The sequence below is a fragment of the Pseudomonas sp. DD1 genome, assembly GCF_044510355.1.
In the GTDB taxonomy this organism is placed as follows: domain Bacteria; phylum Pseudomonadota; class Gammaproteobacteria; order Pseudomonadales; family Pseudomonadaceae; genus Aquipseudomonas; species Aquipseudomonas shahriarae.
Genome location: NZ_MSAJ01000022.1, coordinates 167,828 through 395,038, shown reverse-complemented (window position 1 = coordinate 395,038; position 227,211 = coordinate 167,828). Strand labels below are relative to the sequence as shown.

The 227,211-nt window shown below is 61.5% G+C and carries 212 protein-coding genes, 1 other RNA gene and 2 pseudogenes (2 of these 215 only partly in view); 116 read left to right on the top strand and 99 right to left on the bottom strand.

All coding sequences use genetic code 11. From position 1 onward, the window contains the following. The 7 genes from PSFL_RS15125 to PSFL_RS15095 all read left to right on the top strand — a co-directional run. Positions 1-653, top strand: the 3' portion of a protein-coding gene (locus PSFL_RS15125; RefSeq protein WP_057440542.1) for a phosphate ABC transporter substrate-binding protein PstS. Its footprint begins 331 nt before the window's first position; only the last 653 of its 984 coding nucleotides appear in the window; its start codon lies off the left edge, out of view; it ends in the stop codon at positions 651-653. A 428-nt stretch (positions 654-1,081) separates the two neighbouring features. Further along, positions 1,082-3,115, top strand: a complete 2,034-nt coding sequence (locus PSFL_RS15120; RefSeq protein WP_169960158.1) for an ABC transporter permease subunit — start codon at positions 1,082-1,084, stop codon at positions 3,113-3,115. A 15-nt stretch (positions 3,116-3,130) separates the two neighbouring features. After that, positions 3,131-4,801 carry a phosphate ABC transporter permease PstA gene (gene pstA, locus PSFL_RS15115; protein WP_057440540.1) on the top strand — a complete coding sequence of 557 codons (1,671 nt, stop codon included), beginning with the start codon at positions 3,131-3,133 and terminating at the stop codon, positions 4,799-4,801. 204 nt (positions 4,802-5,005) lie between these two features. Continuing rightward, on the top strand, positions 5,006-5,839 hold the full coding sequence (gene pstB / locus PSFL_RS15110) for a phosphate ABC transporter ATP-binding protein PstB (protein WP_029289934.1): 834 nt from the start codon (positions 5,006-5,008) through the stop codon (positions 5,837-5,839). 70 nt (positions 5,840-5,909) lie between these two features. Then, complete coding sequence (gene phoU / locus PSFL_RS15105) at positions 5,910-6,671, top strand: phosphate signaling complex protein PhoU (RefSeq protein ID WP_057440539.1); 762 nt, start codon at positions 5,910-5,912, stop codon at positions 6,669-6,671. 168 nt (positions 6,672-6,839) lie between these two features. Continuing rightward, positions 6,840-7,739, top strand: coding sequence for a response regulator (locus tag PSFL_RS15100; protein WP_273872455.1), 900 nt, complete (start codon positions 6,840-6,842; stop codon positions 7,737-7,739). A gap of 166 nt (positions 7,740-7,905) precedes the next feature. After that, positions 7,906-8,583, top strand: coding sequence for a M23 family metallopeptidase (locus PSFL_RS15095; protein WP_057440538.1), 678 nt, complete (start codon positions 7,906-7,908; stop codon positions 8,581-8,583). 28 nt (positions 8,584-8,611) lie between these two features. On the opposite strand, the gene PSFL_RS15090 is transcribed toward PSFL_RS15095, so the two are convergent. The 3 genes from PSFL_RS15090 to phoB all read right to left on the bottom strand — a co-directional run bounded on the left by PSFL_RS15090 (position 8,612) and on the right by phoB (position 12,268). Next, complete coding sequence (locus tag PSFL_RS15090; protein WP_057440537.1) at positions 8,612-9,952, bottom strand: hemolysin family protein; 1,341 nt, start codon at positions 9,950-9,952, stop codon at positions 8,612-8,614. 258 nt (positions 9,953-10,210) lie between these two features. Further along, entirely contained in the window at positions 10,211-11,497 is a 1,287-nt protein-coding gene (phoR, locus tag PSFL_RS15085) for a phosphate regulon sensor histidine kinase PhoR (RefSeq protein WP_178112044.1), read from the bottom strand. Positions 11,498-11,578: 81 nt separating this feature from the next. Next, positions 11,579-12,268: a phosphate regulon transcriptional regulator PhoB gene (gene phoB / locus PSFL_RS15080; protein WP_003176964.1), complete on the bottom strand. Its 690-nt coding sequence runs from the start codon at positions 12,266-12,268 to the stop codon at positions 11,579-11,581. 152 nt (positions 12,269-12,420) lie between these two features. On the opposite strand from phoB, the gene PSFL_RS15075 reads away from it, so the two are divergent. Beyond that, positions 12,421-12,801 (top strand): hypothetical protein, encoded by a 381-nt coding sequence (locus PSFL_RS15075; protein ID WP_057444223.1) that lies wholly within the window; start codon positions 12,421-12,423, stop codon positions 12,799-12,801. Between the two features lie 56 nt (positions 12,802-12,857). Here PSFL_RS15075 and ubiA read toward each other — a convergent pair whose 3' ends face one another. Continuing rightward, positions 12,858-13,748, bottom strand: a complete 891-nt coding sequence (gene ubiA / locus PSFL_RS15070; protein ID WP_057440536.1) for a 4-hydroxybenzoate octaprenyltransferase — start codon at positions 13,746-13,748, stop codon at positions 12,858-12,860. Then, entirely contained in the window at positions 13,748-14,311 is a 564-nt protein-coding gene (locus PSFL_RS15065; RefSeq protein ID WP_115129297.1) for a chorismate lyase, read from the bottom strand. The genes ubiA and PSFL_RS15065 overlap by 1 nt, the downstream gene beginning before the upstream one ends. Before the next feature lie 196 nt (positions 14,312-14,507). Between PSFL_RS15065 and PSFL_RS15060 the strand changes: the two genes are divergently transcribed. The 3 genes from PSFL_RS15060 (at position 14,508) to PSFL_RS15050 (ending at position 16,328) form a co-directional block, all read left to right on the top strand. Further along, entirely contained in the window at positions 14,508-14,675 is a 168-nt protein-coding gene (locus PSFL_RS15060) for a rubredoxin (RefSeq protein ID WP_032856748.1), read from the top strand. Between the two features lie 38 nt (positions 14,676-14,713). After that, positions 14,714-15,862 carry an NAD(P)/FAD-dependent oxidoreductase gene (locus PSFL_RS15055; protein WP_057961176.1) on the top strand — a complete coding sequence of 383 codons (1,149 nt, stop codon included), beginning with the start codon at positions 14,714-14,716 and terminating at the stop codon, positions 15,860-15,862. Positions 15,863-16,052: 190 nt separating this feature from the next. Beyond that, a complete protein-coding gene (locus tag PSFL_RS15050; RefSeq protein ID WP_003213368.1) occupies positions 16,053-16,328 on the top strand; it encodes an HU family DNA-binding protein in 276 nt (91 codons plus the stop codon). A 381-nt stretch (positions 16,329-16,709) separates the two neighbouring features. Here PSFL_RS15050 and PSFL_RS15045 read toward each other — a convergent pair whose 3' ends face one another. The 14 genes from PSFL_RS15045 to tssA form a co-directional block, all read right to left on the bottom strand. Further along, the gene (locus PSFL_RS15045; RefSeq protein WP_147283363.1) at positions 16,710-17,333 is read right to left on the bottom strand and encodes a hypothetical protein; all 624 of its coding nucleotides are present in this window, start codon (positions 17,331-17,333) and stop codon (positions 16,710-16,712) included. A 9-nt stretch (positions 17,334-17,342) separates the two neighbouring features. Continuing rightward, positions 17,343-21,737, bottom strand: coding sequence for an RHS repeat-associated core domain-containing protein (locus PSFL_RS15040; RefSeq protein WP_115129296.1), 4,395 nt, complete (start codon positions 21,735-21,737; stop codon positions 17,343-17,345). Between the two features lie 12 nt (positions 21,738-21,749). Then, complete coding sequence (locus PSFL_RS15035) at positions 21,750-22,184, bottom strand: DcrB-related protein (RefSeq protein ID WP_083356086.1); 435 nt, start codon at positions 22,182-22,184, stop codon at positions 21,750-21,752. Between the two features lie 15 nt (positions 22,185-22,199). Next, positions 22,200-24,140 (bottom strand): type VI secretion system Vgr family protein, encoded by a 1,941-nt coding sequence (locus PSFL_RS15030; protein ID WP_115129295.1) that lies wholly within the window; start codon positions 24,138-24,140, stop codon positions 22,200-22,202. Positions 24,141-24,296: 156 nt separating this feature from the next. Next, positions 24,297-26,960: a type VI secretion system ATPase TssH gene (tssH, locus tag PSFL_RS15025; RefSeq protein WP_170059922.1), complete on the bottom strand. Its 2,664-nt coding sequence runs from the start codon at positions 26,958-26,960 to the stop codon at positions 24,297-24,299. Continuing rightward, positions 26,953-27,996 carry a type VI secretion system baseplate subunit TssG gene (gene tssG, locus PSFL_RS15020; RefSeq protein ID WP_057961026.1) on the bottom strand — a complete coding sequence of 348 codons (1,044 nt, stop codon included), beginning with the start codon at positions 27,994-27,996 and terminating at the stop codon, positions 26,953-26,955. The genes tssH and tssG overlap by 8 nt, the downstream gene beginning before the upstream one ends. After that, positions 27,960-29,816, bottom strand: coding sequence for a type VI secretion system baseplate subunit TssF (tssF, locus tag PSFL_RS15015; protein ID WP_057961025.1), 1,857 nt, complete (start codon positions 29,814-29,816; stop codon positions 27,960-27,962). Before tssF ends, tssG begins: the two co-directional genes overlap by 37 nt. Continuing rightward, positions 29,813-30,328, bottom strand: a complete 516-nt coding sequence (gene tssE, locus PSFL_RS15010; protein ID WP_057440531.1) for a type VI secretion system baseplate subunit TssE — start codon at positions 30,326-30,328, stop codon at positions 29,813-29,815. Before tssE ends, tssF begins: the two co-directional genes overlap by 4 nt. Then, a complete protein-coding gene (locus PSFL_RS15005; protein ID WP_057440530.1) occupies positions 30,322-30,768 on the bottom strand; it encodes a hypothetical protein in 447 nt (148 codons plus the stop codon). The genes tssE and PSFL_RS15005 overlap by 7 nt, the downstream gene beginning before the upstream one ends. Continuing rightward, positions 30,765-31,205, bottom strand: coding sequence for a type VI secretion system amidase effector protein Tae4 (locus tag PSFL_RS15000; protein ID WP_120734345.1), 441 nt, complete (start codon positions 31,203-31,205; stop codon positions 30,765-30,767). Before PSFL_RS15000 ends, PSFL_RS15005 begins: the two co-directional genes overlap by 4 nt. 81 nt (positions 31,206-31,286) lie before the next feature. Further along, positions 31,287-31,775, bottom strand: coding sequence for a type VI secretion system tube protein Hcp (locus PSFL_RS14995; RefSeq protein WP_029289879.1), 489 nt, complete (start codon positions 31,773-31,775; stop codon positions 31,287-31,289). 147 nt (positions 31,776-31,922) lie between these two features. Continuing rightward, positions 31,923-33,419, bottom strand: a complete 1,497-nt coding sequence (gene tssC, locus PSFL_RS14990) for a type VI secretion system contractile sheath large subunit (RefSeq protein ID WP_057440528.1) — start codon at positions 33,417-33,419, stop codon at positions 31,923-31,925. 2 nt (positions 33,420-33,421) lie between these two features. Continuing rightward, the gene (gene tssB / locus PSFL_RS14985; RefSeq protein WP_010168268.1) at positions 33,422-33,928 is read right to left on the bottom strand and encodes a type VI secretion system contractile sheath small subunit; all 507 of its coding nucleotides are present in this window, start codon (positions 33,926-33,928) and stop codon (positions 33,422-33,424) included. Positions 33,929-33,982: 54 nt separating this feature from the next. Next, positions 33,983-35,002 carry a type VI secretion system protein TssA gene (gene tssA / locus PSFL_RS14980; protein ID WP_198848700.1) on the bottom strand — a complete coding sequence of 340 codons (1,020 nt, stop codon included), beginning with the start codon at positions 35,000-35,002 and terminating at the stop codon, positions 33,983-33,985. A gap of 402 nt (positions 35,003-35,404) precedes the next feature. Here tssA and tagH point away from each other — a divergent pair, with 402 nt between their 5' ends. The 13 genes from tagH (at position 35,405) to PSFL_RS14915 (ending at position 52,928) form a co-directional block, all read left to right on the top strand. After that, positions 35,405-36,745: a type VI secretion system-associated FHA domain protein TagH gene (gene tagH, locus PSFL_RS14975; protein ID WP_397470211.1), complete on the top strand. Its 1,341-nt coding sequence runs from the start codon at positions 35,405-35,407 to the stop codon at positions 36,743-36,745. Between the two features lie 43 nt (positions 36,746-36,788). After that, positions 36,789-37,295: a type VI secretion system lipoprotein TssJ gene (gene tssJ, locus PSFL_RS14970; protein WP_120734343.1), complete on the top strand. Its 507-nt coding sequence runs from the start codon at positions 36,789-36,791 to the stop codon at positions 37,293-37,295. Positions 37,296-37,313: 18 nt separating this feature from the next. Then, positions 37,314-38,648, top strand: a complete 1,335-nt coding sequence (tssK, locus tag PSFL_RS14965; protein WP_057444220.1) for a type VI secretion system baseplate subunit TssK — start codon at positions 37,314-37,316, stop codon at positions 38,646-38,648. A gap of 6 nt (positions 38,649-38,654) precedes the next feature. Beyond that, positions 38,655-39,944, top strand: a complete 1,290-nt coding sequence (locus PSFL_RS14960) for a DotU family type VI secretion system protein (protein ID WP_032856783.1) — start codon at positions 38,655-38,657, stop codon at positions 39,942-39,944. Continuing rightward, entirely contained in the window at positions 39,941-43,441 is a 3,501-nt protein-coding gene (gene tssM, locus PSFL_RS14955) for a type VI secretion system membrane subunit TssM (RefSeq protein ID WP_397470210.1), read from the top strand. The genes PSFL_RS14960 and tssM overlap by 4 nt, the downstream gene beginning before the upstream one ends. Beyond that, positions 43,438-44,091 (top strand): type VI secretion system-associated protein TagF, encoded by a 654-nt coding sequence (tagF, locus tag PSFL_RS14950; protein WP_057440524.1) that lies wholly within the window; start codon positions 43,438-43,440, stop codon positions 44,089-44,091. The genes tssM and tagF overlap by 4 nt, the downstream gene beginning before the upstream one ends. Then, entirely contained in the window at positions 44,092-44,811 is a 720-nt protein-coding gene (locus PSFL_RS14945; RefSeq protein ID WP_057440523.1) for a PP2C family serine/threonine-protein phosphatase, read from the top strand. Continuing rightward, positions 44,808-47,819: a serine/threonine-protein kinase gene (locus tag PSFL_RS14940; protein ID WP_397470209.1), complete on the top strand. Its 3,012-nt coding sequence runs from the start codon at positions 44,808-44,810 to the stop codon at positions 47,817-47,819. Before PSFL_RS14945 ends, PSFL_RS14940 begins: the two co-directional genes overlap by 4 nt. Next, the gene (locus PSFL_RS14935) at positions 47,819-48,523 is read left to right on the top strand and encodes an ABC transporter ATP-binding protein (RefSeq protein WP_115129288.1); all 705 of its coding nucleotides are present in this window, start codon (positions 47,819-47,821) and stop codon (positions 48,521-48,523) included. Before PSFL_RS14940 ends, PSFL_RS14935 begins: the two co-directional genes overlap by 1 nt. Beyond that, a complete protein-coding gene (locus PSFL_RS14930; protein ID WP_170044604.1) occupies positions 48,523-49,707 on the top strand; it encodes an ABC transporter permease in 1,185 nt (394 codons plus the stop codon). The genes PSFL_RS14935 and PSFL_RS14930 overlap by 1 nt, the downstream gene beginning before the upstream one ends. Beyond that, positions 49,700-51,412 carry an SUMF1/EgtB/PvdO family nonheme iron enzyme gene (locus PSFL_RS14925; RefSeq protein WP_170059918.1) on the top strand — a complete coding sequence of 571 codons (1,713 nt, stop codon included), beginning with the start codon at positions 49,700-49,702 and terminating at the stop codon, positions 51,410-51,412. Before PSFL_RS14930 ends, PSFL_RS14925 begins: the two co-directional genes overlap by 8 nt. An 83-nt stretch (positions 51,413-51,495) precedes the next feature. Beyond that, positions 51,496-52,425: a type VI secretion system-associated lipoprotein TagQ gene (tagQ, locus tag PSFL_RS14920; protein WP_057961012.1), complete on the top strand. Its 930-nt coding sequence runs from the start codon at positions 51,496-51,498 to the stop codon at positions 52,423-52,425. A 125-nt stretch (positions 52,426-52,550) separates the two neighbouring features. Next, positions 52,551-52,928: a hypothetical protein gene (locus PSFL_RS14915; RefSeq protein WP_029289848.1), complete on the top strand. Its 378-nt coding sequence runs from the start codon at positions 52,551-52,553 to the stop codon at positions 52,926-52,928. Between the two features lie 122 nt (positions 52,929-53,050). Here PSFL_RS14915 and PSFL_RS14910 read toward each other — a convergent pair whose 3' ends face one another. From PSFL_RS14910 to exbB, 6 genes are all read right to left on the bottom strand, one after another. Beyond that, positions 53,051-54,451, bottom strand: a complete 1,401-nt coding sequence (locus PSFL_RS14910; protein ID WP_057440518.1) for an aminoacyl-tRNA deacylase and HDOD domain-containing protein — start codon at positions 54,449-54,451, stop codon at positions 53,051-53,053. 101 nt (positions 54,452-54,552) lie between these two features. Continuing rightward, positions 54,553-56,628, bottom strand: a complete 2,076-nt coding sequence (recG, locus tag PSFL_RS14905) for an ATP-dependent DNA helicase RecG (RefSeq protein ID WP_057961010.1) — start codon at positions 56,626-56,628, stop codon at positions 54,553-54,555. Between the two features lie 8 nt (positions 56,629-56,636). Then, entirely contained in the window at positions 56,637-57,557 is a 921-nt protein-coding gene (locus tag PSFL_RS14900; RefSeq protein WP_057444217.1) for a hydrogen peroxide-inducible genes activator, read from the bottom strand. A 236-nt stretch (positions 57,558-57,793) separates the two neighbouring features. Beyond that, the gene (locus PSFL_RS14895) at positions 57,794-58,540 is read right to left on the bottom strand and encodes an energy transducer TonB (RefSeq protein WP_057440517.1); all 747 of its coding nucleotides are present in this window, start codon (positions 58,538-58,540) and stop codon (positions 57,794-57,796) included. Next, the gene (exbD, locus tag PSFL_RS14890; protein ID WP_057961008.1) at positions 58,537-58,962 is read right to left on the bottom strand and encodes a TonB system transport protein ExbD; all 426 of its coding nucleotides are present in this window, start codon (positions 58,960-58,962) and stop codon (positions 58,537-58,539) included. Before exbD ends, PSFL_RS14895 begins: the two co-directional genes overlap by 4 nt. 6 nt (positions 58,963-58,968) lie before the next feature. Beyond that, entirely contained in the window at positions 58,969-59,982 is a 1,014-nt protein-coding gene (exbB, locus tag PSFL_RS14885) for a tonB-system energizer ExbB (RefSeq protein WP_057440516.1), read from the bottom strand. Positions 59,983-60,172: 190 nt separating this feature from the next. Here exbB and PSFL_RS14880 point away from each other — a divergent pair, with 190 nt between their 5' ends. Then, a complete protein-coding gene (locus PSFL_RS14880; RefSeq protein ID WP_057440515.1) occupies positions 60,173-61,024 on the top strand; it encodes an SDR family oxidoreductase in 852 nt (283 codons plus the stop codon). 141 nt (positions 61,025-61,165) lie between these two features. On the opposite strand, the gene PSFL_RS14875 is transcribed toward PSFL_RS14880, so the two are convergent. From PSFL_RS14875 to PSFL_RS14850, 6 genes are all read right to left on the bottom strand, one after another. Continuing rightward, entirely contained in the window at positions 61,166-61,909 is a 744-nt protein-coding gene (locus tag PSFL_RS14875; protein ID WP_057961005.1) for a hypothetical protein, read from the bottom strand. A gap of 55 nt (positions 61,910-61,964) precedes the next feature. Continuing rightward, positions 61,965-62,345 (bottom strand): RidA family protein, encoded by a 381-nt coding sequence (locus tag PSFL_RS14870; RefSeq protein ID WP_025130815.1) that lies wholly within the window; start codon positions 62,343-62,345, stop codon positions 61,965-61,967. Between the two features lie 40 nt (positions 62,346-62,385). Next, positions 62,386-64,491, bottom strand: a complete 2,106-nt coding sequence (gene spoT / locus PSFL_RS14865) for a bifunctional GTP diphosphokinase/guanosine-3',5'-bis pyrophosphate 3'-pyrophosphohydrolase (protein WP_032856810.1) — start codon at positions 64,489-64,491, stop codon at positions 62,386-62,388. Positions 64,492-64,551: 60 nt separating this feature from the next. After that, on the bottom strand, positions 64,552-64,815 hold the full coding sequence (gene rpoZ / locus PSFL_RS14860; RefSeq protein ID WP_057440512.1) for a DNA-directed RNA polymerase subunit omega: 264 nt from the start codon (positions 64,813-64,815) through the stop codon (positions 64,552-64,554). A gap of 167 nt (positions 64,816-64,982) precedes the next feature. Then, positions 64,983-65,603 carry a guanylate kinase gene (gene gmk / locus PSFL_RS14855; protein WP_057440511.1) on the bottom strand — a complete coding sequence of 207 codons (621 nt, stop codon included), beginning with the start codon at positions 65,601-65,603 and terminating at the stop codon, positions 64,983-64,985. Positions 65,604-65,613: 10 nt separating this feature from the next. Then, positions 65,614-66,477 (bottom strand): YicC/YloC family endoribonuclease, encoded by an 864-nt coding sequence (locus tag PSFL_RS14850; RefSeq protein WP_057440510.1) that lies wholly within the window; start codon positions 66,475-66,477, stop codon positions 65,614-65,616. Positions 66,478-66,710: 233 nt separating this feature from the next. On the opposite strand from PSFL_RS14850, the gene rph reads away from it, so the two are divergent. Both rph and PSFL_RS14840 read left to right on the top strand, forming a co-directional pair. Continuing rightward, complete coding sequence (gene rph / locus PSFL_RS14845) at positions 66,711-67,433, top strand: ribonuclease PH (protein ID WP_057440509.1); 723 nt, start codon at positions 66,711-66,713, stop codon at positions 67,431-67,433. Positions 67,434-67,456: 23 nt separating this feature from the next. Continuing rightward, positions 67,457-67,825 (top strand): DUF4870 domain-containing protein, encoded by a 369-nt coding sequence (locus PSFL_RS14840; protein ID WP_057440508.1) that lies wholly within the window; start codon positions 67,457-67,459, stop codon positions 67,823-67,825. Between the two features lie 58 nt (positions 67,826-67,883). Here PSFL_RS14840 and PSFL_RS14835 read toward each other — a convergent pair whose 3' ends face one another. After that, positions 67,884-68,663: an exodeoxyribonuclease III gene (locus PSFL_RS14835; protein ID WP_029289816.1), complete on the bottom strand. Its 780-nt coding sequence runs from the start codon at positions 68,661-68,663 to the stop codon at positions 67,884-67,886. An 82-nt stretch (positions 68,664-68,745) separates the two neighbouring features. On the opposite strand from PSFL_RS14835, the gene pyrE reads away from it, so the two are divergent. Beyond that, positions 68,746-69,390, top strand: a complete 645-nt coding sequence (gene pyrE / locus PSFL_RS14830; RefSeq protein WP_057444213.1) for an orotate phosphoribosyltransferase — start codon at positions 68,746-68,748, stop codon at positions 69,388-69,390. 85 nt (positions 69,391-69,475) lie between these two features. Here pyrE and argB read toward each other — a convergent pair whose 3' ends face one another. The 4 genes and pseudogenes from argB to coaBC form a co-directional block, all read right to left on the bottom strand. Then, positions 69,476-70,381, bottom strand: coding sequence for an acetylglutamate kinase (argB, locus tag PSFL_RS14825; RefSeq protein WP_029289812.1), 906 nt, complete (start codon positions 70,379-70,381; stop codon positions 69,476-69,478). Positions 70,382-70,402: 21 nt separating this feature from the next. Next, a pseudogene (locus tag PSFL_RS14820) lies at positions 70,403-71,809 on the bottom strand (phosphomannomutase/phosphoglucomutase); the annotation flags it as partial. 148 nt (positions 71,810-71,957) lie between these two features. Next, a complete protein-coding gene (gene dut / locus PSFL_RS14815) occupies positions 71,958-72,413 on the bottom strand; it encodes a dUTP diphosphatase (protein WP_057440620.1) in 456 nt (151 codons plus the stop codon). Between the two features lie 5 nt (positions 72,414-72,418). Then, complete coding sequence (gene coaBC, locus PSFL_RS14810; RefSeq protein ID WP_029289805.1) at positions 72,419-73,627, bottom strand: bifunctional phosphopantothenoylcysteine decarboxylase/phosphopantothenate--cysteine ligase CoaBC; 1,209 nt, start codon at positions 73,625-73,627, stop codon at positions 72,419-72,421. Between the two features lie 131 nt (positions 73,628-73,758). Between coaBC and radC the strand changes: the two genes are divergently transcribed. Further along, positions 73,759-74,433 (top strand): DNA repair protein RadC, encoded by a 675-nt coding sequence (radC, locus tag PSFL_RS14805; protein WP_057960999.1) that lies wholly within the window; start codon positions 73,759-73,761, stop codon positions 74,431-74,433. A gap of 47 nt (positions 74,434-74,480) precedes the next feature. Here radC and PSFL_RS14800 read toward each other — a convergent pair whose 3' ends face one another. Beyond that, entirely contained in the window at positions 74,481-76,073 is a 1,593-nt protein-coding gene (locus tag PSFL_RS14800; RefSeq protein ID WP_143110461.1) for an ABC transporter substrate-binding protein, read from the bottom strand. 458 nt (positions 76,074-76,531) lie between these two features. Between PSFL_RS14800 and rpmB the strand changes: the two genes are divergently transcribed. Together rpmB and rpmG are read left to right on the top strand one after the other, a co-directional pair. After that, a complete protein-coding gene (rpmB, locus tag PSFL_RS14795; RefSeq protein WP_007920377.1) occupies positions 76,532-76,765 on the top strand; it encodes a 50S ribosomal protein L28 in 234 nt (77 codons plus the stop codon). Between the two features lie 11 nt (positions 76,766-76,776). After that, the gene (gene rpmG, locus PSFL_RS14790) at positions 76,777-76,932 is read left to right on the top strand and encodes a 50S ribosomal protein L33 (RefSeq protein ID WP_003176906.1); all 156 of its coding nucleotides are present in this window, start codon (positions 76,777-76,779) and stop codon (positions 76,930-76,932) included. An 80-nt stretch (positions 76,933-77,012) separates the two neighbouring features. Here rpmG and PSFL_RS14785 read toward each other — a convergent pair whose 3' ends face one another. Next, a complete protein-coding gene (locus PSFL_RS14785; protein ID WP_057440505.1) occupies positions 77,013-77,375 on the bottom strand; it encodes a cupin domain-containing protein in 363 nt (120 codons plus the stop codon). Positions 77,376-77,602: 227 nt separating this feature from the next. On the opposite strand from PSFL_RS14785, the gene PSFL_RS14780 reads away from it, so the two are divergent. Together PSFL_RS14780 and PSFL_RS14775 are read left to right on the top strand one after the other, a co-directional pair. Beyond that, positions 77,603-79,096, top strand: a complete 1,494-nt coding sequence (locus PSFL_RS14780) for an aldehyde dehydrogenase (protein WP_057440504.1) — start codon at positions 77,603-77,605, stop codon at positions 79,094-79,096. Positions 79,097-79,262: 166 nt separating this feature from the next. Next, entirely contained in the window at positions 79,263-80,405 is a 1,143-nt protein-coding gene (locus PSFL_RS14775; RefSeq protein WP_170059916.1) for an MFS transporter, read from the top strand. A gap of 35 nt (positions 80,406-80,440) precedes the next feature. On the opposite strand, the gene PSFL_RS14770 is transcribed toward PSFL_RS14775, so the two are convergent. After that, the gene (locus tag PSFL_RS14770) at positions 80,441-82,006 is read right to left on the bottom strand and encodes a phospholipase D family protein (protein WP_115129278.1); all 1,566 of its coding nucleotides are present in this window, start codon (positions 82,004-82,006) and stop codon (positions 80,441-80,443) included. 62 nt (positions 82,007-82,068) lie between these two features. Next, entirely contained in the window at positions 82,069-83,502 is a 1,434-nt protein-coding gene (locus PSFL_RS14765; protein ID WP_057440502.1) for a PLP-dependent aminotransferase family protein, read from the bottom strand. 166 nt (positions 83,503-83,668) lie between these two features. Here PSFL_RS14765 and PSFL_RS14760 point away from each other — a divergent pair, with 166 nt between their 5' ends. Then, positions 83,669-83,902, top strand: a complete 234-nt coding sequence (locus PSFL_RS14760) for a DUF1127 domain-containing protein (RefSeq protein WP_115129276.1) — start codon at positions 83,669-83,671, stop codon at positions 83,900-83,902. Between the two features lies 1 nt (position 83,903). On the opposite strand, the gene PSFL_RS14755 is transcribed toward PSFL_RS14760, so the two are convergent. Further along, positions 83,904-85,196, bottom strand: a complete 1,293-nt coding sequence (locus PSFL_RS14755) for an FAD-binding oxidoreductase (RefSeq protein WP_057440501.1) — start codon at positions 85,194-85,196, stop codon at positions 83,904-83,906. A 115-nt stretch (positions 85,197-85,311) separates the two neighbouring features. On the opposite strand from PSFL_RS14755, the gene PSFL_RS14750 reads away from it, so the two are divergent. Continuing rightward, positions 85,312-85,665 carry a YkgJ family cysteine cluster protein gene (locus PSFL_RS14750; RefSeq protein ID WP_029289779.1) on the top strand — a complete coding sequence of 118 codons (354 nt, stop codon included), beginning with the start codon at positions 85,312-85,314 and terminating at the stop codon, positions 85,663-85,665. 64 nt (positions 85,666-85,729) lie between these two features. Here the strand turns inward: PSFL_RS14750 and PSFL_RS14745 are convergent, their stop codons facing one another. Then, positions 85,730-86,218, bottom strand: a complete 489-nt coding sequence (locus PSFL_RS14745) for an Lrp/AsnC ligand binding domain-containing protein (RefSeq protein WP_003206849.1) — start codon at positions 86,216-86,218, stop codon at positions 85,730-85,732. A 156-nt stretch (positions 86,219-86,374) separates the two neighbouring features. Between PSFL_RS14745 and dadA the strand changes: the two genes are divergently transcribed. The 6 genes from dadA to PSFL_RS14715 all read left to right on the top strand — a co-directional run bounded on the left by dadA (position 86,375) and on the right by PSFL_RS14715 (position 92,467). Further along, positions 86,375-87,676 (top strand): D-amino acid dehydrogenase, encoded by a 1,302-nt coding sequence (gene dadA, locus PSFL_RS14740; RefSeq protein ID WP_029289774.1) that lies wholly within the window; start codon positions 86,375-86,377, stop codon positions 87,674-87,676. Next, the gene (locus PSFL_RS14735; RefSeq protein WP_032856829.1) at positions 87,648-88,001 is read left to right on the top strand and encodes a RidA family protein; all 354 of its coding nucleotides are present in this window, start codon (positions 87,648-87,650) and stop codon (positions 87,999-88,001) included. Before dadA ends, PSFL_RS14735 begins: the two co-directional genes overlap by 29 nt. A 77-nt stretch (positions 88,002-88,078) precedes the next feature. Continuing rightward, positions 88,079-89,152, top strand: a complete 1,074-nt coding sequence (alr, locus tag PSFL_RS14730) for an alanine racemase (protein WP_057440500.1) — start codon at positions 88,079-88,081, stop codon at positions 89,150-89,152. A gap of 116 nt (positions 89,153-89,268) precedes the next feature. Further along, on the top strand, positions 89,269-89,817 hold the full coding sequence (locus tag PSFL_RS14725) for a cupin domain-containing protein (protein ID WP_029289768.1): 549 nt from the start codon (positions 89,269-89,271) through the stop codon (positions 89,815-89,817). A 181-nt stretch (positions 89,818-89,998) separates the two neighbouring features. After that, positions 89,999-90,412 (top strand): cytochrome c5 family protein, encoded by a 414-nt coding sequence (locus tag PSFL_RS14720; RefSeq protein ID WP_032856832.1) that lies wholly within the window; start codon positions 89,999-90,001, stop codon positions 90,410-90,412. Between the two features lie 132 nt (positions 90,413-90,544). Next, entirely contained in the window at positions 90,545-92,467 is a 1,923-nt protein-coding gene (locus tag PSFL_RS14715; RefSeq protein ID WP_057440499.1) for an acetyl-CoA hydrolase/transferase C-terminal domain-containing protein, read from the top strand. 130 nt (positions 92,468-92,597) lie between these two features. Here the strand turns inward: PSFL_RS14715 and PSFL_RS14710 are convergent, their stop codons facing one another. Both PSFL_RS14710 and rep read right to left on the bottom strand, forming a co-directional pair. Then, the gene (locus PSFL_RS14710; RefSeq protein WP_029289761.1) at positions 92,598-93,170 is read right to left on the bottom strand and encodes a xanthine phosphoribosyltransferase; all 573 of its coding nucleotides are present in this window, start codon (positions 93,168-93,170) and stop codon (positions 92,598-92,600) included. A gap of 57 nt (positions 93,171-93,227) precedes the next feature. Continuing rightward, entirely contained in the window at positions 93,228-95,237 is a 2,010-nt protein-coding gene (gene rep, locus PSFL_RS14705) for a DNA helicase Rep (RefSeq protein ID WP_057440498.1), read from the bottom strand. Positions 95,238-95,505: 268 nt separating this feature from the next. Here rep and PSFL_RS14700 point away from each other — a divergent pair, with 268 nt between their 5' ends. Further along, positions 95,506-97,179, top strand: coding sequence for a bifunctional diguanylate cyclase/phosphodiesterase (locus PSFL_RS14700; RefSeq protein ID WP_115129274.1), 1,674 nt, complete (start codon positions 95,506-95,508; stop codon positions 97,177-97,179). A 65-nt stretch (positions 97,180-97,244) separates the two neighbouring features. On the opposite strand, the gene PSFL_RS14695 is transcribed toward PSFL_RS14700, so the two are convergent. Next, the gene (locus tag PSFL_RS14695) at positions 97,245-98,639 is read right to left on the bottom strand and encodes a NorM family multidrug efflux MATE transporter (protein ID WP_397470208.1); all 1,395 of its coding nucleotides are present in this window, start codon (positions 98,637-98,639) and stop codon (positions 97,245-97,247) included. Positions 98,640-98,791: 152 nt separating this feature from the next. On the opposite strand from PSFL_RS14695, the gene PSFL_RS14690 reads away from it, so the two are divergent. Then, a complete protein-coding gene (locus tag PSFL_RS14690; RefSeq protein ID WP_057440495.1) occupies positions 98,792-99,712 on the top strand; it encodes a LysR substrate-binding domain-containing protein in 921 nt (306 codons plus the stop codon). A gap of 189 nt (positions 99,713-99,901) precedes the next feature. Then, the gene (locus PSFL_RS14685; RefSeq protein WP_115129273.1) at positions 99,902-101,878 is read left to right on the top strand and encodes a methyl-accepting chemotaxis protein; all 1,977 of its coding nucleotides are present in this window, start codon (positions 99,902-99,904) and stop codon (positions 101,876-101,878) included. 6 nt (positions 101,879-101,884) lie between these two features. Here PSFL_RS14685 and PSFL_RS14680 read toward each other — a convergent pair whose 3' ends face one another. After that, the gene (locus tag PSFL_RS14680) at positions 101,885-102,796 is read right to left on the bottom strand and encodes an ABC transporter six-transmembrane domain-containing protein (protein ID WP_057440494.1); all 912 of its coding nucleotides are present in this window, start codon (positions 102,794-102,796) and stop codon (positions 101,885-101,887) included. A 113-nt stretch (positions 102,797-102,909) separates the two neighbouring features. Between PSFL_RS14680 and PSFL_RS14675 the strand changes: the two genes are divergently transcribed. Continuing rightward, a complete protein-coding gene (locus tag PSFL_RS14675; RefSeq protein WP_273867625.1) occupies positions 102,910-103,494 on the top strand; it encodes a TetR/AcrR family transcriptional regulator in 585 nt (194 codons plus the stop codon). Here PSFL_RS14675 and PSFL_RS14670 read toward each other — a convergent pair. Both PSFL_RS14670 and PSFL_RS14665 read right to left on the bottom strand, forming a co-directional pair. Next, positions 103,491-104,987 (bottom strand): YifB family Mg chelatase-like AAA ATPase, encoded by a 1,497-nt coding sequence (locus PSFL_RS14670; protein ID WP_397470207.1) that lies wholly within the window; start codon positions 104,985-104,987, stop codon positions 103,491-103,493. The two genes, PSFL_RS14675 and PSFL_RS14670, sit on opposite strands and share 4 nt — an antisense overlap. A 149-nt stretch (positions 104,988-105,136) precedes the next feature. Beyond that, positions 105,137-105,397 carry an accessory factor UbiK family protein gene (locus PSFL_RS14665; RefSeq protein ID WP_057444205.1) on the bottom strand — a complete coding sequence of 87 codons (261 nt, stop codon included), beginning with the start codon at positions 105,395-105,397 and terminating at the stop codon, positions 105,137-105,139. A 420-nt stretch (positions 105,398-105,817) separates the two neighbouring features. On the opposite strand from PSFL_RS14665, the gene glnK reads away from it, so the two are divergent. The 4 genes and pseudogenes from glnK (at position 105,818) to sutA (ending at position 108,371) form a co-directional block, all read left to right on the top strand. Further along, entirely contained in the window at positions 105,818-106,156 is a 339-nt protein-coding gene (gene glnK / locus PSFL_RS14660; RefSeq protein WP_002555808.1) for a P-II family nitrogen regulator, read from the top strand. Positions 106,157-106,190: 34 nt separating this feature from the next. Then, a complete protein-coding gene (locus PSFL_RS14655) occupies positions 106,191-107,528 on the top strand; it encodes an ammonium transporter (RefSeq protein WP_029289659.1) in 1,338 nt (445 codons plus the stop codon). A 252-nt stretch (positions 107,529-107,780) separates the two neighbouring features. Further along, positions 107,781-107,941, top strand: a pseudogene (locus PSFL_RS14650) (YjbQ family protein); the annotation flags it as partial. A 103-nt stretch (positions 107,942-108,044) separates the two neighbouring features. Beyond that, positions 108,045-108,371, top strand: a complete 327-nt coding sequence (gene sutA, locus PSFL_RS14645; RefSeq protein ID WP_057440491.1) for a transcriptional regulator SutA — start codon at positions 108,045-108,047, stop codon at positions 108,369-108,371. Between the two features lie 110 nt (positions 108,372-108,481). Here the strand turns inward: sutA and PSFL_RS14640 are convergent, their stop codons facing one another. The 6 genes from PSFL_RS14640 to PSFL_RS14615 are packed head-to-tail and all read right to left on the bottom strand — an operon-like array spanning position 108,482 to position 113,067. After that, positions 108,482-109,177, bottom strand: coding sequence for an HAD family hydrolase (locus PSFL_RS14640; protein WP_057960982.1), 696 nt, complete (start codon positions 109,175-109,177; stop codon positions 108,482-108,484). Continuing rightward, entirely contained in the window at positions 109,174-110,073 is a 900-nt protein-coding gene (xerC, locus tag PSFL_RS14635) for a tyrosine recombinase XerC (RefSeq protein WP_057440489.1), read from the bottom strand. The genes PSFL_RS14640 and xerC overlap by 4 nt, the downstream gene beginning before the upstream one ends. 2 nt (positions 110,074-110,075) lie before the next feature. Continuing rightward, positions 110,076-110,801, bottom strand: a complete 726-nt coding sequence (locus PSFL_RS14630; RefSeq protein WP_057440488.1) for a DUF484 family protein — start codon at positions 110,799-110,801, stop codon at positions 110,076-110,078. A 13-nt stretch (positions 110,802-110,814) separates the two neighbouring features. Continuing rightward, a complete protein-coding gene (gene dapF, locus PSFL_RS14625; RefSeq protein ID WP_057440487.1) occupies positions 110,815-111,645 on the bottom strand; it encodes a diaminopimelate epimerase in 831 nt (276 codons plus the stop codon). A gap of 3 nt (positions 111,646-111,648) precedes the next feature. Continuing rightward, complete coding sequence (gene lysA / locus PSFL_RS14620) at positions 111,649-112,896, bottom strand: diaminopimelate decarboxylase (RefSeq protein WP_057440486.1); 1,248 nt, start codon at positions 112,894-112,896, stop codon at positions 111,649-111,651. Between the two features lie 9 nt (positions 112,897-112,905). Then, positions 112,906-113,067 (bottom strand): lipoprotein, encoded by a 162-nt coding sequence (locus PSFL_RS14615; protein WP_038444426.1) that lies wholly within the window; start codon positions 113,065-113,067, stop codon positions 112,906-112,908. A 239-nt stretch (positions 113,068-113,306) separates the two neighbouring features. Between PSFL_RS14615 and cyaY the strand changes: the two genes are divergently transcribed. From cyaY to rnk, 3 genes are all read left to right on the top strand, one after another. Further along, positions 113,307-113,639 carry an iron donor protein CyaY gene (gene cyaY, locus PSFL_RS14610; RefSeq protein WP_057440485.1) on the top strand — a complete coding sequence of 111 codons (333 nt, stop codon included), beginning with the start codon at positions 113,307-113,309 and terminating at the stop codon, positions 113,637-113,639. Positions 113,640-113,641: 2 nt separating this feature from the next. Continuing rightward, the gene (locus PSFL_RS14605; protein WP_057440618.1) at positions 113,642-113,860 is read left to right on the top strand and encodes a DUF1289 domain-containing protein; all 219 of its coding nucleotides are present in this window, start codon (positions 113,642-113,644) and stop codon (positions 113,858-113,860) included. A gap of 143 nt (positions 113,861-114,003) precedes the next feature. Beyond that, the gene (rnk, locus tag PSFL_RS14600) at positions 114,004-114,414 is read left to right on the top strand and encodes a nucleoside diphosphate kinase regulator (RefSeq protein WP_057444204.1); all 411 of its coding nucleotides are present in this window, start codon (positions 114,004-114,006) and stop codon (positions 114,412-114,414) included. Here the strand turns inward: rnk and PSFL_RS14595 are convergent. The 3 genes from PSFL_RS14595 to PSFL_RS14585 form a co-directional block, all read right to left on the bottom strand. Next, complete coding sequence (locus tag PSFL_RS14595) at positions 114,411-117,251, bottom strand: class I adenylate cyclase (RefSeq protein ID WP_397470206.1); 2,841 nt, start codon at positions 117,249-117,251, stop codon at positions 114,411-114,413. The genes rnk and PSFL_RS14595 overlap by 4 nt on opposite strands. Before the next feature lie 167 nt (positions 117,252-117,418). Continuing rightward, positions 117,419-117,673: a TIGR02647 family protein gene (locus tag PSFL_RS14590; protein WP_057440483.1), complete on the bottom strand. Its 255-nt coding sequence runs from the start codon at positions 117,671-117,673 to the stop codon at positions 117,419-117,421. 172 nt (positions 117,674-117,845) lie between these two features. Next, positions 117,846-118,130, bottom strand: a complete 285-nt coding sequence (locus PSFL_RS14585) for a hypothetical protein (protein ID WP_057440482.1) — start codon at positions 118,128-118,130, stop codon at positions 117,846-117,848. Between the two features lie 125 nt (positions 118,131-118,255). Here PSFL_RS14585 and PSFL_RS14580 point away from each other — a divergent pair, with 125 nt between their 5' ends. Further along, positions 118,256-118,915, top strand: coding sequence for a glutathione S-transferase family protein (locus PSFL_RS14580; protein ID WP_115129267.1), 660 nt, complete (start codon positions 118,256-118,258; stop codon positions 118,913-118,915). A 168-nt stretch (positions 118,916-119,083) separates the two neighbouring features. Here PSFL_RS14580 and argH read toward each other — a convergent pair whose 3' ends face one another. Then, positions 119,084-120,478 (bottom strand): argininosuccinate lyase, encoded by a 1,395-nt coding sequence (argH, locus tag PSFL_RS14575; protein WP_057440480.1) that lies wholly within the window; start codon positions 120,476-120,478, stop codon positions 119,084-119,086. Positions 120,479-121,028: 550 nt separating this feature from the next. On the opposite strand from argH, the gene PSFL_RS14570 reads away from it, so the two are divergent. The 7 genes from PSFL_RS14570 to PSFL_RS14540 all read left to right on the top strand — a co-directional run bounded on the left by PSFL_RS14570 (position 121,029) and on the right by PSFL_RS14540 (position 127,418). Next, on the top strand, positions 121,029-121,775 hold the full coding sequence (locus PSFL_RS14570; protein WP_057440478.1) for a LytTR family DNA-binding domain-containing protein: 747 nt from the start codon (positions 121,029-121,031) through the stop codon (positions 121,773-121,775). A gap of 138 nt (positions 121,776-121,913) precedes the next feature. Next, entirely contained in the window at positions 121,914-122,855 is a 942-nt protein-coding gene (gene hemC, locus PSFL_RS14565; protein ID WP_057440477.1) for a hydroxymethylbilane synthase, read from the top strand. Next, on the top strand, positions 122,852-123,619 hold the full coding sequence (locus PSFL_RS14560; protein WP_057960979.1) for a uroporphyrinogen-III synthase: 768 nt from the start codon (positions 122,852-122,854) through the stop codon (positions 123,617-123,619). The genes hemC and PSFL_RS14560 overlap by 4 nt, the downstream gene beginning before the upstream one ends. 19 nt (positions 123,620-123,638) lie before the next feature. Further along, positions 123,639-124,751 (top strand): uroporphyrinogen-III C-methyltransferase, encoded by a 1,113-nt coding sequence (locus PSFL_RS14555; protein WP_170044550.1) that lies wholly within the window; start codon positions 123,639-123,641, stop codon positions 124,749-124,751. A 5-nt stretch (positions 124,752-124,756) separates the two neighbouring features. Next, positions 124,757-125,998, top strand: a complete 1,242-nt coding sequence (locus PSFL_RS14550) for a heme biosynthesis protein HemY (RefSeq protein WP_397470205.1) — start codon at positions 124,757-124,759, stop codon at positions 125,996-125,998. Positions 125,999-126,233: 235 nt separating this feature from the next. Further along, entirely contained in the window at positions 126,234-126,755 is a 522-nt protein-coding gene (locus PSFL_RS14545) for a disulfide bond formation protein B (RefSeq protein ID WP_057440473.1), read from the top strand. A gap of 204 nt (positions 126,756-126,959) precedes the next feature. Continuing rightward, the gene (locus PSFL_RS14540; RefSeq protein WP_057440472.1) at positions 126,960-127,418 is read left to right on the top strand and encodes an Rsd/AlgQ family anti-sigma factor; all 459 of its coding nucleotides are present in this window, start codon (positions 126,960-126,962) and stop codon (positions 127,416-127,418) included. A 54-nt stretch (positions 127,419-127,472) separates the two neighbouring features. Here the strand turns inward: PSFL_RS14540 and PSFL_RS14535 are convergent, their stop codons facing one another. Continuing rightward, positions 127,473-128,138, bottom strand: coding sequence for an FKBP-type peptidyl-prolyl cis-trans isomerase (locus PSFL_RS14535; protein ID WP_057960977.1), 666 nt, complete (start codon positions 128,136-128,138; stop codon positions 127,473-127,475). A 192-nt stretch (positions 128,139-128,330) separates the two neighbouring features. Here PSFL_RS14535 and PSFL_RS14530 point away from each other — a divergent pair, with 192 nt between their 5' ends. Continuing rightward, on the top strand, positions 128,331-129,461 hold the full coding sequence (locus PSFL_RS14530; protein WP_397470204.1) for an AlgP family protein: 1,131 nt from the start codon (positions 128,331-128,333) through the stop codon (positions 129,459-129,461). Here the strand turns inward: PSFL_RS14530 and PSFL_RS14525 are convergent. Then, a complete protein-coding gene (locus PSFL_RS14525) occupies positions 129,458-129,922 on the bottom strand; it encodes a TIGR02444 family protein (protein WP_397470203.1) in 465 nt (154 codons plus the stop codon). The genes PSFL_RS14530 and PSFL_RS14525 overlap by 4 nt on opposite strands. Before the next feature lie 50 nt (positions 129,923-129,972). Between PSFL_RS14525 and PSFL_RS14520 the strand changes: the two genes are divergently transcribed. The 3 genes from PSFL_RS14520 (at position 129,973) to PSFL_RS14510 (ending at position 133,156) form a co-directional block, all read left to right on the top strand. Next, positions 129,973-131,883, top strand: a complete 1,911-nt coding sequence (locus PSFL_RS14520) for an ATP-binding cassette domain-containing protein (RefSeq protein ID WP_057960966.1) — start codon at positions 129,973-129,975, stop codon at positions 131,881-131,883. Then, positions 131,883-132,452 (top strand): mechanosensitive ion channel family protein, encoded by a 570-nt coding sequence (locus tag PSFL_RS14515; RefSeq protein WP_057440468.1) that lies wholly within the window; start codon positions 131,883-131,885, stop codon positions 132,450-132,452. The genes PSFL_RS14520 and PSFL_RS14515 overlap by 1 nt, the downstream gene beginning before the upstream one ends. Before the next feature lie 71 nt (positions 132,453-132,523). Further along, entirely contained in the window at positions 132,524-133,156 is a 633-nt protein-coding gene (locus PSFL_RS14510) for a LysE family transporter (protein WP_397470202.1), read from the top strand. 137 nt (positions 133,157-133,293) lie between these two features. Here PSFL_RS14510 and PSFL_RS14505 read toward each other — a convergent pair whose 3' ends face one another. Genes PSFL_RS14505 through PSFL_RS14490 form a run of 4 tightly spaced genes read right to left on the bottom strand, consistent with a single transcriptional unit; the run spans position 133,294 to position 136,437 of the window. Further along, entirely contained in the window at positions 133,294-134,034 is a 741-nt protein-coding gene (locus tag PSFL_RS14505; protein ID WP_057440467.1) for a hypothetical protein, read from the bottom strand. A 3-nt stretch (positions 134,035-134,037) separates the two neighbouring features. Then, on the bottom strand, positions 134,038-134,625 hold the full coding sequence (gene lpoB, locus PSFL_RS14500) for a penicillin-binding protein activator LpoB (protein ID WP_397470201.1): 588 nt from the start codon (positions 134,623-134,625) through the stop codon (positions 134,038-134,040). Positions 134,626-134,660: 35 nt separating this feature from the next. Further along, complete coding sequence (locus PSFL_RS14495) at positions 134,661-135,029, bottom strand: YcfL family protein (protein ID WP_029289599.1); 369 nt, start codon at positions 135,027-135,029, stop codon at positions 134,661-134,663. Positions 135,030-135,039: 10 nt separating this feature from the next. Beyond that, positions 135,040-136,437: a COG3014 family protein gene (locus PSFL_RS14490; protein ID WP_057960963.1), complete on the bottom strand. Its 1,398-nt coding sequence runs from the start codon at positions 136,435-136,437 to the stop codon at positions 135,040-135,042. Between the two features lie 303 nt (positions 136,438-136,740). Here PSFL_RS14490 and PSFL_RS14485 point away from each other — a divergent pair, with 303 nt between their 5' ends. Further along, complete coding sequence (locus tag PSFL_RS14485) at positions 136,741-138,639, top strand: FTR1 family protein (RefSeq protein ID WP_198817204.1); 1,899 nt, start codon at positions 136,741-136,743, stop codon at positions 138,637-138,639. Between the two features lie 91 nt (positions 138,640-138,730). Here the strand turns inward: PSFL_RS14485 and elbB are convergent, their stop codons facing one another. Next, the gene (gene elbB / locus PSFL_RS14480; RefSeq protein WP_397470200.1) at positions 138,731-139,396 is read right to left on the bottom strand and encodes an isoprenoid biosynthesis glyoxalase ElbB; all 666 of its coding nucleotides are present in this window, start codon (positions 139,394-139,396) and stop codon (positions 138,731-138,733) included. A gap of 114 nt (positions 139,397-139,510) precedes the next feature. Here elbB and PSFL_RS14475 point away from each other — a divergent pair, with 114 nt between their 5' ends. Then, positions 139,511-140,746, top strand: a complete 1,236-nt coding sequence (locus tag PSFL_RS14475) for a sterol desaturase family protein (protein ID WP_397470199.1) — start codon at positions 139,511-139,513, stop codon at positions 140,744-140,746. Here the strand turns inward: PSFL_RS14475 and PSFL_RS14470 are convergent. Beyond that, positions 140,727-141,371: a DedA family protein gene (locus PSFL_RS14470; RefSeq protein WP_057960959.1), complete on the bottom strand. Its 645-nt coding sequence runs from the start codon at positions 141,369-141,371 to the stop codon at positions 140,727-140,729. The genes PSFL_RS14475 and PSFL_RS14470 overlap by 20 nt on opposite strands. A gap of 218 nt (positions 141,372-141,589) precedes the next feature. Here PSFL_RS14470 and hemB point away from each other — a divergent pair, with 218 nt between their 5' ends. From hemB to PSFL_RS14455, 3 genes are all read left to right on the top strand, one after another. After that, on the top strand, positions 141,590-142,603 hold the full coding sequence (hemB, locus tag PSFL_RS14465; RefSeq protein WP_057960958.1) for a porphobilinogen synthase: 1,014 nt from the start codon (positions 141,590-141,592) through the stop codon (positions 142,601-142,603). An 18-nt stretch (positions 142,604-142,621) separates the two neighbouring features. Then, complete coding sequence (gene ppk1, locus PSFL_RS14460) at positions 142,622-144,844, top strand: polyphosphate kinase 1 (protein WP_057960957.1); 2,223 nt, start codon at positions 142,622-142,624, stop codon at positions 144,842-144,844. A gap of 233 nt (positions 144,845-145,077) precedes the next feature. Then, a complete protein-coding gene (locus PSFL_RS14455) occupies positions 145,078-146,487 on the top strand; it encodes an amidase family protein (protein WP_170059928.1) in 1,410 nt (469 codons plus the stop codon). Between the two features lie 3 nt (positions 146,488-146,490). Here the strand turns inward: PSFL_RS14455 and ppx are convergent, their stop codons facing one another. Further along, positions 146,491-147,993, bottom strand: a complete 1,503-nt coding sequence (gene ppx, locus PSFL_RS14450; RefSeq protein ID WP_170044539.1) for an exopolyphosphatase — start codon at positions 147,991-147,993, stop codon at positions 146,491-146,493. A 480-nt stretch (positions 147,994-148,473) separates the two neighbouring features. Between ppx and PSFL_RS14445 the strand changes: the two genes are divergently transcribed. The 4 genes from PSFL_RS14445 to PSFL_RS14430 all read left to right on the top strand — a co-directional run bounded on the left by PSFL_RS14445 (position 148,474) and on the right by PSFL_RS14430 (position 153,020). Then, positions 148,474-149,130 (top strand): DUF1120 domain-containing protein, encoded by a 657-nt coding sequence (locus tag PSFL_RS14445; protein WP_057440460.1) that lies wholly within the window; start codon positions 148,474-148,476, stop codon positions 149,128-149,130. A 111-nt stretch (positions 149,131-149,241) separates the two neighbouring features. Further along, positions 149,242-149,958: a fimbria/pilus chaperone family protein gene (locus PSFL_RS14440; RefSeq protein WP_397470198.1), complete on the top strand. Its 717-nt coding sequence runs from the start codon at positions 149,242-149,244 to the stop codon at positions 149,956-149,958. A 7-nt stretch (positions 149,959-149,965) separates the two neighbouring features. After that, on the top strand, positions 149,966-152,485 hold the full coding sequence (locus tag PSFL_RS14435) for a fimbria/pilus outer membrane usher protein (RefSeq protein WP_397470197.1): 2,520 nt from the start codon (positions 149,966-149,968) through the stop codon (positions 152,483-152,485). Further along, positions 152,475-153,020 carry a hypothetical protein gene (locus PSFL_RS14430; RefSeq protein ID WP_397470196.1) on the top strand — a complete coding sequence of 182 codons (546 nt, stop codon included), beginning with the start codon at positions 152,475-152,477 and terminating at the stop codon, positions 153,018-153,020. The genes PSFL_RS14435 and PSFL_RS14430 overlap by 11 nt, the downstream gene beginning before the upstream one ends. A 4-nt stretch (positions 153,021-153,024) precedes the next feature. Here PSFL_RS14430 and PSFL_RS14425 read toward each other — a convergent pair whose 3' ends face one another. Genes PSFL_RS14425 through PSFL_RS14410 form a run of 4 tightly spaced genes read right to left on the bottom strand, consistent with a single transcriptional unit; the run spans position 153,025 to position 155,864 of the window. Beyond that, positions 153,025-153,762, bottom strand: coding sequence for an amino acid ABC transporter ATP-binding protein (locus tag PSFL_RS14425; protein WP_057440457.1), 738 nt, complete (start codon positions 153,760-153,762; stop codon positions 153,025-153,027). Continuing rightward, positions 153,749-154,399, bottom strand: a complete 651-nt coding sequence (locus PSFL_RS14420) for an amino acid ABC transporter permease (RefSeq protein WP_397470195.1) — start codon at positions 154,397-154,399, stop codon at positions 153,749-153,751. Before PSFL_RS14420 ends, PSFL_RS14425 begins: the two co-directional genes overlap by 14 nt. Continuing rightward, positions 154,396-155,064 (bottom strand): amino acid ABC transporter permease, encoded by a 669-nt coding sequence (locus tag PSFL_RS14415; RefSeq protein ID WP_397470194.1) that lies wholly within the window; start codon positions 155,062-155,064, stop codon positions 154,396-154,398. The genes PSFL_RS14420 and PSFL_RS14415 overlap by 4 nt, the downstream gene beginning before the upstream one ends. A 14-nt stretch (positions 155,065-155,078) precedes the next feature. Continuing rightward, positions 155,079-155,864, bottom strand: a complete 786-nt coding sequence (locus tag PSFL_RS14410) for a transporter substrate-binding domain-containing protein (RefSeq protein WP_397470193.1) — start codon at positions 155,862-155,864, stop codon at positions 155,079-155,081. Positions 155,865-156,119: 255 nt separating this feature from the next. Between PSFL_RS14410 and PSFL_RS14405 the strand changes: the two genes are divergently transcribed. From PSFL_RS14405 to PSFL_RS14385, 5 genes are all read left to right on the top strand, one after another. After that, positions 156,120-156,821 carry a FadR/GntR family transcriptional regulator gene (locus tag PSFL_RS14405; protein ID WP_057440453.1) on the top strand — a complete coding sequence of 234 codons (702 nt, stop codon included), beginning with the start codon at positions 156,120-156,122 and terminating at the stop codon, positions 156,819-156,821. Positions 156,822-156,941: 120 nt separating this feature from the next. Next, entirely contained in the window at positions 156,942-157,271 is a 330-nt protein-coding gene (gene trxA / locus PSFL_RS14400; protein ID WP_029289563.1) for a thioredoxin TrxA, read from the top strand. Between the two features lie 232 nt (positions 157,272-157,503). Next, positions 157,504-158,763 (top strand): transcription termination factor Rho, encoded by a 1,260-nt coding sequence (gene rho / locus PSFL_RS14395; protein ID WP_003176825.1) that lies wholly within the window; start codon positions 157,504-157,506, stop codon positions 158,761-158,763. A 158-nt stretch (positions 158,764-158,921) separates the two neighbouring features. Continuing rightward, positions 158,922-160,388 (top strand): 4-hydroxy-3-polyprenylbenzoate decarboxylase, encoded by a 1,467-nt coding sequence (ubiD, locus tag PSFL_RS14390; protein WP_029289556.1) that lies wholly within the window; start codon positions 158,922-158,924, stop codon positions 160,386-160,388. Next, positions 160,388-161,356, top strand: coding sequence for a CDP-6-deoxy-delta-3,4-glucoseen reductase (locus tag PSFL_RS14385; protein WP_057960948.1), 969 nt, complete (start codon positions 160,388-160,390; stop codon positions 161,354-161,356). The genes ubiD and PSFL_RS14385 overlap by 1 nt, the downstream gene beginning before the upstream one ends. A gap of 152 nt (positions 161,357-161,508) precedes the next feature. On the opposite strand, the gene PSFL_RS14380 is transcribed toward PSFL_RS14385, so the two are convergent. Continuing rightward, positions 161,509-161,985, bottom strand: coding sequence for a hypothetical protein (locus PSFL_RS14380; RefSeq protein WP_057440452.1), 477 nt, complete (start codon positions 161,983-161,985; stop codon positions 161,509-161,511). 396 nt (positions 161,986-162,381) lie between these two features. On the opposite strand from PSFL_RS14380, the gene PSFL_RS14375 reads away from it, so the two are divergent. Beyond that, positions 162,382-163,047: a gamma-glutamylcyclotransferase gene (locus tag PSFL_RS14375; RefSeq protein ID WP_057440451.1), complete on the top strand. Its 666-nt coding sequence runs from the start codon at positions 162,382-162,384 to the stop codon at positions 163,045-163,047. On the opposite strand, the gene glpT is transcribed toward PSFL_RS14375, so the two are convergent. Further along, the gene (gene glpT, locus PSFL_RS14370; protein WP_057440450.1) at positions 163,031-164,368 is read right to left on the bottom strand and encodes a glycerol-3-phosphate transporter; all 1,338 of its coding nucleotides are present in this window, start codon (positions 164,366-164,368) and stop codon (positions 163,031-163,033) included. The genes PSFL_RS14375 and glpT overlap by 17 nt on opposite strands. A 288-nt stretch (positions 164,369-164,656) precedes the next feature. Beyond that, positions 164,657-165,637 carry an NADPH:quinone oxidoreductase family protein gene (locus tag PSFL_RS14365; RefSeq protein ID WP_057440449.1) on the bottom strand — a complete coding sequence of 327 codons (981 nt, stop codon included), beginning with the start codon at positions 165,635-165,637 and terminating at the stop codon, positions 164,657-164,659. A gap of 149 nt (positions 165,638-165,786) precedes the next feature. Between PSFL_RS14365 and PSFL_RS14360 the strand changes: the two genes are divergently transcribed. Beyond that, the gene (locus PSFL_RS14360) at positions 165,787-166,194 is read left to right on the top strand and encodes a flagellar basal body-associated protein FliL (protein ID WP_029289542.1); all 408 of its coding nucleotides are present in this window, start codon (positions 165,787-165,789) and stop codon (positions 166,192-166,194) included. A gap of 492 nt (positions 166,195-166,686) precedes the next feature. Here the strand turns inward: PSFL_RS14360 and PSFL_RS14355 are convergent, their stop codons facing one another. The 5 genes from PSFL_RS14355 to PSFL_RS14335 form a co-directional block, all read right to left on the bottom strand. Next, entirely contained in the window at positions 166,687-167,127 is a 441-nt protein-coding gene (locus PSFL_RS14355; RefSeq protein WP_147283362.1) for a hypothetical protein, read from the bottom strand. Between the two features lie 145 nt (positions 167,128-167,272). Continuing rightward, positions 167,273-168,391: an ABC transporter permease gene (locus PSFL_RS14350; RefSeq protein WP_115129247.1), complete on the bottom strand. Its 1,119-nt coding sequence runs from the start codon at positions 168,389-168,391 to the stop codon at positions 167,273-167,275. Further along, positions 168,391-171,108: a ribosome-associated ATPase/putative transporter RbbA gene (gene rbbA, locus PSFL_RS14345; protein WP_200655998.1), complete on the bottom strand. Its 2,718-nt coding sequence runs from the start codon at positions 171,106-171,108 to the stop codon at positions 168,391-168,393. Before rbbA ends, PSFL_RS14350 begins: the two co-directional genes overlap by 1 nt. Further along, positions 171,105-172,070: an HlyD family secretion protein gene (locus PSFL_RS14340; protein ID WP_057440447.1), complete on the bottom strand. Its 966-nt coding sequence runs from the start codon at positions 172,068-172,070 to the stop codon at positions 171,105-171,107. The genes rbbA and PSFL_RS14340 overlap by 4 nt, the downstream gene beginning before the upstream one ends. 86 nt (positions 172,071-172,156) lie before the next feature. Further along, complete coding sequence (locus PSFL_RS14335; RefSeq protein WP_057960942.1) at positions 172,157-172,606, bottom strand: EVE domain-containing protein; 450 nt, start codon at positions 172,604-172,606, stop codon at positions 172,157-172,159. 195 nt (positions 172,607-172,801) lie between these two features. On the opposite strand from PSFL_RS14335, the gene PSFL_RS14330 reads away from it, so the two are divergent. Beyond that, positions 172,802-172,951, top strand: a complete 150-nt coding sequence (locus PSFL_RS14330) for a hypothetical protein (protein WP_143110453.1) — start codon at positions 172,802-172,804, stop codon at positions 172,949-172,951. Positions 172,952-172,953: 2 nt separating this feature from the next. Here PSFL_RS14330 and PSFL_RS14325 read toward each other — a convergent pair whose 3' ends face one another. From PSFL_RS14325 to PSFL_RS14310, 4 genes are all read right to left on the bottom strand, one after another. Beyond that, positions 172,954-173,589, bottom strand: coding sequence for a 5-formyltetrahydrofolate cyclo-ligase (locus PSFL_RS14325; RefSeq protein WP_170044527.1), 636 nt, complete (start codon positions 173,587-173,589; stop codon positions 172,954-172,956). A 57-nt stretch (positions 173,590-173,646) separates the two neighbouring features. Next, positions 173,647-173,825: non-coding RNA, 6S RNA (gene ssrS / locus PSFL_RS14320), on the bottom strand. Between the two features lie 30 nt (positions 173,826-173,855). Beyond that, positions 173,856-174,173, bottom strand: a complete 318-nt coding sequence (locus tag PSFL_RS14315; protein WP_010207385.1) for a cell division protein ZapA — start codon at positions 174,171-174,173, stop codon at positions 173,856-173,858. Next, positions 174,170-174,379 (bottom strand): TIGR02449 family protein, encoded by a 210-nt coding sequence (locus PSFL_RS14310; RefSeq protein ID WP_057440444.1) that lies wholly within the window; start codon positions 174,377-174,379, stop codon positions 174,170-174,172. Before PSFL_RS14310 ends, PSFL_RS14315 begins: the two co-directional genes overlap by 4 nt. A 137-nt stretch (positions 174,380-174,516) precedes the next feature. Here PSFL_RS14310 and PSFL_RS14305 point away from each other — a divergent pair, with 137 nt between their 5' ends. The 9 genes from PSFL_RS14305 to gcvH all read left to right on the top strand — a co-directional run bounded on the left by PSFL_RS14305 (position 174,517) and on the right by gcvH (position 183,919). After that, the gene (locus PSFL_RS14305; RefSeq protein WP_397470192.1) at positions 174,517-175,074 is read left to right on the top strand and encodes a YecA family protein; all 558 of its coding nucleotides are present in this window, start codon (positions 174,517-174,519) and stop codon (positions 175,072-175,074) included. A 20-nt stretch (positions 175,075-175,094) separates the two neighbouring features. Then, complete coding sequence (gene pepP, locus PSFL_RS14300; RefSeq protein ID WP_115129244.1) at positions 175,095-176,417, top strand: Xaa-Pro aminopeptidase; 1,323 nt, start codon at positions 175,095-175,097, stop codon at positions 176,415-176,417. Further along, positions 176,414-177,601, top strand: a complete 1,188-nt coding sequence (ubiH, locus tag PSFL_RS14295; RefSeq protein ID WP_057960939.1) for a 2-octaprenyl-6-methoxyphenyl hydroxylase — start codon at positions 176,414-176,416, stop codon at positions 177,599-177,601. The genes pepP and ubiH overlap by 4 nt, the downstream gene beginning before the upstream one ends. Further along, positions 177,594-178,079 carry a DUF4442 domain-containing protein gene (locus PSFL_RS14290; RefSeq protein ID WP_057444198.1) on the top strand — a complete coding sequence of 162 codons (486 nt, stop codon included), beginning with the start codon at positions 177,594-177,596 and terminating at the stop codon, positions 178,077-178,079. Before ubiH ends, PSFL_RS14290 begins: the two co-directional genes overlap by 8 nt. Positions 178,080-178,088: 9 nt before the next feature. Next, the gene (locus PSFL_RS14285) at positions 178,089-179,306 is read left to right on the top strand and encodes a 2-octaprenyl-3-methyl-6-methoxy-1,4-benzoquinol hydroxylase (protein WP_169960161.1); all 1,218 of its coding nucleotides are present in this window, start codon (positions 178,089-178,091) and stop codon (positions 179,304-179,306) included. A gap of 127 nt (positions 179,307-179,433) precedes the next feature. Then, positions 179,434-180,438, top strand: coding sequence for an extracellular solute-binding protein (locus PSFL_RS14280; RefSeq protein ID WP_057440441.1), 1,005 nt, complete (start codon positions 179,434-179,436; stop codon positions 180,436-180,438). Positions 180,439-180,630: 192 nt separating this feature from the next. After that, on the top strand, positions 180,631-182,247 hold the full coding sequence (locus PSFL_RS14275; protein ID WP_057960937.1) for an iron ABC transporter permease: 1,617 nt from the start codon (positions 180,631-180,633) through the stop codon (positions 182,245-182,247). A gap of 156 nt (positions 182,248-182,403) precedes the next feature. Further along, positions 182,404-183,486, top strand: coding sequence for a glycine cleavage system aminomethyltransferase GcvT (gcvT, locus tag PSFL_RS14270; RefSeq protein WP_057960936.1), 1,083 nt, complete (start codon positions 182,404-182,406; stop codon positions 183,484-183,486). Positions 183,487-183,535: 49 nt separating this feature from the next. Further along, positions 183,536-183,919: a glycine cleavage system protein GcvH gene (gcvH, locus tag PSFL_RS14265; RefSeq protein WP_057440440.1), complete on the top strand. Its 384-nt coding sequence runs from the start codon at positions 183,536-183,538 to the stop codon at positions 183,917-183,919. A 42-nt stretch (positions 183,920-183,961) separates the two neighbouring features. Here the strand turns inward: gcvH and PSFL_RS14260 are convergent, their stop codons facing one another. From PSFL_RS14260 to PSFL_RS14235, 6 genes are all read right to left on the bottom strand, one after another. Further along, positions 183,962-185,101: a DegT/DnrJ/EryC1/StrS family aminotransferase gene (locus PSFL_RS14260; RefSeq protein WP_397470191.1), complete on the bottom strand. Its 1,140-nt coding sequence runs from the start codon at positions 185,099-185,101 to the stop codon at positions 183,962-183,964. A gap of 164 nt (positions 185,102-185,265) precedes the next feature. After that, a complete protein-coding gene (locus tag PSFL_RS14255; protein ID WP_057440438.1) occupies positions 185,266-185,583 on the bottom strand; it encodes a DUF2388 domain-containing protein in 318 nt (105 codons plus the stop codon). Positions 185,584-185,652: 69 nt separating this feature from the next. After that, entirely contained in the window at positions 185,653-186,099 is a 447-nt protein-coding gene (locus PSFL_RS14250) for an NfeD family protein (RefSeq protein ID WP_057440437.1), read from the bottom strand. A 10-nt stretch (positions 186,100-186,109) separates the two neighbouring features. Then, positions 186,110-187,030, bottom strand: coding sequence for an SPFH domain-containing protein (locus tag PSFL_RS14245; protein ID WP_027608388.1), 921 nt, complete (start codon positions 187,028-187,030; stop codon positions 186,110-186,112). A gap of 75 nt (positions 187,031-187,105) precedes the next feature. Next, entirely contained in the window at positions 187,106-188,857 is a 1,752-nt protein-coding gene (locus PSFL_RS14240) for a GspE/PulE family protein (protein ID WP_115129239.1), read from the bottom strand. An 84-nt stretch (positions 188,858-188,941) separates the two neighbouring features. Then, positions 188,942-189,277, bottom strand: a complete 336-nt coding sequence (locus PSFL_RS14235) for a hypothetical protein (RefSeq protein ID WP_057960933.1) — start codon at positions 189,275-189,277, stop codon at positions 188,942-188,944. Positions 189,278-189,404: 127 nt separating this feature from the next. On the opposite strand from PSFL_RS14235, the gene PSFL_RS14230 reads away from it, so the two are divergent. Then, positions 189,405-189,875, top strand: coding sequence for an Lrp/AsnC family transcriptional regulator (locus tag PSFL_RS14230; RefSeq protein WP_057440435.1), 471 nt, complete (start codon positions 189,405-189,407; stop codon positions 189,873-189,875). A gap of 94 nt (positions 189,876-189,969) precedes the next feature. Here the strand turns inward: PSFL_RS14230 and PSFL_RS14225 are convergent, their stop codons facing one another. Continuing rightward, on the bottom strand, positions 189,970-191,337 hold the full coding sequence (locus PSFL_RS14225; protein ID WP_057960932.1) for an inorganic triphosphatase: 1,368 nt from the start codon (positions 191,335-191,337) through the stop codon (positions 189,970-189,972). Between the two features lie 160 nt (positions 191,338-191,497). Here PSFL_RS14225 and argE point away from each other — a divergent pair, with 160 nt between their 5' ends. Together argE and argA are read left to right on the top strand one after the other, a co-directional pair. Beyond that, a complete protein-coding gene (gene argE, locus PSFL_RS14220) occupies positions 191,498-192,646 on the top strand; it encodes an acetylornithine deacetylase (protein ID WP_169960088.1) in 1,149 nt (382 codons plus the stop codon). A 135-nt stretch (positions 192,647-192,781) separates the two neighbouring features. Continuing rightward, positions 192,782-194,080, top strand: coding sequence for an amino-acid N-acetyltransferase (gene argA, locus PSFL_RS14215; RefSeq protein ID WP_032858930.1), 1,299 nt, complete (start codon positions 192,782-192,784; stop codon positions 194,078-194,080). Between the two features lie 133 nt (positions 194,081-194,213). Here argA and tauA read toward each other — a convergent pair whose 3' ends face one another. After that, the gene (tauA, locus tag PSFL_RS14210) at positions 194,214-195,200 is read right to left on the bottom strand and encodes a taurine ABC transporter substrate-binding protein (RefSeq protein WP_057440434.1); all 987 of its coding nucleotides are present in this window, start codon (positions 195,198-195,200) and stop codon (positions 194,214-194,216) included. A 369-nt stretch (positions 195,201-195,569) separates the two neighbouring features. Here tauA and PSFL_RS14205 point away from each other — a divergent pair, with 369 nt between their 5' ends. The 8 genes from PSFL_RS14205 (at position 195,570) to PSFL_RS14170 (ending at position 202,804) form a co-directional block, all read left to right on the top strand. Further along, a complete protein-coding gene (locus PSFL_RS14205; protein ID WP_057960930.1) occupies positions 195,570-196,895 on the top strand; it encodes an OprD family outer membrane porin in 1,326 nt (441 codons plus the stop codon). Between the two features lie 280 nt (positions 196,896-197,175). Beyond that, on the top strand, positions 197,176-197,814 hold the full coding sequence (locus PSFL_RS14200) for a peroxiredoxin (protein ID WP_057440433.1): 639 nt from the start codon (positions 197,176-197,178) through the stop codon (positions 197,812-197,814). Between the two features lie 316 nt (positions 197,815-198,130). Continuing rightward, on the top strand, positions 198,131-198,724 hold the full coding sequence (ssuE, locus tag PSFL_RS14195; RefSeq protein ID WP_057440432.1) for an NADPH-dependent FMN reductase: 594 nt from the start codon (positions 198,131-198,133) through the stop codon (positions 198,722-198,724). A 93-nt stretch (positions 198,725-198,817) separates the two neighbouring features. Continuing rightward, positions 198,818-199,786, top strand: coding sequence for a sulfonate ABC transporter substrate-binding protein (locus PSFL_RS14190; protein ID WP_057440431.1), 969 nt, complete (start codon positions 198,818-198,820; stop codon positions 199,784-199,786). A 25-nt stretch (positions 199,787-199,811) separates the two neighbouring features. Further along, the gene (gene ssuD / locus PSFL_RS14185) at positions 199,812-200,960 is read left to right on the top strand and encodes an FMNH2-dependent alkanesulfonate monooxygenase (protein ID WP_057960927.1); all 1,149 of its coding nucleotides are present in this window, start codon (positions 199,812-199,814) and stop codon (positions 200,958-200,960) included. Between the two features lie 9 nt (positions 200,961-200,969). Further along, positions 200,970-201,758, top strand: coding sequence for an aliphatic sulfonate ABC transporter permease SsuC (gene ssuC / locus PSFL_RS14180; protein ID WP_029289469.1), 789 nt, complete (start codon positions 200,970-200,972; stop codon positions 201,756-201,758). Then, positions 201,755-202,561 (top strand): aliphatic sulfonates ABC transporter ATP-binding protein, encoded by an 807-nt coding sequence (gene ssuB, locus PSFL_RS14175; protein ID WP_115129236.1) that lies wholly within the window; start codon positions 201,755-201,757, stop codon positions 202,559-202,561. Before ssuC ends, ssuB begins: the two co-directional genes overlap by 4 nt. Before the next feature lie 27 nt (positions 202,562-202,588). Further along, positions 202,589-202,804: a molybdopterin-binding protein gene (locus PSFL_RS14170; RefSeq protein WP_003213899.1), complete on the top strand. Its 216-nt coding sequence runs from the start codon at positions 202,589-202,591 to the stop codon at positions 202,802-202,804. A gap of 106 nt (positions 202,805-202,910) precedes the next feature. Here PSFL_RS14170 and PSFL_RS14165 read toward each other — a convergent pair whose 3' ends face one another. Both PSFL_RS14165 and PSFL_RS14160 read right to left on the bottom strand, forming a co-directional pair. Further along, entirely contained in the window at positions 202,911-203,543 is a 633-nt protein-coding gene (locus PSFL_RS14165; RefSeq protein WP_057440428.1) for a TetR/AcrR family transcriptional regulator, read from the bottom strand. 210 nt (positions 203,544-203,753) lie between these two features. Then, a complete protein-coding gene (locus PSFL_RS14160; RefSeq protein WP_057440427.1) occupies positions 203,754-205,130 on the bottom strand; it encodes a glutamine synthetase family protein in 1,377 nt (458 codons plus the stop codon). Positions 205,131-205,408: 278 nt separating this feature from the next. Here PSFL_RS14160 and PSFL_RS14155 point away from each other — a divergent pair, with 278 nt between their 5' ends. The 8 genes from PSFL_RS14155 to PSFL_RS14120 all read left to right on the top strand — a co-directional run bounded on the left by PSFL_RS14155 (position 205,409) and on the right by PSFL_RS14120 (position 214,650). After that, complete coding sequence (locus tag PSFL_RS14155; protein ID WP_115129234.1) at positions 205,409-206,197, top strand: gamma-glutamyl-gamma-aminobutyrate hydrolase family protein; 789 nt, start codon at positions 205,409-205,411, stop codon at positions 206,195-206,197. Between the two features lie 39 nt (positions 206,198-206,236). Beyond that, entirely contained in the window at positions 206,237-207,595 is a 1,359-nt protein-coding gene (locus PSFL_RS14150; protein ID WP_029289457.1) for a glutamine synthetase family protein, read from the top strand. Between the two features lie 55 nt (positions 207,596-207,650). Beyond that, entirely contained in the window at positions 207,651-209,015 is a 1,365-nt protein-coding gene (locus PSFL_RS14145) for an aspartate aminotransferase family protein (RefSeq protein ID WP_057960974.1), read from the top strand. A gap of 178 nt (positions 209,016-209,193) precedes the next feature. Beyond that, positions 209,194-210,306 carry a polyamine ABC transporter substrate-binding protein gene (locus tag PSFL_RS14140; protein WP_057440608.1) on the top strand — a complete coding sequence of 371 codons (1,113 nt, stop codon included), beginning with the start codon at positions 209,194-209,196 and terminating at the stop codon, positions 210,304-210,306. A 241-nt stretch (positions 210,307-210,547) separates the two neighbouring features. Further along, positions 210,548-211,642, top strand: a complete 1,095-nt coding sequence (locus PSFL_RS14135; protein ID WP_057440426.1) for a polyamine ABC transporter substrate-binding protein — start codon at positions 210,548-210,550, stop codon at positions 211,640-211,642. 67 nt (positions 211,643-211,709) lie between these two features. Beyond that, on the top strand, positions 211,710-212,852 hold the full coding sequence (locus PSFL_RS14130; protein ID WP_029289449.1) for an ABC transporter ATP-binding protein: 1,143 nt from the start codon (positions 211,710-211,712) through the stop codon (positions 212,850-212,852). Continuing rightward, positions 212,849-213,769, top strand: coding sequence for an ABC transporter permease subunit (locus PSFL_RS14125; RefSeq protein ID WP_029289447.1), 921 nt, complete (start codon positions 212,849-212,851; stop codon positions 213,767-213,769). Before PSFL_RS14130 ends, PSFL_RS14125 begins: the two co-directional genes overlap by 4 nt. Beyond that, positions 213,766-214,650, top strand: a complete 885-nt coding sequence (locus PSFL_RS14120) for an ABC transporter permease subunit (RefSeq protein ID WP_057440425.1) — start codon at positions 213,766-213,768, stop codon at positions 214,648-214,650. Before PSFL_RS14125 ends, PSFL_RS14120 begins: the two co-directional genes overlap by 4 nt. 130 nt (positions 214,651-214,780) lie before the next feature. Here PSFL_RS14120 and PSFL_RS14115 read toward each other — a convergent pair whose 3' ends face one another. Next, entirely contained in the window at positions 214,781-215,422 is a 642-nt protein-coding gene (locus PSFL_RS14115) for an HD domain-containing protein (RefSeq protein ID WP_057440607.1), read from the bottom strand. A gap of 258 nt (positions 215,423-215,680) precedes the next feature. Between PSFL_RS14115 and PSFL_RS14110 the strand changes: the two genes are divergently transcribed. Further along, positions 215,681-216,646, top strand: coding sequence for a GlxA family transcriptional regulator (locus PSFL_RS14110; protein ID WP_198799494.1), 966 nt, complete (start codon positions 215,681-215,683; stop codon positions 216,644-216,646). Positions 216,647-216,671: 25 nt separating this feature from the next. On the opposite strand, the gene PSFL_RS14105 is transcribed toward PSFL_RS14110, so the two are convergent. Then, entirely contained in the window at positions 216,672-219,041 is a 2,370-nt protein-coding gene (locus tag PSFL_RS14105) for a penicillin acylase family protein (RefSeq protein ID WP_397470190.1), read from the bottom strand. A gap of 27 nt (positions 219,042-219,068) precedes the next feature. Continuing rightward, positions 219,069-219,644 carry a DUF6436 domain-containing protein gene (locus PSFL_RS14100; protein WP_057440424.1) on the bottom strand — a complete coding sequence of 192 codons (576 nt, stop codon included), beginning with the start codon at positions 219,642-219,644 and terminating at the stop codon, positions 219,069-219,071. A 111-nt stretch (positions 219,645-219,755) separates the two neighbouring features. Between PSFL_RS14100 and PSFL_RS14095 the strand changes: the two genes are divergently transcribed. Continuing rightward, the gene (locus PSFL_RS14095; RefSeq protein WP_057440423.1) at positions 219,756-220,697 is read left to right on the top strand and encodes an alpha/beta hydrolase; all 942 of its coding nucleotides are present in this window, start codon (positions 219,756-219,758) and stop codon (positions 220,695-220,697) included. A gap of 41 nt (positions 220,698-220,738) precedes the next feature. On the opposite strand, the gene PSFL_RS14090 is transcribed toward PSFL_RS14095, so the two are convergent. Next, positions 220,739-221,491 carry a DUF2059 domain-containing protein gene (locus PSFL_RS14090; RefSeq protein ID WP_057440422.1) on the bottom strand — a complete coding sequence of 251 codons (753 nt, stop codon included), beginning with the start codon at positions 221,489-221,491 and terminating at the stop codon, positions 220,739-220,741. Positions 221,492-221,622: 131 nt separating this feature from the next. Between PSFL_RS14090 and PSFL_RS14085 the strand changes: the two genes are divergently transcribed. Continuing rightward, the gene (locus PSFL_RS14085) at positions 221,623-222,255 is read left to right on the top strand and encodes a 2OG-Fe(II) oxygenase (RefSeq protein WP_057440421.1); all 633 of its coding nucleotides are present in this window, start codon (positions 221,623-221,625) and stop codon (positions 222,253-222,255) included. Between the two features lie 2 nt (positions 222,256-222,257). After that, complete coding sequence (locus PSFL_RS14080; protein ID WP_397470189.1) at positions 222,258-222,752, top strand: DUF523 domain-containing protein; 495 nt, start codon at positions 222,258-222,260, stop codon at positions 222,750-222,752. Between the two features lie 147 nt (positions 222,753-222,899). Here the strand turns inward: PSFL_RS14080 and PSFL_RS14075 are convergent, their stop codons facing one another. Next, positions 222,900-223,523: a transporter substrate-binding domain-containing protein gene (locus PSFL_RS14075; RefSeq protein ID WP_115129227.1), complete on the bottom strand. Its 624-nt coding sequence runs from the start codon at positions 223,521-223,523 to the stop codon at positions 222,900-222,902. A 134-nt stretch (positions 223,524-223,657) separates the two neighbouring features. Between PSFL_RS14075 and PSFL_RS14070 the strand changes: the two genes are divergently transcribed. Beyond that, the gene (locus PSFL_RS14070; protein ID WP_057440418.1) at positions 223,658-224,095 is read left to right on the top strand and encodes a DUF4399 domain-containing protein; all 438 of its coding nucleotides are present in this window, start codon (positions 223,658-223,660) and stop codon (positions 224,093-224,095) included. Between the two features lie 63 nt (positions 224,096-224,158). Here PSFL_RS14070 and serA read toward each other — a convergent pair whose 3' ends face one another. Further along, on the bottom strand, positions 224,159-225,388 hold the full coding sequence (gene serA / locus PSFL_RS14065; RefSeq protein WP_029289418.1) for a phosphoglycerate dehydrogenase: 1,230 nt from the start codon (positions 225,386-225,388) through the stop codon (positions 224,159-224,161). Between the two features lie 205 nt (positions 225,389-225,593). Here serA and PSFL_RS14060 point away from each other — a divergent pair, with 205 nt between their 5' ends. Beyond that, complete coding sequence (locus PSFL_RS14060) at positions 225,594-226,988, top strand: FAD-binding oxidoreductase (RefSeq protein WP_057960917.1); 1,395 nt, start codon at positions 225,594-225,596, stop codon at positions 226,986-226,988. A 24-nt stretch (positions 226,989-227,012) separates the two neighbouring features. Beyond that, a protein-coding gene (locus tag PSFL_RS14055; RefSeq protein ID WP_397470188.1) for a fumarylacetoacetate hydrolase family protein crosses the window boundary here: on the top strand, positions 227,013-227,211 show its beginning. It continues 467 nt past the right edge of the window; 199 of the gene's 666 nt are visible here — the first part of the coding sequence; its start codon is at positions 227,013-227,015; its stop codon lies off the right edge, out of view.

Here is a 227,211-nt window from a genome sequence, read left to right as displayed (position 1 = left end):
ACGGCTACAAGCCGACTGCTATCCCGGTGGCCGTGGACGCCCTGGCTGTGTTCGTACACAAGGACAACCCGATCAAGCACCTGACTATGGCTCAGGTCGACGCCGTGTTCTCGTCGACTCGTCTGTGCGGTGCCAAGGCTGACGTCAAGACCTGGGGCGACCTGGGTGTGACCGGTGACCTGGCCAACAAGCCGGTGCAACTGTTCGGTCGTAACTCGGTATCCGGCACCTACGGCTACTTCAAGGAAGAAGCCCTGTGCAAAGGTGACTACAAGCCTAATGTCAACGAACAGCCAGGTTCGGCTTCGGTCGTGCAGTCCATCAGCTCCTCGCTGAACGGCATCGGTTACTCGGGCATCGGCTACAAGACCGCCAGCGTGAAAACCGTGGCCCTGGCCAAGAAAGAAGGCGGCGAGTTCGTCGAAGACACCGAAGAGAACGCCCTGAACGGCAAATACCCGCTGTCGCGCTTCCTCTACGTGTACATCAACAAAGCCCCGAACAAGCCTCTGGCCCCGCTGGAAGCCGAGTTCGTGAAACTGGTTCTGTCCAAACAGGGCCAGGAAGTTGTAGTGAAAGACGGCTACATCCCACTGCCAGCTAAAGTGGTCGAAAAGACCCTGGCTGAGCTGGGTCTGAAAGAAGGCAAATAAGCCTGCATTACCTGGTGTAGACGCATGCTCTTGTGTGAGAGCGGGCTTGCCCGCCCTCACAACAAGCGTGCCTACACCCCTAATTTTTCGGTCCGCTGCCAGCCCTGCTACGCGGCGGATTTCTTGCGTCACTGCATTGTCATCTTTCTGTCATACAGGATCGCTAGGGTGTGCGCATGAATGATCTGGCCAATTCCACCATGACGACGACTTCTCCTCCCAAGCGCATTGACTTCAATACGCCTGAGCTGCAACGCAAGCGCCGCATCCGCGCGCTCAAGGACCGCCTGACCCGTTGGTACGTGCTGGTCGGCGGTCTCGCCGTCCTCGGCGCTATCACCCTGATTTTCTTCTTCCTGGCCTACGTGGTCGGGCCACTGTTCCAGGGTGCCAGCCTGACCAAGGACGAGGCCCTGACGCCTGCCTGGATGCAGGATGCCGGCAAGCCGTTGCTGATCTCGCTGGAAGAACAGAACCAGGTCGCCATGAGGGTTTCCGACAAGGGCCAGGCATTGTTCTTCACTGTCGACACCGGCGCTGAGCTCAAGCGGGTCGACCTGGCTCTGCCGGCCGGCGCCAGTGTGGTGTCCATCGGTGAAGACCAGCCGGGCAGCCCGCTGGTGATCCTCGGTCTGTCCAACGGCCAGTCCCTGGTGTTCCGCCACACTTATAAAGTGTCCTACCCGGACGGTAAGAAGACCATTTCGCCGGAAATCGAATACCCCTACGGCGAAGCGCCGATGGTGCTTGATGAGGCGGGTCGTCCGCTGGAGCATGTGGCCCTCAACGCCACCGACACCACGCTGGTCATTGCCGGTTCCTCTGGTTCGCACCTGAACGTGCTGTCGGTGAGCCGCGAAGAAAACATGATGACCGGCGAAGTGGTCAGCGAGCAGAAGCGCATCGACTTGCCGCAAATGACTGAGCCTGTGAAAGCGATCTTCGTCGATCCGCGCCAGCAATGGCTGTATGTGATCAACGGTCGCGCCCTGGCCGATGTGTTCAGCCTGCGCGACAACAGCCTCAACGGTCGATACAAGTTGTTGGAAGATGGCAGCGCCGAAATCACCGCCAGCACCCAGCTGGTGGGCGGTATCTCGCTGATCGTCGGCGACTCCAAGGGCGGCCTGGCACAGTGGTTCATGGCCCGCGACCCGGATGGCGAGCAACACCTCAAGCAGATCCGCACGTTCCAGATGGGCAGCACACCCGTGGTGGAAATCACCGCTGAAGAGCGTCGCAAAGGCTTTACCGCCCTGGATGCCTCCGGCAACTTCGGTGTGTTCCACAGCACCGCGCATCGCACCCTGCTGGTGGACCCGGTGGTAGAAGGCCAAGGCATCTTCGGCATGTCGCCACGGGCCAACCGCGTGATCGTCGAAGCCGGTGGCAAGCTGCAGCCGTTGGCCCTCGACAACCCACACCCGGAAGTGTCCTGGAGCGCGTTGTGGAGCAAGGTCTGGTACGAAAACTACGACGAACCTAAATACGTCTGGCAGTCGACCGCCGCCAACAGCGACTTCGAACCCAAGATGAGCCTCGCGCCACTGACCTTCGGTACGCTCAAGGCCGCGTTCTACGCCATGTTGCTGGCTGCACCACTGGCCATTGCCGCAGCGATCTACACCGCCTACTTCATGGCCCCGAGCCTGCGCCGCAAGGTCAAGCCGGTGATCGAACTGATGGAAGCGATGCCGACGGTGATCCTCGGCTTCTTCGCCGGCCTGTTCCTGGCGCCGTATGTCGAAGGGCACCTGCCGGGGATTTTCAGCCTGCTGATGTTGTTGCCGATTGGCATCCTGGTGGCTGGTTTTGCTTTCAGCCGCCTGCCTGAGTCGATCCGCCTGCGGGTTCCCGATGGCTGGGAAAGTGCGATGTTGATCCCGGTGATCCTGTTTGTGGGCTGGCTCTCGCTGTACATGAGCCCGTACCTGGAAACCTGGTTCTTCGGTGGCGACATGCGCATGTGGATCTCCCACGACCTTGGCATCACCTACGACCAGCGCAACGCCCTGGTTGTCGGCCTGGCCATGGGTTTTGCGGTGATCCCGAACATCTACTCCATCGCCGAAGACGCCGTGTTCAGCGTACCGCGCGGCCTGACCCTGGGTTCCCTGGCCCTGGGCGCCACGCCTTGGCAGACCATGACCCGCGTTGTATTGCTGACCGCCAGCCCAGGGATTTTCTCGGCGCTGATGATCGGCATGGGCCGTGCGGTGGGTGAAACCATGATCGTGCTGATGGCCACGGGTAACACCCCGGTCATGGAGATGAACCTGTTCGAAGGCCTGCGAACGCTCGCAGCCAACGTCGCGGTGGAAATGCCCGAGTCGGAAGTGGGCGGCAGTCACTACCGGGTGCTGTTCCTCTCGGCGCTGGTACTGCTGTTGTTTACCTTCGTCATGAACACCCTCGCCGAGCTGATCCGTCAGCGTCTGCGCAAGAAATACTCGTCGCTTTAAGAAAGGTAGAAGTCTGTGAAACAGAACTCCCTGAATGGATGGTTCAAGAGCGGCGCCCCCGGCGTCTGGATCAGCGGTGGCGCGGTGGCCATCGCGGTCATCATGACCATTGGTTTGCTGGCTGTGATTGCCGTGCGCGGCTTGGGTCACTTCTGGCCGGCTGACCTGATCCAGGCCAACTACGGCGTGCCGGGCCAGGCCAACCACATCGTCATCGGCGAAGTGGTACAGAAAGAACAAGTGCCGCGCGAGCGCCTGAAAAGCGCTGGCCTGCCGGTGCCGGACGAAGGTCCGGAGTTCATGACCCGCGAGCTGATCAAGGTCGGCAACCGTGACTTGAACGGCAATGACTTCACCTGGATCGTCGGCGAGTGGCTGACCAACCAGACCACGCCTGCCGAGTTGATGGTCATCGAGCGTCGTGAGTGGGGCAACTTCTACGGCACCCTGATCAACGTCAAGCAGGATGGCAAAGTCATCGCCGAAGGCGAGGCTGCGTGGCCAGAGCTGCAGGCGCGGGTTGAGCGGGTGAACAAGCTGGCTGCCGATCTCAAGACCCTTGAGAAAGTCGACATCGGCGCGATCAACGCCGGTCTCGAGCGCATCCGCCTGCACGGTCGTAAGCTGGAGCTGGACGGCAAGCTCGACGCCGCCGCCCAGGCCGATATGGATGCCGATCGCGCCGAGCTGAATGCCCGTTACCAGGCCGTCGAAGCGCGCCTGACCGACCTGCACGCCCAGTTCAACCGCGACAGCCTCACGGCCCGCGATGCCAACGGCAAAGAGCTGGAAATCAATATTGGCCACGTGGTGCACGCCTACCAGCCGAACGCCATGGGCACCCTGACCAAGATGGGTTTCTATGTCAGTAAGGTCTGGGAATTCCTCAGCGATGACCCACGGGAAGCGAACACCGAAGGCGGGATTTTCCCGGCGATCTTCGGCACCGTGATGATGACCCTGATCATGGCGATGATCGTGACCCCGTTTGGCGTGCTGGCGGCGGTCTACCTGCGTGAATACGCCAAGCAGAACACCTTGACCCGTATTATCCGTATCGCGGTGAACAACCTGGCCGGCGTCCCGGCGATTGTCTACGGCGTGTTCGGCCTGGGCTTCTTCGTCTACGTGCTGGGTGGCTCGGTGGACCGCCTGTTCTTCCCCGAAGCCCTGCCGGCACCGACCTTCGGTACGCCGGGCCTGTTGTGGGCTTCGTTGACCCTGGCGCTGCTGGCGGTGCCGGTGGTGATCGTGGCCACTGAGGAAGGCCTGGCGCGAATCCCACGCACCGTGCGTGAAGGTTCCCTGGCACTGGGTGCAACCAAGGCGGAGACCCTGTGGAAAATCGTCCTGCCCATGGCCAGCCCGGCGATGATGACCGGCATGATCCTCGCCGTGGCCCGCGCCGCGGGTGAAGTCGCACCGCTGATGCTGGTGGGTGTGGTCAAGCTGGCGCCGTCGCTGCCGCTGGACGGCAACTACCCGTACCTGCACCTGGACCAGAAGATCATGCACCTGGGCTTCCATATCTACGACGTCGGCTTCCAGAGCCCCAACGTCGAAGCGGCCCGCCCGCTGGTGTACGCCACCGCGTTCCTGCTGGTGCTGGTGATCGCCACGCTGAACCTGTCGGCGGTATGGATTCGTAACCACCTGCGCGAAAAATACAAGGCGCTGGACAGCTGATTGAATTGAACGCGGACCTAATGTGAGAGCGGGCTTGCTCGCGAATGCGGTGTCTCAGTAATAGATTGGTTGACTGACCTGACGCTTTCGCAAGCAAGCCCGCTCCCACAGGGAACCGAGTTGGAAACAGATTTGAGGTAAACCGCAAGGCCCACTATGAAGCCGCGGTTCAACGAAACGAATTGGTAGCACAGGGAGCATCCCATGCAACATGAAACCCATTCCCACGGCATCAACATGTCAGCCCTGGGTCGCGACAAGCAGAGCCTGAGCCTGGCCGAAGAAACCGTGGCCATCGAAGTTCCGGGCCTGAGCCTGTACTACGGTGAGAAGCAAGCGCTGTTCGACGTCAGCATGAACATCCCCAAGCAGCGTGTGACCGCCTTTATCGGCCCGTCGGGCTGCGGCAAGTCCACGCTGTTGCGCACCTTCAACCGCATGAACGACCTGGTGGACGGTTGCCGTGTGGAAGGCGCGATCAACCTCTACGGCAGCAACATCTACCGCAAGGGCGAAGATGTGGCCGAGCTACGTCGCCGGGTGGGCATGGTGTTCCAGAAGCCCAACCCGTTCCCCAAGACCATCTACGAAAACGTGGTCTATGGCCTGCGCATCCAGGGCATCAACAAAAAGCGCATCCTCGACGAAGCAGTGGAGTGGGCCCTCAAGGGCGCGGCGCTGTGGGATGAGGTCAAGGACCGCCTGCACGAATCGGCCCTCGGCCTGTCCGGCGGCCAGCAGCAGCGTCTGGTGATTGCCCGGACCATCGCCGTGGAGCCGGAAGTACTGCTGCTCGACGAGCCGTGCTCGGCACTCGACCCGATCTCGACGCTGAAAGTCGAAGAGCTGATCTACGAGCTCAAGTCCAAGTTCACCATTGTCATCGTGACCCACAACATGCAACAGGCGGCACGGGTTTCCGACTACACCGCGTTCATGTACATGGGCAAACTGGTGGAATTCGGCGATACCGATACCCTGTTCACCAATCCGGCGAAGAAGCAGACCGAAGACTACATCACCGGTCGTTACGGCTAGGAAGCTGTGGTTCTGATTGCACTGACGCTGCGGTTCTCCGCACCTTACCGGACGCTCCAAGGACGCCAACATGATTAGCAAAGAAGGCCTTACCCACCACATCTCCGCGCAGTTCAACGCCGAGCTTGAGGAAGTGCGCAGCCACCTCCTGGCCATGGGCGGGCTGGTGGAGAAGCAAGTCAACGACGCGGTCACCGCGCTGATCGAGGCCGACTCGGGCCTGGCCCAGCAAGTGCGCGAGATCGACGACCAGATCAACCAGATGGAGCGCAACATCGACGAGGAATGCCTGCGCATCCTCGCCCGTCGCCAGCCGGCGGCGTCCGACCTGCGTTTGATCATCAGCATTTCCAAGTCGGTGATCGACCTCGAGCGTATCGGCGACGAAGCCACCAAAATCGCCCGTCGCGCTATCCAGTTGTGCGAAGAAGGTGAAGCGCCACGCGGTTACGTCGAAGTGCGCCACATCGGTGACCAGGTGCGCAACATGGTGCGCGACGCGCTGGATGCCTTTGCGCGCTTTGACGCCGACCTGGCATTGTCCGTGGCCCAGTACGACAAGATCATCGACCGCGAGTACAAGACCGCCCTGCGTGAGCTGGCGACCTACATGATGGAAGACCCGCGCTCTATCTCGCGGGTATTGAGCATCATCTGGGTGCTGCGTTCCCTGGAGCGGATCGGCGACCACGCGCGCAATATCTCGGAATTGGTGATTTATCTGGTGCGCGGCACCGACGTACGGCACATGGGCCTCAAGCGCATGAAAGCCGAAGTTGAAGGCACAGCCGATCAAATCCCTAATGTTCCGACCGAATCTGACGATAAGTAAGATTGCCCGAGAAATAAACGCCCGACCTCTGGTCGGGCGTTTGCGTTTGTGGCGTATGAGTTTTGCGCTGCGGGCGGCTGTAAAGTCCCGGCGTGACTGACGAGTTTTTGGCAAAATGCCATCAGTTAAGCGTTTTGCTTGCCGGGGTTTTGAGAGGATGAAGGGTCGATGAGTAAAGTCAGTGTATTGGTGGTGGATGACGCCTCGTTTATTCGCGACCTGGTGAAGAAGTGCCTGCGTAACTACTTCCCCGGTATCAAGATTGAAGATGCGGTGAACGGCAAAAAGGCCCAGGCCATCCTGATGCGCGAAACCTTCGACATGGTGCTGTGCGACTGGGAAATGCCGGAAATGTCTGGCCTGGAACTGTTGACCTGGTGCCGTGAGCAGCCTCAGCTCAAGTCCATGCCGTTTGTCATGGTCACCAGCCGCGGCGACAAGGAAAACGTGGTCCAGGCCATCCAGGCCGGCGTCTCCGGCTATGTCAGCAAGCCGTTCACCAACGAGCAATTGCTGAACAAGGTCAAGCAGGCCCTGAACAAGATCGGCCGCCTCGACGCCTTGCTGGCCAGCGCGCCGACCAAGATGAACTCGGCCTTTGGCAACGACTCCCTCAGCGCCCTGACCGGCGGCAAGCCCGAAGCGGTCAAGCCGGCCCCGGTGGCTGCGCCGAGCAAAGGTTTGCTCAACAGCCCGGCAGTGCAGCCCACCGCCCCCCCCTCGGCCGCCAGCGGTCGCGGCCAGGGCCAACTGCGCCTGTCCAGTGGCACCCAGCAATGTGTGATCAAGGGCCTGAGCATCAAGGAGGCGCTGCTGGTGGTACGCCGGGGCGACGTCCTGCCACAAGTGCTGGAAAGCGCGGTGCTCGACCTTGAACAAGGCGAGAACGCCGAAACCGCACGCCTCAACGGCTACCTGCACGCCATCGTCGCCTACGAGCCGCGCCCTGACAGCGACTGGCTGCAACTGACCTTCCGCTTTATCGACCAGGACGCGCAGAAGCTCGACTACATCTCCCGGCTGATTGCCCGAGGCACCGCGCAGAAGCATTTTGTGCCGGGTGCCTGAAGCAAAACCTCGATCGCCTGTAGGCGCTGGCTTGCCAGCGATCTCGGTCTGTCTGTCGCTGCATCAGTGACAGGCAAGCCGACGCCTACAGAGGTCGTTAGTCCACACAACATTGTCATGAACCCTTGCTAGCCTGCCGTTCAGTCATACCCGGCAGGTTTATCCGATGCTTGTGCGTTTAATGTTGTTTTGTGGCCTGTGCGCGGTCGCTTCATCGACCCTGGCCATGACCCTCTATCGTTCCACCGATGCCCGTGGCGTGGTGTTTTTCAGCGACCAGAAGACTCCTGGCGCCCAGGCGTTTGTCTTCCAGGAGCGCCGTGTGGCGTCGGTAAGGCGCCAGGCGCTTGATCCCCAGCCGCCACGTCACCTGCGGCCCGCCCAGTTCCAGCGTTACGCCTTGCCCTGGCGTGGCGGTCCGTTCCGCCTGACCCAGGGCCCTGGGGGCACGTTCAGTCACTCTGACGTCAAGAGTCGCTACGCCATGGATATCGCCATGCCTGAGGGCACGCCGATCATCGCTGCGCGGGGCGGCTTGGTGGTGAAGACCGAGAACAACCAATCCGGGCGCGGCAGTGACCCTTCGGGCAACTTCGTGCGGGTGTTGCACGATGACGGCACCCAGGGCGTGTATCTGCACCTCAAGCAAGGGTCGGTCAGCGTCAGGGACGGGCAGCGCGTGGGGGTGGGCAGCCTGCTGGGGCTATCGGGCAATACCGGCAACAGCAGCGGGCCACACCTGCATTTTGTGGTGCAGCGCGATACGGGGGCAGGGTGGGTGTCGATTCCGTATGAGTTCACGCAGCCGGTACAGGCCTTGCCCAACTTTGCGTCGGGGTTGTAGGAGCCGGCAAGCCGGCTCCTACAGGGGCTCAGTCGAGCATCAGGACCTTGGCCAGCACGATTTTCGGGCCTTTCATCTTCTTGATGATGATCCGCAGGCCTTCCACTTCCAGCACTTCTTCCTCTTCCGGCACCCGGTTGAGGGTGTCGTAGATCAGGCCGGCGAGGGTTTCGGCTTCGATGTGGTCCAGGTCGATGCCCAGCAGGCGCTCGATCTTGAACAGCGGCGTGTCACCACGCACCAGCAGCTTGCCCGGCTGGTAGGCGAGAATGCCGCGCTCGGCCTTGCGGTGTTCGTCCTGGATATCGCCCACCAGCACTTCCAGCACGTCTTCCATGGTCAGGTAGCCGATGATGTTGCCGTCGGCTTCTTCTACCAGGGCAAAGTGCGCGCCGCCCTTGCGGAACTGCTCGAGCAGTTGCGACAGCGGCATGTGCCGGGATACGCGCTCCAGTGGGCGGGTCAGTTCGGCCAGGTTGAACGACTCGGGAATATGATCCAGGGCCGCCAGTTCCAGCAGCAGGTCCTTGATGTGCAGCAGGCCGACAAACTCACCCCGCACCGGGTCGTACACCGGGTAGCGGCTGAATTTGTGGCGGCGGAACAGTGCAAGGATTTCCTTGAGCGGCGCGTTGAAGTCCAGGGTCACCAGGTCTTCCCGCGAGTTGGCCCAGTCCACCACTTCCAGCTCGCCCATTTCCACGGCCGAGGCCAGCACGCGCATGCCTTGGTCGCTCGGGTCCTGGCCACGGCTGGAGTGCAGGATCAGCTTGAGCTCTTCACGGCTGTAGTGGTGCTCGTGGTGCGGGCCGGGCTCGCCCTGGCCGGCGATGCGCAGGATCGCGTTGGCGCTGGCGTTGAGCAGGTAGATCGCCGGGTACATGGCCCAGTAGAACAGGTACAGCGGCACCGCCGTCCACAACGACAGCAACTCGGGTTTGCGAATGGCCCAGGACTTGGGCGCCAGCTCACCGACCACGATGTGCAAGTAGGAAATCACGAAGAAGGCAGCGAAGAACGACACACCCTTGATCACTTCGGCCGATTCGACGCCCATGGCGCCCAGCATCGGCTCCAGAATGTGCGCGAAGGCCGGCTCACCGACCCAGCCCAGGCCCAGGGAGGCAAGGGTGATACCCAGCTGGCAGGCCGACAGGTAGGCGTCAAGCTGACTGTGTACGGTGCGCAGGATCTGCCCGCGCCAGCCATTGGTGTGGGCGATCGCCTCGACACGGGTGGCGCGCAGTTTGACCATGGCAAATTCCGCCGCAACGAAGAAACCGTTGAGCAGTACCAGGATCAGTGCAAAAAGAATCATGCCGAAATCGGCGAAGAGTGTCGCGAGGGTGATACCAGGGGAAGGGTCCATGATGGGGTTTTGCGGGTTCCGTGTATTCAAAAAGGGGTGATGGCTGTGCCTCAAGGGCGGGCACAAGTCAGGCAATGTAGCGGCTGAAGGGGCGCTTGCCTAGTGGCGGCTGCCGGGTGGAACCGTGAATGCCTGCTGCAGCGGGCTTATGCGGGAGCTGGCTTGCCTGCGATGCAGGCGCCTGGCGCTTACAGAAGCACCGAGGTGATGCTATCGCAGGCAAGCCCGGTCCCACAGGCGGTGGGGAGTATTTTCAGATTAATCCTTCACCGCGATTGTTTGCGCATGGGTGACCTGAGTCGGCGCGAAGTGGCAGGTAAAGGTGCTGCCGTGGCCCAGCACACTGCTGATTTCCAGGCGGGCCCGATGACGCAGCAACACATGCTTGACGATCGCCAGGCCCAGCCCGGTGCCGCCGGTGTTGGAGTTACGGCTGGAGTCGACGCGGTAGAAACGCTCGGTCAGGCGTGGCAAGTGCTTGCTGTCGATACCAATCCCCGAATCCTGCACGCTCAGGTGCGCCCCTTGGTGATCGGCCCACCAGCGGATGCGGATCGTGCCTTTGTCCTGGGTGTACTTCACGGCGTTGAACACCAGGTTGGAAAAGGCGCTGCGCAACTCGCCCTCGCTGCCCTTGAGCAGCACCGACGGGTCGGCTTCCAGGGTAATGATCTGGCCGCGCTCGCCGGACAGGGCCTGGGCATCGTTCTTGATGGTCTGCAGCAGGCCCTGTACGGCCACGGGGTGGTTGTCCGAGGGGTAGTCGGTGGCTTCCAGCTTGGCCAGCAGCAGCAGGTCGTTGAGCAGGGTCTGCATGCGTGAGCCTTGTTGCTGCATTTGCTGCAAGGCACGGCTCCAGCGCGGGTTGACCTCTTCGACGTTGTCCAGCAGCGTCTCCAGGTAGCCACAGATCACGGTCAGGGGCGTACGCAATTCGTGGGAGACGTTGGCGACGAAATCCTTGCGCATCTGTTCCAACTGATGAATGCGGGTGACGTCGCGCACCAGCATCAAATGCTCGTTGTTGCCGTAGCGCGTGAGGTACAGCTGGATGCGCACCCGGTCATTGGTGGGCGAGGGGATTTCCAGGGCTTCCTCATAGTTTTCCTGCTCGAAGTATTCCTTGAAGCGCGGATGGCGTACCAGGTTGGTCACCGGCTGGCCGCTGTCCTGGGGCGTCTTCAGGCCCAGCAGGGTCTCGGCGGCGCGGTTCCACCATTCCAGGTTGCCGTCGCTGTCGAGCATGATCACCGCGTCCTTGAGCGCGGCAGTCGACTCCTGGACCCGGTCGATCACCGCCTGCAGGCGGCCACGTACTCGCTGATCGCGGCGTTGCAGGTGGTAGATGCTGTCAAACACTTCGCCCCACAGGCCGTAGCCGTCGGGTGGTGCCTCGTCGGGTTTGTGCTGGCGCAGCCATTCGTGCAGGCGCAGCAATTGCTTGAGGGTCCAGCCCAGGTAAAGGCCCAGGCCAATGGCCAGGCTCCAGCCGTAGTAGCCGCTGATCAGGCCCACCAACAGGCAGCCGGTGACCAGCAAGAGCATGTGGCGGATCAGGGTGCCATGCCAGTTTTGATTCACTTGAACATGCGTCCTTGTCGGCTGTTAAGTCTGGGTGGGGTTGGCTCAGCCCTTGGTGGAAAACCGATAACCGGTACCGCGCACGGTTTGTACCAGATTCTCGTAGGCATCGCCCAAGGCTTTGCGCAGGCGGCGGATATGCACGTCCACGGTGCGTTCCTCGACATACACATTGCCGCCCCACACCTGATCGAGCAATTGCCCGCGGGTGTAGGCGCGCTCCTGGTGGGTCATGAAGAACTGCAACAGGCGGTATTCGGTGGGGCCCATCTCGGCAGGTTTGCCGTCGATGGTCACGCGGTGGCTGATCGGGTCCAGCAGCAGGCCACCGACTTCAATCGGTGCCTCGCCATCGGTCGGCCCGGCACGGCGCAGCACGGCCTTCAGGCGGGCAACCAGTTCCCGTGGGGAAAATGGCTTGGTGATGTAGTCGTCGGCGCCGACTTCCAGGCCCTGGATCTTGTTGTCCTCTTCGCCCTTGGCGGTGAGCATGATGATCGGGATATCCCCGGTCAGCTCATCGCGCTTGAGGCGTCGGGCCAATTCGATGCCGGAGGTGCCGGGCAGCATCCAGTCCAGCAGGATCAGGTCCGGCTTGCGGTCGACGATAATGGCGTGGGCCTGCTGGGAGTTCTCTGCCTCCAGGCAGTCATAGCCGGCCATTTCCAACGCAACGGCGATCATTTCGCGAATGGGCGCTTCGTCGTCAACGATCAGAATGCTCCTGCCAACCATGCTAAGTCCTCTTGTCATTTAACTGTCTTGCGCCGCATTAGATAACGGAATTATTGCAGTCGTGTGACAGTATTTTACTGGCCTGCGCAATAGGCGTGGTCCTGAACTACGCTTTGAGTCCGAATCCTGACAACCGCAAAAGGAAGGTTCCGATGAATCAACGTACTTTTTCCTGGAAAGCCCTGCTGGTCACAGCGGCGTTGACCCTGCCAACACTGGCTTTCGCGGCAGAGCCCGCCATGACTAAAGACGGGATGTTGGTGGATCACAAGGAGATGACCCTCTACACCTTCGCCAAGGATGCTGACGGCAAGTCCATGTGCAATGACAAGTGCGCGACCAACTGGCCGCCGTTGAAGGCCGAGTCCACCGATAAACCGATGGGCAAGTGGACCGTGATCACCCGTGACGACAACACCAGCCAGTGGGCCTATGGCGGCAAGCCGCTGTACACCTTCATCATGGACAAAAAAGCTGGCGACGCGACCGGCGACGGCAAAATGGACGGCGCCTGGAAGATCGCCAAACCCTAAGCCATTACTGTGGCATGCGGGCTCCTCGTGATGAGGGGGCGGCCCGCTCGCCACGTTTATCGCAGGGCGTAGTCAGCGACAATCCCGAGGAAGATCGCCAGCCCTGCCCAATGGTTGTGCAAAAACGCCTTGAAGCACTTCATCCGGTCCCGATCCCGGGTGTACCAGAACTCCCAGGCAAAACACCCTGCTGCCGCCAGCAACCCCAGGTGGAACCAACCGCCCAGCTCGAAGCGTGAGCCCGCCAGCAGCAGGCAGAGCAGCGCCAAACCCTGCAGGGTGAGGATGATCATCCGGTCGGCATCGCCAAACAGGATCGCGGTGGATTTGACGCCGATTTTCAAATCGTCGTCGCGGTCAGTCATCGCGTAATAGGTGTCGTAGGCCACCGTCCACAGCAGGTTGGCGATATACAGCAACCACGCAATGGCCGGCAGGCTGCCGGTCTCTGCGGTAAACGCCATGGGCATGCCCCAGGAAAACGCCGCGCCCAGCACCACTTGCGGGTAATAGGTGTAGCGCTTCATGAACGGGTAGCTGACCGCCAGCGCCAGGCCGCCCAGGGACAGCCAGATGGTCGCGGCGTTGGTCAGCAGCACCAGCACAAAGCTGATGCTCATCAATACGGCAAAAAACACTAGGGCTTCTTTCGAGCTGATCTTGCCACTCGCCAACGGGCGTTGCGCGGTGCGCTTCACGTGGCCGTCGACCTTGCGGTCAGCCCAGTCATTGATCACGCAACCCCCGGCTCGGGTCAGCGCGACGCCGAGCACGAAGATCACGATATTGCTCAACGAAGGCGAGCCCTCGCCGGCAATCCACAACGCCCAGAGGGTGGGCCACAGCAGCAGATAGATGCCGATGGGCTTGTCCATCCGCGTCAGTTGCACGAAGTCCCAGGCCCGTGGGTTCAGGCGGTTCAGGGATTGGAGCAGGCGCTGGTACATCAGCCATTCTCCGCAGATTGCTGCACCGCTTGCCACAGGCTCGGCAGGAACACTTCCGCCACCAACACGCTCAACGCCCCGCGATCAAAACGCGAGCGCCGCGCCCATAAGCCACTGGCCTGATCTGCCTTCGGCAGCCAGGCCCGTGGGTAATGGCAGACTTCGATGGCCTGGCGGCTGAAGGCCCGGTCACAGAACAGCAGCTCACCCAGGGAGCGGCTGCCCAACTCATCCATATGCAAGCCATCGCCCTGCAAGGCACTGCGCGCTGCAACGCTGCGGGCGAAGACCCAGGCCTGGCCGTGACCGCGTAAATACACCTCGCGCACCCAGCCAATACTGGCGACGGGTAGGTCGAGGGCGGCGCATTCGTCGTCTCGCAGGGGCTGCCAGCCTTCGTACAATGGCGTGACACTGAAGCCGTCGTTGGACAGGTGCGTCAGGCGGCGGGTCAGCGAGCCCTCATCGAACAGCCAGTCGAGGGCAGGAGGCGTGGGCAGGGGGTGCAGAAGGCTCTGGTTCAGCCATTGGCAAGCATCGGGAACGGCAATCGAATGCGGCACGGGGAGTCATTATTGGCAGTTAATGAGGCGCCGAGCTTACCATGCTCACCCGGATTTTTGCCGGGTTGCGCCAGGACATTGGGTCGAACGTGCTTGCATCTGGGCGCCCCGATCAGTACAAAACGCCCTGAGCCGCACAGCAATGCTGGATCTATCGACTGTCGGCCAGTACGCCTGGACCCTGAGGAAGTAAGTAATGAAGAAGTGGCAATGTGTAGTCTGTGGCCTGATCTACAACGAAGCGGACGGATGGCCGGATGACGGGATCGCCCCCGGTACCCTGTGGCAGGACGTCCCGGAAGACTGGCTGTGCCCGGACTGCGGCGTCGGCAAAATGGATTTCGAAATGATCGAAATCGGTTGATTCGCTGAATTTAAGAAACGTACTACAAGGAGAATGGAATGAGCGCACCTGTCGTGATCATCGGTACGGGCTTGGCCGGTTACAACCTGGCTCGGGAGTTTCGTAAACTCGACAGCGAAACTCCGTTGTTGCTGATCACCGCGGATGACGGGCGTTCCTACTCCAAACCCATGCTCTCCACCGGCTTTGGCAAAAACAAGGACGCCGATGGCCTGAGCATGGCGACCCCTGGCGCGATGGCCGAGCAACTCAAGGCCGAAGTGCGCACCCATACCCGCATCAGCGGCATCGACCCTGGCCACAAGCGCCTGTGGATCGGCGAGGAGGCGGTGGTCTACCGCGACCTGATCCTTGCCTGGGGCGCCCAGACGGTACAGGTACCGGTCGAGGGCGATGCCGCTGATCTGATTTTCCCGATCAACGACCTGGAAGACTACGCGCGCTTTCGCCACGCCGCTGCCGGCAAGCGCCGTGTGCTGCTGTTGGGCGCGGGCCTGATCGGCTGTGAGTTTGCCAACGACTTGATCCTGGGCGGCTACACCATCGATCTGGTGGCACCGTGCGAGCAAGTCATGCCGACCCTGCTGCACCCGGCCGCGGCCGCAGCAGTACAGGCCGGGCTGGAAGGCCTGGGCGCACGCTTCCACCTGGGGCCGGTGCTCAACCGCCTGCAACGCACGGTGGACGGCCTGGAAGCCCATCTGTCCGATGGCACGGTGATCGAATGCGACCTGGTGGTCTCCGCCATTGGCTTGCGCCCACGGGTGGACCTGGCGGCTGCGGCCGGCCTGCAAATCAACCGTGGAATCATGGTTGACCGCCACCTCAAGACCTCCCACGCCAATATCTACGCCCTGGGCGACTGCGCCGAGGTCGATGGCCTGAACCTGCTGTACGTCATGCCCCTGATGAGCTGCGCCCGCGCCCTGGCCCAGACCCTGGCGGGCAACGCCACGGCGGTCAACTACGGGCCGATGCCCGTCACGGTGAAAACCCCGGCGTGCCCACTGGTAGTCTCGCCGCCACCACGGGGCCTTGAAGGCGTGTGGAGCGTCGAGGGGCAGGGCGGTGACATCAAGGCCTTGTGCCGCGATGCCAGCGGGCGCCTGCTGGGTTACGCGCTGACGGGCACTGCGGTCATGGAAAAACTGGCCCTAAATAAGGAACTTCCGCCTCTGCTGGCGTAAATGCTGGTCGTTCTGTCGGAATAAGCACCTTTTTCCCCCTAGAAAGGTCGCCGCGAGACTGGCGCAGGCACCAATGGCATGCCATTCTCACTCCCGTCTGCCGCAGAGTAGAGCCTGCGGCGCCTTGGCGCTGCTCCAGCAGAGAGCAGCACGGACATAACAACAAAAAACCGTCAAAGAGGCTTCACCTATGCGTAAACCAGAACTCGCAGCCGCCATTGCAGAAAAAGCAGACCTGACCAAAGAACAGGCCAACCGCGTCCTCAACGCCGTTCTTGAAGAAATCACTGGCGCCTTGCACCGCAAGGACAGCGTCACCCTGGTTGGTTTCGGCACCTTCCTGCAGCGCCACCGCGGCGCCCGCACCGGCAAAAACCCGCAAACCGGTGAGCCGGTGAAAATCAAGGCGAGCAACACCGTAGCGTTCAAACCGGGCAAGTCGCTTAAAGACAGCGTCAACCCGTAAGCACGGCACCGTCTCGAAGGGAGGCGGGGAGGTATGAAAAATGGGCACGCCGACTGGGTTGGGTGCCCATTTTTGTTGACTGCCTCATCAGTGACTGTTGAGGCGCGTCAGCATGCGGTGTGCGGCCCTGTTTTACGCGGGCGAGTGCAACGCTACTATCCGTTTGTGAACTTAGTCATGAACTCTTCAAATGATTCGCAAACGAACGCCAGTTCTTCCTCAATTGCTTTTATGTTCATCACTTCCACCCGCCTAGGTTGATTTCTATGGGTAAAGAGGACGGATCTATTTGAACCATGAGGTAAGCGAGTAATGGTGTTTCTTCCTGGCTTGAGAAATAAAAAATCCACGTTGCCGGCAGGGAGGAGTGGCGCAGTTAGTTTAGCTTTCTGGGTATATTGGAATTTTGCTATTGTCCGGAAGTATTTCAAGAATCGTTAGGTCATTGTTCGTGTTCTTTATTTCATAATGTCTTGTTGTGAATGTCTCTCGCCATATGTTTTCAGTGATTGAGGATATTGTGTCGGTGTCGTATTTATAAAGTGTTTCGACGTACTCGCCTGTATTGATTAAGCTGTAACGTGTTTTTGGATGGCGGCTTGTAAACGTGGTAATGGACGCTGAGTCAAGATTGGCATCTGGACTATCTTCAAAGTTGCTGCCGAATGCCAGTTCTATAATGCGGTCTGGTTCGTTAATAAAGAACCTCCGATATACAATCCACTGGTTTTTGAGTTTTACATATTTTGCGTATTGTATTTCGGCTATAATTTTTTCATTTTCGTCCAAAAAGTAGCAATGCCTATCTTTAGCTGGCTCTGAATTTTTTCTAAGTAAGCGCCCAGGTTTGCACCCTTGTAATTCGCAGGTGTACGGTGCCGGATTGTATGAAGGCATGACTCCTATACCCCATTTTTTGGTTTTGTGTGTGTGTTCTGCCAATGATATTAATTTTGAGTATTTGTCTTTGTATTCATTTAACAATGTGAGCAAAAGATTTTTCATAGTGGTCTCCTATTTGGCCAGTGGGAAGGTTTTTCCGCCGCTGAGCTCAAGGTTGAGTGTCTTCAAACCTTGCTCGAATTCGGATTTTGTTTTTGCCCCTTTTAGAGTCTCCCATACGTGTTTTTTGTAAGCGTTTCCATGTACACCCTCTCCCGCGTGAGCCGTCGCTTTTGTATTTGGCAGGCGAGATTTTGAATTGACGGGTAGCCATATACCGTTTTCTTTTTGATTTATATCTATGCCTAGCCTATCCATTCGTCTTCTCAACCAGCGCATGCGTACATCTTTGGAGTTGGACATCACAATGTGATGGGCTCGATAGTCTTTGCTTGGAGCCTTGCCTAGGCGGCCTCCAAGTTTTTTGGCGTCACTCGAGCAACTTAACCCAAGCGGGTCCATCCACGTGAGTGGGTTGGGCGTGTATTGATAGAGGTTGAAGCCTCCTAGTAACCCAATCGGATCCGGCGTCGTAAACCGCCCCACATCCGGATCATAAAACCTGAACGTATTGAAATGCAGCCCCGTCTCCCGGTCCAGATACTGCCCCTGAAACCGCAGGTTCTGCTCCTCAATGTAATAAGGCTCGCGCACTTCCTCCAGTGTGTTGCCCCACACCCGATAAGTTGCCTGCCAAACGCTGTGCCCGTCGGTCTCGGTCAGTTGCTCCGGCAACCCGTTCAGGTCGTTGTGGTAATAACGAATTTTTTGCAGCGGTCCGGCACCGTCGACGCGGGCCAGGGGTTGGTAGCCTTCATCTTCATAGACGTACAGGCTGGACTGGCTGTGTTTATGCTCCTGCAATAAACGCAGCCCGTCCCACATGAACCGGGTTTCGCCCAGTGGGTACCCATCACTGCCATGTTCGGTTTTCTCAACCCGCCGTCCCAGCGGGTCATACGCCATCCTGACTACACTGCCGTTTTCATTGCGCACTTCAACCAGTCGACTTTCCGCGTCATACGCAAACCGCTGCACACCACGCTTGGCGCTGCGCTTTTCGATCATCCGCCCAAACGCATCGTAGCGATAACGCTTGTCTTGATAAGTCAGCAGCTTGTTATGCACCACCAGCCCGGCGCCTGCCTGTGGGCCGTCCAGCAGATTGGCGGCGGCGTCGTAGGCGAAGGTTTCGCGCTGGCCGTGCAGGCTGTCTTGGCTTGCGATAATCCGGCCGGTGGCGTCGTAGTGCAGCAACTGGCGATGTTGAGCCGCGGGTTGCTGGTCGAGTTTGCCGACCAGATTGTCGGCGGGGTCGTACTCGAACTGCTTTTGCGCAGATGCGGGCATCAACGATGGTTGGCTGTTAAGGCGGCGTTGGCGTGAGCGCAATCGACCGCTACGGTCGTATTCGCTGCGGGTGCTGAGCTGGCCTTGGGTGCGCAGTACTTCGCGGTGCAGGCGGTCGCGCTCGAAGTCGCTGATGACCTGGCCGTCGAGGTTGATTTGATGCAGGTGCCCGCTGCCGTAGTACAGGCGGTTGAGCCAGCGGCCGTCCGGCAGTTGGGTCTGGATCAGGTTGCCGAGTTCGTCGTAATGGTGTTGCAGGTTGCCACTGGCACTCTGTTCGGCAAGCAACTGGCCGACAGCGTCGTAGGCGAAAGCCAAGGCTTGGGTTTTGCCCTGCAAGTCGGTGAAGGTGACGGCTGTGAGCTGATCGACTGCATCGTAGCTGTAGTCGGTGCGGCCATCGTCGGTGGTTTTGGCGACCAGTCGGCCGACCGCATCGCGCTCCAGTCGGTGAACGATGGGCGCCGGCAGCGTCTCCGGGACCACCGCCAGGCCATTGCCGTAAGGCGCTGGAATCGCAGTCACCGCCGTGATGTTGTCGAGTAAGTCGTAGTCGTAGCGCTTAGCGCTGCCATCGAGGTCTTGCTGTTCAGTCAGCCGATCCCCTGCGTCCCACGCAAACCGATAGCTTTCACCGTTCTCATTGACCAGCGCTTGCAGCCGCCCGTAGCTGTCATAGCCGAACTGCACCTGCCGACCATGGGCGTCTGTGCGCTGGCGCACCTGGCCACGCCGGTTGTTTTGATAGAGCGTGGTGTGCCCGGCGGGGTCGGTATAGCCCACCAACTGCCCACTGGCATCGCGCTGGTATTGCTCGGTGCGGCCATCCGGCAATTGGCTGCTGAGCAAGCGCCCCTGTGCGTCATAACTGAACTGCGTGCGTTCACCGAGGGCATCGGTGATGACCTGCAAATAGCCCCGCTCGTCGTAGCTGAAACGCGTCGGGTAGCCCGAGCAGTCGATATGCTCGACTAACTGCCCAAACGGGTTCCAGCGCAGCTTTTTGCTTTTTCCGGTGGCGTCGATGATCTCGACGACTTGGCCGTGTGCGTCATAGCGGTAACGGGTGATATAGCCCAGCGGATCGGTCTCGGCGATGCAGTTGCCGCGCTGATCATAGCGATACTGCCAGCTGTTGTCGGCAGCGTCGGTTTCCACCAGCGGCAGCGCCCAGTGTTCCAGCCACAAGGTGGAATCGCTGCGGCCCAACGGGTCGGTCTCGCCGATCAGGTTGCCGCTCTCGTCGTAGCTGTAGGCATAACACCCACCCTGCGGATCGGTGGCGTTGAGTAATTGGCGCTCATCGTTCCATTCGAACAGCCAGGTCTGGCCTAGGTTGTCGCTGTACTGAATGATCTGGTGCTGAGTGTTCCAGTGACGGATGCTGACGCGCTGCAAGCCATCGGTGATGCGTGTGGTGCCGGCTTGCAGGTCATAGTCGAATTGGTAGGTGTCGCCCTCATCGGTCCAGTGCCGCACCACTCGCCATTCCAGGCCTTCAATCAACGCCCAGTCATAGAAGCAGCGCAATCCTGTCGGCAACTGGTGCTCAACCATACGGCGCCCGGAATCATAGGCAAAACGCCGTTGTACCTGGCCGGTTGCGTCGCGCACCTGCGTCAGGTTATCCGCAGCGTCATAGTCATAGCTGACCAGCACTTCACGGCGTTGATCCGGGTACAAGCGTTCGATGTGGGTCAGATGGCCTTGATCACGGATCAGCTCAACCTGCACGAGATCAAACGTATCGCGCAGACGAACCAGGCATCCGGCATCGTCGTAGTCGAGATGGATGCGGTTGTCATTGCGATCACCGAGCTGGCTCAGGCGCAGCCGCGACGGGTTTGCCGGGGTGGCTTCGAACAGGCGATACACACCATCGTCGCTTTCAATCAGTAACGGCCCATCGCGGTGGCGCCGTACAGCAAGCCCTTCACCGGCACTGAACACCGCGCCGCCCAAGGGGATGGTGCCCATGTCGATGGGCCGGCCCTGTTCGTCGGTGTAGACAAGCGTATCGCCGCCTTCGGGGTGGGGCTGGATTTCAACGCACACCTCATACGGCACGCTCCAGCCAGCGCCGAACAGGCTGCCACGGCGTTCGTCGCGGCTGTTGTAGACGCGTTGCCAGTCAATCGGCAACAGACCGGGCAGGACGAAATCCAGCTCGTCATCGCCGCCGAGCACCTTGGCCCCGGTGGCCGCATGTACCGGGTTCGACGAGCCCATGGCCGCGTTGGCCGCAGCACCCATGGCACTGCTGACGGCCATCGACACCGCCCCGCCAACCAGCATGCACGGCAATTTGCTGAAGAACTTGCCCTTGCCCCCCTTGAGCATCAGCAGCACTGTCACGGCCAGCCCGACCCCCGGGGTCTTGCCGCTGCGAATTTCGCGTACCACCACCGAACCGCCGCCGATGGTGACGTCGGAGGAGATCAGCCCGGAGGACACCACTTTCGCATCGCAGGTGCTGCGGTCACCGCTGCGTACCGCGGGCTGGCCGTTGATGGTCACCTTGGCCGAGCCTTCGGCCATGAACTGTGGCGGCATCGGTGGGTGCTTCATGCAAAGCACCAGGTCTTCGGGCTTGGTCTCTGTGCCTGGCGCAGGTGAAGCCACGGTGGGGCGCCACATCTGTGAGAAGAACTCGCCTGCCATGTCCAGGTAACTGGCTTCGGCTTCAGGCGCTTCTTCCGGCGCCTGCATTTCCAGCTCGGTGCCGGCCGGTGCCACATGGGAAACAACCGCCCCGGCGGCACGGGCCGAGGGGATGTTATTGGTAAACGTGTCGAAGGAACCGGTGAGGATATTGGCCTGCACCGTCGGCGGGAACAGCGCGTTGCCGATGCCCTCGCATAAATTGCTCAGGCCCTTGTCGGCCCCGCTCTTGCTCATCGCAAGCCCCACAACCACGCCCACGACCGCGCCGAGGAGGAAGCACCCCAGCCCGCCCGTGACAACCGTGATCCCGGTGGCGGCGACCACTGCAGCGGTGGCCAGCGCCGTAATCGCGATGTTCGCCGCCACCTCCAGCACGCCGCCGAGAATGTCGGCCATCATCGACGTGTGGTCCATGGCATCGCCCATTCGGGCGGCCCATAACGCGTCAGACATGCAGGATGCCCATCACGCAGGCACGTCGAACGACAACGAGTTCTTGATGATCGCCCAATGCGCCGCCTCAGCATCACCAAGCTTGTCGGCCTTTACATAACTCAAGGCAAGCATCTTGCGCGTCCCCGGCAACACCAGGGCCAACTGGTACTGGAACACCTTGTCGTTGCCCTTGTTGAACTGGCTGCGCAGCTCGATCCCTTCGACCTCCTGGGCGGCGCCCAGGCGTACCGGCACGCTGGGCAGGCAGCGCAGGTCCTGCACCTGTTTTTCCAGGCGCTTGAGCTGGTCGTCGAAGTTGCTGTGCAAGGTTTCGCCTTCCGCCAGCAAGCTGCGGCTGACGATCAGCGAAGTCCCCAGTTCCGGGAACTTGAGGATATTGATCGTCGCGTCCTGCAGCTCGCCGGCGGGCAGTTGAAACTGGAATTCGTTGATGCGGTACGTCATGGCAAACAGGTCTCGTCAGGAGCTTTTAGGCGCGGGGAACGCGGCTTTGATATTGGCGTCGATGCTGGTTTTTATGCCTTGGCCATCCGGTGTGGCGCCAGGCCCGCCGCCGTTGTTGAGGTGCAGCACGCCGCCGGTGTTGAATTCGGCGTCGCCGCTGGCGTAGAAGCTGATTTGCACGCCAGTGAGGTTGATCTGCCCGCTGGCGTTCAACTCGAGGATGCTTTCCCCGCACACCAGGCGCAGGTTTTCGCCGACCTCGATGACATAGCTCTGGCTGATGCTGTCGGTCTTCTTCTGGCCAACGGAGAGCACGTCTTCCTGCTTGACGATGCGCAGGCGGTTATTGCCAATGGTCACCGTCTCGTTATGCCCAATGCTCTTGTTGCGGTCATGCCCCACCGAGTGGCTTTCATCCACCTCCACCACGATGTCCTGATTGCGCTCGGCATGGATGTACAGCTGCTCCAGGCCCTTCTTGTCCTCCATGCGGATTTCATTGAAGTTCGCCGGGCTGCCGCCCTTGCTGGAGCGGCTTTTCATCCCGCTCTGGGTGGCGTTTTCCGGCAGGTCGTAGGGCACCGTCTGTTCGGCGTTGTACACCCGCCCGGTAATGATCGGCCGGTCCGGGTCGCCCTCAAGGAAGCTCACAATCACTTCCTGGCCGATGCGCGGGATCTGCATCGAACCCCAGTTTTTGCCGGCCCAGGATTGCGACACGCGAATCCAGCAGGAGCTGTTTTCGTTGGACTGATCGTGGCGGTCCCAATAGAAATGCACCTTTACCCGGCCATACTGGTCGGTCCAGATTTCCTCGCCCTTGGGCCCGACCACCAGTGCGGTCTGCGGGCCTTTGACGATGGGCCGGTGGGTGTTGGCCAGCGGGCGGAAGCTCTGTTGAGCGTCGATGCAGGTCAGGCTGCTGTCGAACTGCGCCGACGCCGCGCCGCCTCCGGATTCCAGGCGTTCCTGGGTGATGTAGTAGCGCGCGCCGAGGATCAGGTACTCGCGGTTCTGGTCGTGGCGGCTGAAGCCGGTGAGGCTGAACAGATGGCCGGAGCCCAGGCCCCGGGCGTTGCCGCTGAACTCCACTTGTTCGTGCAGGGTTTGCAGGGCTTCGATACGGGTGCGTGCGTAGTGTTCGCCGTCTTCGCTTTTGACGTAGGTGCCGGGGTAGTCGTACAGCGGATAGTCGCCGGCGGTGTGCGGGCGGGGCATGGCCGAGCGCACGTCGATGCTGGCGCTGGGGCGCTGAAAGTCGTAGTCGTTGAGCTCAAGGGAACCGGGCTGGACTTGCTGCACCAGGTGCCAGTTGTGCATATGGTCGCGTTCGCGCTGCTGCTCGTCCTTGGGGTAGTAGGGCACCGAGGTGTAGCCAGGCACCGTGGCGTGGGCGCCATAGGCGTCGGCCAGCACCAGCACATGGCGGTCCTGCTCGTGACGGAAGAAGTAGTAGATGCCTTCCTGTTCCATCAGGCGGCTGACGAAATCGAAGCTGGTCTCGCGGTACTGCACGCAGTATTCCCACTCGCGATACGGCCGGCTCAGGGCATCTTCGAAGTCGGAAAAGCCCAGGTCGCGGAACACCTGCTTGATGATCTGCGGGATGCTCAGGTTCTGGAAAATCCGGCAGTCGGAGGTGCGGCTCAGCAGCCATAACCACGGGCGCAGGGTCACCTGGTAACTGGCGAACTGGCCCTGGTCGATGTTCTGGCTGCAGCGTGCGACGAGCCCATGGAAATACCGCGCGCCGCCATCCGCCAGTTGCAGGCTGACGCTCATCGGCTTGCCCAGCAACTGGTTGAGATCGATATTGGCGTCCAGCGAGTTCAGTTGCAGCTCGTAGCTGAACAGCCGCCCCAACTCTTCGTCACCGCCCATTTCATTGAGCAGCAGCACATCCGGCCCCAGGGGGCTGGTGATCTTGGCCAGGCGTGAGGCTTGGTTGAAAAGCATCGGTTGTCCCGTAAGTGTCTTAATAACTGAAGAAACCGAATCCGATGTGGGAGCGGGCTTGCTCGCGAATGCGGTGTATCAGTTGATACATCCGGCGACTGACTCACCGTATTCGCGAGCAAGCCCGCTCCCACATTTGGATTGCACTTCGTCAGGTTATTCGGTGTCGCTGAAGGTGTAGTGCAATTCGTTATCCCGCGTGCCGATCCGCACCCCCGCCAGTGCCTTGCCTTCGAGCATGCGCGTGAGGAACTCGCGGCTCATGTCCGGCAGCAGGCTGTTGGTGAGGATGGTGTCGATCATCCGCCCGCCGCTTTCGGTTTCGGTGCAGCGCGAGACGATCAGGTCGATCACCGCGTCGTCGTAGTCGAACGCGACTTTGTGGGTGTTCTCTACACGCTTCTTGATGCGGTCCAGTTGCAGGCGGGTGATCGCCTTGAGCATCACGTCGCTGAGTGGGTAATACGGAATCGTCACCAGGCGCCCGAGCAGGGCCGGCGGGAAGATTTCCAGCAGTGGCTGGCGCAGGGCCTTGGCGATGTCCTCCGGGTCGGGCACGTTTGCCGGGTCTTTGCAGACGTGGGAAATCAGCTCGGTGCCAGCGTTGGTAGTCAGCAGGATCAAGGTGTTCTTGAAGTCGATCACCCGGCCTTCGCCGTCCTCCATCACGCCCTTGTCGAAGACCTGGAAGAAAATCTCATGCACGTCCGGGTGAGCTTTTTCCACTTCGTCCAGCAGCACCACGCTGTAGGGTTTGCGCCGCACGGCTTCGGTCAGCACGCCGCCTTCGCCATAGCCGATATAGCCCGGTGGCGCACCTTTGAGGGTCGACACGGTATGGGCTTCCTGGAACTCGCTCATGTTGATGGTGATCACGTTCTGCTCGCCGCCGTACATGGCTTCGGCCAGGGCCAGGGCGGTTTCGGTCTTGCCCACGCCGGAGGTGCCGGCCAGCATGAACACGCCAATCGGCTTGCTCGGGTTGTCGAGGCCGGCGCGGGAGGTCTGGATGCGCTTGGCGATCATCTGCAACGCGTGGTCCTGGCCGATGATGCGTTTCTTCAGGTGCTGGTCGAGGTTGAGCACCGTCTCCAGTTCATTGCGCGCCATACGGCCCACCGGGATGCCGGTCCAGTCGGCAACCACCGAGGCCACGGCCTGGTAATCCACGGTCGGCAGGATCAGCGGGGTTTCGCCTTGCAGGGCGCTGAGGCGCTGTTGCAGGTCCACCAGTTGTGCGCGCAACTCGTCGTTGCCGCTGTCGACAGCACCAGCCTTCTCGCGCAGGGTCGCCCGGGTGGCGAGCAGCTCGTCCACCAGGGTTTTCTCTTCGGCCCAGCGGCTTTCCAGCGTTGCCAGGCGCTCGCGCTCGGCGCTCAGCAAGGCTTCGCTATTGCTCTGGCGTGCACCAATGGCGATGCCGATCGCATGCTCACGGGCGATGATTTGCAGCTCGGTTTCCAGGGCTTCGATACGGCGGCGACTGTCGTCCACCTCGGCCGGCACCGCGTGCAGGCTGATGGCGACGCGGGCGCAGGCGGTGTCCAGCAGGCTCACCGACTTATCCGGCAACTGGCGTGCCGGGATATAGCGGTGGGACAGCTTCACCGAGGCTTCCAGGGCTTCATCGAGGATCTGCACCTGGTGGTGTTTTTCCATGGTCGAGGCCACGCCGCGCATCATCAGCAGCGCCTTGTCTTCCGACGGCTCGGCCACTTGCACTACCTGGAAGCGGCGGGTCAGGGCCGGGTCTTTCTCGATGTGCTTCTTGTACTCGGCCCAGGTGGTGGCCGCCACCGTGCGCAAGGTGCCACGGGCCAGGGCCGGCTTGAGCAGGTTGGCTGCATCACCGGTGCCGGCGGCGCCACCGGCACCGACCAGGGTGTGGGCTTCGTCGATAAACAGGATGATCGGTTTTGGCGAGGCCTGGACGTCTTCGATGACCTGGCGCAGGCGCTGTTCGAATTCGCCTTTCATGCTGGCGCCGGCTTGCAGCAGGCCCACATCCAGGCTGCGCAGTTCTACGTCCTTCAACGCCGGCGGCACGTCGCCGGCGACGATGCGCAGGGCAAAACCTTCGACCACCGCCGTCTTGCCCACCCCCGCCTCACCGGTGAGGATCGGGTTGTTCTGGCGTCGACGCATCAGGATATCCACCAGTTGCCGAATTTCTTCGTCACGCCCCACGATCGGGTCGAGCTTGCCGCTGCGCGCCTGCTCGGTGAGGTCCACGGTGAAACGCTTGAGGGCTTCCTGCTTGCCCATGGCACTCGGCGCCATGGCGCCGCTGGCTTCGCCCGGCACGGCACCGGCGTTGAAACCGTCACTGGCGCTCAGGGCGTTTTCCGGCGAATCACCGACATATTCATCAAAGCGCTCGCTCAGGGCCTCGGCCTTGATCTTGTCGAACTCCCCCGACAAACCCAGCAGCGCATGCCGCAGGCTCGGCGTCTTCAGAATGCCCAGCACCAGGTAGCCGGTACGCACCTGGCTTTCGCCAAACATCAGGCTGCCGTACACCCAGCCGCGCTCTACTGCTTCTTCCACGTGGGACGACAGGTCGGTGATCGAGGTCGAGCCACGGGGCAGGCGGTCCAGGGCTTCGGTGAGGTCGCGGGCCAGGCGCGCCGGCTCGACGTTGAACTGGCGGATGATGCGATGCAGGTCCGAGTCCTGCAGTTGCAGCAACTGGTGAAACCAGTGGGCCAGCTCCACGTAGGGGTTACCGCGCAATTTGCAGAACACCGTGGCGGCTTCGATGGCCTTGTAGGCCACGCTGTTGAGTTTGCCGAACAGTGCGGCGCGACTGATTTCACCCATGCTCTGAATTCCTTGAGGTGGTGGCCTGATCGGCGTAATGCCGGGCCAGGATTAGGTCGTTGGCGTCGTGCCCGGGTTGGCCGAGCCACGTGTTGAAGCCCAGGCGGAACTGGCCGTTGAGTTGCAGTGCCGGGACTTCGGGTTGTTGCAGAACCAGGTTCAAGTCCCAGTCCAGTTCATGGCCCAGGTACTCGGCAACCCAGGCCACAAGTTCGTTGAACGGCTGGCTGCCGGGCAACATGCCCATGTAGTCGTCCAGCATGAGCGGGCCCAGGCGAATGCGAAATTTATGCTGGCGGTCCCACACATGGCTGCCCAGGCAGAAGTCCACGCCCAACTGATTGGCGCTGACGCTGACCCGGCTGCGCTCGGGCAGCTCCAGCCATTGGCCGACGTACTCTTCAATCTCCACCGGCAGGCCGAAATACTCGCCGAGAATCGCCTTCAGGCCGTCCGGGTAGCGGGTTTGTGCCGAGAGGTGGCCGCTGTAATGCAGCTTTGCGGTGTCGGGGATCAGGCCCTGGTCGAGCAGGCTGGGCATGCCCCGGCCACTCAAGGCGGCGAGGCGTGCGGACCAGTAATCATCGTCGGGCCGATCATGGCTGACGGTCGGCCGTGCTTCGGCCCAGGCCCGGTAGAACAGGGTCAGCAGGCGGTGGTGGAACACATCCAGGAAGCGCTTGCTGGTGCTGTCGGCGTTGTTGCGCTGGCGTTCGCGCACGTATTCGGTGATGTGCAGCGGCAGCGGGCCATTGGGGCCGCCGAGGCCAAAAAAGAACTGCTCCAGGCGCGCAGGCGTGCCGTCGGCGCCGGGCGCTACCGACGCCAGGGTGGCCGGGGCGAAGGTGCAATCGGCCTGTTGTCCGAGGCGCAACGGGTCATCGGCCAGGCGCAGGGAATGGCCCAGGCGCGGCAAGTCCGGCGATTCGCACTCGATACGGCGCAGCGCCTGGAAGAAGTCATATTCCCAGGGCTCCTGGTGCATCGCCTCCAGGGTACTCACAGGGTCGGACGACGTCCGGGCTTGGCTTTCCATCGCATGATCTCGCCGCGTTCGGTGGTACGGATCACCGTCTCGGTAAAACTGTTGATCGACACATAACGCGCCAGGAACCGTTCCAGTACCGCACCGAGCAGGAACACGCCGGTGCCGCGAAACGCGTTTTCATCAAATTCCAGGGTGATCTCCAGGCCACGACCAAACACGATCGGGCCGGGCATCGGCAGGCGGCGGGTCACCGCTTTGCTGCTGACCTCGCGCAGGCCTTCGATCTGCAGTTGCAGGGCGGCGTCGTTGCTGTCGCCATACAGGCGCAGCAGTTCACGCAACGCGGCGGCGCCCTGGCCCTCGCTGAGGGACAGGTAGTTGAGCGACAACTGGCTGATCAGCCGCCAGGCCTTGGCATCATGGGCGTGGCTGGCGCGCGGACGGCTGGGTCCGGCGACGCAGCGCACGGCCAGCACCGGGGCGCTGTCGGACAAGGTGAAGTCAGTCTTGCCGTTGCCCACACTCATGAACAGCGGCAGATCGCGGTTGGTGCACAGCGCGGTCACGCCCAGTTGGCGCAGGTCGTGGCGGTAGGGCGCCTGCTGACTGTCGACCAGGCTGACAAAGGTCTCGCTGCCCACATACGTGGAGCGCGGGCCATTGCGCCGCTGGTCGCTGGATAGCACGCGCGGCTCGCGGCGCACGCTGTAATAACTCTGGTCGCGGCCGTAGCGCGACGGATCGCGCACGGCGTAGAACGGCAAAAAGGCTTGTTCCGGCCCGGTGCCATGGCCGGTGATGCCGCTCAGGGAGTGAATCTCGAAGTCCATGGGTCGGGTGCGGTCGGCAATCACATGGTGCTCGTTGACCCGTTCGGACAGGTGAATCCGGTCCACGCGCTTGGGGAACAGGTTGATCGCCGGGGTGCAGAACGGCACGAATTGCGCGGCGCCCACACTGCCTTCCAGGCTCGGGTCGTGGCGGTCGAACAGCACGATCAACTCCAACTCCTGGCCATCGCAGCGTCGTACCGCGCGGCTCAGTTCAGCGAACTCGACGAACAGGTAGCGATGGGGCAGGGCGAAGTATTCCTGCAACAGGCGATAACCCTGGAACGCCCGCGATACCACTGGCATCGCCGCCTCGGCGTCGTCGAACCCGCGCGGACGCAGTGCGTCCTGTGGCAGACGCTCCACCCAGTCACCGCCGGGCTGGCGCGCAAACACCGCGCAAACATTGCCGAGCAACTGCTCGTAGAGGCGGAACGGTTGCTCATCGGCGCCGCTCAGGTACAGCGGCAGGCTGTCCAGGGCCAGGCTGTTGAAGGGCAGCTCGGCGCCGGTACGCAAGGTCAGGCGCAAACCGGCCTTGGCCTTGGGTTCGCTGGCGGCCAGTCGCCCGAGCACGGCGGACGGGTTGCCGAAGTAATCGGCCTGGCTGACCTGCAACGGCCACAGCATCACCGGGTGCGCGGTGCGGTACTCGCAGCAGGTCTGGGTTTCGCGGCCCAGGGCGGCACGCAATACGGTGTCGCGAGGCAGTGGAAAGCCGCTGGCCAGGGAGCCCTCATCGGGATCGGCCTGCAATTGCACCACGGTCATCGAAGGGGTCGGCGCCAGGTAGTGCGGGTAGGCGATTTCCAGCAGATTGTGGGTGAAGGTCGGGTACTCGGCATCGAGCTTGAGCTGCACCCGGGCGGTGAGATAAGCGAAGCCTTCGAGCAAACGCTCGACGTACGGGTCGGCGCAGTCCATGCCGGACAGGGTCAGCCGGCTGGCGATCTTCGGGTATTCCTTGGCGAACTCCGCAGCGCTCTCGCGCACATGGTGCAGTTCCTGGTTGTACAGCTCCAGCAGGCGCGGGTTCATGGGCGTCTCCGCTGGTCGGCATTGACCACGCGTACATGGCCGGACTCCAGGTCCAGGTCAGTCTGCAGCAGCAGGCGCAAGGGCACCGGCTGCGCCCACAGGTCGCCTTCGATCTCGAAACTCAGGGCGTTGTGATTCATCTCGCCATGGGCCACGCGCGCCTTGACCCGCAGGGTGTGGCGCAGGATGCGCGGCTCGAAGGTGGCAATCGCCTGGTAGATCAGGGCTTCCAGAGCATTGATATCGACACTCGATGCACTGTTGCCCGCCAGCGCCGGCAGGCCGTAATTAATCACCGACGTCCCCGCCGGGGTGTGCAACGTGGCATCGGCGCTGAGCAGCGACGTGGTATTGAGCAGCCACGCCAGGTCCCGCAGCACCGAGGCTTTGAGCTGGGTCAGGGACAGCACGCGCTTGTCCGCGCTTTCCTTGGGATTGCTCGGCTCGTCGTCGGTCAACCGGTCCAACAGGGACGGTTGCAGGCGGTCGCGGGTGGCGATTTCGGTTACCACGTAAAAAATGCCACGAAGTTTTTCTGGTCCATAGCACCAAGCAAACAATGACCGCTTTCGGCAACCATAGACGCCTCCAAGCGACCCTCAATATGTCTGATGGCCTGATACTGAGAGCGACACTCCTGGCTCGGTGCAGGTTCTGGTGCAAAGTGCTGCACAATGATGATCTGTGCATTGTTAAAACTCTCGACCCTTGGTTGGCCATTGCGGTCGATGCTCAGATGGCAAGGCCAAGGCATATCCAGAGTCAACAGGCTCTGGTCGGGCTTACGCAATGCACAGCGTTGTGCATGACTTTCCAAGGTCAGTCGTTGACCTCCAACCACCACCTCGGGGTTGGATTGGGTGGCGTCGATTTGTTCAGCTTGCTCCGCACAGGCATTCAGGCTCAACAGCACGCTCATTGACAGTATGCATTGCAGGGTGCGTGTGATCATTTCAACTCCCAGAACCAGACCTGTCGGGATCGGTGCGCCTGGTCGGCAAAGTCACCCGTTACTGAGCCTCGGTTCCATAGGTCAATATGGTCGCCGGTACGTGCTTCCAGAGATTGTCCCATCCGGGCAAAACAATCTTTGAAGAAAATAATCCCGGTTTTTTGGTAAAGCGTACGACGGTCCTCGGCGCTGCCCGTAAGAATGGTTGGGCGACCGAGATGATGACGCCACAGCCAGTTAGCCAATGACTCCGCGCCTCGGGCGTGGTCATGCGCGCACTTGGGTTCGCTATAGGTCGATTTGTTTACCTTGATGGTTTTTTCGGCGTTAAGCGTGATGCTCATACGGATGGCGCATTGATTGTCCCAAGGGCCGTCGCAGGGTGTTGGCGTTGTGGGGTAGTTTGCCCACAAATTAATAAACGAAGGTTTGGCCATGACTCAGACACCGAAAAGAGGAAGGTCGAAATTCGAGCAAGCACCAAAATCCCCCGGCGTGTGGCGCCGGGGGGCTTCGTATCAACGCTTGGTGTTGGAACGGATATTCCAGCCGAACTTGATCGGGCCGCCGTCCTTGGTGCCGTCGGCTTTCTGCGGCTGGTAGTCGACCATCACCTGGGCAAAGTTCAGGGTGACGTTTTCGGTCAGGCGATCATCGCTGCCCGAACCGCCGGTGCTCAGGGAGGTGATCAGTACTTCTTCGAGGTTGATGATCATGTACTCGACCTGGCTTTCGCCGCCGGCCTTGCGCACGGTCAGCTTGACCTTGTCGATGTGCTTGCCGCTGGCGCAATGCATCATCAGGTTAGGCGAAGCCTTGTCCACGTACTTGGTCAGCGACAGGTCCTGGATATTCACCTTGCCCGCACCGCCGCCACTGCCAACGTGCATGTTGCCGGACTGGGCCATGCCCCAGCTCCAGTTCAGCACGTCGATTTCGTCCTTGTGGGCCTTGTCCATGGACTCGCCCTTGATGTCGCCGATCTTGATGAAAATATCAACAGCCATGTTTTCTCCCTGTGTGGCACGGGCCACTTGATTTGGTGATCGTTCCCACGCTCTGCGTGGTAACGCATCCTGTGACGCTCTGCGTCACCGGGACGCCGAGCATCCCGGGCGGCATTCCCACGCGGAGCGTGGGAACAAGCGAATGACTTACGCGCTTTTTGCCGAAGGCAGTTTCGATACCAGGCGCAGCGACACGGTCAGCCCTTCGAGCTGGTAGTGCGGACGCAGGTAGAACTTGGAGTTGTAGTACCCCGGGTTGCCTTCGACGTCTTCCACGATCACTTCCGCCGCAGCCAATGGGTGCTGGGCCTTGGTGGTTTCGGTGGAGTGCGCCGGGTCGCCGTCGACGTAGTTGAGGATCCAGTCCTGCAACCAGCGCTGCATCTCGTCCTTCTCTTTGAAGGAACCGATCTTGTCGCGCACGATGCACTTCAGGTAGTGGGCGAAACGGCAGGTGGCGAACAGGTACGGCAGGCGCGCGGCCAGGTTGGCGTTGGCGGTGGCGTCCGGGTCGTCGTATTCGGCCGGTTTCTGCAACGACTGGGCGCCGATGAACGCGGCGAAGTCGGTGTTTTTCTTGTGCAGCAGTGGCATGAAACCGTTCTTCGCCAGCTCTGCTTCACGGCGGTCGCTGATGGCGATTTCGGTCGGGCACTTCATGTCCACACCACCGTCATCGGTGGGGAAGGTGTGGGCCGGCAGGTTTTCCACTTCGCCGCCAGATTCCACGCCACGGATGCGCGAGCACCAGCCGTAGTGCTTGAACGAACGGTTGATGTTCACCGCCATCGCGTACGCGGCGTTGGCCCAGGTGTACTTCGAGCTGTCGGCGCCGTCGGTGTTTTCTTCGAAGGCGAAGGCTTCCACCGGGTCAGTCTTGGCGCCATACGGCAGGCGTGCCAGGAAACGCGGCATGGTCAGGCCGATGTAGCGCGAGTCTTCCGATTCGCGCAGCGAGCGCCAGCCGGCGTATTCCGGGGTGGTGAAGATCTTGGTCAGGTCACGCGGGTTCGACAGTTCCTGCCACGAGCCCATGCCCATCACGGTCGGCGATGCAGCTGCGATGAACGGTGAGTGCATCGCGGCGCAGACTTTCGACAGCTCGCCCAACAGTTCCACGTCAGGTGGCGACTGGTCGAAGTAGTAATCGCCCACCAGGCAACCGTAAGGTTCGCCGCCGAACTGGCCGTATTCTTCTTCGTACATCTTCTTGAAGATCGGGCTCTGGTCCCACGCGGTGCCCTTGAATTTCTTCAGGGTCTTGTGCAGGTCAGTCTTGGAGATATTGAGCACGCGAATCTTCAGCTGCTCGTCGCTCTCGGTGTTGTTGACCAGGTAGTGCAGGCCACGCCAGGCGCTTTCCAGCTGCTGGAAATCCGGGTGATGAATCACCTGGTTGACCTGGGCGGTGAGCTTGGCGTCGATGGCGGCGATGATCGACTCGATCGACTTGATCGCGTCGTTGGAGACCAGGTCGGTTTGCGCCAGGGCCTGCTCGGCCAGGGTGCGCACGGCCGTCTCGACGGCTTCGCGGGCACGCTCGGTCTTGGGCTTGAATTCTTGCAGCAACAGCGAGGCGAACTCACTGGTTTCTTCGGTGGCGCCCAGGTTCTGTGCGCCTTCGCGGGCGGTATTCTCGCTCATGATTACTGGTCCCCAGCAGGTTTTGGCGCGCTCGCAAGGGCCTGCAGCAGTGCCGGATCCTTGATCGCCTTCATGATGATTTCTTCAGCGCCAGTCTTGCCGTCCATGTAGGTCAGCAGGTTGGCCAGCTGGGTACGCGCTTCGAGCAGCTTGTTCAGCGAGTCGACCTTGCGCGCCACGGCAGCCGGGCTGAAGTCGTCCATGCTTTCAAAGGTGATGTCCAGGCTCAGGTTGCCTTCGCCGGTCAGCTCGTTGGGTACGTGGAAGGCTACGCGCGGCTGCATGGCCTTGAGGCGTGAGTCGAAGTTGTCGACGTCCACTTCAAGGAACTTGCGATCAGCGACCGGCGCCAGAGGCTCGGCGGGCTTTCCGGCGAGGTCGGCCATCACACCCATCACGAAGGGCAGTTGGACCTTTTTCTCGGCGCCGTAAAGCTCGACGTCGTACTCGATCTGCACTCGAGGCGCGCGGTTGCGCGCGATGAATTTCTGAGAACTTTGCTTCGCCACGTTGCTGCTCCTGGTCGCTTGAGCGACGGTGTTGTTACTGCTCAGTCGGGCGGCTTACTCGCCGTCCGGGCCGCGCAGGTTTTCAAATTGGGACATGCCGTCGGGAATCAGATTGCGCACGATGGTCGCGAAATCGGCGTGCACCAGATTTTTCGCCCGGTTCAACAGCACCGGCAACGGGCTGGAAGGCTCGTGCCGGGTGTAGTACGCAAGGATTCGGTCCAGGTCGCGCAGCACCTCATCGCGGCTGGCGATCTCGCCAGTATTGCGGGGTGCGGCAGGGGCGGCGGCGTGTTCGACCGAGGCGTGGCTGTCGTCACTGACAACCTCGGGTTCACGGCTGTCGCCGCTCTGCGCAGCGAACTGGCTGAAAATCTGCAGGGCCTGCTTGAGCAGGTGTTTCAGCGCGCCGAGGTCTACGCCCTGGGCGGAACCGACTTGCTCGCTGACGTGTTTTTCAATGGTTTCACAGGCCGCACGGGCCTCGACGAGGGCTGCGTGGGTGGCTTGCAGCTGCTCTGGGTCACTGTCGAGGAAGGCCCCGGCCAGTTGCTCGGTACCAAGGGTTTCGCCGGGGAAACTTTGCAGGCCGCTGGCGTTCAGGGCGCCACGCAGGCTCACGGGGCCAAACGCCCGCGAGCGCGTGAGGACACTTTCGCGCAGCAGGCGGATGTTCGTGTCGCAGGTCATTCCCGCGAGGGCGTTGATGCGTACGGTGGGGTCGTTGTGGTCATCGGCATCCAGGCGTGGATGCAGATCGGCCCAGTACTGCTGGAGCAGTTCACTGATCAGGGTCAGGACGCTGGCCAGCCCGCCAACACCTTGCAGGGCGAGGGAGCTTTGCAGCAAAAAATGAGTGATGCGCAGGTCTTTGCTGCGCTGCAGCAAGTCCAGGCACTGTTGCTGGATGCTGCGCCAGTCTGGCGGCTCGGCGGGCAAAATGGCGTCGCCCATGCTGCGCTCGGGTTGACCCTGGGCAGCACGTTCCAAGTGCAGGAAATCCGCGTCATATTCCAAGTCTTCGCCACACGGCGAAGTCGCAGAAACAGCGGTGAGCAGCAACGGCACATCCACCAAATTCGATCTCCATATCGGCCCTTTAGTCTTGGGCAATTCATGCGTTAGTTGCGCGGCTAGTTGCGCAATTTATCGGCATGTTTTCCTGGTCAGGTCAGCGCATTGATTTCAATGTGCCACTACTCATCTTCAAGAAGTTGTGCATTTTTGGTGTAGTAGTTATGCGTTGTCAAGGTAAGCTATTCGTCCTGTGTGACAGATGTGCGGTGTTTAACAACCTGTACGACCTATGAGTCAAAATAGGAATTCCCTGACGCTTTTTGTCACATTGACTGGTTAAAATCGGCGATCATGCTGATAAGCCAGCCTTTTTGGCGTGGTTTAAAGGATTTGCCAGGGCGCGCTTGGGAAGGTATTTCCCTTGGACCGCCCGCGCGTGAGGTACAGCAAGGAGGCAAGATGTCACTGTGTTTGACTATTACTAGTTATCACAAGATCACCCCAGGTCAATGTCCGGAAAAGTCCATGGATAATGGAGTGATGGCAATTGGCCGCTCCAGTGAAAACGACTGGATATTGCCTGATCCAGAACGTTTGGTCTCCGCGCAACATTGCGTTATTCAATACAAAGATGGTCGTTACTATCTAACCGATAACAGTACTAATGGTGTGGAATTGGTTAACGCCGGCATTCGTTTGCGCCGGGGAAACAGTGAGCCATTACAAGATGGTGAATTGATCCGCATCGGCGATTACGAGATCCAGGCACGGATTGATTCCGGGATGAAGGTGACCGACAGCCAGCCTTTCGGCACTGACGGCTCCAACAGTTTCGAAGCCCTCATGGGGCGCCAGGGTGCCGGTGTGGTCACGCCGCTGCCGACCCCGGTGATCGCCCCACAGTTCCAGGGTGCGTCGTCAATGGACACGCTACCGGACCTGTTTGATTTCCTCACGCCGACGGCCGTGCCGCCGCCCACCCAGCCTGACCATGTGCCGGCTGAGCAGCATGATTTCCGCCCGCCCGTCGCGGTTACCGTGCCCGCCCCCGAGCAGCCGCTGAACTCGGGCTCGGTGATTCCAGAAGACTGGGATCTGTTTGGCGAAACACCTACGCCGTCGATCAGCCCGCCACCACCTGTCATCGCGCCGCCTGAGCCGCCCCTCGCGCCCCCTGTGCTCGAGCCCGCGGGCCCTGTGGCAGACGCCAACCAACCCGATTTGCTGCAAGCCTTCCTGCGTGGTGCCGGTCTCGATCAACTGCGCCTGGACAAGGCCCAGGCCGAGGCGCAGATGGAAAGCATCGGCCGCAGCTACCGGCTGATGGTCGAAGGCTTGATCGACGTACTGCGCGCACGCAGCAGCCTCAAGGGCGAGTTCCGCATGCAGCAGACGACGATCCAGCCGGTGGAAAACAATCCGTTGAAATTCGCCCCGAATGCCGACGAAGCGTTACTGCTGCTGCTACGCCACGGCAACCAAGCGTTTATGGCGCCGGACCTGGCCGTGCGCGACAGTTTCGACGACCTGCGCGCGCACCAACTGGCGGTGATGGCCGGTGTCGAAGCGGCCATCAAGCATCTGTTGACGCGCTTCGAGCCGGCCCAATTGGAAGAGCGCATGGGCAAGCCCGGCGGGCTGTCGAGCCTGTTCAACGGCTCGCGCCAGGCCCAGTACTGGCAACAGTTCACTGAGCTCTACAACAGTATTTCCCGTGAGGCCCAGGAGGATTTCCAGGACCTGTTCGGCCGTGAATTCAGCCGGGCCTATGAAGCACACAGCGCACGACAGCGGCGCTGAAACCGGAACAACGGACAGCCACATACGTCATTGAGGACGCAGGATGATTTTCAGGTTTTTACTCGCAGCCGCCAGCGTGTTGCTGCTGACGGCCTGTGCCAAGGATGCCGCGCCGCCCCAGGCGCCAGAGGCACAAATCGACACCACCCGTGTCGAGTTGCACTTCCATGCCATCGCTGGGCTCAACCCCGGCACCACGGGCCAGCCAGCCCCGGTGCGGGTGCGGATTTTCGAGCTGAAAAACGCCGCTGCCTTCAGCCGTGCCGACTATTTCGCCCTGGCAGATCGCGCCCAGCCGACCCTTGGCCTGGACCTGCTGGACCAGGATGAAGTGGTGATCCAACCCGGCCAGCAATTGAGCATCCAGCGCGACCTCGATCCGGCCACCCGGCAGATCGGCCTGCTGGTGGGCTATCGCGAACTGGACCGCGCGCAATGGCGCACGGTGTTCAGCGTGCCGCCCCGCCAGGCCAGCGAATACCAGATCAGCCTTGATGTGCGCGCCGTACGTGCGCACCTCAGCGTTTCCCCATCCAGCCCTGCCCAATAAGAAGCAATCGGAGCCCCCATGTCCTGGAACAATCGCGTGGTCTGGTCGGAAGGCATGTTCATCGGAACGCAGCACTTCCAGCAGCATGACCGTTACCTGGAAAACCTGATTGATGCCCGCAGCCGCCCGCTGTCGGCCGGCGCCTGGGGGTTTTCCGAACTGCTGATCGACCAGGGCCTGCTGGCCCAGGGCAAGCTGGCCATTGTCTCGGCCCGTGGCCTGTTGCCCGATGGCACACCGTTCAATATCCCCCAGGATGACCTGGCGCCGAGCCCGCTGAACATCGACGACAACCTGCGTGACGGCCTGGTTTACCTGGCCTTGCCCCTCAAGCGTGCCGGTGCCCGCGATACGGTCGACGAAGGCGAGCCCCTGGGCGCTGCACGTTACCTGAGCCAGGTGCGCGAGGTGCGGGATGACAACGCACCCTTCGAGAACCGCGCGCCGGTGGCCGTCGGCTCCCGTGCCTTGCGCTTGCTGACCGCTGCCGATGGCATCAGCGACTACGCCGCCATCGGCCTGGTGCGCATCAAGGAAAAACGCGCCGACCGCGCCCTGGTGCTGGATGACAGCTACATCCCGCCGGTGCTCGATGTGGCCGCGAGCAAGCCGCTGACGGCGTTTCGCAGCGAACTGCTGGGCCTGCTGCACCAGCGCGGCGAAGCCCTGGCCGGGCGGGTGGTGGCATCGGGTGCCGGTGGCGCCTCGGAGATTGCCGACTTCATGCTGCTGCAACTGGTCAATCGCGCCCAGCCGCTGATCCAGCACCTGAGCCAGTTGAGCCCGCTGCACCCGGAGCGTTTGTTCAGTGAACTGGTAAGCCTGGCCGGCGAGTTCTCGACCTTCTCCACCTCAGGGCGGCGCCCCGAGGAATACCCGCGCTACCAGCATGACGACCTGGCCCTCAGCTTCGCCCCGGTGATGCAGGCCCTGCGCGAGGCGCTGTCGATGCTGATCGACAGCAAGGCCACGCCTATCCCGATTGTCGAAAAAGCCTATGGCGTGCATGTGGCGATGCTGGCGGACAAAACCCTGATCGACAGCGCCAGCTTCATCCTTGTGGTGCGTGCCGATGTCCCGGGCGAAACCCTGCGTGCGCGCTTCGGCCAGCAGAGCAAGGTCGGCTCGGTGGAGCACATCCGCGACCTGGTCAACCTGCAACTGCCGGGCATCGGCCTGCTGCCGTTGCCGGTGGCGCCACGGCAGATCCCTTACCACGCGGGCTCCACCTACTACGAGCTGGATCGCGGCAGTGAGCATTGGCAGCAACTGATTCACTCCGGCGGCTTCGCCTTCCATATCGCCGGGCAGTTCCCGGGCTTGAACCTGGCCTTCTGGGCGATCCGAGGATAATCCGCGATGCATCCCAATGATGACGACCGCACCCAGTTCATGCCGCGTCCGGGTGGCCGAGCGCCGGAGCCTGCCCGCGCAGAACCAGCGCCTTTGTCGATGCCGGCGGCGCCGATCCTCACCGGCAAAAGCCAGGGCCTCAACCCGCTGGAAAGCGCCGCCGGCCCCTTGCTGGCACTGCTGACGCGCCTGCGCAATACCATCGCCCATCCCGCACCCTCAAGCCTGCGCGCGCAGTTGCTGGCCTACCTGCGCCAGTTCGAAGAACGCGCCGAGGCGGCCGGTGTGGCCCGCAACGAAGTGCTGTTGGCCCGCTACGCGCTGTGCACCGCCCTCGATGAAGCGGTGCTGAGCACGCCCTGGGGCAGCGCCAGTGACTGGGGCAAACAGAGCCTGCTGATCACCGTGCACAACGAAGCCTGGGGCGGCGAAAAGGTCTTCCAACTGCTGGACCACTGCCTGCAAAGCCCGCGCGAACGCCTGTATCTGCTGGAGCTGTTGTACCTGTGCATGTGCCTGGGTTTCGAAGGCCGCTACCGGGTAATGAACGACGGCCGCAGCCAGCTCGAAGCCCTGCGCGAACGCACGGCGGCGGCGATTCGCAGTGCCCGTGGCGAGCATGAGCGCGAGCTGTCGCCCCATTGGCGCGGCGTGACCGTGGCCCGCGATCGCCTGGCGCAATTCATGCCGCCGTGGATCGCCGTGGCCATCGGCCTGGCTTTGCTGCTGGCCCTACTGTTTGGCTTGCGCCTGAAACTGGCGTCGGATGCCGAGCCGGTGTTCAAAAACATCCATGCATTGGGGGAAATCCCGGTGCAGGCCATCGACCGCCCGGTGGCGCAGCCGAAAATCATCGAGCGCCCACGCCTGGCGGGCTTTCTGGTGGAGGATATCAAGGCGGGCCGGGTCGCGGTGGAAGATGCCGTCGACCGCTCCGTGGTGACGATCCGTGGCGATGAACTGTTCGCCTCGGCCAGCTCCAGCATTGTCGATGACTACCAACCCCTGATGCTGCGCATCGCCGATGCCATCCGCAAGGTCAAGGGCCAGGTGCGGGTGACCGGGCACAGCGACAATCGGCCGATTGCCACCCTGCGCTTCCCGTCCAACTGGGCCTTGTCCGAGGCGCGGGCCAAGTCGGTGCTGGAAATCCTCGCGGCCAAGACCGGCCAGGGCGAGCGCTTCAGCGCCGAGGGTCGCAGCGACACCGAGCCGGTGGCGACCAACGCCACAGCCGAAGGCCGTGCCCGCAATCGTCGGGTTGAAATCACCGTATTGGCGGAGGGCGTCGAGTGAAGGCGTTTTTCAGTTTTATGATTCGCTGGGTGATCCCCGTGCTGGGCCTGATTGCCCTGGGCCTGATCATCTGGTTTGTCGGGCCGTTGCTCGACGTGCTGGTGCCGGAAGGCCGGCGCTGGGCCTTGATCATCCTGGTCTTCGCGGTGTGGATTGCCTACCGCGTGTTTCGCATCATCCAGGCGCGCCGTCAGGCCGCCGAAGTGATGCGCAGCCTGGCCGCCGAAACCCCGGCCGACCCCAACAGTGTCGCCACTGCCGAAGAGTTGGCCACCCTGCGCCAACGCATGGACGAAGCCCTCGCGCTGTTGAAAAAGGCCAAGTTGGGCGGTGACGAACGGCGCAACCTCTATGAGTTGCCGTGGTATGTGATCATCGGCCCGCCGGGCTCGGGCAAGACCACCGCGCTGGTCAACTCCGGGTTGCACTTCCCCCTGGCTGCCCAGTTGGGTGCCGGTGCGGTGCGCGGCGTGGGCGGTACACGTAACTGCGATTGGTGGTTTACCGATCAAGCGGTGCTGCTGGACACCGCCGGGCGCTACACCACCCAGGACAGCAACTCCACGGTGGATAAAGCCGCCTGGCTGGGCTTCCTCGACCTGCTGAAAAAGCAGCGCGCCCGCCGCCCGATTGATGGCGCTTTTATCGCCATCAGCCTGTCGGACCTGCTGCTGGGCACTGACGCCGAGCGCGCCGCTCACGCTGCTGCAATCCGCCTGCGCATCCAGGAGTTGTACACCCAGTTGGGCGTGCGTTTCCCGATCTACCTGATGCTCACCAAGCTCGATCTGGTGCCGGGTTTCATGGAGTTTTTCGACAACCTGAGCAAGGAAGATCGCGCCCAGGTGTGGGGCATGACCTTTGCCCTGGACGACGGCAAGCACAGCGACAGCCCCCTGGCCCATCTGCAAAGCGAATTCGCCGGCCTGGAGCAGCGCCTCAACGAGCGCCTGGTGGAACGCCTGCAACAGGAGCGCGACCCGGCGCGGCGCGACCTGATCTATGGTTTCCCGCAGCAATTCGGTGCGCTGAAGGATTGCCTGCAAAGCTTCCTCGAGGGCGTGTTCAAGCCCAATGCCTTTGAAGAGCGCGTGCTGCTGCGCGGCGTCTATTTCACCAGCGGTACCCAGGAAGGCAGCCCGATTGACCGACTGATCGGCGCCATGGCCCAGAGCATGAACCTCGACCGCCAGCACCTGGCGCGCCAGAGCGGTACTGGGCGCAGCTACTTCATCGAGAAACTGTTCAGCGCCGTGGCCTTTGCCGAGCGTGGCCTGGTGGGGGTCAACCCGAAGGTCGAGCGCCGCCGCAAATGGGTCGCCCGTGGCGTGCTCGCCGCGACGGTTGCGCTGGTGCTGGTGGTCAGCAGCCTGTGGTGGCTGAGTTATCGCGCCAACCAGGCGTATATCGCCCAGGTCGACCACAAGGTCGCACCACTGGGCCAGGCCGTGCAGAGCCTGAGCCCGGCACAGCGTGATGTGCTGGCGGTGTTGCCGCTGCTCAACGCGGTTAAGAGCCTGGCGGGCGATTCGCCAAGCTGGTCCGAGGGCCTGGGCCTGTATCAGGGCGACATGCTCGAAGCCGAATCTGCCAGTGTCTACCGCAAGCTGCTGATCGCGGTGTTCGCCCCGCGCCTGGTGACGCGCATCGAAGAGCAACTGCACGGTGGTGGCAGTTCCGATTTCCTCTACGAAGGCTTGAAGGCCTACCTGATGCTGGCGGACAGCGAGCATTACGACCCGGACTTTATCAAGGCCTGGATAGCCCTGGACTGGGACCGCAACCTGCCGCGCGACCTGCCCGCCGACCAGCGCCAGGCCCTCAGCGCTCACCTGCAGGCGCTGTTCGACCGCCATCCGCCGAATGCGCGCCTCGACCCACGGCTGATCGACGACTTGCGCCGGCAACTGCAACAACTGCCGGTGGCCCAGCGTGTGTACGACCGGGTCAAGCGCCAGAAACTGCCCGACGGCGTGACCGACTTCCGCATCAACGAAGCCGCTGGGCGGGATGCTGCGCTGGTGTTCAGCCGCAAAAGTGGCAAGCCGCTGGGCGAGCCGTTGAGTGGCTTGTTTACCGCCAAGGGCTATCGCCAGGGCTTTTTGCTGACCAGCCTGAATCAGGCCGGGACCCTGGCCGAAGAGCAATGGGTATTTGGCCAGGCGCCGGCAGATCAACAGAATGTGGCGAGCCTTGCCGCCGACGTGCGACGCCTGTACTTCCAGGACTATCAGCGCCAATGGGACGCCTTGCTGGCGGATATCGACTTTGTGCCCATCACCAGCGTGGCCCAGGCGGCGGACGTGTTGCGGGTGATCTCCGGCCCGACCTCGCCGCTGAAAAAGCTGCTGGTGGCGGTGGCCAAGGAAACCGACCTGCAAGCTGAAGAACGCCAATTGGCGGCCAAGGGCGTGCCGGTGGAAGGTGGCGTCGACAAGCTCAAGGAGCGCCTCGGCAGCCTGCTCGGCGAGGCCCAACCGACGGCCAGTGCACCGGCCCTCACGGAAGACCCGGTGACCGCGCACTTTGCCGAACTCAACAGCATCGTCGCCAAGAACGAAGGCGAGCCGGCGGCCATCGACGGCCTGCTGGCGGATATGAATGCGCTGTATGTGCAGGTCAGCGCCATGGTCGGCGCCAGTGGCGATGCCTTGCTCGGCGAAGCCAAGAACCAGGCCGCAGCGGCCGCCACCCGGGTCAGCCTGAATGCCGAACGCCAGCCGCCGCTGGTACAGGGCATGGTCAAGTCGGTGGTCAACTCCACCACCAACAGCATGATGGGCGGGGTGCGCAATCAACTGAACGCGGCCTGGGTCAGTGAAGTGGTGAATGTGTATCGCCAGTCCCTGGCCGGGCGCTACCCGATGTCCCCCGGCAGTGCTCGGGACGCCACCCTGGACGACTTCGGCCAGTTCTTCGGGGTGGGCGGGGTGATGGACAACTACTTCCGCAAATACCTGCAACCCTACGTCGATACCTCTGCGCAGACCTGGCGCTGGCAGCCGGGGGCGGCGCAGAAGCTCGGCATCGCGCCGGGCGTGCTGCAAACCTTCCAGCGCGCGGCGACTATTCGGGATGCGTTCTTTCGCGCGGGGGGCACGCAGCCCATCGTGCGTTTCGAGCTCAAGCCGGTGGCGATGGACGCGACCATCACCCAGTTCCTGCTTGACCTGGACGGCCAGCAACTGAGCTACGACCACGGCCCGAGCCGGCCGGTGGCGATGCAATGGCCGAATCCCGGCAGCAGTGGCGGGGTGCGCATCTCGATCATGCCGCCATCGGCCAGCGGTCGCTCCGGCGTCACCCTGGATGGCCCATGGGCGTGGTTCCGCCTGTTGGAGCAGTCGGAGCTTTCTGCTGGCAATTCGCCGGACCGCTTCAACCTGCGTCTGCGGGTCGACGGCGCGAGCATCGCCTATGAATTGCGTGCCAACAGCGCCTTCAACCCGTTCAAGAGCCGTGTGCTCAGTGGCTTCAGCCTGCCGGAGCGGCTATGACCACCCTGGGGTTCTACGGCAAGTTGGCCAGTCGCGGGGACTTTGTCAGCCGTGCCTTGCCCCAGAGCTTTATCGGCCCCTGGGACAGTTGGCTGGCTGCCGGTTTGCTCGCCAGCCAGCACAGCCTGGGCGACAACTGGCTCAACGCGTACCTGGTCAGCCCGCTGTGGCGTTTCGTGCTGGCGCCGGGGGTGTGCGGGCCGGATGCGGCGGCGGGTGTCGTGATGCCGAGCATTGATCGGGTCGGGCGGTATTTCCCGCTGGCGGTGGTCGCCTTGTTGGATCACGACACCAATCCGGCGTCCCTGGTGGGTGGCCCGGATGCCTGGTTCGAACAGATCGAGGAGCTGCTGCTCAGCACCTTGCAGCCCGGCGCCACGTTCGAAGGGTTTAACCACGGCGTTGACCGCCTGGGCTTGCCGGCCAGTGAACCGCGTGCCCTGGACAGTCGCTTCGCCAGCCTGCAACGGGTCGCCGCCACCGTGCCTCTTGGGCGCATGACCGCCCTTGCCGAACAGGCCTGCGAAGGCGCCAGCCTGTGGTGGGGGCGTGGTTCGCAACGTATTTCCCCCGGTTTATTACGGTGCCAGGGTTTGCCTGCTGCCGGCGATTTTGCGCAATTTCTGCTCGGACAAGAAGGTGTGGTGTAGATGGGGTCGACGTACAAATCCGCGAGCAAAAGCCATGTGGGCATGGTGCGCCAGGTCAATGAAGACGCGTGCCTGGACCTCCCGGAAAACCGCCTGTGGGTGGTGGCCGACGGCATGGGCGGGCACGCGGCCGGCGACTATGTCAGCAGCCTGATCGTCGACAGCCTGCGCGGCCTGCCCGTGGGGCGGTCCCTGGACGAATATACGGCGGCGCTGCGCACCGAGCTGACCCGGGTCAACGCGGCCGTACGTGAAGAAACCGCCAACCGTGGCGTGACCATGATGGGCAGCACCGTGGTGGTGCTGGCCGCACGCGGCCTGCGCGGTGTGTGCCTGTGGGCCGGCGACAGCCGCTTGTATCGCCTGCGCGATGGCGAGTTGGAACGCATCTCCCGCGACCACAGCTACGTGCAGGACCTGCAGGACAGCGGCCTGCTCAGCGAAGCCGATGCGCGGGTGCATCCGCGGGCCAATATCGTCACCCGCGCCATTGGTGTGGAGGCGCAATTGGAGCTGTCGGTGGTCGACCTGTTGATCGCCCCCGGTGACAGCTACCTGCTGTGCAGCGATGGCCTGAACAAGACCGTCGAAGACCACGAAATCCGTGACGTGCTGAGCCATGCCGAGCCTGACGAAATCGCCCGCAGCCTGGTGCACCTGGGGCTCAATCGCGGTGCGCCCGACAACATCACCACCCTCGTCGTGAAGGTGTCGCCATGACCCTGATCATCCCCGGCTACGACATCGACGGCGAAATCGGCGAAGGCGCCATGGCCAGCGTGTACCTGGCGACCCAGCGGTCGCTGGAGCGCAAGGTGGCGTTGAAAGTCATGGCCGCCGCGCTGGCTGCCGACCCGAGTTTCTGCGAGCGTTTCCTGCGCGAGGGCAAGACCCTGGCGCGGCTGTCGCACCCGCACACCGTGACCATCCACGACATCGGCAATGTCGGCGAGTTGTATTACATGGCCATGGAATACCTGCCCAATGGCACGCTCAAGGAGCGCATCGCCGCCGGCCTGACGCCGGAGCAGGGGCTGGTGTATATCCGCCAGATCGCCTCGGCCCTGGGTTACGCCCACGCCCAGGGTTTGGTGCACCGCGACGTCAAGCCGGCGAACATCCTGTTTCGCGCCGATGGCACGGCGGTGCTGTCGGACTTCGGGATCGCCAAGTCCCTGGATGACCGCACCCAGTTCACCCAGGCCGGGTTTGCCGTGGGCACCCCCAGCTACATGAGCCCGGAACAGGCGCGGGGCCAGGAAATCGACGGCCGCGCCGACCTGTACGCCCTCGGGGTGGTGCTCTACGAAATCCTCGTCGGCAAGCTGCCTTACAACGGCACCGATGCACTCTCCACCGCCCTGGCGCACCTGACCGAGCCCTTGCCGGAACTGCCGCTGCACCATGGCCGTTATCAAGAGGTGCTGAAAAAACTCTTGGCCAAGGATCCGGCGCAGCGTTTCCCGGATGCCGCCGCGCTGCTGCTGGCTCTGGATCGGTTGCCCCTGGAGGCGCCGAAAGAAGCCTTGGAGGCGACCTTGATTCGCCCTGCCGTGATGCCGGCCGGTCAGGATCTGGCCGGGTTGACCCCGGTGTCCATCGAAATTCCCAATGCTGCGCCGCAACCGCAACCGCAACCGCAACCGCAGTCGCAAGCAGTGCGCCAGCCGGTGGTGAGCCCCACGCAGCATCGCGCGGAGTCCGAGCAGCGGCGTGGCCCGGTCCTGGCATTGGCCGCCGTGGCCGTCGCGGTCGCGCTGGCCATCGGTGGCGCCAGTTACTGGTGGCTGAGTGACGACGCCCCTGCGCCGCCGCCTGCTGCGGTCGTGCCCGCTACGCCGGCTGCGGTTAAACCGCTGGCCGCTGATAGCGACGGCGGTCAGCGCCCCTTGCTGATGGCCGGCAAGAAAACCCTGTTCCAGCGCGTCCTGAGCAAGCCCGGCGCCAAGCTCTCCAGCGAGGCGGGCGGCGCACCGGGTAAGGCCTTGCCCGCGTTCTCGGTGCTTTATGTGTACCAGCGCAAAGATGTCGACGGCAGCCCATGGCTGCGCATTGGCGCCGCCACCGATGGGCGCAGTGACGGTTGGTTGCCGGCCGCGCAAGTCAGCGACTGGAAGCAGAGCCTGGTGCTCAAGTTCACTGAGCGTTCGGGACGGGCACCGGTGATGTTCCTGCGCCAGCCTGGCGAGGTGGAAAAACTCCTGGCTGACCCGGCCGCCGCGAAAAACCTGCTGCTCAAGGCGCAGAAAAACCCTGAGGACAATCAACAGGTCCTGGCCCTGGAGCCCACAGCCAGTGCCGTGCCGCAGAACCAGTTCTACCTGTTGCCGATCTTCGATGCCAAAGAGAGCTTCGACGAGAATGGCCAGCCGGTGCAGTTGCTCAATGTGGCGTCCATCGACCCCGGCACTGCGGCCGCCAAGCCGGCCACCCCGCTGATCAATGCGAATGCCGATGCATTCCGCACCGCCGTGGTGCTGGTGGTGGATACCACGGTGTCGATGCAGCCGTATATCGACCAGGTGCGCGATGTGGTCCATGAACTGCAAACCCGCATTGCCGAGCGCGGCGAGTTGGACAGCGTCAGCTTTGGCATGGTCGGCTTTCGCAGCAGCGTGAAGAAAACCCCGGGCCTGGAGTACGTGGCCAAGACCCTGATCACCCTCGACCAGGGCCGCGACCCCCAGCGGTTTCTGGATATGGCGCGGCAGGTCAAAGCCTCCACCGTCTCCAGCCACTCGTTCAATGAAGATGCGTTTGCCGGGGTGATGCAGGCGGTGGAAGGCATGGATTGGTCCGGCTATGGCGGGCGCCTGATCCTGCTGGTGACCGATGCCGGGGCCCTGCGCAAGAACGACCCGTTTGCCGCGACCCAGATGAACGAAGCCGAAGTGCGCCAGGCGGCGCTGGGCAAGCAGATCAAGATCTATGCCCTGCACCTGCGCACCGACGCCGGCAAGAAAACCCATGGCGGCGCCGAATCCCAGTACCGCACCCTGACCGCCGACGCCAACCCACGGATCGGCGATCTGTACACGGCAGTGCCGGGCGGTGATGTGCGCAAGCTGGGCGAGCGGGTCGATGAGATCGGCACGGTGTTCGCCAACCTGGTGCATCAGGTACGCAGCAATACCCCGCAGCCGGTGCCGTTGCTCAGCAGTGCGCCGAGCCTGGCGGATAAATCCGCCGCCGTCGGCTATGCCATGCACATGGACTTCCTCGGCCACAAAGGCGCGAGCCAGGCGCCGCAACTGGTCAACGCCTGGACCGCCGACCGCGACCTGACCAACCCGGCCCTGCCGGCGTTCCAGGTCTGCGTGATGCTGACCAAACTGCAGCTCAACGATTTGCAGCAATCGCTGAAATTGATCGTCGATGCGGCACGCAAGACCCAGACTTCGCCCAGGGATTTCTTCCAGGAAATCGCCAGCGCCTCGGCCTACATGAGCCGCGACCCGCAGGCCCTGCGCAAGGGTGGCAACCTCGCCGACGGCGGCATTCTGGGTGAATACCTGGAAGGTCTGCCGTACCGCAGCAAGTCCCTGAACATGACCCAGGACCTGTGGCTGTCATTGAGCGTGGCCGAACAGGAAGACTTTATCGACGAGCTGGATTCGAAGATCCGCCTCTATGAAACCTTCCATAACGACGTGGCCAATTGGGTCCGTTTCGGTGATGCCGAACCGGGCGATGCGTTGTACCGCGTGCCACTGTCGACGCTGCCTTGATGCTGAACCTGAGCGCGGTGCACAAGAACCGGGGCCTCGGTAGCCAGCGCTATAGCCTGGTGATTCCGGCACTGCACCTGGGTGCAGGTGAACAGCTGGCGATTGTCGGGCCGAGCGGTTGCGGCAAAAGCACCTTGCTCGATCTGCTGGCGTTGGTCCTGGCACCTGATCAGGTGGGCCGTTTTGAATTCAACCAGTTGGATATCGGCGGGCTGTGGCGGGCCAATCAGCAATCCACGTTGGCCGGGTTGCGCAGCCGGCATCTTGGTTACGTGCTGCAGACCGGTGGCCTGCTGGGCTTTCTCGATGTGCGCAGCAATATCGCCCTGTCCCGGCAGCTGTTGGGCCTGAAGGACGATGGCAGCGTGGCGCGGCTGGCTGCGCAGTTGCAAATCAGTGACCAGTTGGCCAAGAAGCCTGGCGCGTTGTCGGTGGGTCAGCGCCAGCGTGTCAGTTGCGCCCGCGCCCTGGCCCATGCCCCGCAATTGGTGCTGGCCGATGAGCCGACCGCGTCCCTGGATCCGCTCAATGCCGAGCGCGTGATGCAGGCGCTGCTGGCCCAGGCCCGTGAGCACCGCGCCGCGTGCGTGATCGCCACCCATGACGAGCCCCTAGCCCGCGCCAGTGGCTTGCAGGTGCGGCGCATCAGTTGCCAGCGTGACAGCGACGGTGGCGTCACGGCGACTCTCGGGGAGGCATGTTGATGCGTATCCCTCTGTTGGCTTCCCTCGCTTGGCAGGATTACCGCAACGATGGCTGGCTGTCGGCCTGTTCGGTGTTGGCGCTGGTGGCGGTGATCGCGCCGTTGCTGGTGTTGTTCGGCCTGAAATTCGGACTGGTCAGCAGCTTGACCGAGCGCTTGGAGAATGACCCGGCGACCCGCGAAATCATCCCGTTGGGCGGGGGGCGGTTCAGTCGCGCCTTTGTCGAGCAACTTGGTCAGCGCAGCGATGTGGCGTTTGCCATCCCGCGCACGCGGCAGATTGCGGCCACGGCCCAGGTGGGCACGTTGACCCTGGAGATGCTGCCCACCGCGCCGGGTGATCCGTTGCTGGGCGGTTTGCCTATCCCGGCGGGCCTGGAGCAGATCGTGCTGAGCCACACCGCCGCCGAGAAGCTGGCGGCGCGGCCGGGAGATTGGCTGCAAACCCGCTTTGCGCGGCAAGTGGCCGGTCGCGTCGAGGCCCGGGATGCACGGTTGCAGGTGGTGGCAGTGCTGCCCCTGGAGGCGTTTGCGCGGGACGGTTTGTTTGCCGACTTGAGCCTGCTGGAAGCGGCGGAAGACTACCGCGATGGCCGTGCGGTGTCGGCGCTGGGCTGGGAGGGTGCCGCGGTGGGCGTGAGCGAGCAGCGGGTGTATCCGGCGTTTCGTTTATATGCACGCAGCCTTACCGATGTTGAGCCGCTACGGCTGTATTTCGCCGCGCAGAACCTGTTGGTCTCGACCCAGGCGCTGAGCATCGCCCAGGTGCAGTCGCTGAGTCGCAACTTGGCGATTGTGTTCTGGATCATCGCCGGCCTGGCCTTGGCGGGGGCATTTGCGGCGATTTTCGCCGGGGCGTTGGCCGCTGTCGCGCGCAAGCGCCGGGAGTTATCGGTGTTGCGCCTGTTGGGGGTTTCCACTGGCGCGCTGTTGTTGTTCGTGACGCTGCAGGCGCTCTACAGCGCGGGGTTGGCCGCTGTGCTCAGCGCCGGGCTGTATGGCCTGGCCGAGGCGGGTTTGAATCAATTATTCGTGCAGGTGCCGGGCGAATACGCCAGCCACCTGTTGGCGCGGCATTACGCCCTGGCCCTGGTCGCGGTGCTCGGCGTCAGCGCCGTGGCGGCCGTGTGTGGGGGGTGGCGGGTCGCGCGTATCCAGGCTTCTGAGGGCATCAGAGATGTATAAGTTATTGGGCGCCGCCGTGGCGCTGAGCCTGGCCACTGTGGCCTGGGCCGACGAGGCAAGCGATAAGCTCGACAACCCCAAGCCGTTGGCCGATGACGTCAGCCTGCCGCTGCCGTGTGAGGGCAACATGGTGTTCCGCTACGCCTATGTCCTGGCCCAGGGCACCCTGGACGACCGAGAGGTCAGCCTCGGCTACCCGTTCAGCGAAGGCGAGGCGGGCTACAAGCAGTCGTTTATCTCGGGTTACCGCCGCGACTTTATCAACGGCCAATTCACCCTCAAGGATTTGCCCAAGAGCTGGAACAAGGTCATTGCGCCGCTGATGCCCAAGACCGACGCCAAGACCCCGCTCAAGCCGATGCTCTACTTTATCGGCAAGTACGAAGTCACCGCGCGCCAGTACGCCCAGGTCATGTCCCAGGCCCAGTCCCTGGCCAGTGGTGAGCCGGCGCCAGCGTGCGAGGTGCCTGAGGGCATGGCCGGGCGCTTGCCCAAGGTCAAGCTGTCGCGCTTTGAAGCCGAGCGTTTCTCGGCGGTCTACAGCGCCTGGTTGATGAAATATCACCGCGACTTGCTGCCGGTCAGTGGCCGCGGTGCTTCGGCGCAAGATGGCGGCCTGGGGTTTGTGCGGCTGCCTACCGAAGTGGAATGGGAGTTCGCCGCGCGCGGCGGCCAGGCAGTGAGCCGCCAGGATCTGGAAGGCCGCTTGTTCCCCCGGCGTATCGAGGGCAGCGACAGCGACGGCCCGCTGGGCGATTGGGCGGTGTTCAACCAGGTCGCCGGCGGCACCGGCCAGGCGGCGCGGCTGATGCCTATCGGTACCAAGTTACCGAACCCCATCGGCATGTTCGATGTGATCGGCAACGCCGCGGAGATGGTCCAGGAGTCGTTCCAACTGGTTCACGCCGGGCGCCGCCAGGGCACCTATGGCGGCTTTATCGTCAAGGGCGGCAACTACTTGGAGGGCGAGGGCACGCTGTTCAGCGGCATGCGCCGCGAATACCCGCTGTTCGGCGCCGATGGCACGGAGCAAAGCAACGAGACCACGGGCTTCAGGGTGGCGATTGGCGCGCTGTCGGCACCGCGCTCACGCTACAACGAACTGTTCGCGCAGTGGCAGAAAGAGGGGCGCCTGGCCGCGCTGACCGACGCCATCGACGACGCCCAGGACCCGACCAAGCGCCTGGACAGCATCATTGCCGCCAGCGCCGACCCACGGCTGCAGGCCGAGTTGGGGCTGGTCAACGAAGAGCTCAAGCGCAACGTGTCGCTGATCGCCCAGCAGCGTGAGGAGGCGGCTGGCAACCTGATCCAGTCTGCCGCCCTGGTGGCCGAGACCATCAATAACTACAACATCCGCCTGATCAATCTGCAGAAGAGTCGCCAGCAGTCCCTGGACGCCAAGGACGAGGCCAGCGCGCAGTTGTTCGCCACGGCCATCGCCAATGGCCGCAGCGCGCTCGACGGCGCAGTGGCGATCTATATCGACAACTTGGCCACCGGCACGCGCTACACCGATGCGGTGATCCAGGCGCAGTTTCAACGGATCCAGCAAGAGTTGGAGCGCAAGCCGGTACTGGGCAAGAGCCTGGTGACACGCGCGACGTTATTCGTTCGCCATGTCGGCAACTATCGCAAACAACAGCGAGCCGACCCGGCAACGATTTTGAAGGAATTGCTCGCAGCGAGCGGTCAGCGGTCTTGACCGTTGGTTGTATAGCGAGCTTGGAAGGGACTCAGGCGGCATGGGCCGTGCTGGGCAAGACAAACTTAAAAGAGAACACACCTATGCTTTTTTCCCGTAAGGCGGTTTCCAAGCGTTACTTGCTGCTGATCGCGGCTGGCTTCAGCACCGTGCTGACCGGTTGCGCCACGTCGCCGGCCTCCAAGGTCGCGTCGAGCACCAAGGTCGAGTACTACCCCAGCTGCTACGAGCCGGTGCAGCACCTGCGCGCTACTGATTCGGACATGACCAAGTCGGTCGTCACCGGCGCCGCCCTCGGCGCGGCCGGAGGTGCGCTGTTGGGTGCCCTGACCGGCGATTCGGACAAGCGTGGCCGCAATGCCGCCATTGGCGCGGCGGGCGGAGCCCTGGCGGGCGGCGCGGCGGGTTACTACACCGAGCGCCAGAAGCAGATCAGCGATGACAACCAGCGCATCGCGTCCTACGCCACCGACTTCAACAAAAGCGCCTCCGATATCGACCGCAGCACCGCGTACGCCAAGGCGTCCCAGCAGTGCTACCAGAGCGCGTTCACCAAGCTGGTGGCTGACCGCAAGGCCAAGACCGTCAATGACACCGAAGGCCGCAAGCGCCTGGCAGAAATCGTCGCCGGCCTGAAGGAATCCAACGACCTGATCGTCGCGGTCAACGGCAAGGCCAGCGAAGACCTGAACAACTACACCCAGGCCTACGAGAAAGACCTGCAACAGGTGGGTGTGCAGCGCAATGACGTGGTGACCGTGGCCACGGCAGATACCGCCCCGGCGGTGGTGCCGGCGAAAAAAGGCAAGTCGACCGGCAAGGTCGTGACCAAGCGTCCGCCACTGCCCAAGGTGCCGACCGAAGCGGTGAGCACCGAGCGAAGCATCCAGACCGCCAAGGTCAAGCAGACTGAAAGTAAGCAAGTGGCCAGCGCCGGTAAAGCACAGATCGAAGGCACCTGCCGCGATCCGAACCTGGCCGACTGGGCACCGGTACCTTGCCCTAACGTTTAAGCCAAGTTGTTGCTATAAGCGGTAAACGCCAGCCGATCTCCTGCTAACGCGGGAGATCGGTAGCGTTCCGCGCACAAATCGTTAAACTGCTGCGGCCACCCAATAATTACACTGAGGCCGTGTGCATGAAATTTCGTTTTCTTCTGTGGGTGCTGGGCCTGATGATGGCCAAAGCCAGCCGCAACAACCCTGCGTTCCAGCAGCAGTTGGGTGACAAGGATCTGGCATTCCAGCTGCAGACCCTTGACGGCAAGGTTGCCCGTCACTTCATCGTCAAAGACCAGCGCATCACCAGCCGCTCGGGTGTCCACCCGGAGCCGGCATTTGCCATCGCTTTTAAAGACGCCGCCTACGGCTTCGCCACGATGCAGGCGAAGAACAAGCAACTGGCGTTCATGACGGGGATTCAGGACAAGTCGATCCAGATCAAGGGCAACCCGGCCCTGGTGATGTGGTTCCAGGGCTTGACCAAGTATCTGAAGCCGAAGAAAAAGAAGGCCTGAGAGACCGGGTTGGATTCATCGCAGGCAAGCCAGCTTCCACCGGTTGAGTGCATTCCAACGTTGGAACCCGGTCAACTGTGGGAGCTGGCGTGCCTGCGATAGCGGTACAGCAGGCGCCGGCTTCAGCCCTGGCTGAACTGCGACGCCAGTTCGCGCAACAACACCTCGGCATCCAGCACCTTGCTCACCACCTCCTCGGCCTTGTCGCGGCTCAGGCCCAGGCGCTCCAGCAGTTCGTCCGGAATCTCGGCCTCAGGCCCGGAGCCAATCCCACGCCCGCGCAGCAAGCGCACGGCCAGGCATACCAGGTTCGGGTATTCGGCGTATTGGCCGTCGTAGCTCGGGTCATGCTGGAAGCGCAGGGCCGTGGACAGCTCTTGCGGCATATCCCAGTAACGCATCAGCCAGGCGCCGATCTGCTCGCGGCTGATGCCCAGCAAGTGCTGCTCGACATAGCTGTGGCACAGGTGCGGGTTGACCTCCAGGTGCCGGCAGATCAGCGAGAAGTGCGGCGGGAAGACGTGGGCCAGCAACAGGTAGCCAAAGTTGTGCAGCAGGCCCGCCAGGTAGGTCAGGCCGGCTTCCGGGCGCTGGGCGCGGGGCATGGCGCGGGTCAGGCCCTCGATCACCGCGGCGGTGTAGATCGACTGGTGCCAGTAGGGCGTGGCCTGTTGCGGATGGTCCTTGGGCAGGCTCAAGGTCTTGCCCAGCGCCAGGCCCAGGGCCAGGTTGATCACCAGGTCGAAGCCCAGCACACGCACAATTGCGTCTTCTACCGAACGGATCTTGCCCGGTGAGGCGTAGTACGGCGAGGCCGCCCAGCTCACTACTTGCGCGGCCAGGGCCGGGTCGGTCTCGACCACGCCGGTGATGTCGTCGATGGTTGCGTTGGGATCGACCCGCAGCTTGATGATCTTCTGCGCGGTATCGGCCAGCGGTGGAATTTCAATGGTGGCTTCCAGGCGTTGCTGGATGCGGCGCGCGGTAAACGCCTGCATCGCCTGGGTAATTTCGTCGCGGTCGTCGTTGGGACGGTCGAAGTTGGGCAGGATGCGGCTCAGGGGTTCGCCGAAGTTGGCGGCACTGGCTTTGTTCAGCAGGCGCTTGAAGTCGTCGCTGGCGATTTCCAGCAGCACGGTGGCTTCGCCCGAGTGCACCAGCAAGGTCGGCTCGCGCAGCAGGCTTTCTTCGTACAGGCAAGGCGAGCTGGTCAGCGGCGGCAGGCCGGGCAGCAGGCTCAGGCTGTGTTTGCCGAGCATGCGATCCAGGCGCTCCGGCGCGACAGCGGTCAGGTTGCGGCCGGTCAGTTCGGTGAGGCGATTGAGATCCAGCAACTGGCTCTGGGGAAACAGCACCATCAGGGCGCCCACCGCGTCATCGAGCAGCACCGCTTGAACCTTTCGGGCCGGGTTCAGGCCGGGGTGGTCGGTGACTTCCGTGTAGTTGACGGCGAGTTTTGCGAGCAAGTCCCGAATGACCGGGGGTGCGGTCGGCGGGGCTGTGGCGTGGGCAACTTCTGACATGGCCGGATCCAATTTTCTACATTTGCTTGGAGTATAACCAGCTTGGTCCGGCCGGGGGTGTCTAACTGCGGTTTGTGATGGTGTCGGCTATTGGCGGTCTGTCAGACCTGGCCGTATTGCTGGCCGTGGCGCAGCCAGCGATCCAGCAGCGGGCTGACGTGGTGCGGCCAGCGCTCCAGCAGGGCCTGGGCCGCATCGCGCACGGCGGGTAGCAGGTCGGCATCGCGCATCAGGTCGGCCACCTTGAATTGCAGCAGGCCGGTCTGGCGGGTGCCGAGCATTTCGCCGGGACCGCGCAGTTCCAGGTCTTTTTCGGCGATCACGAAGCCATCGTTGGTCTCGCGCATGATCCCCAGGCGCTGGCGACCAATCTGCGACAGCGGCGGATGGTAGAGCAGCACGCAGTGGCTGGCGGCACTGCCCCGGCCGACCCGGCCGCGCAGCTGGTGTAACTGTGCCAGGCCCAGGCGTTCGGGGTTTTCGATGATCATCAGGCTGGCGTTGGGCACGTCCACGCCGACTTCGATCACCGTGGTGGCCACCAGCAATTGCAGGTTGCCGGCCTTGAACTCGGCCATCACCGCGGCTTTTTCCGCAGGCTTCATGCGCCCGTGAATCAGCCCGACCTTGAGCTCGCCCAAGGCGCTGGTGAGGTCTTCATAGGTGGTTTCAGCGGCCTGGCAGGTCAGCTCTTCGGACTCTTCGATCAGCGTGCATACCCAATACGCCTGGCGCCCTTCGGCACAGGCGCCGCGCACCCGTTCGATCACTTCGACCCGTCGGGTGTCGGTGACCAGGACCGTGTTGACCGGCGTTCGGCCCGGCGGCAGCTCGTCGAGGATCGAGGTGTCGAGATCGGCGTAGGCACTCATGGCCAGCGTGCGCGGGATCGGCGTGGCGGTCATGATCAACTGGTGCGGGTTCATCCGCCCGCCCACGCCCTTTTCGCGCAGCGCCAGGCGTTGTTGCACGCCGAAACGGTGCTGTTCGTCGATGATCACCAGGGCCAGGTTCTTGAATTTAACTTCGTCCTGGAACAGCGCGTGGGTACCCACCACCATCGGTGCGCCGGCGGCGATCTGTTCCAGGGCGGCCGTGCGGTTCTTGCCCTTGAGCTTGCCCGCCAGCCACGCCACTTCCAGGCCCAGGGGTTCGAGCCAGCGCTTGAAGGTGATGAAGTGCTGCTCGGCGAGGATCTCGGTCGGTGCCATCAGGGCCACCTGATAACCGGCCTCCAGGGCCTGCAGCGCGGCCAGGGCGGCGACCACGGTCTTGCCGGCGCCAACATCGCCCTGGATCAGGCGCAGCATTGGTTCTTTCTGGCTCAGGTCGTAGGCGATTTCATTGCCTACGCGTTGCTGCGCGCCAGTCGGTGCAAAGCCCAGGTTGGCCAGGTACTGCGCGGGCAGGCGCGTGGCCTTGGGCATCGCCGGCGCCCGCAGGGAGCGCATGCTTTCGCGCAGGCGCTGCTGGGACAGTTGGTGGGTCAGCAACTCTTCAAAGGCCAGGCGATGCTGGGCCCAGTGATGACCCAGGGCCAACTCATCGACATCGGCATCGGCCGGCGGGTGATGCAGGTAGCGAATCGCGTCGGCCAGGGGCGCCAACTGGTAGTCGCGGGCCAGCTCTTGCGGCAGCCAGTCGGGCAGGCTTTGGGGGCCGAGCAGGGTCAGGGTCTGCATGCACAGCTGGCGCAGGCGTTGTTGCGTCAGGCCTTCGGTGAGCGGGTAGATGGGGGTGAGAGTGGTGTCTACCGGCGGGGGTTCGTCGCCGGTAATGGCGCGGTATTCCGGGTGGTAGATTTCCAGGCCCGACGCGCCCGGCCGCGCTTCACCGTAGCAGCGCACACGGGTGCCGCGCTTGAGGCCTTCCTTTTGCGCGTTGCTGAAATGGTAGAAGCGCAGGCTCAGGCCGCCGGTACCGTCCTGCAGGCGCACCACCAGGCTGCGGCGCTTGCCCATCACCACATCGGCACCGCTGACGGTGCCTTCGACCACGGCATCCTGCCCAGGGCGCAGATGGCCGATGGGCACTACGCGGGTGCGGTCCTGGTAACGCAGGGGCAGGTGAAACAACACGTCCTGGAGGTTCTCCAGGCCGACCTTGGCCAGTTTCTCGGCCATGGCTTCACCGACACCCTTGAGTGCCGTCACCGACACCTGCGACAGCTCAGTCATACACGTACTTAGCTCGCGGCAGGCGGCTTGGCCACCGAGCACAGGCGGATCGAGTCGGCGAGGATATCAATCGCTTTCGGGCGCGGGAAACTGGCGCGCCAGGCAATCGCCACGGTACGGAACGGCACGGGCGGGGTGAGCGGACGCACTTCAATCACGCCGGCCGCGTAGTGGTGACTGTCGACGGCCGACAGCGGCAGGATCGAGATGCCCAGGCCGGATGCCACCATATGGCGAATGGTCTCCAGGGAGCTGGACTCCACGGTGGTGTGCTTGGCGCCGTCGTTGCCCTTGGTCAGGGTCGGGCAGGCTTCCAGCACCTGGTCGCGGAAGCAATGGCCTTCACCGAGCAGCAGCAGGCTCTTGTCGTTGAGCAGGCTGGCGTCAATCGTGTCTTTTTGCGTCCATGGGTGCGAGGCCGGCATCAATACATAGAACGGCTCGTCGTAGAGCGGCAATGTCAGCACGTCGGCTTCGTTGAAAGGCAGGGCGATGATGATCGCGTCCAACTCACCGTTGCGCAGTTTGTCGCGCAGTACGTGGGTGAAGTTTTCTTCGATATACAGCGGCATCTGCGGCGCGACGCGGTGCAGTTGCGGGATCAGGTGCGGGAACAGGTACGGGCCGACGGTATAGATCGCGCCGACTTTCAGCGGGGCGGTCAGCTGGTTCTTGCCGGCCTGGGCCAGCTCACGAATGCTCTGGGCCTGCTCCAGCACCTTCTGCGCCTGGGCAACAATGCCTTCGCCTACCGGGGTGAGGCGCACGGCGCTTTTGCTGCGCTCGAAAATCAGCACACCGAGTTCGTCTTCAAGCTTTTTCACGCCCACCGACAGCGTCGGCTGGCTGACATGGCAACGTTCGGCTGCATGGCCGAAGTGTTGCTCTTGGGCGAGGGTCACGATGTAGCGTAATTCTGTAAGAGTCATAGCGGGCGTCCATGAGGTTGCGGGCCAAGCATACCGGCTGCAAACGATAGACGCACGTTATCAGAGCTTGATTGGGGATTGAGCGGTTTGTGCGGGGGATTTTGCTTAATGGCGTTGGCCGTTTTGTGTGGGGGCGGGCTTGTTCGCGATGGCGGTGTGTCAGTCACTGTGGATGTTGACTGTTACACCGTCATCGCGGGCAAGCCCGCTCCCACACAAGCCCGCTCCCCCAGGGGTTAGCGGCGGCGCTTCTCGATGTTGTAGACAAACGGCGCAACGATTTCGATGCTGCCATTGGTCAACATCTCGGCCGGAGGCTTGGGCAGCGGTTGGGCGCGACGGATCATCTCCAGGGTGGCGCGGTCCAGGTCGGCGTTGCCGGAGCGGCCCACCAGCTCATAGGACAGCACCTTGCCTTCGGCATCCACCACGAACCGCAAGCGGTTCAAGCCTTCCTTGCCACGGGCCTGGGCGCCAGGCGGGTACTTCTTGTACTTCGCCAGGTGACCGAGCAGCGTGCTTTGCCAGGTGGCCTTGGCCGCGATCTGTGCCGGCGAAGGGCCGGGTTGCGGCTGCGCGGATTTCTCCGAAGGCGCGTTGTTCTGAGGGGTTTCGCTCGGCGGATCCTCGGAGGGTTTCTCCTTGGGCTGCTCGACCTTTTTCTCAGGCTTGGGCGGCTGCGGCTTAGGCTTTGGCTTGACCGGCTTGGGCACGGAAATCGTGGGCTTGGGTGCCTCGGCCAGTTTCGGCAAGGGCAACTCTTCCACCGGTGCCGGCGGTTGCGGTGGCGTCACCACCTTCGGCGGGGCCGGAGGGGGTGGGGCTGGCATCGGCGCCAGGTCGATGACCATGGCAGCCGGTGGCAACTGCACCATCTGTGGCGCCGACCACTGGAGCGCGAGGATGATCGCGACGGCGTGGACGCCCAGCACGACGGCGAGGCTGGTGCCATAACGCGTCAGTTTGTGGCGCGTCGTGATCATTTCTTGGCTGCCGTCTCAAGTCCGACCAGACCGACCTTGAGGTAGCCGGCTGCCCGCAGGGCATCCATCACGCTCATCAGGTCGCCGTAGTCCACGCCCTTGTCGGCCTGGAAGAAGATCGTCGTGTCTTTCTTGCCCTGGGTCCGGGCGTCGAGCACCGCACCGAGGGTTTCGGGTTTGACTTCGTCTTCGCCCAGGAACAGACGCTGGTCAGCCTTGACGCTGAGGAACACCGGTTTCTCCGGCCGGGGCGCGGGTTTCGCGCTGGAGGCGGGGAGGTCGACCTTGATATCCACCGTGGCCAAGGGGGCTGCCACCATGAAGATGATCAGCAGCACCAGCATCACGTCGATAAACGGCGTGACGTTGATTTCGTGGTTCTCGACGAGCTCGTCGTCGCCTTGATTCAAATGCAGGCCCATGGCCGATTACCCCACTTTCACCATGTGCGGTTGCGAGCTGCGCTCGGTAGGCAGGTGATCGAGGTCGCGGCTGACCAGCAACAGGACTTCTGCCGAAGCGTCCGACACCTGGGCCTTGTAGCCGGCGATCGAACGGGCGAACACGTTGTAGATCACCACCGCCGGTATTGCGGCGACCAGGCCCAGGGCAGTTGCCAGCAGGGCTTCGGCGATGCCGGGGGCAACGACGGCGAGGTTGGTGGTCTGGGTCTTGGCGATGCCGATGAAGCTGTTCATGATGCCCCACACGGTACCGAACAGACCGACGAACGGCGCGGTGGAACCGATGGTCGCCAGCACGCCGGTGCCGTTGCTCATGTTGCGACCGCAGGCTGCCACCAGGCGCTCCAGGCGGAAGCTCACGCGTTCCTTGATGCCTTCCTTTTCGCGGGTGTTGGCCGACAGACGCATTTCTTCCAGTGCGTCGTGTACCAGCAGGTGCGCCAGGGTGCCCTTGATGGCCGCGCTTTCGCTGGCTTCTTTAAGGGTGGTGGCTTTTTTCAGGTTGGCGATTTCCGTGCGCAGGCGGCGTTTGGCGCCCAGCAGCTCGAAGCCTTTGGCAATCCAGATGGTCCAGGTGATGATCGAGGCGATGGCCAGGCCGATCATCACGATCTTCACGATGATGTCAGCGTTCTGATACATGCCCCAAGGCGACAGGTCGTGAGCCATGCCCAGGGTGTTGTCTTCTTCCAGAACCACGCCGGTTTCATCTTGCGGGGCTACGCCTTCGGCGGCAGCCGGGTCGGTGGCCGCAGGAGCGACAGTTGGAGCACCGGGTGCTGCGGCATTTTGCTCTGGTGCGGGGGCCGCGGCCGGGGCTGGCGCAGTAGCGGCAGGCGGAGTGGCCGGTGCCGTGGCATCGGCGAGCGCGGCGGTCGGTGCCAGCAGGACGCTGAACAGCAACGCAGTTATCGCGCGCCAGACGCGGGACGGGCTGTGAGGCTTGGTTGGCGAAGCGGGGAGGTTATTGCGTGTCATGCTGGCCGGACCTGATAGAAAAAATAAGGGCTTGCCCTGCCAGACCGCATAAAGGGTCGAGGACAAATGGGCGGTTATTATTGCAAGTAATTCTTGTTAACAGAAGTAATACAGTATCTTTATTTGTGCTTTTTCTGGCCGCTGGTCACCTGCGAGGGCTAATCTAGACCTTTGAGAACGGAGTTTTGTGATGTCTGCGCCTTCTGTGGTGATTGCCGGTTGTGGTGATGTAGGTAGTCGGCTGGCTAGTCAATTGCTGGCTGCCGGATGGGAGGTGCATGGCCTGCGGCGTAATGTCTCGCGCCTGCCCGAAGGGGTGATCGGGATTGCCGGCGACCTGTTCAAAAAGGATTGTCCCGACACCTGGCCGATCGGCGGTGTGGACTACCTGGTGTACTGCGCAGCCGCCACCGACCATGACGAAGCGGGCTATCGCAAGGCCTATGTCGAAGGCTTGCAGCATGTGCTGGAATGGCTCGACGACTATGGCCAGCAGCCCAAGCAGCTTGTGTTTGTGTCCAGCAGCAGTGTCTATGGGCAGCAAAATGGCGAATGGGTCGATGAGACGTCGCCTACCCAGGCCCTTGGCTATTCCGGGCAGGTGATGCTGGAAGCCGAGCAAGTGGCATTCGACAGCGGCATCCCGGCCACGACTGTGCGCTTGACCGGTATCTACGGGCCGGGGCGTGAATGGTTGTTGAGCCAGGTGCGCCAGGGCTATCGCGTGGCGGTGGAGCCGCCTTTGTACGGCAACCGGATACATGTTGATGATGCGGCAGGGTTGTTGGCGTTTCTGCTGCAACATGTAGAGCAGGGCGGTTCGTTGGACAAGGTCTATATCGGCGTCGACGACGCGCCGGCGCCGCTGGCTGAGGTTGTGGGCTGGCTGCGTGAGTACCTTGGGGTGACCGAGTGGGCCGAAGACGCCAGCGTGCGGCGCGCGGGCAGCAAGCAGTGCAGCAATGCGCGGGCCAAGGCGCTGGGCTGGACGCCAACCTATCCGAGTTATCGCGAAGGCTACGCCGCTATCCTCAAAGGCTGACCTTTCCTGCTAGGCACCGGCTTGTGTGGGAGCTGGCTTGTCGGATCGCTATGACAGCATCACCTCGGTGTCACTGACACTCCGAGGTGCCTGCATCGCGGGCAAGCCCGGCTCCCACGCAAGCCCGCTCCCACATTGAGGTTACTGCTTTTCCAGCAACCACTGGCGTGGCCCGGGGGTAAACGAAGGGACTTCGTCGGCCTGGGAGGTATTGATCGCCTGGAAAATCTCCAACTGCTTGTCATTGCGACTGAAGATCCACGGGTTGCCCTGGCCGCCTTGTTGCAGCCAGATGCTGTCGTAGCCACCGCTCATGGAGGCGCAATCGCCCGCCAGGCACAGTGAGTACTGCTCGGCGCCCGGCAGCCCGCTTACTTGGCCGTTGGCCTGGAACTGCACGGTGGCGCCCAAGCCGCTGCCGCTGGTGATTTTCCAGCTGCCGCCCATATAGGCCGAGTACAGCGCCCGTTCGAAGTTGGCGCCCAGGGGCGCGCCTTCGGGGGCAGGGTCCTTGGGGCGGTCAAACAGCTGTTCGGGCTCGTTGTCGTTGGCCACTTGCAGCAGCTGTTTGCCCTTGCGCTTGAGTTCGGTGGTCGAGCTACCGTAGAAATCAACGTTCCAGGTGCCGGACTTTTCCCCGGCCAGGGTGCCTTCGGGGCGTTCAAAGCCATTGAAGTAGCGTGCCTGGTTGGCCTTGGTGTTGACCTCCCATTCGAGGTTCGGACCGTAGGCTTGCAGGGCTTCGCGCAAAGGGCCGCCCTTGGACGCCGCATCAATGGCGACCTGGTTGATCCAGGTGCCGCTCACATCCCGGGTGGCAGGATTGCTGGCACAGCCGCCAAGGAACAGGGCGAGCAGCGTGGAGGCAACGAGCGCTTTGCGCATTATGAAATCCTTTTAAAACGAAGTCGGCGCAACCCTGTGGGTTGCGCCGAATGTATTACTCGATGACCAGAATCGCGTCCATCTCAACCTGGGAGCCCTTGGGAAGGGCGGCAACGCCAATGGCGGCGCGGGCTGGGTAGGGTTGTTCGAAGTACTTGCCCATGATCTCGTTGACCTTGGCGAAGTGGCTCAGGTCGGTGAGGAAGATGTTCAGCTTGACGATGTCCTTGAACGAACCGCCTGCGGCTTCGGCTACCGACTTGAGGTTTTCGAAGACTTGTACGGTCTGGGCTTCGAAGCCTTCAACCAGCTCCATGGTCTTTGGGTCCAGAGGGATCTGGCCGGACATGTAGACGGTGTTGCCCGCCTTGATCGCCTGGGAATAAGTACCGATGGCAGCAGGTGCCTTGTCGCTGGTGATAACAGTCTTGGTCATAAATGACTCCTTGTAATGTCCGGGCTATAGGGGGGAGGCGTTATGCGCGCATGCGAGTGATGCGGATAACCCCAGTCAGGGCACGCAGTTTCTTGATCACGCGGGCCAGGTGTACACGGTCGTGCACGCTGACCACCAGTTGGACCACGCTGATGCGACCATCACGTTCGTCCATGCTGATTTTTTCGATATTGCCGTCGGCGGCGTTGACGCTGCTGGCCAGCAAGGCGATCAGGCCGCGCTGATGCTCCAGCTCGACCCGCAACTCGACGTTGAATTCGCCGGTCACATCCTTGGCCCAGGACAGCTGGATGCATTTTTCCGGGTTGTGGCGTATTTCGCTGATATTGCGGCAGTTGTCGAGGTGCACGACCATGCCTTTGCCGGCGGACAGGTGGCCGACAATCGGGTCGCCCGGGATCGGTGTGCAGCATTTGGCGTAGCTCAGCACCAGGCCTTCGGTGCCGCGAATGGCCAGCGGGCCTTCGGGGCTCGGCAGTTGCTCGCCCTCGCCGAGCAGGCGGCGGGCGACCACGTAGGCCATGCGATTGCCCAGGCCGATGTCTTCGAGCAAGTCCTCGATGGTTTCCTGGCGGTACTCGTGGAGGATCGCCTGCACGCGCTCGGCGGGGATCTTCTCCAAGGAACTGTCGAAACCGTTGAGCACCTTGTTCAGCAGGCGTTCGCCCAGGCTGATGGACTCGGAGCGGCGTTGCAGCTTCAGGGCGTGGCGGATATGGGTGCGGGCCTTGCCGGTGACTACGAAGTTGAGCCAGGCCGGGTTCGGCCGGGCCCCCGGCGCGCTGACGATCTCCACGGTGGAGCCGCTTTGCAGCGGTTCCGACAGCGGGGCCAGGCGGCGGTTGATCCGGCAGGCGATGCAACTGTTGCCGACGTCGGTGTGCACTGCGTAGGCAAAGTCGACCGCCGTGGAGCCCTTGGGCAGCTCCATGATCCGGCCTTTTGGCGTGAACACGTAGACCTCGTCCGGGAACAGGTCGATCTTCACGCTTTCGATGAATTCCAGGGAGTTGCCAGCACGTTGCTGCATTTCCAGCACGCCCTTGACCCACTGGCGGGCGCGGGCATGGGTGCCTTTGGGCTGCTCGTCGCCGCTGGATTTGTACAGCCAATGGGCGGCGATGCCGTTGTTGGCCATCTCTTCCATTTCCCGGGTGCGGATCTGGATCTCGATCGGCACCCCATGCATACCGAACAGCGTGGTATGCAGCGACTGATAGCCGTTGGCTTTGGGGATGGCGATGTAGTCCTTGAAGCGGCCTGGCAGGGGTTTGTACAAATTATGTACAGCGCCCAGCACGCGGTAGCAGGTATCGACCTTGTCGACGATGATCCGGAACGCATACACGTCCATGATCTCGTTGAAGGCCCGGCGCTTGCCGCGCATCTTCTTGTAGATGCCGTAGATATGCTTCTGCCGCCCGCTGACTTCGCCTTCAATCTCGTCGATTGCCAGGCAATGGCTCAGGGACTCTTCGATCTTGTTGACGATTTCCTTGCGATTGCCCCGGGCGCGCTTGACCGCCTGGTAGATGCGCGCTGAGCGCATCGGGTGCATCGCCTTGAAACCCAGGTCTTCGAATTCGATACGAATGGCATGCATGCCCAGCCGGTTGGCGATGGGCGCGTAGATTTCCAGGGTTTCCTTGGCAATGCGCCGGCGTTTCTCACCGGACAGCACTTCCAGCGTGCGCATGTTGTGCAGCCGGTCGGCCAGCTTGACCAGAATCACCCGGATGTCCCGGGCCATGGCCATGGCCATCTTCTGGAAGTTTTCCGCCTGGGCCTCGGCCTTGGTCTCGAAGTTCATCTGGGTCAGCTTGCTGACTCCGTCGACCAGGTCGGCCACGGTTTCGCCAAATTGCGCACTGAGCGCTTCCTTGGCAATGCCGGTGTCTTCGATCACGTCATGCAGCATCGCGGCCATCAGGCTCTGATGGTCCATGTGCATGTCGGCAAGAATATTGGCCACCGCAAGAGGATGGGTGACATATGCCTCGCCGCTGCGGCGGCGTTGGCCGTCGTGGGCTTGTTCGGCGTAGAAATACGCTCGGCGGACCAGGTTGACCTGGTCGGTGCCGAGGTAGGTCGATAAGCGATCGGCGAGGGCGTCTATGCTCGGCAAAGTGTTAACTCCTGCCGAAGGCTGTGACCCCGCGCCGTGCTACGTCGACCAGGCATAGGCTTAGACGGCCTCGTTGGACTCGTCCTCGAACGCTGCAAACAGCGGTTCGTCTTCAACGATTTCAGCGCTGGCAATGTATTCATAGCTCATCACGCCGGCAGCGATTTCGCGCAGGGCCATCACGGTAGGCTTGTCATTTTCCCAATTGAGTAGTGGCTCTTTGCCGCCAGTGGCCAATTGACGGGCACGCTTGGTAGAGAGCATGACCAGCTCAAAGCGGTTATCCACGTGTTCTAGGCAGTCTTCAACGGTTACGCGGGCCATGGTATTCCTCGGAGCGAATGCAAGATGCGCGCTGCCCGGTTGGGCGAGCGGACTCAACAGTTTAAAAAATCACCAGCGTTTAGGGAAGCGCTGATTTTCTGCAGGCCCCGGCAAACACGCTACAAGTGCCAATGTAAGGCCCTTGCAGCGGTTTTGGGAAGAGCCATTCAACCGAGCAGTTCGGCCAACAATTTGCCAAAACGCTGCTGTTGGCGTTTTTGCTGGAGCTGATTGGCGCGGAAAATCGCCTTCAAGTCGTCCAGGGCGTGGGAAAAATCGTCGTTGATGATCAGGTAGTCGTAGTCCACATAGTGGCTCATTTCACTGACGGCTTCGCGCATGCGGCCGTCGATGACCTGGTCGCTGTCCTGGCCGCGATTGGTCAGGCGCTGGTGCAAGGCCTCCAGGGACGGCGGCAGGATAAAGATCGAGCGCGCCTTGGGCATCAATTGGCGCACCTGTTCGGCGCCCTGCCAGTCGATTTCCAGGATCAGGTCGTGGCCTTCGTCCAGGGTCTGCTGCAAGTGGCTCTGGGACGTGCCGTAGAGGTTGCCGAACACCTCGGCGCGCTCCAGGAAGTCACCGTGTTCGATCATTTTCACGAATTCGCTGCGTTCGACGAAGTGATAGTTCACGCCGTTCACCTCACCCGGGCGCATGGCGCGAGTGGTGTGGGAGACCGATACGCGGATCTCCGGGTTGGTGTCGGTCAGGGCCTTGACCAGGCTGCTTTTGCCCGCGCCCGAGGGGGCGGAAATGATGTACAGGGTGCCGGTGCTGTGGGTCATGGGAGTTGCCTTACTCAATATTCTGTACTTGTTCGCGCATTTGCTCGATCAACACTTTGAGGTTGACCGCAGCCGTGGTGCTGCGCGGATCGAAGGCTTTGGAGCCCAGTGTATTGGCTTCGCGGTTGAGTTCCTGCATCAGGAAGTCCAGGCGCCGACCGGCGGCACCGGCCGACTTGAGCACGCGGCGCACTTCCAGGATATGGGTGCTCAGGCGGTCGAGTTCTTCGGCGACGTCGCTTTTTTGTGCGAGCAGGACCATTTCCTGCTCCAGGCGCACCGGGTCGAGGTCGGCCTTCATGTCGGTGAAGCGGTCGAGGACTTTCTGACGCTGGGTGGCCAGCATCTGCGGCACCAGTTCGCGCAGGGTCACGACGTCGGCCTCGATGGCCGTCAGGCGTTCGTTGATCAGGCGGGCCAGCTCGGCGCCTTCACGCTCGCGGCCGGCTTTAAGCTCCTTGAGGCCCTGGTTGAACAGGGCCAGGGCTTCGGCGTTCAGCGCTTGCGGGTCAGTGGCGTCGGCCACCAGCACCCCAGGCCAGGCCAACACTTCCAGGGGGTTCAGGGCCGCTGGCTGTTTGATCAGGCTGGCGATGGTCTCGGCGGCGGCGACCAGTTGCGCGGCGCGTTCGCGGTCAACCTGCAGCGGCTTGCCGGTGGTTTCCTCGGTAAAGCGCAGGGTGCATTCCAGCTTGCCGCGGGAGATGCCGGCACGCAGGGCCTCGCGCACTGCGCCTTCAAGGTCGCGGAAGGATTCGGGCAGGCGCAGGTGCGGCTCCAGGTAGCGGCTGTTGACCGAGCGCAATTCCCAGCTCAGGGTGCCCTGGACGCCGGCTTTTTCGACGCGGGCAAAGGCAGTCATGCTGTGCACCATGGAGGTACCTCGCGATGCAGTCCCGCAAACGGGCGGGCTGGTGGGTAGATTGAAGCCGACTGGCTGCGAAGGCGCAGGATTGTAGCGCAACGGGGCGGGCGCCCCCAAATGCGGGCTGTGACAAAGGGTGCCAGGGGGTGTCGATTCGTTACCGAATTTATTAGCAGTGCCGAGAAGCGGCCTGCGGCTCTATAATGCTCGGCAGTTTTTCGTCCTCTGTACAGGTATCCCCTATGAAACGTCCAAGTGGTCGCGCTGCCGATCAGCTCCGCTCGATCCGCATCACCCGCAACTACACCAAACACGCCGAGGGATCTGTACTGGTCGAGTTTGGCGATACCAAGGTCATCTGCACCGTCAGCGTCGAGAATGGCGTGCCGCGTTTCCTCAAGGGTCAGGGCCAGGGTTGGTTGACTGCAGAGTACGGCATGTTGCCGCGCGCCACCGGCGAGCGTAACCAGCGTGAAGCCAGCCGTGGCAAGCAGGGCGGTCGTACCCTGGAAATCCAGCGTCTGATCGGCCGTTCCCTGCGCGCTGCGCTGGACATGACTAAACTGGGCGATGTAACCCTGTACGTCGACTGCGACGTGATCCAGGCCGACGGCGGCACCCGCACCGCGTCCATCACTGGCGCCATGGTGGCCCTGGTCGATGCGCTGAAAGTGATCAAGAAGCGCGGCGGCCTGAAAGGCGGCGACCCGCTCAAGCAGATGATTGCCGCCGTATCGGTGGGCATGTACCAGGGCGAGCCGGTGCTGGACCTGGACTACCTGGAAGACTCGGCTGCCGAGACCGACCTGAACGTGGTCATGACCAGCACCGGTGGGTTCATCGAAGTGCAGGGCACCGCCGAAGGCGCGCCATTCCAGCCGGCAGACCTGAACGCCATGCTGGCCCTGGCCCAGAAAGGCATGAGCGAAATCTTCGAACTGCAGAACGCCGCACTGGCTGACTGAAACCGGCCTCAAGGAGCAACGCGATGAGTGACAACCAGCTTCCCGTGTCAGCCCAGAACAAGGAAGTGCGCCAATGGGCGATGCTCTGTCACTTCGCGGCGTTCCTGGGCCTGGTGTTCCCCTTTGGTAGCGTGTTGGGGCCATTGATCCTGTGGCAGGTGAAGAAGGACATGGACCCGCTGATCGACGACCAGGGCAAGGAAGCGCTGAACTTCCAGCTGACCGTGGCCATCGCCTGGCTGGTCTGCTTTGTCCTGGGGTTCGTGGTGATCGGTTTCCTGTTAATGGTGGTGCTGGTAATTGCCGCACTGATCTTGACCATCATTGGCGGGGTCAAGGCCAACAAAGGCATTGCCTACCGTTACCCGCTCACCTGGCGATTGATCAAATAATGATCGCCCACAAAAAAACCGACAGCGATGTCGGTTTTTTTGTACCTGGATATTGACCTCAGATGGTCAAGGTCCAGTCGTAGTCCACGATCAACGGCGCATGTTGCGAGAAGCGCGGTTGACGCGGCAGACGTGCGCTGCGGACAAACCGGCGCAGGCCGGGGGTCAGCAACTGGTAGTCAAAACGCCAGCCCAGATTAAGCATCTCGGCCTGTTCGTTGTCCGGCCACCAGCTGTACTGGTCGCCTTCGCGGCTGACTTCTCGCAGGGCATCTACATACCCCATGTTGCCGACAATCTCGTCCATCCAGGCCCGTTCCGGCGCCAGGAAGCCCGGGGATTGCTGGCTGTCGCGCCAGTTCTTGATATCCAGCTTCTGTTGCGCCACGTACAGCGAGCCACAATAAATGTACTCGCGGCGTTTGCGTCGCTGTTTATCCAGATAACGGGCGAAATCGTCCATTAGCTTGAACTTCTGGTTCAAGTCTTCATCGCCGTTCATCCCCGAAGGGAGCAGCAAGGTAGCAATACTGACTTTGTCGAAATCGGCTTGCAGGTAGCGCCCGTAGCGATCGGCTGTCTCGAAGCCGAGGCCGCTGATGACCGCCTTGGGTTGCAACCGTGAGTACAGAGCCACGCCACCTTGGGCAGGGACTTCGGCATCACAGGCATAAAGGAAGTAGCCATCCAGTTGGAAGGCTGGGTCGTCCAGTTCAAAGGCGGAGGCGCGGGTGTCCTGCAGGCAGATGACGTCGGCATTCTGGGCTTGCAGCCAACTGAGCAAACCACGCTCGACTGCAGCCTGAATACCATTAACGTTCACACTGATGATCCGCATAAATGGCCCCAAAAATCGCGTGCGTGTATGATACACGCCGTCTACCTATTTAGCTAAATCCGTGGTATCTGAGGCTTTTTTCATGCAGGCGTATCAACGCGATTTCATTCGTTTTGCCATCGATCGCGGGGTTTTGCGCTTCGGTGAGTTCACCCTCAAGTCCGGGCGCACCAGCCCATACTTCTTCAATGCCGGCCTGTTCAACTCGGGTTCTGCCCTGGCGCAACTGGGGCGTTTCTACGCCGCCGCCATCGTTGAAAGCGGTATTGCCTTCGACGTGCTGTTTGGCCCGGCCTACAAAGGCATTCCGTTGGCCGCCGCGACCGCAGTGGCCCTGGCTGAACATCACGACCGCGATCTGCCGTGGTGTTTCAACCGCAAGGAAGCCAAGGCCCACGGTGAGGGCGGCAGCCTGGTCGGCGCGCCGCTGACCGGCGATGTGCTGATCATCGACGACGTGATCACTGCCGGTACCGCGATTCGTGAAGTGATGCAGATCATTGCGTCCCAGGACGGCGCCAAGGCTGCGGGCGTGCTGATCGCGTTGAACCGCCAGGAGCGCGGCAACGGTGAGTTGTCGGCGATCCAGGAAGTGGAACGTGACTTCGGGATTCCCGTGGTGAGCATCGTGTCGCTGAACCAGGTATTGCAGTTCCTGGAAGACGACCCGCAGCTCAAGCAGCATCTGCCGGCAGTGCGTGCGTACCGCGAGCAGTTTGGCGTCTGACACAGGGGATACCCACCCTGTTGCAGATTGGTCACAAAAAAGCCCCCGTTCAATCCAGTTGAACGGGGGCTTTTTGTTTCAGCGCTTACGGACGCTTGCGATTGCTGATCAGCGTACCCATGCCCGTATCAGTGAAGATCTCCAGCAGCACCGCATTGGGCACCCGGCCGTCGATGATCAGCGAGCTGCCTACGCCACCTTGCACCGCTTCCAGTGCGCAGCGGATCTTCGGCAGCATGCCGCCGTAGATAGTGCCGTCGGCGATCAGATCGTCGACTTGCTGGGTAGTCAGGCCGGTCAGAACCTTGCCTTCCTTGTCCATCAGGCCGGCGATATTGGTCAGCAGCATCAGCTTCTCGGCCTTGAGTGCCTCGGCCACCTTGCCCGCCACCAGGTCGGCGTTGATGTTGTAGGACTCGCCATTGGCCCCCACGCCAATCGGCGCGATCACCGGGATGAAGTCGCCCTTGACCAGCAGGTTGAGCAAATCGGTGTTGATGCCGATCACTTCGCCCACCTGGCCGATGTCGATGATTTCCGGCTGGGTCATCTCCGGAGTCTTGCGGGTCACGGTAAGTTTCTTCGCACGGATCAGCTCGGCGTCCTTGCCGGTCAGGCCGATGGCGCTGCCGCCGTGACGGTTGATCAGGTTGACGATGTCTTTGTTCACCTGGCCGCCCAGGACCATCTCCACCACGTCCATGGTCTGCGCATCGGTAACACGCATGCCGTCGATGAAATGACTCTCGATGGACAGGCGCTTGAGCAGGTCACCGATTTGCGGGCCGCCGCCGTGCACCACCACCGGGTTGATCCCGACGGCTTTCATCAGCACGATGTCACGGGCAAAGCCGGTTTTCAGCTCGTCGCTTTCCATGGCATTGCCGCCGTACTTGATCACCAGCGTCTTGCCGACGTAGCGTCGAATGTAAGGCAACGCTTCGGAAAGGACCTTGGCGGTATTGGCGGCGGCTTCGCGTTCGAGGGTCATTCAGGGCTCCGGGGCAAATAATCAGAACGGTAGTTGGAGATCAGGGGCAACACGTTTCAACTGGGCGTGGAACACGTCCTTGATGCGCTGCAACTCGGCCTCGGTATCCGCCTCGAAACGCAGGACCAGCACCGGAGTGGTGTTGGACGCGCGAACCAGGCCCCAGCCTTCGGCATAATCGACTCGCACACCATCAATGGTGGTCAGGTTGGCGCCTGCACCCCATTGCGCATCGTGCAATGCGTCAATGATGCTGAATTTGCTCTCTTCGGTCACATGGATATTGATTTCCGGCGTAGAAATATCGTTCGGGAAGGTCTCGAACAGGTCTTCGGCGCTGGATTTTTCCTTGCTGAGGATCTCCAGCAGGCGGGCGGCGCTGTAGATGCCGTCGTCAAAACCGAACCAGCGCTCCTTGAAGAACACATGGCCGCTCATTTCGCCGGCCAGCAGGGCGCCGGTTTCCTTCATTTTCTTTTTGATCAATGAGTGACCGGTCTTCCACATCAGTGGGCGGCCGCCGTATTCCTTGATCAACGGCGTCAGGCGCCGGGTGCATTTGACGTCGAAGATGATCTCGGCACCGGGGTTGCGCGCCACTACGTCGCGGGCGAACAGCATCAGCAGGCGGTCGGGGAACACGATGCTGCCGGTGTTGGTCACCACGCCTACGCGGTCGCCGTCGCCATCGAAGGCCAGGCCGACATCGGCGCCCACTTCTGCGACCTTGGCGATCAGGTCCACCAGATTTTCAGGCTTGCCCGGGTCCGGGTGATGGTTGGGGAAATTGCCGTCGACTTCGCAGAACAGCGGGATCACTTCGCAGTTCAAGGCTTCGAGCAGTTGCGGGGCGATCACGCCGGCCGCGCCGTTGCCGCAGTCCACCACGACTTTCAGGCGCCGCTCGAGCTTGACGTCACGGGTGATTTCGTCCGAGTAGCGCTGGAGGATATCGACCTTGGTGATGCTGCCCTTACCGCTGGTCAGGTCATTGGTCTTGAGGCGAGTGTGCAGGGCCTGGATCTGTTCGTTGGCCAGGGTATCGCCGGCAATCACGATCTTGAAGCCGTTGTAGTCCGATGGGTTGTGGCTGCCAGTGAGCATCACGCCGGATTTGCCGGCCAGCACGTTGGCGGCGTAGTACAGCGCCGGGGTCGGCACCAGGCCAACGTCGCTGACATGACAGCCGCTGTCGGCCAGGCCCTGGATCAGGCGCTCCACCAGCTCGGGGCCGGACAGGCGACCGTCACGTCCCACAGAGACGTTGGGCTCGCCCTGGGCCAGGCTTTGCGAGCCGATGGCGCGGCCGATCCAGTAGGCGGTTTCGGCGGTCAGGGTTTTCGGGACGACACCACGGATGTCGTAGGCGCGGAAAATGCTGTCGGGAAACGTCGGTGCGACTGGGGCTGCGTTGCTCATCACTGGGGAAACTCCATCGATACGGGGCGGACATGCCGGAATGTGGCGACCGGCAGGCTCAAACTGAAGGGTAAGACGGCGTTTTTGCCCTAGAGTTCGTGGTGCGAAAATGCCACTGGGGCATGTCGGACACAGAGTCCGGCATGCCTGAGCGTAGTCAGTGGCTACCGGAATGCCCGAAGCCACCCGCGCCACGCTGGGTTTCGTCGAACTCGGTGACCAGTTCGAAATGTGCCTGCACCACCGGCACCAGGACCAGTTGAGCAATGCGCTCGCCGACGGCGATGTTGAAGGCGGTCTGGCCACGGTTCCAGCACGAGACCATCAATTCGCCCTGGTAGTCCGAGTCGATCAAGCCCACCAGGTTGCCCAGCACGATCCCGTGTTTGTGACCCAGGCCGGAGCGCGGCAGGATCAAGGCGGCCAGGCCGGGGTCGCCGACGTAGATCGACAGGCCGGAGGGGATCAGCAGGGTCTGGCCCGGCTCAAGGACGGTGTCTTGCTTGAGCATGGCGCGCAGGTCCAGGCCGGCGGAGCCCGGTGTGGCGTAGGCCGGCAGTGGGAAGTCGGTGCCGAGGCGGGGGTCGAGGATCTTGGCTTGCAAAGCGTGCATGGACATTAAACCTGGTTCAGCCGTTGGGCGATAAAAGAGATCAGTTGGCGGGCAATCTTGCCCTTGCTGGTCTGGGCGAAAAGGGTGGCGTGCAGCTCGCGATCAATCACGCTGCAGGCGTTTTCCTCGCTGTTGAAGCCGATGCTCGGGTTGGCGACATCATTGGCAACGATCAGGTCGAGGTTTTTGTCTTTCAGTTTGCGTGCGGCGTAGTCCAGCAGGTTTTCGGTTTCGGCAGCGAAACCGACGCTGAACGGACGATCCGCGCGGGTGGCGATGGTGGCCAAAATGTCCGGGTTGCGCACCATTTGCAGGAGCAGGCCGTCGCCGCTTGTAGGGTCTTTCTTGAGTTTTTGTGGGGCAACCACTTCCGGGCGGTAGTCTGCGACCGCTGCCGACGCGATAAACACATCGCAGGGAATCGCCGCCTCACAGGCCGCGAGCATGTCGCGGGCGCTGACTACGTCGATGCGGGTGACCCGATCCGGGGTCGGCAGATGCACCGGGCCGGTGATCAGGGTCACGCGTGCGCCTGCCTCAACCGCCGCTTCTGCCAGGGCAAAGCCCATTTTCCCTGAGCTATGGTTGGTGATGTAGCGCACCGGGTCGATGTTTTCCTGGGTCGGGCCGGCGGTAATCAGTACGTGCTTACCGGTCAGGGCCAGATGCTGGAAGCACTCGGCGGCACACAGCGCCAGGTCCGTGGCTTCGAGCATGCGCCCCAGGCCGACGTCGCCACAGGCCTGGCTGCCGGAGGCCGGGCCGAAGACCTTGAGGCCACGGCTTTGCAGGAGTTGGGTGTTGGCCTGGGTGGCGGGGTCGCGCCACATGGCCTGGTTCATTGCCGGGGCAATGGCGACGGTGGCGTCGGTGGCCAGCACCAGCGTGGTCAGCAGGTCGTCGGCAATGCCTTGGGCGAGGCGCGCGATGAGGTCAGCGGTGGCGGGTGCGATCAGCACCAGGTCGGCCCATTTGGCCAGTTCGATATGGCCCATGGCGGCTTCGGCTGCCGGGTCCAGCAGGTCCAGGTGCACCGGGTGGCCGGACAGGGCCTGCATGGTCAGCGGGGTAATGAACTCACTGCCGCCACGGGTCATGACCACGCGCACTTCGGCGCCCTGGTCCAGGAGCCTGCGAACCAACTCTGCGCTCTTGTAGGCGGCAATACCGCCGCCGACGCCGAGAACGATGCGTTTCCGATACAGACGCTGCATTGGTTTGCCTTTCCAGTTCAGTGATGGCGTTGCGATCCCCCCTCCCCAGGTGAAATCGCGCGCAAAAAAGAGCGGCTAAGATAACACAGCGTCCGCCATGCAACAGCGGCGCACATGCACACGGAGGTGCCATGAGTATTCGCAATTGGCCTGCGGCGGAGCGCCCGCGGGAGAAGCTTTTGGAGTTGGGGGCGGCAAGTCTCTCGGATGCCGAGTTGCTGGCGATTTTCCTGCGTACCGGCGTCTCGGGTAAAAGCGCGGTGGACTTGGCGCGCCATCTGCTGGGGCAATTTGGCAGCCTGCGTTCGTTGCTGGAGGCCCGCCAAACCGTCTTCATCCAGCATCTGGGCCTGGGGCCGGCTAAGTTCGCCCAGTTGCAGGCGGTGCTGGAAATGGGCCGGCGCCATCTGGCCGAGCATGTACGCAATGAGTCGGTGCTGGAAAGCCCGGTTGCCGTGCGTGACTACCTCAAGGCGCTGCTGCGCCATGAGCCCCACGAAATATTCGGCTGCCTGTTTCTTGATTCAAGGCACCGGGTGCTGGGCTTCGAAGCGCTGTTCCAGGGCACCATAGACAATGCCATGGTGTACCCGCGACAGGTGGTCAAGCGCGCCCTGGACTACAACGCAGCGGCGTTGATCCTGTGCCACAACCACCCCTCCGGGAATGCGGAGCCCAGCATTGCTGATCGAAAACTGACCAAGCATCTGCAAAAGGCCCTCGATCTGGTGGATGTGCGGGTACTGGATCACATCATTATCGGCGACGGTGACCCGCTGTCGATGGCCGAATACGGTTGGCTGTAACGCAGTTGCTTGTAGGGGCCGGCTTGCCGGCTCCTACAACGGCCGGGTCAGGGCTTTACGCTGACCTTGGAGAAATCCTGGCGCCCAAACGGGCTGACCTGATACCCCTCGACATTTTTACGGGTCAGGGCAAAGGCCGTCGGATGAGCCAGTGGCAACCACAGCGCCTGCTGCTGGATCTGCGCCTGTGCCTGTTGATACAGCTTGCTGCGCACGCCTTGCTCATTGGTGGTCTTGCCGGCACTGATCAGCTTGTCCAGTGCCGGGTCGCAGTAACGGGCAAAGTTGGTGCCGGATTTTACCGCCGCGCAGGAAAACTGCGGGGTCAGGAAGTTATCCGGGTCGCCGTTGTCGCCGGCCCAGCCCATAAACAGCAGGTCGTGCTCGCCAGCCTTGGCGCGGCGGATCAGTTCGCCCCATTCGATCACGCGGATCTCGGCCTGGATGCCGACCTTGGCCAGGTCCGCCTGCAGCAGTTGTGCGCCCAGGCTTGGGTTGGGGTTGAGCAGGCTGCCCGAGGGCCGGGTCCAAAGGGTGGTCTTGAAGCCGTCACTCAGCCCGGCGCGGGCCAGCAGGGCCTTGGCCTTGGCGATGTCCTGTGGATAACCCGGCAATTCCTTGGCAAAACTCCAGGTATTGGGCGGGTAGGGGCCGGTGGCGGCTTCGGCGGTGCCTTCAAACACGGCCTTGAGGTAGCTGGCCTTGTCGAAGGCCAGGTTGATCGCCTGGCGCACTTCTGGCTTGTCCAACGGTGGGTGCTGGCTGTTGATGGCCACAAACGCGGTCATGAAGGCTGCAGTCTTTTCCACCTTGAGCGCCGCATCCTTTTGCGCCTCGCCGATATCCAGGGGCTTGGGTGACAAGGCGATCTGGCACTCATCCCGGCGCAGTTTCTGCAGGCGCACGTTGGCGTCCGGGGTGATGGCAAAGATCAAGTTATCCACAGCAGGCTTGCCGGCGAAGTAATCCGGATTGGCTTTGTAGCGAATCGCTGCATCTTTCTGGAAACGCCCGAAAACAAAGGGGCCGGTGCCGATGGGCTGGCTGTTGAGCTTTTCCGGGGTGCCGGCCTTGAGCAGCTTGTCGGCGTATTCGGCCGGGTAGATCGAGGCAAAGCCCATGCTCAGCGCGGCGAGGAACGTGGAGTCGGCGTGATCCAGGGTAAAGCGCACGGTCAGCGGATCCAGGGCGTCGATCTTTTTGATCAGCGCCGGCAGTTGCAAGGACTGGGCGTGGGGGAAGCCGCTCTGGGCGATCTGGTGCCAGGGATTGGCCGGGTCGAGCATGCGTTCGAAGCTGAAACGTACATCTTCGGCGGTAAGGCTGCGGCTTGGGCTGAAATACGCGGTGCGGTGGAATTTGACGCCCGGGTGCAATTTAAAGGTGTAGGTCAGGCCGTCCGGCGAGACTTCCCAGCTGTCGGCCAGGCTCGGCACCAGCTTGCCGCTCGTGGCGTCGTAGTCCACCAGGCGGTTCATCAGCACATCCGCCGAGGCGTTGGTGGTGGTCAGCGAGTTGTACTGCACCACATCGAACCCTTCGGGGCTGGCCTCGGTGCAGACGCTCAACGTGGAGGCCGCCTGGGCCAGCGGGGCGAGGAAGAGCGGGGCGAGTAGAAGTGGCAGGGCAGCGAGGCGCATGGTCGGTTTCCTTTGCAGATCGGAGGCCCATCTGCGAGTGCAGTCTGGAAAAGGCCTACCGTAGTGGCCTGATTCACAAATGACTAGCCCATTTTTGCCTGTGCATTTAGGACAAATACTGTTTTGATGGCGCTTCAGGTCATTTTGCCCGGGGCCTTGGCCTACAAGCAGCGGCGATAAATCATTCGGTGCGACGAGCGGTCCGGCGGCACGGCGGCCCACCCTGGCAGCGCTTGAGAGCTGCTCGGGCGAGATTTACAGCGGGAAAAACACACCGGCTGTTGTTGCGCTTGGGTCTTTCTGGTATAAAGCAGCGCTCTTTTCTAGGGGCCCGGTTCCTTCACTGTAGGTGTAGCCGGTAAGACCCTTAAAGAAACGCGGCGCCTGGCGCCAAATGACTGAGAGATTAAGCGGCCAACCCATGCCGGGTTGGGCATGTGGTTTTAGAGGGCTGAGGCATGTCGAGAGTCTGTCAAGTTACCGGTAAGGGTCCGGTGACTGGGAATAACATTTCCCACGCAAACAACAAAACCCGTCGTCGTTTCCTGCCAAACCTGCAGCATCACCGCTTCTGGGTTGAAGAAGAGAAACGTTTTGTCCGTCTGCGCGTATCTGCCAAAGGCATGCGCATCATCGACAAGCGTGGCATCACTGTCGTGCTCGCTGAACTGCGCCGCGACGGCAAAATCTAAGGAGCTAAATCATGCGTGAATTGATTCGAATGATCTCTAGCGCCGGTACTGGTCACTTCTACACTACCGACAAGAACAAGCGTACTACCCCGGACAAGCTCGAAAAGAAAATGTTCGACCCGCGCGTTCGCAAGCACGTGATCTACAAAGAAGGCAAAATCAAGTAATTGGTTTTCTTTCTTGTGAAAAAAACCCGCATCTCACGATGCGGGTTTTTTTTGCCTTTTGAAAAGTCGCGGTCGACCGATCAGGCTTTTTCTTCGAACACCACGTAGATCTTGCGGCACGGCTCCAGCACTTCCCAGGTGCCACTGAAGCCGGCCGGGATCACGAAGCGGTCACCGGCGCGCAAGGTCTTGGCGTTGCCTTCGGCATCGCGTAGCACCGAAACCCCCTGCACGATCTCGCAGTACTCGTGTTCGGTGTAGTTCACCGTCCATTGCCCGACTTCACCTTCCCATACCCCGGCGTTCATCTGGCCGCACGGGCTGTTGTAGTGGTTGAAGAGCGTCTGCTCGGGGTCGCCCTTGAGGATTTTTTCTGTGGCGGGGCGGTAGCGTTCGGCGGCGGTGTTCGCCTGGCTGAAATCGACGACATCCTGAATGTTCATGCACGTATCCCGTCTAGGCCTGGGGTTGGAGAGCCAAAGTCTATGTTTATTAAAATGAACATCGCAAGGGCGTTTGCGGCCGTTATGTCAAATATATTGAAACATCCCTTGCGGCTGGTTTAGGGTGGCGGGTGCCTCGGACCGAATAGCTGGCTGGCCGGGCAAGCATTTGGAAGGGAACGGTTATAACGCCGGGCCCTTATATTTAATAAGAGGAGGACACTCGCATGACCACCCTGACCCGTGCCGACTGGGAACAACGCGCCAAGGATCTGAAGATCGAAGGCCGCGCCTATATCAATGGCGAGTACACCGCCGCAGTTTCCGGCGACACGTTCGAATGCCTCAGCCCAGTCGATGGCCGCCTGCTGACCACGGTTGCCAGCTGTGACGTCGCCGACGCCCAGCGCGCCGTGGAAAACGCCCGCGCCACTTTCAACTCCGGCGCTTGGTCTCGCCTGGCCCCGGCCAAGCGCAAAGCCACCATGATCCGTTTCGCCGCGCTGCTCAAGGCCAACGCCGAAGAGCTGGCCCTGCTCGAAACCCTGGACATGGGCAAGCCCATCGGCGACTCCCTGGGCATCGACATCCCTGGCGCGGCGCAAGCCCTGAGCTGGAGTGGCGAGGCCATCGACAAGATTTACGACGAAGTCGCCGCCACCCCCCATGACCAACTGGGCCTGGTGACCCGCGAGCCCGTCGGCGTAGTGGCGGCCATCGTGCCGTGGAACTTCCCGCTGATGATGGCCTGCTGGAAGCTGGGGCCGGCGCTGTCCACCGGTAACTCGGTCGTGCTCAAGCCTTCGGAAAAATCGCCGCTGACCGCCATCCGCATCGCTGCCCTGGCCGTTGAAGCGGGTATCCCCAAGGGTGTGCTCAACGTGCTGCCGGGTTATGGCCACACTGTCGGCAAGGCCCTGGCGTTGCATATGGACGTCGATACCCTGGTGTTCACCGGTTCGACCAAGATCGCCAAGCAACTGATGATCTACTCCGGCGAATCGAACATGAAACGTGTCTGGCTGGAAGCTGGCGGCAAGAGCCCGAACATCGTGTTTGCCGATGCCCCGGACCTGCAAGCCGCTGCCGAATCCGCGGCTGGCGCCATTGCTTTCAACCAGGGCGAAGTCTGCACTGCCGGTTCGCGCCTGCTGGTGGAGCGTTCGATCAAGGACAAATTCCTGCCAATGGTGATCGAGGCCCTCAAGGGCTGGAAGCCGGGCAACCCGCTGGACCCGGCTACCAACGTCGGCGCGCTGGTGGATACCCAGCAGATGAACACCGTGCTTTCGTACATCGAAGCCGGGCACGCCGATGGCGCCAAGCTGGTGGCCGGTGGCAAGCGCACCCTGCAGGAAACTGGCGGTACCTACGTCGAACCGACGATTTTCGACGGCGTGACCAACGCCATGAAGATTGCCCAGGAAGAGATCTTTGGCCCCGTGCTATCGGTGCTGACGTTCGACAGCGCTGAAGAAGCCGTGGCGATTGCCAACGACACGCCTTATGGCCTGGCTGCTGCGGTCTGGACTTCGGATATCTCCAAGGCCCACTTGACCGCCAAGGCCCTGCGCGCCGGTAGCGTGTGGGTCAACCAGTACGATGGCGGCGACATGACTGCGCCATTTGGCGGGTTCAAGCAGTCGGGCAACGGTCGCGACAAGTCGCTGCACGCGTTCGACAAGTACACCGAGCTGAAGGCGACCTGGATCAAGCTGTAAACCCGGACTCCGGGCACCAGCTGCAGTAGATCCACATGTGGGAGCGGGCTTGCCCGCGATAGCGGTATATCAGTCACTCATGAGTTGGCTGGTACTCCCTCATCGCGAGCAAGCCCGCTCCCACAGTATTTTGCGTGATCTGGAAATAACTCACAGGAGCGTGGCAATGCGTTGGGCGACTTACTTCGCCGTCCTGGCCTCGGTACTCAGCGTCGGCCTCGCCTTGGGCGTGAGCATGCCGCTGGTGTCCCTGCGCCTGGAAAGCTGGGGCTATGGCAACTTTGCCATCGGCATCATGGCGGCGATGCCGGCGTTCGGTGTGTTGTTGGGCGCCAAGGTCTCCAGCCGCCTGGCCTCCTGGTTGGGCACGGCGAACCTGATGCGTCTGTGCCTGTGGGCCGGGGCGATTTCCATCGGTTTGCTGGCGGTACTGCCCAGCTATCCGGTGTGGCTGGTGCTGCGGTTGATGATCGGGGTGATCCTGACCATCGTGTTTATCCTCGGCGAAAGCTGGATCAATCAACTGGTGGTGGAGCAGTGGCGTGGCCGGCTGGTGGCGCTGTATGGCTGTACCTACGCCTTGAGCCAGCTGTCGGGGCCGTTGTTGCTCGGCGTACTGGGGACCGATCATGACTATGGCTTCTGGGTCGGCGTCGGCCTGCTGATCGTTGCGCCGTTCCTGCTGCTGGGGCGCAGCGGGGCGCCGACGGCGGAGGCCTTCAGCGTGACCTTTGGCGACTTGTGGGTTTTTTGCCGGGGCCTGCCGGCGATTGCCTGGGCGGTGGCGTTGTTTGCCGCGTTCGAGGCGATGATTCTGACGCTGCTGCCGGTGTATTGCCTGCAGCAGGGTTTTACCGCTGAGGTGGCGCTGGCGATGGTCAGCACCGTGGTGGTCGGCGATGCCTTGCTGCAATTGCCGATTGGCGCGCTGGCCGATTACCTGCCCAGGCGTACCCTGTTTTTGGGGTGCGCGGTGCTGTTGCTGTTATCGAGCCTGGCCATTGCGCCGCTGCTCGATACCTGGCTGATCTGGCCGATCTGGGTGCTGTTCGGTGCCAGCGCCGGGGGCTTGTTCACCTTGTCGTTGATCCTGATCGGCGAGCGCTACCGTGACGATGCGTTGGTGCGGGCCAATGCCCATATTGCGCAGTTGTGGGGGATTGGTTGCCTGATCGGCCCGCTGGCGGCGGGTGCGGGCAGCCAGTGGATCAGCGGGCATGCGTTGCCGTTGCTGATGGCGGCGGGGGCCTTGGGGCTGGTGATTCTGTTGTTACGCCAAGGGGCGTTTGGCACCGAGCAGCCGGCCTGACCTGGAAGTGCTCCCAGATTGGATTTTGGTGGTGCTTAGAGCATGCGCTCCAGGCCCACAGTGGTGGCAAACCAGGCATTGAAGCGGCGCCACCAACTGCCCGGCTCGCGGGTCAGGGTGTGCAACTGGCCGTTGTCTTCTGTCACCCATACCACCTGGCCATCCTGCAGCTTCGCCTCATAACTCAAGGCCGGCGCCATCCCTTGCAGGGCCAGGTTGCGTACGTGCTCGGCCAGCTCGGGGCTGTCCACCAGCACGCCAACCTCGGTGTTCCACAGCACCGAACGCGGGTCGAAATTGAATGAGCCGATAAACGACTTCTGCCGATCAAAGATCATCGCCTTGCTGTGCAGGCTGGAGTCCGAGCCATGCAGCGCGCGGCTGCCCAGCAGGTGCGGGCCACTGCCGCCGCCGTCGCCCGGTTGGCGGCGCAGTTCGTACAGTTTCACCCCGTGCTCCAACAGCGCCTTGCGATAGGGCGCATAGCCGCCATGCACTGCCGGTACGTCGGTGGCCTCCAGGGCGTTGGTCAGCAGACGCACGTCGACACCGGCGTCCGCGCGGCCGGTCAGGTACACCAGGCCCGGCTGACCGGGGACGAAGTAGGCCGAAATCATCATCAGTTCACTGTGCACGCTTTCCAGCTCCGGCCCCAGTTGGGTGGTGAGCAACAGTTGCGGGTCAGGATCGGCCTTGGCCAGCACCTTGCTCGGCGCATCCCACAGCGCCTGGTTCCATGCCCAGATCAGCTCCCGGCGCCAGATGTCCATGCGGGGCTGGGTCTGGTAGGTGCGCAGGCGGTTGTACAAGGCATGGTTTTGCTGGCGCGACTCGGCCAGGGAGTTCTCCAGAAGCCCGCGCGCCGTGGCCAGGTCGCGGGAGGACGGGGCGCTGGAGATGAAGTCGGCAATGGGTTTGCTCAGCGCACTGTTCCAGTACTGGTCAAAGCTGTGGCCCAGTTGCTCGGCCACGGGCCCGACGCTGAGCATGTCGATATCGGTGAAGTTCAGGTTGGGCTCGGCATCGAAATACTCATCCCCCAGGTTGCGCCCGCCGACAATCGCCACGCTGTTGTCCGCCAGCCACAGCTTGTTGTGCATGCGCCGGTGCTGCAGCGACAGGTTGAACAGCCGGCCCATGGCCCGTGTCACGCCGGTGCTGCGCCCCAGGTGCAAGGGGTTGAACAGGCGAATCTGGATCTGCGGGTGCGCGGCCAGGGTGGCGATGACCTGGTCCAGGCCGTCGCTGGTGGTGTCATCCAGGAGGATGCGCACCCGCACGCCACGGTCGGCCGCCGTGAGTAGCTCGGCCACCAGCATGCGCGTGCTGATGCCGTCATGGACGATGTAGTACTGCAAGTCGAGGCTGGTCTGGGCATTGCGGATCAATTCGGCGCGAGCCATGAACGCTTCGCTGCTGTTGGGCAGCAGGCGGAACCCGGAGCGGCCCTGGTAGGGCGCGGCCTGGGCCTGGATCGAGCGGCCAAAGGCGGACTGCGTCGCCGGCAGCGCCTCGCTGGCCACCCTGGGCACATCCAGGGTGGCGCAACCGCCCAGGCCCAGGAACCCCAGCAAAAAAAACGCTAACAGCCGTTGGCTCATCAAGGCGACAGGTTCCGAATCAGGGCGTTGGTGGGCATATGACGGTGATTGCTGGCAAAAGGTCAGTCCACCCGCTGTTCGGCTTCGGCGAGCATTTTGATCGCCGTTGCCCCGACCTTGCGCGCCGCCTCTTCAATCTGGGGGGTTGGCTTGGCAGCGTAGTTCATCCGCAGGCAGTTACGGTATTTGCCCGAGGCCGAGAAGATGCTGCCCACGGCAATCTGTACGCCTTGCTCGACCAGGGCCCGGTTGAGCTTGAGGGTGTCGAAACCTTCTGGCAGTTCCACCCACAACATAAAGCTGCCCTGGGGCCGGCTGGCGCGGGTCCCGGCGGGGAAATAGCGGCTGACCCAATCGAGCATCAGGTCGCGATTGCGCTGGTATTGGCTGCGCATCCGCCGCAAATGCGGCTCGAAGTGCCCGTTCTTGAGGAACTCGGCAATGGCGATCTGCGGCTGGGTGGCGGTGGAGCCGGTGCTGATGTATTTCATGTGCAGCACCCGCTCCAGATAGCGGCCCGGCGCTACCCAACCGATCCGCAGACCGGGGGCCAGGGTTTTGGAGAAGGAACTGCAGAGTAGGACGCGGCCATCTTCGTCGAAGGATTTGATGGTGCGTGGTCGCGGGTAGCTGTAGGCCAGCTCGCCATACACATCGTCTTCGATAATCGCCACGTCAAAGCGCTGGGCCAGGGTCAGCAGCGCCCGTTTGCGTGCCTCGGGCATGATGTAGCCCAGGGGGTTGTTGCAGTTGGGGGTCAACTGGATGACTTTGATCGGCCATTGCTCCAGGGCCAGTTCCAGGGCTTCCAGGCTGATGCCGGTGAGCGGGTCGGTGGGGATTTCCAGGGCTTTCATGCCCAGGCCCTTGAGGGTCTGCATGGCGCCGTGGAAGCTTGGCGAGTCGACGGCGACGATATCGCCGGGCTCGCAAATGGCACGGATGCTGGAGGACAGTGCCTCATGGCAGCCGGTGGTGATCACGATGTCCTGGGCGTCGAGTTGGCAGCCGGAATCCAATGACAGACGGGCTATTTGTTCACGCAGCTCCATACAGCCGTAGATATTGTCGTAGTACAGGCCTGGCAGATCCTGGCGGCGGCTGACCCGGGCTAGGCTGCGCAGCAGGGGTTTGATGGTCGGTGACAGGACATCCGGCATGCCACGGCCCATCTGTATGACATCTTTGCGCGGCACCGCGCGGATCAGTTCCAGCACCTGGTCCCACTGGGAAATCTCCACCGGGCGCTGGGCCGGCCGACCCACGGCAGGCAGCGCGGGCAGTTCGCGACCGACGGGCACGAAGTAGCCGGATTTCGGCTTTGGCGTCGCCAGGCCGTTGTCTTCGAGCATTCGGTAAGCCTGTTGCACGGTGCTCAGGCTGACCCCGTGTTCCACACTCAAGGCACGCACGGAGGGTAAGCGATCGCCGGGGCGATAGAAGCCCTGTTCGATACGGGTGCCCAGCAGTTCGGCGAGGTTGATGTAGAGGGTCATGGCGGTCGCTCCCAGGGGACCAGTACAGATGTGAGGAAAATACAGGATTCAGCCTGTGGTTGGGAGTATCTGTATGGATTTAATAAAAGTGGGTTGAATCTGTAATGGTTTTGCCGTGCCGTCCATTCTAGTCACTCATGGCAACAGGCAAATGAGGGGCAGGACAATGAGTGGCTTGAGCGATGTGCGGCTGGCATTACACAGTCAGGAACTGGAAGCAGGGCAGGAGCGCGGGCTGACCGGGCTGGCGCCGGGTAATCCGAGCCGTTGGGAACTGTTCTGGCGCCGTCGCCACACGCGCCAGGCCTTGCTGGACCTGACCCCGGAGCAACTGCGCGATATCGGCTTGAGTACTGAACAAGCGCGCCGGGAAGGCTTGAAGCCGTTCTGGCGCGGTTGAGTCAGAGCAGTTCTTTCAGGCGGTGCCAGAGCATGCCCAGGGCCAGCAGCGGTGAGCGCAAGTGCTTGCCGCCAGGGAAGGTGATGTGTGGCACCTGGGCAAACAGATCGAAGCGCCCACTCTGCTGGCCGCTGATGGCTTCGGCCAACAGTTTGCCGGCCAGGTGGGTGGCGTTCAGGCCATGGCCGGCGTAGGCCTGGGCAAAGTACACATTGGGCTGGTCGGCCAGCCGGCCAATCTGCGGCAGGCGGTTGGCGCCGATGCCGATCATGCCGCCCCATTGATAGTCGATCTTCGCTTCGGCCAATTGCGGGAAGACCTTGAGCATCTTCGGCCGCATATAGGCGCCAATGTCCTGGGGATCGCGTCCGGAATAGTGGCAAGCACCGCCAAACAGCAGGCGCCGGTCGGCCGACAAGCGGAAGTAGTCCACCGTGACCCGCTGATCACACACCGCCATGTTTTGCGGCAGTAACTCGGCGGCCTGGGTTGGGCTCAAGGGTTCGGTGGCAATGATGTAGCTGCCGGCGGGCAGCACCTTGCCGCTCAGGTGAGGGTTGAGGCCATTGAGGTAGGCATTGCAGCCCAGCACCAGGGTCTTGGCGCGCACACTGCCGTGGGCGGTGTGGACTTTGACTTCAGGGCCGTAGTCGATGCGCAGGGCTTCGGACTGCTCGAACAGCCTCACGCCCAGTTGCTGCGCGGCGCCCGCTTCGCCAAGGGCCAGGTTCAGCGGGTGCAGGTGGCCGGAGCCCATGTCGATCATGCCGCCCACGTAACGGTCGGAGCCGATCACGCTGCGCATCTCCCCGGCTTGCAGCAGGCGCAGTTCGTGGCGATAGCCCAAGTCGTGCAGCTCTTCGGCGTCGGCGGCCAGGCCCTGCAAGTCGCGGGGCTTGTTGGCCAGGTCGCAGTAGCCCCAGGTCAGGTCGCAATCAATCCGGAAGCGCTCGACCCGCTGGCGCACGATTTCCACGGCTTCCAGGCCCATCAGCTTCATCTGCCGCACGCCTTCGCTGCCGACCACATTGGCAAACTGATCGAGCCCATGGCCGACGCCGCGAATCAACTGCCCACCGTTGCGCCCGCTGGCGCCCCAGGCGATCTTGCGTGCCTCCAGCAGCACCACGCTAAAGCCCCGTTCAGCCAGCTCCAGCGCGGTGTTCAGCCCGGAAAACCCGCCGCCGACCACGCACACATCGGCGACCACTTCGCCCGCCAGTGCCGGGTAATCGGGTTGCGCCAGGCTGCTGGCGGCGTAGTAGGAAGCGGTGTGCCGGGCGCTGGCGGTCATGGGGAGCATCCGTGTTTGGAAAATTTGACGCAGGATACAGCGGTCGGGTGAAGCTGTCTCACTCGGGGCTTTTAGGGCAAAATCCACGCCTATTCGCCGTTCGGTATGGGTTTCAATGAGTTGCAACAGCCAGAAAGTCAACGCGCTGCGCCGGCAGATCCCCTCGTTCGAGTGTGTGCCGGGTTGCCATGATTGCTGTGGGCCGGTGACTACATCCACCGAGGAAATGTCGCGCCTGCCGCGCAAGACTGCGGCCGAGCAGGAAGCGGCCATGGATGAGCTGAACTGTGTGCACCTGGGGCCCAACGGTTGCACGGTGTACGACGAGCGCCCGTTGATCTGTAGGTTGTTTGGTACCACGCCCAGCCTGCCATGCCCCAACAATCGAGGCCCGGTGGAGCTGATTCACCCGCGGGTGGAGAAGCAGATTCACGAGTACATGGCGACGACGCGGCAGGTGCTGGTCTGACAGATGTACCCGGTCAAAAGGTGGGAGCTGGCTTGCCTGCGATGACGGTGTAGCGCCCACAGGGTCAATCCGGGATCGGCAGGTTCAGGCTCTCCTTCACCTCTTCCATCACGATATAGCTCTTGGACTCGCGCACATGGGGCAGCTTGAGCAGGATATCGCCCAGCAGTTTGCGGTACGACGCCATCTCGGAAATCCGCGCCTTCACCAGATAGTCGAAATCCCCTGAGACCAGGTGGCACTCCAGTACATGGGGCAGTTTCAGCACGGCACGTCGGAATTCTTCGAAGGTATCGCCGGATTTGTAGTCGAGGCTGATCTCGACAAACACCAGCAGGCTACCCTTCAAGTGCTGCGGATTGAGGCGGGCGTTGTAGCCCATGATGATCCCCTCGCGCTCCAGGCGCCGGACCCGTTCGGTGCACGGCGTGGTCGACAGTCCTACCTTCTCCCCTAGCTCGGTAAACGAAATCCGCCCGTCGGCCTGCAGGATGCGCAGGATGTTGCGGTCGATCTTGTCCAGCTCCCGCTTGGTCTGGGTATTGGTCCGCATAGGGGATGCTCCTCCGTGAAAAGGGTTTTTGCCGAGAATTGTCGCCAAATATAGGCACTTATATAGTGAAATGCACTGGTCATTGCTTTTTATACTGCTCACATCTTTGTGCCGAACAACAAACGTCAGCGGTCAAGCCGTGATGAGGATATAAAAATGCGGGTTTTGGTCTTGGGTAGCGGTGTCATTGGTGTGGCCAGTGCCTACTATTTGGCGCGTGCCGGTTTTGAGGTGGTCGTGGTCGACCGCCAGCCGGCCGTTGCAATGGAGACCAGCTTCGCCAACGCCGGCCAGGTCTCGCCCGGCTATGCATCGCCGTGGGCCGCGCCAGGTGTGCCGCTCAAGGCCATCAAGTGGCTGCTGCAGCGGCATGCGCCGCTGGCGATCAAGGCCACCGCCGATATCGACCAATACCTGTGGATGGCGCAGATGCTGCGCAACTGCACGGCCAACCGTTATGCCGTGAACAAAGAACGCATGGTGCGCCTGTCCGAGTACAGCCGCGACTGCCTCGATGAGCTGCGCGCCGAAACCGGCATTGCCTACGAAGGGCGCAGCCTGGGGACTACGCAATTGTTCCGCACCCAGGCGCAACTGGATGGCGCGGCCAAGGATATCGCCGTGCTGAAAGAGTCCGGCGTGCCGTTCGAGCTGCTTGACCGCGCCGGCATTGCCCGCGTCGAGCCGGCCCTGGCCAGTGTCACGGATATCCTCGCCGGTGCCTTGCGCCTGCCCAATGACCAGACCGGCGACTGCCAGATGTTCACCACCCGCCTGGCCGACATGTGCAAGCAGTTGGGGGTGGAATTCCGTTTTGAGCAGGACATTCAACGCCTGGACCACGCCGGTGATCGCATCAACGGCGTGTGGATCGACGGCAAGCTGGAAACCGCCGACCGCTACGTGCTGGCCCTGGGCAGTTACTCGCCGCAGTTGCTCAAGCCGCTGGGGATCAAGGCGCCGGTGTATCCGCTCAAGGGTTACTCCCTGACCGTGCCGATCACCAACCCGGCGATGGCCCCGACTTCGACTATTCTCGACGAAACCTACAAGGTTGCGATCACCCGTTTCGACAACCGCATCCGCGTCGGTGGCATGGCTGAAATAGCCGGTTTTGACCTGTCGCTGAACCCGCGTCGGCGCGAAACCCTGGAGATGATCGTCAACGACCTTTATCCTCAGGGCGGTGATTTGAGCGAAGCGACGTTCTGGACCGGCCTGCGCCCGACCACCCCGGACGGTACGCCGATCGTCGGCGCCACGCCTTTCAAAAACCTGTTCTTGAACACTGGCCACGGCACCCTCGGCTGGACCATGGCCTGTGGCTCTGGTCGCCTGCTGGCGGACCTGATGGCGAAGAAAACCCCGCAGATCAGTGCCGCTGGCCTTGATATTTCCCGTTACGGCAACCCTCAGGAGTCCACAAAACATGTCAATCCAGCGCCAGCTCACCAATGAGCGCATGAGCCAGATCGTTGTCCACAGCGGTACCGTGTATCTGGCAGGGCAAGTCGGCGACGACATGAGTGCCGGAATTGAACAGCAGACCCGTGAAACCCTGGCCAATATCGAGCGTTTGCTGGATCTGGCCGGTACCGATAAAACCAAGTTGCTGTCGGTGACGATCTACCTCAAAGACATCGACGCCGACTTTGCCGGCATGAACGCGGTTTGGGACAAGTGGCTGCCAAAAGGCGTGGCCCCGGCCCGTGCCACGGTCGAGTCGAAACTGTGTGAGCCAGAAATCCTGGTCGAGCTGTCTGTCGTGGCCGCTCTGCCTTAAACGATCACTCTTGCGGTGCCGGCGCTATTGGCCGGTACCGGTTTTTTCTTCCCACCGCCGCCTAGAAGCCTGCCGCCATGCGTCCTGCCCGTGCCCTGATCGACCTACAAGCCCTGCGCCACAACTACCAATTGGCCCGCGAACTGACCGGGGCCAAGGCCCTTGCCGTGATCAAGGCCGACGCCTATGGCCATGGTGCCGTGCGCGTGGCCCAGGCCCTGGAAGACCAGGCCGACGGTTTTGCCGTGGCCTGTATCGAGGAGGCGCTGGAGCTGCGCGCCGCCGCAATTCGTGGGCCGGTGTTGTTGCTCGAAGGGTTCTTTGAGGCCGACGAACTGCCGCTGATCATCGAGCATGACTTGTGGTGCGTGGTGCATTCGCTGTGGCAACTGGAGGCGATTGAACAGGCGCGCCTGAGCAAGCCGCTGACGGTGTGGTTGAAGCTGGATTCGGGCATGCACCGGGTTGGTTTGCATCCCAAGGATTATCACGACGCCTACCAGCGCCTGCTGGCCAGTGGCAAAGTGGCCAAGATCGTGTTGATGAGCCACTTCGCTCGCGCCGATGAACTGGACTGCACAAGCAGCGATGAGCAGGTCGCGGTATTCGATGCGGCGCGCCAGGGCCTGGCGGCCCAGGTCAGCCTGCGCAACTCGCCGTCGGTAATGGGTTGGCCGGGCGTCTCCAGTGATTGGGTGCGGCCGGGCATCATGCTCTACGGCGCAACGCCCTTTGGCGAAGACCAGGCGGTTGCCGCGCGTTTGCAGCCGGTGATGACCCTGGAATCGAAAGTCATCTGCGTGCGCGAACTGCCGGCGGGCGAGCCCGTGGGTTATGGCGCACGGTTCGTGACGCCCAAGCCGATGCGTATCGGCGTGGTTGCCATGGGCTATGCCGACGGTTATCCGCGCCACGCGCCGACCGGTACGCCGGTGCTGGTCGCCGGCCAGCGCAGCCAGTTGCTGGGGCGGGTGTCGATGGACATGCTGTGTGTCGACCTGACCGATGTGCCCGAGGCCGGCCTGGGCTCGACCGTCGAGTTGTGGGGCAAAAACATCCTCGCCAGCGATGTGGCGACCGCCGCTGACACCATTCCCTACCAGATTTTTTGCAACCTGCGCCGAGTGCCACGGCTCTATTCCGGCGCCTAGCTGCCGGACGCCGAAGACGTCCAGCGGGATTCAGACCAAAGTGTTGTAAATACTGAACGCTGTCGCCATGATAACGCTCAATTACAACAAAGCCTGAATCCTAGGAGGCTCCTGCATTGGACGTCGGCGAACGACTGCAATCCATCCGTAAACTGAAAGGTCTTTCCCAGCGTGAACTCGCCAAACGTGCGGGCGTCACCAACAGCACCATTTCGATGATCGAGAAAAACAGTGTCAGCCCTTCCATCAGCTCCTTGCGCAAGGTGCTGGGCGGCATCCCCATGTCGATGGTCGAGTTTTTTTCCGAGGAGATCCTCCAGGAAAAACCGACTCAGATCGTCTATAAAGCCAATGAGCTGATCGACATTTCCGATGGTGCGGTGACCATGAAGCTGGTGGGCCGTGCGCATCCCAGCCGGGCGATTGCGTTTCTCAACGAAATCTACCCGCCGGGCGCCGATACGGGCGAGGAAATGCTGACCCATGATGGCGAGGAAACCGGGATTCTGTTGGAAGGTCGTCTGGAATTGGTCGTGGGCGTCGAAACTTTTGTGCTCGAAGCTGGCGATAGCTACTACTTTGAAAGCACCAAGCCGCACCGTTTTCGCAATCCGTTCGATGTGCCGGCGCGACTAATCAGCGCAGCCACACCCGCGAACTTTTAACAGAAGAGGCGCCCTGCCTACCTTGCAGAGGTGCCCGTAGTTGTATTTCGCCATACTGAATCCCCCCTTGGATAATAGGGTTGTTTCAGTGAGGCGGCCTAACCGTTATACTTTCGCCGCCTGCGAAACCGTGGCCGCAGGCGTGAATAGCCACCATGAGGGTGAACGCGTGAACCTAATTATGAAAATGCTGGCTGTACCAGCAACCGTACTGGCCCTTTGGGCTGCCAGCGCTCAAGCTGCGACCAATGATGATATTGCCAAGCGTCTTGAACCCGTCGGGAAGGTCTGTATTCAGGGCGAAGAATGCAAGGGGATGGAAGTCGCTGTGACAGCTGGCGGCGGCGGTGCGAAAACGCCGGACGAGATCATCGCTAAACACTGTAATGCTTGCCACAGCACTGGCCTGTTGGGCGCACCGAAAATCGGTGACACCGCCGCCTGGAAAGAGCGCGCCGACCACCAGGGCGGCCTTGATGGCATCCTGGCCAAGGCCATCACTGGTATCAACGCCATGCCGCCTAAAGGTACCTGCGCCGATTGCTCGGATGCTGACCTCAAGGGTGCGATCGAGAAGATGTCTGGTTTGAAATAAACCGATCTTCGCCAAAAAGCCGCTGACCAGCGGCTTTTTTGTGGGCGCAATTTGGCGGCCAAGGCTGTTCATTGCAGCAAAGACCCGGCAAGCTCGGTCCAACCCCTAATCATGGAATGTCAGGAGGGTCGGATGGTGCAGTTGTGTTCAATCGAGCAAGCGGTCGATGACGTACTGGAGCGCTTGCCTGCGCATATCCACATGGGTATGCCGCTGGGCCTGGGCAAGGCGAATCTGTTTGCCAATGCCTTGTACCGGCGCATCGCCAAGCTGCCTGAGCGGGCGCTGACGATTTACACCGCGCTGAGCCTGGGTCGCCCGCCGTTGGGCGATGGCTTGCAGAAGCGTTTTCTGGAGCCGTTTATCGAGCGGGTGTTCGGCGATTATCCTGAGCTGGACTTCCTCGCCGCCCTGCGCAAGGACAGCCTGCCGGCCAATATCCACGTGCAGCAGTTTTTTATGCAGCCCGGCAGCCTGCTGCATAGCACCTCGGCCCAGCAGGATTACGTCAGCAGCAACTACAGCCATGCCGCCCGCGATATCAACGCCGCCGGCCTGAACCTGATCGCGCAGTTGGTGGCCAGCAGCAGTGAGCACCCGGATCGCCTGAGCCTGAGCTGCAACCCCGATATCACCCTCGACCTGTTACCGATGATCGCCAAGCGCCGCGCGGCAGGCGAGACCATCCTGGTGGTGGGCCAGGTGCATGATGATTTGCCCTACATGCCCGGTGATGCTGAGCTGGGCATGGATCAGTTCGACTTCCTGATCGACGAAAAAGACCGCACCACGCTGTTTTCCACGCCGAACATGCCAGTGGGTTTGCAGGACCACTTCATTGGTTTGCACGCCAGTACCCTGGTACGCGATGGCGGCACCCTGCAGATCGGTATCGGTTCGATGGGCGACGCCCTGACTGCCGCATTGCTGGCGCGTCAGGCCGATAACGAAGGCTACCGGCAGTTGCTCACCGACCTGGATGTGTACCAATGGGCGCCGCTGATCAGCCGCGAGGGCGGGGTCGAGCCGTTTGCCCGGGGCCTCTATGGCTGCAGCGAAATGTTCGTCAATGGCCTGCTGGTGCTGGCCGACGCCGGTATTGTGCGGCGCAAGGTGTACCCCGATGTGGCGACGCAGCAGCAGGCCAATGCGGGTCTGCTGGACGACGCGGCACAACCGGATGGCGTGTCGATCCACGGTGGCTTCTTCCTCGGCCCCCGCAGTTTTTACCAGCGCTTGCAGGAAATGACCCACGCCAAGCGCCTGGAATTCAACATGACCCGCATCAGCTATATCAACGAGCTGTACGGGCAGGAAGAACTCAAGCGTTTACAGCGCCTGGATGCGCGGTTTATCAACAGCGCCATCATGGTCACGTTGCTGGGCGCTGGCGTTGCCGACCAACTGGAAGACGGTCGCGTGCTCAGTGGCGTGGGTGGGCAATACAACTTTGTGGCTCAGGGCCATGCGCTGGAGGGCGCACGCTCGATCCTGATCCTGCGCAGCTGGCGTGAAGCGGGCGGTGATGTCAGCTCCAATATCGTCTGGGAGTATGGCCATTGCACGATTCCCCGGCACTTGCGCGATATTGTCATCACCGAATACGGCATCGCCGACCTGCGTGGCCAGACCGACGCCAAGGTGATCGAGGCGCTGCTCAATATCACCGACTCACGCTTCCAGGCGGACTTGATCGAGCAGGCGCAAAAAGCCGGCAAGTTGCCCAAGGACTTTCAGCTCGACCCGCGCTTTGCCGACAACACGCCAGAGCGTTTGCAGGCGGTGCAAGCACGGCATTCAAGGCTGTTCCCGGAGTACCCGCTGGGCAGTGACTTCACCGATGAAGAACGGGATTTGTTGCGCGCGTTGAACTGGCTCAAGAGCAAATTCAAGCTGACGGAGATTCTGGAGTTGGGCAAAGCGGCGCTGGATGCGCCTGAGCCTGAGGCGTTTCCCGAGCACTTGGTGCGGATGCGCCTGGATAAGCCGGAGGGGTTTAAAGAGGATTTGTATCAGCGCCTATTGCTTGCTGGCCTTAAGGCCACCGCACACTAACGGCCACCACAAACCAAATGTGGGAGCGGGCTTGCTCGCGATAGCGATGGATCAGCCACTCGTGAGTTGACTGACAGACCGCTATCGCGAGCAAGCCCGCTCCCACATTTTTAAGCGTGCCCGCTCAGGTTTAATCGATGAAGGTCACGACGCCACCGGCCAGGGACTTGACCCGCGCCAGCGACTCAACCCGGTAACCCTGGGCATCCAGCTCAGCACGCCCGCCCTGGAACGACTTCTCGATCACAATCCCCAGGCCCGCCACGGTGGCGCCGGCCTGTTTGATGATCGAAATCAGCGCCTGGGACGCCTTGCCGTTGGCCAGGAAGTCGTCGATCACCAGCACGCGGTCGCTGCTGGTCAGATGGCGTGGGGAGATTGCAACGGTGCTTTCGACTTTCTTGGTGAAGGAATACACCGTTGCCGATAGCAGGTTTTCCGTCAGGGTCAGGGACTGCTGCTTGCGGGCGAAGATCACCGGTACGCCCAGGTTCAGGCCGGTCATGATCGCTGGCGCGATGCCTGAGGCTTCGATGGTGACGATCTTGGTGATCCCCGAATCCTTGAACAGCGCGGCGAATTCGTCGCCGATCAGTTTCATCAGCGCCGGGTCGATCTGATGGTTCAGAAAGGCGTCGACCTTGAGTACCTGGTCGGAAAGCACGATGCCTTCTTCGCGAATTTTCTTGTGCAGTGCTTCCACAAAAGCTTCCTCTGGTGGCGCAAGGGGCGCCGAAAGTAGATTAAAAAGTAGTCGATTCTAGCGCTTTAGCATCGCGCGTATATCCGCCAGGGCGGTGTTACCGCGTACCGCCTTGACTTCAGTTGGGGTGTCGTCGTTGCCTTCCCAGGCCAGGTCGTCCGGTGGCAGCTCATCGAGGAACCGGCTTGGGGCGCAGTCGATGATTTCGCCGTATTGCTTGCGCTTGGCCGCAAAGGTGAAGGCCAGGGTCTGACGTGCGCGGGTAATGCCCACGTAGGCCAGGCGCCGTTCTTCCTCGATGGTGTCGGCTTCGATACTGGAGCGGTGTGGGAGGATTTCCTCTTCCATGCCCATGATGAACACGTAGGGGAATTCCAAGCCCTTGGACGCATGCAAGGTCATCATTTGCACACCTTCGGCGCCGTCTTCCTCTTCCTGCTGGCGCTCGAGCATGTCGCGCAGCACCAGCTTGCCGATGGCGTCTTCGACGGTCATTTCGCCGTCTTCGTCTTTTTCCAGGGTGTTCTTCAGCGCCTCGATCAGAAACCAGACGTTGCCCATGCGGTAGTCCGCGGCCTTGTCGCTGGAGCTGTTGGTGCGCAGCCAGTTTTCATAGTCGATATCCATGACCATGCTGCGCAGGGCGCTGATCGGGTCTTCGCCGGCGCATTGCTCGCGCACCCTGTCCATAAAGCGCTTGAAGCGCGACAGGCGATCGGTGAAGCGCGTGTCCAGGTGTTCGCCCAGGCCGATTTCGTCGGTGGCGGCGTACATCGAGATCTTGCGTTCGGTGGCGTAGTTGCCGAGCTTTTCCAGGGTGGTGGAGCCGATTTCCCGGCGCGGCACGTTGATCACGCGCAGGAAGGCGTTGTCGTCATCCGGGTTCACGATCAGCCGGAAGTAGGCCATCAGATCCTTTACTTCCTGGCGTCCGAAAAAGCTGTTGCCGCCCGACAGACGATACGGCACCTGATGGTGCTGCAACTTCAGCTCGATCAGCTTGGCCTGGTAGTTGCCGCGATAGAGGATCGCAAAGTCGCTGTAGGGCCGGTCGGTGCGCAGGTGCAGGCTGAGGATTTCCACGGCCACGCGTTCGGCTTCGGCGTCTTCGTTGCGGCAGCGGATCACGCGGATCTCATCGCCGTGGCCCATCTCGCTCCACAGCTGTTTTTCGAATTCGTGGGGGTTGTTCGAGATCAGCACGTTGGCGCAACGCAGGATGCGGCTGGTGGAGCGGTAGTTCTGCTCCAGCATCACCACTTTCAGGGACGGGTAGTCGTCCTTGAGCAGCATCAGGTTTTCCGGGCGCGCACCGCGCCAGGCGTAGATCGACTGGTCATCGTCGCCGACCACGGTGAACTGGTTGCGCGTGCCGATCAGCAGCTTCACCAGCAGGTATTGGCTGGCGTTGGTGTCCTGGTATTCGTCCACCAGCAGGTAGCGCACCTTGTTCTGCCACTTTTCGAGGATATCGGCGTGTTCCTGGAACAGCTTCACCGGCAGCAGGATCAGGTCGTCGAAGTCCACCGCGTTGAACGCCTTGAGCGTGCGCTGGTAGTGGGTGTAGACGATGGCGGCGGTCTGTTCCTTGGGGTTGCGCGCGTTTTCCAGGGCTTCGGGCGGCAGGATCAGGTCGTTTTTCCACGAGCCTATCATGTTCTTGATCTCGTCGACCCCGTCGTCGCCCGCGTATTCCTTCTGCATGATGTCGGTCATCAGGGCCTTGACGTCGGTCTCGTCGAAGATCGAGAAGCCCGGCTTGTAGCCCAGCCGCACATGCTCCTTGCGGATGATGTTCAGCCCCAGGTTGTGGAAGGTACACACAGTGAGGCCACGGCCTTCGCCACCCTTGAGCAGGGTGCCGACGCGCTCTTTCATTTCCCGCGCCGCCTTGTTGGTAAAGGTCATGGCGACGATGTACTGGGCACGGATGCCGCAGTTCTGGATCAGGTGCGCGATCTTGCGGGTGATCACGCTGGTCTTGCCGGAGCCAGCACCGGCGAGCACCAATAGAGGGCCGCCGACGTAGTTCACGGCTTCTTGCTGCCGGGGATTGAGTCGGGACATACAGGGTTTTGGGAGTCTTTGAGCGAAAAGGGCGGGCATTTTAACAGGCTGGCAAGATTCTGCCGCCTCTGAACGACAGTGTGACGTACCACTCGATCTAAATTTGCCGGTTTTGTTACTTTGCCGCAGGATGTGCGGGGTTTTTGGGTCTATTGTTCGATCTAGACCTGCACTGCGCGCATTTGATAACCAATATCATTTGTCATTATCAGGCTGCACGTCATAATGCCCGCCGCCAACGAATTTTTGCAAAGTCTAGGGAGCTAGCTTGTCTACGCCTGTCGAACCCTTGCGTTTGCTGCTACTGGCCGATGAGCCAGCGTGGGCAGCGTTGTTGCGCGAGTGCCTGGCGCCGATGGGCGATGGGGCTGTGCTGATCAGTGCGCCAAGCTGGGAGTCGGTGAGCAGCCTGTTCGACGACGACCGCACGGCTGTCTTGCTCACCACCCCGGGTCTGCAACCTGGCCCTGGCCGTTGTAACCTGCCCACCGTAATGCTGCTGGAGCAGGAACCGCTGGTTGCACCGTTGGGCGCGAGCGATTGGTTGATCCGTGGCGCGTTTGATGTGGATACCCTGCGCCGCTGCCTGCGCCATGTACGCGAACGCGGCTTGCTGGAAAACACCCTGCAACGCCTGGCCGCACAAGACCCCTTGACCGGCATCGCCAACCGCCAGGGTTTCCAGACCCTGCTGGCCGCACGCCTGGCGGAAAACGACGGGCGTGGCCTGGCCCTCGGCCACCTGGACCTGGACAACTTTCGCCACGCCAACGATGCCCTCGGCCATCAGGCGGGCGACCGGCTGATCCTGCAAGTGGTCTCGCGGCTCAAGAGCCAGCTGGAGGTCGGCGACCAACTGGCACGCCTGGGCAGTGATGAATTTGCCTTGTTGATCGACACCCGCCGTGCGCCGCAACGCGCCGAGTGGATGGCCGAGCGCATCACCGAGGCCATGGCCGAACCTTACTGGGTCGATGGCGAGAGCCTGTTGATCGGCTGCAGCCTCGGTGTGGCCCATGCCCGCGCCAAGGCCGGCGCCGACCCGTTGATGTGGCACGCGCATATCGCCATGCAACAGGCCAAGAGCACCCAGGGCTGTACCTTTCATATCTTCAATGAACGCATCAACCGCAATGCCCGCAGCCTCGCCGACCTGGAAAGCGAACTGCGCCGGGCGCTGCGCCGTGACGAACTGGAACTGCATTACCAGCCGCGGCTGGACCTGGACGATGGGCATATCGTCGGCCTCGAAGCCCTGGTGCGCTGGCGCCACGGCGAGCGTGGTTTGCTGCCGCCGAGCGAGTTCGTGCCGCTGGCCGAGCAGAGCGGCCTGATCGTGCCGTTGGGCTACTGGGTGATTTCCCGGGCCCTGCGCGATATGCAGGACCTGCGCGAGCGCGGCCTGCCGCCGTTGCACATGGCGGTCAACCTGTCGTTCCGTCAGTTCCAGGACAGCCAGTTGCTCTCGACCCTGAGCCGTTTGATTGCCGAGCGTGGGGTGGAGGCGCAATGGCTGGAATTCGAGCTTACTGAAACCGCCGTGATGCGCCGCAGCGACCTGGTCAAGCAGACCATGGATGCCTTGGGCCGCCTGGGTGTGCGCTTCTCCCTGGATGACTTTGGCACCGGGTTCTCGTCCTTCGTGCACCTCAACAGCCTGCCGATTGCCTTGCTCAAGATCGACAAGAGCTTTGTCGGCGGTATGGAAGAGCGCGAAGAAAACCGCAAGCTGGTGCACGCCATGATCAACCTGGCCCACAACCTCAACCTGGAAGTGGTGGCCGAAGGCGTGGAAACCCCGGAGCAACTGGCGTTGTTGCGCTTGTTCGGCTGCGACCAGGCCCAGGGTTACCTGATCAGCAAGCCGTTGCCGCTGGCGGAATTGGTGGAATACCTGACGTTTGGCAGCAGCCAGCAGGCGTTGTTGGGCGATGTGATCTAGCCCTGTAAACCAATCAAAAAGGTGGGGGCTGGCAAGCCAGCTCCCACACTGACCGAGTACATCCTTCAGTTCGGCTGTGGGACCGCATCGACTTGCGGCTCCAGGGCAATCATCCGCTTCATCTTCGCCTCAAACGCCCAGGTCAGGGTAATCGCCGCACAGGCAAGCCCCAGCGCCAGACCCCACCACACGCCAGTCGGGCCCCAGTCCAGGGTAAACGCCATCAACCAGGCCGCCGGTGCGCCAATCAACCAGTAACAACCCAGGCCGACGAGGAACGTGGTCTTGGCATCCTTGAGCCCTCGGATGCATCCCATGGCGATGGTCTGCACGCCGTCGAACAGCTCGAACCACGCCGCCACGGCCAGCAGGCTGACCGCCAGGCTGATCACTTGGGCAAAGGCCGGGTCGTCATGGTCGAGGAACAGGCCGATCAGCGGGTCTGAAAACAGCCAGAACACCATGGCAAACCCCAGCATCACGCTCGCGCCGAAGGCGATACCCACGCGCCCGGCCAGCCGTGCGTCGAGCAGTTGCCCGCCGCCATAGTGCAAGCCGATGCGCATGGTGACGGCATAGGACATGCCCGCCGGCACCATGAACGCCACCGAGACGATTTGCAGGGCAATCTGGTGGGCCGCCAACTGCGTACTGCCCATGGTGCCCATGCACAGCGCGGCAAAGGCGAACAAGCCGACTTCCACCGCATAGGTGCCGCCAATCGGCAGGCCCAGGCGCCACAGCTCGCGCAAGTAATGCAGGTTGGGCCGCAGCAGGCCCTTGCCCAGGGGGTAGGCCGCGTAGGCGCGGTTGTATTTGATGTACCACAACAGTGCCAGGGCCATGCAGTTGGCGACAATCGCCGTGACCAGGCCAATGCCCATCAGGCCCAGCTTGGGCAGGCCGAACATGCCTTCGATCAACGCATGGTTGAGCAGGTAGTTGAGCACCGTGCCGCACAGGCTGATCACCATCACCGGCGTGGCTTTGCCGATGGCGCTGGTGAAGCCGCGCAGGGCCATGAACGTCAGGTAGCCGGGCAGGGCGAACGGCAGGATCATCAGGAATTGCCCGGCCGACTGCACGTTGGTTTCGGTCTGGCCGAACATCAGCAGCACCGGCTTGAGGTTCCACAGCAGCAGGCCGGCCACCAGGGCCATCAGCCAGGCCAGCCACAGGCCGGCCTGGGTCAGGCGGGTGGCGCCCTCGATGTCGCCGGCGCCCTGGCGAATGGCGACCAGGGTGCCCACGGCGGCAATCACGCCGATGCAAAAGATCGACACAAACGAATAGCTTGCCGCACCCAGCCCGCCGCCGGCCAGGGCTTCGGGGCTGAGGCGGGCCATCATCAGGGTGTCGGTCAGCACCATCAACATGTGCGCCAACTGCGAGGCAATCAACGGCCCTGACAGCCGCAGAATGGCCCAGAGTTCGGTACGCGCCGGATGCTGCATGATCATCACGCTCAATAATTGCACAAGGGGTAGAAGGGTTGATTCTCGGCGCTCTCAGCGCTTTGCACAAAGGGATAAATGCGATCATTCGCATGATTAAAACTCATGCCAGGATGAATCTGGTAGGGTTTCGGAATCGTGCCGTCGGAGTTTTCCTCATGTCTCGTCGTCTGCCTCCGCTGTATGCCTTGCGTGCATTTGAAGCCGCCTCACGGCATAACTCCTTCACCCGTGCGGCCGAAGAACTGTCCATCACCCAAAGTGCAGTCAGCCGGCATATCCGTACCCTGGAGGAGCATTTCGCCTGCCGCCTGTTCCAGCGCAGCGGGCGCACCTTGCAGTTGACCGAGTCGGCGCGCCTGCTGCTGCCTGGGGTGCGCGAGGGTTTCGCCGCCCTGGAGCGCGCCTGCCATACCTTGAATGCCGAAGATGACATCCTGCGCATGAAGGCCCCGTCGACCCTGACCATGCGCTGGTTGCTGGCGCGCCTGAGCCGGTTCCGGCACTTGCAGCCGGGCAACGAGGTGCAGTTGACCAGCGCCTGGATGAGCATCGACGAAGTGGATTTCAATCAGGAACCGTTCGACTGCGCGGTCTTGCTGAGTGACGGGCACTTTCCGGCGGACTGGGAAGCCAGCTACCTGTTTCCCGAACTGTTGATCCCGGTGGGCGCGCCGAACCTGCTCAATGACGGCCCCTGGGATGTGGAGCGCCTGGCCAGCGCTGAACTGCTGCACCCCACGCCGGATCGGCGTGACTGGCGCCGCTGGTTGCAGCGTACGGGGCTGGCGTCCCGCGTCGCCATCAAGGGCGGGCAGGTGTTCGATACGCTGGAGCTGGGGATGATTGCCGCTGCCCGGGGCTATGGCGTGTCCATGGGCGATCTGTTGATGGTCGCCGAGGATGTGGCCCAGGGCCGCTTGAGTTTGCCATGGCCGACTGCGGTCGCCAGCGGCGAAAGCTATTACCTGGTCTGGCCCAAGACCCGCCCCGGCGGTGAGCGCCTGCGCAGGCTGTCGGACTTCCTGCAAAGTGAAGTCCAGGCCATGGCCTTGCCGGCGGTGGAACAGCTCGAGTGAAACGATGCAGCTCCCTACACACGGTGCCTTTGAGTGATGCCCCTGTAATTTGCTCAAGTATTGATTGGGGCCGCCGAAGTAGGTGTGTCGGAGTCGCCATTAGTTGCGGCTCAGCGTGCCCCCAATCCAAGAAATTTGCCGATTAGCGCTATGAGATCAGGACGATCCGGGCCTCGGCCAGGAGCTGTCATGTCTCAACCCCGCGCCCGCATCGCTTCGCAGCTGGGCATTGCCTTGGCGGTCATATTGGCTGTCGTGATCAGCGGCAGCACGGTATTTGCCCTGCGCTCCCTGGACTCGGCCAACCTGCTGACCCGTGAAGAACACCTGGCCAGCGAAGCGCGTTTGCTCGCCGACCAACTCAATACCTTCCACAGCACCCTGCGTGAGAGCACCCAGCGTTTGAGCGGGTTGTTTGAAAAGCGCTTCGGCGCCGGGTTGAGCGTACGTCCCGAGCAGATGGTGAGTGTGGCCGGGGTGCAGACCCCGAGCCTTTACCTGGGCACTGAAGTACTGAACAACAACTTCGACGAGGTCGATGAGTTCAAGCAGATGTCCGGCGGCGTGGCCACGGTGTTCGTGCGCAGCGGCGAAGACTTTGTCCGTATCAGCACCTCCCTGACCAAACAGGACGGCAACCGCGCCATCGGCACCGTGCTGGATCGCCAGGGGCCGGCCTACCAGCGCCTGCTCGCCGGGCAGAGCTACATCGGTCGCGCGGTGCTGTTCGAACGTTCCTACATGACCCAGTACAGCCCGGTACGTGATGCCAGCGGCCAGGTGATTGCGGTGTTGTTCATCGGTTTCGACTACACCGATGCGCAGAACGCCCAATTCGCCAACCTCAAGCGGTTCCGCATTGGCCAGACCGGCTCGCTGGCGCTGCTGGACGAGCAAAAACACTGGCTGGTGCCGCCTGCCGGCGTGCAGGCATTGGAGCAGGCCGTTCCGGTGATCCTGGAGCTGGCGCAAAAGCCTGGCCAGGGGCGTTTCTGGAGTGACAAGGGCGAAGACTTCTACAGCGTTGCGGTGCCATTTGACGGCGGCCCGTGGTCGGTGGTGGCGAGCATGCCCAAGGCCGAGATCCGCGCGGTGACCTGGGCCGTGGGTATCCGCCTGGTGATCGGCAGCGTGCTGGCGATGCTGTTGGCGGTAGGCGCGGCGGTCTGGTTGCTGCGCAGCAAATTGCAGCCCCTGGGCGACCTGGTGCGCCAGGCCGAAGCCCTGGGGGCCGGTGATTTGAGTGCGCGGCTGAATGTGTCCAGCCACGATGAAATCGGACAGCTGGCACGCAGCTTCAACCAGATGGGCGAGGCCTTGTCGACCATGGTCTCCCATATCCGCAAGGCGGCCGAAGAGGTCAACAGCCGCGCCCAGGCGCTGTCAGGTTTGTCGGGAGGCGCTTATGAGGGCATGGAGCAGCAATCCGGCGAGATCACCAGCATGGCCGGCGCGGTAGAAGAGTTCAGCGCCACTTCGCTGAACATTGCCGACAACATGGGCAATACCGAACGCATGGCCCAGGAAAATGCCCAGCAGACCCGCATTGGCCGCAACTCGATGCAAGAGGCGTCGTCGTCCCTGGAGCATATCGCCACGGCACTGAACAGCACGGCCAAGGTGATCAATACCCTGGGCCAACGTTCCCAGGAAATCGGCGGCATCGTCGGCGTGATTACCTCGATCGCCGAACAGACCAACCTGCTGGCACTCAACGCCGCCATCGAGGCGGCGCGGGCCGGGGAGCAGGGGCGTGGATTTGCCGTGGTCGCCGATGAGGTGCGCAACCTGGCCTCCCGTACCCGCCAGGCCACCGATGAGATTTCCGGGATGATCCAGAGCATCCAGCAGGAAACCGGCAATGCCATCAGCACCATGGAGCAGGGCAATGTGCTGATGCAGGAAGGCTTGTCGCGCAACGCCGACGTGGCCTCGGCCCTGGCGCGCATCGACGAGCAAAGCCGCTCGGCGGGGCAGCAGTTTGCCGCGATTACCACAGCGACCCAGGAGCAAAGCAGCACCGCGACCTTGCTCAGCAGCAACCTGCAGAGCATTGCCCTGGCTAACAGTGAGCAGCGGGAAGTGGTCTCGAACCTGGCGATTACCGCCAGGGAGCTGGAGACGTTGGCGGCAGGGCTGCGGCAAGAGGTGGATCGGTTTCGGTAAGGCTGATCAATTCCCGAGTCCCGGATCCACCCGTTTGCCGATGTCCTTGAGCCGCGCCAGTTGATCAACCATCCCTGGCGCTTCGTCGAGGCTGCTGACGAAGGTCCACAGGTACGTCATCACCGCATAGACATGGCCGGCCTTGACCGCTGGCGACAAGGCCAGTTGGCTGATCGCTACGATGAACAGTAGCGCTGCCAGCGCGCCGAGAAACAGGTAGGCGACGGCTTCGCGGTCCGACAGCCAGATACGCAGGCGTGACAGCAGTTGGTAATGGCGTCGCAACGTCTGGGCGCCAACCTTTTCCACCAGGCCAATCTCTTTCTCCAGGCGGTTATTCAACCGTTCGTGCAACTGCTCGTTACGGCGGGCGAAGCGCGGTAGCAGGATGATGCAAAGCAGCAGTGCCGCAAAGCAGGCCAGGCCTACCCAAGGTTCAATCACCAATAACATCGCGGCCGCGCCAACGATGGAGACCAAGGCTGTTGCGATCACCGGCACATGCTTTTCGAAGAAGTCGACAAAGTCCCGCGCCAGCACCACCCGTGCGGCGGCCTTGGACGTGCTGTGATTCTGTAGACGCTGGTTGAGAATCACAGGCACGGCAAGATCGGCGTAGATCCGCGTGAAGGTCCGGGTATCCAACGCCCGGCGTGCGGCACCGACCACCCAGAACGCCATCACCACGGCCGCATAGAACAGCGCACTGCTGGCATCGCCGCGCAGGATCGAGTCCACGGCGAAACCGGCAAACAGGGGATAGGCCAGCAGCAACGCGTTCTCCAGCGCAACCAACGACAGCGTGCAGAACAGCTTGCCGGGATAAGCCTTGGCGATTGCCTTGAGGGTTTGGCTGGCCGATTGCTGGCCGATTTTCTTGCTTTCTTCGATCAGGATCTGTGGCGTTGTGGATGGCATGGGTGCACCAAAGGAGTAATAGGCGCTACTATTGAGCGACTGCTCAAGTATCCTTGAGCGGTCGCTCAAAAAGCAAGCGCCGCTTATCTGACGGTGCCCGTAAGGAATTGCCCATGTCGCGTATCGACCGTAAAGACCAGATCATCGCCGCTGCCCTGGAGCTGTTTCGCAGCAAGGGCTTTGCCGATGTCTCCACCCGCGATCTGGCGGAGCATGCGGGCTTGTCCCGCAGCCACGTGTATCACTACTTCAGCGACTGGAAAGAACTGCGCCGCGAAGCCTTTGTTCGCTTCGCCAATGAGCAGTTGGACGAAGTGCGCGGGCCATTGGCAGATGCGCCGCCGCTTGAGGCCTTGGTGGGTTTCCTCAGGGGTTGCCTGCCCTGTACCGCCGACGCCGGCTGGGCGCTCTGGCTGGATGCCTGGGATGAGGCGATGCACGACGCGGAACTGGCTCAGGCGTATCTGCTGGTCAATGCCCAGTGGCAAGCCATGCTTGCCGATGTGATCGAGCAGGGGATCGCTGCCGGGGTATTCCGCTGTGGCTCATCCAGCCGTGCGGCCCGCCAGATCTTTGCGGTGACGATGGGTTATACCGATGACCTGTTGCTCAAGCCCTCCGTCGAGTCGGCGCAAGTGGTACTGGGTGAGGTGATGGAAGTGGCGGGGCTGCTGCTGGATTTGCCCAGGGATCGCTAAGTCACGGCGGCTGGCCGGTACTGCAACGCTTCGGCCAGATGATGGCGAGCGATGGCGTCTGCCTGTTCCAGGTCGGCCAGGGTGCGCGCGACCTTGAGTAGCCGATGAGCTGCGCGCAACGACAGGGTCAGGCGCTCACAGGCGCTTTCCAGCCAACCCTCATCGGCTTTCGATAGCTCGCAGTGGCGCCGCAAACCCGTCAGGTCGAGGAATGCATTTGCACAGCCCTGGCGTTGTTGCTGGCGATCCCTGGCGCTGGCGACGAGGGTTGAAGCGCTGGCAGTGTCATTGCCGGTTTGTTTGGCTGGGTTCAGCGCGGTGCTTTCCCGGGCAACGGTCAGGTGCAGGTCGATTCGATCCAGCAACGGCCCAGAGAGCTTGTTGCGGTAGCGTTGGATCTGTTCCGGCGTACACCGACAGCGCCCGCTGGGTTCGCCCATATAGCCGCAGGGGCAAGGGTTCATGGCTGCCACCAGTTGAAAGCGTGCGGGGAAGCTCACGCGGTCGCGCGCCCGGGAAATCACGATATGCCCGGACTCCAATGGCTCGCGCAGCACCTCCAGCACCTTGCGATCAAATTCCGGCAGTTCATCGAGAAACAACACGCCGTGATGGGCCAGGGTGATTTCCCCAGGTTGTGGCTTCGAACCGCCGCCCACCAGCGCCGGCCCGGACGCCGAATGGTGCGGCTGACGAAATGGCCGGTGGGGCCAGTGGCTCAACGGTGCGAGGCTGACCACCGACTGGATGGCCGCCACTTCCAGGGCTTCCTGTTCGCTCAAGGGCGGCAGCAGGCCGGGCAGGCGGCTGGCGAGCAAGGTCTTGCCGGTGCCGGGTGGCCCGCTGAACAGCAGGTTGTGGGCACCCGCTGCGGCAATCAGCAACGCGCGCTTGGCGGCAAGTTGGCCCTGCACCTCGCTCAGGTCCGGGTAAGGTTTGTTCAGGTACAGCAGCCCGTCGGACTTGTACGGCTCGATCGGCACCCGTCCATTCAGGTGCGCCACCACTTGCAGCAGATGATCCACTGCAATCACCTTCAACCCGGAGGCCAGGCACGCCTCCTCGGCATTGGCCCTGGGCACGATCACGCTGCGCCCGGCCTTGCGTGCCGCCAGCGCGGCCGGCAACACCCCTTTGACGGCACGCACTTCGCCAGACAGGGCCAGTTCGCCAAGGCATTCAACGTCATCCAACTCCAGCGCCGGTACCTGCACGCTGGCCGCGAGAATCCCCAGGGCAATCGCCAGATCAAAACGCCCGCCGTCCTTGGGCAGGTCGGCGGGCGCCAGGTTGAGGGTGATACGGCGTGCGGGGTATTGCAGCGCGCTGTTGAGAATGGCGCTGCGCACCCGGTCCTTGCTCTCCTTGACCGCGGTCTCCGGCAGGCCCACCAGGGTCAGGGACGGCAAGCCATTGGCCATATGCACTTCGACAGTGACGGCAGGGGCTTCGACGGCGATCTGGGCGCGGCTGTGGACGATGGCGAGGGACATGCTCGTTCCTTGAAAGGGAGGGCCGCGTGTTGCGGCTTTTTCAAGGGTAGACGAGGGCGGGTGAGGCGCTGTGCGCAGGTTTTACAGAACGTATCCAGGCGCTGTCATTGCAGGAGCCGGCAAGCCGGCTCCAAGAGGGGACGCGGTGGTTATTCCTGAGGTGGATTCAGCCGCGCTTCCAACTCCGCCACCTTCGCCTCCAGGCTCTCCAGCCGCGCACGGGTGCGGGCCAGGACTACCATCTGGCTGTCGAACTCCTCACGGCTGACCAGGTCCAGCTTGCTGAACCCGCTTTGCAGCAGCGCCTTGAACTGGCTTTCGATTTCATTGCGGGGCAGCGGGGTTTCGCCGCTGAACAGGCGAGAGGCGTGGCCGCTCAGGGCGTCGAGGAGGTCTTTGGGCGCGAGCATGGGAAACATTCCGGAAAACAGTTGGCCGGCAGTGTATCACGCAGCGCCTATAGTCTTTTCAGCGTGGCCTGCGCACGCTTTTCGCGCATTGGGCTGAATGCGGATGCACTGTTTTTGTGCGTATCCAGGCTGCTGCACCGGCCCATTGGTGGGCGTAGACGGGCAACGGATTGATTTCAGTGACTTTTACGGAGCTGGCAAGGTTTCTGCTTAGACGATCATGACCCATGCACTGATGCAGTCGCTGTGACGAATGCAGTGCGCTGACGGACCAGGGTACATGTTTCGTCACCAACGGTTAGCTGGCGTCGCAAAGGCATTTGCCGAGGCGACGATGCGTTACAAAGCCAGGCACTGCGCTTAGACTTGAGACGGGTTTGTTTTCCTGGGGCAAGTCCACCAATTCGGGAGAGAGTTTTCATGAAGCTAGTCACTGCCATCATCAAGCCGTTCAAGTTGGACGATGTACGCGAGTCACTGTCCGAGATCGGCGTGCAGGGCATTACCGTCACTGAGGTCAAAGGCTTCGGTCGGCAGAAGGGTCATACCGAGCTGTATCGCGGCGCGGAATACGTAGTCGATTTCCTGCCGAAGGTGAAGATTGATGTCGCCATTGACGACAAGGATCTTGATCGGGTTATCGAGGCGATAACCAAGGCGGCCAACACCGGCAAGATCGGTGACGGCAAGATCTTCGTGGTCAATCTGGAACAGGCTATTCGCATCCGTACCGGCGAAACCGATACCGACGCAATCTAAGCCGCCAAACCCCAACGCCCCAGGAGAAAACAATATGACTCTGCGTAAATTCGCAGGGCTAGGAGCCCTGTTGTCCATCGTAATGCCCAGCCTGGCCATGGCGGCAGACGAAGTGGCGGCTCCAGTCCTCAATTCCGGCGACACTGCCTGGATGCTGACAGCCACCGCACTGGTGCTGTTCATGACCATCCCTGGCCTGGCGCTGTTCTACGGCGGCATGGTCCGCTCCAAAAACATTCTTTCTGTGATGATGCAGTGCTTCGCCATTACTGGTCTGATCAGCATCCTGTGGGTCGTCTACGGCTACAGCATCGCGTTCGACACCACGGGCATGGAACAGGGCGTCGTCAACTTCAACTCGTTCTTCGGCGGCATGGGCAAGGCGTTCCTGGCGGGTGTCACACCGTCCAGCATCACTGGGCCTGCGGCGCTGTTCCCGGAAGCGGTGTTCATCACCTTCCAGATGACCTTCGCGATCATCACCCCGGCGCTGATTGTCGGTGCGTTCGCCGAGCGCATGAAGTTCTCCGCCATGCTGCTGTTCATGGCCATCTGGTTCACCCTGGTCTATGCGCCGATCGCGCACATGGTCTGGAGCGGCAACGGCGGCCTGATGTGGGACTGGGGCGTGCTGGACTTCGCCGGCGGCACCGTGGTGCACATCAACGCCGGTGTGGCTGGCCTGGTGGCGTGCATCGTGCTCGGCAAGCGTAAAGGCTACCCGACCACCCCAATGGCCCCGCACAACCTGGGCTACACCCTGATCGGCGCGGCGATGCTGTGGATCGGCTGGTTCGGCTTCAACGCCGGCTCCGCTGCTGCGGCCAACGGCACGGCCGGCATGGCGATGCTGGTGACTCAGATCGCCACTGCTGCTGCGGCACTGGGCTGGATGTTCGCCGAGTGGATCACCCACGGCAAGCCAAGCGCCCTGGGCATTGCCTCGGGTGTGGTAGCCGGCCTGGTGGCCGTTACCCCGGCCGCCGGTACCGTGGGCCCGATGGGCGCCCTGGTGATCGGCCTGGCGTCTGGCGTGATCTGCTTCTTCTGCGCCACCAGCCTCAAGCGCAAGCTGGGCTACGATGACTCCCTGGACGCCTTCGGTGTGCACGGTGTGGGCGGGATTGTCGGGGCGATTCTCACCGGCGTATTCGCGGCGCCGATCCTGGGTGGCTTCGGCACCGTGACCGATATTGCTGCACAGGTCTGGATCCAGGCCAAGGGCGTAGGTTTTACCGTGATCTATACCGGCATCGTGACCTTCGTGATTCTCAAGGTGCTGGACTTGACCATCGGCCTGCGTGTGACCGAAGAGGAAGAGGCCGTTGGCCTGGACCTGGCGGAGCACAACGAACGTGGCTACAACTTGTAAGAACGTATGAAAAAAAACATGCCCGGCTTGCCGGGCATTTTTTTGTCTGGTATTTGCCTGTGGTGACGGCGCGTGAGCATTTCTGTGCCGAGTTTGTGATTGGATCCACACGGTACTTTTCAGTGTGCGAATGTCTTACAGGCATGTAGGCGTATTCGGCACTTTGTTTTTTCCCAGAGCGCGCTAGAATGCGCGCCGATGGGCGCAGAACTGTATATGGCGACAGACCCTGATTACCCTGCGGGCCAAGCCCCGGGTCATTTCAAGGGCAGCCTATCGGGTCGCCAACTGAGTTTGCCGGTCAAGGCCGGCCACTTGGCAATGGGCACATGGCAACGCGTTTATCTGGACGAGCACCCTGATCATGGCGGTGCTCGTAAAGTCCTCGCCACCTGCACGGTGATGGGGCATAAGCCACTGGTTATCCGGTGGACGTTGATTTTTTTCCGGCAGCCTTCGACAGATGGTGAAGCTGGGCTATAACTAATCTGCTTTTCGCAAGTCATGAGGTAGAACATGAGCGACGATGATCTGGAAAACGACGAACTGGAAGTAGGTGACGAAGACGACACCGAAGAAGGTCTTGAAGCGGTAGCGGAAGACGTTGCTGACGATGACGGTGGCGATGATGCACCTGTTCCGGCCGCCAAAGGCAAGGCCAAGGCTGCTGTTTCGGTAGACGAACTGCCGAGCGTCGAGGCCAAGAACAAAGAGCGCGATGCGCTGGCCCGTGCGATGGAAGAGTTCCTCGCCAAAGGCGGTAAAGTGCAGGAAGTCGAGGCCAACGTGGTGGCAGATCCACCGAAGAAGCCGGATAACAAGTACGGCAGTCGGCCTATCTGAGGCCGGTTACTTGCTTGCTGAAAAAGCCCGCCGTCGCTGCGGGTTTTTTCATGCCTGGAACAAACTCCAGCAGGCTCCCACCTTGGATTTCCAGTGGTATCGCAGCCGTGTTATTTCCAGCTGTGGAGCAGCTCCGGTAGCTCGGTCAGGCTGCGAATCTGCGCATCCGGCAATGCCTCACCTTCCCAAACCTTGCCGGTCGGGTTGAACCACACGGCTCGCAACCCCGCCTGCTGCGCCCCGGCGATGTCATCGCCAGGGTGATCGCCAATATGCACCGCCGCACTGGCATCCACCCCGCCCCGCTGCAACGCCTCTTGAAACAAGCGCGCATCCGGCTTGGCGATGCCGATATCCTCGGCCCTCAGGGCAAAGTGGAAGTAATCCGCCAGGCCTACGCGCTGCACATCGGCATTGCCATTGGTGATCACCCCCAGCAGAAAGTGCTGGCGCAGGGCTTGCAGCATCGGCTCGGCTTCGGGGAAGACGGTGAGCTGGTGCCGCGCATGAATGAACGCTTCAAAACACACATCGGCCATCTCCGTGGCTTGCGGCTGTGGATAACCGGCCTCTTCAAAGGCGTGCATCAGCACCCGCTGGCGCAGCACACTGATCCGGTGTTTGAGCTCGGGATGACGTTGCAGCACCTGCTGGCGCAGGCTGGCGAAATGCTCCAGGGGCAGGTCGCCGACCTTGGACGCATGGGTCGCCAGCCATTGGCGCATCGACGCTTCGGCGCTGATGATGACGGGGACGTTGTCCCACAGGGTGTCGTCCAGGTCGAAGGTGATTAGCTTGATGCTCATGAGTCGCCGCCTTTAACGCGTTTGGCCCTGGGATGGGCGCTGTCGTACACCGTCGCCAGGTGCTGGAAGTCCAGGTGGGTGTAGATCTGGGTGGTCTTGATATCCGAGTGGCCGAGCAGTTCCTGCACGGCGCGCAAGTCTTGTGACGATTCCAGCAGGTGGCTGGCAAAGGAGTGCCGGAGCATGTGCGGATGCAGGTTCTGCCCCAGCTCCCGCTCGCCGGCGGCCTTGACCCGCAACTGAATGGCCCGTGGCCCGAGGCGTCGGCCTTGCTGGCTGACAAACACCGCGTCGTCCGGCGGATTGCTCAGGGCTCGCAGGGGCAGCCACACCAGCAGGGCGTCGCGGGCCTTTTTGCCGATGGGCAGCACGCGGGTCTTGCTGCCTTTGCCGTGCACTTGCACCAGGCCGTCGGCCAGGTCCAGTTGCTCGAGGTTGAGGCTGGTCAGCTCCGACAGGCGCAGGCCCGAGGAATAGAACAGCTCCAGGATCGCCTGGTCGCGGTGCGCCAGGAAGTCATCTTCGACCGCGCCATCGAGCAATTGCAGGGTGCGGTCGGCATCCAGGGTCTTGGGCAGGCGGCGCTCACCCTTGGGCGGCGCCAGGCCGTTGGCCGGGTCGTGATCGCACAGGCCTTCGCGGTTGAGGTAGTGATACAGACCACGTACCGCCGACAGCAGGCGCGCCAGGCTGCGGGAGGATTGGCCTTGCTGGTGCAGGCGTGCAATCAGGCTGCGCAGGCCCTGGATATCAAGGGCCTTCCAGCTGCTGATCTGGTGTTTCTGGCAGAACGCCAGGACCTTGTTCAAGTCCCGTCGGTAGGCTTCCAGCGTATGGGGAGACACCTGGCGCTCGCTGCGCAGGTGAGCGCAGTAGGCGTCCAGTTGCCGTTCCATGGCTAGCGCACCGCGCGCAGGGCAGTGGTAAAGCGCGGCAGGCTGCGGCTCAACACTTCGGCAATGTAGGTCAAAAACAGCGTGCCTACCGTGCTCTTGTAGTGCTGCGGATCACGGCTGGCGATGGCCAGGACGCCATGCAGGCCTTGATGGTTGAGGGCGACCACGGCAGTCGAGCCGATCTGCACGCGCTGGTCCTCGCCAAACAGGAAGTCCAGCTCATGCTCGCGCAGGGTGCCGCTGATGGTCTTGCCTTCCGACAACAGGCCGCCAATGGCGGTCTGCGCTTCGCTGCCCTTGACCCAGCGCCCGACCGGCATCGGGTTGTCACTGAACAGGATCAGGCTGACAAACGGCACCTGGAAGTCCTGGCGCAGGCTGTCTTCGACGGCAATGGTCAGGTCTTCCAGGCTGGCGGCATCCAGCAGTGCCAGGATCAGGCGGCGGGTCTTGTCGAAGAGGCGGTCGTTGTCGCGGGCCACGTCCATCAACTGTGAGAGCCGATGGCGCATTTCGATATTGCGTTCGCGCAGGATCTTCATCTGCCGCTCCACCAGCGACACGGTATCGCCGCGCTGGTGAGGGATGCGCAGGGCCGGCAGCAGTTCGTCGTGTTCGACGAAGAAGTCCGGGTTAGCCTCCAGGTAAGCGGCGACGGCCGCTGCCTCCAGGCTTTCGCAAGGGGATCCTTCGGGCTGCTTGGCGGGTGCCTGGGGCTTATCGGTCATTGGCGAGTCGCTCTCATAGACGGACCTGTCCTTCGTATACACGGGATGCCGGGCCGGTCATCTTCACCGGTTGGCCTGGGCCTGCCCATTCGATGGACAGGCGTCCGCCGGGCAGGTCGATCAACAGGGGCGAATCCATCCAGCCCTGGCTGATCGCAGCCACGGCGGCGGCGCAAGCGCCGGTGCCACAAGCCTGGGTTTCCCCGGCGCCGCGTTCCCACACGCGCAATTGCGCGCGGGAGCGGTCGATGACCTGCAGGAAGCCGACGTTGACCCGCGCCGGAAAGCGCGGGTGATGTTCGATCTTCGGTCCCAGTTCATGCACCGGCGCATTGTTGATGTCGTTGACCCGCAGCACCGCATGGGGGTTGCCCATGGACACAGCGGCCACCTCGACCACAGTGCCGTCGACATCCAGTGGATAACTCAAGGCCTGGGCCTCTGCCTGGAAAGGAATATCGGCCGGCACCAGGCGCGGGGCGCCCATGTCGACGCTGATCTGGCCGTCGCTGCGGATATCCAGCTCGATAATGCCGCTTTTGGTCTCGACGCGAATCTGCCGTTTGGCGGTCAGGCGCTTGTCCAGCACGAACCGGGCGAAGCAGCGCGCACCGTTGCCGCACTGTTCCACTTCGGAACCGTCGGAGTTGAAGATCCGGTAACGGAAATCCACCTCCGGATTGCTTGGCGCCTCGACGATCAGCAGCTGATCGAAACCGATGCCGGTATGGCGGTCGCCCCACAGCTTGGCGTGCTTGGGCAGGATATGCGCGTGCTGGCTGACCAGGTCAAGGACCATAAAGTCATTGCCCAGGCCGTGCATCTTGGTAAAACGCAGCAGCATGGCTTACTCCGGCAGCAGGCTTTCGCCAGCAAACAACTCGGCTACCGTCTCGCGGCGACGCACTTCAAACGCTTGATCACCGTCCACCAACACTTCGGCGGTACGCCCGCGGGTGTTGTAGTTGGAGCTCATGACAAACCCGTAGGCACCGGCCGAATGCACGGCCAGCAGATCGCCTTCTGCCAGGGCCAGTTCACGGTCCTTGGCCAGGAAGTCGCTGGTTTCACAAATCGGGCCGACGATGTCATAGGTGCGCGGGGCGCTGTCGCGCGGGCGCACGGCGCTGACATCCATCCAGGCCTGGTACAGCGCCGGGCGGATCAGGTCGTTCATCGCCGCATCGACGATGGCGAAATCCTTGTGTTCGGTGTGCTTGAGGTACTCGACCTGGGTCAGCAGTACGCCTGCATTGGCAACGATGTAGCGGCCCGGCTCGAATATCAGCTTCAGGTCGCGGCCTTCGGTGCGCTCGCGTACGGCCTTGACGTAGTCGGCCACCAGCGGCGGCTCTTCGTCGCGATAACGCACGCCCACGCCGCCGCCCAGATCAATGTGGTGCAGGTAGATGCCGCACTCGCCGAGGCGGTCGATCAGCGCCAGTAGGCGGTCGAGGGCATCGAGGAAGGGGGGCAGACTGGTCAGTTGCGAACCGATATGGCAGTCCACACCCAGTACTTCCAGGTTTGGCAGTTGGGCGGCGCGGATATACACGTCTTCGGCGTCGGCAATCGCGATGCCGAACTTGTTCTCTTTGAGACCAGTGGAAATGTACGGGTGGGTACCGGCATCGACATCCGGGTTGACGCGCAGGGAGATCGGCGCACGCACGCCCATCTCGGCGGCCACCACTTGCAGGCGCTCCAGCTCGTCGGTGGACTCGACGTTGAAGCAATGCACGCCGATTTCCAGGGCGCGGCGCATGTCTTCGCGGGTCTTGCCGACACCGGAGAACACGATTTTGTCAGCCTTGCCGCCTGCGGCCAGTACACGCTCCAGCTCGCCACGGGACACGATGTCAAAACCAGCGCCCAGGCGCGCCAGGACATTGAGTACACCCAGGTTGGAGTTGGCTTTTACTGCATAGCACACCAGGCTTGGCGTGCCCTCCAGTGCATCGGCAAAGGTGCGGTATTGCGCTTCGATATGCGCTCGCGAGTACACATAGGTCGGGGTGCCGAAGCGTTCGGCAATCGCGGACAGCGCCACGCCTTCCGCGAACAGCTCGCCGTTCCGGTAGTTAAAAGCGTCCATGAAATTCCCTTAGTAGGTGTCGTGCTTGTGCGCTTTGGATTGCGACGTTTGCGCCTGTTCATTCGGGTCTTTGCTGTCATCGGGCAGGTACAACGGGCCTTTTTGACCACAGGCACTGACGAGGCAAGCGACCGCGACGAGCGCAGCAAGGGAAGAGATCAGGCGCTTCATGGCTAAATCCTTGAATATGCATTAATTGCGCCCGAGTATACCGACCACCCGCCAGCTTGCCTATGTGCCGGGACACCCGTCCGGCGGGGCTTTGCCGAGTATGTCGTGAAGTGACCTACATTAATTTGGGATATTTCTCGCGGCTGATGGGAACGAAATCGGTATTCTTTGCAATCATGATGGCGCCTCCGTATCGTGCGGCGCTTGAGCGTGAGTAGACACTTTTTGAGGTTCCCACCATGAGTTTGACCGAAGCCCGCTTTCACGACCTGGTCGATGCGACCCAGCAAGCGCTGGAGGATATTTTCGACGAGAGTGGCCTGGATGTGGATCTGGAAAATTCTGCCGGCGTGCTGACCGTCAAGTTCGAGAACGGTAGCCAATTGATCTTCAGCCGCCAGGAGCCGCTGCGTCAGTTGTGGCTGGCGGCACGTTCCGGAGGTTTTCACTTCGACTATGACGAAGAAGAAAAACGCTGGTCCCACGACACCAGCGATGAGCTGCTGAGCGAAATGCTTGCACGCATCACTCAGGAACAGGCCGGCGTCGAGCTGGATTTCGACGAGATTTGATCGTGACCCAGCCCACACCCGCCCGTCCGCCCAAGCCGCTGTTCAGCAATGTCAGCCCGGCAGTGCCGTCACCTTGTATCAGTTTGTGTCGGCTGGATGAGCAGAAAGTCTGCCTTGGCTGCTTCCGACACGTGGAAGACATCCGGGAATGGCGTTCCGCCGACGATCAGCGGCGCCGCGTGATCGTCGCACAGGCCGAGCAACGCAAGGCCGGTGCCTGACCTTCAGACCAGCCCATCTTGTTTATTTGGTGTGCTGTGGTAGTGTCCGGGTACACCTCAACTCATCGAGGTCCGTGAGAACCCCGCCGTTTATTGGCGGGGTTTTGCTTTTTTGTGCAGAAAAAAAGGAGTCTGCCGCAATCATGACTGCACCTTCCATCATCCTCACCCGTCTCGATGTGCAACGTCTTGAGCAACTGATCGACCGTATGGACGATAAACTGCCAGGCGTCATCGCCCTGCAAGCCGAACTTGACCGCGCTGAAGACGTGGTTGGCCACGATGAAGTGCCTGCCGGTGTCGTGACCATGAACTCTAGCGTGCATTGCCGCGAGCAAAGCAGCGGCAAGGACTATCACCTGACCCTGGTCTACCCCAAGGACGCGAATGCCGACGAAGGCAAGATCTCGATCCTCGCCCCGGTGGGCAGTGCGTTGCTGGGCCTGCAGGTTGGCCAGCACATCGACTGGCCCGCTCCAGGTGGCAAGACCCTCAAGCTTGAGCTGCTGAGTGTCGAAGGCCAGCCTAAAGACGGCGGCGCATTCACGCTCTAGACCTGATTCAAGGCCTGGTTGAGCGCCTGCTCCAACTCGGCCTTGTAGCGCAGGTAGAGATTGCTTGGGCTTTGAACATCACCGAGTAGCCCGGACAGGTCCAGGTCGGTGATGTAGCAACGATAGCGCTCGGTTTCCCGACGCTGCCCGACGATCTCCTGGGCGACCACTGCAAACAGCTGGTCGCCAAATTCCAGTTCACAAAACTCCCGCTGATTGCAGTACAGGGTAATCCCTACCTGGCCTGGCGCGCCCTTGCCGATAATCGCCTGCACGTCGTAGAACGGTTTGTTGGCCGGGACCTGGGGGGCCGGTCGTGGCTCGACCCGACGGGCCCGACCGCTTGCCGATGGCAACAGCTGGTAATACAGCGTTTGCACGGCCCCCAGTGGCTGCTGCGGGTCCAGCGGTGAGAGCGCGTCCCGACGATAGATGACCGACTGCAGGAAGCGCTGCAAAGGGGCGAGCAAGCTTTGCTCATCATGAAACGGCAGGCGCTGTTGCCAGAGGGCGTTGAATTCGTCGAGCACGTACAGCTCGGCGAAACCGTCATTGATGCGGTAGAACACCTGCACACAATCCGCCTGGCCCATAGGTAGCAGCGCTGCCAGATCATGGTCTTCCAGGGCCATGGCATCCAGGTGCAACGGGCTGTAGCTGGCCAGTTCTTCACAGAGGTATTCCACCAGCGCCTGCTGGTTGGCCAGGGACACATGATTGGCCTGCCCCGGCGCCAGTTCCATGACGTGATAGTGCTGCTGCACCTGGATCAGATAGCGGTGGTTGAGCTGGCTGAGCATCAGGTTTTGCGCGGTATCGAAAATCTCTTCCACACGCTGGGCAATGAACTGCGCACGGTTATGGCAGAAACAGCGCACCCGCAGCCGTGGCAGTTGGTCGTGTGGTAACTGATTCAGGTAATCGCGCAGGCAATCGAGCAGGGCGTGGGGGCCCTCGTAACGGCTGACCATTACCTCGTTCCAGCTGTTGAGTGTCACCTGGTCCAGGGTCAACACCAGGTTTTCCCTGACGCCGGCGTAACTCAGGGAGTCGGTGCGCTCGGTGGTCATCAGGATATTCAAGTCACGGTGGTGCTTGAGCGGGTCGACGCCGACGTTGACCAGCAACAGCACCTCCTCGGGTATCGCCGTACGCAGCAGGCGTTCCTCATCCACCGTGGCCAGGGGCAGGGCGACGGTCTGTTGCAGGCTGCCCAGCAGATTGAACAGCTCGAATTCGCTCAAATCGCTGGTGCCCGGATGCAGGGCCAGGCGCGTGCTGCTGTCGATCACGCCGTTGCGATGGCACCAGGTGAGCATCTCCAGCAGGTCGCGGCTGCGTTTGATCGGCGCAAAGTGCTCCCATTCCAAGGCCGTCAGGCTGCCGTTGTACAGGCCCCAATGGTACTGGCCCGGCTCCTTGCGATTAGGCGAGTGGACCAGGGTGAGGGTGTCTTCGGCCAGGTCCGGGGCAATCCCCGGGTTGATGAACTCGACCTTGCCGGCCTTGCGTTCAAAGGCAGCGTACAGGCGCCGGCCCAGCACATTGAGGTCGCGCTTGTTGATCAGGCTCACGGTCTGTTCGGTGCGGGCGAATTGGGTCAGGAAGCGATAGCTGTAATTGAGCTCATTGACCAGGGCGCGGCGTTCGGACGCGACCTGTCGCACTTTCCACTGGCTGCGGCTGTCGAGCAGGGCCAGTTGCCGCTGGTCCCAGCCCCATTCATGGGCCAGGCGCTCCAGCAGCGCACGTTGCCAGCCGGTGGCGCGCTGGCCGGTGGTGAGCTTGCGGTTGACCTTCAGGTACAGGCTGCGCCGCACCAGTTCCAGGCGCTCGGGTTCGTTGCGCCCGCGCAGGTATTCCTCGATGCGACGGTAGACCACGATATACGGGTCCAGCTCATCCAGGTCCAGTTGGTTGGCGAACACCGCACGTTTGAAACGCAGGCTCAGGCACTGCACCTTGGGGTGCTCGCTGGCATACACCTCGGTGAGCAACAGCTTGAGCACCGACTTGTAGGGTGACTCGATACCCTTGAACAACTGCCACAGGCCGGCGCCGATAAATTCTCCCGGCGGGATATGGGCCAGGTGCCCGAGGTCGAGGGTTTCGTCGGCGCGGATAAAACGTTTGGAAATCAGCGCGTGGGTAAATTCGGCGTAGCGCGCTTCTTCGTAGACTGGCACCAGCCACCAGATTGGCGTGCGCCCGGCCAGCCAGATGGCGGTGCGGTAGAACTCATCGAGCAACAGATAGTGCTGGCTGGTGCCGCAGTCATCTGAGCTGAGCTGGGTATCGCGACCGCCCTGAGCAAAACGGCTGGGTTCGATCAGGAAAAAATGCGCCTCGGCGCCCATGCTCAGGGCCCAGGCCTCCAGCAACTGGCACTTTTTGCGCAATTCGACCAGCTCGGCCTCGTTTACCTCGGCGGCGTGGCAGACCCACACGTCCATATCACTTTGGTCGGCCTGGGCCAGTGTGCCAAGGCTGCCCATCAGGAACAGACCGTGGATCGGGGTGGGCGGGTTGCCGTGGCGTGGCTTGTAGGAAAACGAGCGGGTCAGGCGCTGGGCTTCGGCCAGGACCTGGGCATCCGGTTCAAAATTCGACAAACCGGCCGGCGTACTGCCCGAGACATAGCCAGGCAACAAGGGGTGATTGACATGGAAAAACAGCGGCAGCAGTGCCAGCACGCTTTGCTGGCGCGGCGTCAGGCCTTCGACAGCCCGGGCCGTGCGGCCGGCATTGAGGGTGAGGAAACGCGAGCGCAGTTGGGCCAGTACCTTGCGGTCAATGCCTTCATCCAAGTCAGGGCGGATTTCATGGGTACTGGTCATGTCGAACTCAACGGCTCGCAGGCCCGGCGTGGGCGGCCGTGTAGGAGTTTACAGACAGAATCGTAGGAGGTTTAAGGGGAATTTGTTTTTGGCGCCAGAATTTTATCGTCGGCGCAGAAGTGCCCGCGGAATCCGTGAACAGAGGATTCCGTGGGCGATACGGTGGGTCAGGCGGCTTCTTTGGTGGTAGCGGTGGTCAGGATCGTCAGCAGTGTTTGCGCTTGTTCTGCTGCGTCGCGGCCCAGACTGGTCAGGTAGCCGCCATCTGGCTGGTCGATCAGTTTTTTCTCGAACAGGCGTTTGGCCGCAGCAATGGCAGTGGGAGCAGCGGTCTGATGGACTTTCAGACCTTCCTGGGAACTGCCCAGGTTGAAAAGTGCAAGGATTTCCAGTTCGGCAACCAACTCAGGGGTATACGACATAAGGACTCCAGACGTTCTAGGAATTGTCAGACGCTAGCAGCCCCTAAGGTGAACGTACTTGGGCGAACTGTCCAGTCTGGAGGAGCGAGCTTGCTCGCGAAAAGCGTTAACGTTGACCCGGGGCAGTTGGAGAAACGCGGCGCGCTCAGGTTTTTCGCGAGCAAGGGCAGGGTTACTGGTTTTCCGGCGGCAGCTCTGGCAGGGCGCGCAGGGCGGTTTCATACCAGTCGGTGTTGAACGGCCGGTCTTCTTCCAGCATCGCGTCGATTTCCACGGCCAGCACGTGAGCCATCAGGTTCAGGATGTCTTCGCGCTCGTAGCCCACCAGGGTCAGCTTGTTGAATGTGGCCTTGGCCGCCGGCGGGTTATCGCTTTCGATCTGGTTTTCGATCGCTTGGGTCAAGGTGGATTCGGCGAACTCTTCGTCGTCGTTGTCGATATCGGTTGGCTCGCTCATGGCTGCCTCCTGTCAGGAAAGGGCGCCAGTCTACCTCCATTCAGCCCGGTGATGCTGCTGGTCAGGTGGCGCGTCACGTTCTATAACCTAACCAGCCAACCCCTGCACGGCCTGGAGGCTTTGTGATGCTCAAGCTCTACGGATTTTCGGTCAGTAACTACTACAACATGGTCAAGCTGGCGCTCCTGGAAAAGGGCCTGCCCTTCGAGGAAGTGGCGTTTTATGCCGGGCAAACCCCTGAAGCCCTGGCGGTGAGCCCGCGCGGCAAGGTGCCGGTGCTGAAGGTGGAAAACGGCTTTATCAACGAAACCAGCGTGATTCTCGAGTACCTCGAACAGACGCAATCGGGCCCGGCCCTGCTGCCAGGCGATGCGTTCCAGCGTGCCCAGGTGTTGGCGTTGTGCAGGGAAATCGAGTTGTACATCGAACTGCCGGCCCGGGCTTGCTATGGCGAGGCGTTCTTTGGCATGCCGGTACCGCAGGCGATCAAGGACAAGGCCAAGGCCGAGTTGCTGTTAGGGGTTGCTTCGCTGGGGCGGCACGGCAAGTTTGCGCCGTATGTGGCAGGGGAGCGTTTTACGCTTGCTGATGTGTACTTCATGTACAGCGTGGACTTGGCGTGCGCGGTCGGTGGGAAGCTGTTCGGCCTGGATCTGCTGGCTGAGTTGCCGAAGGCCAAGGCTTTGCTGAAGACGCTGCAAGACCTGCCCAACGCCCAGCGAGTGGCGGCGGACAAGGACGCGGCGATGCCGGCCTTTATGGCGATGGTCGCGGCGAAGAAGTAATAAATGTGGGAGCTGGGCTTGCCCGCGATGCAGGCACCTCGGTGTGTCAGTGACACTAAGGTGATGCTATCGCAGGCAAGCCAGCTCCCACACAAGCCAGCTCCCACAGTTGACCGAGGTGATTGAAGGCCACGGTCAAAGGTGGGAGCTGGCTTGCCTGCGATGCTTTTAGCGGCTGGCGAGCAGGGCCTGGCCGCGCACCACGGCTGCCTTGACCTGGGCTGGAGCCGTGCCGCCGATATGGTTGCGAGCATTGACCGAGCCTTCCAGGGTCAGTACCGCAAACACGTCTTGCTCGATCTGGTCGCTGAACTGGCGTAGCTCTTCCAGGCTCATTTCCGCCAGATCCTTGCCAGTATCCACGCCGTATTTCACCGCATGGCCAACGATTTCATGGCAGTCACGGAATGGCAGGCCACGGCGCACCAGGTAGTCCGCCAGGTCCGTGGCGGTAGAGAAACCGCGCAGGGCCGCCTCGCGCATGATGGCGTGCTTGGGCTTGATCGCCGGGATCATGTCGGCAAACGCGCGCAGCGAGTCGCGCAGGGTGTCGGCGGCGTCGAACAGCGGTTCCTTGTCTTCCTGGTTGTCCTTGTTGTAGGCCAGAGGCTGGCCTTTCATCAGGGTCAGCAGGCCCATCAGTGCGCCGAATACACGGCCGCTCTTACCCCGCACCAGCTCTGGCACGTCGGGGTTTTTCTTTTGCGGCATGATCGAACTACCGGTGCAGAAACGATCTGGCAAGTCGATGAACTGGAACTGCGCGCTGGTCCACAGCACCAGCTCTTCGGAGAATCGCGACAAGTGCATCATCGCGATGCTGGCGGCGGCGCAGAACTCGATGGCGAAGTCGCGATCCGATACGCCGTCCAGGGAGTTGCCGCCCACGGCGTCGAAACCCAGCAGTTGCGCGGTGTATTCGCGGTCGATCGGGTAGGTGGTGCCGGCCAGCGCGGCGCTGCCCAGGGGCATGCGGTTGGCGCGTTTGCGGCAATCGACCAGGCGCTCGTAGTCGCGGCTGAGCATTTCGAACCAGGCCAGCAGATGGTGGCCAAAGGTCACAGGCTGCGCGGTTTGCAGGTGGGTGAAGCCGGGCATGATGGTGTCCGATTCACGCTCTGCCTGCTCCAACAGACCTGTTTGCAGGCGGGTGATTTCGGCCAGGATCAAGTCGATTTCATCGCGCAGCCACAGGCGGATATCGGTGGCCACCTGATCGTTGCGGCTACGCCCGGTGTGCAGTTTTTTGCCGGTCACGCCGATGCGGTCGGTCAGGCGCGCCTCGATATTCATGTGCACGTCTTCAAGGTCCACGCGCCAGTCGAAGGTACCGGCCTCGATTTCGCCACGGATCGTGGTCAGGCCGTCAATGATGCTGTCGCGCTCGGCATCGGTCAGCACGCCGACCTTGGCCAGCATGGTGGCGTGGGCGATGGAGCCCATGATGTCGTGGCGATAGAGGCGCTGGTCGAAATTGACGGAGGCGGTGAAGCGCGCGACGAAGGCGTCGACGGGCTCACTGAAGCGGCCGCCCCAGGACTGGTTGGTCTTGTCGGTGCTCATGGATTCGCTCGTGATCTGCTTAAAAGAGGCATGAAAGTGTGCCGCCGATAATAACAGGGTTGCTGATGGAGGCGTTGATACGCCGCGTCGGCATTTTTATTTGTTTGCTGGATGGCAAAGTGCCTTGCCGTCTGCCGCGTCCGGGATGAGACTGGAGGTGGGAGTGACGCGGGGGTTTAACCCGGCCGGTTCCTGAGGTAAACAAAGGATGTTTATTGAAACGATATTTGACGATTGAGCAATGTCGTCTTCATGAGCGTCTACAGTTGCACTGACAGGGGTGCACTGCACCAATGCCAGGCAATGAGGTCGAACTCCAGGCTAACCTTAAAGTAGAGGGGGTGTTCATATTGTGTATCAGCAAACCCTATGACGATGCCCTGCGGTATCGGGTTATGGGCGGTATTGAACAGGTCCGGGTAAATATTGGTGTCGCTCTCGGGGCACTTTTTGCCGCTCGCGCTAGTCTTAGCGTGGATCGCCGTGACGGAAGTCACCGCACCTGTCTACGCTATCCTTGTGCGAGACTCACGCAGGAATCCAGCGCAATATGAATGTCCTGATCGTTGATGACGAACCCCAAGCCCGCGAGCGACTGAGCCGTATGGTCAGTGAGCTTGAGGGATACAGTGTCCTTGAACCCAGCGCTTGCAGTGGCGACGAGGCATTGGCCTTGATCGAAAGCCTGAAGCCGGATGTGGTGCTGCTCGATATCGCCATGCCGGGCCTTGATGGCCTGCAGGTAGCTGCCCGCTTGAGCGAGCGCGAGTCGCCGCCGGCATTGGTACTTTGTGCCAGTGAAGAGGAGTTTCCCTCCCAGGCCCTGGAGGCCAGCGGTGTCAGCTTCCTGGTCAAGCCAGTGGCTGCCGATGCGGTACTCAAGGCCTTGAAGAAGGCTGAGCGACCCAATCGCGCCCAACTCGGCGCCTTGACCCAGCCCGCAGCGCAAAGTGGCAACGGCCCGCGTAGCCATATCAGCGCGCGGACCCGCAAGGGCATCGAGCTGATTCCCGTGGACCAGGTGATTTATTTTATCGCCGACCACAAGTACGTGACCTTGCGCCACGAGGTCGGCGAAGTGCTGCTCGATGAGCCGCTCAAGGCCCTGGAAGACGAATTTGGCGAGCGCTTTGTGCGCATCCATCGCAATGCGCTGGTGGCCCGCGAGCGTATCGAGCGCCTGCAACGCACGCCCCTGGGGCATTTCCAGTTGTTCCTCAAAGGGCTCAACGGCGATGCGTTGATCGTCAGCCGACGCCATGTCGCAGGCGTGCGCAAAATGATGCAGCAGCTTTAGCCCGAGGGCTTGAGCGACCTGCATGCCCCGAATCCCGGAGTGACGCGGCCAGGGAGGCCCCGCACTTGCTGATTCAAATCAAGGCGGTTCTGCCTGAGCTGTTATTATCTGCCGTATCTATTCAGTACGGATTGATCCATGTCCTCTCGCGAAATCCGCATCGCCACCCGTAAAAGTGCCCTGGCCTTGTGGCAGGCCGAATACGTCAAAGCCCGCCTTGAGCAAGCCCATCCGGGCCTTACGGTGTCCCTGGTGCCCATGGTCAGTCGCGGCGACAAGCTGCTCGACTCGCCACTGTCGAAAATCGGCGGCAAGGGGCTGTTCGTCAAGGAGCTGGAAACCGCGCTCTTGGAGAATGAAGCCGACATCGCCGTGCACTCGATGAAAGACGTACCGATGGACTTTCCCGAAGGCCTGGGCCTGTATTGCATCTGCGAGCGTGAAGACCCGCGCGATGCCTTCGTGTCCAACACCTACGCCTCCCTTGATGAGTTGCCCCTGGGCAGCATCGTCGGCACATCCAGTCTGCGTCGCCAGGCCCAGTTGCTGACCCGTCGCCCGGACTTGCAGATCCGCTTCCTGCGGGGCAACGTCAATACCCGCCTGGCCAAGCTGGATGCCGGCGAGTACGACGCGATCATCCTGGCGGCGGCCGGCCTGATTCGCCTGGGCTTTGAAGACCGCATCACGTCGGCCATCAGTGTCGAAGACAGCTTGCCGGCCGGTGGGCAGGGGGCCGTCGGTATCGAATGCCGTACCGCAGACCGTGAAATCCAGGCGCTGCTCAAGCCTCTCGATCATCAGCAAACCGAAATTCGCGTCACCGCCGAACGCGCCCTGAACAAGCACCTCAACGGTGGCTGCCAGGTACCGATCGCCTGTTACGCGGTTCTTGAGGGTGACAACCTCTGGCTGCGCGGCCTGGTGGGCGATCCCGACGGTGGTTTACTGCTCACCGCTGAAATCCGCGGGCCACAAGCCGAGGCCGCCAGCCTGGGTGTGAAGGTTGCCGAAGAATTGCTGGCCAAAGGCGCCGGCGCCATTCTGCAAAAAGTCTATGGCGAGGCCGGTCCGCAGTGACCGGTTGGCGTGTGCTGCTGACGCGGCCTGCCGAGGAATCGGCAGCCCTGGCGGCCTCGTTGTCCGAAGCCGGTATCTTCAGCAGCTGCCTGCCGTTGCTGGAAACCGAACCCTTGCCCATCACTCCTGAGCACCAGGCGGTTTTCCAGGGCCTGGATCGCTACTGCGCGGTGATCGTGGTAAGCAAGCCGGCCGCACGCGTGGCGCTGCAATTGCTCGATCAGTACGCGCCAGCGGTGCCGGCGTTGCCGTGGTTCAGCGTCGGCGCAGCAACGGCCCAGGTTCTGGCTGACCAAGGCCTGGATGTGAGCTACCCCGAGGTTGGAGATGACAGCGAAGCCTTGCTTGAAGTGCCCAGGTTGCGCGAGGCTGTCGCCATTGCCGATGCCCGGGTATTGATCCTGCGCGGGCAGGGTGGGCGAGAGTTGCTGGCTGAGCGTTTACGCGGCCAAGGTGCTAGTGTCGATTATCTGGAGTTGTATCGTCGGTTTCTGCCGGCCTACGACCCGGATGTGCTCGCCCAGCGCATTGCTGTGGAACGCTTGAACGGCCTGGTGGTCAGCAGTGGGCAGGGTTTTTTGCATTTGCAAAGCCTTGCCGGCGCCCATTGGCCACGCGTGGCACAGTTGCCGTTGTTCGTGCCCAGCCCACGCGTCGCCGAAATGGCGCGGGCGGCGGGCGCGGAAAAAGTTGTGGATTGCCGCGGTGCCAGTGCCGCGGCTTTGCTAGTGGCGTTACGGAGCCAGCCCGTTCCCACTCTCTAATAACGCAAAGGATGGACACGTGAGCGAAACAGCCTTGCCTAAAGATGAAGCTCAGCCCGCGCTTGATGCGCCTGTTGAGACCCCGGTCACTGCGCCGCGCCGTGGCAACGGCCTGGCGGTCTTCGCCTTGCTGCTCGGTGCCGCCGGTGTTGCGGCCGGCGGCTGGGGGCTCTGGCAGGTCCGGGCCCTGCAAGCGAGCAGTCAGCAACAGTTGGGGCAGGTGCGTACCCTGGATGAACAAGCCCAGGGTATTGAGCAGGCACAACAGCAGTTGGCCGCGCGCCTGGCGCAATTGCCGGGTGCTGATGAGCTGGAAGAACGCCGTCGATTGGTGGCGCAATTGCAGGGCGACCAGCAACGCCTGAATCAGCGTCTGGAAACCGTCCTGGGCGCTAGCCGCAAGGATTGGCGCCTGGCCGAGGCCGAGCATCTGCTGCGTCTGGCCAGCCTGCGCCTGTCGGCCTTGCAGGATATCAACAGTGCCCAGGCGCTGGTGCAGGGCGCCGATGAGATCCTGCGCGAGCAGAGCGATCCCGGTTCCTACGCCGCCCGTGAGCAGTTGGCCAAGAGTTTGGCGGCCTTGCGCAGCGTCGAGCAGCCAGACCGTACCGGGCTGTACCTGCAACTGGCGGCGCTGCGGGACCAGGTGGTGCAACTGGCCGCCGTGTCCCCGGAATATCAGCTGCAAGAGAGCCCACAGGGCCGTCCGAGCACCGACACGGACAGTCGCTGGAGCCAATGGTGGGAACAGATCTCCCGCTACTTCCGGATCGACTTCAACCCCGACGATAACATCCGCCCGCTGCTGGCAGGCCAAGGCTTGAACCAGGTGCGACTGTCCCTGAGCCTGGCGCTGGAGCAGGCGCAATGGGCGGCGCTCAATGGCGAACCGGCGGTGTACGCCCGTGCGTTGGGCGAGGCGCGCAGCGTCTTGCAAGACAACTTCAACCAGGACAACCCGCAAAGCCAGGCCATGCTGGCGCGTATCACCGAGCTTGAGCCCAAGGCCGTCTCGGTGGTGACCCCGGACCTCGCCGCGAGCTTGTCTGCGGTGCAGGCTTACCTTGAACGCCGCCATCTGTCTGCCGATGAAGCCAAGGCTTCCGCCGGTAAGCCGGCGACCCAGGAGTAAAGCCGATGAAGCGTTTCTATGTGATCCTGGTGCTGGCGATTGCCCTCGCCCTGGCGCTGGCGGTAGGCATCTCGAAACACACCGGCTATGTGCTGATCACCTATCCCCATGTGCTGCATTACGAGTCTGGCCTGTGGTCGACCCTGGTGGCGGTGTTTGTCGTCGGCCTGGCGATCTATCTGCTGCGGGTGCTGCTGGGGCTGGTGACAACCTCTGGTGGCGTGGTCAATCCCTGGTCGCGCCGCAATCGCAGCCGACGGGTGCAGGTCGCCATCGAGCAGGGGCAGATGGACCTGGCGGAAGGCCGCTGGGCCAGCGCCGAGCGACACCTGCACCGTGCTGCAGAAGCCGAGCGCCAGCCGCTGCTGTATTACCTTGGCGCGGCCCGGGCCGCCAACGAGCAGGGGCGTTATGAAGAGTCCGACGGCTTGCTGGAGCGCGCCCTGGAGCGTCAGCCCCAGGCCGAATTGGCCATCGCCTTGAGCCACGCGCAGTTGCAGATGGACCGTGGCGACACCGACGCCGCCCTGGTGACGCTGCAGGCCATGCATGAACGCCATCCGCACAACCCCCAGGTATTGCGTCAACTCCAGCGCTTGCACCAGCAGCGCGGTGACTGGTCTTCGGTGATCCGCCTGTTGCCAGAACTGCGCAAGGACAAAGTGCTGCCTGCCGCCGAACTGGCAGATCTGGAGCGCCGGGCCTGGGGTGAAAACCTGAGCCTGGCGGTCCAGCGTGAAGAGCACGGTGAAGCCGGCCTGCAATCCCTTGAGCGGGCCTGGCAGCAGTTGACCTCGGTCCAGCGCCAGGAGCCCCAACTGGTGCTGGCCTATGCCGAGCAGTTGCGTCAGCTGGGCGCCGATGCCAAGGCCGAAGAGGCGTTGCGTGTGGCGCTCAAGCGCGGTTATGACAGCCACCTGATCCGGTTGTATGGCCTGTTGCGCGGTAGCGATCCGGCACGCCAGCTGAAATTCGCCGAAGGTTGGCTCAAGGATCATCCGGGGGATGCCAGCCTGTTGCTGACCTTGGGTCGGCTCTGCCTGCAAAACAGTTTGTGGGGCAAGGCGCGGGACTATCTGGAAAGCAGCCTGCAAGTGCAGCGCAACCCCGAGGCCTGCGCCGAGTTGGCGCGGTTGCTGGCGCAGTTGGGTGATACCGAGCGCAGTAATCAGCTGTTCCAGGAAGGCCTTGGGCTGCTGGATAGCCGTCTGCTGGCTTCACCGCTGCCGGTGCCTGCACGGGTTTGACGTAGGATTTTTTGAAGGGTTGGCTGGGAAACATCTGGCAGCCAGCCCTTCAAATCCCCTTGGTTAGGGGCGTTTCAGGGGCTGAGGTGGTTTCCCACACTGAGCCACGCAAAGTTACCTACCTTCTGACGGTATATCCCTGCGATCTCACGGAAGCGTCTGCTCCAGCGCGTATTGAAAGGGGTAAGGTCTTTCCTCTACCGTAACTACCTATCTCTTGCGTTGCGGATAAACAATGTCTTTGGCCCCCTCACGCTCCTTGTTCTTCCTGGCGTTCATGGCCGGTGTGCTGACGTTGGGCGCGTCTTTTTATCTGGAATATGGGGCATTGCTGCGACCTTGTTTCCTGTGCCTGATCCAGCGCAGCCTGCTGGCGGTGTTCACCCTGATCAACCTGATAGCGACGCTCCATGGCCCCAGGCGTGTGGGCATTTACCTGTATTGGGCGGCGAGCATGGGCTGTGCATTGCTCGGCGCAGTGACAGCGGTGCGCCAGGTGCTGTTGCAGAATATCCCGCCTGACCAGATGCCCAACTGCTGGCCAAGCCTGGAATACATGATCGAAAACCTGACGCTGGGGCAAGCCCTGCAACTGGCATTCAAGGGCACCGTCGACTGTGTGGAAATCAACTGGACGTTGTTCGACTTGAGCATCCCGGAATGGAGCCTGCTGTTCTTCATTGCCATGCTCATCCTGGGAGGGACGCAGTTTTCACGCCTGTTGTCCGGTCAGGGTTTGCGGTTTGTGAAGCACTGATTGGGGTTGTTGGCTCGTAGGATGGGATTAAACACTTGTATGAACTTTCTGGTCTGCGTACCTTGAAGCCATAGTCATGCGGGCATAATCTGGCCCGCACGCGTTATTGAAACAGTTTGTTCGATGCGGCGTTGTCCGGTGCCGCTTTATCCTCGAAGTGTTGCGCGGGCAAAAGCGGCACCGCCCATAAGGGAAGAGATCATCATGTTGGAAAGTTGTCAGAATGCTCAGGAACGCTGGGGTGGTGTGCATAAGCTGATCGACAGCTGGTTGAAGGCACGTCACGAATTGGTTCGAGCCTTTGATGCTCTCGGTGAGAAGCCCGAAGCGCTGGCTGAGAACCGTGGATCTCTGCAGGACTTCTGTGGTGTCTTGGTGGATTACGTCTCGGCAGGTCACTTCGGGGTCTATGAGCAATTGACCAAGGAGGCCGAGGCCTTCGACGACCAGCGTGGCCTGGACTTGGCCGAGACTATTTACCCGCGCATTGATGTCATCACCGAAAAACTCCTGGCCTTTAACGACCTTTGCGACAAAGGCAAGTGCGTTGCCGAAAAATTCAAAGAGCTGGGCGGCCTGCTCCATGAGCGCTTCGAACTAGAAGACTGCCTGATCGAAGTGCTGCACAACGCCCACAAGGAAGAGCCTGCAACCCAGGCTTGAGCCTCAGCGGCAAGACAAAAAACGGTGCGCATGGCGCACCGTTTTTCGTTGGGTTCAGCTACCGATTGCGAGCAGCTCAATCTCGAAAACCAGTGGCGTGTAAGGCGCGATCAGCTCACCCGCACCGTCTGCGCCATAAGCTTGGGCCGATGGAATGACCAGGCGCCACTTCGCGCCAACCGGCATCTGTTGCAATGCGCTTTGCCAGCCGCTGATCACGCTGTCCAGGCGAAACCATTGGGGCTGGGCACTCTGGTCGAAAATCGTCCCATCGGGCAATCGCCCCACGTACTTCACTTGAACCCTGTCACGGGCGCCCGGCTTTTTCCCGCTGCCGGCGGCCAACTCTGTGAGCAAGATACCGTCGGCCAATTCGCGCACGCCGGCCCGGGCTTTTTCCGTGGACATGAATTGTTGCTCGGCGGCGAGGGCCTTTTCGCTTTGCGGCACTTGGGCCTCGGCGCTGGCCTGTGCTTCGTGCTGGGCAAGAATTTGTGTGATACGTGCGTCATCCAGGGCCAGGGGCTTGCCTTGATAGGCCTGCTTGAGACCTTCGAGCAAGGCCTGGATCTGCAAGTCGGGGACTTCCTGGCGCAGGCGTTCGCCTAGGCTGGCGCCCAGGCTGTAGGCCAGATCGTGGCTGTCTTTGGACGCCGTCGGCTCACTTGCGTTGGCCACTGAAAGCGACAAACCCAGGATGAAAAAAAGGTAACGCGACATGGGTGTTCTCCAGCCGAAAGTGCGGTGGATTATGCCAGTGTGGATGGGCAAAAACCGGAGCGGTTTTTCGTTATATCAATAAGATTTTTTGTGCGGTGCAACGCAACGCATTCGATACTGTCAACATGCCCTAGCGGCGGTAAGAGCAGAGGGCTAGTATGAGCCGCACCCACGTCAGCCAGGAGGTAAACCATGTCGGCCAAACAGAAGCCTGTTAATACCCCGTTGCACTTGCTCCAACAACTCTCGGGCAGCCTGCTCGAACATTTGGAAAGTGCTTGCTCCCAAGCCTTGGCTGATGCAGAGAAATTGCTCGCCAAGCTGGAAAAACAACGCGGCAAGGCTCAAGAAAAACTGCACAAATCCCGCACTAAACTGCAAGACGCCGCGACCGCCGGCAAAGCCAAGGCGCAAACCAAAGCCAAGGGCGCCGTCAAAGAACTTGAGGACTTGCTCGATGCCCTCAAGGATCGTCAATCCGAAACCCGCACCTACATCCTTCAACTCAAGCGCGATGCCCAAGAGAGCCTGAAACTGGCGCAGGGCGTGGGTCGTGTGAAAGAAGCTGTGGCCAAAGTGTTGAGCACTCGTACACCAGCCAAGGCAGTTGCGGCCAAGGCGCCGGCCAAAGTTGCGGCCAAGCCTGCTGCTAAAAAAGCGCCTGCTAAAGCTGCTGCTGCGAAACCAGCCGCCAAGCCAGTTGCTAAAACTGCTGCTGCAAAACCAGCCGCCAAGCCTGCTGCTAAAACTGCTGCTGCAAAACCAGCCGCCAAGCCTGCTGCTAAAACTGCTGCTGCAAAACCAGCCGCCAAGCCTGCTGCTAAAACTGCTGCTGCGAAACCAGCCGCCAAGCCTGCTGCTAAAACTGCTGCTGCGAAACCAGCCGCCAAGCCAGTTGCTAAAACTGCTGCTGCGAAACCAGCCGCCAAGCCAGCTGCTAAAACTGCTGCTGCGAAACCAGCCGCCAAGCCAGTTGCTAAAACTGCTGCTGCAAAGCCAGCGGCCAAGCCAGCTGCCAAACCTGCTGCTGCGAAACCAGCGGCCAAGCCGGCTGCCAAACCTGCTGCTGCAAAACCAGCGGCCAAGCCAACTGCCAAACCTGCTGCTGCAAAACCAGCGGCCAAGCCAGCTGCCAAACCTGCTGCTGCGAAACCAGCAGCCAAGCCGGTTGCCAAACCTGCAGCTGCCAAACCCGCGCCAGCTCCAGCAGCTGCCAAGCCAGCGACTCCTGCCGCACCGGCAGCGCCAGCCGCTACCACTGCACCGGCCAGCAGCACGCCTGCCCCGGTAGCACCAGGCACCACCCCAACCAGCGCTTCCTAAGTGCCGGTGGCCGCGGCGCGCAGCTGAAGCAGCGCGTCGTGGTCAAGGTTGGCGGCTTCGGTCGCCAGTCCTTCAAGCCATGTCGGATGCGTGGCGCGTTCTCCCGTTGGCCAAGCCTGTGCCAGCGCTTCCAGACGTAACAGCAACTGCTGTTCGGCTTCCAGTTCCAGGGCCTTGACCCGCTCGCGCAACGCTCCCAGCCCCACATCCTGCTGCGCCATGGCGCGCCATTGCTTGCGCACCCTGCGCAAGGGCTCCACAACGTCTGCCTGCCAGGGATCGGCGATTGCTCGCAGCGCCTGCACGCGTCCAGGTTCAAGTGCGACCCCGCGCTGTTCCAGCCACAGCCCGCACAACAACAGACACACATCCGCCCCTTGCTCCTGCAAGCGCAGGCAGGCATCTTCAGCGCCCGTACGGGCGTAGGTCGAGAGGGCAAAGCTCCACAGGTCAGCGCACATGTTCACACCCAAGCCAGCGGCCAACGAAGCTGGTAGACTCCGCCGCCATTATGATCCGACTTCAAAGCCTAACATTACAGCGTGGCCCGCAACGTCTTCTCGAAGACGCCGAGCTGACCCTGCACGCCGGTCACAAAGCCGGCCTGATCGGTGCCAATGGCGCCGGCAAATCCACGTTGTTCGCCCTGTTGCTCGGTGAGCTGACCCCGGATTCCGGGGACTGCCTGCTGCCAGCCGACTGGCGTATCGCCCATATGCGCCAGGAGATCGACACCCTGGACCGCATCGCGATCGACTACGTGCTCGATGGCGACCTGCGTCTGCGTCAGGTGCAACACGACCTGGCCGAGGCCGAGAAAGCCCAGGACGGTGCCGCCCAGGCCCGCCTGCACTCGGAACTCGACAGTGCCGACGGCTACACCGCCGACGCCCGCGCGCGCAAAATGCTCGCCGGCCTCGGGTTCACCAACGAACAGATGGACCGCCCGGTTGCCGACTTCTCCGGTGGCTGGCGCATGCGCCTGAACCTGGCCCAGGCGCTGATGTGCCCCTCGGACCTGTTGCTGCTCGACGAACCGACCAACCACCTGGATCTGGATGCAATCCTGTGGCTGGAGGATTTCCTCAAGAGTTATCCAGGCACGTTGCTGCTGATCTCCCACGACCGGGATTTCCTCGACGCCGTGGTCGATAACATCGCCCATGTCGAACAGAAGAAAATCACCCTCTATCGCGGCGGCTACACCGCGTTCGAGCGGGCCCGTGCCGAACGCCTGGCCCAGCAACAGCAGGCCTTCGAGAAGCAGCAGGCGCAACGCGCGCATATGGAAAGCTACATCGCCCGGTTCAAGGCCCAGGCCACCAAGGCCCGTCAGGCCCAGAGCCGGATCAAGGCCCTGGAACGCATGGAAGAGCTGTCGGCGGCCCACGTCGATTCGCCGTTCGACTTTGTGTTCCGCGAGTCAGTGAAAATCTCCAGCCCCTTGCTCGACCTCTCGGATGCCCGCCTGGGTTATGGCGACAAGACCATCCTGGAGAAGGTCAAGCTGCAGCTCACCCCGGGCGCGCGCATCGGCTTGCTCGGCCCCAACGGCGCGGGCAAGTCGACGCTGATCAAGAACCTGTCGGGCGAGCTGCAACCCCTGGCCGGGCGCCTGACCCGTGGCGAGAACCTGGTGGTGGGCTACTTCGCCCAGCATCAATTGGACTCCCTCGACGCCAAGGCCAGCCCGCTGTTGCACCTGCAACGCCTGGCGCCAACCGAGCGCGAACAGACCCTGCGCGACTTCCTCGGCGGTTTCGACTTCCGTGGTGCGCGCATCGACGAGCCGGTGCTGAATTTCTCCGGCGGCGAAAAAGCCCGCCTGGCCCTGGCCCTGATCGCCTGGGACCGTCCCAACCTGCTGCTGCTCGACGAACCGACCAACCACCTGGACCTGGAAATGCGCCTGGCGCTGACCATGGCCCTGCAGGAATTCAGTGGCGCTGTGCTGGTGGTGTCTCACGACCGCCACTTGCTCAAGAGCACCACCGACAACTTCCTGCTGGTGGCCGATGGCAAGGTCGAAGAGTTTGATGGCGACCTGGACGACTACGCCCGTTGGTTGACCGACTACCGTCTGCGCAACGCGCCGGTCAGCAACACCCCGGTCAACCCGGACAAGACCGACAAAAAAGCCCAGCGCCAGGCTGCTGCGGCCCTGCGCCAGCAGTTGGCACCGCACAAACGCGAAGCCGACAAGCTTGAAGCCGAATTGGGCAAGGTCCACGAACGCCTGGCCAAGATCGAAACCAGCCTCGGCGACAGCGCGGTGTACGAAGCTGCCCGCAAGGATGAGTTGCGCGACCTGCTGGCCGAACAGGCCAAGCTCAAGGTGCGCGAAGGGCAACTGGAGGAGACCTGGATGGAAGCCCTCGAACTGCTGGAAGGCCTGCAAGCGGAGTTGGAGGCGCTGTCCTGATGGAAGCCTTGCAGCTGCCACTGCCAGCGCAATGGATCGAACCGGTGTGGGTCGGCGTGCAAATCCTGCTGATCCTGCTGGCCGGTTACCTGGCCCAGCGCTTTGTCGCCAAGGGCCTGACGCGCCTGGGTGAGCGCTATCCGTTTCCGCCGCAACTGCTGATGCCCCTGCGTGGTGGCCTGCGCTGGCTGATCATGGGCAGTGCGCTGATCTTCGTCCTTGAACGCCTGGGGGTCTCGGCCACCGTGCTGTGGACCGCGCTCTCGGGTTTTGTGGCCGTCGCGGCGGTAGCGTTCTTTGCCATGTGGTCGGTGCTGTCGAACCTGCTGTGCGCGATCCTGATCTTCACCGTTGGGCCGTTTCGCCTGGGTGATGTGGTCGAGTTGGTGGACACCGTCGACAAGCCCGGCGTCAAAGGCCGGGTGATCGCGATCAACCTGCTGTACACCACGTTGATCGAAGTGGCTGAAGCGGGCACCGACAGCGCCGTGGTGCAAGTACCCAACAGCCTGTTCTTCCAGCGCTCGGTACGCCGCTGGCGCGGTAGCGATATCAGCCCTTTACCTTAAAAATTCTCTAGCCAGCCCTCGGCCCTCGGAGTTAGCTTAGTGCTGACAACGAATTTGCTACGAGGTGTGTAATGGCGCTCGACACATGGCTGGCCTTCTTCCTGGCCAGTTGGATTATCAGTCTCTCCCCCGGCGCGGGCGCCATCGCCTCCATGTCCAGCGGCCTGCAATATGGTTTCCTGCGGGGTTACTGGAACGCCATTGGCCTGCAATTGGGCCTGGCGATGCAGATTGCCGTGGTGGCGGGCGGCCTGGGCGCCGTTCTGGCGACGTCCTCAACCGCGTTCTATGCGATCAAATGGTTTGGCGTGGTGTACCTGGTGTACCTGGCCGTCAAGCAATGGCGCGCCCTGCCCATGGACATGAGCGATGACGCGCCAGTCCGCCCGATTGGCAAGCCGCTGGCGATGATGTTCCGTGGTTTCCTGGTCAATGCCAGCAACCCCAAGGCCCTGGTGTTCATGCTGGCGGTGCTGCCGCAGTTCGTGAACCCACAGGCGCCGCTGCTGATTCAGTACCTGATCCTCGGTGCGACCATGATCGGCGTGGATATGATCGTGATGGCGGGCTACACCGGGCTGGCATCGAAGGTGCTGCGCCTGTTGCGCACGCCCAAGCAGCAGAAACGCGTGAACCGCACGTTTGCCGGGTTGTTCGTGGGCGCTGCGGGTTTCCTCGCCAGCCTGCATCGCGCCACGGCCTGACTGAACAAGCCCAATCAAAACTGTGGGAGCTGGCTTGCCTGCGATCGCATCACTGCGGTGTATCAGTGACACCGCGGCGCTTGCATCGCAGGCAAGCCAGCTCCCACATTGATGTGTGCTAGCCGAGCCATTGAGCTTCAGTGCAGGATTTTCGGCGCCTCATCCCTTGGCAGGTTGTTGCGCAACGCCGGCTGCCCAGGCTCCTGGTAGCCACCGCCCAGTTGCTCCTGCAGCTGGCGCGCCACATCTTCACCCAAGGTTTTCGACACTTCCTTCACCACCCGTGGCCGGCTCAGGCTGACGCGCACGTCGCGACTGTTCACCAGCTTGGTGTCCTGGCCCTCACCCATGGCGGTAAACGCCGAGGTGATTTCATAGGTGCGGGTGTTGATCAGGCTGAAGTCCGCCACGACCGCCAGCCCCAGCACCGCTGAATAGCTGTTGGTGCGATCCAGGGCGTTGATGTCCTGGGTGAAGTCGATATCCGACAAAGTACCAAACAGCACATAGTCGGCGCCCTTGAAGTGGCCGGCCTTGATCCGCTTGATCACGTCGTACACATCGCCCTTGGCCTCGCTGGTGTAGGGCGTGCCCTGGACCAACTGGAACTGGCGCGACTTGAGAATCTCACCCTTGATATCGCCGCTGAATTTACGCAGCTCACTCTGTTCGATGTAGCTGTTGCGGCTCTCGAACTCGGTGTAGCTGGACGCACCGCTGGCGTTGTAGGGGCTGGCCTGGAAGTTATTGGTCGCCGCGACGGCGTGGATGTATTCCTCCACGCGCGCCTCGTAGGCCAGGTCCGTCACCGCGATTTTCGGCGCCGCCCAGGCGCCAACGCTGCACAGCAGGGCGATGATGCCGATCCATGGACGCATGGCTTAGCGCTCCGTGGTCTTGCGGATTTCTTTTTCGTCCATCCATTCCGCCAGGCCGCTTTCGACGTCGATCAATTGCAGGCTGAACTTGTAGAACACGTCCTTGTAGTCGGCGCTGCGCTTGACGATGGAGCTGATGGAGCCTTCCAGGCGGTACTTGGCGGCAACCATGTTGCCGGTCTTGCTGACCGTGGATTTCTTGTACAGGCCGCTCTGGTTTTGCAGCTTGAGCTGGTCGACCTGGCTTTGCATATCGGTGTTGTCGCTGGCGAAGCGGGCGGTGCCGGTCTTCATCAGTTGGGTCTTGATCGAGGTGGTGATCTCGCGGGTGTCGATGTACTCGCTGGTCTTGTTCTTCACGTCATACACCTGCACCACCGGGCGGCCCTGGAGGATGCCGGACTGCGCCAGGGAGCGGGTCATGCTTTCGGCGATCATCTGCAGGTCGGTGGAACCGAACTCGTTGGTCACCAGTTCCACGGCCTTGGTGTCGCCGTAGCTGATATTTTTACCGCCGATGACCGGCGAGGTTTTGGCGCAGCCGCTGGCCAGGACGGCGATTACGGCGAGGAACGAAAAGCGTGCAAACATGGGAATGTCTCTCGAAAACTGAATAGGGGGCTGGCTCAAGGCGTCTTGACTTCAAGGCGGAAGTCGGCGGCCTGGGGCAGGTTGGCGATGGCCGGCAGGAAGGTGGCCTGGTTGGCGTAGAGGTTCAGCACTTTCCAGGTTTCTTCGTCACCCACCGGGAAACCATCGGCGCCCAGCCAGGCGAAGCGGTAATACATCATCTGGTTGCTGCTGGTGATGTTGCTCAGTTGCACCTTGGCCGTCAGGAAACCGTTCTCGCGGGCTACCCGAATGGCGCCGACGGCGATGCCCTTGAACTTGCCCATCACCACGACTTTGCTCGCGGCGCTGCCCGGTTCCGGCGGCGGGGTGGCGCAACCGGCGAGGAAGATCAGCGCCAGGGCGCCGAGGATGAAATGACGCATAGCGTGCTCCTTAAGGTTGTTTGAGGCTGGCGACGGCCTGGGCCGGGTTGCTCGCGACCACATGGGCGGCCACGCCGCTGGTGAAGACCTGGTTGCCGACCACTCGCAAAGTGATCACCTGATGGCGTTGTTCGGCCTTGACCGTCACCAGGGTGCCGCCCAAGGCATTGGGCAGGCTCACCTGGTGCTCACCGTGCTTGAGGCGCAGGCGCGTGACCTGGGTCAGGTCCGGCAGGGTGCGCCAGGTGCGGGTATCGGCGCCTTCGGTGACGGCGGACGCGATGCCCAGCACCAGGCCGGCCATCGGGTTGGTCTGGTTGAGGTTTTTTTGCGTCACGCCGCGGCTGATGGCGCGCACGGTGGTACGCAGGATGATCCCCGGCATGTCGTCGCGCAGGGCGCGGCGCGACATTGCAGTGGTGCTGTTGAGGGGCGTGAGGTTCTGCTGCCGACCATCGACGCCGATCTGCGCAAAGGTGGCCGTCGAAGTGTCTGGCTTGATCACCGGGAACGACAGCGGTGTGATCACCCAATGCCCGTCGATAGGGATCGGCAACGGCAGGCGGATCGAGTCGCGGGCCGGCGCCAGGCCGCTCTGCACCACAATCAGTACGTCGCTTTCGTCAGCGGCCACGCGGGAGGCATCCAGGTCGAGCAGGGCCTGTTCCAGCAACGGTGTATTGGGGCGCAGTTCGGCGGCCTTGCGGTAGCCCGGCGCGGCCAGGTCCTTTTCGCCCAAGGCTTCGTAGATGAAACCGGCCAGGTAATGACTGAACGCGCTCTGGTAGCTGTTCTTCAGGCCCACCACGTCCGGCGCATCGAGACTTTCCACCGGATAGCCGCGCAGATCCTTGAACTGCGTGGCCACGCCCTGGCGCTCGGCTTCGTTTTCGCGCTTGAGGTATTCCTTGTCCCGCAGTTCGGCGATCACCGCTTCGCGTTCGTGGGTTTTCTTGATTTCGGTGCGCGCGCCGTCGAAGTCATTGACGGCCAGCAGGTTCAACGCCATCTGGGTGGTGAGCATGACTTTTTCATAGTCATACCCTTCGTAGCGTCGCACCTTGTCGTTGACCAGAAAGCTACCGAATTGCGCGAGATAGCGCTCGGTGTCGAACTTGACCGACTCCTCCCACTTGTACACCACCAGGTCTGCCCGGTGCCAAGCCGCCTGGCTGCCGGTCAGATCGCCCTTGGCCCGCAGCAACTCGCCTTTTTCGAAGTAGTAGAGAAGGTCTTTGTCTTCGCTGCTGTTGTTCTTCTCCAGCAGGGTCAGCGCGCCATCGACATTGCCGCTGGCCAACTGCTGGTTGGTGGCTTGCAGTTCAGTGTCGTAGCTGCGGAACATCGAACAGCCCGACAGCAGCGTGAGTGCCGCGAGGGCAAGGGAGGTAAAGACGCGAGATGCCATTGAGGTGCTGCTTCCCTGAGCGTAATCGGCCGAAGGGGCTGGTCGGGCCAAATAACCAAGCGCAGGAAAAACCTTTTCCCACACATCCCTCATAAAAAGAGGAGCCTAAATGCCGTTTCGCGATAACGAAGGCGGCGCATTATAGGCCTCGTTACTGGCAAAACAATGGCTTTTCCGCTGCTTTCTTTGAGGGTTGGCCCCTACCTGAGCGAGTCATTTCAGCGGCCAAAGCACTAACGTCTTGAGTCAAACCGATTAACATTCGACAATGTGTTACTTCTTGTTTCCATTTGGGATTCATTCATGACTGCCCCCTCCCGTTTTCTCGCCTGGCTGTTGCTGCCGGCGTTGGTGTCGTGCAGCTTCAATCTGCTGGCTGCTACCGCAGAGGGTGCGCCCCAGGCCCTGCATTTACTGGACTACATTGGCGCTGACTATCCGCCGACGGTGGAGGCGGGCAAGGTGGTCGACGACTCCGAATACCGCGAACAGGTGGAGTTTCTCGGCGTGTTGCAGGGGCTGGTGGCAGAGCTGCCCGACAAGCCCGAGCGTGCGAGCCTGGTCAAAGGCGTCGATGAGCTGCTGGCCGCTGTCACTAACCGCCAGGATGGCAACGCGGTAGCGCGCCAGGCGCGTCAACTGGGTGCGCAACTGGCGGCCGCCTATGAGGTCAGCCAGGCGCCGGCCATTACCCCGGACCCTACGCGCGGTGCGCCGCTGTACGCCCAGCACTGTTCGGTGTGCCACGGTGACGCCGGTGCGGGCGATGGCCCGGCCGGTGTCGGTATGGCCCCACCGCCGGCCAACCTGCGCGATGCCCAGCGTCTGGACCGCCTGAGCCTCTACGGCATCTACAACACCCTGGGCCTGGGCGTCGAAGGCACCGACATGCCGTCGTTCGCCGACCAGTTGGATGACCGGCAGCGCTGGGACCTGGCCACCTACATCGCCGGCTTTACTGCCGACCCGACCGCCGCAAAAAGCGAAAAATCCTTCAACCTGGCCGACCTGGCACGCCAGACCCCGGAAGAAGTGCTGGCCGCCGAGGGGCCGGACGCGGTCCGGGTGTTCCGCGCCCAGCGCGCCCAGCCGCCCCAGGTCCAGCGTGGCCCGGCGCAGTTGCTGGAGTACACCGCTGCCACCTTGGACAAGAGCCTGGCAGCGTTCCGCAGCGGTGAGCACGAACAGGCCTACGACCTGTCGGTAGCGGCGTACCTGGAAGGCTTCGAGCTGGTGGAAAGCTCCCTGGACAACGTCGATGCCAACGTGCGCAAGGACACCGAGAAAGCCCTGATGGCGTATCGGCAGTCGTTGCAGGATGGTTTGCCGATCGAGCAGGTCCAGCAGCGCCTGGACGTGGCCAAGGGCAAACTCACTGAAGCGGCCGGCCTGTTGGGCGGCGACGGCCTGAGCTGGTCGTTGAGCTACATCTCGGGCTTGCTGATTCTGCTGCGTGAAGGGTTGGAAGCGATTCTGGTGCTGGCGGCAATCCTGGCCTTTTTGCGTAACACCGGCCAGCAATCGGCGGTGCGCAGTGTCAACGTCGGTTGGGCCCTGGCGTTGGTCGCCGGTGCGGCGACCTGGGCCCTGGCGGCGTATGTGATTGACGTCAGCGGCGCCCAGCGTGAACTGCTCGAAGGCTGTACGGCGCTGTTTGCCAGCGTGATGGTGCTGTGGCTCGGGGTGTGGATGCACGACCGACGCCACGCGGCCGCCTGGCAGGACTACATCAAGAGCAGCCTGGTCGGCGGCGGTGGGCGTTTTGGGTTTGCGGTCCTGGCGTTCTTCTCGGTGTACCGCGAACTGTTCGAAGTGATCCTGTTCTACGAAACCCTGTGGTTGCAAGCCGGTCCTGCCGGGCATAACGCGGTACTGGCCGGTGGCGCCACGGCGCTGGTGCTGTTGATGGGCTTGGCGTGGATCATCCTGCGCGGCTCGGCGAAGCTGCCGTTGGCGCTGTTCTTCGGGATTAACGCGGCGTTGCTGTGCGCGCTGTCGGTGGTATTTGCCGGGCATGGCGTGAAGGCGTTGCAGGAAGCGGGCATCTTCGGCACCCGGCCGGTGGCGTTCTTTGACTTCGACTGGCTGGGCATCCATGCCGATGCGTATTCGTTGAGTGCCCAGGCCGTGGCGATCATTGCGATTGTGGTGCTGTACAGCCGCAGCCGGTTGGCCGATAAGCGCAGGGTGGCGGCTTCCTGAAGGTCCTGGCGGTCAAATTGTGGGAGCTGGCTTGTGTGGGCGCTGGCTCCCACACAAGCCAGCTCCCACGTTTTTAATCGGTGTCGCCCATTCAGTCGTTTTCGTGGGTCAGCTCCAGTACCCGGTCCACCAGCTTGTTGATCCCCGATGCCACTTCGCTGATGTTCTTGCCCAGCATATAGGCCGGCGTGCTCACCAGCTTGCGCGCCTTGTCTTCGACGATTTCGTCTACCGCGCATTCCTGGTGGGTGGCGCCCATCTTGTCCAGGGCGGCCGCGGTGTCGGCGTCGTTGCCGATGGTGCAGGTCACGCCTGGGCCGTAGATTTTTGCCGCCAGGGCCGGCGAGATGCAGATCAGCCCCACGGGCTTGCCTGCTTCGGCAAAGGCTTCGGCCAGTGCCAGTACGTCCGGGTTGACGCTGCAACCGGCGCCTTCGATGGCAAAGTTCGACAGGTTCTTCGCCGCGCCAAAACCTCCGGGCACGACCAGCGCATCGAACTCTTCCACGCGGGCCTCGCGAATGTCTTTCACCTCGCCTCGGGCGATGCGCGCCGACTCCACCAATACATTGCGCGACTCGGGCATTTCTTCGCCCGTGAGGTGATTGATCACATGCAGCTGCGCGATGTCCGGGGCAAAGCACTGAACCTGAGCGCCGCGCTGATCCAGGCGCAGCAGCGTGATAACACTTTCATGGATTTCAGCGCCGTCGTACACGCCACAGCCGGAAAGGATCACTGCAATCTTTTTGCTCATGGGCATTTCTCCTGATTTATGGCGTTAAATGTCTACTTATTTGTCTCGCATTGCCATTGGGATATCCGGTCACTGGCCTAACCTTGATGTAACAATAATTGACCGGACTGGCCCATGGACTTCGTCCCTTACGCGGTACCGTTTTTCATTGCCTTGATTGTGGTCGAACTGTTGGCTGACCGTTGGCGCGGCGAGCGCAACTACCGGGTGGCTGACGCCATCAACAGCTTGAGCACCGGTGTATTGTCCACCACCACTGGGCTGCTGACCAAAGGCGTGGGCCTGCTGACCTACGCCTTCGCCCTCAAGCATTGGGCGCTGTTCGAGCTGCCAGCCCAGAGCGTCTGGACCTGGGTGTTCGCCTTTGTCCTCTACGACTTCTGCTACTACTGGCTGCATCGCTGCGGCCACGAGCGCAATATTCTGTGGGCGGCGCACTCGGTGCATCACCAGAGCGAGGACTATAACCTCACCACCGCCTTGCGCCAGACCAGCACGGGCTTTTTGCTGAGCTGGATCTTCTATCTGCCACTGGCTGTCGTCGGCGTGCCGCTGCTGGTGTTTATCAGCGTGGCGTCGCTCAACCTGTTGTATCAATTCTGGGTGCATACCCGCCATGTGCCCAAGCTCGGTTGGTTCGAGTGGTTTTTCGTCACCCCGTCCAATCATCGGGCCCACCATGCACAGAACGCTCTCTACATGGATCGCAACTACGGCGGGGTGTTCATTATTTGGGACCGTTTGTTTGGCTCGTTCCAGGAAGAAGACGAAAACGAGCCGGTGATCTTTGGTGTGACCACGCCTCTGGCCAGTTGGAATCCGCTGTGGGCCAACCTGCAGTTCTATGCCCAGCTGTGGAGTGATGCCCGGCGTACCGAAAGTGGGTGGGACAAACTGCGCATCTGGTTCATGCGCACCGGCTGGCGCCCGGCGGACGTCAAGGCCAAGTACCCACTGGCCAAGCCGGACTTGAGCCAGTTCCGTAAATTCGAGGTGCCCCTGGACGCGCGCCAGCAGATTTACATCGCCCTGCAATTTGCCGCGTATGTGGGTTTGGGCAGCTATCTGATGAATGTTGGCGAGGGCATGCTGACGGCTGCGCTTGTGCTGGGTTGGAGTGTGATGGCGCTGGGCCTGTTTACCCTGGGCGTGGCCCTGGAAAATCGCCCGTGGGCCTTGAAGGCCGAGCTGCTGCGGTTGGGGCTGAATGTGCCGCTGGTGTGGCTGGCGCCGCTGGTCGGGTTGTGGCCGGCCAGTGCGTTGGGCTGGTCGGGGCTGGCCAGCTATAGCCTGCTCAGTGTCATCGGCCTCTACTGTTGCAGGGGCCGGCTTACTCGATGGGTGTCGTAGGCTCGGGCTTTTTCGGCTCGGCCAGTTGCTCCTGCTCCAGCCGGGCTTTTTCGGCCGCGCAGTTTTCCCGGGTCAGGCGGGCGTTGCGGATGCGCCGGCGCAGCCACAAGCCCAGGCCGAGTACCAGCAAGGCACCCAGCACCCACAGCTCATATTTCTTGACGCTACCCAGCATGCCTTCGAGCACGGCGCCGAAGTGGTAGGCCGCCGCGCCCAGTGCTGCTGCCCAGATCGCCGCGCCGATGCCGTTGAGCAACAGGTAGCGCCCCGGCGGGTAGCCGGACAAGCCAATGGCCACGGGCATGACCGTGCGCAGGCCATAGACGAAGCGGAAACTCAGAACCCAGATATCGGGGTGTCGGCGGATATGCTCCAGTGCCCGATCGCCCAGCAGTTGCCAGCGTGGCCTGCGCGCCAACAATTTGCGCCCATGCTTGCGGCCCATGAAGTACCAGAGCTGGTCGCCGGCGTAGCTGCCGAAGAACGCCACCACCACCACCACGTTGATATCCATGTATCCGCGGAACGCAAGGAAGCCTGCGAGAACCAGGATGGTCTCACCTTCAAAGAACGTCCCCAGGAAGAGGGCAAAGTAGCCAAAGTCATTCAGAAATTGTTGGAGCATTGTCTGGGTGCTGGCGAAATGAACGCGCAGCCTACGCCTTCGTGAACATTCATGAAAGTATCGAGATGTGTCACGAAGTGAACATTTCCTACGGAAAGCATGAATGCGACTACAGGTCACATGCCGGTCGTATGAGTAAGCACAACTGTCATTCCTTCGTCATAATGGCCGCTTATAACTGTCACGCTCGCCCGTCAAGCCGGGCTCAGGAGTCTGCCGTGAGCTTTACCCCCGCCCAACGCCTGTTTCCCGCTACCCGTCTGCGCCGCAACCGTCGTGATGATTTTTCCCGTCGTCTGGTGCGTGAAAACGTCCTGACGGTGAATGATCTGATCCTGCCGGTGTTTGTGCTCGACGGTGAAAATCGTCGGGAAGCGGTGGCGTCGATGCCGGGTGTCGAGCGTTTGACCATTGATCTGCTGCTGCAAGAGGCGGCGCAGTGGGTTGAACTGGGGATCCCGGCGCTGGCGCTGTTCCCGGTCACACCCGCCGGGCTCAAGTCCCTGGACGCCGCCGAGGCCTGGAACCCCGAAGGCATTGCCCAGCGTGCGACCCGCGCCCTGCGCGAGCGTTTCCCGGAGCTGGGGGTGATTACTGACGTGGCGCTGGACCCGTTTACCACCCACGGGCAGGATGGCATCCTGGATGAAGAAGGCTATGTGCAGAACGACATCACCGTCGACGCACTGGTCAAGCAGGCGCTGTCCCATGCCGCTGCGGGCGCCCAGGTGGTGGCCCCGTCAGACATGATGGACGGCCGGATTCAGGCGATCCGCGAGGCGTTGGAACTGGCCGGGCACGTCAATGTGCGGATCATGGCCTATTCAGCCAAGTACGCCAGCGCCTACTACGGCCCGTTCCGCGATGCGGTCGGCTCGGCGTTGAACCTGGGCAAGGCCAACAAGGCCTCGTACCAGATGGACCCGGCCAACAGCCACGAAGCCCTGCACGAAGTGGCGGCGGACCTGGCTGAAGGCGCTGATATGGTGATGGTCAAGCCCGGTATGCCGTATCTGGACATCCTTTATCGGGTCAAGGAGGAATTCAAGGTGCCGACCTTTGTCTATCAGGTCAGTGGTGAATACGCCATGCACATGGCTGCGATTCAAAATGGCTGGTTGAGTGAAGGCGTCATCCTGGAATCCCTTACCGCCTTTAAACGTGCGGGTGCCGATGGCATCCTGACTTACTTTGCCGCCCGTGCCGCCCAATTGCTTAGAGAGCAACAATAGCCCTCACAGGAACACTCGATGAATACCGAAGGACTCACAGAAGTTGCCGTAAAAGATGCGCACCCGGTAGTTGAACAGGTTGCCGAAACCCCGCCGGAGCTTGCGCCTGAGCAGCCTGCCGTGGTCGCGGAGCCGGTGGTGGCGGCACCGCCTATCGTGATTCCGAACCTGGATGACAGCAGCCTGTACATCCATCGCGAGCTGTCGCAACTGCAATTCAATATCCGCGTGTTGGAACAGGCACTGGATGAGTCCTATCCGTTGCTGGAGCGTTTGAAGTTCCTGCTGATCTTCTCCAGCAACCTGGACGAGTTCTTCGAGATTCGTGTCGCCGGCCTCAAGAAACAGATCACCTTTGCCCGTGAACAGGCGGGCGCCGACGGCCTGCAGCCGCACCAGGCCCTGGCGCGCATCAGCGAGCTGGTGCATGGCCATGTGGATCGCCAATACGCCATCCTCAACGACATCCTGCTGCCGGAGCTGGAAAAGCACCAAGTGCGCTTCATCCGTCGCCGCAACTGGACCGTCAAGCTCAAGACCTGGGTCCGACGCTATTTCCGTGACGAGATCGCGCCGATCATCACCCCGATTGGCCTGGACCCGACGCACCCGTTCCCGCTGCTGGTGAACAAGAGCCTGAACTTTATCGTCGAGCTCGAAGGGATCGATGCCTTCGGCCGTGATTCGGGCCTGGCGATCATCCCCGCACCGCGCCTGTTGCCACGCATCATCAAGGTACCGGAAGAGGTCGGGGGGGCTGGCGATAACTATGTATTCCTTTCGTCGATGATCCACGCCCACGCCGATGACCTGTTCCAGGGCATGAAGGTCAAGGGTTGCTACCAGTTCCGCCTGACCCGAAACGCCGACCTGGCGGTAGACACCGAAGACGTCGAAGACCTGGCCCGCGCCCTGCGTGGCGAGCTGTTCTCGCGGCGCTACGGTGACGCGGTGCGCCTGGAAGTGGCGGATACCTGCCCCAAACATTTGTCGGACTACCTGCTCAAGCAATTCAACCTGGCCGAGACCGAGCTGTACCAGGTCAACGGTCCGGTGAACCTGACGCGCCTGTTCAGCATCACCAGCCTGGACAGCCATCCGGAGCTGCAATACACGCCGTTCACCCCGCAGATTCCGAAACTGCTGCAAAACAGCGAAAACATCTTCAGCGTGGTCAGCAAGCAAGACATTCTGCTGCTGCACCCGTTCGAGTCGTTCACCCCGGTGGTCGATCTGTTGCGCCAGGCCGCCAAGGACCCCCATGTCCTGGCCGTGCGCCAGACCCTCTACCGCAGCGGTGCCAACTCGGAAATCGTCGATGCGCTGGTGGACGCCGCGCGTAACGGCAAGGAAGTCACGGTGGTGATCGAGCTGCGTGCGCGGTTCGACGAAGAGTCCAACCTGCAACTGGCCAGCCGCCTGCAAGCGGCCGGTGCGGTAGTGATCTATGGCGTGGTGGGCTTCAAGACCCACGCCAAGATGATGCTGATCCTGCGCCGCGAGGCCGGTGAGATCGTGCGTTACGCGCACCTGGGCACCGGTAACTATCACGCCGGCAACGCTAAGCTCTACACCGACTACAGCTTGCTGACTTCCGACGACGCGCTGTGCGAAGACGTCGGCAAACTGTTCAGCCAGTTGATCGGCATGGGCAAGACGCTGCGCATGAAAAAGCTGCTGCATGCGCCGTTCACCCTGAAGAAGGGCATGCTCGACATGATTGCCCGCGAGACCCAGTTCGCCCTCGACGGCAAGCCGGCGCACATCATCGCCAAGTTCAACTCGCTGACCGATCCGAAGATCATCCGCGCGCTGTACAAGGCCAGCCAGTCCGGCGTGCGTATCGACCTGGTGGTGCGTGGCATGTGCTGCCTGCGCCCGGGCATTGCCGGGGTGTCCCACAATATCCACGTGCGTTCGATCATCGGCCGCTTCCTGGAGCACACGCGGGTGTTCTACTTCCTCAATGGCGGTGAAGAGCAGATGTTCCTCTCCAGCGCCGACTGGATGGAGCGCAACCTCGACAAGCGTGTGGAGACCTGCTTCCCGGTGGAAGGCAAGAAGCTGATCATGCGGGTCAAGAAAGAGTTGGAGAGTTATCTGACCGATAACACCCACAGCTGGAGCCTGCAGTCCGATGGGCGCTACGTGCGCAACACCCCGACGGGCAACCAGAACCCGCGCAGTGCCCAGGCCACGTTGCTGGAGCGGTTGGGCAGCCCGTTGCTGGCGGTTCGCTGATATCGACTAGACCTACATCCCTCACTGGGAAATCGGACAGGACCGTCAGATTTCCCAGGTTGGGGATCCCATGCTCCCGTTCCTAGACTGACCTTGGGCTATCAGACGATAGCCTGTACAGGGCAGTTAAGGAGTTTTCGATGGTGGGATCAGGCATAGGTATCGGGTTCGGAACTGCGGGGCTATTCGAGGCGCTGGCCTTGCCGCCGAAGGGCTACCGCAGTGCACAGGCCATGGCGTCCGATATGGCTGGGGCGGTAGTCACTTCAGAGTCCCTGGTGCGGGACTCATTAAAAAGTATTGCCAACATCGATCAGGGTCTGCAGGGCGGCAATGCCTTTGTGCAGGTTAACCCCGATGCGCGTGAACAGGCTCGGGCGCGTGACCAGGAGCGAGCCAGCGGTACCGTGCGCGGTTTTTTGCACGGCGTGCCGATTGCCCTGAAAGATGTCTTCGAAACCAGTGGGAAAATGCACACCAGTGCCGGTTCCCGTGCGCTGGTCGGCTCACCGACGAGCAAAAACGCCAAGGTTGTGGATAACTTGCTCAAGGCCGGGGCTGTGATCGTGGGCAAGACCAATATGAGCGAACTGTCCAACTTCCGCTCCAGCGTGCCGGTGGATGGCTGGAGCTCCCGTGGTGGGCAAACGCTTAACCCCCATCGGCTGGGAGGGCAGGTGGCAGGGTCCAGTTCGGGATCGGCGGTGGCGGTCGCCCAGGGGCTTGTGCCGCTGGCATTGGGCATCGAGACCAATGGCTCGGTGATTGCCCCGGCGGCCTACAACGGCGTGGTCGGTTTGAAAACCACGGCCGGGCTGGTGAGTACCGAAGGGGTGATGACCAGTTCAAAACTGGACGCGGTGGGCACCTTTACGCGCAACGTGCGCGATGCTGGCGAAGCGCTCAATGCCATGACCGAAACAACGGCCTACACCGCCGGGCTCACACCGGATGCCTTGCAGGGCAAGCGCATTGGCTACACGCCGCTGCCGGTGCTGTCGCCTGAAGACGCCAGGGACCCGGCCCTGCGTGCGGACCGGAAGCACTTCGAAGACGCGATCGCGATGCTCGGGGCCAAGGGGGCAGTCATGGTGCCGATAGGCAGGCTGGACGCGGGTGTCTCACGTGAGGCTTACGATCAATACAGTGACGCGCTGCTGGCCGGGATCAAGCAAAACCTGGACAGTTACCTGGCCGCCCGGGAAGGGCTGCCAGTGAAGTCGCTGGCTGAACTGATTGCCTTCAACGAGCGCGACAAGCAAGCCGGGGAACCGGACCAGGCGTTGCTGGAGCACATCAACAGCCTGGACGTGACGGATGAGCAGCGCGAGCAACTGTGGGCGGCCGTTCTGCCGATTTTCAAAGGCACCCTCGACAAGCCGCTGAGCGAACACCGCCTCGATGCCATCGTGTCGAACTTTCGCGCCGACAGTTACTACTTTGCCGCCGCCGCCGGTTACCCCGGCATCTCGGTGCCCTCGGGCATGGATGATGAGGGTATGCCGACCGCGCTGCACTTTTACGGTACGGGCAACAGTGAAGCCACACTGCTCTCGGTCGCCTATGGTTATGAACAGGCCACGCAGGCTATTCGTGAGCCGGCGTTCCTGCCGGGGGCGCCGGTGTCGTCCGAGAGCGTCTAGGGGTTAGTGCACATTCAGGCTGAAGCCCACTCGCGTCAGCCACTCGGCTTCCTGGGCGAAATCCGCCTGGGTCAGTTGGTTCTCATCCAGCCAGCCTTTAGGGAACACCACATCCAGGCTGTCGCCGTTGGCGCGCAGGGTGACTTGCGGCATCTGCTGAGTGCCGCGAATGTGGTGGAACAGGATCGCAAAGCGCAGCAGGGCACACAGGCGAATCAGCTTGATGCCCTCGGCGCCGAACTCGGCGAACTTGTCCCTGGGGATGTTACGGCGATGGCCGCGCACCAGCAGCGCCAGCATCTGCTGGTCCTCGCGGGAAAACCCTGCCAGGTCGGAGTGCTCGATCAGGTACGCACCGTGTTTGTGGTAATGGTAGTGGGCGATATCCAGCCCTACTTCATGGACCTTGGCGGCCCAGCCCAGCAGTTCACGCCAGACCCCGTCTTCCAGTTCCCAATCTGCAGCGACCTGGTCGAAGGCATGCAACGCTTTGCGCTCGACCCGCGCCGCCTGTTCCAGGTCGACGTGGTAACGCTCCATTAGCGAGCCCAGGGTGCGTTCACGCACGTCTTCGTGGTGATGGCGACCCAGCAGGTCGTAGAGCACGCCTTCACGCAGGGCGCCATCGCAATGGTCCATGCGTTGCAGTTCGAGGGCGTCGAAGATGGCTTCGAGGATTGCCAGGCCTGCAGGGAAGATGGTCCGGCGGTCGGGCTTGATGCCGTCGAAGTCGATTTTTTCGGCATCCCCGAGCTTGAACAGTTTGCGCTTGAGCCAGGCCAGGCCTTCGGCATTCACCTCACCGGTGCCATGGCCGCCGGCCTTCAGGGCCAGGCCGATGGCGCGGATAGTGCCGGATGAGCCGATGGCTTCATCCCAGGTCAGGCGGTGCAGGGCGTGTTCGATGCTCATGATCTCCAGCCGCGCCGCCGTGTACGCCTGGGCGTAGCGGGCCGGGGTGATCTTGCCGTCCTTGAAATAGCGCTGGGTGTAGCTGACGCAACCCATTTGCAGGCTTTCGCGCAGCAACGGCTCGAAGCGCTGGCCGATGATGAACTCGGTGCTGCCGCCGCCAATGTCGGCCACCAGGCGCTTACCGGGGGTATCGGCCAGGGTGTGGGAGACGCCGAGGTAGATCAGGCGTGCTTCTTCACGGCCGGAAATCACTTCTACCGGGTGCCCGAGGATCTCCTCGGCACGGCGGATGAATTCGCCGCGGTTACGCGCTTCGCGCAACGCGTTGGTGCCAACGATGCGCACGGCGCCCTGGGGCATGCCGTTGATCAGTTGGGCAAAACGCTTGAGGCAATCGAGCCCGCGCTGCATGGACTCTTCGTTGAGCTTGCGCTCGTCGTCGATTCCGGCAGCCAGTTGTACCTTTTCGCCGAGCCGCTCAAGGATGCGGATCTCACCGTTCTGGGCCTTGGCCACGACCATGTGAAAGCTGTTGGAGCCCAGGTCGATGGCGGCGATCAGGGACAGATTCTTGGCTTGGGATTGCGGCATGGGTAGGGGATCTCGGTCGATAACCTCGCCATCGTGCCACGATCAAACGCTGACGCCAACGCGTAGTGCGCAGAGGAGTTCTCCTACGGAGGTTCGGGACACAGGTTTGTAGGGAATGTAGGGGGGCTCCATTGGTTCCTTGTAATTATTCCGTAGGATCTATGGGAAACAGTAGAATTTCAAAATTTGGAAACTTCTCTTGATTTAACCTACATCTTAAGATCAGTTATACCCATTGGTTATTTTTTTGGTACTACTCTTGAGTTGGGTTAAGGCGACGATTGTTTTTTATTGTTCTGACAGTAATCAGGGTATTGTCTTATTCTTTAGTGGGGTGCATGCGGGAGAGACTGTCACTCGGCAATTCTGCCTTGGTGTTATTTATTTACAGCTCATTTGTCACGGATGGCGGGATGTTGGGCAATGCAATTGCCCGGGTAGGAATAAAGGCACCTGATAACTTCTAGTGACAGGTTCAGCATGAAAAAAATATCTGGTTTGGTAATGGGTGTTGTCTGTTTGGCCGCAAGCGTGGTTGCACACGCCGATACAAGTGGTTCGGGGAACTTGAGGGTCATTGGTACTATCAAGCCAGCGCCCTGCACGGTCAGTATCAGCAGCGGCGTCATTGATTATGGTCAGATCAGTGCAGCTTCTATCTTGCCAAATGCTTTCAACCCCTTGCAGGAGAAAACCCTGCCGCTGTCCGTGAACTGCGGCACCGCGGCTACGCAGATGGCGCTGTCGGTATCTGACACGCAGGCGGCCAGCACCGTTGCGGGTATCCTGGGAACCGGCTTCGCTGAATCCCAGAACTTTGGCCTGGGTGCGGTGGATGGCCGGCGTACCGGTGGCTATTCGGTCAGGCTTTCGAACCTGTCCAGCGCCGGTGCCAGCCTGCTACCGCTCAAAAGGACCAGTTCTGTCGCAGCCTGGATGTATAGCGCCGATGGCCGGGTCGACAAGTTCCCGTACCAGCACTCCTGGAGCCGCACCACCAGCCCGGTTCCAGCACTGGTCAACGTTGTCAGCGGCACGATCAACGTCAAGGCCGTCATCAACCGGGGCAGCGCCCTGGACCTGAGCAAGGATGTTCCTTTGAACGGCCTTGCCACCTTAGTCGTTACTCGTATCTAAACAGGTAGTAAATCCGCACTGCAGTCGTAACTGGCTGTTGCGACTGCGTGCGGGCTGCTTACAGTCCTGGGTCTATTGACGGTCTCTTAAATTGTGTGTGGGTAGAACTTGATGAGTTTTCTTTTCAATACAGTTACTGCCCTGCTAGGGGGCGTAAGTCTATCTCTGCTACTACATGGCAACGTACTGGCTGACGGTATGGAGCCTGAAACATCTGTTGTAATTCTTTATGAAGAAAATGGCGAAGCGACTATTAATGTCAAGAATGCCGATGCCGGTCCGGCTTTATTACATTCGGTCATTCAAAATCTTGCTGAAGACCCGGAACCATTATTGATTGTTACGCCGCCGATTGCGCGCGTGGAACCTGGCGAAACACAACTAGTGCGCTTTATCGCAACCCTCAAGGAACCACTCAAGACTCAACGCTTGAAGCGGGTCACTTTTGAAGGGATTCCCCAGGCCAGGGCCGAAGGGCGTGCGACCATTGGTATCACCATTCGCCAGGACCTGCCGCTGATCCTACACCCCCAGGGTTTGCCGCGGCTTGAAGATCCCTGGAAGTTGCTCAAGTGGACCCTGCAAGGCAATCGCCTGGCCGTGCAGAACGACAGTGCCTACGTTGTCCGCCTGGGTTTACAGGTGCAGCTGCTGCCGGCCAAGCGCCCGGCAATATTGTCGCGCACCTATGTGCTGCCTGGCGAAACGCTTTGGACCACGGTCGAGGGCAATGTCGCAGGGGTCAATGCCGTCGAGATTCAACCGGCGACGGTCTACGGCTATTCGACCTCCGTCTACCAGGCTCCCGTTGCTGTCGAGGCGGGTTGATCGAGCTATGAGAACTGTCGATAAAGCCGGTTGTTTCAATCAGTCCGCATCGTTCTTCCGGGCCCCGGGCTCCCTGGCGTATGGCTCGGGCATTGTCATCGGGCTGGCCTCACTGTGCAGCGGGCCTGCCCATGCCTTGGAGCTGGGAGAGGGGTTTGATCTTGCCGTTCTCTCTGCGAACGGTATTGACCCGAAGGTTGCCCATTATTTTCGCAGTGCGGCGCGCTTTCGCGAGGGCGTCCATGTGGTCGGGTTGAGGGTCAACGGCAACCCACTGGGCTTGGTGGAAGCGCGTTTCGACTATGAAGGGCAGCTGTGTTTTACCCCCGGCCTGCTGGAAAAGGCCGGGCTGCGCGTCCCGGCGACGGTCACTCGGCAGGGCATCGCGCGCGATCAGGCGTGCCATGATTTTGTCGGTGAGTACCCGGCGACCCTTGTGCGGCTGAGCCCTGGCAGCGATGAAGTCTCCCTGGTGGTGCCCACCCAGTCGATGCGCGAGTTTGAATGGGGCGGGGGCAATGCTTCCCAGGGTGGCATGGCGGCCTTGTTCAACTACGACGTGCAGGGTTTTGAGGATCGTTTCAACAGTGGCTCTTCCCGCTCCGTCTCCGCCTATACCGATGCGGGGTTCAACCTGGGCAACTGGATTGTGCGCAGTCGCCAGTTTTATATCTCCGATAATGGCAAGGCCAGCAGTGAGCATGTGAACGCCTACGCCCAGCGCGACTTCGCGGGCCTGCGCTCGACCTTCCAGGTGGGTCAGATCTCCAGCAACAACCCGGTGTTCGGCGGGCTGCAGCTCTCCGGCCTGCAACTGTTCCCCGATGGGCAGTCGCGCGCGGCCGGCGGCAGCGCGGTGGTGGTCGAAGGGCTGACTCGCAGCCCGTCCAGGGTGGAGGTGCGCCAGTCAGGGGTGTTGATCCATACCACCCTGGTACCGGAAGGCCCTTTTTCCCTGACTGACCTGCCGTTGCTCAATGGCACCAGCGACCTGGAGGTGAACGTGATTGGCACCCGTGGCGGTGGGCACAGCTTCAGGGTACCTGCGGCGTCCTTTGGTGCGAGTGTGCCGGTGGTGCCGGGCTACTTCTTTTCCATGGGCAAGGTGCGGGGCGCAACGCTGGACGAGCGGGAGCCCCCGGTGGTGGCGATGGCCAGTGGTACCTGGGGCCTTGGGCGCAGTTCTTCGCTGGGTTTTGGCCTATTGAGCACTGACGAGTACCAGGCCGCGGGCGGAACATGGAGCAGCGTTTTTTTCCAGCGGCTGGCAGTGGGCGGGCGTCACAACCTGTCTCGCGATGGTTCAGGCAATGTCAGCGGCGCTCGCAGCTCCATTTCATTGAGTAGCCCGCTGTCTGCCAGCCTTGAGGCCAACCTCAGCGCTACACGCCAGACGCGGGGGTATCGCGAAGTCACGGAGGCCGGGCTGTCGAGCGCCCGCGACGACCTGGACGCGCGCTTCAAGAACCAATACACCCTGGGCCTGAGCTGGGCTGACCCGCTGCTGGGTGGCTTCTCCATCAGCTACTCGCACAGTGCGCAATTTGACGGGCAATCGGCTGAACATGTCTTTGCCTCCTGGAACCGAGACTTCAGTGGCACTCAGGTGTCGTTGATCGCCGACTCCCGGGTGGGTGGGGCTCGACCGCGCAAGGAGCGGAATATCCGCCGCCACGAGCGCAATGATGCTCTCGAGACAGGGCTGTCGCTGCGATTGCAAGTCACCATGCCATTTGGCGGCGAACGTCGTGTCACTTCCTATGCCAGCCGGCGCGGGGGCGAGGTGGAGTTCGGCAGCGCGTTCAGTGATCGGGTGAACGACTATGTGAATTATGAGGTGGGTGTTGCCCGGGAGCAGACGAGTGGTGATCAGTCGGTTCAAGGCCGGGTAAATGCCATACCGCGTTACACCCAGGTTGGCTTGGGCATGCGTCGCGACTCTTTCAGTACCAGCTACACCGGGCAATTGCAGGGCGGCGTGGTGGCCCATGAACGCGGTGTGACGTTCTCGCCCTACGCCGTCCAGGACACCTTTGGCATCGTCTCGGTGGGCGATGTTGGCGCGGTCAAGGTCGCGACCCCCCAGGGCCCGGTCTGGACCGATTATCGCGGGCAGGCGGTGATCGCCGGTTTGCCGGCCTACCTCAACAGTAACGTTGAGGTGCAGACCCGCTCCCTGCCCAAGCGTGTCGACCTGAAAAACGGCACCAAGGCACTCACGGCGGGTCGTGGATCCTTCAATACCGTTGATTTCGAGGTGGTGAAAGTGCGCCGCCTGCTGCTGGAAGTGCGTGACGAGCAAGGGCGCCCCTTGCCTCAAGGGGCCTCGGTATTCGGCCCGGGCAATGCCTTCCTGACCAGCGTGGTGGGTGAGGGCATTGTGTTCCTGAACAATCTGGACGAGTCGCAAACCCTGAGCGTCTCCCTGCCGGATTCAACCTCCTGTGTATTGCAACTCAACCCTGAGCCAGAAACCGATGACGACAAACTCTACGAAACAGGTTCGGCAGTCTGCCGTGCGCAGTGAATCCCTGAACCGCTTTGGGCCTGGCCTCGCTCTGTGCAGCGTGCTGCTGTGGGCGGGGCTGATGCCGGGGGAAGCGCTGGCGGGTGAATGCCGTATGTCCTTGAGCCAGCCCCGGGTCGACTACGGTTTGATCCGCAGCGCGGAGCGGGCGGGAGACCAGTTGGCCCTGGGGAAACGCACGCTGCAACTGAACATCGCCTGTGCCGAGTCGGCACCCATGGCCCTGCGTTTCACGGGGGTGTCTGCCGGGTCGAAAGGCTTTCGGTTCGGCCGCCAAGGCTATTTCACCCTGAGCCTGCAGCATCCTCAGGTGGATGGGCAGGCGGTGGAGTTGCGGGTGTCGGGAGAGCCGCCAAGCGGACAGTTGTTGCCCGGCCAGACGCTGGTCGCATGGGCAGGCGGCGCCCCGATACACGGGCGCCGATTTACAGCGCTGGTGAACATCGAGACCTTTGTGCCAGCGGTCGGGCTGGCAGTGCGTGACGAAACGGCCTTTGAGGGGCAGGGCAGTTTCGAATGGGTACCCGGCGCCTGAAGCCTCAGCCTGGCTGTTCCACCGAGCCTATAAAGTTAGCCAATTCGGGCGTGCGCGGTTGGGCAAACAGGACGTTCGGGTCGCCGACTTCATGCACCTTGCCCTGATGCATGAACACCAGCTTGTCGCCGACCTCACGGGCAAAGCGCATTTCATGGGTGACCATGATCAGGGTCATGCCGTCCTTGGCCAGTTGGCGCACCACGCTGAGGACTTCATTGACCAGTTCAGGGTCCAGCGCCGAGGTAATTTCATCGCACAGCAACACCTTGGGCGACATCGCCAGCGCGCGGGCGATCGCCACCCGTTGCTGCTGGCCGCCGGACAGGCGATCGGGGAATGCATCGAACTTTTCCCCCAGGCCGACCCGCTCCAGCATCTGCCGGGCCAGCTCCGCAGCCTTGGCCTTGGCGACTTTTTGCACGACCTGGGGCGCGAGCATGACGTTTTCACCCACGGTCAAATGGGGGAACAGGTTGAATTGCTGGAACACCATGCCGACTTTTTGCCGCAGGCTGCGCAGGTCGGCGCGGGCCGCGTCGAGGTATTCGCCGTCGACCTCAATCACCCCGTCATTGATCGACTCCAGGCCGTTGAGGGTGCGCAGCAGCGTGGATTTTCCCGAGCCGCTGCGGCCGATGATTGCCACCACCTGGCCTTCCTCGATACTCAAGTCGATGCCCTTGAGCACATGGTGATCGCCGTAATACTTATGCAGCGCGGATATTCTAAGCAGAGGCATGCAGTCTCCTTTCCAGGTAGCGGGCACTGAGGGACAAGGGGTAGCAGAGCAGGAAGTAACCGAGCGCCACCAGGCCGTAGACCATGAAGGGCTCGAAGGTGGCATTGGCGAGCATGCCGCCGGTCTTGGTCAGTTCGGTGAAGCCGATGATCGAGGTCACCGCTGTGCCCTTGACCACCTGCACCGAGAACCCCACCGTCGGCGCCACGGCAATTCGCAGGGCCTGGGGCAATATCACGTAGCGCAGTTGCTCATAAGGGTTGAGGGCCAGGCTGGCGGAGGCTTCCCACTGCCCGTGGGCGATGGAGTCGACACAGCCGCGCCAGATCTCGGCCAGGTAGGCGCTGGTAAACAGGGTCAGGGCAATCGCGGCGGCCAGCCACGGCGAGATATCAATCCTCAGCAAGGCGATGCCGAAAAACACCAGGAACAGTTGCATCAGCAGCGGTGTGCCCTGGAACAGTTCGATATAGGTCCGGGCAATATTGCGCGGTAGCGCCTTTTTGCTGATGCGCAGGGTCATTACCAGCAGGCCAATCAGCCCGCCGCCGACAAACGCCACCAGCGACAGCAGCAGGGTCCATTGCAGGCCGGTCAGCAGGTTGCACACGATGTCCCAGAACGAAAAATCACTCATCGACTGTTCCTCATCACATAGCGGCGACCGATCCAATTGAGCAACTGGCGGATCATCAGCGCCATGCACAGGTACACCAGCGTGGTCAGGGCATAGGTTTCAAAGGCGCGGAAATTGCGCGATTGAATAAAGTTGGCGGCAAAACTCAACTCTTCAGTGGCGATCTGCGAGCACACCGCCGAGCCGAGCATCACGATGATGATCTGGCTGCTCAGGGCCGGCCAGACCTTGCCCAGTGCTGGCCGCAGCACCACATGGCGGAACGCTTCGAAGCGGGTCATCGCCAGCGCCGCTGCGGCCTCCAGTTGGCCACGAGGGATCGCCTGGATCCCGGCGCGGATGATCTCCGTGGAATAGGCCCCCAGGTTGATCACCATCGCCAGTACTGCGGCCTGCCATTCGGAAATCTGTACCCCCAGTGAAGGCAGGCCGAAGAAGATAAAGAACAACTGCACCAGAAACGGCGTGTTGCGAATCAACTCGACATACACCCCGAAGAGCCAGCAGAACGGCTGGATTTTCCATGCCCGCACCACGGCGCCGACGATGCCCAGGGCTACGCCGAGGAGGGCGCCGATGGCTGTCAGCTCCAGGGTGAACAGCGCGCCGCGCAACAACAGGTCGGTATGGGCCAGCACCGGCACAAAGTCGAATTGATAGGCCATCAATCAGCTCCGCTTCAGAGATCGGCAGGCAATGGTTCTTTGAGCCACTGCATCGCGTTCTTTTGCAGGCTGCCGTCAGCCTTGGCGGCGACCAGGATCTGGTTGACCTTCTCCAGCAGTGCCGGCTCGTTTTTGTTCACGCCGACATACACCGGCGAATCCTTGAGTTTGACTTTCAACGCCGGCACCCGCTTGGGGTTGCGCTCGCTGATCGCCACCATCACCACGTTGCCACTGGCGATCAGGTCCACCTGGCCGGCGAGGTAGGCGGCGATGGTCGAGTTGTTATCCTCGAAGCGCTTGATCGTGGCTTCCTTGGGTGCGGCGGCGCTCAACTCGATATCTTCGATGGCACCGCGGGTCACGCTGATGGTCTTGCCCTTGAGATCGTCCAGGGTCGCAATCGCCGCCTCAGGCGGGCCGAACACGGCGAGATAGAACGGCGCGTAGGCCTTGGAGAAGTCGATGACCTTCTCGCGATCCGGGTTCTTGCCCAGGCTGGAAATCACCAGGTCCACTTTGCCGGTGGTCAGGAACGGGATGCGGTTGGTGCTGTTGACCGGGGTCAGTTCCAGTTTGACCTTGAGCTGCTCGGCCAGCAGTTTTGCGGTGTCGATGTCCAGGCCGCGCGGCTTCATATCGGGGCCGACCGAGCCGAAGGGCGGGAAGTCCTGGGGCACTGCGACCTTGAGGGTGCCACGGGCGACGATATCGTCCAGGCCATTGGCCTGGGCTGGCGTCTGGCTGAGCATCAGGCTGGCAAACAAGGCAGTGAGCAGGGCGCTGCAACGCTTGGTCATGGCAACTCTCCGAAAAGGGCGAAGGGATTTTCTGAGTTTTGCCAGTGCACAGCCCATGCCATGCCGCGCCAAAGCGGCTGCAAGGCAGGGTTTTACAGGTGTACAGCGGTCTTACTGGTCTGAACAGTCAGAAGCGATTGCGCACCCTTTTCGAGCGCCCGCAAAACCCGGCGAGCCCCTTTGGGGCGTGGCTTGCCGGCCAGCGAGAATAGATTTACAACTAGCCTCACTGTTGACCGAAATCTTGAGTTTTTTATGAATTCCATCGCCCAAGCCGTACCGGAAGCGGCTTTGCAAGCCATCCGCAAACTGATCAAGCAACGGGGCTTCGGGCCAGGTGATGCACTGCCTTCCCAGCGCGACCTGGCATTGCAGTTGGGGGTCAGTCGGGCCTCGTTGCGCGAGGCCTTGTCTTCGCTCAGTGCACTGGGGCTGGTCAGCGTGCAGCCGGGCAAAGGCGTGTTTGTGCAAGCGCCACCGACGGCCGACATGAGCGGGGTGGCCTGGCCCTTTACGGCGCAGGCCAGCCCCCTGGATATCTTCCAATTGCGTTATGCGCTGGAGGGCTTTGCGGCGGGGCTGGCGGCCATGACCCTGACCACCGAGGAACTGGATGGGCTCGAAGACAATGTCCAGGCCATGCGCCGGGAACTCAAGGCCGGGGATTTCGAGGCCGCTGCGCGGCTGGACTTCGCGTTCCACCAGCGCATCCTGTTGGCCAGTGGCAATCAGGCGATGATGAGCATCCTCAGCGCCAGTGCCGAGGTGTTTCTGGAAAGTCAGAAGCTACCGTTCATCCGACCGGAACGGGCGATGGAAACCTGGCAGGAGCATCGCAAGATCCTCCGGGCCCTGGCCCGGCGCAGCAGCGCGGCGGCGCACAAAGCTATGCAGGAACACGTGCGTAACGCTGCGTTGCGCACGGGAATAGCCTTTGTGACTCCGACGGCCTCTTGAACCCGCCATATCCAAAATGATGACGCTCCATAGCAAGAGTCAATCAGCAGCGGCTTCCTGAACGCAGGAAGGGCGGCTATGATGGGCAACGTTTTTTTTGCTTACAACCCGGAGACATCCATGAGCAACGATCTTATCAAGCACGTCACCGACGCGACCTTTGAGGCCGAAGTACTGCAGGCCCAGGGCCCGGTGCTGGTTGACTACTGGGCTGAGTGGTGCGGTCCTTGCAAAATGATCGCTCCGGTCCTGGACGACATCGCAACCACCTACGAAGGCAAACTGACCATTGCCAAGCTGAACATCGACGAGAACCAGGAAACCCCGGCCAAGCATGGCGTGCGTGGTATCCCGACGCTGATGCTGTTCAAGAACGGCAACGTCGAAGCGACCAAGGTCGGCGCACTGTCCAAGTCGCAATTGGCTGCATTCCTCGACGCCAACATCTAAGCGTCGTCAAAAAGCCCCGCAAATTGCGGGGCTTTTTCGTAAAGCAGGGCTAGACGCTCTGAAATTCAGGTGGTACATTCGGCCCCGCACTGGTTTCTCCACTGCCCCCTGCAAGCCGTCGCCGACGCATTCCTTTCGATTAGTACGCGATCCTGTCGCCTTCTCTGCGGCGCGGCCTCATTAAGCCAAAAGCTTAATTCCCCCCCTCTATAAATGATTACGTCATTCCTATATGAATCTGACTGAACTCAAGCAAAAGCCGATTACCGACCTGCTCCAACTGGCCGAAGAAATGGGCATAGAAAATATGGCCCGTTCGCGCAAGCAGGACGTGATTTTCTCCCTGCTGAAAAAGCACGCGAAAAGCGGCGAGGAAATCTCCGGTGATGGCGTGCTGGAGATTCTCCAGGACGGCTTCGGCTTCCTTCGCTCTGCAGACGCGTCCTATCTCGCCGGCCCAGACGATATCTACGTCTCGCCGAGCCAGATCCGTCGCTTCAACTTGCGCACCGGTGACACCATCGTTGGCAAGATCCGCCCTCCAAAGGAAGGCGAGCGTTATTTCGCCCTGCTCAAGGTCGACACGATCAACTTCGATCGTCCTGAGAACGCGAAGAACAAGATTCTCTTCGAGAACCTGACGCCGCTGTTCCCGACCGTGCGTATGAAGATGGAAGCCGGTAACGGTTCCACCGAAGACCTGACCGGTCGTGTGATCGACCTGTGCGCCCCGATCGGCAAGGGCCAGCGTGGCCTGATCGTCGCACCGCCGAAAGCCGGTAAGACCATCATGCTGCAGAACATTGCAGCGAACATCGCGCGTAACAATCCTGAAGTTCACCTGATCGTGCTGCTGATCGATGAGCGTCCGGAAGAAGTCACCGAAATGCAGCGCACCGTGCGCGGCGAAGTGGTTGCCTCGACGTTCGATGAACCGCCAACCCGCCACGTGCAGGTTGCTGAAATGGTGATCGAGAAGGCCAAGCGCCTGGTCGAACACAAGAAGGACGTGGTGATCCTGCTCGACTCCATCACCCGTCTGGCCCGTGCCTACAACACCGTGATCCCGAGCTCCGGCAAGGTATTGACCGGTGGTGTCGATGCCCACGCCCTGGAGAAGCCGAAACGTTTCTTCGGCGCCGCGCGTAACATCGAAGAAGGCGGCTCGCTGACCATTATCGCCACCGCGCTGGTTGAAACCGGCTCGAAGATGGACGAAGTGATCTACGAAGAGTTCAAGGGTACCGGCAACATGGAACTGCCTTTGGACCGTCGCATCGCTGAAAAGCGTGTGTTCCCGGCCATCAACATCAACCGCTCCGGCACTCGCCGCGAAGAGTTGCTGACCGCCGACGACGAACTGCAGCGCATGTGGATCCTGCGCAAGCTGCTGCACCCGATGGACGAAGTGGCAGCCATCGAGTTCCTGATCGACAAGCTGAAAACCACCAAGACCAACGACGAGTTCTTCCTGTCGATGAAACGTAAGTAATACGACGTTTCAGGTCCGAAAGAATGGCGCCCCCAGGGGCGCCATTTTTTTGCCTAAAATCTTTAACCACAGCTGGTGGGCAATTGCGCCGTCGATAGGGCTGCCAGCCGCCCTCAGAGCAGGTACGATGTACGCCTATTTTACGGGTGGCATGGTTAATGAAATTCAAGGATCTTCGGGATTTCGTGCAGCAACTTGAGCAGCGCGGAGAGTTGAAACGTATTCAGGTGCCGGTTTCCCCGGTCCTGGAAATGACTGAGATTTGCGACCGCACCCTGCGTAACAAGGGGCCGGCGCTGCTGTTCGAAAACCCCACAGGCTTTGATATCCCCGTGCTGGGCAACCTGTTCGGCACGCCCGACCGGGTGGCGTTCGGCATGGGGGCCGAGTCGGTCAGCGAACTGCGCGAGATCGGCAAGCTGCTGGCCTTCCTCAAGGAGCCCGAGCCGCCCAAAGGCCTGAAGGATGCCTGGTCGAAGCTGCCGATCTTCCGCAAGATCATTGCCATGGCGCCCAAGGTGGTCAAGGACGCGGTCTGCCAGGAAGTGGTCATCGAAGGCGATGATGTCGACCTGGCGATGCTCCCGGTGCAGACCTGCTGGCCCGGCGACGTCGGCCCGCTGATCACCTGGGGCCTGACCGTCACCAAAGGCCCGAACAAGGACCGCCAGAACCTGGGGATCTACCGTCAGCAAGTGATTGGCCGCAACAAGGTGATCATGCGCTGGCTGAGCCACCGTGGCGGCGCCCTCGACTTCCGTGAGTGGTGCGAGAAGCACCCCGGCCAGCCGTTCCCGGTTTCCGTGGCCCTGGGGGCCGACCCGGCCACCATCCTCGGCGCTGTGACGCCGGTGCCCGACAGCCTGTCCGAATACGCTTTCGCCGGCCTGTTGCGCGGCAATCGCACCGAACTGGTGAAATGCCGTGGCAACGACCTGCAAGTGCCGGCCACCGCCGAAATCATCCTCGAAGGCGTGATTCATCCGGGCGAGATGGCCGATGAAGGCCCTTACGGCGATCACACCGGCTACTACAATGAAGTCGACAGCTTCCCGGTGTTCACCGTCGAGCGCATCACCCACCGGGTCAAACCGATCTACCACAGCACCTACACCGGCCGGCCGCCGGATGAGCCGGCGATTCTCGGCGTGGCGCTGAACGAGGTATTCGTACCGATCCTGCAGAAGCAGTTCCCGGAAATCACCGACTTCTACCTGCCGCCCGAGGGCTGCTCGTACCGCATGGCCATCGTGACCATGAAGAAGTCGTATCCGGGCCATGCCAAGCGCGTGATGCTCGGTGTGTGGTCGTTTTTGCGACAGTTCATGTACACCAAGTTCGTTATTGTCACCGACGACGACATCAACGCCCGGGACTGGAACGACGTGATCTGGGCGATTACCACGCGCATGGACCCCAAGCGCGACACGGTGATGATTGATAACACACCCATCGACTATCTCGACTTCGCCTCGCCGGTGTCGGGCCTGGGTTCGAAGATGGGCCTGGATGCCACCCATAAATGGCCGGGTGAAACCACCCGTGAGTGGGGCCGGGTGATCGTCAAGGATGAAGCCGTGACGGCGCGTGTCGATGCGATGTGGAAAGAATTGGGAATAGATTGATGCGTGTAACCCTGCAACCTTCCGGCGCGGTCCTCGACTTGCAGCCGGGCGAGCGGATTCTTGAAGGTGCGCGGCGCCTGGGCTACGACTGCCCGCAGGCGTGCCGTAACGGTGTGTGCCATGTGTGCGCGGCGCTGTTGGTCGAGGGCCGGGTGCAACAGGCCGGCGAGGTGCGTGACCATGGCGAGTTCTACACCTGCATCGCCGAGCCGCTGGAGGATTGCATCGTGCTGTGGGATGGCGTGCTGGCGCCGGGGGAGTTGCCGGTGCGCACGCTGGCCTGCCAGTTGAGCGAGTGCGTGGAGCTGGGTGGCGATGTGTGGCGCGTGCGCCTGCGGGCCCCGGCCGGCAAAGCGGTGCGTTACCACGCTGGCCAGTACCTGATGATCGAGCGCGAAAACGGCGAGAAGTCGGCGTTTTCCCTGGCCTCGGCGCCCCACGCCGGGCGCGAGCTGGAATTGCATGTGCTGGTACGCGAAGACAGCGCCCGCAGCCTGATCGAGCAGTTGCAGCGTAACCAGATGGCGCGGGTCGAGCTGCCGTTTGGCGATACCCACCTGGCCGAGCTACCCGACGGCCCGCTGGTACTGATCGCGGCCGGAACCGGCATGGCGCAGATGCACAGCCTGATCGAACATTGCCGGGCCACGGGGTTCAAGTATCCGGTGCACCTGTACTGGGGCGTGCGTCGCCCTGAGGATTTTTACCAGGTTGAACATTGGGAACAGTGGCAGCAATTGCCCAATCTGTTCCTGCACAAAGTGGTCAGCGACCTGTGTGGTTGGGAAGGGCGCTGTGGCTTGTTGCACGAGGCGGTGTGCGAAGACATAACCGACCTCAAGGCCGTGCATGTGTATGCCAGCGGATCGCCGGCGATGATCTACGGCACGCTGGACGCGCTGGTGAATGCCGGGATGGATGCGCACCAGATGCGCGCTGACGTATTTGCCTACGCCCCTCGCTCCTGAGCGCTATGAAAACATTCTCGTAAGCCGATCAAACTGTGGGAGCGGGCTTGCCCGCGATAGCGGAGTGTCAGCCAACAAATCTGGCACTGATACACCGCCATCGCGGGCAAGCCCGCTCCCACATTGAACTGTGTCTACTCAGGTGTGCGGCGTCAGAATCGCACGCCCGTGGTCACCATCGCCGCATTGAACCCCAGCAACACAAACTCCGCCGCCACCGGCCCGTAGTGCGCACCCACCGACGGAATGATCACCGGCGCCACGCCGTAGCGGTTCAGCGGGATCTTGTCGCGGTACTTGCCGCGATAGCCCTGGATCGCCCCGCCGGTCAGTTTCAGATACACCGGATAGTCGGCCATGTCGAAGCGCTTGCCGGCGTAGGCGTAGTACGAGCGTTGGCGAAACGAGTTGCGAAAGGTCGCACCGCCATACACCCACCCCGCAGCGTCATTGCGCTCCAGGCCGATCAGGTCTTGATGGTTATTGTGCTCGGGGTCCGGCGCAAAGTGCCGGGTGTAGACGCTGGTCTGGGCGTACCAGAAGCCTTTGTCGTCGTTGGCCGGCGCTTCGGCGGCCAGGGCGGTGGTGGCCTGCGCCAGGAGCAGCAGGCCGGAAAGTCGGTTTTTCATGGTGCGACCTCGATAGTCGGTGAATGCGCGGCTAAGTGGGTCGTGACGTGACGCTATTTTGAGGTCCCGTCGGGCATAAAGGCTGAACGGGCGCTGAAAATAGCGCGGTTTTGCGCGGCAAACCTGACGAATGGGGCCTATTGCTCATGCTTTTTCATATTTTTAAAAGGTATTGATTGCAAGGGGAGCGGTATGGGGAGCGGTCGACATATTGAAGTGCTGCGCGAGGGTGCGTCGGCCCGCTAAGGGTCTGACGCGGTGGCCGGGGTGATCAACCGCCAGCAGTGGCGGCAACCTGGCCCATAGTACTTTTTCGCCTTACGGTTACAGCGGCGCGTTCTATTACGGTAAAGTCGCCTATAACTGGTAGTACACAGGAGACCTAAGCGATCTGCCATGACCGTTCTCGAATCCGAACTTCTGCAATTGGCTTACCCGCCGCGGCTTGATCTGGGGCCGCAACTCACTCACGAACAATTGATGAGCTCGATGCAGGCCACCATGGGTCTGCACAAGGGTGGGCCGGTCTGGCTGTTTGCCTATGGCTCGCTGATCTGGCGCCCTGAGTGTTCGGCAACCCAGCGCCTGCGCGCCCGGGTCCATGGCTATCATCGAGGCCTGTACCTGTGGTCCCACGAGCACCGGGGTACGCCGGAGTTACCGGGGCTGGTGTTTGGCCTGGATCGCGGCGGCTCGTGCAGCGGCTTTGCTTACCGCCTGCCGGAAGATCAACTGGAGGCCTCGCTCTATGCCTTGTGGCAGCGCGAGATGCCTTACCCATCCTATCGGCCACACTGGCTCAGTTGCCGGCTTGAAGACGGCAATCAGGTGCAGGCATTGGGTTTTGTGCTGGAGCGACACCTGCCCAGCTATGCCGGTAACTTGCCCGACAGTGTGCTGAACCAGGTGTTTGCCAGCGCTTGCGGGCGTTACGGCACCACTCGCGATTATGTCGAGCAGACCGTCAACGCCCTGCGTAGCCACGCCATGCCAGACAAGAATCTGGAGGCGCGGCTCAAGCGATGTGCCAAAGGCATCGCGGCGATTAACGTGCCGAGCTGACGCTATTGGTGTGCCACAGGGTTGGGATCAGGAACGCGATGGCCAGCAGGCACGCGCCGATCAGCAGCACAAAGCCGCCGTCCCAGCCGAAGTGGTCCACGGTGTAGCCCATGGCTGCACTGGCTGCCACCGATCCACCCAGGTAACCGAACAGGCCGGTAAAACCTGCGGCTGTACCTGCGGCTTTCTTCGGCGCCAGTTCCAGGGCCTGCAGGCCGATCAGCATCACCGGGCCGTAGATCAAAAAGCCAATGGAGAACAGCGCGATCATGTCGACCATCGGGTTGCCTGGCGGGTTGAGCCAGTACACCAGGGTCGCCACGGTCACCAGAGCCATGAACACAATGCCGGTCAGGCCACGGTTGCCACGGAAGATCTTGTCCGACATCCAGCCGCACAGCAGCGTGCCGGGGATCCCTGCCCACTCGTAGAAGAAGTACGCCCAGGACGACTTGTCGACGGTGAAGTGCTTGGCTTCCTTGAGGTAGGTCGGTGCCCAGTCCAGCACGCCGTAGCGCAGCAGGTAGACGAACACGTTGGCGAAGGCGATGTACCACAGCATTTTGTTGCGCAGCACGTACTTGACGAAGATTTCCTTGGCGCTGAATTCGTCTTCGTGGCTGGCGTCGTAGCCTTCCGGGTAGTCGTTCTTGTACTTCTCGATCGGCGGCAGGCCCACCGATTGCGGGGTGTCGCGCATGGTGATGAAGGCAAACGCCGCCACTGCCAAGGCCACGGTGGCCGGGACGTAGAACGCTGCGTGCCAGTCGTTGAACCAGGCCATGCCCAGCAGGAACAGCGGGCCAATCAGACCGCCGCCGACGTTATGCGCCACGTTCCACACCGACACCACGCCGCCGCGTTCTTTCTGCGACCACCAGTGCACCATGGTCCGCCCACTTGGCGGCCAGCCCATGCCCTGGGCCCAGCCGTTGATGAACAGCAGAATGAACATCATGGTCACGCTGGAGGTTGCCCAAGGCGCGAAACCGAAAATGAACATCACCCCGGCCGATACCAGCAAGCCAAACGGCAGGAAGTAGCGCGGGTTGGAGCGGTCGGACACCAGGCCCATGAGGAACTTGGACAGGCCGTAGGCAATGGCGATTGCCGACATGGCCAGGCCCAGTTGACCACGGGTATAACCCTCGTCGATCAGGTACGGCATGGCCAGGGAGAAGTTTTTGCGCAGCAGGTAGTAACCCGCGTAGCCAAAGAAAATACCGGCGAAGATCTGCCAGCGCAGTCGTCGGTAGGTACTGTCGATCTTTTCTTCAGGCAGGGGTGCCTGGTGGGGGGCAGGACGAAAGAAAGCAAACATTCAAGAGCTCCAAATTTCTTGTTTTGACTGCGGATGCGAATGTTACAGTTTCGTTACCGAAAATAGCATCGCCTCTTATCTGCAAACACAGGAAACGGGAGTAATTGCATGTTCTTTTACGAACATGTCGCTAATAGATAAGTATGGGGCGCGATCAGATTCCTCACGGCACTTGAGATCAAATGTAGGAGCTGGCTTGCCTGCGATGGCGGTAGACCAGTTACCAAAGACGTAGCTGACCCACCGCCATCGCAGGCAAGCCAGCTCCTACATTAATTGCATTTCAAATCACTGGCGGACCTGCACGACCACCTTGCCCACTGCCTTGCGCTGCCCCAGGTCATTGATCGCCTGCGCCGCGTTGTCCAGCGGATACACCTGCGACACCAGCGGCTTCAACTTCCCCTCGGCATACCAACCAAACAGCTGCTGGAAATTCGCCGCGTTATCCTGCGGCTGGCGCTGGGCAAACGAGCCCCAGAACACCCCGACCACCGCTGCGCCCTTGAGCAGCGCCAGGTTCACCGGCAGGTCGGGGATACGCCCGCTGGCAAACCCCACCACCAACAGACGGCCGTTCCAGGCAATGGCGCGGATGGCCTGGTCAAACAGGTCGCCCCCTACCGGGTCATAGATCACATCGGCACCGTTGCCATCGGTCAGGCGCTTGATCTCATCCTTGAGGTTGCTTTCGCTGTAGTTGATCAACTCATCGGCGCCCGCCGCCTTGGCCACGGCCAGCTTGTCGGCACTGCTGGCGGCGGCAATCACCCGGGCACCCATGGCCTTGCCGATCTCCACGGCAGCCAGGCCCACGCCACCGGACGCGCCCAGTACCAGCAGGGTCTCGCCAGCGGCCAGGTGGCCACGCTGCTTGAGGGCGTGCATCGAGGTGCCGTAGGTCATGCTGAAGGCGGCAGCGGTGTTGAAATCCATGCTCGGCGGAATCGGCAGCACGTTATAGCCCGGTACCGCGACCTGCTCGGCAAAGCTGCCCCAGCCGGTCAGCGCCATGACCCGGTCGCCGACCTTTAGGTGGCTGACCTTTTCCCCGACTTCGCTGACCACCCCAGCCGCTTCGCCGCCCGGCGAGAACGGGAAGGGCGGTTTGAACTGGTACTTGCCCTCGATGATCAGCGTGTCCGGGAAGTTCACCCCAGCGGCATGGACGTCCAGCAGGATCTCGTTCTTCTTGATCGCCGGGCTTTCGACGTCTTCCAACACCAGGGTTTCGGCAGGGCCGAAGGCTTTGCACAGCACGGCTTTCATCGGACTATTCCTTTTGGCGTATTGGCCGATAAGTGTAGGTGGGTAAGGTCACGGGTCAACGAGCATGCCCCGGCCTGATAAGTCGCCATAAGCTTGTGCTCTGCCTTGCTAGCGTTATGCTACTGGCAACCGAATGTGAGGAATGAACTGTGAAAGCGTGGATCCTGTTGATGCTGGCCCTGACGTTGCCGATGGCAGCCCATGCCGAAGAAGCCAAGGAAGGCGAAGCGCCGAAGGTCAGCTATTACAGCCTGACGCCGCCTTTTGTGGGCAACTATGCCCTGGATGGCGGCCCGAAACTGCGGGTGTACAAAGCGGATGTGGCCCTGCGCGTGACCGGCCCCGAAGCGGCGGCGGCGATCAAGGCCAATGAGCCGTTGATCCGCAACCAACTGGTGGCGTTGTTTACCCAGCAGACTGTCGAGAGCATGGGCAGTGTCGAGGGTAAGGAAAAGTTGCGTCAGGAAGCGTTGAAGCAGACGCAGCAAGTGATGAATGACGAGACGGGCAAGCCGGTGGTTGAGGATTTGTTGTTTAACAATCTGATTATCCAGTAACGCCCATCCTGTGGGCGTCGGCTTGTTGGCGATGGGGCCTTGAAGCTATCGACGCTCACAAGACCGTCACCGTCAGCAACCCGAACTTTGGCGCCAACCTCAGGAGGGGTAACGCCTCTGCACGATGATGATAAAGATTCAGAGGGTCGGTTGGTTTCCATTGTGGAGGTTTTTCTATCGCAAACGTTATGCTTTTGGAGACGGAAATTGTGGGGCCTCCGCCTGATCCAGGATTATCGAATATAAAAGTAAAACGATAAGTTGTTCCTTTTGAAATATGGGTATCCTCGGACGATATCCAGCTGTGCCAATTACCGCCCTTTATAGGTACTCTTGCCAGTACCACCCCACTGGGGCATATAACTTCAAATATCGGATTTCTGCTTTGGTTGAGTCCACTAAATTTATACTGGATCGTGGATGCAAGTCCGGATGGGCGGGAGTTCAATGAGTTTGGAAAACCAGCAACTAAGTTGCTGGTTATAATAGGGCTTATATATAGATTTTCACTCTTTTTCTATCCGTTCGCCATACCCCGTCGGGGGGCGCGTCGAAGACAAAGTAGAACTCGAATGTGTCTACTGTGTTAGATGTTGTGTATTTTGTTGACGACCCCCAAACGCGCCATTGGCCATCTTGTGGAGGGTGGACTGCTAGTATCGGGCCGCCGAAGGTAACAGAGTGAATCTCGAAACGCGGGTTTTTTCCCGTCACCGCACCTCGTTCAAACATATAGCGGAGCGCATGTATGATGTAAATGCCATTACTCCAAGTGGCTTCAACCTCGATTGCTCCTTTGTATCCATGTAATGAATATTCCCCTCTCACTGTTGTTACGCTGGTGGGGTTATTTCGGTCGACCTTAATCTCTATTGTTTCTGAGGGGGCTTCGTCGCTGGAGCCCTTCTTGTCCGACTCTGATATGTCGCTCATTTTTTGCTCTCCCGAGAGTCTCGATGCAATGAATTTGCGGTCGATTGTTATAGTTAATAACGAGAGATAAACGCCGGCTACTGTCAGAATTGACAGTTTTTCATTTTGTTTTTTAATAAGCTCAGTGATTTTTATAAGTGAAAGTTCAAGAGGCCAGACTCTTCCTGAACCGCGCCAACGCCACCGCAAAAAACAACAAGCCAATCCCCGCCAGCGCCAGCAAATCCGGCCACACCACGCTCACCCCCGCATCGCGAAACAGAATCGCCGCACTCAAACTCACAAAATGTGTGGATGGCGAGCCCTGCATCACCCATTGCAACCATTCGGGCATGCTGTCCAGCGGCGTACTGCCGCCTGACAACAGCAGCATCGGAATAATCACCGGGATCGCCAGCAAGCCAAACTGCGGCGTCGAGCGGGCGAGGGTAGCGAGGAAGATGCCCAGGGCAGTGCTGGCAAACAGATACAGCGCGGTTACCAGCAGGAACAGACTCAATGAGCCGGCCAGCGGCACGCCGAGCATGCCCTTGACCACCACTTCCAGTGACAGCCAGGTACACAGCACCACCACCAGCATGTTGCTCCAGATTTTTGCCAGCATGATTTCCAGGGCGGTCAGCGGCAGCACCAGCAAATGGTCGAGGGTGCCATGTTCGCGTTCGCGCAGCAGCGCGGTGCCGGTCAGGACGATGGCGAGGATGGTGATGTTGTTGACGATCTGGATCACCGCCAGGAACCAGCCGCCTTCCAGGTTGGTGTTGAACAATGCCCGGGTGGTGAGGGTCGCCGGTGCGCGCTGGCTGGTGTCCGCCTGGCCGCTGTAGGTCAGCAATTCACGCTGGAAGATCCGCCCGATATAGCCCGCACCCATAAAGGCCTGGCTCATCGCCGTGGCATCCACATTGACCTGCACGCTCGGCTGGCGGCCGGCCAGCAGGTCGGCCTGGAAATTGGCCGGCACGTTGATCACGAAAGTGTACTGGCCGCTGTCCATGACCTTATCCAACTGGTCGTAGGCCAGTGGCACGGCGGGCTGGAATTCCGGTGGTTGCAGGGCTTCGGCCAACTGGCGTGACAATTGGCCATGGTCTTCATCGACAACGGCCACGCTGGCGTTATGCACGCCAATCACTGAACCGGCCGCTGGCATATAAATGGCGACGGTGAAGGCGTAGAACAGAAACAGCAGCAACACGCTGTCGTGGCGCAGGCTGGTGAGCTCTTTGATTCCCAGGCGCAGGATATGGGCGAACTTATGCATCAGGCCTCCTGCTTCTTGAGCATCACCAGGCTCAGCCCGGTGAACCCCAGGAAAAACCCGAACAGCGCCAGGCACTGTGGCCACAGCTGGCGCAGGTCCAGGGCTTTGGTAAAGGTGCCGACGGCGACATCCAGGAAGTAGCCGGCGGGAAACAGCATGCCCATCAGCGCGGCCGCCCCTTCCAGGGACGAGCGCGGCACGATCAGCCCGGAGAACTGGATGGTCGGCAGGCTGGTGATGATCATGGTGCCGAGAATCGCCGCGATCTGGGTGCGGGTGAACGCAGAAATCAGCAGGCCCATGCTGGTGGTGGCCAGCACATACAGCAGGCCGCCAAACGCCAGGGTCACGCCACTGCCCTTGAACGGCACGCCGAACAGCCAGCGGTTCATCGCCACCAGCAGCGCCAGGTTGATCAGGCTGATAACCAGATACGGCGCCTGCTTGCCGAGGAGAAACTCCAGGCGGGTCAGCGGTGTGGCGTAGAAGTTAGTGATCGACCCCAGCTCCTTCTCGCGCACGATGCCCAAGGCGGTGAGCATGGCCGGGATAAACGCCAGGATCAGTGCCATCACGCCGGGGCCGATGGCATTTACGCTGACCACGTCCTGGTTATAGCGAAAGCGCGTCTCCAGTCTGGCGGCGGCGGGCTGGGCTCGCGGGGAGCTGTTGAGTTCCGCCAACTGCTGCAGATTGGCCTGGTGTACCGCTTCGACATAGTTGCGGCTGGTCTCGGCGCGAAACGGCATGCCGCCATCCAGCCAGGCGGCCACTGCCGGTTGGCGCCCGGCGTACAGGTCGCGGCCAAATCCGGGAGGAATCTCCAAGGCGAGTTTGATTTCCGAGCGTTGCAGGCGCCGGTGCAGCTCGGCCGAATCGCTGATCGGCGGCTGTTCGGCGAAGTAGCGCGAACTGCGAAAGGCCTCCAGGTAGGCGCGGCTTTGTGGGGTCTGGTCCTGGTCATACACGGCGAAGGCGAGCTTCTCCACGTCCAGGGAAATGCCGTAGCCGAAGATCACCATCATGAAAATCGCCCCGAGCAGGGCAAAGGCCATGCGCACTTTGTCGCGCAACAACTCCTTGCCTTCGCGACTGGCCACTGCCAGCAGGCGGACCAGGCTGAAGCCGCGCTTGCTGACCGGCGGCGTGGTCGGTGTGCTGACGGTTGCGCTGGGCGCGGCGGCCTCTGGGGCTTCCTGGGCTTGTTCCAGACAGGTGACAAATGCGGCTTCCAGGGTCTCGCCGTGGAAGTGTTGCTGCAGGGCGTCCGGAGTGTCGCAGGCCAGCACCTTGCCGGCGTGCATCAACGAGATGCGGTCGCAGCGCTGGGCTTCGTTCATAAAGTGGGTGGAGAGAAAAATCGTCACCCCTTGCTCGCGGGACAACTCCACCAGCAAACGCCAGAAATCGTCGCGCGCAGCGGGGTCCACACCGGACGTGGGTTCGTCGAGGATCAGCACTTCCGGGCGATGCAACACCGCCACGGCCAGGGACAGGCGCTGGCGCAAACCCAGGGGCAGCTCGCCGGAGGGTTGTTCGGCGACACTGCCCAGGTCAAAACGCTGAATCAATTCTTCGATGCGCGGGCCGCTGTCGGCCTTGGGCAGGTCGAACAGCTGTGCGTGCAGCACCAGGTTCTGGCGCACGCTGAGCTCACCGTACAGCGAGAAGCTCTGGGACATAAAGCCCACGCGTTTGCGGGTCGCCAGGTCCTTGGCATTTACCGGGTTGCCCAGCAGTGTGGCGCTGCCTTCACTGGCCGGCATCAGCCCGGTGAGGACTTTCATGGTGGTGGTCTTGCCGCAGCCGTTGGAGCCGAGAAAGCCGAAGATCTCGCCACGGCCAATGGCGAAGCTGACCTTGTTGACTGCCGTAAAGTCGCCAAAGCGCAGGGTCAGGTCGTGGGCTTCGATGGCGATGTCGGTGTTGTCGTTTGCCCGAGGAGGGATCACCAGCGGCTGGTTGTTGTGCGCGCTGTCGCCCTGGAAATGGGTGAAGGCCTCATCCAGCTTGCCGCTGGGCGTGACCGCAGCCAGTTCGCGGCTCAGGCCATCGGCGATCAGCTTGCCGCGGTCGAGCATCAGGCAGTGCTCGAACTGCTCGGCTTCTTCCATGTAGGCCGTGGCCACCAGCAGCGTCAGTTGCGGGCGTTCGCTGCGTACGGTTTCTACCAGTTCCCAGAAGCGCCGGCGTGACAAAGGGTCGACGCCGGTGGTGGGTTCATCGAGGATCAGCAAGTCCGGGTCGTGGATCAGCGCGCAGCACAGTCCCAATTTTTGCTTCATCCCGCCCGACAGTTTGCCCGCCGGCCGGTCGGCGAAGCGTGCCAGATCGGTGGCCAGCAGCAGGTTGTGCATGCGCTGCTCGCAATCGGCTTTGGACAGGCCAAACAGGGTGGCGAAAAAACGGATGTTCTCGCTGATGGACAGCTCGGGGTACAGGTTGCCGCCCAGGCCCTGGGGCATAAACGCGATCAACGGGTACAGGCTGTTGCGGTGGCGGCGGTCTTCGATGGAGCCGCCCAGCACCTGCAAGTCACCGTCCTGCAGTTTTTTCACCCCGGCGATCAAGCCCAACAGGCTCGACTTGCCCGCGCCATCCGGGCCGATCAACCCGCAGCGGGTACCGGCCGGCAGGCTGAAGGCGATGTCGATCAGCGCCTGTTGCTTGCCGTAGCAGTGGTTGATGCCCGTGGCCTGCAGCGCCAGCCCGGTCATTGCAGGTTGGCCGGCCAGTCCAGGTCGGCGGTGCGCACATAGCCGGCGCCGGGCATGCCGGGCTTGGCCTGGGGCACGGCGCTCGGTTGAGTCAGGCGCAGTTTGACGCGGAACACCAGTTTCTGGCGCTCGTCGCGGGTTTCCACTTCTTTGGGGGTGAACTGCGACTTGGCGGCGACAAAGCTGATTTTCGCCGGCAGGGGTTGATCCGGCAGGGCATCGAGCACGATCCGCGCTTCACTGCCCACGGTCAGGCGACCGGTGACGGAGGCGGGCAGGTAGAGGTTCATGTACTGGTCATTCGGATCTATCAGCAGCAACACGCGCCCGCCGGCACCGAGCACTTCGCCAGGTTCGGCCAGGCGCAACTGGATGATGCCGTCGATGGGCGCGCGCAGGCTGCTGTCTTCGATCTCGCTGGTCAGTTGTGCCACCTGGGCCTGGGCCGCACCGATGGCGGCCTTGACCGCATTGACCTGGGCCTGGGCTGCCGTCACCGCCGCATTGCCGGTGTTCTGCCGTGCCTGTTGCTGGTCGATCAGCTGTGCGCTGGCGAAGCCGCGGCGGTACAGCTCCTGGGTGCGCTTGAGTTCCTGGCTGGCCAGCAGGTTTTCGCTCTGGCGCAATTGCACGTTGGCTTCGGCGGCGGCGAAGTTCTCCTTGGCGCGCAGCACTTCGGCCTCGGCCTGGGAACGCTGGGCTTCGAGGGTGCGGGTGTCGATACGCGCCAGCAGTTGGCCCTTGAGCACTTTGTCGCCTTCATCGACCCGCACTTCAGCCAGGCGGCCGGGGATCTTGGTGGCGATCTGCACTTCGGTGGATTCCAGCCGGCCATTGCCCATGTTCAAACCTTCCGGCAGGCGGTCCAGGGTGGACTTCCAGTAGCCGAAGCCACCGGCGGCCACCAGCAATAGAATCAGGAGAAAGGCAAAGAAGTGCGAACTGCGATGTGACGTCGACATGGGTGCATCCTGCGGTGTTAGCGTCCTAGTTTGCCGGGATCGTAACCGATAGCCGTTGATACCGGTCAAATGAATACCGTTAGGCGTTAACGCAGGGCCATTACCGCCGCCCATTGCTGGGCCGTCACCGGCATCACCGACAAACGACTGCCTTTTTGCACCAGCGGCAGTTCGGCCAGGGCCGTCTGTTGTTTGAGGTAGCCCAGCCCGAGAACGTTGGGGAAGGTCTCGACATGCGCCACTGTAATGGCGCTCCATGGATTTTTTTCCGGGGTGGCCTTGGCATCGAAGTAATGGCTGTCAGCTTCCAGCGCTGTCGGGTCCGGATAAGCCGCCTCAATGATTTTCCCTACGCCGGCAATCCCCGGTTCGGGGCAACTGGAGTGGTAAAAAAAGAACGCGTCACCCACGGCCATGGCCCGCAGGAAGTTGCGTGCCTGGTAATTGCGCACGCCATCCCAGCGCGCCTCGCCGAGTTTTTCCAGGCCCTTGATGGACAGCTCATCGGGCTCGGACTTCATCAGCCAATAGGCCATGGTTTTGCTCCTTTGCAGGGGATTGGGCAGGTTGTCTGTCAATTTCATGACAAACCGACGGTCGGTTGACGTCAAGGTTTGCGTGTTGGTTCACGTTACCGCAGAATGCCGGGATTTTAAGCTTGACGCAGCTGGAACGGACTACTTTGGAACGTTGCTGTCATCGTGTGTGATAGGCCTGAAGGGGGGCAATCGATGAAACGCAAACCGGATTTACTATGGATTTTGGTTATTTTGTTCGGTCTGGGCGTCGTGACCACCGGGTATGCGCAAAGCCTGTGGTCGAACAAGACCGAAGCCCCGGTTGAATTTGCACAGCAGCAGCCACAAACCTTCAAGCGTTGATGCTATTTCGGCGCCGTTGATTCCAGCGGCGTCCCCTCTGCGATATACCACTTCTTATCGGTAACGGTGCCATTCAATGGCACGTCCCAGCTGGCCTGCGCCAGTCGTTTGACTTTCTGGCACTCATGGGCCAGGCCCAGCAGCGTCGGCTTGCGCCACGACGAGCGGCGCGCCAGGTACGCCAGGCTGCGATCGTAAAAGCCGCCGCCCATGCCCAGCCGCCCGCCCGCATCATCGAAACCCACCAATGGCAGCAGCACCAGGTCCAGGGCCCAGACCTTGCGCTGGCGCCCGATATTGACCTGTGGCTCAAGAATGCCGAAGCGATTGGGCGCAAGTTTTTCCCGGGGACGTACCCGTTGGAACACCATCTTGGTCCGTGGCCAGGCACTGAGCACCGGCAGGTAGGTGGCCTTGCCCCGGCGCTGGGCAGCGCGCAGCAGCAAGCGCGGATCGATTTCGCCATCCGTTGGTAGGTATAAAGCAATATGTTTGGCCCGGCGAAACAGCGGATGCTGTGCCAGTTGCCGATACAGGCCAAGAGCTGCCTGGCGCTGCTCGCCCGGCGTCAGGGCGCGGCGGGCATTGCGCAACATGCGTCGAAGTTGCGGACGGGAAAGCGGCGCAGGTTCGGTCATGGTGTTCGGCTCATAAAACAATGCCAGTCCGGGGACTGGCATTGAGTTTGGGAATTCAGGCTCCCCGACAGAACCGCTGTCGACTAAGCCCTTGAACCCGAAAGTTCAAGGTGGAAGAAGCAGTAGGCTTTAAGGCTTTCCGTCTAGCGGACATGCACACCAGCCCAACGTGCAACTTCCAGGGTAGTGCGAATCGGCTCCGGGACATCGCCGACTGGCAAGCACGCCAGGGAGTGGGGCGAGTATACCCCAAACAGACTCGGCAATCAGCCCTTGGGTGCGTCTGAATCGCTGGAAAGCACCAGATCCACACGTTCCAGCAGGTCACGCACCTGCTCGCGTGTCGAGCCGCTGGCCTGTACGTCAGGGCGCTCCTGCTTATGCAGCAAATCGTGGGTAATGTTCAGGGCGGCCATCACGGCGATACGGTCGGCACCGATGACTTTGCCGCTGCTGCGGATTTCACGCATCTTGCCATCCAGGTAGCGGGCGGCGCTCACCAGGTTGCTGCGCTCTTCCTGGGGGCAGATGATCGAATACTCTTTGTCGAGAATCTGCACGGTGACGCTATTGCTTGAACTCATGAGTCTTGCTCCAGGGCCTTCAGGCGCGAAATCATCGACTCGACCTTACGCCGGGCGATTTCGTTTTTTTCAATGAGGTGAGCGCGTTCCTCGCGCCAGGTCTTTTCCTGAGCTAATAGGAGTCCGTTTTGACTCTTTAGTTGCTCGACCCGGGTAATTAGCAATTCGAGTCTGGCCATCAGCGCTTGCAAGTCGGCGTCTTCCATAGGGTTCCACTGGATTTGTCTGATGAATGGCAACTGCAGGATAAACGATCTGACGCCCTTGATAGTCGGGTGCGTCTGCCGGTGCTAGGATACAGCGCTTCATTCTAGACATCGCGCCGCCTGGCGCCTAGCTCATCATGCCTATTCAGAATTGCCCGTACGACGCTTTTTCCAAACTGCTGAGCTCCAGCGGTCACCCTTGCTCGCCTGCCGAACTGCATGGCGTGCTGCTGGGCCGTAGCTGCACCGGTGTCGGCTTTGACGCCGACAACTGGCTGGCCGACGTCGCCGAGCTGCTGGAAACCGAGCCTACCGAAAACGTGCGCAACGCGTTGATCGGCTTGCAAGAAATGGTTAAAGGCGAGCTGACCGGTGATGACGTCACCGTAGTCCTGCTGCTGCCAACCGATGATGCGCCGCTCACCGAGCGTGCTGCTGCACTGGGTCAATGGTGCCAGGGCTTCCTCCATGGCTTTGGCGTGAACGCCGGCGGCCTGGAGTTGAGCACCGACGCCAAGGAAGTGTTGCAGGACCTGGCAGCCATCTCCCAGGTGCAAGACGCCCTGGAAGAGTCCGAAGACGGCGAAGGCGACTATATGGAAGTCATGGAATACCTGCGCGTCGCGCCGCTGCTGCTGTTCACCGAGACCAAAAAGTCTGCTGAACCCGCAGCAGTCAAGCCGTCGCTGCACTAAGAGAGGGAACCCACCTGCCCATGATCCATATCCCCAAAGCGGAATACACCCGCCGCCGCAAGGCGCTCATGGCGCAGATGGAACCCAACAGCATCGCGATCCTGCCGGCCGCCGCCGTGGCGATCCGCAACCGTGATGTCGAACACGTCTACCGCCAGGACAGCGACTTCCAGTACCTGAGCGGCTTCCCCGAGCCCCAGGCAGTGATTGTGTTGATGCCTGGGCGCATTCACGGCGAGTACGTGCTGTTCTGCCGTGAACGCAATGCCGAGCGCGAATTGTGGGACGGCCTGCGCGCCGGTACCGAAGGCGCGATTCGCGAATACGGCGCCGACGATGCCTTCCCGATCACCGATATCGACGACATCCTGCCCGGCCTGATCGAAGGTCGCGACCGGGTGTATTCGGCCATGGGCAGCAATGCCGAGTTCGACCGGCACCTGATGGAGTGGATCAACGTGATCCGCTCCAAGGCGCACCTCGGTGCGCAGCCGCCGAACGAATTCGTTGCCCTGGATCATCTGCTGCACGACATGCGCCTGTATAAATCCGCCGCAGAAGTGAAGGTCATGCGCGAAGCCGCACGGATTTCCTGCGCGGCCCATATCCGGGCAATGCAGGCCAGCCGCCCGGGGTTGCATGAATTCAGCCTGGAAGCCGAGCTGGACTACGAGTTCCGCCGGGGCGGGGCGAAGATGCCGGCCTACGGCTCCATCGTCGCTTCGGGGCGCAACAGCTGCATCCTGCACTACCAGCAGAATGATGCGGTGCTCAAGGACGGTGACCTGGTGCTGATCGACGCCGGTTGTGAAATCGACTGCTATGCCAGCGATATCACCCGTACCTGGCCGGTCAACGGCAAGTTTTCCGCCGAGCAGAAGGCGATCTACGAAGTGGTGCTGGCCTCCCAGGAAGCCGCCTTTGCGCAGATCGCGCCGAACAAACACTGGAACCAGGCCCATGAGGCGACGGTGCACGTCATCACCGCCGGGCTGGTGAAGCTGGGCTTGTTGCAAGGTGACGTGGACGAGTTGATCGCCAGCGAAGCCTACAAGGCGTTCTATATGCACCGCGCCGGGCACTGGCTGGGCATGGATGTGCATGATGTGGGCGAGTACAAGGTCGGCGGCGAGTGGCGGGTGCTGGAAGTGGGCATGGCCCTGACCGTGGAGCCGGGCATCTACATTGCCCCGGATAACCAGAACGTGGCAAAGAAATGGCGTGGCATAGGCGTGCGCATCGAGGATGACGTGGTGGTGACCAAGCAAGGCTGTGAAATTCTGACCGGTGGCGTGCCCAAGACCGTGGCCGAGATTGAAGCACTGATGGCGGCCGCCCGATGAGCCGGGTCAACCTGGCGATTATCGGTGGCGGCCTGGTGGGTGCCAGCTTGGCGCTGGCGTTGCAGGCCGGGGCCAAGGCTCGCGGTTGGAAGATCGTGCTGATCGAACCCTTTGCCCCCGGCGACAGCTACCAGCCGAGCTACGACGCACGTTCCTCGGCGCTGTCCTTTGGCGCGCGACAGATCTACCAGCGCCTGGGTGTGTGGCAAGACATTTCCCGGCGCGCCGAGCCGATCAAGCAGATCCATGTTTCCGACCGTGGGCGCTTCTCTACCGCGCGCCTGTCGGCGCTCGAAGAGGGCGTACCGGCCCTGGGCTATGTGGTGGAAAACGCCTGGCTCGGGCAGTGCCTGTGGCAAGGCCTGGACAAGGACGTGATCAGTTGGCGTTGCCCTGCAGAAGTCAGCCGCATGGAACCGCTGGCCGACGGCTACCGCCTGACCCTCAACGATGAAACTGTCATCGAGTGCGATCTCGCGGTACTGGCCGATGGTGGCCGCTCCGGCCTGCGCGAGCAGTTGGGCATTGGCGTCAAGCAACGGCCTTACAACCAGAGCGCCCTGATCGCCAACATCACCCCCAGCGAAGCCCATAACGGCGAGGCTTTCGAGCGTTTCACCGACGAAGGCCCGATGGCCTTGCTGCCGCTGGCAGACAACCGTTGCGCACTGGTCTGGACCCGCGTCGGCATGGATGCCCAGCGCTTGGCGCAGCTGGATGAACGCAGTTTTCTCAGCGAGTTGCAGGGCGTGTTTGGTTATCGCCTGGGCACCTTGAAACAGGTTGGCGCGCGCCACTTGTATCCGCTGACCCTGGTGGAGGCCGAGGAGCAAGTGCGCTCGCACCTGGTGATCCTCGGCAATGCCGCCCACAGCTTGCACCCGATTGCCGGCCAGGGTTTCAACCTGTCGCTGCGCGATGCCTATGCGCTGGCCGAGGCCCTGTTGGCCGGGCCGCAAGTGCCGGGTGACCTGGCGACCTTGCAGGCCTACCGCGAACGCCAGCGTCTGGACCAGCAATTGACCGTGGGCTTCTCCGACCAGGTCACCCGCCTGTTTGGCAGCGGCCAGCCGCTGGTCGCCATGGGCCGCAACCTCGGCCTGCTGGGCCTGGACCTATTGCCGCCGGCCAAGCGCTGGTTCGCCCGGCAGGCCATGGGCCTGGGCACGCGTCCCGATGCGTAAGTGGTTGACGGAGCGCCTGGGCAAGGCGCGGTTGTTGCGCTGGATCATGACCCTGTATCCGCCGTATCTGGGCGCAGGCGTCCGTGTGCAGCACATGAGCGCTGATTTTCGTCAGGTGAAGGTGCGCATGGGCCTGGGCTGGTACAACCGCAACTACGTCGGTACGCAATTTGGCGGCAGCCTCTACTCGATGGTCGACCCGTTCTACATGCTGATGCTGATGGAGAACCTGGGGCGCGACTACATCGTCTGGGACAAGGCCGCGACCATTGATTTCATCTCGCCGGGCAAAGGCCCGGTGTTTGCCGAATTCTCCATCGACCAGGCCTTGCTCGATGAGGTGCGACGGCAGACCGAGGGCGGCGAGAAATACTTGCCGCACCTCAAGGTGCAGATTCACGACGGCTCCGGCACCCTGGTGGCGCGAGTCGACAAAACCCTTTACGTGCGGCGCAAGCCGCCAGCGAGACAGGCATAAAGCATGGACATGCGCGCAGATGTGCTGATTGTCGGGGCCGGAATGGTCGGAAGCGCCCTGGCGCTGGCGTTGCAGGGCAGTGGCCTGCAGGTGCTGCTGCTCGACGGCAGCCCAATGAGCGTCAAGCCATTCGACGCCGATGCGCCGTTTGAACCGCGGGTGAGCGCCTTGTCGGCCGCCAGCCAGCGCATCCTCGACCGCCTGGGTGTGTGGGATGGCATCGCCAGCCGCCGCGCCAGCCCCTACGGCGAGATGCAGGTGTGGGATGGCAGCGGCACCGGGCAGATCCACTTTTCGGCGGCCAGTGTGCATGCCGAGGTGCTGGGGCATATCGTCGAAAACCGCGTGGTCCAGGACGCCCTGCTTGAGCGCCTGCACGACTGCGACCTGGGCCTGCTGGCCAATGCACGCCTGGAGCAGATGCGCCGCTCCGGCGATGACTGGCTGCTGACCCTGGCCGATGGCCGCACTTTGCGCGCGCCGCTGGTGATCGCCGCCGACGGCGCCAACTCGGCTGTGCGCCGCCTGACCGGCACCGCCACCCGCGAATGGGATTACCTGCACCACGCCATCGTCACCAGCGTACGCAGCAGCCAGCCGCACCAGCGTACCGCCTGGCAGCGCTTCACCGACCATGGTCCGCTGGCGTTCCTGCCGCTGGTGCGCGATGGCCAGGAAGATTGGTGCTCGATCGTCTGGTCGACCACGCCAAGTGAGTCCGAACGCCTGATGGCCCTGGACGACGACAGCTTCTGCCGCGAACTGGAGCGCGCTTTTGAAGGGCGCCTCGGCAGCGTGGTCAGCGCCGACCCGCGTCTGTGCGTACCGCTGCGCCAGCGCCACGCCAAGCGCTACGTCGCCGAAGGCCTGGCGCTGATTGGTGATGCTGCCCACGTTATCCACCCATTGGCGGGGCAGGGGGTGAATCTGGGGTTCCTCGATGCCGCCGTGTTGGCCGAGGTGCTGCTAAAGGCGTGCGAGCGCGGTGAGCGCTTGGCGGATGTGAAGGTGCTCAGTCGCTACGAGCGTCGGCGCATGCCGCACAACCTGGCGCTGATGGCGGCGATGGAGGGCTTTGAACGGTTGTTCCAGGCTGACCAGTTGCCATTGCGCTGGTTGCGCAATGCGGGGCTGAAGATGGTCGACCAGATGCCCGAGGCCAAGGCGCTGTTTGTGCGCCAGGCATTGGGCTTGACCGGAGACCTGCCGGATCTGGCCAAGGCCTGAGGCCATCTGTCGCACCTTAAATGGCACTCGTGCAACATCTCGTAACTCCTCCGGCCAGTGTTCGGTTGAGATGCTAAATGTGAGTCCTTATCATTTGCGCTCACTTTTCCTACGAGAGACCGCACCTATGTTGGCACCCAAGCGCCTCCTGACTGCCCTGGCACTCACCCTTATCGCCAGCACCACCGCCCAGGCGGCTGACGAAGTGGTGGTCTACTCCTCTCGTATCGACGAGTTGATCAAGCCGGTGTTCGACGCCTACACCAAGAAAACCGGGGTGCAGGTGAAGTTCATCACCGACAAGGAAGCGCCGCTGATGCAGCGCATCAAGGCCGAAGGCCAGAACGCCACCGCCGACCTGCTGCTGACCGTCGATGCTGGCAACCTCTGGCAAGCCGAGCAGATGGGCATCCTGCAGCCGTTCACTTCCAAGGTGATCGACGCCAACATCCCCGCGCAATATCGCGCTTCCAGCCACGCCTGGACCGGCTTGAGCCTGCGGGCGCGGACCATCGCGTACTCCACCGACCGCGTGAAGCCGGCAGAGCTGACCACCTACGAAGCCCTGGCTGACAAGCAATGGGAAGGCCGCCTGTGCCTGCGCACCGCGAAGAAGGTCTACAACCAGTCGCTGACCGCCACCCTGATCGAGACCCATGGCGCAGAAAAGACCGAAGAACTCATCAAGGGCTGGGTGAATAACCTGTCCACCGATGTCTTCTCCGATGACGTCGCGGTATTGCAGGCAATCAACGCCGGGCAGTGCGACGTGGGGATCGTCAACACTTACTACTACGGCCGCCTGCACAAGCAGGACCCGAAGCTGGCAGTCAAATTGTTCTGGCCGAACCAGGGCGACCGTGGCGTGCACGTCAACCTGTCGGGCATTGGCCTGACCAAGTACGCCCCGCACCCGGAAGCCGCCAAGGCTCTGGTGGAGTGGATGACTACGCCTGAGGCGCAGAAGATCTTTGCCGACGTCAACCAGGAGTTCCCGGCCAACCCGGCGGTAGAACCCTCGGCTGAAGTGGCGAGCTGGGGCAAGTTCAAGGCTGACACCCTGCCGGTGGAAGTGGCGGGCAAGCGCCAGGCCGAGGCGATTCGCCTGATGGATCGTGCGGGCTGGAACTGAGTACAATTTGTAGGACGCCGCAGTTCTAATGTGGGAGCGGCTTGTGTAGGAGCTGGCTTGCCTGCGATAGCATCACCCGGTATCGCTGATAAACCGAGGTGTCTGCATCGCAGGCAAGCCAGCTCCCACACAAGCCCGCTCCCACAGTGTTTTGTGCAGGTCTCCACATCATCCACTGCTTGAGAATTCCTTTTGGCCCACCCCGCCCAACGCCGCTGGTACCTGCCAGTCTTCACTGTCGCCGCCCTGGTGCTGCTGCCGTTGAGCGTGTTGTTGCTGTCCTGGCAAAGCATCGACACGCAAATCTGGTCGCACTTGTGGGACACCCAGATGCCGCGTCTGCTGGGCAACACCTTGACCCTGGTGCTGGGCGTCGGGGTCGGTGTAACGGTGCTGGGCGTGAGCCTGGCGTGGCTGACCAGCCTCTGTGAGTTCCCCGGCCGGCGTTGGCTGGACTGGGCGTTGATGCTGCCGTTTGCCATCCCGGCCTATGTCCTGGCGTTTGTCTTCGTCGGCCTGCTGGACTTCTCCGGGCCGGTACAAACCCTGCTGCGCGAGTGGTTCGGCACGGGCCTGCGCCTGCCGCGCGTGCGCTCCACCAGTGGCGTGATCATCGTGCTGGTGCTGGTGTTCTATCCCTACGTCTACCTGCTGGCGCGCACCGCCTTTCTGGCCCAGGGCAAGGGGTTGATGGAAGCGGCGCGGGTGTTGGGCCAATCACCCTGGCAGGCATTCTGGCGGGTGGCCCTGCCCATGGCGCGCCCGGCCATCGGCGCCGGCGTGGCCCTGGCGTTGATGGAAACCCTGGCGGATTTCGGCGCAGTGTCAGTGTTCAATTTCGACACGTTCACCACCGCCATCTACAAGACCTGGTATGGCTTTTTCAGCCTGTCCAGCGCCGCGCAACTGGCGAGCCTGCTGCTGTTGGTGGTGATGCTGGTGCTCTACGGCGAGCGCCGGGCCCGTGGCGCCAGCCGCCCGAGCAACGAGCGACCGCGGGGCAAGGCGCTGTATCACCTGAGTGGCTTCAAGGCCGCCGCCGCCACTGGCTGGTGCGCCCTGGTGTTTGCCTGCGCCTTTGTCATCCCGATGCTCCAACTGCTGGCCTGGTTCTGGCAGCGCGGGCGTTTCGACCTCGACGAGCGCTACGCCGGGCTGATCGTGCATACCCTTTACCTGGGTGGCATGGCCGCGTTGATCACCGTCAGCGTGGCGTTGCTGCTGGCGTTTGCCAACCGCCTGGCGCCGACCCGTGCCATCCGCGCCGGGGTCAGCCTGGGCAACCTGGGCTATGCCTTGCCGGGTTCGGTATTGGCGGTGTCGATCATGCTGGCGTTCAGCTATTTGGACCGCGAGTTGGTGATCCCTGTGTCCAGTTGGCTGGGCGGTGCTGGCAAACCGTTGCTGTTGGGCAGCCTGTCGGCGCTGCTGATGGCCTATCTGGTGCGCTTCCTGGCCGTGGCCTACGGCCCACTGGAAAACAGCCTGGCGCGCATCCGCCCGTCCTTGCCGGAAGCAGCGCGCAGCCTGGGGGTCAGTGGGCCACGACTGTTTTGCAAAGTGTATCTGCCACTTTTGTTGCCCGGCACCTTGAGCGCCGCGCTGCTGGTGTTTGTCGATGTGCTCAAGGAAATGCCCGCGACCCTGCTGATGCGCCCGTTCGGCTGGGATACGCTGGCGGTACGCATCTTTGAGATGACCAGCGAAGGCGAGTGGGCGCGTGCCTCCTTGCCCGCCCTGACCCTGGTGTTGGTCGGCCTGTTGCCGGTCATCGGCTTGATCCGACGTTCGGCGCGACGAATCGGTTAGGTGTCAGTCCTACGGCTTGAGGCTACAATGCGCGGCATTCGGTGCGGCCCGTCTTTCGGGTTGGGCTGCTGATTGTGGCTGCAAGCCTTGTATTTCAAGGTGTGTAGCCCGAACAGCAACCGTCCGCACCTTCGCCACGCCCGGAAGGAGAAACCCATGGGACAGCGTACGCCTCTGTATGACCTGCATCTCGCCCTTGGCGCGAAAATGGTCGATTTTGGCGGTTGGGATATGCCTCTGCACTACGGCTCGCAAGTCGAGGAGCACCATCAGGTGCGCCGTGACTGCGGGGTGTTTGATGTCTCCCACATGACCGTGATCGATATCTCGGGCCTGCAGGCCAGGGAATGGCTGCAGTACCTGTTGGCCAATGATGTCGATCGTTTGCATGGCTGCGGCCATGCGCTGTACAGCGCCATGCTCAACGAGCAGGGCGGGGTGGTGGACGACATGATTGTCTACCGCACCGAAGAGGGTTACCGGCTGGTGGTCAATGCGGCCACCCGCGACCAGGATATCGCCTGGATGCAGAGCCAGTTGGGCAGCTACCAGGTGCTGATGCGCGAACGCCCGGACCTGGCCATGCTGGCGATCCAGGGCCCCCAGGCCCGGCACAAGATTGCCGAGTTGGTCACCCAGTCTCGCGGCGTGTTGATCCAACAGCTCAAGCCTTTCGAGGGGCGTGCCGACGGTGACTGGTTTATCGCGCGCACGGGCTATACCGGCGAAGATGGCCTGGAAATCGTCCTGCCTGCCGATCAGGCCCCGGGGTTTTTCAACGACCTGGTAGGCGCGGGCATCTCGCCCATCGGCCTCGGTGCTCGCGATACCCTGCGCCTGGAGGCCGGCATGAACCTCTACGGCCAGGATATCCACCTGAATGTGTCACCGTTGGCCGCCAACATGGCCTGGAGCATCGCCTGGGAACCCGTCAGCCGCGATTTCATCGGGCGCGCCGCCCTGGAAGCCGAGCGTGCGGCCGGGGTGCAGCTCAAACTGGTAGGCCTGGTGCTGGAAGAACGCGGGGTTTTGCGCGCTCATCAAGTGGTTCGTATCGCCAATGTTGGCGAAGGAGAGATCACCAGTGGTAGTTTCTCTCCTACGCTAAGCAAATCCATTGCCCTGGCGCGTGTACCGATGGCAACCGCCGACCGTGCCGAGGTAGAAATTCGCGGTAAGTGGTACCCGGTGCGAGTGGTCAAACCGACCTTCGTGCGCCATGGTAAAACCTTGATCTAATCTTTTCCGGGCCAATGGCCGCTGACATTTCTTTTTGAGGACACAGACTATGAGCGATATCCCTGCCGCACTACGTTTTGCCGAAAGCCACGAATGGGCACGCCTGGAAGCTGACGGCAGTGTGACCGTCGGGATCTCCGATCACGCCCAGGAAGCATTGGGTGATGTGGTTTTTGTTGAGTTGGCTGAGGTGGGCAAAGTGTTCGCTGCAGGCGACGCAGCAGGCGTTGTGGAGTCGGTGAAGGCTGCTTCGGATATTTATTCACCAGTGTCGGGCGAAGTGATTGCGGTCAACGAGGCCTTGGCCGATGCCCCTGAGTCGCTCAATGACAAGCCGTACGAAGCCTGGATCTTCAAGGTCAAGCCAAGCAATGCCGCCGAACTGGACAAGCTGCTGGATGCCGCTGGCTATAAAGCCGCCATCGGCGAGTAACACCGCCCCCTGTAGGAGCCGGCAAGCCGGCTCCTGCAAAGGTCAGGGCTTGAGCGCCTGCTTCACCGCTGCGACAGCACGCTCCACATCCGCCTTGGTCATCGCCGTAAACATCGGCAACGACACAATCAAACGCCCGACTTTTTCCGCTACCGGGAACATGCCTTCCCTGAATCCCTGTGCCCGATACAAACTCAGCAAGTGGATCGGTGGGTAGTGATAGCCGATGCCCACGCCCTGAGCCTGCATGCGCTCCATAAACGTGGCGCGGGCCGGCAGGCCATCCCCACGCTCAGGCAGTACCAGTTGGAACAGGTGCCAGTTGCTGTTTTCAAAGTCCGCAGGCGGTAATTGCGCGCCGTACGTTGTCTCGAAATCGCTACCAAAACACTCGAAATAATGCCGGGCCAGCGCTTGGCGATGGGCAGTTATCTGCTCGATATGGGCAAACTGGCCCAGGCCAATGGCGGCGGCGATATCGGTCATGTTGAACTTGCCGCCCAATACATCCACGTCCAGGCCATCAAACCCGCTGCGGGTCACGCCTTGCAGGCGGTACTTCTCCGCCAAGCGCGCTTCCTCAGCATTGTTCAATACCAGGCAACCGCCTTCGGAACAGGTGATGTTCTTGTTCGCCTGGAAACTGAACGAGACAAAATCCCCGGTGGCGCCAATGCGCTGGCCATCCCAACGGGAGCCCAGCGCCTGGGCGGCATCCTCGATGATCCGCAGACCGTACTTGTTGGCCAGCGCGTAAAGCATCGGCATGTCCAGCGGCAGGCCGGCCAGGTACACCGGAATGATCGCCTTGGTGCGCGGCGTAATAGCCGCTTCCAGTCGGGCCAGGTCGATATTGCGGGTCACCGGATCAATATCGGCAAACACCGGCGTGGCGCCCACCTCCAGAATCACATTGGCCGTTGCCACCCAGGAAATCGGCGTGGTGATCACTTCATCCCCCGGCCCGACACCGGCGATGCGCAAGGCAATCTCCATGGTGCAGGTGCCGGAGTTGAAGGTGCGTACCGGCCGGCCGCCAAAATAGTCCGACAGCTGCGTTTCGAACGCCTGCACCTTGGGCCCGCTGGTGATCCAGCCGGAACGCAACACATCACCGACCGCCGCGATGGTGGCTTCATCAATGGTAGGCTTTGAAAACGGCAGGAAGGGCAGTTGGCTCATGACGTTGAAGGCATCCGTTTTAAGAAGAACTAAGAATAAAAGCTCATATCAACCCCGGTATCGTCGCACGGGGCAACTGAATATAGCCTGTCGTCCGTGAACGAATCGTCGAACGACGAGCGCAAAAAAGCCGCTTCACAAGCGGCTTTTTTGCGTGTCGTGTATTACTCGGCGGCGATGGCGTTCTTCGCCAGGATGGCGTTGGCCAGTTCCATGTCAGTGGCCTTCAGGCCGGGGTTGTCGGCACGCACTTTCTGCATGGCGGCTTCCAGGTAAGGGCCACGGATGCCGCCGTCGCTGGCGACGAAGCTACCGGCGTCGTCCTGGGCGGCGACTACCAGCTTGTGGTCCTTGAAGGTCAGGTACGTGGAGCCGGTGGTGGCGCCCGATGAGATGACATTACGCCAGAAGCTATCGGCCATGGCCGATCCAACTGGGAGAGAGAGCACGGCGAGGGTGGCGACAGCATATTTGAGACGCATGATGGGTGACTCCGACTGGGTTATCTGAACGGTTTGATTGTAGATAACCCAGCCTAGTTCCATGACGGACTAAACAGTTTCGATCCGTAAAATCACGCCGTCCTGACCAATCACCCGTACTTGAGCCCCTACAGGCGCATCGGGGCCGGTGACCATCCAGACGCCGTCACCGACCTTGATCTTGCCCCGACCGTCGATAATTGCCTGATGCACCACAAAGGTGCGGCCAACCAGCTCCGATCCGCGCATATTCAGCCCTGGCTGGTCGCTGGCCTTGGCACTGCTGCGCTGGCGCTTCCACCAGTACACCGCCGTCAGTATGGACAGCACGGCAAACAGCAGCAGTTGCAGTTCCAGCCCAAGCCCCGGAATCAGGAACTTGAGTACGCCAACGGCCGCCGCCGCGATCCCCATCCACAGCAGATAACCGCCGGCACCAAACACTTCAAGAATCAACAGCACCGTGCCCAGCGCCAGCCAATCCCAGAACGACAGGTGTTGCAGGAATTCCCACATGGTGCCGGCCTCAGGCTTTCTTGTTGTCGAAGGTAGCCTTGACGATTTCGCCGATGCCGCCCACCGCACCGATGACCTGGCTGGCCTCCAGCGGCATCAGAATCACTTTGCTGTTGTTGGCCGAGGCCAGCTTGCCCAGGGCATCAATGTATTTCTGCGCGACAAAGTAGTTGATGGCCTGCACGTTACCGGTGGCAATCGCTTCCGACACGACCTGCGTAGCGCGGGCTTCCGCCTCGGCCTGACGTTCACGGGCTTCGGATTCGAGGAACGCGGCCTGACGACCCCCTTCAGCCTCGAGGATCTGCGCCTGTTTCTTGCCTTCAGCGGTCAGGATTGCAGAAGCCCGCAGGCCTTCGGCTTCGAGGATCTGGGCACGCTTGATCCGCTCGGCCTTCATCTGACCGGACATGGCAGCCATCAAGTCGGCAGGCGGGCTGATGTCCTTGATCTCGATACGGGTGATCTTGATGCCCCAGGGAGCAGTGGCTTCATCGACCGTGCGCAGCAGCTTCTCGTTGATGCCGTCGCGCTGGCTGAGCATGGCGTCCAGCTCCATGGAGCCGAGCACCGTACGGATATTGGTTTGCAGCAGGTTGCGGATCGCATGTTCGAGGTTGTTCACCTCGTACGCCGCCTGGGCGGTGTTCACCACCTGGAAGAAACACACTGCGTCGATCTGCACCGTGGCGTTATCGGCGGTGATCACTTCCTGAGGTGGAATATCCAGCACGCTTTCCATGACGTTGATCTTGCGACCGATGCGGTCCATCACCGGAATGATGATATTCAGGCCCGGCTTGAGCGTATTGGTGTAGCGGCCGAAGCGCTCCACTGTCCACTGGTAGCCCTGGGGTACGACCTTGAAGCCCATGAACAGGATGGCGATGGCCAAGCCTACGAAGAGAAGAAGCACTGTTCCGATCTGCATAACGATTCCTTGTCTGGTGGTGGCGGTAACGCGAGGTCTGTCGATTGTAACGGGCTTGTCGCAGATAAGAACGGTTTACTCGTTCGCAGGCGTGACCCTTAACACTTCTTCCAGGGTGGTCAGCCCCGCCGCAACCTTGTGGGCGCCCGACAATCGCAGGCTGTGCATGCCGCCCTTGAGCGCCTCGCGACGCAAGGCCTGCAGATCGGTATCGGCGCTGACCAGGGCCTTCGCCGCGTCATTCATCAGCATGATCTCGTAGACCCCGATGCGTCCACGATAGCCACTTTCCCGACACTCTGCGCATCCGTTGGCCCGGTATACGCTGGCGGGGGGCGGCGTGCAGGACTGGGTGGCGCTGCGCCAATCGTCCTGGTTCAGTGCCACCGGGCTTTTACAGTGCGGGCACAACCGGCGCACCAGACGCTGGGCCATGACCCCAATTAATGTGGCCTTGATCAAGTAATGGGGGATGCCCAGTTCCAGCAGGCGACTGATCGCGCTGGGGGCGTCGTTGGTGTGCAGGGTCGACAGCACCAGGTGGCCGGTCAATGCCGCCTGGATCGCCATTTCAGCGGTTTCCAGGTCGCGGATCTCGCCGATCATGATGATGTCCGGATCCTGGCGCATCAGCGCGCGGATGCCGCTGGCAAAGGTCAGGTCGATATTGTGCTGGACCTGCATCTGGTTGAAGGCGGGCTCCACCATCTCGATCGGATCTTCCACCGTACACAGGTTGACCGTGCGGGTCGCCAGCTGCCGCAGGGTGGTATAGAGCGTGCTGGTCTTGCCTGATCCGGTGGGACCTGTGACCAGGATGATACCGTTGGCCTGGCCGGTCATATGTTGCCAGCGCTGCAGGTCATCGGCCGACAGTCCCAACTGCGGGAAGTCCTGAAGCAGCACCTGGGGATCGAAAATCCGCATCACCAGCTTCTCGCCGAAGGCCGTGGGCAGGGTCGCAAGGCGCAGTTCCACTTCGATACCCGTGGGCGTCTTGGTCTTGACCCGGCCGTCCTGGGGTTTGCGCTTCTCGGCGACATTCATCCGGCCGAGGCTTTTCAGGCGGCTGACCACGGCGGTCGTGACCTGGGGCGGAAACTGATAGACATCGTGCAGCAACCCATCAATACGGAAGCGCACGCGGCCCTGGTCGCCGCCGGGTTCGATATGGATATCGCTGGCGCGCTGGCCAAAGGCAAATTGCAGCAACCAGTCGACAATGTTGACGATGTGCGCATCGTTGGCATCGGGCTCCTGGTCGCCGGCACCCAGGTGCAGCAGTTGTTCGGCAGGGACCGCCGTGGGGGTGGTCTGGTCGGCCCCGCTGACCGACCGGGCCAGCCGGAAGAACTCCTGGGTACAACTGCGGATCGTCTGGGGGTTGGCCAGTACGCGCTTGATCGAGCGTTTCAACACGTGGGCCAGGCCGGCCTCCCACTCTCGCAGGTACGGTTCGGCACTGGCCACCGTCACGCTGTCGCGATCAAGGGCGACGGCAAGGATATGGTGGCGCTGGGCGAAGGCGTGGGACATCAGGGGCACCATGCTTGCTACGTCGATTTTCAGCGGGTCGATGCGCAGATAGGGTTGCCCCACATGACTGGCGAGCCATTGCGTCAGTTGCTCCAGGGACAGCGCCATGCCGGGCCGGGCGGGATCGGGCAGTGACTGATTGGCAAGCAATTCCAGCGGGTGCAAGCCATTGCCCGGGGTGCGCCGCAAGCGCTCGGCCAGGGCGTTGTCGAGCATGCCGTGGGCGGTGAGGGCGGGCAGCAGTTCGTCGAGGCAAAGCCTGCGATCCTGAAGTTCTGGCGCAGCGGGCATGGTGGTTTCCTGGGCGGTTTCAAGTGGTAGCGCCAAGGCTAGTCCGGTCCTGGTTGCTGTCGCCCCGAGGGTTGTTGCCGCTTTTTACTGCGCCACTGCCTGTACGGTTTGCAGCCTCGTGGATTCAACGGGTTGCAGTTCGAGCGAGCACACGCTGATCAGGTTACGAAGTTTTTCGCCGATCACCTGGGCGCGGTGCCAGCTCAGGCCATCCATCACCACGTCGATGTTCAGCAGGTCTTCGTCGCGTGTCACGCTCACCTGTTGTGGCACCAAAAACTGCAAGGCGAAGTAATTGAGGATCCGACACAGCACATCGGGTTCAGCCTCGGCGAGGATCTGATAGCGCGCCTGGCAATGGCTGTTGCTGACTGCCCAGGCGTCGAGGCGCGTGGCTGGGCTGGCGGGGACTGAATGCATGGCCGTTCTCCGAGTTTGACTGGAGAAATTTTTACATGGGCTGTGGGGTATTTCTTATCCATGTTGGAGTGATATGCCTTATAAATGAATCAGGTAATTCGCAGAATATGGATTGAAAGGTATTTTTATGCACAGTGAGTTGGATATCTACGACCGCCGGATTCTGGCGCTGCTCCAGGAAGACGCATCGCTCTCCAGCGCGCAGATTGCCGAACAGGTCGGCCTGTCGCAGTCGCCCTGCTGGCGACGGATCCAGCGGCTCAAGGAGGAGGGGGTGATTCGAGGCCAGGTGACGTTGCTCGACCGCAAGAAAATCGGCCTTAACACGCAGATCTTTGCCGAGGTCAAACTCAACGCCCACGGGCGTTCCAACTTCACGGAATTCACCGAGGCGATTCGCGGGTTCCCGCAAGTGCTGGAGTGTTATGTGCTGATGGGGTCGGTGGATTTTCTACTGCGCATTGTCACCTCGGATATCGAGGCATATGAGCGTTTCTTCTTCGAGAAACTGTCGATGGTGCCGGGGATACAGGAGGTCAACTCGATTGTGGCACTGTCGGAGATCAAGTCCACTACCAGTCTGCCAGTGTTGCGGTGAGAGGGCGGGTGTCATCGCGGGCAAGCCCACCTTCAAACCGGTCTACTTTAGAAAGCTCGGTCAAATGTGTGTGGGCTTGCCCGCGAAAGCAATCTTACATGCGCAACAAGGTCTTCCAGGCACGGTTCTGATACACCGCAATCACCTGATGCATCCGCGCATCCAGCGACTCATCGGTGATCGGCTGGTTGGCCAGTGCCGCCAACTTGTTCAGTTCACCGTACAAGCGATCCAGTTCTGGAACCTCCAGCAGGTGACGGGCATGGTGCAGCCAGGCCTGCAGACGCTCGATGCGCGGCAGTTGCTCGGCCAGGTCTTCCGGCTGTTGCTGGTAGCGCGGCAGGCGCAGGGCGACGGCTTCGTCGGCCAGCAGACGTGGCAGCCAGTTGGCGACCTGGGCCGCACCTTGGCGGTTGCCGCGCACATTGCGCTCCAGGGTCCAGGTGCGGGCCAGCAGCCAGCGGGACGTGTTCAGTGAGAACAGGCCCCAGCGCACGTCGGTCAATTCTTCGAGGAACTGTTCCGGCGCGGCCTTGCGCACGTCTTCATCGTCTTCACCGGCCTGGACCAGCGGGCGCCAGTCTTCCAGCAGGGCGTCGAGGGCGCTGCGCAGTTCGCTGGTGGATTGGCGTGGCGCGGCCTGGCCAAGGCTGCCGATCAGGGCGCGCATTTCGGCGAGGTTGTCTACCCAGTCCTGCAACAGGCGCCAGTGCCCGTTGAAACGGTACTGTTCGGCCAGGCGCTGGCTGCTGCCCAGCAAATGCCAGGTCAGCGCGGCGAAGGCGTCGTCCAGGGGCATTTCTGGTTGCAGTTGCGGGGCCGGCAGGCTCAGGGAATAGCTGTTGGCGTCGAACAGGCGATAACCGCGCTCGGCCTTGCTGATATCGCAGGGCATCAGCGCCAGGGTCTGGGCCAGTTCGGCAGCCAGTTCCAGCAGGGCGGCAGGTTCGCCTTCGCGCAGCTCCAGCTCCAGCTCGCAGATTTCTTCCTTCTGCTTGCCGGCAATCACATGGCCCAGGTCCAGGGCGGCTTCGATCACCACCTTGGCCTTGCCACGGCCCCAGGCGATCTCGGCACGTTCACGCACGAAGTCGGTGGTGAAGATCGGCTTGAGGGTCTTTTTGTCCAGCTCGGCCAGTTGCTCGGGCCAGCATTCGCCGTCGAGTTTTTTCACGTCGAGCTTGGCCTTGGCCAGTTTCCAGTCGTATTCATTACGCTCCGACAAGCCGGCAACGCTGTGGCCGCGGGTCTTGAGGGTCTGGATCACTTCGTCGCCATCCTTGCGCAGGCGCAGGGCAACCTTGGCCTGGGCCAGGTCGCGCTCGGGGGTGTCGAAGTACTGGTTCATCAACTCACGGCGTTCCCAGCCACTTTTGTTGCGTTTTTTCAGGAGCGGGTGCTCACGCAGCGCGGCGAGGGTCTCGCGGCTGACGCGGAGCTTGATTTCGGTTTCTTTTTGCATGGCCGGAACATCCAGGATCGGGAGTGCAGCCGGGAGAATAGGTGGCTGCCAAGGTCGTGCAGTGTACAGGACTGAGCCGGGCAACGTGCCGCAACGGGTTTATTGTGCAGCGCAGATGGTTCTATGATGGGTTTCATCTGTGGAAGTTGAGAGACAGCGCATGCCTTTACCGTCCATGAAAGAACAATTTGCCGCCCTGATTGCCGCGCCCTCTGTCAGTTGTACCCAAGCGTCTCTCGACCAGACCAACCGCCCGGTGATCGACTTGCTTGCCACCTGGCTTGGCGACCTGGGTTTTGCCTGCGATATCCAGCAAGTCAGCCCCGGCAAATTCAATCTGTTGGCCAGCTTCGGCAGCGGCCCCGGTGGCCTGGTGCTGGCGGGGCACAGCGATACGGTGCCGTACGACGAAGCGCTGTGGCAGACCGATCCGCTGAAGCTGACGGAAGTCGACGGCCGTTGGGTAGGGCTGGGTAGTTGCGACATGAAGGGGTTTTTCGCGCTGGCCATCGAAGCGGTCCTGCCGCTGTTGGATCAACCGTTCAAGCAGCCGCTGCTGATTCTCGCCACCTGTGATGAAGAAAGCTCCATGGCCGGCGCCCGCGCCCTGGCTGCAGCCGGACGCCCGCTGGGGCGTGCCGCGGTGATTGGCGAGCCCACAGGCCTCAAGCCGATCCGCCTGCACAAAGGCGTGATGATGGAGCGCATTGATATCCTCGGCCGCAGTGGCCATTCGTCGGACCCGAGCCTGGGCCACAGCGCCCTTGAAGCCATGCATGACGCCATGGGTGAGCTGCGCGGCCTGCGCCTGGCCTGGCAGCGGGAGTACCGCAACCCACAGTTCAGCGTGCCCCAGCCGACCTTGAATTTTGGCTGCATCCACGGCGGCGATAACCCCAACCGCATTTGCGGCCAGTGCTCCCTGGAGTTCGACCTGCGGCCCTTGCCCGGCATGGATCCCCAGGTGTTGCGCGAGGCCATCCGCCAGAAACTGCGGCCCATCGCCGAGCGCCATCAGGTGCAGATCGACTACGCGCCGCTGTTCCCCGAAGTGCCGCCCTTCGAGCAGCCTGAAGACGCCGAACTGGTGCGGGTCGCGGAACGATTGACCGGTCATCGTGCCGAAGCAGTAGCGTTCGGCACTGAAGCGCCTTATCTTCAGCGCCTTGGTTGTGAAACCCTGGTACTCGGCCCTGGGGACATCGCCTGCGCCCACCAGCCGGGCGAGTACCTTGAAATGTCACGCTTGACGCCTACAGTGCGTCTATTGCGGGAATTGATTGAACATTACTGCCTCAAGCCTGCATAAATTAACCCCATTGCATCCCGTACTTAAAAGGAGAGCGAGCGTGTCGCCAAGCCTGTTCCGACGATAACCATCAGCCCGCTGTGCGTTTAGCGATTCATCCTTTTTTGGCTGCTTTTTATTACAGGCCCAGGTTTTATGCCCGAATACGTCAATTGGCTTCGTCACGCTTCGCCCTACATCAATGCCCACCGTGACTGCACCTTTGTGGTCATGCTGCCGGGTGATGGTGTAGATCACCCCAACTTCGGCAATATCGTCCATGACCTGGTGCTGCTGCACAGCCTCGGCGTGCGCCTGGTACTGGTGCATGGTTCGCGCCCGCAAATCGAAACCCGCCTCGCCGCTCGCGGCCTGACCCCGCATTACCACGATGGGATGCGCATCACCGATGCCGCGACCCTGGAGTGCGTGATCGACGCGGTCGGCCACCTGCGTATCGCTATCGAAGCGCGGCTGTCCATGGACATGGCGTCCTCGCCGATGCAGGGCTCGCGCCTGCGGGTGGCCAGTGGCAACCTGGTGACCGCGCGGCCTATCGGCGTGCTGGACGGCATCGACTACCACCACACCGGCGAAGTGCGCCGGGTCGACCGCAAGGGTATCAATCGCCTGCTCGACGAACGCTCCATTGTCGTCCTGTCGCCCCTGGGCTATTCGCCGACCGGGGAGATTTTCAACCTGGCCTGTGAAGATGTGGCCACCCGCGCTGCCATCGACCTGGGCGCCGACAAGTTGCTGCTGTTTGGCGCAGACCTGGGCCTGATCGACGAAAACGGCCGGCTGGTGCGCGAACTGCGTCCCCAACAAGTACCGGCGCACCTGCAGCGCCTGGGCAACAATTACCAGGCCGAACTGCTGGATGCGGCGGCCGAGGCCTGTCGTGGGGGCGTAGGGCGCAGCCATATCGTCAGTTATGTCGAGGACGGTGCGCTGTTGACCGAGCTTTTTACCCGCGACGGCGGCGGTACGCTGGTGGCCCAGGAGCAGTTCGAGCTGGTGCGTGAGGCGGCGATTGAAGATGTCGGCGGCTTGCTGGACCTGATCAGCCCGCTGGAAGAACAGGGCATTCTGGTACGCCGCTCCCGGGAAGTGCTGGAGCGGGAAATCGAGCAATTCAGCGTAGTGGAACGCGAAGGCATGATCATCGCCTGCGCTGCGCTGTACCCGATTGCCGACTCGGATGCTGGCGAACTGGCGTGCCTGGCGGTCAATCCGGAGTATCGCCATGGCGGCCGTGGCGATGAGCTGTTGGAGCGCATCGAAACCCGCGCCCGCACCCAAGGCTTGAAGACCTTGTTCGTGCTGACGACCCGCACCGCCCACTGGTTCCGCGAGCGCGGCTTTGTGCCGAGCAGCGTGGATCGCCTGCCGTCGGCGCGGGCCTCGTTGTACAACTTCCAGCGTAACTCGAAGATCTTCGAAAAGACCCTGTAAACACGGTATTCGGTACACCCAATACCTAATGTGGGAGCGGGTTTGCTCGCGAAGGCAGTGTGTCAGTCAGCGCATTTATTGACTGGCACACTGCCTTCGCAAGCAAGCCCGCTCCCACATTCTTTGTCCGGGTTTATTCTTTGATGAATTTTCCGGTCACATAGGCCGAATAGTCCGGTAACACGGTCTCTACTTTCCCTTGTTCCTTAAGAAACTTCGCCGTCTCCCCAATGGCCTTGGCTGTCCCACCATTGAGCAAGGCGTCGGTTCGCTGCGCCTGTGCATCGGGGAAGGTGCTGCCTTCCAGCAGTTCGGGGATGTCTGCGGCGTTTGCGCCGGTCAACCGGGCGATCTTTTGCACCGGGGCGGAATCCACCGTCCAGCTGCTTTTATTGGCTGCATAGTCGGCAAACGAATCCAGGGTGATCTTGGCAAACTTGGCCACGACCTCCGGATGTTTCTCGGCAAAGTCCTTGCGCACTACCCACACCTCGAACGTCGGCGCGCCCCATTGGCCCACCTCGGTGGCGTCGGTCAACGTCTTGCCGGTCTTGCGGATTTCTCCCAGGGCCGGCGACCAGACAAAGGCGCCGTCGATATCCCCGCGTTTCCAGGCTGCGGCAATTTGCGCCGGTTGCAGGTTCACCACTTTCACCTGGCGGGTGTCCAGGCCCCAGTGTTTCAAGGCCCCGAGCAGGCTGTAGTGGGATGTGGAGACAAAAGGAGTGGCAATGGTTTTGCCGATCAGGTCCTTGGGTGCGTCAATTTGGCTACCGTTACGCACTACCAAAGCTTCAGAACTATTGATTTGAGCCGATACGATGAACGCCACAATGGGTAGATTACGGGATGCGGCGGCCGCCAACGGGCTGGAGCCGAGATTGCCGATCTGCACATCGCCTGAGGCAATCGCGGTGATGACTTCCGGGCCACTGTTGAAGCGGCGCCAGTCGATTTTCTCGCCAATGGCTTGTTCGTAAAGGCCATCGGCCTGGGGCACTTTGCTCGGATCGATGCCGGTCTGGTAGCCGATGGTGAGGTTGGCTGCCTGCACGCCAATAGAAAGTGTAAGCGATAGTAAAACTGTAACAAATTGACTAGAGGATGCGCGTTTGGCCATGATGGCGTCGCCTTTTTGATCGTGAGTGACGTGTGCGGGATTCTGCTCACACTAAACGATCTAAAAAATGGCCAACAAATACCCTTTAGGAATTAGCTTATGGAGCGATACCCCACTGCGGGCTGGTTGCTCCATGGAAGGTGTTATTCCTGAATGGTATGAAAAAGGATGAAATAATTCTTTTTGGGTGTATGAAAAACTCATTACCCTGCAAGGACCAAATCAACTGCGGTTAGACGAAAGTAGTAGACACACAAGGTTACGATTGACTTGTCAGTCACTATCTGGCGCTAATCGCGCATCTGTGGATCGAGGGCGTCAGACCCGAGACCAAAGAACTACAAAAATTAGAAACGAGAGGAGCGGTACATGAAGAAGTCCACATTGGCGTTCGCCATCGCGGCTGGGGTTTTGGCTCAGCAAGCAGGCGCCGCTGGTTTTGTTGAAGACACCAAGGCATCCGTCAGTTCTCGGACCCTGTATTTTGATAACGATCAACGCGAAGGCGGTGCTGACCAGCGCGAAACGGCCACTGGCCTGAAGTTCAACGTCCAGTCTGGTTTCACTGAGGGCACAGTTGGCTTTGGTATCGATGCCCAGGCATTGGTCGGCTTTCACCTGGACGGTGGCCGTGGTCACCACCCAGACAGCAACTCCTTTGTTCCAAGCGACACCGACGGTTCGGCCGTGAGCAGTTGGAGCAGCGCAAGCGCCAACGTAAAAGCTCGCTTCTCCAAGACCGAAGCCCACCTGGGTGGCGCTCTGGCGCCAAACCTGCCGGTCGTGATCGCAAGCGATGGTCGTCTGCTGCCACAAACCTTTGACGGTGGCACTATCACCTCCAAAGAAATCGACAATGTAACGTTCAACGCCGGTCAGCTTGAGCACGCTACCGGGCGTGCTTCGACCAACAGCACGGGCCTGTCTGTTGCCGGTGCTAGTCAGGAAAGCAACCAGTTCCGTTATGGTGGTGCTGACTGGAAGGTCACCAAAGACCTGACCTTGCAGTACTACTACGCCAACCTGGAAGACTTCTATAAGCAGCACTTCCTGGGTCTGGTTCACGTCTACCCGATCACCGAAGGCCAGTCGTTCAAAACCGACGTGCGCTACTTCGATAGCAGCTCCGACGGTAAGAACGGTCAGGCTGGCTACCAGTTCAACAACAATGGTGGTTACGCGAAGGATGCTGGCGAGGTTAATAACAAAACCTGGAGCGCCATGTTCACCTACTCCCTGGGTGGCAGCGCGTTCATGGTCGGTCACCAGCGTGTCAACGATGACGGCGGTTTCGTTTGGTTGAACCAGGGCGGTGTGGTTGACGGCAATGGCCGTAACGAAGGTGCCGGGGGTTCCAGTTTCTACCTCTTCACCGACAGCATGATCAACTCCTTCGTACGTGCGGGTGAAAACACCACCTTCGGCCAGTACTCCTATGACTTCGCTGCATTGGGCGTTCCAGGTTTGAAAACCTCGATTGCTTACCTGCATGGCGACAACATCAAAGCCAAGAACGGTGGCAGCGATCAGTCCGAGTGGGAACGCGATATGCGTGTCGACTACACCATTCAACAGGGCGCGCTGAAAGGTTTCGGTACTACGCTGCGTCATGGTGTCTACCGCGGTAGCGGTACCGGCATTCAGGATCAGGATCAGACTCGTCTGATCTTTAACTACACTTACAGCTTCCTGTAAGCCAAGTTAAGAAAAAACCTCGCGATAAACGCGAGGTTTTTTTTTGCTCGTTTTGCACAAGTCAGGCTCACCCCCGCAAGCCCTTCCTGAATCCCTCTTTTTTACAGCGTCTCAAGGCCTTCTCGAACCTTGGGTGCATGTTGGTCTACGCCTCTGCCGCGGTCCAGTGAACAGACTTTTAATATTCCTTTATCGTCTAAATAAATTGATATTTATTCTTTTTAAAAATTATTCAGCACAGGCACAGTGGTTCCCATAAGCACTCATCAGGAGCCACACCATGAGCCTCAGACTGGGCGATATCGCCCCCGACTTTGAACAGGATTCCAGCGCTGGCAAGATTCGTTTCCACGAGTGGCTGGGCGACAGCTGGGGTGTGTTGTTTTCCCACCCGGCGGACTTCACCCCGGTGTGCACCACCGAGCTGGGTTTTACCGCCAAGCTCAAGGACGAGTTCGCCAACCGTGGGGTCAAGGCCATTGCCCTGTCGGTGGATCCGGTGGACTCCCACCACAAGTGGATCGAGGACATCAACGAGACCCAGCACACCGTCGTCAACTTCCCGATCCTGGCCGATGCCGACCGCAAGGTCTCGGACCTGTACGACCTGATCCATCCCAATGCCAATGACACGCTTACTGTGCGTTCGCTGTTCGTGATCGACCCGAACAAAAAGATTCGCCTGACCATCACCTACCCGGCCAGCACCGGGCGTAATTTTCACGAAATCCTGCGGGTCATTGACTCGCTGCAGCTGACCGACAACTACAAGGTCGCGACGCCGGCCAACTGGCAGGACGGTGATGAGGTGGTGATCGTGCCTTCGCTCAAGGATGAGGAAGAGATCAAGAAACGCTTTCCCAAGGGCTATCGTGCGGTTAAGCCCTATCTGCGGCTGACCCCACAGCCCAACCGGTAACCCGAATCCAATGTGGGAGCGGGCTTGCTCGCGAATGCGGTGGTTCAGCAAGAAATGTGCTGACTGATACGCCGCAATCGCGAGCAAGCCCGCTCCCACAAGTTAATCGCATTTCAGGACTCACATAGCAGGGGTTTTCAGGCCGTTTCGACGGCCTTTTTTTTCGCCCGCCGAATGCTCTTTCTCATATGCAATTTAAGAATAAACAAATGAATAAATAAGATTTATAGATATATAAATCTGCTGATATGGTCTGTTCCATCTTGGCGCCATCGCTGCACTGCGAACCGCCGACACTTGCTCAAGGAAACTCCAGATGCTGGTCGTAACACTTGGTGGCAGTCCCAGTCAGCGTTCCCGCTCCGGGGTCTTGCTGGATCATTCCCGGCGCTGGTTGCAGCAGCAAGGCGTGGAAGTGGTGAGTTATCAGGTGCGGGACTTCCCGGCCGAAGATTTGCTGTATGCCCGCTTTGACAGCCCGAAGGTGCTCGACCTGCTGGCCCAAGTGGCCAATGCCGATGGTCTGGTGATTGCCACGCCGGTGTACAAGGCCTCGTTTTCCGGCGCGTTGAAAACCGTCCTCGACCTGCTGCCGGAACGGGCCCTGGCCCACAAAGTGGTGTTGCCCATGGCCACCGGCGGCAGCATTGCCCACATGCTGGCAGTGGATTACGCCTTGAAACCAGTACTGTCGGCGCTGAAAGCCCAGGAGCTGCTGCACGGGATTTTTGCCGAAGACAGCCAGATCGCCTACGGCGAAGGCAGTGCCCAGGCGCAGTTGGTGCCGATCCTTGAGCAACGCTTGAGCGAAGCCCTGGAGCAGTTCTACAGCGCCATGGCTCGCCGCCCGCAACCGCTGGACCCCCATGTGTTGAATGAACGTTTGTTGAGTGCTCGCTGGAGCATCTAAGCCGAACCCGAATACCAGAAACCCTCACCTTACTCAGCCGCCAACGGCCAAGCAGGTGCAGCCACAATCCTCATCGTCAATTTGGAGAGCGCCATGCGCACTGTCATCTTGCGTCGGGGCCTGGTCGCACTGTTTGCTGCGGCTGTGTCCTTCGGCGCCATTGTTCAAGCCCAAGCCGCAGAAACCCTGCGGATCGGTTATCAGAAGTACGGCACCCTGGTGCTGCTCAAAGCCAAGGGCACCCTGGAAAAACGCCTGGCGGACCAGGGCGTGAACGTGCAGTGGACCGAATTTCCCGGTGGCCCGCAGTTGCTTGAAGGGCTGAATGTGGGCTCCATCGACTTTGGCGTCACCGGCGAGACTCCGCCAGTGTTCGCCCAGGCCGCCGGTGCCGATCTGCTCTACGTCGCCTACGAACCGCCAGCGCCGACCAGCGAAGCCATCCTGGTACCCAAGGACTCGCCGATCACATCGGTGGCCGAGCTCAAGGGCAAGAAAGTCGTGCTCAATAAGGGCTCCAACGTGCATTACCTGCTGGTGCGCGCCCTGGAAGACGCGGGCCTGAAATACACCGACGTACAGACCGTATTCCTGCCACCCGCCGACGCCCGTGCCGCCTTCGAGCGTGGCAGTGTCGACGCCTGGGTCATCTGGGACCCGTACCAGGCGGCTGCCGAGAAGCAACTGCAAGCCCGCACCCTGCGTGACGCCACCGGCATTGCCGATAACCACCAGTTCTACCTGGCCACCAAGCCTTACACCGAAAAACACCCCGAGGTGATCAAGGCGCTGATTGAGGAAGTGCGCGCCGTGGGCGAATGGTCCAAGGCCAACCCCCAGGAAGTCACTGAGCAAGTCGCACCGCTGCTCGGCCTGCCGGCGGACATCACCCTGACTTCGGTGAAGCGCCAAGGCTACGGCGCGCTGTTTCTGACCCCGGCAGTGGTCGCCGCCCAGCAGAAAATCGCCGACAGCTTCTACCAACTCAAATTGATTCCCAAGCCCTTGAGCATCAAGGACGTGATCTGGACGCCACCTGCGAGCGTTGCCAAAGCGCCGTAATCCGATTTCTTCAGGAGACAACTCCATGAGCCTCACTATTTTCTGGTTCCTGCCTACCCATGGCGACGGCCATTATCTGGGCACCGCTGAAGGCGCTCGCGCCGTGGATCACGGTTATCTGCAACAGGTGGCCCAGGCCGCTGATCGCCTGGGCTTTGGCGGGGTGTTGATCCCTACCGGACGCTCCTGCGAAGACTCGTGGCTGGTGGCCGCCTCGTTGATCCCGGTGACCCAGCGTTTGAAGTTTCTTGTCGCTCTGCGCCCCGGGATCATTTCCCCGACGGTGGCGGCGCGGCAGGCGGCGACCCTGGACCGGCTGTCCGGTGGCCGGGCGCTGTTCAACCTGGTGACCGGCGGTGATCCGGAGGAGTTGGCCGGCGACGGTCTGTTCCTCAGCCATGAGGAGCGTTACCAGGCCTCGGTGGAATTCACCCGCATCTGGCGTCGCGTGCTGGAAGGCGAAACCGTGGACTACGACGGCCAGCACATCAGCGTCAAAGGCGCCAAGCTGCTGTACCCGCCGATCCAGCAACCTCGGCCGCCGCTGTACTTCGGCGGATCTTCCGAAGCGGCCCAGGACCTGGCAGCCGAACAAGTGGAAATGGTCCTGACCTGGGGCGAACCGCCGGCTGCGGTGGCGGAAAAAATCGAACAGGTGCGGGCCAAGGCGGCCAAGCTCGGGCGCACTGTGCGCTTCGGTATTCGCCTGCATGTGATCGTGCGTGAAACCAACGAGGAGGCATGGAAAGCCGCCGACAAACTGATCTCCCATCTGGACGACGACACCATTGCGCGAGCCCAGGCATCCCTGGCGCGCTTTGATTCGGTGGGCCAGCAACGCATGGCCGCCCTGCATGGTGGCAGTCGCGACAACCTCGAAGTCAGCCCCAACCTGTGGGCCGGCGTCGGCCTGGTACGCGGCGGTGCCGGCACGGCGCTGGTGGGCGACGGGCCGACCGTGGCGGCGCGGGTCAAGGAGTACGCGGACCTGGGCATCGACACCTTTATCTTCTCCGGCTATCCCCACCTGGAAGAGTCGTACCGGGTCGCGGAGCTGCTGTTCCCGCACCTGGATATCGAACGTCCCGAGCTGCCGAAAAGCGCCGGCTACGTCAGCCCGTTTGGCGAAATGGTGGCCAACGACATTCTTCCCAAAGCCGCGTCGCAGAGCTGAGGCGCCGTCATGAACAGTCAACGGATTTTGCATCGACTGGCACCGTGGGCGCTGCCGATCCTGTTGCTGGCGGTGTGGCAGTTGTCGGTGTCGGCGGGCTGGTTGTCGACACGGATTCTGCCGGCCCCCAGCGCGGTGATTGCAGCCGGGGTGCACCTGGTCAGCAGCGGTGAAATCTGGACGCACCTGGCCATCAGCGGCTGGCGCGCCGGCCTCGGTTTTGTGATCGGCGGCGGCATCGGCCTGGCCCTGGGGTTTATCACCGGCCTGTCGAAATGGGGTGAGCGCCTGCTGGACAGCTCGGTGCAGATGATTCGCAACGTGCCGCACCTGGCGCTGATCCCGCTGGTGATTCTGTGGTTTGGCATTGATGAAACGGCGAAGATTTTCCTGGTCGCCCTCGGCACGCTGTTCCCGATCTACCTCAACACCTATCACGGTATCCGCAACGTCGACCCGGCGCTGGTGGAGATGGCACGCAGTTATGGTTTGTCGGGCTTCAGCCTGTTTCGCCAGGTGATCCTGCCCGGGGCCTTGCCCTCGATCCTGGTGGGGGTGCGTTTTGCCCTGGGCTTTATGTGGCTGACGCTGATCGTTGCGGAAACCATCTCTGCCAGTTCCGGTATTGGCTACCTGGCGATGAATGCCCGGGAGTTCCTGCAAACTGACGTGGTGGTGCTGGCGATTGTGCTGTACGCGGTACTCGGCAAGTTGGCGGACCTTGCCGCGCGTGGCCTGGAGCGGGTTTGGCTGCGCTGGCATCCGGCCTATCAAGTGCATAAAGGAGGTGCGGCATGACCGCCCAACAACCTCCACGTCTGCTGCGGGGCATCCCGCTGGCAGTGCGCACGTTGCGCAAGGCATTTGGCGCGCGGGAAGTGCTCAAGGGCATCGACCTGCATATTCCGGCGGGTCAATTTGTCGCCGTGGTCGGGCGCAGTGGCTGCGGCAAAAGTACCTTGCTGCGCCTGCTGGCCGGCCTGGATGAAGCCAGCAGCGGCGAGTTGCTGGCCGGCTCTGCAGCGTTGAGCGAAGCCCTGGAAGACACGCGGCTGATGTTCCAGGAAGCGCGCCTGCTGCCGTGGAAAAAGATCATTGATAACGTCGGCCTGGGCCTTAAGGGCAACTGGCGACCCCAGGCCCTGGAGGCGTTGGAAGCGGTCGGCCTGGCCGAGCGTGCCGATGAATGGCCAGCGGCGTTGTCCGGTGGCCAGAAACAACGGGTGGCCCTGGCCCGCGCCTTGATTCACCAACCGCGCTTGTTGCTGCTGGATGAACCCTTGGGCGCGCTGGATGCCCTGACCCGGATCGAGATGCAGCAACTGATCGAGAACCTGTGGCGCAAACACGGCTTTACCGTGTTGCTGGTGACCCATGACGTCAGCGAAGCCGTGGCCATTGCCGACCGGGTGATCCTGATCGAAGACGGCGAAATCGGCCTCGACCTGCACGTCGAACTACCGCGCCCGCGGGTCCGTGGCTCCCATCGCCTGGCGGCCCTGGAAACCGAAGTGCTTAACCGTGTGCTGTCACTGCCCGGCACGCCGCCTGAGCCGGAACCTGTTTCACCGTTGCCTACGCAGTTGCGTTGGGCGCACTAACTCACTTGTCCCTTGAGGAATAACACCATGACTATTAAAGCGATCAACGTGCGTAACCAGTTCAAAGGCACCATCAAGGAAATCGTCGAAGGCGACGTACTGTCGGAAATCGACGTGCAGACCGCGTCCGGCATCGTCACGTCGGTGATCACCACCCGCTCGGTGAAAGAGCTGGAGCTGGTGATTGGCAGTGAAGTGATTGCCTTTGTGAAATCCACCGAGGTGTCGATCGCTAAACTGTGATGATCGCTCCCACGCTCCGCGTGGGAATGCACCCCGTGACGCTCTGCGTCACAAGAGCGGACGCAGAGCGTCCTATGAGGCGTTCCCACGCAGAGCGTGGGAACGATCATTGAGGGCGCTTGGGCAAAAACACCGGCAAATAAAGCCCCACATACGCATCAAACACCCGCATCCCTTCCTCCGCCATGCGCGGGGTGATCTGCCCATGCTGATGCACCGAGCGTGCATACACGCGGTCGCTCAGCTCCAGCGCCAGGGCAAACACGTCCACATCCGCCGGCAGCACCGGCACTTCAAAGTGGCGGTTGAACACTTGCTGCATCAAGTCCCCCAACTCCAGGTCATGCTGGCGGTCGGCCTGGGTCACTTCGGTGAGGCCGTGCTGGGCGAGGATCAGTTGGCGGGCGGCGGCGTCCTTGCTGTAGATCGCCAGCATGCGCAACTCCACCAGGCGCGACAGGTCGCGCCAGTGGTGCAGGCTGTCGTGGTCGATCGGCGCTTGCAGCGCGGCGCGGAAGGCGGCGTGAATGTCAGCGGTCAGGGCTTCGAGCAAGGCCGGGACGCTGGCGAAAAAGTGATACACCGATGACGGCGGAATCTGCGCCCGTTCGGCCACGCTGTAGATCGACAGACTGGCCACGCCTTCGGCGGCCAGCAGGGTGCGGGCAGCATCGAGGATCGCGTCGATCCGGGCCTGGCTGCGGGCGCGGGGTTTGCGAGGGGCGGCGGGGCGGGTCATGGATGTCTCCTACAGGGCAGCGGGCATTGTACGCGACCTTGATCGTTCCCACGCTCTGCGTGGGCACGCCTCTTAGGACGCTCTGCGTCCGCTGTTGTGACGCAGAGCATCACGGGCTGCATTCCCACGCAGAGCGTAGGAACGAGATAGCAGGCCATAAAAAACGCCGCAGGCCATAAGCCTGCAGCGTTCATTTATTGCAGCATCCGCTTACACGGTATGCAGGTACCAGTTGTACTCAAGGTCGGAGATGGAGTGTTCAAACTCCTCCAGCTCACTTTCCTTACAGGCGACGAAGATATCGATGTATTTCGGGTCGATGTACTTGGCCATCACCTCGCTGTCGTCCAACTCGCGCAGGGCATCGCGCAGGTTGTTCGGCAGGCTTTGCTCGTTCTGCTCGTAGCTGTTGCCTTCCACCGGTGCGCCAGGTTCGATCTTGTTGGTCAGACCGTGGTGCACGCCCGCCAGGACCGAAGCCATCAGCAGGTAAGGGTTGGCATCGGCGCCGGCCACACGGTGTTCGATACGGACGGCGTCGGACGAGCCGGTCGGTACGCGAATCGCCACGGTGCGGTTGTCCAGGCCCCAGCACGGCGAGTTCGGCACGTAGAACTGTGCGCCGAAACGACGGTAGGAGTTGACGTTGGGGCACAGGAAGGCCATTTGTGCAGGCAGGGTCTCCAGCACACCGCCGATCGCGTGACGCAATGCGGCGTTCTGCTCGGGATCCTCGCTGGCAAAGATGTTCTTGCCGTCTTTGTCCAGGATCGAAATATGCACGTGCAAACCATTGCCGGCCTGGCCTGGGTAAGGCTTGGCCATGAAGGTGGTGTCCATCTCATGGTCGTAGGCAATGTTCTTGATCAAACGCTTGAGCAGTACCGCGTAGTCGCACGCCTTGATCGGGTCGGCGACGTGGTGCAGGTTCACTTCGAACTGCGCCGGGGCACTTTCCTTGACGATGGCGTCAGCCGGGATGCCTTGCTCTTTGGCACCTTCCAGAATGTCCTGGAGGCAGTCGACGTATTCGTCGAGGTCGTCGATCAGGTAGACCTGTGTCGAGTGCGGGCGTTTGCCGGAAATCGGCGAGCGGGGAGGTTGTGGCCGGCCGTTCACGTTCTCCTGGTCGATCAGGTAGAACTCAAGCTCGAAGGCGGCGCAGATGGTCAGGCCCATGTCGTCAAACTTGGTTACAACTTGGCGGAGCACTTCGCGCGGATCGGCGAAGAAAGGTTCACCTTCAAGTTCGTGCATGGTCATCAGCAGTTGCGCGGTAGGGCGCTTTTGCCAGGGTTCATTGCACAGTGTGTCGGGGATTGGATAACAGATTCGGTCAGCATCACCGATGTCCAGACCCAGGCCGGTGCTTTCCACCGTTGAGCCATTGATATCCAGGGCAAATAAAGAGGCCGGCAAGTTGATGCCTTTCTCGTAAACCTTGTGGAGGCTGGTGCGTTCGATGCGCTTACCGCGCACCACACCATTCATATCCGCAATTAGAAGGTCTACGTACAGAACCTCAGGATGATCCTTAAGGAACGCGTTCGCTTCGTTAAGCTGAACGGCACGCGGGGGTACCGACATGATGCAACACCTTTGTTGTTAAAAATATCAATCATTGATCTTTTCTGGTTTCAGTCAACCCGAACGGCTTGCCGAAGTCAAGCGAGGCCTTTTTTGCCCTAAAAAAGCGCCTTGAGGGGTTTTTTGCGGCTTTTTTGGGCAGTTTTGCCAGTTTGACCGGCTTGGGACTAGCAGGCTTGAGCGGGCCGTGTTGTATTTTTTACGGGGGTGTTGTGTAAAAAAATGAACAAGGCTAAGCTCGATTCAAACCCATAACAGCAATAATACCGGGGTGCTTCATGTCTGGCCTGCCGTTAATCGGCGTCACCGCCTGCTCCAAACAGGTTGGTCTGCATGCTTATCACATCAGTGGCGACAAATACGTCCGCGCCGTGGCAGTCGCTGCCAAGGGCCTGCCATTGATTATTCCGTCCCTGGCGGAGCTGTTCGAACCGGCCAATATTCTTGACGGTCTGGATGGCATTCTCTTTACCGGCTCCCCTTCCAATATCGAACCCTTTCATTACGACGGTCCGGCCAGCGCGCCCGGGACTGCTCATGATCCTGCACGGGACCAGAGCACCCTGCCGCTGATTCGTGCTGCGATTGCCGCAGGTGTGCCGGTGCTGGGGATCTGCCGGGGCTTCCAGGAAATGAACGTGGCCCTGGGCGGCAGTCTGCACCAGAAGGTTCATGAGTTGCCGGGTATGCTTGATCACCGCGAAGACGATACCCAGCCGCTGGACATCCAGTACGGTCCGGCGCACGCCGTGGCGATCACGCCGGGCGGGGTATTGGCGGGCCTGGGCTTGCCGGCCACGATCCAGGTCAATTCGATCCACAGCCAGGGCGTTGAGCGCCTGGCGCCGGGCCTGCAGGTCGAAGCGACCGCGCCGGATGGCCTGATCGAGGCTTTTTCGCTCAAACAAGGCAAGGCATTTGCAGACGCTTTTGCATTAGGAGTGCAATGGCACCCCGAATGGCAGGTAAGCTCCAACCCGTACTACCTCGCGATCTTCCAGGCATTTGGCGATGCCTGCCGAACGCGGGCGAAACAAAGAGACGCACACGCGTCAAACAACGCCTGACCTTTAATGGATGTCAGGAAACCCAGCCCAGAGGCATTTATGAGTAACAACCTCGACCAGCTCACCGATTGGTTGAAAGACCACAAGATCACAGAAGTCGAATGCATGATTGGCGACCTCACGGGGATCACCCGGGGCAAGATCTCGCCGACCAACAAGTTCATTGCCGAAAAAGGCATGCGCCTGCCCGAGAGCGTTCTGTTGCAGACCGTGACCGGCGACTATGTCGAAGACGACATCTATTACGAATTGCTCGACCCGGCCGACATCGACATGATCTGCCGTCCCGACCAGAACGCGGTGTTCCTGGTGCCCTGGGCCATCGAGCCCACCGCCCAGGTGATCCACGACACCTACGACAAGCAAGGCAACCCGATCGAGCTGTCGCCGCGCAACGTGCTCAAGAAAGTCCTCAAGCTCTACGCCGACAAAGGCTGGCAGCCCATCGTGGCGCCGGAGATGGAGTTCTACCTGACCAAGCGCTGCGAAGACCCGGACTTCCCGTTGCAACCGCCGATTGGCCGTTCCGGCCGCCCGGAAACCGGTCGCCAGTCCTTCTCTATAGAAGCGGCCAACGAATTCGACCCGCTGTTCGAAGACGTCTACGACTGGTGCGAGCTGCAGGAGCTGGACCTGGACACCCTGATCCACGAGGACGGCACGGCGCAGATGGAAATCAACTTCCGTCACGGCGATGCCCTGTCCCTGGCCGACCAGATCCTGGTGTTCAAGCGCACCATGCGTGAAGCCGCGCTCAAGCACAACGTGGCCGCCACCTTTATGGCCAAGCCGATGACCGGCGAGCCCGGCAGTGCCATGCACCTGCACCAGAGCATCATTGATATCGCCACCGGCAAAAATGTGTTCTCCAATGAGGACGGCTCCAAGAGCGAGCTGTTCCTGCACCACATCGGTGGCCTGCAGAAGTTCATCCCCGAGCTGTTGCCGCTGTTTGCGCCCAACGTCAACTCGTTCCGCCGCTTCCTGCCCGACACCTCGGCGCCGGTGAACGTGGAGTGGGGTGAAGAGAACCGCACCGTGGGCCTGCGCGTGCCGGATGCCGGCCCGCAGAACCGCCGCGTGGAAAACCGCCTGCCGGGCGCCGATGCCAACCCGTACCTGGCCATCGCCGCCAGCCTGCTGTGCGGTTATATCGGCATGGTCGAAGGCATCAGCCCGAGCGCCCCGGTGGTCGGTCGTGGCTACGAGCGACGCAACCTGCGCCTGCCGTTGACCATCGAAGATGCACTGGAACGCATGGAAAACAGCAAGACCATCGAGAAATACCTGGGTCACAAATTCATCACTGGCTACGTCGCGGTCAAGCGGGCCGAGCATGAAAACTTCAAGCGCGTGATCAGTTCGTGGGAGCGGGAATTCCTGCTCTTCGCCGTCTGATGCGCCGGGTGCGGCCAGGATGGGCCGCACCTTCACCTACTTTTTGGAGATTGGTATGTCCAGCAACAACCCGCAAACCCGTGAATGGCAAGCCCTGAGCAACGATCATCACCTGGCGCCGTTCAGCGACTTCAAGCAGTTGAAAGAGAAAGGCCCGCGCATCATCACCAACGCCAAGGGCGTTTACCTGTGGGACAGCGAAGGCAACAAGATCCTCGACGGCATGGCCGGCCTATGGTGTGTGGCCATCGGTTATGGCCGCGATGAGCTGGCTGACGCCGCCGCCAAGCAGATGAAACAACTGCCTTACTACAACCTGTTCTTCCAGACTGCCCACCCGCCGGTGCTGGAACTGGCCAAGGCCATCGCCGATATCGCCCCGGCCGGCATGAACCACGTGTTCTTCACCGGCTCCGGCTCCGAAGGCAACGACACCATGTTGCGCATGGTCCGCCACTACTGGGCGATCAAGGGCCAGCCGAACAAGAAAACCATCATCAGCCGCAAGAATGGCTACCACGGTTCCACCGTGGCCGGCGCCAGCCTGGGCGGCATGACTTATATGCATGAGCAGGGCGACTTGCCGATCCCGGGCATCGTGCATATCGCCCAGCCGTACTGGTTCGGCGAAGGCGGCGACATGAGCCCTGAAGAGTTCGGGGTGTGGGCCGCTAACCAACTGGAAGAGAAAATTCTGGAACTGGGCGTGGACAACGTCGGTGCCTTTATTGCCGAGCCGATCCAGGGCGCCGGCGGTGTGATCGTGCCGCCAGCAAGCTACTGGCCGCGCATCAAGGAAATCCTCGCCAAGTACGACATCCTGTTTGTCGCCGACGAAGTGATCTGTGGCTTTGGCCGCACCGGTGAGTGGTTCGGTAGCGATTTCTACGATCTCAAGCCGGACATGATGACCATCGCCAAGGGCCTGACCTCGGGCTATATCCCCATGGGCGGCCTGATTGTGCGCGACGAAGTGGTGGCGGTGCTCAACGAAGGCGGCGATTTCAACCACGGCTTCACCTATTCCGGGCACCCGGTGGCTGCTGCGGTGGCCCTGGAAAACATCCGCATCATGCGCGATGAAAAAATTGTCAGCCGCGTCCATGACGAAACGGCACCGTATTTGCAGAAGCGTCTACGTGAGCTGGCGGATCATCCGCTGGTGGGCGAAGTGCGCGGTGTCGGCATGTTGGGTGCGATCGAGCTGGTCCAGGACAAGGCCACGCGCAAGCGTTATGAAGGAAAGGGCGTGGGTATGATCTGCCGCACCTTCTGCTTCGAAAATGGCCTGATCATGCGCGCCGTGGGCGACACTATGATCATTTCGCCGCCGCTGGTGATCAGCAAGGCCGAGATTGACGAGCTGGTGACCAAGGCTCGCCATTGCCTGGACCTGACTTTGGCGGCATTGCAGGGCTAAGTGCTAGGCTCAGGATGCAGCGGCTGCGGCTGTTGCATTCGGGTAATGATAAATGCGGGGCTTTGGTTGAAAGCCGGCCCCTGAACTTGCCAGACTGTCGCCCTGTTTTGTCGCCCTTCGACGGGCCATGAAACGTAGAAAAATGTGGCCCAAAAAAGAAAAATTGGAGCATGACCGAATGAAGGCATTAGGTTTGAAGAACGCCGGCAAGACCCTCCTGGCCTTGTCCCTGATGGGCGCAATGGCAGGCACGGCCCAGGCTGCCGACAAAGTGCTGCACGTCTACAACTGGTCCGACTACATTGCACCGGACACCGTAGCCAACTTTGAGAAAGAGTCCGGCATCAAGGTGGTGTACGACGTTTTCGACAGCAACGAAACCCTGGAAGCCAAGCTGCTGGCGGGCAAGTCCGGCTACGACATCGTCGTACCGTCGAACAACTTCCTGGCCAAGCAGATCAAGGCCGGTGTGTATCAGGAGCTGGACAAGTCCAAGCTGCCAAACTGGAAGAACCTCGACACCGACCTGCTCAAGGCCGTGGGTGATGCCAGCGACAAAGGCAACCTGCACGCATTCCCGTACATGTGGGGCACCATCGGCATCGGCTACAACCCGGACAAGGTCAAGGCTGCGCTGGGCGTCGACAAGATCGACTCGTGGGATGTGCTGTTCAAGCCCGAGAACATCGAAAAACTCAAAAGCTGTGGCGTGAGCTTCCTCGACTCGCCAACCGAAATGATCCCGGTGGCCCTGCACTACCTGGGCTACCCGACCGACAGCCAGGACAAGAAGCAACTGGCTGAAGCCGAAGCGCTGTTCCTCAAGATCCGTCCTTCGGTGGGTTACTTCCACTCCTCCAAGTACATCTCGGACCTGGCCAACGGCAACATCTGCGTGGCCGTGGGTTACTCGGGTGACCTGGAACAGTCCAAATCCCGCGCGGCTGAAGCCGGTGGCAAGGTTAAAGTTTCCTACGCCATTCCCAAGGAAGGCGCAGGCAGCTTCTACGACATGGTCGCCATCCCCAAAGATGCCGAGAACCTGGACGCCGCCTACCAGTTCATGAACTACCTGCTCAAGCCTGAAGTCATGGCTGAAATCACCAACAGCGTACGTTTCCCGAACGGTAACAAGGCTGCCACGCCGCTGGTGAGCAAGGATATCTCGGGTGACCCGAGCATCTATCCGTCGGATGCAGTGAAAGCCAAGCTGTATGCAATCAGCGATCTGCCGGCCGCTACCCAGCGCCTGCTGACGCGCAGCTGGACCAAGATCAAGTCGGGTAAATAAGCCTTGATAGGTGTGGGAGGGGGTTTGAATGGGAGCGGGCTTGCTCGCGAAAGCGGCGTGTCAGTAGAGGCATATGCAGGCTGACACGCCGCCTTCGCGAGCAAGCTCGCTCCCACACAAGCCCGCTCCCACCCATTAAATGACAGAAAGCTTTGCCGGATCGGTTTATCGAGGGTAAGTTGCGCGCCGGTTTTGTTGTCGGGCAACAACTTTGGGCCCAACTATTTAAGAGGACCTCCACTTGCCAATTTCTTTATTTCGCAAAGCCTTGCTGGTAGGGGCGGGTCTCACGTTGGCAGTCAGCGTGCAGGCGGCTTCGACTGTGCATGTTTATAACTGGTCGGACTATATCGGCCCCGACACCCTGGCCAACTTTGAAAAGGCCACCGGCATCAAGCCCGTCTACGACGTGTTCGATTCCAACGAAACCCTGGAAGGCAAATTGCTGGCCGGGCGCACCGGGTATGACGTGGTGGTGCCGTCCAACCACTTCCTGGGCAAGCAGATCAAGGCGGGCGCGTTCCAGAAAATCGACAAGGCGCAGTTGAGCAACTACGCCAACCTCGACCCGGCGCTGCTCAAGCGCCTGGAAAAGAACGACCCGGGTAACCAATACGCCGTGCCTTACCTGTGGGGCACCAACGGCATTGGCTACAACGTCGACAAAGTCAAAGAAGTGCTGGGTGTCGACAAAATCGACTCCTGGGCCGTGCTGTTCGAGCCGGAAAACATGAAGAAGCTGGCCAGTTGCGGCGTGTCCTTTATGGACTCGGCGGATGAAATGCTGCCAGCGGTGCTCAACTACATGGGCCTGGACCCCAACAGTACCAACCCGGCCGACTACAAAAAGGCTGAGGAAAAACTCCTGAAAGTGCGTCCCTACGTGACCTACTTCCACTCATCCAAATACATCTCGGACCTGGCCAACGGCAATATCTGCGTGGCCGCCGGGTTCTCCGGCGATGTGTTCCAGGCCAAGGCCCGCGCCAGCGAGGCTGGCAAGGGCGTAAACATCGCCTACGCGATTCCGAAAGAAGGCGGCAACCTGTGGTTTGACGTGCTGGCGATCCCCAAGGACTCGACCAACGTCAAGGAGGCCCACGCCTTCATCAACTATTTACTGCAACCTGAAGTGATCGCTCAGGTCAGTGATTACGTCGGCTACGCCAACCCTAACCCAGGGTCGGATACGTTGATGGAGCAATCAATACGCACCGACGAAGCGGTTTACCCACCGCAGGCGGTTCTCGACCGGACGTTTGTCAACTTCGAGCTACCCCCGAAAGTGCAACGCTTGATGACCCGTAGCTGGACCAAGGTCAAGACGGGCAAGTAAGGCTCACACTATCTAAGGTTCGTCTGTATTGGACGTTCTGCACTCTTTTTTTCTGGGAGTTTCGTAAATGGCAGTTGCCTCCGGCGCCTATAAGAAAGCCCTCGAGGGCGACCAGACACCGAAAAAGGTGTTGGTCAAAATCGACCGGGTCACGAAGAAGTTCGACGAGACGATTGCCGTGGACGATGTGTCCCTGGAAATCAAGAAAGGCGAGATCTTCGCCTTGCTCGGCGGATCGGGTTCGGGCAAATCCACCTTGCTGCGCATGCTCGCAGGTTTCGAGCGCCCGACCGAAGGGCGGATTTTCCTCGACGGTGTTGATATCACCGATATGCCGCCCTACGAGCGGCCGATCAACATGATGTTCCAGTCCTACGCCTTGTTCCCCCACATGACCGTGGCGCAGAACATCGCCTTCGGCCTGCAACAGGACAAGATCCCCAAGGCCGAAGTCGAGGCCCGCGTGGCCGAGATGCTCAAGCTGGTACAGATGAGCCAGTACGCCAAGCGCAAGCCGCACCAGTTGTCTGGCGGCCAGCGTCAGCGGGTGGCCCTGGCCCGTTCCCTGGCCAAGCGCCCGAAACTGCTGCTGCTCGATGAGCCGATGGGCGCCCTGGACAAGAAGCTGCGTTCGCAGATGCAGCTTGAACTCGTCGAAATCATCGAGCGCGTCGGCGTGACCTGCGTGATGGTGACCCACGACCAGGAAGAGGCCATGACCATGGCCGAGCGCATCGCGATCATGCACCTGGGCTGGATCGCGCAGATCGGCAGCCCGATCGACATCTACGAAACCCCCACCAGCCGCCTGGTGTGCGAGTTCATCGGCAACGTCAACATCTTCGACACCGTGGTGGTGGATGACGCCGAAGGCCACGCAGTGCTCAAGTGCGCCGACCTGGACCGCGATATCTACGTGGGTTATGGCATCGCCACGTCGGTGGAAGACAAATCGGTGACCTACGCTATCCGCCCGGAAAAGCTGCTGGTCACCACCGAGATGCCGACCTGCGAGCACAACTGGTCCAGCGGCAAGGTGCATGACATCGCCTACCTGGGCGGCCATTCGGTGTTCTACGTCGAGCTGCCGAGCGGCAAGCTGGTGCAGTCCTTCGTCGCCAACGCCGAACGCCGTGGCGCGCGGCCGACCTGGGGTGACCAGGTCTACGTGTGGTGGGAAGACGACAGCGGCGTGGTACTTCGCTCATGAACATGAAGAAATTCAAACGGCGATTGCACCGAATAATTCCCAGCGGCAAGCAGGTGGTCATCGGGATTCCGTTCCTGTGGCTGTTCCTGTTCTTCATGCTGCCGTTCTTCATCGTCCTGAAGATCAGCTTTGCCGAAGCCGACGTGGCGATCCCGCCCTACACCGAGATCTACACCTACATCGAGCAGAAGCTGGAGGTGGTGCTCAACCTGGCCAACTACAGCCTGCTGGCCGGCGACGAGCTGTACATCGCGGCCTACCTGGGCTCGTTGAAGATGGCGTTTTTCAGCACGGCCTTGTGCCTGCTGATCGGCTACCCGATGGCCTACGCCATTGCCAGTGCGCGCAAAGAGATGCAGACCGTGCTGGTGCTGCTGATCATGATGCCGACCTGGACCGCGATCCTGATCCGCGTGTATGCGTGGATGGGCATCCTCAGCAACAACGGCTTGCTCAATGGCTTCCTGATGTCCATGGGCCTGATCAACGAGCCATTGCAGATCCTCAACACCAATATCGCGGTGTATATCGGCGTGGTCTATTCGTACCTGCCGTTTATGATCCTGCCGCTGTACGCCAACCTGGTGAAGCACGACCAGAGCCTGCTGGAGGCCGCGTCGGACCTGGGTTCGAGCACCTTCAACAGTTTCTGGAAAATCACCGTGCCGCTGTCCAAGAACGGCATCATCGCCGGCTGCATGCTGGTATTCATCCCGGTGGTGGGCGAGTTCGTGATCCCGGAACTGCTGGGCGGCCCGGAAACCCTGATGATCGGTAAAGTGTTGTGGCAAGAGTTCTTCAACAACCGTGACTGGCCGGTGGCTTCTGCGCTGGCGGTGGTGATGCTGGCGATCCTGATCGTGCCGATCATTCTGTTTAACCGCAGCCAAGCCAAAGAGATGGAGGGCAAGGTATGAAGCGCTTCAGTTTCTCCAGCTTCATGCTGGTCGTAGGGCTGCTGTTTATCTACCTGCCGATGCTGATCCTGGTGATCTATTCGTTCAACGAATCGAAGCTGGTGACGGTGTGGGGCGGTTGGTCGATCAAGTGGTACGTGGGCCTGTTGGACAACACCCAGTTGATGGGCTCGGTGGCGCGCTCCCTGGAAATCGCCTGCTACACGGCAGTGGCCGCGGTGGCGCTGGGTACGTTGGCAGCGTTCGTGCTGACCCGTATCAGCCAGTTCAAGGGCCGCACGCTGTTTGGTGGCCTGGTGACCGCGCCACTGGTGATGCCGGAAGTGATCACCGGTCTGTCGCTGTTGCTGCTGTTCGTGGCCATGGCGCAGATGATCGGCTGGCCCCAGGAGCGTGGCATCGTCACCATCTGGATCGCCCACACCACGTTCTGTGCGGCGTATGTGGCGGTGGTGGTGTCGGCGCGCTTGCGTGAGCTGGACCTGTCGATCGAAGAGGCGGCCATGGACCTCGGTGCGCGGCCGTGGAAGGTGTTCTTCCTGATCACCATCCCGATGATCGCGCCGTCGCTGGCGGCGGGCGGCATGATGTCCTTCGCGTTGTCCCTGGATGACCTGGTACTGGCCAGCTTCGTCTCGGGCCCGGGTTCGACCACCTTGCCGATGGAGGTGTTCTCGGCGGTGCGCCTTGGGGTCAAACCCGAGATCAACGCCGTGGCCAGCCTGATTTTGCTGGCGGTGTCGCTGGTGACGTTCCTGGTGTGGTTCTTCAGCCGCCGTGCTGAAGAGCGGCGCAAGAAGGCCATCCAGCAAGCCATCGAAGAAGCGGCAGCGGATGGCTGGAAACAGCCGGATGTACGCCGGGCGCCAGCACCGGTCTAACGGCCGGAACAGGCTCAAAATGTGGGAGCTGGCTTGCCTGCGATAGCAGAGGGTCAGTCACTGAAGATGTGACTGAACCACCGCTATCGCAGGCAAGTCAGCTCCCACATTTGATTGCATTTCAAGTTGATTAAGCCGTCCACGGCGACTGGCGAATCACTTCGACAAAGTTCATCGGCTTGAACCCCGGCTCCTGATCCACCAGCACATCGGTCTTCACGTTGCCAAACGTGGTCTGCGGGCGATGGCGCAACCCGTCGGCAAACGCGCAGATGATGCACTCCTTGAACCCTTCACCCCGTGGATGCGCATGCACCACCGCCTCGCGCTGCACGTGGGTAAACGCGGCGTAGTCCATGCCCAGCACGTCCATCTCCACGCCAGCGGTCACCAGGGCGACGGTAGGGCGCAGGTGCTTGGGCACGCCTGGCGTGGTGTGCAGGGCGATGGACAGCCATACTTGCTCGATATCGTCATCGCTCAAGCCATAGGGCTTGAGAAAGGCGGCGGCCGCGTTGGCGCCGTCCACTTCAAAACGCTCGTCATCGCTGCGATGCCCCTCCATCAGGCCCAGGTCATGGAACATCGCGCCGACGTACAGCAGTTCCGGGTTATAGGCCATCTGCTTGCGCTCGCCGCTCAAGGCACCAAACAGGAACACCCGGCGGGAGTGGTGGTAGAGCAGGTCGGATTCAATGTCGCGGATGTATTCGGTGGTGGCCTTGGCCAGGGCGCTGTCGGGGATTTGGATGCCGGCGATGGTGGTGCTCATGGTCATGATCCTCAAGAAAGCGCGGGGTTGGCGCTGATGAGTGCAGTCTGATCGCCCAGTTGCCAGGCAACCACCGCCGCAGGGGCGCGATCCCGGCCAATGTGCCTTCATATCGCGCCATGGTTGTACACGATCCAATGTGGGAGCTGGCTTGTCTGCGATAGCATCGCCTCGGTACATCAGGTATACCCAGGTGATGCCATCGCAGACAAGCCAGCTCCCACAGGGTTTTGCGACAGTCCGGAGGAAGGTTTACCCATGCACAAGACCGTCGCGATCCTGATCTTTCCCGGCGTCCAGTCACTGGATGTGACCGGTCCCATGGATGTGTTCTGCGAGGCCAATCGCTTCCTGGCGCCGGAGGATCATTACCAACTCGAAGTCATCGGCCAGGTCCAGGGTCAGATCGCCTGCTCCAACGGCCTGTCATTGCAGGCCCACACCCATTACAGCGAAGCCCTGCAAGCCTATGACCTGCTGTTGGTCGCTGGCGGCCCGCAGTTGCCCTTCGAGGATTTCGGCCTGGCGTTCAATCAATGGCTGCAGGACGCCAGCGCCAGGGCCCGGCGCTTCGGTTCGATCTGTAACGGCGCCTTCATGCTGGCCCGGGCCGGATTGCTGGATGGCAAAACCGTCACCACCCACTGGAGCGACGCGGCTGATTTGGCGCGCCTGTGCCCCTCGACTCAGGTCGACGCCGACCGCCTCTACGTGCAGGACGGCAATCTTTACACGTCGGCCGGGGTCACGGCGGGTATCGACCTGTCGTTGTACCTGCTGGCCCAGGACCACGGCCCGGAAGTGGCCTTGAGCGTGGCCAAGCGCCTGGTGGTGTTTACCCAGCGCAGCGGCGGCCAATCGCAGTTCAGCCCGTTTCTCACGCCCCACGCCGAAGCCACCTCAGCCGTGGCACAGGTGCAGTTGTACGTGCTGGCGAACCTGACCGGCGACCTGGGCATTGCTGACCTGGCCCGCGCGGCCAATATGAGTGCGCGTAATTTCTCGCGGGTATTTGCCCGTGAAGCGCAGATCACCCCGGCGGAGTTTGTCGAGCGGGCGCGGGTGGATGCGGCGCGGGTGCTACTGGAAAGCAGTACGGCGCCGCTGAAGACCGTGGCCTACCAATGCGGCTTTCGCGACGCCCAGCACCTGCGCAGTGTGTTCAATCGCCGGTTGGGGGTGACGCCGCAGCAGTTCCGACTCAACTTTGCGGCGCCGGTTTGAGCTCCCACATGTTTAGTGTGTTTCTTCAGGGCTGTTGTGGGGGGCGGGCGGGCAACAGTTTGAGGGTGCCACGGGTATTGGCCTGGACCTCTTCTTCATCAAAATGCGCCTGTTCGTACCCGCCTTCGATATAGGTCTCGGCCTGATCGGCATAGTGCTTGTCGAATGGCACGCCGCTTTGGCCCACCGGGTTGATGGTCAGGGCGTGAGCGGCGTCGGCGAAGTCCACCAGGCGTCGGGTGGACGGGCCGTAAGTCACCGGCCACGGTGCCGGGCCAATGATTGCCGACAGGTTGTTCGGCACTTCGTGGCTGCCCGGTGCGGCAAACGGCCCGACGTTGACGATCTGGTCCAGCGGCTGCTTGATGCCCAGCGGATGGCCGTGGGTCAGGGTATGGGCCTTGCCCCACTGCCATTGTGCCGGGTCGTCGCCGAAGGTGCTTTTCAGATGGGCCAGGCTGTTGTCCCAGGCGCGCTTGACGGTCGCGGCGCGCTGCCCGTTCCACCACGGCGAATCGGCAGCGGCGGCCAGGCGCGGCAAGGCGGCGTCGACCACACGGGTGGTGATCAGGGTCTTGAACATCTCGTCACCCAGCTTGGGACGAAAGGCCGCGTCGGTCAGGTCGTATAACAGTTGGTTGAACAGCGTGGCCGGGATCGACTCCACCGGGTAATCGCCTTTCCACGCGGCCAACTGTTCCAGCAACTTGAGTTCGGCGGGATCCTTGACCACCTCGCGCAGCACCGGCAACAGCGGCGCCAGCAGGCGTGGCCCGTAGGCGGTGGTGGTGCCCAGTTGCAGGGCCTGGCTGTTGTCCAGGTCCCATTTGACCTGGTTGTCGCTCAATTGCGCGTTCAACTGTTGGCCACGGTCCGCCAGGTTGTAGTAGCCGGGGATCTGCATGCCAGTAGGCGACACCGGCTGGGCATTGGCCGAGACCACGTAGCCACGGGCCGGGTTTTCTTCCTGGGGGTTGGCGCTGAAAGGGTAGAAGCCCAGCTTGTCGGCCTGGGCGGTGCTGCCATCGAGGATGAATCCGGCGTTGGCCCCGGCCGGGCGGATCGGCAACTGCGCTGCAGCCCACCAGCCAATATCGCCCTTGGCATTGGCCCACACGATATTCAGCCCCGGCGCATGCACCTTGGCCACTGCCATGCGGGCCTTGGCCAGGGTGTCGGCGCGGTTGAGCTGGTAGAAACCATCGAGGATCGGGTTTTCGGTATCGAGGAACGCCCACCACATGGCAATCGGCGTGGTGCCGGCATTGGCGCCGAGCACGTCGTTGATGATCGGGCCGTGGGGCGACTGGCGCAGGGTCAGCGTCACCGGGGCCTGGCCCTTGACCGCGATCTGTTGCTCGCTGGTCGTCATGTCGACCCACTGGTCGTGGTAGCGCACCTGGTTGGGGTTGTCCGGGTTGACCTGCTCGGCGATCAGGTCGAGGTCATCGTTCTGGAACATCGTCAGGCTCCAGCCGAACGCTTTGTTGTGGCCCAGGAACGCCACCGGCACCAGGGCGTTGTGATAACCGTAGAGTTCAAAGCCGGGCGCCGACAGGTGCGCCTCGTACCACACCGACGGCACCGAGAAGCGGATATGCGGGTCGCCCGCCAGCAACGGCTTGCCGCTCTTGGTGCGGTTGCCGCTGATGGCCCAGGCGTTGCTGCCTTCGAACTGCGGCAGGCCATTGTCGGCCAGGGCCTGCTCGCTGAGGCGGGCGATGGCACTCAAGCCCTGCCAGTCGGCGGCGGCCAGGCTCAGGTCGCCCTTGGGTTTCCAGTCGAGGTCAAACACCTTCAGGTAGTCGCTGCCCAGTTGGTCGCGCACGTAGGTCAGCAAGGGCTCTGTGCGAAAAGCTGCGGCAAAGCTGTAGGCCAGGTAGCCGGCGATGCTGATGGTGTCTTCGGCGGTGAACGGCCGCTTGGGGATGCCCAGCACGTCAAACTCCATGGGGCTGGCGTGGCGGTCCTGATATTGGTTGATCCCGTCCAGATAGGCTTGCAGGGCCTTCCAGTGCGGTGACTGGCGGTCCATCTGCGCCGCGTAGGTGGTGGCGCGCTCGCGGATGCGCAGGCTGCGGAACAGTTTGTCGGTGTCGAGCAACTTGGCGCCGAGCACCTCGGCCAGCTCACCGCGCGCCAGGCGGCGCATGATTTCCATCTGGAACAGGCGGTCCTGGGCGTGCACATACCCCAGGGCGCGATACAGGTCGGCCTCGTTCTCGGCGCGGATATGTGGCACCCCACGGTCGTCGTAGCGCACCGTCACCGAGCCTTGCAGGTTGGCCAGCTCCACCGTGCCCTGGCGGGTCGGTTGCTTGCTGTAGACGTACCAGCCAGCCCCGAGGGCGATCAACACCAGCAGGGCCGCGAGACCCGACAAGACGCGCTTCATGAACGATCCTTATTATTAGAAGTTGGGCTAGGAGCCTTTTGGCCAGGAACAATAGCAGCCCACCGCCAGGGTGTGGGTCGCATTCACCGCGCGGCCGCCGTTGAGCGCCTGCAGGATCGGTTCGATAAAGCTGTTGCTCGAATTACAGGTCAGGCCCTCGCTGTACGGGCCGAAATACGCCAGTTTGCCGTTGCGGTCCCAGATGCCTACCGCTGGGCTGGCGGGTACCTGGTCGGCGCCGGGCAGGGCGGTGATGATTTTCATCGCGCCGAGGTTCTCGGGCAGTTGGCCGTGGCTGCCGGCTTTTTGCAGGGCATAGAACTCCACGCCCTGGGGCGCGTATTGCTCGATCAGTTCGCTCAGGTGCTGCTGGTTGCCGACATTGCACGGGCAGGCTGGGTCCCAGAAGTGCACCAGGCGGATCGGGCCGGGCCCGGCGAGGTCGTCGGGCAGGCGCAGCAGGTCGCCGGAGAACACCGCCGTATGTTCGCTGAATGCCCGCAGGTAGCGGCCCTGGAACCAGTCATACGCGGCCCACAGCACGGCGGCGCAGATCAGCAGGATCAGGCTGGCGAGCAGGGCAGAGCGGTAGGGTTTTCGCATTCAGAACAATCCTCGACGGTGGCGTAGCTTGCCATGCTTGCCCTGACAGATGAATATCGCGACTCGATATTCATCTGTTCACTGCTGTGAAGCCCTAGTCTGGAAGTACTTATGCCCGTTACCTTTGACCCCGATCATCTGCGCGAAAGCTTGCGGCCCCTGGTGGACGCGCAGCCGCTTTCGGCTGAGGCCAGGGTCTACCAGCGCTTCTACGGGCTGGATCTGGCCGCGCGCAAAACCCTGGTGGCCAGCCGCCTGGGGCGCTTCGAAGTGGATGGGTTCGAGGTAGTCAGCCAGGTCTGGTGGCCGGCGCAACCTGTGGCAACACTGTTTATGTTCCACGGTTTTTACGACCACATGGGGTTGTACCGCAGCGTGGTGGAGTGGGGCCTGGACCAGGGCTTCGTGGTGATTGCCTGCGATTTGCCGGGCCATGGCCTGTCCAGCGGTGAGCGCGCCAGTATCGACGACTTCGCGGTGTACCAGCATGTGGTGCAGGGCTTGTTCGCACAGGCCGACGCGCTGCAGTTGCCCAAGCCCTGGCATCTGTTCGGGCAAAGCACTGGCGGGGCGATTGTGGTGGACCATCTGCTCAACCAGGGCGCCAGCAGCCCGGCGCAAGGCCAGACCTTCCTGTTGTCGCCACTGGTGCGGCCGCGTGCCTGGGGTTGGTCGCAACTGAGCTATTACCTGCTCAAGCCGTTCGTCAAAGGCATCGCCCGACGTTTCAGCGATAATAGCAATGACCCGGCGTTCCGTCCGTTCCTCGAAGCCGATCCGCTACAGCCCCGGCAGTTGCCGACCGCCTGGGTGGGCGCGCTGGCGCGCTGGATCAAACGCATCGAGGCCGCGCCCCGCAGCACGCGACGGCCCCTGATCGTGCAGGGCGAGGAGGATATGACGGTGGATTGGCAGCACAATCTGCAGGTGCTGCGCGGCAAGTTTGATCAGCCGCAGATCCTGATGTTGCCCAAGGGCCGGCATCATCTGGCCAATGAACTGCCGCAAATTCGCGAGGAATATTTCAAGTTTCTCAGCGACCATCTGACCTGACGCAATCAAATTTGGGAGCAGGCAAACCCGCTCGCAGATTGTTACGGGGCCAGGCTTGAAGTGCTTTGCCCCACCGCCAGCCCTGCGCGGATCGCCGCCAGTGCCGCCTGGTAGTAAGCCTTGCCTTCTGGCGATTCGGCAAAGGTGGCGAACTCTTCCAGCTCCGGGTCCGACAGATCCCGATAGACGTACAGCAAAGTGTTGTTCAGGTCATTGCCGATCTGCTGCATCAAGCGCTCGCGCTGGCCGTTGAGCATGCTTTGCGCCTGACCGCCGCCCAACAGGCCGGGGATCATCTGGCTCAGGCTGTCTGCGGCCACGCCGGCAATCGCCAGGCTGACCTCGGCCCCGGCTTCGCGGGCGGGCAGGGCCTGGGCCAGGTGGCCGATGATCAGGCTGCGGGTGGCGTCGGCCTGGATCTGCGGCAAGCCCTGGGCGTTCTTGGCCAACTGGTCACGGCGGGTCGCCAGCAACTCGGCGGCGACAATCTTGCGCCCCAGCGGCGATTGGAAAAACGCCAGCGCCGGTTTGGGGTCCGCCAGGTTCTGGCGCAACTGGGCTTCGGCGCGCTGATCCATGGCCTTGGGGGCGAAGCGTTTATTGCTGTTGTCCACCAGCGCCTGGTACACCGCCGGCGGCAAGCTGTTGCGGTAGCGCTGCTGGGCAGCACTCAAGGCGTCATTAAAATGCGCGCGTTGTTCCGGCCAGCCGGCGACCGCATACAACTGGTCATGGCTGTCTGCCCAGGCGGGCAATACGCAGAACATCAGCAAGGATAAAAACAAACGACGCATAGGGACTCCTGTCAGTCGGCCACTATTGTCCGTGTCGGGCGTAGGATTTGTCGAGAAGTCCTATCAGTCACCTGACTAAAGTGTGTTTAGGCGCTAGGCGGCGCTGTCGGTTTGCCAGGCGTATGGATACTATGCGCGCCATGCAAATATCCCCTGATGACCCGCTGCTGCTACGCATTGTCGACGACCTGGCCGTGAAGGGCTGGTCGCAGCAGAACATCTTCCTGCCAGAGGCTCTGACCCTGGAACTGGCGGCTGAGTGCCATAAACGTGCCGCTGAAGGTGAATTGGCACCGGCCGCTGTCGGACGCGGCCCGGCCCAGGAGATTCGCGAGGGGATCCGTGGCGACCATATCCAGTGGCTGGAGCCCGGCCAGGCAGCTATCTGTGACCGCTATCTGGCGTTGATGGACAGCCTGCGGCTGGCGATGAACCGTGGGCTGTTCCTCGGCCTGGAAGAGTTCGAATGCCACTTCGCCATGTACCCGCCGGGGGCGTTTTACCTCAAGCACCTCGACCGTTTTCGCGACGATGACCGGCGCATGGTCTCGGCGGTGGTCTACCTGAACCAGGACTGGCTGCCCGAGCACGGCGGCCAGTTACGCATGTACCTCAAGGACGGCGTTGAGCACGATGTGGACCCCGCCGGCGGTTGCCTGGTGGTGTTCCTGTCGGGGGAAGTGCCCCATGAAGTCCTGCCTGCCCACCGCGAACGCTTGTCCCTGACCGGCTGGTTTCGCCGGCGGGGCAACGAGCCGTTTTGAGCATGCAAAAGATTCTGGTCAGCCGCTGCCTGCTGGGGCATCGCGTACGTTACGACGGTGGGGCCAGCGGGCCGTTTGACCAACTGGCGACCTGGCAAGCCGAGGGCCGAGTGGTCGCGGTGTGTCCGGAAGTGGGCGGTGGCCTGCCTACCCCACGGCCATCTGCCGAGATTCCGGGCGGGCAGGGCATGGATGTGTGGGAAGGCCGCGCCCAAGTGTTGACCGCCAATGGCGAGGACTTCAGCGAAGCCTTCCTTGACGGCGCGCGCCAGGCCCTGGCTTTGGTGCAGCTTCATGGCATCCGCATCGCCGTACTCAAGGCCAACAGCCCGTCATGCGGCAACCTGCTGACGTATGACGGCACCTTCAGTGGGGTGAAAGTCACGGGCGAAGGCGTGACGGCGGCGTTGCTCAAGCGCCATGGGGTACTGGTGTTCAGCGAGCTGGAGCTGGTTGAGGCGGCTGCCGCCCTGGCCCAGCTCTCAAACCCCGCTTAAATCCCATGTAGGACCAGCCTTTTGTGGGAGCGGGCTTGCTCGCGAATGCGGTTTATCAGTGCCAGATTTGTTGACTGACACACCGCTTTCGCGAGCAAGCCCGCTCCCACACAAGCCCGCTCTCACACAAACCTGGCCCCACATTGGTTATTTGGCGGGTTTGCTGGTATCTGCCTCAAACCACTTTTCCGACAGCGCCGTCAGCCGCCCATCGGCCTTGATCCGCTCCAGTGCCTTGTCCAGGCTCGATTTGAACGCCGGGTTGCCCTTCTGGAAGGGGATGGCCAGGGTCAACGTGGCCTTGGCATCGACACGGCTGCGCAAATCCACGCCCGCGGTGGGCTTGGCGGCAAATTGACTGCTGGTGAGTGTATTCAGGCCGCTCAACAGGGGTTTTTGCTGCTTGTTAGCAAGCATCTGGGCATTGGCATAGCTATAAGGCGCGCTGAAATCGAAACGATCCTGCAGTTCAGGAGTCACAGCGATGTGGTTGATCGCCACGTCGTACTTGCCGCTTTCCACGCCGGGCAGCAAGTCGCTGTCGTCGGTGGTGATAAAGGAGGCGCGTACGTCCATTTCCCGAGCCAGTAACTCACCCAGTTCCACTTCAAAACCGGTGAGTTTGTCGCCTTCCTTGAAGTTGAAGGGCGGCGTGTCCGCTTCCAGGGCAATGCGCAGCTCCCCACGGTCAAACACGTCGTCGAACAGTTCGGCGTGAGCCAGGGGGCTCAGCAAAGGCAGCACAAGTAACAGGCCAGGCAGAAAACGCATGGTCACTCCTAAAGAATTCGAAGGTGCGAGACGCGGTTAAGGCTCGCTTTGCTATGGTGTCGAGTGCCTTGGACAACGTTTCGTCACTAAGTTGTCATAACCCTACAGATTTCACAGAAAAACTGGAGAAGTTAATGAAAGCCATTTTGTCTCGTGCAACCCTGGCCAGCCTGCTGCTGGGGGCTTCAATGCTGGCGTCTGCCGCAGATATCCCACGTACACCGGCGCCAAAGGGTGCTGAAGTGTTCATTGTTTCACCCAAGGATGGTGCTACGGTCGATAAGACCTTCACCGTCGAGTTCGGCATCAAAGGCATGGACCTGGAACCCATCGACAAACAGGTGCCAGGCGCAGGCCATCACCACCTGCTGGTCGACCAGACCCAATTGCCTGACCCAAGCCAGCCGATTCCGGCCACCGATACCGTGATCCACTTCGGCAAGGCGCAAACCAAGACCGAGCTGACCCTGGCCCCAGGCAAGCACACCCTGCAACTGGTGGCGGGCGATAACCTGCATCGTCAGTTCGAGCCTACTGTAGCCTCAAAAGTGATCACCGTTACCGTCAAGTAAGATTTGTTCAGACGAAAAAAAGGGAGCCCCGAGGGGCTCCCTTTTTCGTACACGCTTGAAACCTTAGAACAACACGCGGCTACGAATAGTGCCGCTGATGTGCTGCAGCTTCTCTTGCGCCAGGTCCGAGTACTCGGCGTCGACGTCGATCACCACGTAGCCGACCTTCTCGTTGGTCTGCAGGAACTGACCGGAGATGTTGATGCCGTTTTCCGCGAAAACCTTGTTGATCTCCATCATCACACCCGGGATGTTCTGGTGGATGTGCAGCAGGCGGTGCTTGCCAGGGTGAGCCGGCAGGGCCACTTCCGGGAAGTTGACCGAGGACACCGACGTACCGTTGTCGCTGTACTTGACCAGCTTCTCTGCCACTTCCAGGCCGATGTTGGCCTGGGCTTCAGCGGTGGAACCGCCGATGTGCGGGGTCAGGATCACGTTGTCCAGGCCGCGCAGCGGGCTTTCGAAGATGTCGTCGTTGGAGCGTGGCTCCACCGGGAACACGTCGATGGCGGCGCCGATCAGGTGCTTGTCCTTGATCGCGTCGGCCAGGGCATCCAGCTCGACCACGGTGCCGCGTGCGGCGTTGATCAGGATCCCGCCCTTCTTGATGGCGCGGATTTCTTTCTCGCCGATCATCCACTGGGTCTCAGCGGTTTCCGGCACGTGCAGGGTAACGATGTCGGACATGCCCAGCAGTTCGGTCAGGCTCGACACCTGGGTGGCGTTGCCCAACGGCAGCTTGGTCAGGGTGTCGTAGAAGAACACCTGCATGCCCAGGCCTTCAGCCAGTACCGACAGTTGGGTACCAATGGAGCCGTAACCGACGATACCCAGCTTCTTGCCGCGGATTTCGAAGGAGTTGGCCGCGCTCTTGATCCAGCCGCCACGGTGGCAGGAAGCGTTCTTCTCAGGGATACCGCGCAACAGCAGGATGGCTTCCGCCAACACCAGCTCCGCCACGGAACGGGTGTTGGAGTACGGGGCGTTGAACACTGCGATACCGCGCTCGCGCGCTGCATTGAGGTCGACCTGGTTGGTGCCGATGCAGAAACAGCCGACCGCCACCAACTTCTTGGCGTGGTCGAAGATCTCTTCGGTCAACTGGGTGCGGGAGCGAATGCCGATAAAGTGCGCGTCGGCGATCTTTTCCTTGAGCTGGGATTCCGGCAGAGAACTGGTGATGTACTCAATGCTGGTGTACCCGGCGGCCTTTAGGACGTCGACGGCCGATGGGTGGACGCCTTCCAGAAGAAGGAACTTGATCTTGCTCTTATCGAGAGAAGTCTTGCTCATCTGCGTAAACCTGTATCCCGGAGAAAAATGGCAGGGAATCGGATCGCTTAAGCTGACCCGGACGGCAGGAAAGCCGTCACCGCAGAAACGCCCTTGGGCTCTGTCCTGCGGGGGCGGTATGCTAGCATACGCGCCCCGCTAAACACTCATTCCTGCGACGTGAAGCGTTCTCAGGATGACCATGAATTGTTCGAGAGTTCTGTCGATGACCCATCCTGCCCTGATTGATGAGCTAAAGACCCTGGTTGAGCCCGGCAAAGTGCTGACCGATGCCGACTCCCTGGAGGCTTACGGCAAGGATTGGACCAAGCACTTCGCCCCCGCGCCGACCGCGATCGTCTTCCCCAAGACCATTGAACAGGTGCAGGCCATTGTCCGCTGGGCCAACACGCACAAGGTGGCGCTGGTGCCATCCGGTGGGCGTACCGGTCTGTCGGCGGCCGCCGTGGCGGCCAATGGCGAAGTGGTGGTGTCGTTCGACTATATGAACCAGATCCTCGATGTGAACCTCACCGATCGCACCGCCGTGTGCCAGCCGGGTGTGGTCACCAAGCAGTTGCAGAACGTCGCCGAAGAAAACGGGTTGTACTACCCAGTGGACTTCGCCTCGTCCGGTTCCAGCCAGATTGGCGGCAATATCGGCACCAATGCCGGCGGGATCAAGGTCATTCGCTACGGCATGACCCGCAACTGGGTGGCGGGCATGAAGGTCGTCACCGGCAAGGGCGATGTGCTGGAACTGAACCGCGACTTGATCAAGAACGCCACCGGCTACGACATGCGCCAGTTGTTTATCGGCGCCGAAGGCACCCTGGGCTTTGTGGTCGAAGCCACCATGCGCCTGGACCGGGCGCCGAAAAACCTCACCGCCATGGTGTTGGGCACTGCTGACTTCGACTCGATCATGCCGGTACTGCACGCGTTCCAGAGCAAGCTGGACCTGACCGCCTTTGAGTTCTTTTCCGACAAGGCCCTGGCCAAAGTCCTCGGCCGTGGCGATGTGCCGGCACCGTTCGACACCGAGTGCCCGTTCTACGCCCTGCTGGAATTCGAAGCCACTACCGAAGAAGTGGCCAACCACGCCCTGGAAACCTTCGAACACTGCGTCGAGCAGGGCTGGGTGCTGGATGGCGTGATGAGCCAGAGCGAAACCCAGTTGCACAACCTGTGGAAGCTGCGCGAGTACATCTCCGAGACCATCTCCCACTGGACGCCGTACAAGAACGACATCTCGGTCACCGTGTCGAAAGTGCCGGCATTTCTCAAGGAAATCGACGCGATCGTCGGCGAACACTACCCAGACTTCGAAATTGTCTGGTTCGGCCATATCGGTGACGGCAACTTGCACTTGAACATCCTCAAGCCGCAAAACCTGTCCAAGGACGAGTTCTTCGCCAAGTGCGCCACCGTCAACAAGTGGGTGTTCGAGACCGTCGAGAAGTACAACGGCTCGATCTCCGCGGAGCATGGCGTGGGCATGACCAAGCGCGACTACCTGACGTACAGCCGTTCTCCGGTTGAAATCGAATACATGAAGGCAGTGAAAGCGGTGTTCGACCCGAACGGGATCATGAACCCGGGCAAGATCTTCGCTGTTTAACCATCACGAAAGAGGAAGCGGGCCATGAGCTATCAGCACAAGTACGTCGACGGCACCAACATCCACTTTCCACTGGGTAAAGTGGTCTGCATCGGGCGCAACTACGCCGAACACGCTAAGGAACTGGATAACCCGGTGCCGACCGAGCCTCTGCTGTTTATCAAACCGGGCAGTTGCGTGGTGCCGTTGGAAGGCGGCTTTGCCATTCCAGCCGAGCGCGGTT

Coding starts and splice junctions, on each gene's coding strand:
- gcvT (WP_057960936.1), top strand. CDS start 182,404: ATGGGACAGCGTACGCCTCTGTATGACCTGCATCTCGCCCTTGGCGCG.
- PSFL_RS14535 (WP_057960977.1), bottom strand. CDS start 128,138: ATGTCGCGTTACCTTTTTTTCATCCTGGGTTTGTCGCTTTCAGTGGCC.
- PSFL_RS14140 (WP_057440608.1), top strand. CDS start 209,194: ATGAAGGCATTAGGTTTGAAGAACGCCGGCAAGACCCTCCTGGCCTTG.
- PSFL_RS14915 (WP_029289848.1), top strand. CDS start 52,551: ATGAAATTTCGTTTTCTTCTGTGGGTGCTGGGCCTGATGATGGCCAAA.
- PSFL_RS14060 (WP_057960917.1), top strand. CDS start 225,594: ATGACCCATCCTGCCCTGATTGATGAGCTAAAGACCCTGGTTGAGCCC.
- ubiD (WP_029289556.1), top strand. CDS start 158,922: ATGAAATTCAAGGATCTTCGGGATTTCGTGCAGCAACTTGAGCAGCGC.
- phoR (WP_178112044.1), bottom strand. CDS start 11,497: ATGCTCTTGCTGGTCACCGGCTGCCTGTTGGTGGGCCTGATCAGCGGC.
- PSFL_RS14925 (WP_170059918.1), top strand. CDS start 49,700: ATGTATAAGTTATTGGGCGCCGCCGTGGCGCTGAGCCTGGCCACTGTG.
- PSFL_RS14785 (WP_057440505.1), bottom strand. CDS start 77,375: ATGAACATTCAGGATGTCGTCGATTTCAGCCAGGCGAACACCGCCGCC.
- PSFL_RS14640 (WP_057960982.1), bottom strand. CDS start 109,177: ATGAGCATCAAGCTAATCACCTTCGACCTGGACGACACCCTGTGGGAC.
- dut (WP_057440620.1), bottom strand. CDS start 72,413: ATGCACGCTTTGCAAGCCAAGATCCTCGACCCCCGCCTCGGCACCGAC.
- PSFL_RS14125 (WP_029289447.1), top strand. CDS start 212,849: ATGAACATGAAGAAATTCAAACGGCGATTGCACCGAATAATTCCCAGC.
- pepP (WP_115129244.1), top strand. CDS start 175,095: ATGATCCATATCCCCAAAGCGGAATACACCCGCCGCCGCAAGGCGCTC.
- PSFL_RS15090 (WP_057440537.1), bottom strand. CDS start 9,952: ATGGACCCTTCCCCTGGTATCACCCTCGCGACACTCTTCGCCGATTTC.
- PSFL_RS14410 (WP_397470193.1), bottom strand. CDS start 155,864: ATGACCAAGCGTTGCAGCGCCCTGCTCACTGCCTTGTTTGCCAGCCTG.
- PSFL_RS14715 (WP_057440499.1), top strand. CDS start 90,545: ATGGTGCAGTTGTGTTCAATCGAGCAAGCGGTCGATGACGTACTGGAG.
- PSFL_RS14160 (WP_057440427.1), bottom strand. CDS start 205,130: ATGTCGGTACCCCCGCGTGCCGTTCAGCTTAACGAAGCGAACGCGTTC.
- glpT (WP_057440450.1), bottom strand. CDS start 164,368: ATGTTTGCTTTCTTTCGTCCTGCCCCCCACCAGGCACCCCTGCCTGAA.
- PSFL_RS14690 (WP_057440495.1), top strand. CDS start 98,792: ATGTCTCGTCGTCTGCCTCCGCTGTATGCCTTGCGTGCATTTGAAGCC.
- PSFL_RS14580 (WP_115129267.1), top strand. CDS start 118,256: ATGCTCAAGCTCTACGGATTTTCGGTCAGTAACTACTACAACATGGTC.
- rho (WP_003176825.1), top strand. CDS start 157,504: ATGAATCTGACTGAACTCAAGCAAAAGCCGATTACCGACCTGCTCCAA.
- pstB (WP_029289934.1), top strand. CDS start 5,006: ATGCAACATGAAACCCATTCCCACGGCATCAACATGTCAGCCCTGGGT.
- rpmG (WP_003176906.1), top strand. CDS start 76,777: ATGCGTGAATTGATTCGAATGATCTCTAGCGCCGGTACTGGTCACTTC.
- PSFL_RS14095 (WP_057440423.1), top strand. CDS start 219,756: ATGCCCGTTACCTTTGACCCCGATCATCTGCGCGAAAGCTTGCGGCCC.
- lpoB (WP_397470201.1), bottom strand. CDS start 134,625: ATGTTTGCACGCTTTTCGTTCCTCGCCGTAATCGCCGTCCTGGCCAGC.
- PSFL_RS14495 (WP_029289599.1), bottom strand. CDS start 135,029: ATGCGTCATTTCATCCTCGGCGCCCTGGCGCTGATCTTCCTCGCCGGT.
- PSFL_RS14760 (WP_115129276.1), top strand. CDS start 83,669: ATGAGTGGCTTGAGCGATGTGCGGCTGGCATTACACAGTCAGGAACTG.
- PSFL_RS14615 (WP_038444426.1), bottom strand. CDS start 113,067: ATGAAGCGCCTGATCTCTTCCCTTGCTGCGCTCGTCGCGGTCGCTTGC.
- hemC (WP_057440477.1), top strand. CDS start 121,914: ATGTCCTCTCGCGAAATCCGCATCGCCACCCGTAAAAGTGCCCTGGCC.
- PSFL_RS14225 (WP_057960932.1), bottom strand. CDS start 191,337: ATGCAAAAAGAAACCGAAATCAAGCTCCGCGTCAGCCGCGAGACCCTC.
- PSFL_RS15030 (WP_115129295.1), bottom strand. CDS start 24,140: ATGCTTTTCAACCAAGCCTCACGCCTGGCCAAGATCACCAGCCCCCTG.
- PSFL_RS14910 (WP_057440518.1), bottom strand. CDS start 54,451: ATGTCAGAAGTTGCCCACGCCACAGCCCCGCCGACCGCACCCCCGGTC.
- tssJ (WP_120734343.1), top strand. CDS start 36,789: ATGATTTTCAGGTTTTTACTCGCAGCCGCCAGCGTGTTGCTGCTGACG.
- PSFL_RS14305 (WP_397470192.1), top strand. CDS start 174,517: ATGCCTATTCAGAATTGCCCGTACGACGCTTTTTCCAAACTGCTGAGC.
- PSFL_RS14945 (WP_057440523.1), top strand. CDS start 44,092: ATGGGGTCGACGTACAAATCCGCGAGCAAAAGCCATGTGGGCATGGTG.
- argE (WP_169960088.1), top strand. CDS start 191,498: ATGCCTTTACCGTCCATGAAAGAACAATTTGCCGCCCTGATTGCCGCG.
- PSFL_RS14290 (WP_057444198.1), top strand. CDS start 177,594: ATGCGTAAGTGGTTGACGGAGCGCCTGGGCAAGGCGCGGTTGTTGCGC.
- PSFL_RS15040 (WP_115129296.1), bottom strand. CDS start 21,737: ATGTCTGACGCGTTATGGGCCGCCCGAATGGGCGATGCCATGGACCAC.
- PSFL_RS14545 (WP_057440473.1), top strand. CDS start 126,234: ATGTCTTTGGCCCCCTCACGCTCCTTGTTCTTCCTGGCGTTCATGGCC.
- PSFL_RS14245 (WP_027608388.1), bottom strand. CDS start 187,030: ATGCAGATCGGAACAGTGCTTCTTCTCTTCGTAGGCTTGGCCATCGCC.
- PSFL_RS14330 (WP_143110453.1), top strand. CDS start 172,802: ATGAAACGCAAACCGGATTTACTATGGATTTTGGTTATTTTGTTCGGT.
- PSFL_RS14235 (WP_057960933.1), bottom strand. CDS start 189,277: ATGCATTCAGTCCCCGCCAGCCCAGCCACGCGCCTCGACGCCTGGGCA.
- recG (WP_057961010.1), bottom strand. CDS start 56,628: ATGACTGAGCTGTCGCAGGTGTCGGTGACGGCACTCAAGGGTGTCGGT.
- PSFL_RS15095 (WP_057440538.1), top strand. CDS start 7,906: ATGCTTGTGCGTTTAATGTTGTTTTGTGGCCTGTGCGCGGTCGCTTCA.
- PSFL_RS14570 (WP_057440478.1), top strand. CDS start 121,029: ATGAATGTCCTGATCGTTGATGACGAACCCCAAGCCCGCGAGCGACTG.
- PSFL_RS14255 (WP_057440438.1), bottom strand. CDS start 185,583: ATGCGTCTCAAATATGCTGTCGCCACCCTCGCCGTGCTCTCTCTCCCA.
- PSFL_RS14165 (WP_057440428.1), bottom strand. CDS start 203,543: ATGACCCGCCCCGCCGCCCCTCGCAAACCCCGCGCCCGCAGCCAGGCC.
- PSFL_RS14875 (WP_057961005.1), bottom strand. CDS start 61,909: ATGCGCAAAGCGCTCGTTGCCTCCACGCTGCTCGCCCTGTTCCTTGGC.
- PSFL_RS14655 (WP_029289659.1), top strand. CDS start 106,191: ATGACTCTGCGTAAATTCGCAGGGCTAGGAGCCCTGTTGTCCATCGTA.
- PSFL_RS14780 (WP_057440504.1), top strand. CDS start 77,603: ATGACCACCCTGACCCGTGCCGACTGGGAACAACGCGCCAAGGATCTG.
- PSFL_RS14080 (WP_397470189.1), top strand. CDS start 222,258: ATGCAAAAGATTCTGGTCAGCCGCTGCCTGCTGGGGCATCGCGTACGT.
- PSFL_RS14280 (WP_057440441.1), top strand. CDS start 179,434: ATGTTGGCACCCAAGCGCCTCCTGACTGCCCTGGCACTCACCCTTATC.
- rep (WP_057440498.1), bottom strand. CDS start 95,237: ATGTCCCGACTCAATCCCCGGCAGCAAGAAGCCGTGAACTACGTCGGC.
- PSFL_RS14765 (WP_057440502.1), bottom strand. CDS start 83,502: ATGACCCTCTACATCAACCTCGCCGAACTGCTGGGCACCCGTATCGAA.
- PSFL_RS14745 (WP_003206849.1), bottom strand. CDS start 86,218: ATGCGGACCAATACCCAGACCAAGCGGGAGCTGGACAAGATCGACCGC.
- tagH (WP_397470211.1), top strand. CDS start 35,405: ATGTCACTGTGTTTGACTATTACTAGTTATCACAAGATCACCCCAGGT.
- PSFL_RS14630 (WP_057440488.1), bottom strand. CDS start 110,801: ATGACCGATAAGCCCCAGGCACCCGCCAAGCAGCCCGAAGGATCCCCT.
- PSFL_RS14310 (WP_057440444.1), bottom strand. CDS start 174,379: ATGGAAGACGCCGACTTGCAAGCGCTGATGGCCAGACTCGAATTGCTA.
- PSFL_RS14355 (WP_147283362.1), bottom strand. CDS start 167,127: ATGAGCGACATATCAGAGTCGGACAAGAAGGGCTCCAGCGACGAAGCC.
- PSFL_RS14850 (WP_057440510.1), bottom strand. CDS start 66,477: ATGGTGCACAGCATGACTGCCTTTGCCCGCGTCGAAAAAGCCGGCGTC.
- PSFL_RS14200 (WP_057440433.1), top strand. CDS start 197,176: ATGAGCCTCAGACTGGGCGATATCGCCCCCGACTTTGAACAGGATTCC.
- PSFL_RS14670 (WP_397470207.1), bottom strand. CDS start 104,987: ATGTCCCTCGCCATCGTCCACAGCCGCGCCCAGATCGCCGTCGAAGCC.
- ssuB (WP_115129236.1), top strand. CDS start 201,755: ATGACCGCCCAACAACCTCCACGTCTGCTGCGGGGCATCCCGCTGGCA.
- PSFL_RS14935 (WP_115129288.1), top strand. CDS start 47,819: ATGCTGAACCTGAGCGCGGTGCACAAGAACCGGGGCCTCGGTAGCCAG.
- PSFL_RS14375 (WP_057440451.1), top strand. CDS start 162,382: ATGACCGTTCTCGAATCCGAACTTCTGCAATTGGCTTACCCGCCGCGG.
- PSFL_RS14170 (WP_003213899.1), top strand. CDS start 202,589: ATGACTATTAAAGCGATCAACGTGCGTAACCAGTTCAAAGGCACCATC.
- PSFL_RS14470 (WP_057960959.1), bottom strand. CDS start 141,371: ATGCTCCAACAATTTCTGAATGACTTTGGCTACTTTGCCCTCTTCCTG.
- PSFL_RS14145 (WP_057960974.1), top strand. CDS start 207,651: ATGTCCAGCAACAACCCGCAAACCCGTGAATGGCAAGCCCTGAGCAAC.
- pyrE (WP_057444213.1), top strand. CDS start 68,746: ATGCAGGCGTATCAACGCGATTTCATTCGTTTTGCCATCGATCGCGGG.
- PSFL_RS14405 (WP_057440453.1), top strand. CDS start 156,120: ATGAATTCCATCGCCCAAGCCGTACCGGAAGCGGCTTTGCAAGCCATC.
- tssC (WP_057440528.1), bottom strand. CDS start 33,419: ATGAGCGAGAATACCGCCCGCGAAGGCGCACAGAACCTGGGCGCCACC.
- PSFL_RS14595 (WP_397470206.1), bottom strand. CDS start 117,251: ATGACCAGTACCCATGAAATCCGCCCTGACTTGGATGAAGGCATTGAC.
- xerC (WP_057440489.1), bottom strand. CDS start 110,073: ATGGAACGGCAACTGGACGCCTACTGCGCTCACCTGCGCAGCGAGCGC.
- trxA (WP_029289563.1), top strand. CDS start 156,942: ATGAGCAACGATCTTATCAAGCACGTCACCGACGCGACCTTTGAGGCC.
- exbB (WP_057440516.1), bottom strand. CDS start 59,982: ATGACACGCAATAACCTCCCCGCTTCGCCAACCAAGCCTCACAGCCCG.
- PSFL_RS14530 (WP_397470204.1), top strand. CDS start 128,331: ATGTCGGCCAAACAGAAGCCTGTTAATACCCCGTTGCACTTGCTCCAA.
- PSFL_RS14130 (WP_029289449.1), top strand. CDS start 211,710: ATGGCAGTTGCCTCCGGCGCCTATAAGAAAGCCCTCGAGGGCGACCAG.
- PSFL_RS14385 (WP_057960948.1), top strand. CDS start 160,388: ATGCGTGTAACCCTGCAACCTTCCGGCGCGGTCCTCGACTTGCAGCCG.
- ubiH (WP_057960939.1), top strand. CDS start 176,414: ATGAGCCGGGTCAACCTGGCGATTATCGGTGGCGGCCTGGTGGGTGCC.
- PSFL_RS14720 (WP_032856832.1), top strand. CDS start 89,999: ATGAAAATGCTGGCTGTACCAGCAACCGTACTGGCCCTTTGGGCTGCC.
- rph (WP_057440509.1), top strand. CDS start 66,711: ATGAAACGTCCAAGTGGTCGCGCTGCCGATCAGCTCCGCTCGATCCGC.
- PSFL_RS14420 (WP_397470195.1), bottom strand. CDS start 154,399: ATGAGTGATTTTTCGTTCTGGGACATCGTGTGCAACCTGCTGACCGGC.
- dapF (WP_057440487.1), bottom strand. CDS start 111,645: ATGCTGCTGCGTTTTACCAAGATGCACGGCCTGGGCAATGACTTTATG.
- PSFL_RS14340 (WP_057440447.1), bottom strand. CDS start 172,070: ATGTCGACGTCACATCGCAGTTCGCACTTCTTTGCCTTTCTCCTGATT.
- PSFL_RS14285 (WP_169960161.1), top strand. CDS start 178,089: ATGCGCGCAGATGTGCTGATTGTCGGGGCCGGAATGGTCGGAAGCGCC.
- PSFL_RS14685 (WP_115129273.1), top strand. CDS start 99,902: ATGTCTCAACCCCGCGCCCGCATCGCTTCGCAGCTGGGCATTGCCTTG.
- PSFL_RS15050 (WP_003213368.1), top strand. CDS start 16,053: ATGCGTAAACCAGAACTCGCAGCCGCCATTGCAGAAAAAGCAGACCTG.
- PSFL_RS15045 (WP_147283363.1), bottom strand. CDS start 17,333: ATGAAAAATCTTTTGCTCACATTGTTAAATGAATACAAAGACAAATAC.
- PSFL_RS14110 (WP_198799494.1), top strand. CDS start 215,681: ATGCACAAGACCGTCGCGATCCTGATCTTTCCCGGCGTCCAGTCACTG.
- PSFL_RS14695 (WP_397470208.1), bottom strand. CDS start 98,639: ATGATCATGCAGCATCCGGCGCGTACCGAACTCTGGGCCATTCTGCGG.
- PSFL_RS14880 (WP_057440515.1), top strand. CDS start 60,173: ATGTCTGCGCCTTCTGTGGTGATTGCCGGTTGTGGTGATGTAGGTAGT.
- PSFL_RS14350 (WP_115129247.1), bottom strand. CDS start 168,391: ATGCATAAGTTCGCCCATATCCTGCGCCTGGGAATCAAAGAGCTCACC.
- PSFL_RS14475 (WP_397470199.1), top strand. CDS start 139,511: ATGGACTTCGTCCCTTACGCGGTACCGTTTTTCATTGCCTTGATTGTG.
- PSFL_RS14240 (WP_115129239.1), bottom strand. CDS start 188,857: ATGCCCGCTGCGCCAGAACTTCAGGATCGCAGGCTTTGCCTCGACGAA.
- PSFL_RS14075 (WP_115129227.1), bottom strand. CDS start 223,523: ATGCGTTTTCTGCCTGGCCTGTTACTTGTGCTGCCTTTGCTGAGCCCC.
- PSFL_RS14550 (WP_397470205.1), top strand. CDS start 124,757: ATGAAGCGTTTCTATGTGATCCTGGTGCTGGCGATTGCCCTCGCCCTG.
- PSFL_RS14150 (WP_029289457.1), top strand. CDS start 206,237: ATGAGTAACAACCTCGACCAGCTCACCGATTGGTTGAAAGACCACAAG.
- tauA (WP_057440434.1), bottom strand. CDS start 195,200: ATGGCCAAACGCGCATCCTCTAGTCAATTTGTTACAGTTTTACTATCG.
- ssuD (WP_057960927.1), top strand. CDS start 199,812: ATGAGCCTCACTATTTTCTGGTTCCTGCCTACCCATGGCGACGGCCAT.
- glnK (WP_002555808.1), top strand. CDS start 105,818: ATGAAGCTAGTCACTGCCATCATCAAGCCGTTCAAGTTGGACGATGTA.
- PSFL_RS14870 (WP_025130815.1), bottom strand. CDS start 62,345: ATGACCAAGACTGTTATCACCAGCGACAAGGCACCTGCTGCCATCGGT.
- argH (WP_057440480.1), bottom strand. CDS start 120,478: ATGAGCACCGACAAGACCAACCAGTCCTGGGGCGGCCGCTTCAGTGAG.
- tssH (WP_170059922.1), bottom strand. CDS start 26,960: ATGGGTGAAATCAGTCGCGCCGCACTGTTCGGCAAACTCAACAGCGTG.
- PSFL_RS14205 (WP_057960930.1), top strand. CDS start 195,570: ATGAAGAAGTCCACATTGGCGTTCGCCATCGCGGCTGGGGTTTTGGCT.
- tssG (WP_057961026.1), bottom strand. CDS start 27,996: ATGGAAAGCCAAGCCCGGACGTCGTCCGACCCTGTGAGTACCCTGGAG.
- PSFL_RS14900 (WP_057444217.1), bottom strand. CDS start 57,557: ATGACTCTTACAGAATTACGCTACATCGTGACCCTCGCCCAAGAGCAA.
- PSFL_RS14800 (WP_143110461.1), bottom strand. CDS start 76,073: ATGCGCCTCGCTGCCCTGCCACTTCTACTCGCCCCGCTCTTCCTCGCC.
- PSFL_RS14230 (WP_057440435.1), top strand. CDS start 189,405: ATGCACAGTGAGTTGGATATCTACGACCGCCGGATTCTGGCGCTGCTC.
- PSFL_RS14895 (WP_057440517.1), bottom strand. CDS start 58,540: ATGATCACGACGCGCCACAAACTGACGCGTTATGGCACCAGCCTCGCC.
- rpoZ (WP_057440512.1), bottom strand. CDS start 64,815: ATGGCCCGCGTAACCGTTGAAGACTGCCTAGAACACGTGGATAACCGC.
- ppk1 (WP_057960957.1), top strand. CDS start 142,622: ATGAATACCGAAGGACTCACAGAAGTTGCCGTAAAAGATGCGCACCCG.
- PSFL_RS14505 (WP_057440467.1), bottom strand. CDS start 134,034: ATGCGTCCATGGATCGGCATCATCGCCCTGCTGTGCAGCGTTGGCGCC.
- PSFL_RS15005 (WP_057440530.1), bottom strand. CDS start 30,768: ATGATCACACGCACCCTGCAATGCATACTGTCAATGAGCGTGCTGTTG.
- PSFL_RS14490 (WP_057960963.1), bottom strand. CDS start 136,437: ATGGCATCTCGCGTCTTTACCTCCCTTGCCCTCGCGGCACTCACGCTG.
- exbD (WP_057961008.1), bottom strand. CDS start 58,962: ATGGGCCTGCATTTGAATCAAGGCGACGACGAGCTCGTCGAGAACCAC.
- lysA (WP_057440486.1), bottom strand. CDS start 112,896: ATGGACGCTTTTAACTACCGGAACGGCGAGCTGTTCGCGGAAGGCGTG.
- PSFL_RS14380 (WP_057440452.1), bottom strand. CDS start 161,985: ATGAAAAACCGACTTTCCGGCCTGCTGCTCCTGGCGCAGGCCACCACC.
- PSFL_RS14735 (WP_032856829.1), top strand. CDS start 87,648: ATGTCAATCCAGCGCCAGCTCACCAATGAGCGCATGAGCCAGATCGTT.
- phoU (WP_057440539.1), top strand. CDS start 5,910: ATGATTAGCAAAGAAGGCCTTACCCACCACATCTCCGCGCAGTTCAAC.
- PSFL_RS14840 (WP_057440508.1), top strand. CDS start 67,457: ATGAGTGACAACCAGCTTCCCGTGTCAGCCCAGAACAAGGAAGTGCGC.
- PSFL_RS14425 (WP_057440457.1), bottom strand. CDS start 153,762: ATGCCTCTGCTTAGAATATCCGCGCTGCATAAGTATTACGGCGATCAC.
- PSFL_RS14365 (WP_057440449.1), bottom strand. CDS start 165,637: ATGAAAGCCGTGCTGTGCAAAGCCTTCGGCCCTGCCGAAACCCTGGTG.
- PSFL_RS15000 (WP_120734345.1), bottom strand. CDS start 31,205: ATGGCCAAACCTTCGTTTATTAATTTGTGGGCAAACTACCCCACAACG.
- PSFL_RS15035 (WP_083356086.1), bottom strand. CDS start 22,184: ATGACGTACCGCATCAACGAATTCCAGTTTCAACTGCCCGCCGGCGAG.
- PSFL_RS14525 (WP_397470203.1), bottom strand. CDS start 129,922: ATGTGCGCTGACCTGTGGAGCTTTGCCCTCTCGACCTACGCCCGTACG.
- gcvH (WP_057440440.1), top strand. CDS start 183,536: ATGAGCGATATCCCTGCCGCACTACGTTTTGCCGAAAGCCACGAATGG.
- elbB (WP_397470200.1), bottom strand. CDS start 139,396: ATGAGCAAAAAGATTGCAGTGATCCTTTCCGGCTGTGGCGTGTACGAC.
- PSFL_RS14940 (WP_397470209.1), top strand. CDS start 44,808: ATGACCCTGATCATCCCCGGCTACGACATCGACGGCGAAATCGGCGAA.
- argB (WP_029289812.1), bottom strand. CDS start 70,381: ATGACCCTCGAACGCGAAGCCGCCGCCAATACCGCCAAGGTCCTTTCC.
- PSFL_RS14485 (WP_198817204.1), top strand. CDS start 136,741: ATGACTGCCCCCTCCCGTTTTCTCGCCTGGCTGTTGCTGCCGGCGTTG.
- ssuE (WP_057440432.1), top strand. CDS start 198,131: ATGCTGGTCGTAACACTTGGTGGCAGTCCCAGTCAGCGTTCCCGCTCC.
- rnk (WP_057444204.1), top strand. CDS start 114,004: ATGACTGCACCTTCCATCATCCTCACCCGTCTCGATGTGCAACGTCTT.
- PSFL_RS14335 (WP_057960942.1), bottom strand. CDS start 172,606: ATGGCCTATTGGCTGATGAAGTCCGAGCCCGATGAGCTGTCCATCAAG.
- PSFL_RS14750 (WP_029289779.1), top strand. CDS start 85,312: ATGAGTTGCAACAGCCAGAAAGTCAACGCGCTGCGCCGGCAGATCCCC.
- dadA (WP_029289774.1), top strand. CDS start 86,375: ATGCGGGTTTTGGTCTTGGGTAGCGGTGTCATTGGTGTGGCCAGTGCC.
- PSFL_RS14520 (WP_057960966.1), top strand. CDS start 129,973: ATGATCCGACTTCAAAGCCTAACATTACAGCGTGGCCCGCAACGTCTT.
- PSFL_RS14835 (WP_029289816.1), bottom strand. CDS start 68,663: ATGCGGATCATCAGTGTGAACGTTAATGGTATTCAGGCTGCAGTCGAG.
- PSFL_RS14120 (WP_057440425.1), top strand. CDS start 213,766: ATGAAGCGCTTCAGTTTCTCCAGCTTCATGCTGGTCGTAGGGCTGCTG.
- PSFL_RS14325 (WP_170044527.1), bottom strand. CDS start 173,589: ATGACCGAACCTGCGCCGCTTTCCCGTCCGCAACTTCGACGCATGTTG.
- PSFL_RS14680 (WP_057440494.1), bottom strand. CDS start 102,796: ATGCCATCCACAACGCCACAGATCCTGATCGAAGAAAGCAAGAAAATC.
- PSFL_RS14190 (WP_057440431.1), top strand. CDS start 198,818: ATGCGCACTGTCATCTTGCGTCGGGGCCTGGTCGCACTGTTTGCTGCG.
- rpmB (WP_007920377.1), top strand. CDS start 76,532: ATGTCGAGAGTCTGTCAAGTTACCGGTAAGGGTCCGGTGACTGGGAAT.
- PSFL_RS14510 (WP_397470202.1), top strand. CDS start 132,524: ATGGCGCTCGACACATGGCTGGCCTTCTTCCTGGCCAGTTGGATTATC.
- tssK (WP_057444220.1), top strand. CDS start 37,314: ATGTCCTGGAACAATCGCGTGGTCTGGTCGGAAGGCATGTTCATCGGA.
- PSFL_RS14085 (WP_057440421.1), top strand. CDS start 221,623: ATGCGCGCCATGCAAATATCCCCTGATGACCCGCTGCTGCTACGCATT.
- alr (WP_057440500.1), top strand. CDS start 88,079: ATGCGTCCTGCCCGTGCCCTGATCGACCTACAAGCCCTGCGCCACAAC.
- ssuC (WP_029289469.1), top strand. CDS start 200,970: ATGAACAGTCAACGGATTTTGCATCGACTGGCACCGTGGGCGCTGCCG.
- ubiA (WP_057440536.1), bottom strand. CDS start 13,748: ATGTACCAGCGCCTGCTCCAATCCCTGAACCGCCTGAACCCACGGGCC.
- PSFL_RS15100 (WP_273872455.1), top strand. CDS start 6,840: ATGAGTAAAGTCAGTGTATTGGTGGTGGATGACGCCTCGTTTATTCGC.
- PSFL_RS15075 (WP_057444223.1), top strand. CDS start 12,421: ATGAATCAACGTACTTTTTCCTGGAAAGCCCTGCTGGTCACAGCGGCG.
- PSFL_RS14755 (WP_057440501.1), bottom strand. CDS start 85,196: ATGACCGCCAGCGCCCGGCACACCGCTTCCTACTACGCCGCCAGCAGC.
- PSFL_RS14540 (WP_057440472.1), top strand. CDS start 126,960: ATGTTGGAAAGTTGTCAGAATGCTCAGGAACGCTGGGGTGGTGTGCAT.
- PSFL_RS14415 (WP_397470194.1), bottom strand. CDS start 155,064: ATGGCCTATCAATTCGACTTTGTGCCGGTGCTGGCCCATACCGACCTG.
- PSFL_RS14930 (WP_170044604.1), top strand. CDS start 48,523: ATGCGTATCCCTCTGTTGGCTTCCCTCGCTTGGCAGGATTACCGCAAC.
- PSFL_RS14770 (WP_115129278.1), bottom strand. CDS start 82,006: ATGAGCCAACGGCTGTTAGCGTTTTTTTTGCTGGGGTTCCTGGGCCTG.
- PSFL_RS14070 (WP_057440418.1), top strand. CDS start 223,658: ATGAAAGCCATTTTGTCTCGTGCAACCCTGGCCAGCCTGCTGCTGGGG.
- tagF (WP_057440524.1), top strand. CDS start 43,438: ATGACCACCCTGGGGTTCTACGGCAAGTTGGCCAGTCGCGGGGACTTT.
- PSFL_RS14515 (WP_057440468.1), top strand. CDS start 131,883: ATGGAAGCCTTGCAGCTGCCACTGCCAGCGCAATGGATCGAACCGGTG.
- sutA (WP_057440491.1), top strand. CDS start 108,045: ATGAGCGACGATGATCTGGAAAACGACGAACTGGAAGTAGGTGACGAA.
- PSFL_RS14995 (WP_029289879.1), bottom strand. CDS start 31,775: ATGGCTGTTGATATTTTCATCAAGATCGGCGACATCAAGGGCGAGTCC.
- PSFL_RS15120 (WP_169960158.1), top strand. CDS start 1,082: ATGCAGGATGCCGGCAAGCCGTTGCTGATCTCGCTGGAAGAACAGAAC.
- coaBC (WP_029289805.1), bottom strand. CDS start 73,627: ATGCAGCGTCTGTATCGGAAACGCATCGTTCTCGGCGTCGGCGGCGGT.
- ppx (WP_170044539.1), bottom strand. CDS start 147,993: ATGCCGCAATCCCAAGCCAAGAATCTGTCCCTGATCGCCGCCATCGAC.
- PSFL_RS15060 (WP_032856748.1), top strand. CDS start 14,508: ATGAAGAAGTGGCAATGTGTAGTCTGTGGCCTGATCTACAACGAAGCG.
- PSFL_RS14115 (WP_057440607.1), bottom strand. CDS start 215,422: ATGAGCACCACCATCGCCGGCATCCAAATCCCCGACAGCGCCCTGGCC.
- tssF (WP_057961025.1), bottom strand. CDS start 29,816: ATGAACCCGCGCCTGCTGGAGCTGTACAACCAGGAACTGCACCATGTG.
- cyaY (WP_057440485.1), top strand. CDS start 113,307: ATGAGTTTGACCGAAGCCCGCTTTCACGACCTGGTCGATGCGACCCAG.
- PSFL_RS14590 (WP_057440483.1), bottom strand. CDS start 117,673: ATGTCGTATACCCCTGAGTTGGTTGCCGAACTGGAAATCCTTGCACTT.
- PSFL_RS14090 (WP_057440422.1), bottom strand. CDS start 221,491: ATGCGTCGTTTGTTTTTATCCTTGCTGATGTTCTGCGTATTGCCCGCC.
- serA (WP_029289418.1), bottom strand. CDS start 225,388: ATGAGCAAGACTTCTCTCGATAAGAGCAAGATCAAGTTCCTTCTTCTG.
- PSFL_RS14775 (WP_170059916.1), top strand. CDS start 79,263: ATGCGTTGGGCGACTTACTTCGCCGTCCTGGCCTCGGTACTCAGCGTC.
- PSFL_RS14435 (WP_397470197.1), top strand. CDS start 149,966: ATGAGAACTGTCGATAAAGCCGGTTGTTTCAATCAGTCCGCATCGTTC.
- PSFL_RS14960 (WP_032856783.1), top strand. CDS start 38,655: ATGCATCCCAATGATGACGACCGCACCCAGTTCATGCCGCGTCCGGGT.
- PSFL_RS14665 (WP_057444205.1), bottom strand. CDS start 105,397: ATGCTCGCGCCCAAAGACCTCCTCGACGCCCTGAGCGGCCACGCCTCT.
- PSFL_RS14155 (WP_115129234.1), top strand. CDS start 205,409: ATGTCTGGCCTGCCGTTAATCGGCGTCACCGCCTGCTCCAAACAGGTT.
- PSFL_RS14455 (WP_170059928.1), top strand. CDS start 145,078: ATGGCGTCCGATATGGCTGGGGCGGTAGTCACTTCAGAGTCCCTGGTG.
- phoB (WP_003176964.1), bottom strand. CDS start 12,268: ATGGTTGGCAGGAGCATTCTGATCGTTGACGACGAAGCGCCCATTCGC.
- PSFL_RS14440 (WP_397470198.1), top strand. CDS start 149,242: ATGAGTTTTCTTTTCAATACAGTTACTGCCCTGCTAGGGGGCGTAAGT.
- PSFL_RS14100 (WP_057440424.1), bottom strand. CDS start 219,644: ATGCGAAAACCCTACCGCTCTGCCCTGCTCGCCAGCCTGATCCTGCTG.
- PSFL_RS14250 (WP_057440437.1), bottom strand. CDS start 186,099: ATGTGGGAATTCCTGCAACACCTGTCGTTCTGGGATTGGCTGGCGCTG.
- tagQ (WP_057961012.1), top strand. CDS start 51,496: ATGCTTTTTTCCCGTAAGGCGGTTTCCAAGCGTTACTTGCTGCTGATC.
- PSFL_RS15055 (WP_057961176.1), top strand. CDS start 14,714: ATGAGCGCACCTGTCGTGATCATCGGTACGGGCTTGGCCGGTTACAAC.
- argA (WP_032858930.1), top strand. CDS start 192,782: ATGCCCGAATACGTCAATTGGCTTCGTCACGCTTCGCCCTACATCAAT.
- PSFL_RS14445 (WP_057440460.1), top strand. CDS start 148,474: ATGAAAAAAATATCTGGTTTGGTAATGGGTGTTGTCTGTTTGGCCGCA.
- PSFL_RS14105 (WP_397470190.1), bottom strand. CDS start 219,041: ATGAAGCGCGTCTTGTCGGGTCTCGCGGCCCTGCTGGTGTTGATCGCC.
- rbbA (WP_200655998.1), bottom strand. CDS start 171,108: ATGACCGGGCTGGCGCTGCAGGCCACGGGCATCAACCACTGCTACGGC.
- PSFL_RS14260 (WP_397470191.1), bottom strand. CDS start 185,101: ATGAGCCAACTGCCCTTCCTGCCGTTTTCAAAGCCTACCATTGATGAA.
- PSFL_RS14585 (WP_057440482.1), bottom strand. CDS start 118,130: ATGAGCGAGCCAACCGATATCGACAACGACGACGAAGAGTTCGCCGAA.
- gmk (WP_057440511.1), bottom strand. CDS start 65,603: ATGACCCACAGCACCGGCACCCTGTACATCATTTCCGCCCCCTCGGGC.
- radC (WP_057960999.1), top strand. CDS start 73,759: ATGAGTATTCGCAATTGGCCTGCGGCGGAGCGCCCGCGGGAGAAGCTT.
- PSFL_RS14315 (WP_010207385.1), bottom strand. CDS start 174,173: ATGAGTTCAAGCAATAGCGTCACCGTGCAGATTCTCGACAAAGAGTAT.
- PSFL_RS14675 (WP_273867625.1), top strand. CDS start 102,910: ATGTCGCGTATCGACCGTAAAGACCAGATCATCGCCGCTGCCCTGGAG.